Source organism: Fluviirhizobium alvei, assembly GCF_030551875.1.
Classification (GTDB): domain Bacteria; phylum Pseudomonadota; class Alphaproteobacteria; order Rhizobiales; family Rhizobiaceae; genus Rhizobium_E; species Rhizobium_E alvei.
The window spans coordinates 398021-617925 of sequence record NZ_JAUOZU010000006.1 but is presented as its reverse complement, the minus strand read 5'-3'; the positions used below and the strand labels follow the sequence as shown (position 1 = coordinate 617925).

The window sequence follows — 219905 nt, the reverse complement described above, 5'->3', positions numbered from 1 at the left end:
AGAAAAGCTCCGCTTCGCTATCCGCGAAGGTGGCCGTACCGTCGGTGCAGGCATCGTCGCCTCCATCATCGAGTAATCTCGGCTAGAATTTGCGAAAGGCCTCGCCGGAAACGGCGGGGCCTTTTGCGTTTCGACCGATGCCGCATGCTTCGCCCTGTGAATAGTATGATATTTTGGGTCCCAGCCCTTGCCAGTTTGTCTGTTCGCACGTTGGATAGATCAGGAGGACCAAATATGAAAAAGCGAATTCTATTCACCGGTGGTTCGGGCAAGGCGGGTCGCCATGTGGTGCCCTGGCTGGTGAATGCCGGTTATGAGGTGACCAATATCGATCTCGTGCCGCTCGACAGCCCTGGCGTCGCCAATATCAAGGCCGACATCACCGATCTCGGTCAGGTGTTCGGTGCCTTGTCGATGCATCGCGATTTCCCGGATCTCGAAACCGGCAAAAGCGTTCTGCCCTATGATGCGGTTGTTCATTTTGCCGCCATCCCGCGCATCCTGATTACGCCCGACAATGAGACCTTCCGGGTCAATGTGATGGGCACCTACAATGTCATCGAAGCGGCCGTCAAACTCGGTATCCGCAAGGTCATCATTGCCTCGTCGGAGACCACATACGGCATCTGCTTTGCCGATGGGCATCGGGATTTTCATTCTTTCCCGCTGGAAGAGGATTATGACGTCGATCCGATGGATTCCTATGGTCTGTCGAAGGTGGTGAACGAGAAGACGGCGCGTGCCTTTGCCGAGCGAACCGGCGCAGACATCTATGCGCTTCGTATCGGCAATGTCATCGAACCGCATGAATATGACCGGTTTCCGCATTATTTCGCGCATCCGGAAATCCGCAAGCGCAATGCCTGGTGTTATATCGATGCGCGCGATCTCGGCCAGATCGTCCATCTCTGCATCGAGAAGGATGGGCTCGGTTACCAGGTCTTCAATGCCGGCAATGATACCAATTCGGCGAGCCAGCCGACGCGCGAACTAGCCGAGCACTTCTTTCCGAATGTGCCGTTCACACGCGAGGTCGGCGAATATGAAGCGCTGTTCTCCAACCGCAAGATCCGGGAAATGCTCGGCTTTCGCGAAGAGCACGACTGGCGCAAATATGTGAAGATCTGAGCGGATCGCCCGGCGATCAGGCGGGCTGGTCCTCGAAGTCCAGCCTAGCCTGCCGGATCCGGTCATGATTGGTTTCTGCCCAATCGACGAGCATGGCGAGCGGCTTCATGAAGGACTGACCGAGCGGTGTCAGCTGATATTCCACACTTGGTGGTTTGGTGGGAAACACGGTGCGGCTGATATAGCCGCCGCGTTGCAGCTCGCGCAATGTCTGGGTCAGCATGCGTTGCGAGATATCGGGCACGCTGCGCCTCAGGACGCCGAATCGCTTGGGACCGGAAGCCAGTTCCAGCAGCATCAGCATCGACCATTTGCCGCTTATCTGATCCATGACATCGCGCACCGGACAGTCAGCCGGATTGAAGCCAAGCCGTTTGTAGTCGTTCAGGCGATTGCGAACGAGTTCGGCAGGCGAGGGTATGTCATTCATGCCGGTTCCCTTTTTGTAACCTACTGAGAAAATAATGCCTCCTTTACAAGAGGCTGGCAAGCTATAAATAAGAGCAAGTCTCAAAAAGAGACCTTCATCCATTCGCGGGCAAGGATGCCCGCCGACAGGCCACACAAAGGAAACACCATGGCTCAGAAACTCCTGCTCACCGGCGCGGCCGGTCATCTCGGCAAGCTCACGCTCGACAGCCTTCTGGCCCGTGGTGTTGCCGCAGGCGATATCATCGCGACCACCCGTGACCCTTCCAAGCTGGCCGACTATGCCGCCAAGGGTGTTGAGGTCCGCCAGGCCGATTTCAACGATCTCGAAGGGCTGACCAAGGCTTTTGCCGGCGCCGATCGTCTGGCAATCGTATCGACCGATGCAATCGATGGCATCGGCACGCGCCTCAAGCAGCAGACGAATGCAGTTCAGGCCGCCAAGGCTGCCGGCGTCAAGCACATCATCTATACATCGATGCCGAACCCGGGACCGGAATCGAAGATCACCTTTGCCGGCGACCATCGCGGCACCGAAGAAGCGGTCAAGGCTTCCGGCCTTTCCTTCACGATCCTGCGCAATGCCTGGTACCAGGAAAACCTGTTCATGAGCCTGCCGCAGGCCTTTGCCTCGGGTCAATGGTACACGTCGGCTGGCGAAGGCAAGGTCACCCATGTCTCGCGTGCCGATTGCGCCGATGCTCTGGCTGCGGCCCTTTCGGCGACCACTACCGAGAGCAAGACCTACACGCTGACAGGCCCGGAAAAGTTCACCACCGCTGAAATCGCAGCCCTTGCCAGCCAGATCGTCGGCAAGCCGCTCAACGTGGTTCATCTGACCGACGAACAGCTTGCCGGTGGCATGAAGGCGGCCGGCGTGCCGGAATTCATGATCCCGTTCCTGGTCGGTTTCGATGCCAACACGCGCGAAGGCGGCATCGATCTCGTCACGGATGACGTCGAGACCCTGACCGGTCACAAGGCAAGCCCGCTCAAGGCCTTCTTCGAAGCCAACAAGGCCGCCTTCGGCTAATTGGTCGAAGCGTAGAAACAAGCCCCCGGAACAGCCGTTTCGGGGGCTTTGGTGTTTCTGGGGCTTTGTCTTTTGACGATCAGCTCACGGTCTTGACGATCTTGAAGCCGCGCTTTTCCAGTTCCGGGAAGTAGGTTTCGGCATCGAAATAGCCTTCCGGTGCATAGACGCCGGCTTTCTTCGGATATTTGAGGATCAGCTGGGCGGCGATCGATGCATTCATGGAAGTGCAGGCATCGACATAGCCGTCATACATCGCGTTCGGCGTCACGATGACATCCACCCGCGCAGTGGCCGGTTTGCCATTCTTGCGACCCTGACCGATCGCGAAATGGATCTCGTGGCTCGACTGATCCGGGATACGGTCGCGATTGCGCTCGATATTGCGGGCGATGACTTTCGACAGAACATCGATCGGCTTGACCTTGGTGCCGTTGACCTCGACTTCATCGGCAAAATCACCGAATCCGGCCTTCACCAGCCCGACCCAAGCCTCGTGCTCGCGATGCGGCAGATGGAGTTTCCAGGTGAATTCCTTGATACCCTTTTCGCGGATGCCATCGGCGAGCGGGACTGTCAGCTGCTCGGAATGGGGCGAATACATGAATTCGCATTTGCCCCAGGGTTCCGGCAGTTCCACCACTTCCACACCGGTCATCGGTGCGCAGGTGACATGTTTGCCTTCAAGGAACTGCGTCGAGGGATGGGCATATTCGGCGAGCACGGTGGAAATCGAGTAGGGCGGCACCAGAACGGGATTTTCGTCGCCGACAAATTCGGCTGCCCAGTAGAGATTGATGCGATCGATTTCGTCGAGTTCGTCGGCAACCGCGCGGCAAATGACGTTCGACATACCGGGATCGGCACCGACGCCGGTCACCGCGGTAACGCCAGCGGCCTTGAAGCGCTCATGCTCGGCGATCTGCTTGACCGTATAGGTGCCGAGGCCGCCGAGATCGACATAGGGAATGCGGGCTTCAAACGCGGCTTCGAAGATCGTCATCTGGAAGCCGAGCAGGGTCGGCACGCAGTTGATGATGATATCGGAACCGGCAATAGCGCCTTTCAGGCTCGCTGCATCCGACACCTGCAGATCGACAGCCACCAGACGCTTGTCGCCAAGCTCGGCGATCAACGCTTCGATCCGCTCGCGCGAAACATCGGCAATACGGATGGTCCTGATATCGATGATGGCGCGATCGGAAATCAGGTCGCGCACGACGCCGGCGCCCATGAAACCTGCGCCGCCGAGGAGGGTCATAATCATTTTCTCTGCTTTCGTTCGTTGTCGAAACTGCGCTCAGACATGCTTGCGTCCGCCAGCGTCATAGAACCAGTCATCGGGATAGGGGTACCACCAGCCCTGGCGCACCGGCTTGTGATCGACAATCACCATCTTGGAACGCCGGAACGTATCGAGGCCGAGGCGGGAAAGTTCGCGGCCGATGCCGGACATTTTCCAGCCGCCGAAGGGAAGGGCGTCATTGTCGATCAGCGGATTGTTGACCCAGACCATGCCGGCTTCGAGTCTTTCGGCCGCTTCCATCGCCTCTTCCAGCGAGGTGGTGAAGACCGAGGCGCCGAGGCCGAATTCGCTGCGGTTCGCGAGCTCGATCGCTTCGTCGAAATCCCTGACGCGAACGACGGAGGCGACGGGGCCAAAACATTCCTCATGCATCACGGCCATATCCATGGTGCAATCGGTAAGGATGGTCGGTTCGAAGAACCAGCCGACCGGCTGATCGGCCGGAATGTTGCCGCCGGTGACGACCTTGGCGCCCTTGGATTTCGCGTCCTCGACGAGGCGGATCACCTTGTTGCGGGCCGCTTCGGAGACGAGCGGACCGATTTCGGCGCGGCTGAGCCCGGGGCCGACGCGGAGCCTACGGGTTTCTTCGACAAAGGCCTCGATAAAATCGTCATGGACCGCATCCACCACGAAGAACCGTTCCGCCGAGGTGCAGACCTGGCCGGACATATGGAAGGCGGCGGTGACGGCACCGGCGGCCGCAATGCCGAGCGGCGCATGTTTCGTGATGATCAGCGGATCGGAACCACCGGCTTCGATGACCGCCGGCTTCATCTGGGCAGCTGCAGCCATCGCCACGGCCTTGCCGGCCGCAACCGACCCGGTAAAGGCTACGGCATGGGTCATGGGTGACGCGATGAGGGCCTGGGCAACATCGGCACCGCCCGGCAGGCAGGAGACGAGCCCATCGGGCAAGGCTTCGAACACCCCCATGAATTGGAGCGTCGAAAGCGTTGTGGCCAATGCGGGCTTGATGATGCAGGCATTGCCAGCCGCAAGTGATGCGGCCACCGTCCAGCACATGAGCAGGATCGGGAAATTGAACGGCATGATATGGACCGAGACGCCGACCGGCTCATAGCGGGCATATTGGAACGAGCCGGTCTGGGTGGTGCCGGCAACCTTGCCGCCGTCATCGCGCGCCATTTCCGCAAAATAGCGGAAGGCTCCGGCGCAATTGGCGACTTCGCCGATCGCTTCGGGGTAAGGCTTTCCCATCTCGCGCACCATCAGTTCGGCGCAACGGCGCATATCCGTGGCCTCGATCTTGTTGGCGACGCGATGTAGCAATGTCGCGCGGGTCTTGGCATCCAGCTGTTTCCAGCCCTTCTGCGCCACGGTCGCCGCCTTAAGAACAAGCGCGATTTCATCCGGCGTCGTATTGGCAATTTCGCCTTCGATCGTCAGAGAGGCCGGATTGATGATTTCCATCCGTGAACCGGTCGAGGGCAGGTAATGCGGATGAAGGTAATGAACGGGCTTTTCCGGATCGAACATGTGTTTTACTCGCATGAAAGGGGTGGGCCCGCATGGTGCTCCATGCGGGTCGCGGTCGAGCGATCCTCAGCGGATCATGTAGACTTTCTTGATCGTCTCATGGACGGTGCAGACGCCCTTCCAATCCTTCGGGAAGAAGGCGGCTGTGTCCGGGGTGATCTCGATCACCTCGCCGCTTTCATGCACATAGGTCGAACGACCTTCGAGGAAGTGGCAGAATTCGTCGCGGGTCACGTGGCATTCCCACTTGCCGGGCGTGCAGACCCAAAGACCGCATTCGCTTTCGCCGTTCGGTCCCTTGTGGATCAGTTTGCCGGATACATGGCTGACACCTTCGATCATGGTCGGGATGGTGCCCCAATCCACGAGGTTTTCCTGCTCCAGCGGCTTGTACATCAGGGGTGCGGAGGTCATGTTTATTCCTTTGAATTCAACGGCTCATGAAAGCCTTGGACAGTGTTTCAGTAATGATGGACGTGCCGGTCCAGCCTCCGGGAAAGAAGACAATCGAACCGGCTTCAACGGCGATTTCCTCGCCGCTTTCGTGAATGTAGAGGCCCTTGCCGCCGAGAAAGACGCAGAATTCGTCGCTGGCGATCGTAATCGTGCGGGTGCCCGGCGTGCAGGACCAGATGCCGCATTCGCTCGACCCATCCGGGTTGGCGCTGAGGATCTTGCCAGCCATGACGGGATTGCCCGCAGTGGCGGTCTTGGAGGGACCCCAGTCTTCGAGTTCGACTTTTGCAGCATTTACCCAGAAGGGTGTGGTCACTAACGGTGTCGTCATGGCGATCAAACCAGCATGTAGATGTTTCGCATCGTCTCATGGACGGTGCATTCACCGGTCCATCCGGCCTTGAACATCACCGCCGTACCGGGCGAAACTTCGACCACTTCACCATCATCCGAACGATAGGTCGCGGAGCCTGAAACGAAATGGCAGAACTCGTCGCGCGGGATCGACAGGCGCCAACGCCCGGGAGTGCAGACCCAGATGCCTGTCTCCGGCTGGTTGTTCGGCCCCTTGAAGAGAAGGCGGCCGGTGGATTTCGACACGCCTTCGATCGCATCCGACTGCACCCCCCAATCGACGAGGTCATCGAAAGTGGTGGCATTGTGGATGTGGGGTGCGGTGGTTTTCAGTGTATCGGTCATGAGTATCTCCCAATATGAAGTATCCCCCTCATCCGGCGCTCTGCGCCACCTTCTCCCCGTCGGAGAGAAGAGGGAGTTTGCAGCGCCGTTGCGGGTCTCCACTCCCCAGCGGGGAGAGGTCCGCCGATCGAAGCGGAGCCGGGGTGAGGGTGGTCAGGCCCGGTAAGCCCCCGTCTTGACCAACTCGTCCAGGATCTTCGCCGCCTTCTCCGGGCCGTTCTGCGCCTGCATGTGCGCCGAAGTGGCGGCAAGTTTCGCCTTCATCTTCGGGTCGTTGATCATATGGTCGAGCTTGGCGGCCAGTTCTTCATCGGTCCAATCGTAGCGCGGCATCTTGAAGCCATGACCGGTCTCGTCGACGCGGGTCGCATTGTCGTGACCGTCCCAGACATAGGGCATGATGATGGCGGGCTTGCCGAAATAGAGGCATTCTGTGAACGAGTTGTTGCCGCCGTGATGGATGACGGCATCGACCTGCGGAATGACCGACGGCTGCGGGAACCAGCTTTCGATTACCACATTGCCCGGAACATTTTCGTACTGGTCCTTATAGTCGCCGACATTGACGAGCGCGCGATAGGGCAGTTTGCCGATCGTTTCGATCAGGCGCTTCAGAAGATCGGTATCGCCGGCACCGAGCGAGCCGAACGAGATATAGATCAGCGGCTTGTCGTTGTTGGCGGCAAAGGTCGGCACCTCGTAGGGCTTTTCCTTGCGGACGCAGCCTTCGAGATACTGGAACTGGTTGGGATCGAGCGGATGTTCGCGATCGAACTTCGCCGGCTCCGGATAAAGCAGCAGGTTCATGAATGGCGAGGCTTCGAAGAACTGGCCGATCGGATAGGCCGCTTCGCCGGTCGAGGCAAGGAAGGCGTTGTAATCGTCATGGATCGGCTTGATCACCTCGTTGAAGTGATCGCGATAGGCCTTGTGGCCTTCGTAATCGTCCTGGCGGCAACCGGAGAGATGCGGCGGGATCTTGGGATCCTCGATTTCGTTTTCCGAGCAGGAAATGATGCGCACCCAGGGCTTGCCGAAATGCTTGATCGCCGGAAACAGGATGACATTGTCGACGCAGATCATGTCGGGATTGATTTTGGCCAGCACGCCCGGCAGGTCCTTTTCGGCCCATTTGGCGCTGTCGACGATCGCCGTCCAGCAATCCTTCACATAATTGTCGATCTGGTCGTAAGGGCTCTTGCGGAAGTTCGGGATATGGCCGTTGATGAAATCTTCCCAGAACTTTGCCATCTGTTCGGGCGGCATCGGCTCGGACAGATTGACCGGATGGGCTTCAAATCCATAGCCCTGATAGACCGACACGAAACCGGGATCGGACAGGAAGACTGCCTTGTGGCCGAGCGCTTCGACAGCCTGGGCGATGCCGACAGAGTTGAGGGCCGGCCCGAAGGCGGCCTCCGGGAAAAATGCGATGGTTGCCATGGTCTAGTCCTCCGTCAGAAGAGTCTGCATTTGTCTGGATTGAAAATCAGCGAGACGGTTTGTCCGGCCTGGAACTTGTGCCCGTCACCGGCAGGAACGCGCACGAGGATCGGCTGGGCCGATGCCGGGCTGCGCACATGCAGAACGCGATCAAGCCCGTGATAGGCGATATCCGCAATCGTGCCCTTGAGGCCGTCACCATCCGGCGACAGGCTGATATTCTCGGGGCGGATGGCGAGCACTGCTGCGCCGGGCGCTCTCGTGGCACCGATTGCCAGACGATAGCCATCGGCGACAAAGTGGCCGCCAGCTTCGATCGTTCCCTCGATGAAGTTCATGATGCCGATGAAATTGGCGACGAAACGGTCATTCGGCCGTTCGTAGATTTCTTCGGGACTGCCGACCTGCAGCAGCTTGCCATCACGCAGGATCGCCATGCGATCGGCCATCACGAGAGCTTCCTCCTGGTCGTGTGTGACGATCACGAAAGTGATGCCGGCCTCATGCTGCAGGCGCTTGAGCTCGAGCTGCATCTTCTCGCGCAGCTTCTTGTCAAGCGCGCCGAGCGGTTCATCTAGCAGCAGTAGCTTTGGCCGTTTCACGAGAGCACGGGCCAGAGCCACGCGCTGTTTCTGGCCACCGGAAAGCTGGTCCGGCTTGCGCTCGGCAAATGTCGTCAGATCGGTTGCGGCGAGCGTCTCATCGACACGACGACGGATTTCCGATTTGTCGAGCCCTTCCATTTCCAGACCGTAATTGAGGTTCTGGCGCACCGTCATGTGCGGGAAAAGCGCATAGGACTGGAACATCAGGTTCAGCGGCCGCTTTTCCGGCGGCAGCCGGGTGATATCGCTGCCTGAAAGCAGGATCGCACCGGAGGTCGGCACTTCAAAGCCCGCCAGCATGCGCAGAAGCGTGGTCTTGCCGCAGCCGGACGGCCCGAGAAGGGCGAAGAACTCGTTTTCCATAATGTCGATCGACACGTCATCGACCGCCCGCACGGGGCCGAACGTCTTGACGATCTTCTCGATCCTGAGAAGCGGTTTCTTGGTGTTTTCCGTCATGGGGCAAGCTGTTCCCGGTTGACCCACTGCGAGATCAGGAGAGCGGTAGCGCTCACCCCCATCACCAGCGTGGCAAGCGCATTGATTTCCGGAGTGATGCCGAAGCGGATCATCGAATAGATCTGCATCGGCAGCGTGATCGAGGAACGGCCGGCACCGGCCGTGAAGAAGGCGATGATGAATTCGTCGACCGAGAGCGTGAAGGCGAGCAGCGCGCCGGCAACGATCGCGGGCAGGATCACGGGAAAGGTGACCCGCCAGAAGGTTGTCCAGCCGGACGCGCCGAGATCACGCGAGGCTTCGACGATCGAATAATCGAAATTCTTAAGACGCGCCCGCACCACCGAGGAGACGAAGGCGAGGTCGAAAATCACGTGGCTGACGATGATCGTATGCAGGCCCATCGTGACGTTGAGGCGCGACAGGAAGGAGAGAAGCGCTACGGCCAGTACGATATCGGGAATGACCATCGGAGCAAAAGCCAGCGCCTCGAGCGCATTGGACTTGCGCCGGCGGCTTTCCATCCCGAGCGCCAGCATGGTGCCGAGAGCGGTGGAAATCAGTGTCGCGAAGACTGCCACGACGAGCGTGTTGCCGGCGGCTTGCAGGATGTCCTTGTTGGCGAAAAGCGCGCTATACCATTTTGTCGAAAAGCCTGACCAGCTGGTCGGCAGGCCGCTATCGTTGAAAGAGAGCCCGACCAGCACCGCGATCGGCAGATAGAGAAAGCCGAACACCAGAACAAGCGTCAGACGGCCATAGAGTTTTTCGCGGGTCTTATGCATCGGCCTGCACTCCCGCGCGTTCGCCCGACGCATGCGATGTGGCGCGTGCCTGCAGAAGCAGAAGGATGACCATGACCGCGATCAGCACCATGCCGAGCGCGGCACCGAACGGCCAGTCGTTGGCGGTGAGGAACTGGTCGTAAACGAGGTTGCCGATCATCTGGAAACGACCGCCACCCAGAAGCGCCGGAGTGACGAAATTGCCGATCGACAGCACGAAGACGAAGACTCCCCCGGCGGCAACGCCCGGCATGGTCAAGGGCAGGGTCACGCGGAAGAAGGTGCGGATCGGTCCGGCACCAAGGTCACGCGAGGCTTCCATGAGTTCGGGATTGAGGCGGCTGAGCGTCGAATAGATCGCGAGGATCACAAACGGCAGATAGTTGTAGACGAGGCCGGTGATGACTGCCCCCTCTGTATAGAGCATGCTGAGCGGTTCGCCGGTGTAGCCGAGCGTGGACAGAACATTGTTCACCAGGCCTTCGCGGTTCAGGAGAACGATCCAGGCATAGGTGCGGATCAGGTAGTTGCTCCAGAAGGGCAGAACGGCAAAGAAAAGCAGGATCGGCTGCGAACGGCGCGGGGCTCGCGAGATGGCATAAGCGGCCGGATAGGCGATCAGAATGGCAATCAGCGTCGCCGTCAGCGCAATCCGGGCAGAGGTCAGGAAGATCTTGGCGTAAAGCGGATCTGCGACCCGTTTGAAATTCTCGAGCGTGAAGACAAATTCGATCCCGCCCCACATGCCGCGTTCGAAAAAGGCATAAACCAGCACCAGTGCACATGGAATGACCATGAACAGGACCAGCCATAGGATCGCCGGTGCGGCGATGAGATTGGGACGGGCGGCGTTAAAGGACATCGGGGTTCCGCTGGGTCAGGCAGTCATCGAACCGCTGGAATGAATGCGGTTTCTTGGCGAAAGCGATGCGGAAAACCGTTTCCGCATCGCCATTGTCAGTTGGTGATCCGGAACCGACTTGACGGCTCCGGAAGAGGCAGATCAGTTGGCAGCCTTGATTTCGCTGACAGCGCGCGAATAGTCTTTCATCGAAGAACCGAGGTCACGCAGCAGTTCGTATTTCACCAGATCCGCCGGTGCCATGGCCATGTTGGGATACTGGTCGGCGAGTGCGGGATCGAGGCTTTCCATCGCCGGCTTGTTCGGAACCTTGTAGAGAATGTTGGTGGCCGCCCAGGCATGGTTCTTGGCATCGAGTATGTAGTTGATGAACTTCATCGCCGCTTCCTTCTTTTCGGAAGCCTTCATCACCACGATCGTATCGACCCAGAGGTCGGAACCTTCCTTCGGAACGGTGAACTTGATGTCCTTGTTTTCGGTGATGCCGTAATTGCACCAGCCGTCCCAGGCGTGGACGAGGGAGGCTTCGCCGGAGACGAGCTTCGAATAGAAGGTCGTGTCATCGTAGGCGAGCAAGGATTTCTTCGCTTCGATCAGTAGGTTCTTGGCTTCATCGATCTTCGCCGGATCCTTTTCGTTGACCGAATAGCCCTTGGCGAGCAGGCCTGCTGCCATCAGCCAGCGGTCGGTGGCGAGCATCGTTACCTTGCCCTTGAGTGCCGCATCGGGCGCAAGCAGGTTCATCCAGCTGTCGACCGGGGTCTTGACGAGATCGGAACGATAGCAAAGGCCGGTCGTGCCCCAGGTATAGGGAACCGAATAGACATTGCCCGGATCGTAAGCCAGTTCGGCTGCTTCCGGATAGAGATTGGCAAGGTTGGGGATCGCAGCATGATCAAGCGGCTCGACCATACCCTGGCCATTGAGGATTTCGGCGAACGGCGACGAGACGAAGACGACGTCATAGCCCTTGCCGCCGCCGGCCATGATCTTGCCCATCACCTCTTCGTTGGTCGCATGGTTGACGACCTCGATTTCAATGCCCGTTTCGGCCTTGAAAGTCTCGGCGATATCCTTGGCCATATAGCCGTCCCAATTCGAAATGACGAGATCGGCGGAGAAGGCGGCACCGGCCGAAAGGGCAAGGCCGGAGATCGTGGCGGCAACGATGCGGTTAAATCGTGCGAATGCGGACATCGCGATAAGTCTCCCATGGTTGGCGCCACCATCCTGGCCGGCGCAAAACGGACAAGGGCAAACGGCGATCACCCCGGAGGTGGTCGGACCGCTTGCCAGCAATTGCGGTTCCCAAGCGCCTGGTCGTTTTCGATCTCGTCGTTCTCGATCCAATCGGCTCGATCTTCTCGGTCGCTTTCCCTGTTAGTATTATTTGAAAAAAAAATACGTCAACCATGAATCGATCGGATTCAGAATTTTATCGACGGCACTTGCGGAACGCGCCTGGAAAAGGCAGCATGAGCATCGGTCTTGGACGAGTGGAAAGCCACGCTTCATGGAAGAAAACAGCGGCAAAGTCCGCCATCGGCATGTCGAACTGGCGCAAAAAATACTCGATTACATAATCGAACGCGGTCTGCCGCAAGGGGGGCGGCTGACCGAGCAAGCCCTGGCATCTCATTGTAATGTTTCAAGAACGCCGATCCGGAAGGCGCTTTCCATTCTCGCGGACAAGGGAATCGTGCGGCCGGAACCGGAAGGCGGATACCAGCTGGCGATCGATCCGGCATCCTTTTCGGGCCTCGCTGAAGAAACGATCCCGGCCGAGGAAAACGAGATCTACAGCGCCATTCTGCGTGATGTCGGTGCCGGGCGGATCGGCGATTCCCAGACGGTGGCCTCGCTGCAACGGCGCTACAATGCCTCCAGAAATGCTGTACAAAACGCGCTGATGAGACTGGCTGAGGAGAATCTGGCCGAACGGGCGCCGGGCCAGCAATGGCTGATCAAGCAATTTGCGATCTCGGGCGATGCGGTGGCCAAGAGCTATGAATTCCGCCTGGCCTGCGAACCGCTTGCGCTGACGATGCCGGGCTTTCGTCGCGATGCGGCTGCCATGATGTCGCTCCGCCAGTCGATGGAATTTCTCAGGGCCCAGAGCGAAAGCCAGTTCGATCACAAGCTGTTCGAGCGAACGGATTTCGATTTTCACATGCTGATTGCCAAGGGATCGGGCAATCCCTTCATGTCGGAGGCGCTGATCACGCATCACAGGCGGCGCAAGACCTCGCAGCCGCAGATGCATGTCAATCTTTTCCGGTTGATGCAGTCCAATCTCGAACATCTGCAGATTCTTGAGCAGATCGAACGGGAGCAGTTCGATCTTGCCGCTGATCTCCTGAGAGTGCATATCCAGCTTTCGCATTTCGAGCGGCCGCGCCTTGCCGGGCGTGGTGTGCCGATCGCCTTCCGCATTGCAGGTTAATCCGTCCCCATGAGCCAGCCCAAAATCATTGCCCTTTTTCCCGAAGCCAGTTTTGGTGCGGCGCTCAACTGTATCGGGATTGCCCAGGAACTGCGGCGGATGGGCGCGCGTCCCGTTTTCATCTGTCATGAGAATTTCCGGGGCGTCTTTTCCGAATATGGCTTCAGCGAATATAGCCTCACGACCTCGGACAATCAGGGCGAGGTGGCCTGGACCGATTTCATCAACCGCCACAAGGATGCCTTTCGGCAGACACCCGAAGAGCAGATCTCCAGCTATATCGTGCCGACCTGGGATGCGATCGTCGATACCGCTATCCGGGCCGAAGAACCGCTGAGGCGACTTCTGGCGCAGATCCGGCCTGCTGCGATCGTCATCGACAATGTGGTGATGTTTCCGGCGGTGGCGCGCTCCGGCGTGCCATGGGTTAGGGTGGTCTCCTGCGCCGAGACCGAACTTCCGGATGACACTGTTCCGCCCTATCTTTCAGGCTGCAGCGGCACAAGGGATGAAAGCTGGGACCGTTTCTCCAATCGCTACAGTCGCGAAATCCAGGCCGTTCACAAGCGCATGAACGCCTTCCTCGGCGAAAGCGGTCTCAAGCCCTATGCGGCCAACGAATTTCTGGAAGCATCACCCTACCTCAATCTGCTTCTGTCGCCGGAGATCGTGCGGTTCAATCGAAGCAAGCCCTTGGATCCCAAGCGGTTCGTTTATCTCGATGGCTGCGTGCGGCGTGAAGCGCCCTATGCGATGCCGGTCTTCGCCGCCCATAACGACAAGCCACTGGTCCTGACCAGTTTCGGCAGTCTCGGCGCCATGGATGTGCCGATGATCAAGCGCATGATCGCCGTCTTCGCGCAGTTGCCGTTCCGTTTCATCGTCAATGCCGGCCCCTGGCGCGACGATTATGATTCGGTGCCGGATAATGTGCTGCTCGAAAGCTGGTTTCCGCAGCCGTCGCTTGTCGAACAGTCGAGCGTCTTCATTCACCATGGCGGCAACAACTCCTTCTGCGAGGCGCTTTATTACGGCGTGCCTTCCTTGGTGATGCCCTATTGCTGGGACGGGCATGACAATGCCACCCGCGCCGAGGAAACCGGCGTCGGACGCAAGATCAACCGCTATCTGTGGCAGGAGGACGAACTGGCCCGATCGATCCTGTCTCTAGCCGGTGACGCCAAGATGCGGGCGCGGCTCGAAGACAATAGCGCAAGAATGAAAAAGGCAGCCGGTGTCACCGTCGCTGCCAAGGCCATCCTAGATCTGCTCTGAGGGAACCATGCAGGACAAGCTCTTTATCGATGGAAAATGGTGTGCGCCGGCAAAGGGCGGCATGCTCGATGTGATCGATCCGGCCACCGAGGCGGTCTTCCACAAGATCCCGGCCGCAACGGCAGACGATGTCGATCTGGCTGTGAAAGCCGCCCGCAAGGCTTTCGACGCCGGTCCCTGGCCGAGAATGACGGGAGCCGAGCGTGCGTCCTATCTGCGCCGCATGGCTGAGAAGATCCGCGAGAAGAAGGATTTTCTCGCCCGCATGGAAGTGCGCGACAATGGCAAGCCCTTGCCGGAAGCAGCCTGGGACATGGATGACGTTGCCGGCTGTTTTGATTTCTACGCCGGTCTCGCCGAAGAGCAGGATCAGAAGCCGCAAGAAGTGATCCCGCTCGGTGATGCGCGTTTCTCCTGCAAGGTGGTCAAGGAACCGCTGGGGGTCGTCGGTGCGATCACGCCCTGGAACTATCCGCTTCTGATGGTGGCCTGGAAGGTTGCGCCCGCGCTTGCCGCAGGCTGCACCATGGTGTTGAAGCCCTCGGAACTCGCTTCGCTCACCACGCTGGAACTCGGCGTGATCGCCGAGGAAGTCGGGCTGCCAGCCGGGGTTCTCAACATCCTGACGGGCCTCGGCGTCGATGCCGGACAGCCGCTCACCGAGCATCCGCTGGTCGACAAGCTCGCCTTTACGGGATCGGTCGCCACAGGCCGCAAGGTCATGATCGCCGGTGCCCAGGACATCAAGAATGTCAGTCTCGAACTCGGCGGTAAATCGCCCTTCGTCGTCTTCGCCGATTCCGATATCGAACAGGCGGTCGAATGGATCATGTTCGGCATCTTCTGGAATCAGGGGCAGGTCTGTTCTGCGACATCGCGCGTGCTCATCGAGGAAAGCGCCTATCCGAAAATCCTCGCGCGCCTCTGCGAAGAAGCCGCCAAGATCAAGATCGGCAACGGACTGGACGACGGCACCCTGCTGGGACCGATCGTTTCGAAGGGCCAATATGACAAGATCCTCGCGGCCATCGAACGCGGCAAGGCCGAAGGGGCGACCGTTGCTTCGGGTGGCAAGCGACCGGCAGGGCTCAATACGGGCTATTTCCTCGAACCCACCGTTCTGACGGATATGAGTGAGGAAAGCTGGGTCTGGAAGGAGGAGATCTTCGGGCCGGTCGTCTGCGTCAAGCCGTTCAAGGACGAGGCGGATGCGATCCGCATGGCCAATGACAGCCGGTTCGGCCTTGCCGCCGCCGTGATGTCGAAGGACAAGGCGAGGGCGGAGCGGGTCGCACGTGCGTTCCGGGCCGGCATCGTCTGGGTCAACTGCTCGCAGCCGACCTTCACCGATGCGCCCTGGGGCGGCTACAAACAATCCGGGATTGGCCGCGAACTTGGTCGCTGGGGGTTCGAGAACTATCTCGAGACCAAGCAAATCACCGGTTTCGACAGTGACGAGCCCTGGGGCTGGTACATCAAGTAACGATTGGTATTATCATCATTTGCCGGCCGAGAGTGTTTCTGCTTCGGTCGGCATTTCCTTGAAGGCCGCTGCGATCGCCGCATGGATCACCCGGTAGCCTGGACGCCGGAAATGACCGAGATCATCGGCATAGTTCTCGCAGAGCGAGCGCGTCTTGCCATCACGAATTTCCGCTGCCTTTCGCCCCTGACCATATAGACCGCAGGTCAAAAGGTCCGGATCGATCTCTATAAACCTAAGGCCCGGCTTTCCGTCTGCCCATCGGCTCACGGTCCGGTTCAGCGACAACCGTTCGCGATCGAGAAAATGAAAATCCGAACCTTTCGGCGGGACACCGACGATCATGATCGCCAACCGTGGCCAGATCGCTTGCAGTCGATGGACCGATGCCTCGATGCCGGCGGCGATGGCGCAGGTGGGTGGTGCCGGTTGATTGAGATTGTTGGTGCCGATCAGCAGGATGGCGCGTTTCGGCTGCGGTTTCCGTGCCGGCAACTGATCGAGGAGCCAGAGGAGGTTCTGGGTCTTGCTACCGCCAACCGCGAAATTCCACACCCGTTGTCCGGCGAACTGGTTGGCAACCATATCCTCGGGCCAGTAGGCGAGCAGCGAATCGCCGATCAACAACAGGTCGGTTGCGTCCGGAATGGAGGCCATCCTGTCCTGGAGTCGGGTTTTCCCCGCATCCCAATCGATCGGCGCCGGCGTGGTTGCTGTGGCAACCGCGGTTGCTTCGCAAGCATGCGCCCCCGCTGCTGCAAGAAGCGAGCCCAGCAGCGACAGCAGCAAACAGCCTTTTCGAAAACCGATCGTCACAGGGCCTCGGATAGGGCGCGGAAAAGAGACAGTATCTCTTGGTCGAGCGCTGCATCGACCGGCAACGGCTGGCAGGATTGCTTGACCGCGACGACGGATTTTTCCCGATCGATGTAGATCCACTGACCATGGATCCCGATGGCAAATAGCGTTCCGGGCCAGGCGGCCGGCCGATACCATTTGGACCGGTAGGTCGCCTTTGGGAAAAGGGTGATCATGTCGCCGCGGCTCCAGGCCTCCGAATCGCCGCCGCTCGTAATGTCTTCGATCCAGGATGCCGGAATGACCTGACGACCATCGACCTGGCCAAGGTTGCACAGCATGTTGCCGAAGCGGGCGAGGTCAGCAATCGTGGTGCAGATGCCGCCGGCGGTGCGCGCCGCTCCATGGCGGTCGACGGTTACCAGCGCATCGGATTCGGAGCCAAGTGGCTGCCACAGACCCCGGCTCATCAATTGAGCCAGCGTTTCGCCCGATGCCCGCTCGAGGATCCAGCCGAGGAGATCGGAATTGGGCGAAACATAGTGAAAGCGATGGCCGTGCGGTTCGGTACCACGCTTGAGCGTCGGCAGGAAATCATGCAGACCGCCCTGATAGGCAAAATTGGTGGGCGGGTTCCAGTCCATGGCGACACGGTAGCGGGCGACATCGCCGAGCGGATCGAGATAGTCCTCGATAAAGCGGATCGACACCGTCATGTCGAGTACATGACGCACCGTCGCATCTTCATAGGCCGAGCCCGCGATTTCAGGCACGTAGTGGCTTACGGGTGCGTCCGGAACAAGCTTGCCTTCCGCCACCAGTACGCCGGCGAGCGTTGCCGTGATCGATTTCGAGACCGAGAAGACGATATGGCGGTCGGAAGGTTCGACACCGGGTCGATAATAGTCGGCGACAACGGAACCATTTTTCAAGACCATGAACGCATCGGTATAGCTGCCGTTGAGTAGATTGGTGGCGGTCGTCTCTCCAACGGTCAGCGTGTCGAGATCGAGCCTTTCGCCCTTTGGCTGCGGCGAGGCCGTTCCATTTCCGGCAGCAATGTTATGGCATGTCACCAGACGGTCGACATGGCGGAAGGACCAGCTGTTCTGGGGATGAAGGCGCCAGTTGGAGAGGTCGGCGGGCATTTCGGTTTCACTGGTCATGATTGCCTCGGTCTCGTGGGGAACTTGCCGTTCAGCTCTTGGTTTCGATACCGGCTTCAAGCGCGGCCGCCACGAAGGCGCGCCTTGCATCTTCGGGCGATTTCTTGCCTTCGGCAACGGCTGCACAGATGAGGAGCGCGCGGTCCAGCGCCGGCCCATCCTCCAGCGGCCAATCCTCGATCATGGCCCAGGAGGCTTCGGTTGCGTTATGGATGGTCGTGAATTTTCCCGGGGCTTCGAGCGCCAGAATGACGGGTTTGGTCCAGGTGTCGCGCATGATTTTCTTTCGCTGTTCGTGACCAGCGATAGCATTGGCATCAGGCGTGATCCAGAGCCCTCCTTGTACGATTTTGACCGAAATGACGGCTCTTTGCCTGAGGCTTGCGGATTGCCTATCGGAGCGTCAGTTGACCCAAATCAATTCCAGTGCAGGAGTTTCGAATAGCAATGAGCCATTCGCTCGATCTGATTTGATTGAACCCTATTGTCTCAAATGCCTGTTCGTCACAGCCCAGAGGATAGTCGATGACCACTGAAGATCGATCTTCGCCTTTGCCCGCGGCTCCCTGGGCCATGGAATGCGATCGGCTTTCGGAAGCGATGCAATCCGATCCGCATAGTGGCTTGAAAAATGACTGTGTATCCGAACGGTTGAGGCAATTCGGACCCAATCGGCTCGCAGATGCGGCTACCGTTCCGGCCTGGCGAAAATTTGTCGCCCAGTTTGCCGATACGCTCGTGTTTCTTTTGATCGCCGCAGCGATCATCTCGGCCATCATCTGGTTCCTCGAAGGGGAAGGCGGATTGCCATTCGAGGCCTTGGCGATCCTTTCGATCGTCTTCCTCAATGCGATCATGGGTTTCGTGCAGCAGGCACGCGCGGAGGAAGCCTTGTCAGCCTTGCGCGAAATGTCGGCGCCGCAAGCCAATTGCGTTCGCGATGGCGAACGCCAGCGCATCGCTGCCGCCGATCTGGTTCCCGGTGATATCATCCTTCTCGAAGAGGGCGACACGGTGGCCGCTGATGCGCGGCTGCTTGACGCTATTGCGCTCAAGGCTGCGGAGGCATCCCTGACCGGGGAAAGCCTTGCCGTGCAGAAGGATATCACGACCCTCAATGCCGACACCGTTCTCGGCGACCGGTTGAACATGGTGTTTTCAGGAACCGCGATCGTCGGCGGTCATGGACGTGCGATCGTCACGGCCACAGGGATGCGGACAGAAACAGGTCGCATCGCCGCAATGCTCGAAACCGCAAAGGACCAGCAAACGCCGCTGCAACGGGAACTCGATCGCGTCGGGCGCATGTTGGGTCTGGTGGTCCTTGTCATCGCGGTCGCCATGATCGGGGCTCTGTTGCTCATCAATCCCGCCCAATCGCTCTCCGAACTGTTCGGTATTCTGATCTTCGGCGTTGCGCTTGCCGTTGCGGCCGTCCCGGAAGGATTGCCGGCGATCGTCACCGCCGTTCTTTCCATCGGGGTGCAGCGCATGGCAGCCCGCAATGCAATCGTCCGCAAACTCGCCTCCGTCGAAACGCTCGGCTCCGCCAATGTGATCGCCTCCGACAAGACCGGAACCCTGACCAAAAACGAAATGACGGTACGGCAGATTCTGACTGCCAGTGGCCGGATCGAGTTCGACGGGTCAGGCTATATCCCGGATGGGGCCTACCGCATGGAGGCAGACGATGAGGCGGACCTTGAAGCGGAAATGCTGGAAGCGCTTGATGCCGCCAGATGCGCCAACAATGGCGTGCTCGAACAGCAGGCCGATCGATGGGTTATCGAGGGCGATCCGACCGAACTTGCCCTGCTGACGGCAGCCCGCAAGGTGGAACCCGAATTTGCGCCACGTTTCGAGCGCGTGGGTGAAATTCCGTTCTCCTCGGAACGCAAGATGATGACCACGTTGAACCGCGAGCACGAAAGCGGCCATCTCGTTGCCTTCTCCAAAGGCGCACCCGATGTGCTGCTCAAGCATTGCCAGCAGGAAATCATCGGCGGCGAGGCGCGTCCGCTCACCGAGGCGAGACGGCTCGAAATCCTTGCAGCCAACGACCGGATGGCGGCCGATGCCTTGCGGACGCTTGCGGTTGCGAGCCGCCGGTTTCCGGCAGGCAGCATCGGCACAGACGATGATCCGGAACGCGGGATGGCCTTCCTCGGCCTGTTCGGCATGATCGATCCGCCACGCCAGGAAGCCATGTCCGCCGTGGCGCGCGCCCGTGAGGCCGGCATCCGGGTGGTGATGATTACCGGCGATCACCCCAAGACGGCGGCCGTGATTGCCGCCAAGCTCGGCATCGACGATCACCATGTGGTGACAGGTGCCGATCTGGCGAAGATGGAGGAGATAGAACTCGACCGGACTGTCGCGATAGCCTCCGTCTATGCCCGCGTCGATCCCGCCCACAAGCTCGCCATCGTCGGTGCCCTGCAGCGCCAAGGTTCTACTGTCGCCATGACCGGTGACGGCGTCAATGACGCGCCGGCCTTGAAGGCCGCAGATATCGGCATTGCCATGGGCATTACCGGAACCGACGTTTCCAAGGGAGCCGCAGACATCATTCTCGCCGATGACAATTTTGCAACCATCGTCGCGGCGGTGGAGGAGGGGCGGGCGATCTTTTCCAACATCCGGAAATTTCTTCGCTATCTCCTGTCATCGAATGTCGGCGAGGTCATGACCATGTTCTTCGGCGTGGCGCTTTCCGGCTTCCTCGGCCTGACCGAAGCTGGTGGGGGCGTCGCGCTGCCCTTGCTGGCCGCCCAGATTCTGTGGATCAATCTGGTCACGGATGGTGCGCCCGCGCTTGCGCTCGGCGTCGATCCGGCCTCGCGCATGACGATGCACCGGCCACCGCGGCCGATGGGCGAGGGGGTCATCACGGCGGCGATGTGGCGGGGGATTATCCTGGTCGGCTTTGTGATGGCGACTGGCACGCTCGGCATGCTCGATGCCTGCCTTCCCGGTGGATTGATCGCTGGAACCGGCACGATGGACTATGCGAGAACGATGGCGTTCACCACCTTGACGCTCTTTCAGCTGTTCAACGTTCTGAATGCCCGTTCGGATGATCGCAGCGCCTTCGACGGGCTGTTTTCGAACCGCATTCTCTGGGGCGCCATTGCCTTTTCCGTCAGCCTGCATGCCATTGTCATCTATGTGCCGATGCTGCAGCAGGCTTTCTCGACCGTGCCTCTGCGTGCCGACGACTGGCTTCTCTGTGCCGCGGTCGCCAGTTCGGTTCTGTGGCTGCGCGAGTTGTCGAAATGGATCGAGCGGATTTGGCACCGAAACATGGGACGGAGCTAGAACCAAGAACTGCCACCATCAATGAGCGGCAGGAGGGCTGACATCAGCCTATTCGACCGGTTTCCAAACAATCTTTCGGGTCTGCCCATTCCACAGAATGACAACGGCCTTGCCCAGGATAGCCTGCCGGTCGACGAAGCCGAACTCTTCATACCGGCTGTCGAGGGACAGGTTTCTGTTGTCGCCCATCAGAAAATAGCTGTTGTCCGGCACTAAATAGTCGCCCTTACCATCCGAATTGACGCTCTCATCCATCAGGATTTGATAGGAGCGGCCATTGGGTAACGTCTCGGTGAAGGGTGAAATGGTTCGGGCGCCAACGGCCCCCGCATTCGAACCGCCTTTGACAGCCTGAAGGCTCACCTGCACGCCATTGATCGACATCAGACCATTTTCGAGACGGATCCGGTCACCAGGCAAGCCCAGGATCCGCATGTTGTAGGAGTATTCGCCCTTTTCGAACACGATGACATCGCCGCGTTCGGGCTCATCAAAGACATAGGCAAACTTTTCGACAACCAGATGATCGCCAACATTCACATTCGGGCTCATGGAGCCCGAAGGGATCGAGAACGGTTGGTAGCACAGGCCGCGGAAGGCGACGACGAAAATCTGGGAGGCAGCCAGGATCGCAATCAGCGAATACCAACACGAGTAGAATTTGAATGGCACCGGATAGGCGTTTGTATTCGCGAGCCAGTATGCATGGAATGCTCCAACGACGTTGAGGCTCAGGATGATGATCAGCATGGAATCATCCGCCAACGAGAGCGGCAGGCTCATGACATGCGCGACCAACACCTTCCCGCCGACCAGAAGAAATGGCGCAAAGATGTATGCAACGGCGAGCCACCCCCGATTAAGATAGCACATGCCGATAACCGGCCCGAAGACAAGTGTCACGAATGCCGTAGCCCAGGGTTTCCTTGTCTTGAATGCCTGCATTATCAATGCCACCCACTGGCTCGCGCGGAAAATCAATCCGATATATGATTGAAACTCATGTTTTGTCGCCCCGCCGAACAAAAAGCCAGCACGATTTTTGATATGCCCAACACAACTGAGCATTGTCTGGTTCGAAACAACATTTCTGATGAAAAACGAGAGTGATTGTGAGCGTGCAAAGCACCTGGCGGATGGGGTGGGATTCGAACCCACGGTACGGTTTCCCGCACGCCGGTTTTCAAGACCGGTTCCTTAAACCACTCGGACACCCATCCAAGAAATTGAATTGATTACGGAAAGACTGTTTTCAGTCAATATTGAAAGCGTCGTTTTATGCCGCTTTGCTACCAACTCAATTCTGCGAGGTCTTCTTAGCAGCTTTGATTGCAGCGTCAACCTGTCCGACGGCGTCATTCTTCTCTCCTGGCATCGCCAGATCCCTTCTATTGGCACGATGCCAGCGGAGGCGTCTTGACCGATCGGCTTAGCAAGAACGATATCGTCATCCAGTAAAGCCCGCCATTGCTGCAGCGCCACGACGATCCAATGTCGGAAGCCCGGCGGCCAAATAGACCTGCGACATTCTGTCCACCTGTGTACGGATCTGGGTTGCACTAGTATTGCGCCGATAATGAAAAGTTTAGGTGCTTTGATGAAGCGAGATTTTCTTGAGACGTCCATAAATGAGCAGTTCAAGAATCTTCTTTTGGACTCGATCTGGCAAAATGGAGAGATGACGCGGGAGGAGATTCTCAATGCCGTGTTCTGCTCGCTAGAAGAAGCAATAGGTCAGCTTGAAACCGGCGGCTATATCGAGATCGAGCAGGCTCCCAACCGGGAAAGCCATCTGGATGTCTTCAGACCGGCCATGGGCCGTGCACTTTCAGCCTGATCTTGTAAAATCATCCTGCCTGCAGAAAACGGATCGCTTCATCACGGCGGAAGAAGTAGAGAAGCGTCCGCAGCGCCTGGCCGCGCTCAGACATAAGCCCAGCATCGGTTTCCAGAATATAGTGGGCGTCATTGCGGGCGGTCTCGAGAAGGTCGGCATGCGCTTCAAGGCTTGCAATCGCAAAGCCGGGCGTGCCGGATTGGCGCGTGCCGAGCAATTCGCCTTCGCCACGCAGTTTCAGGTCCTGTTCGGCGATGATGAAACCATCTTCGGTCTCGCGCATGATCTTGAGCCGCGCCTGGGCATTTTCGCTCAGCTTGCCCTTGTAGAGCAGGATGCAGCTCGATGCCTCGGCGCCGCGTCCGACCCGGCCGCGCAACTGGTGCAGCTGAGCGAGCCCGAACCGTTCGGCATGTTCGATCACCATGATCGTCGCATCCGGCACATCAACGCCGACCTCAATGACCGTGGTGGCAACAAGCAGGCGCGTTTCGCCATTTTTGAAACCGAGCATAACGGCATCCTTCTCGGCTCCGGTCATGCGGCCATGGATGAGCGCAACATCCTTGCCGAAGAATTGCGTGAGGACCGCGTGCCTTTCCTCGACACTCATGAGTTCGCTTTCCTCGGTTTCCTCCACCAGCGGGCAGATCCAGTAGATCTTGCGGCCCTCCGATAGCGCTACCTTCATCCGGTCGATGAGATCGCCGATCCGTTCGGCGGGCATGATCACGGTCTGGATCGGTTTGCGGCCAGCGGGCTTTTCTGTGAGACGCGAGACATCCATGTCGCCGAAGGCGGCGAGCACCAGCGTGCGGGGAATGGGGGTGGCCGTCATCACCAGCATGTGGGGCGAAATGCCCTTGGCGGTGAGCCTGAGACGCTGATGGACGCCGAACCGGTGCTGTTCGTCGACGACTGCAAGGCGAAGATCCTTGTAGGTCACATTGTCCTGGAAGAGCGCATGGGTACCGATGACGATGTTGGTCTCTCCCGAGGCTATGCGCCCGAGAATATCGTCGCGTTCGCGGCCCTTGGCGCGGCCGGTCAGGATATCAATTTTCAACCCGGTTCCTTCGGTCATCGTGCCAAGGGTGGCCAGATGCTGGCGGGCAAGAATTTCCGTCGGCGCCATCAGCACCGCCTGACCACCACTTTCAACTGCGGCCAGGATCGCGGCCAGCGCGACGACCGTCTTGCCGGCACCGACATCGCCTTGCAACAGCCGCAGCATTCGCATGTCACCGGCCATATCCTTCAGAATATCGGCGATTGCGGCTTGCTGGCTGCGCGTCAGCGAGAATGGGAGTTTCGCGAGAACCGGTCGAGTGAGCTTGCCTGTGGCGATCACCGGCTTGCCTTCCACCTTTCGTAAAGTCGAACGCACCAGCGCCAGCGATAGCTGGCCGGCGAGGAATTCGTCATAGGCAAGCCTGCGGTAAGCCGGTGCCTGCGGATCGAGATCGGCGGCATCGCGCGGATTGTGGAGTGCCCGGACGGCCTCGGCAACCGCGGGAAATCCCTGTTTGGTGACAAAGGGGCGATCCTGCCATTCGGGAAGGTCGGGCAGGCGTGCCACCGCAGCCTCGATGGCTTTGCGCAAAAGCTTGGGCGAGAGGCCCGCGGTCAAGGGATAGACCGGTTCGACCAGAGGCAGGCTTTCGCCTTCAGAGAGACGGGCGACATGGTCCGGATGCACCATCGTCGGCCGGCCATTGAACCAGTCGGCCTTGCCCGACACCATAACCATCTCATCAATCGGCAGTGCCTTTTCGAGCCAGTTGCCCTTGGCGCGGAAAAAGACGAGCGAAAGTTCGCCGGTATCGTCCTGCAGGAAGACGCGGTAGGGAACATTGGCCTGGCCGCGCGGCGGCGGCTGGTGACGATCGACGCGAGCGGTGACGGTGACTATGCCGCCCTGTGGCAGATAGGCAATGCCGGGCTGCTGGCGTCGGTCGATCAGTGAATGTGGCAGGTGCAGGACGAGATCGATGACGCGGCAGTCCTCGATCGATTCGCGACCGAGCAGGCGCGCATAGAGTTCGCCGCTCTTGGGGCCGATGCCCGGGAGCGAGGTCAGGGAAGCAAACAGGGGATCGAGCAGGGCAGGGCGCATGGTGCCATTTCAAACTGCAAAAGCGCCCTTGGCAAGGCTGACAATCCGGAATTCAGAAGATATAGAGAGCGCCAAAGCAAAGGTGATCGATATGACTGGCCCGACCCGCTCCACCGCAGACCTTGATCCCCGCCGTCGGCGCATGCTGTTTCGCGCCTGGCATCGCGGCATTCGCGAGATGGATCTGATTTTCGGTCAGTTCGCCGATCTGGAACTTGCCGGTCTCGAAGGCGAGGATCTTGAAGAGTTCGAACGCATTCTTGCCGAGGACGATACCGATCTCTTCAAATGGATCTCGGGCGAAAAGCCGATGCCGGATCATCTCAAGACGCCGCTCTTTGCCCGCATCGTTGCCTTCCGGCCGGAAGAAGCCTTCAAGCCGGTGACGGACCTCTGACATGATCGCCGGCTTCAATGCAAAGGCCGTGCTCGCCGACCGGCAGGGCACCATCATCGGCAATGTGCCAGCGGGCGTGGAAGCGCTCGTGCTGGCAGACCTTGCCCGGACCGGCCAGCCGATTGCCTATATCGTGTCCGACGGCCAGCAGATCGTCGATCTCGAACAGATGTTGTCCTTCCACGCGCCGGAAATACCGGTGCTGGTGCTGCCGGGCTGGGATTGCCTGCCTTATGACCGAGTGTCGCCCGGGACCGATGTCTCCGCCCGGAGACTGGCGGCGCTGTCTGGATTGATCCAGCATGCGAAGAAGCCGCATCCCGCCATTCTCCTGACGACCGCCAATGCGCTTCTGCAACGGCTGCCGCCGCGCTCGGCGATCGCCTCCATGGCCTTTTCGGCCCGTCCCGGACAGACGATCCGGATGGAAGAAATCGCGCTGAAACTGGAGAAGAACGGTTTCGAGCGGGTAGCAACCGTTCGCGAAGTCGGTGAATTTGCCGTTCGCGGCGGCATCCTCGATGTCTTCATGCCCGGCTCCGAGCAACCGATGCGGCTGGATTTCTTCGGCGATTCACTCGAGACGATCCGCTATTTCGATCCCGCGACCCAGCGCAGCACAGGCCAGGCCAAATCGCTCGATATCAATCCGATGAGCGAAGTGGCGCTCGATCCGGATTCGATCAGCCGTTTCCGCAAGAACTATCTCGGTCTGTTCGGCGCCGCCACGCGTGACGATGCGCTCTACCAGGCGATCTCCGAGGGCCGCCGCTTCGCCGGCATGGAACATTGGCTGCCGCTCTATTTCGAACAGCTCGAAACCCTGTTCGACTATCTCGACGGCTTCCGGATCGTGACCGACCACAACCTGCTGCAGGCCGCTGGCGAACGGTTCACGCTGATCCGCGATTACTACGAGGCGCGTCTCGAAACCGGTAATGCCAAGAAAGGGCTGAGCCAGGGCACGCCCTACAAGCCCGTACCGCCCGACCAGCTCTATCTTTCCGATGAACAGGCTGCCCTTGAGCTGAGACGGCACGCCGCAATCCGCATCACGCCTTTCAACGAGCATGAAGGCGAGAGCCGCAAGGTCATCACACTTGAAGCACGGCCCGGCATGCGCTGGGCGCGCGCTGGCGAAGTCGAAGCCGATACGCGCGTCAATGTCTTCGAAGCGGCGGTCCGCCACATTGCCGATCACCGCGCCCGTGGCGACAAGGTTCTGGTTACGGCCTGGACGGAAGGTTCTCTCGACCGGCTCCTGCAGGTGCTTGGCGAGCATGGTCTTGAGAAGGTCGTGCCCATCAGCCGGCTTGACGATATCGCCAGGCTCAAGACGGGTGAGGCGGGGTCGGCTGTCCTCAATCTCGAGAGCGGGTTCGAGACCGGATCCCTGATCGTCATCGGCGAACAGGATATTCTCGGCGATCGTCTTGTGCGCCGGTCCAAGCGGCGGAAGAAGAATTCCGACTTCATTTCCGAAGTGACCTCGATCGAGGAAGGTTCGCTCGTCGTCCATGCCGAACACGGGATCGGCAAGTTCATCGGGCTCCGGACCATCGAGGCAGCCGGTGCGCCGCATGCCTGTCTCGAACTGCAATATGCCGGTGGCGACAAGCTGTTCCTGCCGGTCGAGAATATCGAACTGCTGTCCCGCTACGGATCGGATCAGGAAGGTCAGCTCGACAAGCTTGGCGGCGTGGCATGGCAGGCGCGCAAGGCCAAGCTCAAGAAGCGTTTGCTCGATATGGCCGCCGGCCTCATCAAGGTCGCAGCCGCCCGCACCATGCGGCATGCGCCGGTTCTCGGGGCGCCGGAAGGGCTTTACGACGAGTTTGCCGCCCGCTTCCCCTATGATGAAACCGAAGACCAGGCCAATGCGATCGATGCGGTTCGCGACGATCTCGGCGCCGGCCGGCCGATGGATCGGCTCATCTGCGGCGATGTCGGCTTCGGCAAGACTGAAGTCGCGCTACGCGGCGCCTTCATTGCGGCCATGAACGGGGCGCAGGTGGCGGTGGTGGTGCCGACGACACTTCTCGCCCGCCAGCATTTCAAGACCTTTTCCGAACGGCTGCGTGGCTTTCCGATCAAGATCCGTCAGGCGTCGCGTCTGGTCGGCCCCAAGGAACTCGCCGAAACGAAGAAGCTTCTCGCCGAGGGCAAGATCGATATCGTCGTTGGCACCCATGCGCTCTTGGGCTCCGGCATCAAGTTTGCCAATCTCGGCATGCTGATCATCGATGAGGAGCAGCATTTCGGCGTCAAACACAAGGAGCGGCTGAAGGAGCTGAAAAGCGACGTGCATGTGCTGACGCTATCGGCAACGCCGATCCCGCGCACCCTGCAGCTGGCCTTGACCGGCGTGCGCGAACTGTCGCTGATCACCACGCCACCGGTCGACCGTATGGCGGTGCGGACTTTCGTGTCGCCCTTCGATCCGCTCGTCATCCGCGAAACGCTGATGCGCGAACACTATCGTGGCGGCCAGAGTTTCTATGTCGTGCCGAGGATTGCCGATCTCTCCGAAATCGCCGATTTCCTGCGCGAAGCCGTGCCTGAACTCAAGGTGGCGACAGCGCATGGCCAGATGCCGGCCGGCGAGCTCGACGACATCATGAATGCCTTCTATGACGGCCAGTATGATGTGCTGCTATCGACCACGATCGTCGAATCCGGTCTCGATGTGCCGACAGCCAACACGCTGATCGTGCACCGGGCCGACATGTTCGGCCTCGCCCAGCTCTACCAGATCCGCGGCCGTGTCGGCCGTTCGAAGGTCAGGGCCTTTGCGCTTCTCACGCTGCCGGCCAACAAGACCTTGACCGGTATGGCCGAGAAGCGGCTGAAGATCCTGCAGTCGCTCGACACACTCGGCGCAGGCTTCCAGCTCGCCAGCCACGATCTCGACCTGCGCGGCGCCGGCAATCTTCTGGGCGAAGAACAGTCCGGCCATATCAAGGAAGTGGGTTTCGAACTCTACCAGCAGATGCTGGAAGAGGCAGTCATGGAGATCAAGGGCGAGGAAGAGATCGAGGATAGCGGTTGGTCGCCGCTGATTTCGGTTGGCGCCTCGGTGATGATTCCCGAGACCTACGTTCCGGACCTGCATCTGCGGATGGGGCTTTACCGCCGGCTCGGCGAATTGCGCGATCTCAAGGAGATCGATGGTTTCGGCGCCGAACTCATCGATCGCTTCGGCTCCTTGCCGGAGGAAGTCGAGCATCTGCTCAAGATCGTCTATATCAAGTCGCTCTGCCGCACGGCCAATGTCGAGAAAATCGAGGCCGGGCCGAAGGGCGTCGTCATCCAGTTCCGCAACAAGCTGTTCCCGAACCCGGCGGGTCTAGTCGGCTATATTTCACGGCAGGGAACGCTGGCGAAGATCCGGCCCGATCATTCGATCTTCCTGGCACGCGACCTGCCCAAGCCGGAAAAGCGACTGGCAGCGGCAGCTCAGGTGATGATGCAACTGGCGGAAATTGCGGGGCAGGGCTGAGCCCTGCCTCAGTTCATTTCATGTCGGCGATCTGGTTGAGCGCGTTGGCGAAGACCTCGACATTCTGCGCGCCGGAAATGGCATATTTGCCATCGACGACAAAGAAGGGCACGCCGGTGATGCCGAGCGAATGGGCGCGGTCCATGTCGGCTTTCAATTCGGCAACATCCTCGTCACTGTCGAGATAGGCAGAGACGCGGTCTCCGGGCAGGCCGGCATCCGCAGCTATTGCGAGCAGCACGTCGCGATCGGCAACGTTCTTGCCTTCGACGAAGTTGGCACGGAACAGCGCCTGGGCAACCTTGTCCTGCACCGCAGCGCCTTCCTGGCCGGCTAAGTGCAGGAGACGATGGGCGGCAAAAGTGTTCGGAAAAACCTTTGCCTTTTCAAGTTCGAAGGGCAGGCCGATTTCCTCGCCGAGCGATTTCAGCATTGCATGCGAGCGGGAAACCTGGTCGCGACCGCCGATCTTGCGGGCGAGATAATCGAACGTATCGTAACCTTCGTCCGGCACATTCGGGTCGAGCTGGAAGGGGCGCCATTCGATCTCTGCAGCGATCTTGTCGGAAAGTCCCTCCAGCGCAAGCTGCAAGCGCTTCTGCCCCAGATAGCACCAGGGGCAAACCACGTCGGAATAGATGTCGATCTTCAGGCTTTTCATGAACTTTCCTTACTGCGCGCGGCGATCCCACCACGTCTGATACTGGACGCCATAGAGTGGCAGAACTTCCGGATGTTCGATATGCTTCCAGCGGGCAACCCACTGTTCGCCAATATGATACAATGGCAGCACGTAATGGCCTGACACCAGCAGCCGGTCATGGGCCCTGACGGCGGCTTCGAATTCTTCCATAGATCCGGCGGTCAGAATCTTCTGGATCATGGCATCGATGTCGGGGTCGGCGACACCAGCGAAATTATCCGACCCCTCGATGTCGCGGGAGGATGAACCCCATCGCGTGATCTGTTCCAGACCCGGCGAAAGCGACGCCGCATAGGTCTTGATCACGAGATCATAATCGAAACGTTGGGTCCGCTCCTGATATTGCGCGTCCTCGACCGTGCGGATCGTCATCTTGATTCCCAGCGCTGCGAGGCTGCGCTGATAAGCAATCGCAAGCTTTTCCTGGTCCTGGTTCTGCGAGAGGAGTTCGAAAGCCAGCGGCGATCCGTTTGGCAGCAGCATCGTGCCACCTTCGATATGGCAGCCCGCCGATTTCAACAGGTCGAAGGCGCGCTTGAGCACCTTGCGATCCCGCCCGGATGCATCAGTCACGGGCAGACGATAGGTACCGGCGAGAACCTCGGGATCGACCTTGGCGATGGCACTGCCCAGGAGGCGCTTTTCGAGATCATCGGCGGGGCGATCAAGATAGGACAGTTCCGAATTCTGCCAGTAGCTCTGGGTGCGCGTGTAGGTACCTTCGAACAGGTTGCGATTGACCCACTCGAAATCGAAGGCCAGCGTCAAGGCTTCGCGAATGCGCTTGTCGGCAAAGATCGGTCGCCTGGTGTTGAAGACCATGGCCAGCATGTTGGCCGGCAGGCGGGGCTCGAACGTCTCCTTGATCACATCGCCCTTGCTGACCGCCGGGAAATCATAAGCGCGGTTCCAGTGCGCCGGAGACCCCTCGGGATAGATATCGACCTCACCCTTCTTGAACGCCTCGAAAAGCGTGTTGGCTTGCAGGAAATATTCGATCGATATCTCGTCGTAATTGTCGAAGCCGATCTTGGAGGGCAGATCCTTGGCCCAGTAGTTTTCGTTGCGGCGATAGACGATTCGCTCGCCCGGCTTGATCTCCTTGACAAGATAGGGACCCGAACCAAGCGGTGGCACGAGCGTGGTCTGTTCGAACGTTTCGGCATTGGTGGCGTGTTTCGGCAGCACCGGCGACAAGGCCAGCAGAAGCGGAAACTCGCGATCGGTGCCAGGCTTGAAGGTGAAGCGGACAGCGTTGTCGCCAACTTTTTCCATGCGTTCGACCTTGTCGAGACGGGTCGAAAAGGGCGGACGCCCGTGTGCGCGCATCAGTTCAAAGGTGAAGATCACGTCTTCGGTCGTGACCGGTTTGCCATCCGACCAGCGCGCCTTCGGATTGAGATTGAACTGGATGAAGGTTCGGTTGGCATCCCATTCCACCGTTTCTGCGAGCAGCCCATACATGGTGAAGGGTTCATCGCGGGAACGCGTCATCAGCGATTCGACCACGAGGTTGCCGAAATCCGGATCCCACATGCCGCGTGCGGTGGTGCGCTTGGCCTTGAGAATGAAAGGATTGAAGTTGTTGAAGGTTCCCACCACGCCATAGGCAATGCGTCCGCCCTTTTTGACCGCCGGGTTCACATAGGAAAAGTGCTTGTAGTCTGCCGGCAGGGCAGGATCGCCATACATGGCGATGCCGTGCAGCGGCTCTGCATTGGCCATGGCAGTCAGAAAAACGAAGCCTATCATGGCCGAAATGGCTTTGATCACGTCGGCGATCCTTTCGGTGGGGGCTGAATCACAAGGCGAGAGTAGCAATAGTGCGACCTATATCCAACGCTGGCAGAAAATATTGGGCGGATGGCGGCAAAGCCCAAAGAAGTACTGGATAATTGCCCATCGGCAATGTAACAGGATCGCAACGCTGGGTCATGCTATTGCCTCAATTCGACGGCAGGACGACGCCAATTGCATGGGATCGACGGTGTCGGTCATCGTTATCAGGAGACGGGATCAGTTATGAGCTTCGAATTTAAATCCGCCGCACGTACCACTCTCGGCGCACTGGCCGTTGCAGCCATGGCCGTCGCCGGTGCCGCAGCTCCGGCCTTTGCCCAGAACGCCCCGCAGGGCTGGTTCAAGGTTTGCGACAAGGACGGCGAAAACGAAGTCTGTTCGGTTCGCAACATTCGCACTGCCGAAACCGGCGGCCCGCAGCCGCAGCTGATCACGGCGGTTGCCCTGATCACCGTGACCGGCAAGGTCAATCGCAAGTTCATGCAGGTGTCGGTGCCGACCGCGCGTCTGATCCCTCCGGGCGTCCTGATGCAGATCGATGGTAGCAAGGGCCAGAAGATCGATTACGGCGTCTGCATGCCGGAACTCTGCATTGCCGAGCTTCCGCTGACCGACGGCATTATTGCCAACCTCAAGAAGGGCAATGAAGTGGTGTTCACCTCCGTCAATTTCCAGCGTATGCCGAACCCGATCAAGTTCTCGCTCGAAGGCTTCACCGGCACTTTCGATGGCAAGCCGATCGAAAAGTCGGCCATCGAAGAGCAGCAGCGCGAGCTGCAGGCCAAGGAACAGAAGATCCGCGAAATGGGTCTGAAGAAGCTGCAGGACGCACAGGACAACGCCAAGAACGCTCAGTAAGCGTTTCAGGCCTTTACTGGAACTTCAAAGCCCGGATCAGGCGACTGATCCGGGCTTTCGTATTTTGGTGATGGCAGCGCTTCGATGTGCCGGTCGAAGCCGGATGTGTGGTCAGGCAATCTGACGCGAGCGCAGGGTGCGGCGATCGGCTTCGTTCTCGCGCATGAAATTGACGAAGGACGAAATGGCGGTGGCGACGAACATCGCCGAGATCAAAACGGCCATACCGATGAGAAGCAGATAAATCATGTCAACCTCCATTCATGCGACGAACCGGACAGGGTTTTGATGCGTCCAGCCCTGTCCGGCCGTCGTTGGGGCGGTGCTGCCCAAACCGGCGCGACCGCTAACTTGTGTCCAAGATGGTCGATCACCGCTGAAATGGCGCTGAATAGCCCGTTCATCGGCCATTCATCTTTCGCCGAAACCGGTTGCGCCCGACCGGTTTCCGTGAGAAAAGCGGCGCAATCCATCCAGGCGAGGACCATGACGACCGCATTTTATCCCGGATCTTTCGATCCCATGACCAACGGCCATCTGGATGTTCTCGTTCAGACACTGAACCTTGCCGACAAACTGGTCGTCGGTATTGGTGTCCATCCGGGAAAGGCTCCCATGTTCAGTTTCGAGGAACGGGCGGATCTCATCCGGGCAGCGCTTTCGCAAACCTTGCCAGCGCGCGCCGGTGATATTTCCGTCGTTTCCTTCGCAGGACTCGCTGTCGATGCGGTCCGGGCCAATGGGGCAACCATCCTCATCCGCGGATTGCGCGATGGCACCGACCTTGATTATGAAATGCAGCTTGCAGGCATGAACCACCAGCTGGCGCCTGACATCCAGACGGTGTTTCTGCCGGCGGGAACCGCATCGCGGCCCATTACGGCCACATTGGTGCGCCAGATCGCCCAGATGGGCGGGGATGTCAGCGCTTTCGTGCCGGCCGCCGTTCTGGCCGCACTCAAGGCGAGATTCTCATCCTGACCACCCGAAAAAGGGACAACGGAGACATTATGAACTTCTTCAAGTCTATCGCACTTGGCGCCATTGTCGCGCTCGGCCTTGCTTCCGGCGCATCGGCCAATCCGAACCAGCTGACCATCGAGCTCAAGGATGGCCCGGTCGTCATCGAACTGATGCCGGATGTCGCACCCAAGCATGTCGCGCAGATCAAGTCGCTCGCCGAGAAGGGCGCCTATGACAATGTTGCCTTCCATCGCGTGATCGAAGGTTTCATGGCCCAGACCGGCGATGTGCAGTATGGCAATATGGAAAAGAACTTCCAGCCCGAGATGGCCGGCATGGGCGGTTCTGATCTTCCCGATATTCAGGCGGAATTCTCCAGCGTTCCCTTCGAGCGGGGCGTTGTCGGCATGGCGCGGTCGCAGGACCCCAATTCCGCCAACTCGCAGTTCTTCATCATGTTTGCACCGGGACGCTTCCTCGATGGTCAATACACCGTCGTCGGCAAGGTCGTTTCGGGCATGGAGTTCGTCGACAAGATCAAGCGTGGCGATGATGCCAACAATGGCAGCGTCACGGATCCGGACCGGATGATCAAGGTCACCGTCGGTAAATAATCGTTCAAACCAAAGGAGATAGCCGGATGGCTGAAATCAAGGACCCGGAAAACACTCTCGTGATGGAAACCACCCAGGGCAAGGTGGTGATCCAGATGCTGCCGCAGGTGGCACCCGGCCATGTCGAACGCATCAAGGAACTGGCACGCGAAGGTGCCTATGACGGCGTCGTTTTCCACCGCGTGATTGCCGATTTCATGGCCCAGACCGGTGACGTCAAGTTCGGCAAGAAGGGTTCTGCATCCTTCAACCCGTCGCGCGCCGGCATGGGCGGTTCCGACAAGCCGGACCTCAAGGCCGAATTCTCGGCAACGCCGCATGTGCGCGGCACCTGCTCGATGGCCCGTTCGCAGATGCCGAACTCGGCCAACTCGCAGTTCTTCATCTGCTTCACCGACGCACCGTGGCTGAACAAGCAGTATTCCGTCTGGGGTCAGGTCATTGAAGGCATGGACAATGTCGACAAGATCAAGAAGGGCGAGCCGGTCCAGGATCCGGACTCGATCATCTCCGTGAAAGTTGCAGCCGACATCGCCTGAGGCTTTTCGTTGGACTTTTACCGCCTCGGCCTATATGGCCGGGGCGGTTTTTATTTGAGCGAAGCCTCACCCAACCGGTGCGGCAACCGGAACGACAATGCGCGTAGACCAGTTCGATTTTGACCTTCCCGAGGAACGGATTGCCCTGAGACCGGCAAATCCGCGCGATACGGCACGTCTGCTCGTGCCGCAAGCCGACGGTCGCTTCATCGACGCTGAAGTGAAGGATCTGACCGATTTCGTTTCTCCCGGCGATATTCTCGTCTTCAACGACACCAAGGTCATTCCCGCCCAGCTTGAAGGAATGCGGGTGAGGGGAGACAATGAGGCTTCGGTCTCGGTGACCCTCCACATGCGCACCGCACTCGATTGCTGGAAGGCGTTCGCCCGTCCGGGCAAACGCATCAAGGTTGGCGATCGGCTGGTGTTCGGTCCTGCGGCCGAAACCTGCTTGCTTGGCTCGCTTTCGGCCCTGGTCGAGGAAAAGGGCGACGGCGGCGAAGTCACGCTGCGGTTTGAACTGTCGGGTGCGGCGCTGGATGAGGCAATTGCCGCGGTCGGCCATATTCCGCTGCCGCCCTATATCGCCTCCAAGCGCCCGGAAGACAGTCGGGATCGTTCCGATTACCAGACGATTTATGCGCGCGAGGAGGGGGCGGTGGCCGCTCCCACGGCGGGCCTTCATTTCACGCCTGACCTGTTCGACCGGCTCGATGCAATGGGTGTCGAGCGTGCCTTCGTGACGCTTCATGTGGGGGCGGGGACCTTCCTGCCGGTCAAGGCCGACGATACCGACGATCATGTGATGCATTTTGAGATCGGAACCATCAATGCTGCCGCAGCCGAACGGATCAATGCCGTACGCGCCCGCGGCGGCAAGGTCATTTCGGTCGGAACGACATCGCTCCGGCTTCTCGAAAGTGCGGCGGCACCGGATGGGACGCTGAAAGCCTGGTCGGGGGCGACCGATATCTTCATCACGCCCGGTTACAAATTCCGGATCGTCGACCGGCTGTTCACCAATTTCCATCTGCCGCGATCGACGCTGTTCATGCTGGTGTCTGCCCTGGCCGGTCTCGACGAGATGCGGGCCACGTACGAGCATGCGATCAACACCGGCTACCGTTTCTATTCCTATGGCGATGCCAGCCTGCTGACGAGGAAAGACTGATGCATTCGGAATTCAAGTTCCAGGTTCTGACCACGGATGGCGAGGCCCGGCGTGGCGAAGTGTCGATGCCGCGCGGCGTGATCCGCACACCGGCCTTCATGCCGGTAGGGACCGTCGGCACCGTCAAGGCGATGTATCTCGATCAGGTGCGCGAGACCGGCGCCGATATCATTCTCGGCAATACCTATCACCTGATGCTGCGTCCGGGTCCGGAACGGGTGGCGCGCCTCGGTGGTCTGCATGAACTCATTCGCTGGCCGCATCCGATCCTGACGGATTCGGGCGGCTTCCAGGTCATGTCGCTGTCGGGCCTTCGCAAGCTCGACGAGAAGGGCGTGACCTTCAAGAGCCATCTCGACGGACAACTGCATTTCATGTCGCCGGAACGGTCGATCGAGATCCAGGGTCTCCTCGATTCCGATATCCAGATGCAGCTCGACGAATGCCTGGCTCTGCCGGCCGAGCGCAAGGAAATCGAACGTGCCATGGAAATGTCGGTTCGTTGGGCGGAGCGCTGCAAGGTGGCGTTCGGCAACCAGCCGGGCAAGGCGATGTTCGGCATCGTCCAGGGCGGCGACCAGCCGGATCTGCGCGTGCGTAGCGCCGAAATGCTGCGGGCACTCGATCTCAAGGGCTATGCGATCGGCGGCCTGGCGGTCGGTGAGCCGCAGCATGTGATGCTGGAGATGATCGAAACCGTCAATCCGCATCTGCCGACAGAGAAGCCGCGTTACCTTATGGGCGTCGGGACGCCGGATGACATTCTGAAATCGGTCGCCCGCGGAATCGACATGTTCGACTGCGTGATGCCGACCCGTTCGGGCCGTCACGGTCTGGCCTTCACGCGCCGCGGCAAGGTCAATATCCGCAATGCCCGTCATGCCGAGGATATGCGCCCGCTCGACGAGGAATCGACCTGCCCGGCGGCCCGCGATTATTCCCGCGCCTATCTGCATCATCTCGTCCGGTCCAACGAAGCGCTGGGCGGAATGCTGCTGACCTGGAACAATCTCCATTATTACCAGGAACTGATGAGCGGCATCCGCAAGGCGATCGAAGAGGGCCGCTATGCCGATTTCATGGCGGAGACGCAGGAAAACTGGCAGCGCGGCGATCTTCCTGCGCTCTGACTGGACCAATATCGGCGGTCTGGCATGCGTCAGGCGCATTTGCCATGCCGACAGCGCTATGCGATAGGGGACCCTCAACCAGAGACGGTGAGGGCGATGCTGCGCGCGAATGTTGATGAGGCCTTGCTGGCCATGCGGGAACTGTTTCCCGAAACGCCACTGCAACTGAACGAACATCTGAGCCGGCGCTATGGCGCCGAGATCTGGCTCAAGCGCGAGGACCTGTCGCCGGTCCGTTCCTACAAGATCCGTGGTGCCTTCAACTTCATGCGCAAGGTCATTGGCAGCGGCAAGGGTGATACGACATTCGTCTGCGCCTCAGCGGGCAACCATGCCCAGGGCTTTGCCTTCGTTTGCCGGCATTTCGGTGTTCAGGGTGTCGTGTTCATGCCGGTGACAACACCGCAGCAGAAGATTGACAAGACTCGAATGTTCGGCGGCTCCTTCATCACCATCAAGCTGATCGGCGATATTTTCGACCAGTGCTACGCCGCGGCAAGGACCCATGCAGAAACCACAAACGGCTATATGGTACCGCCGTTCGACCATGCGGATATCATCGAAGGGCAGGCGACCGTTGCCGCCGAATTCGTCACCCAGTTGCCGGAGGGCATGATGCCCGATCTCGTGGTGATGCCGGTCGGTGGCGGTGGGCTTTCCGCGGGGATCACCGGTTATCTCGGTGATCAACTGCCAAAGGAAGCCTTCGTCTTTGCCGAACCGACAGGAGCGCCCAGCCTCAAGAAAAGCCTCGAGGCACATGCGGTTGTGACATTGCCGAAAGTCGACAATTTCGTCGATGGTGCCGCCGTAGCCCGGATCGGCGATCTGAATTACGCGGCACTTAAGGATTTCTCCCCCGATCAGGTGCTGCTGATCTTGGAAAATGCCATCTGCGTTCCGATCATCGAGATGCTGAATGTCGAAGGCGTCGTGCTTGAGCCTGCCGGCGCGCTATCGATCGCCGCGCTTGAGGCGATCGGACGCGATAAGCTTAAGGGAAAGACCGTCATCTGCGTGGTCTCCGGCGGCAATTTCGATTTCGAGCGGCTTCCGGATGTCAAAGAGCGCGCCATGCGCTATTCGGGGCTGAAGAAGTACTTCATCATGCGGTTGCCGCAACGTCCGGGAGCTCTGCGCGATCTTTTGAACCTGTTCGGACCCGACGATGATATTGCGCGATTCGAGTATCTCAAGAAATCCGCCCGCAACTTCGGCTCGATCCTGATCGGGATCGAGACGAAGGACCGCGACAATTTCGTCGGTCTGATGGAGCGTTTCGAACAGGCCGGTCTCGGCTATGAAGACATTACCAACAATGAAATCGTCGCCAACCTGATCATCTGAGGCCGGTTGGCCGATAGAACAGGCCATTTCGGCCTGTAAATATAATTTGAATTCAAATCATTTATATTCTAACCAATGTGAATGACGAAGAATTCCATAGTATCACGCGCCCGTTTCGGCTTTGCCCTTGTCGGCCTTGCTCGTCGCTGGCGGCAAGCCCTTGACGAACGGCTCTCCGATATCGGTCTCAGCGATGCTGTATGGCCGCCACTCGTGCATCTTGACCGGTCGGGCGATGCTGTTTCCCAGACCGAGCTCGCCCAGCGGTGTGGCGTGGACAATTCGACGCTGGTGCGCTTGCTCGATATTCTGGCCAGACAGGATCTGGTCGAGCGTCGGGTTTCGGAGCGGGACCGGCGTTCGCGGCTTATCATCCTGACGGACAAGGGGCGCCAAACGCTTGTCTCTGTCTATGCGATCCTCGAAGAGATCGAGACGGCCATGCTGGCCGACGTGTCCGATGAGGAGATCGATCAGAGCCTCACCATGTTTGACCGGATCGAACGGGGGATTGTTCGGACGAGGCGCGGGACGACCGAATGAACGTTCTTTCCTCCTGCGGTTTTGAAACGTCACGGCTGCCATTCGCTTTCCGCACCGCTTTCGCAGCCTGCCTCGCGCTTCTCTTTGCCTTTCTGCTTGGTCTTGAGCATCCGCAATGGTCTGCGATGACGGTATGGGCCGTATCACAGCCATTGCGCGGCCACTTGTTGGAAAAGAGTCTCGCCCGTCTTCTCGGAACGCTGATTGGCGCCGCTTTCGGACTTTGCCTGATGCTGGTTGCCGGAAACGCGATTCCCTTGATCGTTCTCGGCATGGCGATCTGGATGGCGCTTTGTGCCTTCATTGGCAACATGCTGCGCGGCTATGCATCCTATGCCGCGATGCTGTCTGGTTACACGGCCGGCATGGTAACGCTGCTGGATGCCGCGCATCCGACCCATGTTGCGGCAATCGGCATCGACAGGCTGCTGACGGTCGCGCTCGGTGTGCTGGCGGCCCTGGTGATCGGCTGGATCTTTGCCGATGATGGTGGCGATATGAGCCCGGTCGAACGGGCGCGCGCATTGACACGGCGCATCCTCCTCGATGTCCAGAACGTCCTGGCAGGCTCCCCCGATGGATCCACAGCGTCGCGGGTTTCGATTGGAGAATTGGCTGCGCTGGAAGGCATCCTCGATGCCAATGCCTCGCGATCCCGCAAAGCGCGACAGGAAACAAGGAAGGTGAGGGCGCTTCTTGCCACACTGACGGCAGTGGTTCTCAAGTTGCAGCATGTGTCCGCCGACGGAACCTCCGCCACAACATTTCCTCTGAATGACGACACTGCCGACACGCTTCTTGCGATGGCGCAACTCGAACGCAGAGCGAGCGACCGCGCTCTGCAACGCACGTTGCATGACCTTACGGAAGCCTACCGCGCCCTGGACCAGATTGACGTTACGGGAGCCGCTACGCCGATTCATCGGGACGGGCGCATGGCGGCCCGATCCGGCATCCGCATATTCATCGCCATGGCCGCCGTTGGTGGCCTCTGGTTCGTCAGCGGTTCTGAAATTGGCGGATTCATGCTTCTCGGCACGGCGATCATGCTGTCGGTGTTTTCGACCTTCGAAAATCCGGTGCTGACGCTACGATGGATCTTTGCCGGCCAGTTGCTGGGTGCGGTTGCGGCGCTCGTCTGCCGCTGGATCTTCTGGCCGTGGGCGGACAGTTCCGCAGGAATGATCGGATGGATGGTTCCGGTCATCCTGATCGGAGCCTTGTTGGTTGCTCACAGGAAGACAGCCCGTCTGGCGTTCGATTTCAATATGGTCGCGCTTCTGCTTCTGCAGCCGGTCTGGCCGCAGACGATGACTGTGCCTTATTCGATTGTCTCGGCGATTGCCGTGCTGACCGGGCCTCTGATTGCGATGGTCGCTTTCAAGCTTGTCTTTCCGGTCGATGTCGGCCGGCGCTACTGGTCCGTTCGTATCGCCATGCTCGATGATCTGGCCCATTTCGCACAAGCCGGTTTGCAGCCGTCTCGGGTCGCCGTCTGGCGCAGTCTCTTTCTGCATCGCGTGCTGATGGTTTTCTATTGGGGCGAACGTGCCGGACTGTCCGAAGCGAAGCTTCTGCGCGATGCCGCGGACATGGTCGCGATCGTGGACGCCATCGACCACCTGCGGTCAACTGACGACGATGCGTCGGGAGCCCACGCGTCGCGTTGGCGGAAAACGGCTCTGGCGCGGCTGCAAAACTTCAGGACAGCGCCGGAAAAGGTGAGCGAGCGCCTGGAAAAGCTCACCGGAATGTCCATAGATCCACTCGATCAGCAGATTCTGCACCGTGCGGCGCTGGCGATCGTCAATCAGGCCGGACGTGATATGGACCAACGGATCATCGGATAGCTCAACAGTTTAGTTCCATAATCTATCTTATGCGATAATGATCTGTAAGCGGGTACGTCCCATTTCCCAGTGCGCCATGCCCCACTGGCAAGGACTTCCATGACATTCTCCGGGCCCTTGTGATACGACCCTAAAACCTCTCGGAACCGGATGGAGCTGGCTCGATGAAATGTCTCCGCATCTTCTCAACGTCGGATGGAGAATCGCATTTCGACGAGGTCGATCTGCCGACATCGCCTGTTGCGGTTCACCCTGACGCGACACCGTTTGAAGTGACAGCCAGCTATCCTGCTTCACGGGTTCGCATGACATTCATTCCGGCGGGCATGCGCGAAGTGTCCTGGCATACGGTTCCAGAACCGGTCTTGACCGTTCGTCTCAACGGTTCGGTCGAGTATGAAACAAGCGATGGCGACAAGCGCTTCGTTTCCGCCGGCAGTTACGTTCTGGTGGAAGATACGCATGGCAAAGGCCATCTGTCGCGCCATTCTCCGGAAGCGCAGACGGTTCTCTGGATCTCCTTGCCAAACGGACTCACGTTGCCAGAAGCCTGATCGTTCATCTATCCCGCAGCCAAACGGCAGCGCTTGCGCGCCAACTTATCGCCATGTGCAGAAAAAATTTCGCCATGCGGGAACTATTCCATGGCCTGTGCCGTTTATGCATCAGGTGAATGGCAAATGAACGGGCCATTCAGGGCTCGATCAGATGGTCTGTGGTTATATCGGGTCAAGTTAGACGGACAGGTCGAAACCGCACCTGTTCCCCGAGTGACAGACGCAAAGCGACGGATGTGAGAGAAGCACATCCAGACCGATGCAACGAAACGAAAGGCAACCGAAATGATGTACATGACCCTGACCTTCATGGCTGGCCTCATCGCCGTTATGTTCGTCGCCACCGCCGTTTCCTCCATCCTCAATTCGATTCGCGAAAGCGAAGCCGATAGGCTTGCGAACGATCGCCGTCTCGCATTCTGACCTCCTCCCCGACGCGAGGATCTGATCCTCCCCGTGGATCCTCGCATTTCTTGAACCGGACGGACCTCCAGCCGTCCGGTTTTTTCGTCAGCGTCGCTCAAAGTTGGTTTGCCACTCTCCGACGATGACCGACGATGAAAAAGACAGACTGCAGGCTGCCCTGGCGGCTTACCGCGAAGGCGCATGGGACCTGGCACTCACCAGATTACTGCAAGGCCGCGACCGCGACGATATCCAAAATCCGCTGCACCTGGCGCTGCTCGCCAATCTTCATGCCAAGCTGAAACAACCGCGCCTTGCCGCGACCGCGTTTCTTGCACTTGGGCACCATACGCTCGATCCGAAGGAACGCGCTGGCAGCCTGAAGACCGCCGCCCTGCTCTATCTCCAACTCGCAGACCAGAATGCGCTGGCCGATATGGCTGTTGCCTGCATTGCGGCAAATCCGCAGGATCTCACCCTTGCATTCCGCATCCTGCGCATGGTTCATCAGGCAGGTCGCAAAGAGATCGTTACAGCCGGATTTGCCGAGATCGACCCCGCGAGCGCCGACTATCATCGCAGGTCCGGCAACTTCTTCGATCGCATCGGCGAACCGGAAAGCGCCTATAGAATTCTCCAGGACGGCGTGAACGCTCATCCGCAGGATGCCAGATTGCGGGCCCGATTGATCGCGCAGGCACGAAAGGTGGCGGATTTTCCGGTGCTGCGACAATTCGATCTCGCCATGCAGGACCTGCAGGTTCCGGCCAATCACGCCGTTTTCGCCGCAGAACAGGCGCTTCAACGTCTCTACTGGTGCGAGAACGAAGCACAGCTTGCCGCGCCCGCCCTCGATACGCCGCAAGGGACAGACAACGCTCAACGGCCAACGCGTCGCGCGCCTCGTCCCGCCGGCGAAAAACAGAGAATCGGCTACGTGTCGGCCGATTTCGGCAACCATGTCATGCTGTCGGTGATGGCGGAAATCTTCCGCAACCATGACCGGCAGCGCTTCGATTTCCGGCTCTATTGTCACACGCCACCCGAATTGCGCAAGGTGCAGCAAGGATGGCCACCCGCCCTCAAGGACAGGCTCTGCCATATCGACCGGATGAGCGATGCCGAAGCCGTGGCCAGAATTTCTGCCGATGGAATCGATCTTCTGGTCGACCTCAAGGGCCATACGGCCGAAGCCCGGCTCGGAGTTTTTGCGCTAACCGATGCACCGGTCACGGCAACCTATCTCGGCTATCCGGGAACAGTGACCGGCGTCGATATCGACTATCTGATCTCCGATCCGATCGTCACGCCGACCACTTCATTCCCGCACTACCACCAGAAAATCTGCCGCCTGCCGGATGTGCAGATGCCGAATCCGGCGCTCTCTTTCTATCCTGATGCGACCACGAGCCGTGCCGACTGGTCGCTGCCGGATGACCGGATTGTTCTCTCCGCCTTCAACGCGCTCTACAAGATTACACCGCGAACGATCGATCTCTGGAGCCGCATCCTCAAGCAAGCACCAGAGAGCAACCTCTGGCTTCGCTGCGCCGAGCCTGAAGCACAGCGGCGCTGCCTCGACGAGTTCCGCCGCCAGGACATTGCCGAGGACCGGATCATCTTCTTCACTGCCAAGCTCGGCATGTCAGATTATCTCGCGACACTGGGCCTTGCGGATCTGGCACTCGATACCCTGCCCTATAACGGCCATTCGACGACGGCGGATCTGCTGCGCGCCGGCGTCCCGGTTGTCACCGCTCAGGGACAGGCCTATCAGGCCCGCGTGAGCCAGAGCCTCCTGCATTCGGTCCGGCTCGACGAACTCGTAGCTCCGGATGATGAAGCCTATGTGGCTCTCGCGATCAGGTTGGCAAGCGATCATGGCTATCGCGAGGACATCCGCAGTCACCTAGCGACTGCGCGCGAAACATCGCCTTTATTTGATCCGGTCCGCATGACGCGAAACCTCGAGCGCGCCTATCTCCTCATGCTCGACCGCGCCCGCTCCGGCCTGCCGCCGGACCATTTCGATCTCACCTGAACTTTAGAAAATGAAAAGGCCGGCATCCACGAATGGAGCCGGCCTTGATTTTCGATCTCCGGTTCAGGGATCAGGTCTGGTCAGACTCTCCACCCATTCCCTCGCCTTCGGCTTCATCATCGCCTTCGGGTTCGCTGATCCGTTCCACCGACACGACCTTTTCATCGGCGGCGGTCGAGAAGATGGTGACGCCCTTGGTGGCACGGCTGGCGATGCGGATACCGTTGACCGGTACGCGGATCAGCTGGCCGCCATCGGATACCAGCATAATCTGGTCGGCATCCTCGATCGGGAAAGCCGCCACCAACTGACCGATCTCGTTGGTCTTGGAGGTATCGGTGGCACGAATACCCTTGCCACCACGGCCCGAGGTGCGGAAATCGTAAGACGAAGACCGCTTGCCATAACCACGCTCGGAAACGGTAAGCACGAACTGCTCGCGCGCCTTGAGTTCCTGATACCGCTCCTCTGTGAGATCGCCGACTTCGCCGACATCCTCACCGACAAGCGCGATATCTTCTTCATCGACGCCCAGAGCCCGGCGCTCAGCCGCAGCGCGCTTGAGATAGGCCGCCCGCTCGGAAGCCTCCGCATCGACGTGATGCAGGATCGTCATCGAAATCAGCCGGTCGCTTTCGGCCAGCGTCAGGCCGCGGACACCGATCGAGTTACGGCCGGCAAAGACGCGCACTTCATCGACCGGGAAGCGGATTGCCTGGCCGAGTGCCGTGGTCAGCAAGACGTCGTCGAATTCCGTGCAGGTTTCCACCGAGAGGATTTCATCGCCCTCTTCCTCAAGTTTCATCGCGATCTTGCCGTTGCGGTTGACCTGGATGAAATCGCTGAGCTTGTTGCGCCGGACGGTGCCGCGGGTGGTCGCGAACATCACATCGAGGTTGGCCCAGCTATCCTCGTCTTCCGGCAGCGGCATGATGGTGGTGATGCGTTCGCCGGGTTCCAGCGGCAGCATGTTGATAAGCGCCTTGCCGCGGGATTGGGGTGTGCCGATGGGCAGGCGCCAGACCTTTTCCTTGTAAACGATACCGCGCGAAGAGAAGAACAGAACCGGCGTATGCGTGTTGGCGACGAACAGGCGCGTGACGAAATCCTCGTCGCGCGTTGCCATGCCGGACCGGCCCTTGCCGCCACGGCGCTGGGCGCGATAGGTGGCGAGCGGAACGCGCTTGACATAGCCCGCATGCGAGACGGTGACCACCATATCCTCGCGGGCAATCAGATCCTCGTCATCCATGTCCGGACCGCCATCGGCGATCTCGGTCCGGCGCGGGGTGCCGAATTCATCGCGAACGGCTGCCAGTTCATCCTTGACGATGGTCATGATGCGCAGGCGCGAGCCGAGGATTTCGAGGTAGTCCTTGATCTCCTCGCCGATCTTGTTGAGTTCGTCGCCGATTTCGTCGCGACCGAGCGCCGTCAGGCGCTGCAGGCGCAGGTCGAGAATGGCGCGGGCCTGTTCCTCGGAGAGATTGTAGGTACCGTCCTCATTGATCCGGTGGCGCGGATCGTCGATCAGCCGAACCAGCGGCTCGACATCGCCGGCCGGCCAGCGGCGGGTCATCAACTGTTCGCGAGCGGTGCTCGGATCCGGCGCGCGCCGGATTAGGTTGATCACCTCATCGATATTGGCAACGGCAATAGCGAGACCAACCAACACATGGGCACGATCACGCGCCTTGCGCAGAAGGTATTTCGTGCGCCGGCTCACCACTTCCTCGCGGAAGGTGATGAAGGCCTTGAGCATGTCGATCAGGGTCAGCTGTTCCGGCTTGCCGCCGTTCAGCGCCACCATGTTGCAGCCGAACGAGGTCTGCAGCGGCGTGTAGCGATAAAGCTGGTTGAGGATCACCTCGGCATTGGCATCCTTCTTGAGCTCGATGACGACGCGATAGCCATCGCGGTCGCTCTCGTCGCGCAGGTCGGAAATGCCCTCGATGCGCTTGTCGCGCACCAGCTCGGCCATCTTTTCGATCATCGTCGACTTGTTCACCTGATAGGGAATCTCGGTGATGATGATCTGTTCGCGGTCGTTTCGCATCGGCTCGATGCGGGCCCGACCGCGCATGATGACCGAACCGCGACCGGTCTCGTAAGCCTGACGAATGCCCGCGCGACCGAGAATCATGGCGCCGGTCGGGAAATCCGGACCCGGGACGATTTCCATGATCTTCAGAAGGTCGAGCGCCGGATCATCGATCAGCGCAATGCAGGCATTGATGACTTCGGTCAGATTGTGCGGCGGAATGTTGGTGGCCATGCCGACGGCGATGCCACCGGCGCCATTGACCAGCAGGTTCGGAAACTTCGCCGGGATGACGACCGGTTCCTGCATGGTGCCGTCGTAGTTATCCCGGAAATCGACCGTTTCCTTGTCGAGATCGTCGAGCAGCGAATGGGCCACCTTCTGAAGGCGGCATTCGGTGTAACGCTGGGCGGCTGGCGGATCGCCGTCAACCGAACCGAAATTGCCCTGACCATCGATCAGCGGCATGCGCAGCGACCAATCCTGCGCCATGCGGGCCAGTGCGTCATAGATCGCAGCATCGCCGTGCGGGTGATATTTACCCATCACGTCGCCGGTCACGCGCGCCGACTTCACATATTTCTTGTTCCAGTCGAGCCCCAGCTCGTTCATTCCGAAAAGGATGCGGCGATGAACCGGCTTGAGGCCGTCACGGACATCGGGAAGCGCACGCGACACGATCACGCTCATGGCGTAATCGAGATAGGAGCGCTGCATTTCCTCGACGATGGAGATTGGCTCGATGCCGCTCGGGCCCTTGCCGCCTGGTGTTGTCAGTTCAGTCAAGTCGTTCACATTCTTCGATTGCAGGAATCATCTTGTCCTTATAGCCGATAGGCTTCAAAAGGGCCAATTTTCGGGCACCTTATGAACAGTTCTTTTACCCGCAAAAGCTTGAAACCAACGGATTTCGGCACGCTTGTCGAATGCTGGCCCAGCCTCTATAGATTGTTGAACGGCAGGGGGACGCCATGGCAGGACTGGATCAGCTCATCAACGCCTTCACCACGCTTCTGGTGACCACCGATCCTCCCGGGCTGGCGCCGATCTTTCTCGGTCTGACGGCCGGCATGAACCGGGCCGAACGGCGGCAGACCGCCCTGCGCGGCACCATCATCGGCTTCTTCATCCTGGCCGTTTTCGCTGTCACCGGTGCGGGACTTCTGAGCCTGCTCGGCATCTCGCTGCCAGCCTTCCGCATCGCCGGCGGCTTGCTGCTCTTCTTCATCGGCTTCGAGATGATCTTCGAAAAGCGGCAGGACCGGAAGGAAAAGGCGTCGGAAACGGCGATTACCCGCGACCATATTCACAATCTCGCGGTCTTCCCGCTCGCCATCCCGCTGATATCCGGACCCGGGGCGATTTCCGCCACCATCCTGCTGGCCGGCAATTTTCCGGCGCCTCTGGAACGCATCCAGCTGCTCGGCGTCATCGCCGTGGTGTTTGCGATCATTTTTGCAGCGCTGGTGATTGCCGACCGGCTCGACCGCATCCTCGGCCAGACCGGGCGCGCGATCATGACGCGCTTGCTCGGCGTGCTTCTGTCCGCCCTCGCCGTCCAATTCGTGATCGATGGATTGCGGGCGACATTGACCGTCTATTCGGGACCTTAGGGACTGGGCGCCGGTCTCAGCCGACCATCATCGCCAGCACGGCATAACGGGCGAACTTGCCGACAGAAACCAGGGCCAGAAACGGCCAGAACGGTTCGCGCAGGATGCCGGCCACCACTGTCAACGGATCACCGACAATCGGAAGCCAGGCAAAAAGCAGCGACCACTTGCCGTAGCGACGATACCAGCGACCGGCGCGCGCCAGCTTTTCGGCATCGGCTGGAAACCAGGGTCGATCGCGATAATGTTCGATGCCGCGACCGAGCAACCAGTTGATCACGGAGCCGAGAATGTTCCCTGAGGACGCCACAAGCACCAGAAGCCAGACCGGATAGTCTCCGGTCAGGATCAGCCCCGCAAGAGCAGCTTCCGACTGCATCGGCAGAATGGTCGCCGCGACAAGTGACGCCAGAAACAAACCGCCATAGACGCCGATTTCAGCGATCATGGCGCGCGCTCAAGGCCGTCGGGTTCTCAGAACGGGATATCGTCATCCATGTCGCGCGAGAAAGACGGGGCCGGTGACGACGAACGACCGGACGGCTGTGCGCTGCGCGCCGGCGGCGTTCCATAATCGTCGTAACCACCCTGGTCATAACCGCCCTGCCCGCGACCGCCCGAGGCGCCGCCGCCTTCGCCGCGACCATCGAGCATGGTCAGGGTCGAGTTGAAGCCTTGCAGCACCACTTCGGTCGAATAACGATCGTTGCCGTTCTGGTCCTGCCATTTGCGGGTCTGCAGCGCGCCTTCGATATAGAGCTTGGCGCCCTTCTTCACATATTGTTCGACGACCTTGCAAAGGCCTTCGTTGAAGACAACGACCGTATGCCATTCGGTCTTTTCACGGCGTTCGCCACTGTTGCGGTCGCGCCATGTTTCGGACGTCGCAATGCGCAGATTGGCGATCGGTCGACCATCCTGCGTGCGGCGAATTTCAGGATCGGCTCCGACATTACCGATCAGAATGACCTTGTTCACGCTACCCGCCATCGTCCCATCCTCAAAAAGCGGCCACTGGCCGCGCGTCACATTCGAACCAGCCATAACGGTTCAGTCCGGTCTCTGCGCCCCCGTCCTGCCGTCATCCACAGCTTTAGTCCAACCATCGAGATTGTTCTTTATTTGTTCTATGGCTTGCGCTAGGACTTGTCAACAGAGTCGAGCCGGCAGGCCTTTGGCATTGGCGTCAGCCCTTGCCAATCCAAGGCCACAGGCACTACGTAGAAGGTATCGCACCGCACCATATCACCGGTCGGTGAACCCTGTCATCGGACGAGCTTCCATCTCATGAGCGAATTGAAGACCATTTCCATCCGCGGCGCGCGCGAACATAATCTGAAGGGCGTCGATATCGACCTGCCCCGGAACAGCCTGATCGTGATGACTGGGCTTTCGGGATCCGGCAAATCCTCGCTTGCCTTCGACACGATCTATGCCGAAGGCCAGCGTCGCTATGTTGAGAGCCTGTCTGCCTATGCGCGGCAGTTCCTCGAGATGATGCAGAAGCCGGATGTCGACCAGATCGAGGGTCTGTCGCCTGCCATTTCGATCGAGCAGAAAACGACGTCGCGCAACCCGCGCTCGACCGTCGGCACGGTCACCGAAATCCATGACTATATGCGTCTTCTCTTTGCGCGCGTCGGCATTCCCTATTCGCCGGCCACCGGGCTTCCGATCGAAAGCCAGACAGTGAGCCAGATGGTCGACCGTATCCTCGCATTCGAGGAAGGAACCCGTCTCTATATCCTGGCGCCGATGGTGCGCGGTCGCAAGGGCGAGTACAAGAAGGAACTCGCCGAACTGATGAAGAAGGGCTTCCAGCGCGTCAAGATCGACGGCAAGTTCCATGAGATCGCCGATGCGCCCGCGCTCGACAAGAAATACAAGCACGACATCGATGTCGTGGTCGATCGTATCGTCGTGCGACCCGACATGGCGGCCCGTCTCGCCGACAGTCTCGAAACCTGCCTGACACTCGCCGAAGGCCTCGCGGTCGCGGAATTCGCCGACAAGCCGTTGCCGCCGGAAGAAACGGCGGAAGGCGGCTCGGCCAACAAGAGCCTCAACGAAACGCACGAACGCATTCTCTTCTCGGAGAAGTTTGCCTGCCCGGTCTCCGGCTTCACGATCCCGGAAATCGAGCCGCGGCTCTTTTCGTTCAACAATCCGTTCGGCGCCTGCCCGACCTGCGACGGTCTCGGCAGCCAGATGAAGATCGATCCGGATCTGATCGTGCCGGAACCGGAGCGGACGTTGCGCGACGGCGCGGTGGCGCCATGGGCGAAATCGGTGTCGCCCTATTACAACCAGACGCTAGAGGCGCTCGGCAAGGCCTATGGTTTCAAGCTTTCCAACCGCTGGAGCGAGTTGAAGCCCGAAGCGCAGGAGGCCATTCTCAATGGCACCGGCGCGCGTGAAATCACCTTCAACTATGCTGATGGCGCCCGGTCCTACCAGACCACCAAGACCTTCGAAGGCGTGGTGCCCAACCTTGAGCGCCGCTGGAAAGAAACAGATAGCGCCTGGTCGCGTGAGGAAATCGAACGTTACATGAGTCAGGCCCCCTGCCCGGCCTGCTCCGGCTTCCGCCTGAAGCCGGAGGCGCTCGCGGTGAAAATTCACGGGCTGCATATCGGCGAAGTGTCGAACATGTCGATCCGGATCGCCAACGAATGGTTCAAGACGCTTCCCGACCATCTCAGCCAGAAGCAGAACGAGATTGCGGTGCGCATTCTCAAGGAAATCCGCGACCGCCTGCGCTTCCTCAACGATGTCGGCCTCGAATATCTGTCGCTATCGCGCAATTCTGGCACTTTGTCGGGCGGCGAAAGCCAGCGGATCCGACTGGCCTCGCAGATCGGATCGGGCCTGACGGGCGTGCTTTACGTTCTTGACGAACCGTCGATCGGCCTGCACCAGCGCGACAATGCGCGGCTCCTCGAAACGCTCAAGCATCTGCGCGATATCGGCAACACTGTTATCGTGGTCGAACATGACGAGGATGCGATTCTGACGTCCGACCATGTGGTCGATATCGGACCGGCGGCCGGCATCCATGGTGGCAAGGTGGTAGCAGAAGGTACCCCCGCCGATATCATGGCCAACCCGAACTCTCTGACCGGCAAATATCTCTCCGGCGAGATGGGCGTTCCGGTTCCCGCCGAGCGCCGCAAGGCCAAGAAGGGTCGCGAGATCAAGGTGATCGGCGCCCGTGCCAACAATCTCAAGAATGTCACGGCCTCGGTGCCGCTCGGCATTTTCACTGCGGTGACCGGCGTTTCGGGCGGTGGCAAATCAACCTTCCTGATCGAAACGCTTTACAAGGCCGCTGCCCGCCGCGTCATGGGCGCGCGTGAAAACCCGGCCGAACATGACCGGATCGACGGTTTCGAACATATCGACAAGGTCATCGACATCGACCAGTCGCCGATCGGACGCACGCCGCGTTCCAACCCCGCGACCTATACGGGCGCCTTTACGCCGATCCGTGACTGGTTTGCCGGCCTGCCGGAGGCCAAGGCGCGCGGCTATCAGGCCGGGCGTTTCTCATTCAACGTCAAGGGTGGCCGCTGCGAGGCCTGCCAGGGCGATGGCGTCATCAAGATCGAGATGCACTTCCTGCCGGATGTCTATGTCACCTGCGATGTCTGCCACGGAAAACGCTACAATCGCGAAACGCTCGACGTGCATTTCAAGGGCAAGTCGATTTCCGACGTGCTCGACATGACGGTCGAAGAAGGCTGCGAGTTCTTCTCGGCGGTTCCCGCAGTGCGCGACAAGCTGATTTCGCTTCGCGATGTCGGCCTCGGCTATATCAAGATCGGCCAGCAGGCCAACACGCTTTCGGGCGGCGAAGCCCAGCGCGTCAAGCTTGCCAAGGAACTGTCAAAACGCTCGACCGGCCGCACCCTCTACATTCTCGACGAGCCGACGACAGGCCTTCATTTCCACGACGTCGCGAAGCTGCTCGAAGTGCTGCACGAACTGGTCAACCAGGGCAACTCGGTCGTCGTCATCGAGCACAATCTCGAAGTGATCAAGACTGCGGACTGGATCCTCGATTTCGGACCCGAAGGTGGCGATGGTGGCGGCGAAGTGATCGCCCAGGGCACACCGGAAGAGATCGTCAAGGTCGAGCGTTCCTATACTGGCCAGTTTCTCAAGGAACTGCTGGAACGGCGGCCGGCGCGGAAGGCGGCAGCGGAATAGCGCCGCTTAAATTGTCATAAAACTGTCACATATGCCGCGATGGGAACAGTCGCGACGCAATTGTGATTGAACGCCGACTGGAAAGGTCCGATACAGTTCAAGGTGATAATTCTCAAGTTCGCGTAGCGATCTTTTCTATCCCCAGGAGGGGCAGGCCTTGAGCGGTTCGATCATTTTCATCAATCTCGCCGGCGCGGTTGCCCTGTTGCTGTGGGCAACCCGCATGGTTCGTACCGGTATCGAGCGCGCCTATGGCGAGGTGTTGCGGGAGCGGATGCGCTCGGCGCTGAGCAATCCGTTCAAGGCGGCCGTTGCCGGTTTCTTCCTGGCCATTGCATTGCAGAGCGCGACGGCAGTCGCCCTCATCGTCTCCGGCTTCACGGCCTCGGGCTACGTGGCTGCAACCATCGGCATTTCCGCCCTGCTCGGTGCCGATCTCGGTTCGGCTTTCGTCACCCGAATTCTCCGGCGCGATCTGTCGCTTCTGGTGCCGATCTTCCTGATTGCCGGAACCATCGCCTATCGCACCACCGCGCGCCGCTGGCAGGAAATGGGGCGCATCTTCTTCGGCCTCGGCCTGCTGCTTCTGTCACTGCGGCTGATCGGCGAAGCCTCGCAGCCGCTCAAGGACAGCCATGTCCTGCCGATCATCATGGGATATCTCGAGCAGGACTGGGTCACCGCCTTTGCGCTGGCGGCGCTTCTGGCCTGGCTCTTTCATTCGAGCGTGGCGACCATCCTGCTGTTGGCGTCGCTTGCCAGCCACGGTCTGGTTCCCCCGGTCCTGATCATCCCCTTCGTGCTCGGCGTCAATTTCGGCGGCGCAGTGATAGGCGCCATGCTGACGCGGGGCGATGAAAAGGCGGCTCGGATCGTGCCGCTCGGCAATGTGCTTATCCGCGGCTTCGGCATGGTCTTTGCGCTTGCGCTACAGCTCGTGTGGAAGTTCGATCTGACCGTTCATTTCGCTACGCCGGCCGATGCGATCGTCTGGCTGCATGTGGCTGCCAATGCCATCGTCATGGTTCTCGGCCTGCCCTTTGCTGGAACGGTGGCCGGATTGCTCGACAAATGGATTGCCGATCCGAAAAAGGACGATGGCGAGGAGATGACGCAACTCAGCGCGCTCAATCCATCCGATCTCACCAATCCGCCACGTGCGCTCGACAACGCTACCCGCGAAATCATCGGCATGTGCGACCGGATCGAGGTGATGCTGACACGCATCTTCGATGCCTTCCTGCATCCCGACGAGCCGCAGATGAAGCAGATCGAGCGGCTGGACGATTCGGTCGACCGCTTCAATCGCGAGATTAAACTCTATCTGGCGAAAATCGCTGCCGGCGATCTCAATGCCGATGCAGCGCGACGCCAGCAGGAACTGATCGAGGCCACCATCAATCTCGAGCAGGTCGGCGATATCATTTCGCAGAGCATGCTGATCAAGGCCCGCAAGAAGCAGGCGCGCGGCGCCAGTTTCTCCGAACAGGGCCTCAAGGAACTGACAACCATGCACCAGCGCGTGGTGCGCAATGCAAGGCTTGCCTTCAATCTCATCGTCAATCGCGATCTCGACCATGCCCGACAGTTGGTGGCCGAAAAGGAAATCGTGCGCGAAATGGTGCGCAACAGCGAGGAAAACCATATCCGGCGGCTGGGCGGCAACGTCACAAGCATCGATTCCTCGTCGATCCACATCGATACGATGCGGGATCTCAAGGAAATCAACTCGTTGCTCGTTTCGATCGCCTACCCGGTGCTGGCGCAAGCCGGCCAGTTGCGCACCAGCCGGCTCCTCTGACGTCCGTCTGTGGCGCCATCAATTTGCCGGGCTCGTCGTGCGCGAGAACCAGGCCGGATTGACGACATTGAGGATGAGGCCGATCACGATCAGGAGCGCGGCAAGGACCCGGAGTGGGCCGAACGCTTCGCCGAACACGATCGCCGAGGATGACATGCCGAAAATCGGAACCAGCAGCGAAAACGGTGCGACCGTCGCGGTTCCATAGCGCCGGATCATCGCCCCCCAGACGGCAAAGCCGAAAATGGTGGCGAAATAGGCGATATAGGCAACGGCCCCGATTCCCTGCCAGGAAAGATGCGACAGCGCCGCCATATCACGATCCCAGCCTTCGAAGGTCGCCGAAATCAGGAAGAGCGGCAGTGGCGGCACCAGACTGACCCAGACCATCAACTGTAGCATATCCACCTTGCCAGCCTTGCGCATCAGCATGTTGGAAAAGGCCCAGGCAATGGCGGCGCCAATAGCCAGGGTGAGACCCGTCAACGTGAAGCTCGCATCCACCGTCGAAGCGATGACGGCGATACCGGCAAAGGCAACCAGCATGCCGACGATCTGCAACGGGCGCGGCCGATCGCCATAGACCATCATGCCGAGAATGACAGTGAAGAAGGCCTGCGATTGCAGGAGCAGCGAGGCGAGCCCGGGGGACACGCCGATATCCATGCCGATGAAGAGCAGCGAGAACTTCACCACGCCCAGGACGAGGCCGATGCCGATGATGATCCTCAGCGGAACATCCGGTTTCCCGATGAAGAAAACGAGCGGCAAAGCGGCAAACAGGAAGCGCAATCCGGAAAAGAGCAGTGGTGGAAAACTACCGATCCCGAGCTTGATGACGACAAAATTGAAGCCCCAGACGGCCGCAACGCAAATCAAGAGAAGAATATCCAACGGCCGCATGCGCTTCTCCATTCCCTGCCCCAGGAGTCGGTTCTTTCTGGTCTATCAGGTCTGGCGAAAGGCCGTACGCGAGTTTTTCAAATTCACGTTTCAATAAAATTGATCAATCTCTCGGCTGTCAGGCCGGCGCCTGCCCTTTGTGCCGCATCGCCGTGATGCCAGACGGCGGCGCAGGCAGCCGCGAAGGCGGGATAATTCTGTGCAAGGAATGCGCCACACAAACCGGCCAGCACATCGCCCGAACCGGCGGTGGCAAGGCTCGGCGGCGCATTGATATTGATGGTCGCCCGACCTGCCGGATCGGCGATCACTGTGTCGGCTCCCTTGAGAATGACGACCGCATGGGCTCGTCGGGCAGCGTGTTGGGCGCGCTCGACTTTCGAAAGGGCTTGATTGGCAGCCAGATCCGGAAAGAGGCGCGAAAATTCTCCGTCGTGCGGGGTCAGGATCAGCCGCGTCTCGCCCAAGGCGAAGGCATCGAACAGATCCTCAGGTCGATCCCGGAAGGAGGTGATCGCATCGGCATCGAGAACCAGCCTGCGCGTCGCAAGCGCCAGCGCAAAGTCGCGAGCCTTGTCGCCAACACCGAAGCCCGGCCCGAGAATGAAGGTCTGCAGGCGCTTGTCTTCGAGAAGCTGCGCAAGATCGTTTTGATCATCCACCTCCCTTAGCATGATCGCCGTCATATGGTTGGCATTGACTGCCATGGCCTCGGTCGGGGCCGCGATGGTGACGAGCCCGGCGCCAGCCCGTAATGCCGCAGCGGCAGCGAGCCTCGCTGCCCCCGACTGGCTCGCGCCGCCGGAAAAAACTGTCAGCGCGCCGTGACTGTACTTGTGGGTATCGGCCGCGCGCGGCCCCGAATAGATTTGCCAAACCGCCGGATGGTTGATGCCGGTCGACGACGCAAATCTCTCCAGCAGGCGCAGCGGCGTTCCGATATCGATCACCTCCAGACGACCGCTATGGATCCGGCCCGGAAGCAGCATCTGACCGATCTTCGGCGCCATGAAAGTCACCGTCAGATCGGCATGAAGGGCGCCCGCCAGAATACGACCGGTGCGGCCACAGACGCCACTGGCAATATCGACCGCGATGACGGGCAGGCCAGCGGATTGGACCTTGTCGATACAGGCGATCAGGGACGCCGGCAGGCCACGGGTCAATCCGGCCCCAAAGACCGCATCGATCACCACATCGCCTTTCATGGGGACATATTCTTCAAGCTTTTGAACCGGACACGCGCATTCGGCCGCCGCCCTTTTCGCATCGTCAGTGGTCGGCTGACCGTCAAACAGCCGGAAAAGCGCCACCGTCGCACCGGCCTCGATAAGGGCTTTGGCGGCAACATAACCATCGCCGCCATTGTTGCCGGGACCGACCAGCACGACATAACGCAGAGCACCGGGATAATCCCGCAGGGCGGCCGCCGACACCGCCCTGCCCGCTACATTCATCAGGGCAAAGCCCGGAATGCCGGAGGTGATACAGGCGGAATCAATCTTGGCGACAGCGTCCGGTTCGATGAGAAGCATTTTTCAGCCTTTGCCCTTATTTTAATCAAATCAGCAAGATGCCCAAACATATACCAGCTGCAAGGATGCCTCACCAAGGGCATTCGTCGCCCAGTAATGGTGATATTTTGTGCATATGCAATTATTTTGACCTCGCCATTTCCTTCGCCCGACCGGCGTTTTACGTCCCCTCAACCAAACGCGCGACTGCGGCAAAAAAGTTCGGCTTTCTCTCACGAACATACTGGTTTTTTGTCGGAATTTGCGCATGATCGCAAATGTCGCGCGGTTTCTGTTGGCAAAAAACAGAGTTTGCAGCCGGAGTCTGGCACATATTGTGCATGAATCACGCGGGGCGGGCTAGACCCGCTTAACGGGAGAGAAGCAGAGAGATATTTTCTCATGAAAAAGATCGAGGCGATCATCAAGCCGTTCAAACTTGATGAAGTGAAGGAAGCCCTTCAGGAAGTCGGATTGCAGGGTATCACCGTCACCGAAGCTAAGGGTTTCGGTCGTCAGAAAGGCCATACGGAACTCTACAGGGGTGCCGAATATGTGGTCGATTTTCTGCCGAAGGTGAAGGTGGAAGTCGTGCTCGCGGACGAAAATGTCGAGCGCGTCATCGATGCGATCCGCACCGCAGCACAAACTGGCCGTATTGGTGATGGAAAGATCTTCGTGTCGAATGTCGAGGAAGTCGTTCGCATTCGCACGGGTGAAACCGGCGTCGACGCCATCTAAACGCCCCGCCGCAAGTGCGGGGTGAAATCGTCATAACATTAGGGAAGAAACACATGGCGACCGTTAAAGAAATCATGAAGCAGATCAAGGATAACGACGTGAAATTCGTCGACCTTCGCTTCACCGATCCCAAGGGCAAGCTCCAGCACGTGACGATGGACGTCGTAGCTGTGGACGAGGACATGTTTGCCGATGGCGTCATGTTCGACGGCTCTTCGATCGCTGGCTGGAAGGCCATCAACGAATCCGACATGGTGCTGATGCCCGATCCGGCAACCGTCCATATGGATCCGTTCTTCGCTCAGTCGACCATGGTGATCATGTGCGACATTCTCGATCCGGTCTCCGGCGAGGCCTATAACCGCGACCCGCGCGGCACTGCCAAGAAGGCCGAAGCCTACCTGAAGGCCTCGGGCATCGGTGATACGATCTTCGTCGGCCCGGAAGCTGAATTCTTCGTCTTCGATGACGTCAAGTATAAGGCCGACCCCTACAACACCGGTTTCAAGCTCGATTCGTCGGAACTGCCCTCGAACGACGACACCGATTACGATTCCGGCAACCTGGGTCACCGTCCGCGCGTCAAGGGCGGCTATTTCCCGGTTCCGCCGATCGACAGCCTGCAGGACATGCGTTCGGAAATGTTGACCGTGCTTTCCGAAATGGGCGTGGTCGTTGAAAAGCACCACCACGAAGTGGCTGCTGCCCAGCACGAACTCGGCATCAAGTTCGACGCACTCGTGCGCAACGCCGACAAGATGCAGATCTACAAGTATGTCGTCCATCAGGTCGCCAACGCCTATGGCAAGACGGCAACCTTCATGCCGAAGCCGATCTTCGGCGACAACGGCTCGGGCATGCACGTGCACATGTCGATCTGGAAAGATGGCAAGCCGACCTTCGCCGGCGACGAATATGCCGGCCTGTCGGAAAACTGCCTCTTTTTCATCGGCGGCATCATCAAGCACGCCAAGGCACTGAACGCTTTCACCAACCCGTCGACCAACTCCTACAAGCGTCTGGTCCCGGGTTATGAAGCACCGGTTCTGCTCGCCTACTCGGCCCGCAACCGTTCGGCATCCTGCCGCATTCCGTTCGGCTCGAACCCGAAGGCCAAGCGCGTCGAAGTCCGCTTCCCGGATCCGACCGCCAACCCGTACCTCGCCTTTGCCGCCATGCTGATGGCCGGCCTCGACGGTATCAAGAACAAGATCCATCCGGGCAAGGCCATGGACAAGGATCTCTACGACCTGCCGCCGAAGGAACTCAAGAAGATCCCGACCGTCTCCGGCTCGCTGCGCGAAGCGCTCGACAGCCTCGACAAGGATCGCAAGTTCCTGACCGCTGGCGGCGTGTTCGACGACGACCAGATCGACAGCTTCATCGAATTGAAGATGGCGGAAGTGATGCGTTTCGAAATGACGCCGCATCCGGTCGAGTACGACATGTACTATTCGGTCTGATCGCCAGGCCTTAAATGAAAGAGCCCGCCGGACTGGTTTCCGGCGGGCTTTTTGCTGGGCGACGGTTGCCCGAAATCATGTCACTTGTGGCGGTAGACGAAACAGGGATCCTGGTTGGGCGTCAGGGCTTCCGGATCCCGCCGCGCGCCCAATCGTTTGGCCAGCGCGATCGATCGCCGATTGGGCTGATCGATATACGAGACCAGCCTTTCGACCCGGGCAGCTTCCAGTGCAAAACGGCGGGCAACCACGGCCGCCTCATAGGCGAATCCGCGCCCCTCGAAGCCGTCAAACACCAACCAGCCAAGTTCGATCTCGGGATAATGGGGCGGCTGGTGGATTGCGACTTCTCCCGCCAGGAGACCGGTTGCCCTCTCCTCGACAGCCCAGCCGCCAAAGCCGCGCAGCGGCCAGTGACCGATGCAGCTCATGAAACCATCCCAGACTTTCGCCGGCGGCAGACGGCCGCCGATAAAGGCGGCGCGATCCGTGTCATAGAGCGCCACCAGAGCCAGAAAGTCCTCCATACGGTAGGGCCGCAGACGCAGGCGATCTGTGACAATCTCAGGGGCAACCTGATGAAGCACCTTCGTCATCCGTCCATCAGTTCTTCTTCAGCCGCTCCTTGAGCAGCTTCAGATAGTCATCATTCTCGCCGCCCTCGTCAGACACAGGCGCCTCGGCCTTCGCCGTGCAGGCTGGCTTGTAATCGGCCGCCATGCCCTCCTTGACGCAGACGCCGACCTTCCAGCCGGGCGGCAGCGCCGTCAGATCCACCGTCTTCCATTTCGGATGGCCGGTTGACTGCAGCTTGTCGAGATTGTTGAGGATGAGGCTGGAGAAATCCGCCACCGCACGGCAGCTGTCGCGATGATAGGCATTGCGCTTCTTGTCGTAATCATAGGTCATGAGCACGGCCTTGACCGATACGACATCGACAGGCTCTTTCTGGAAAGAATAGGTGCCGGCATCGATCTTGCCGGGAATGTAGGTCGCCATGAGCGGCGCCTCCTTCATCGGCAGGAGATGCAGTTTGGTGCCATCGATGCTTGTGCTTTCGAACAGGGAAGCCGGGGCGCCGGCGACATAGAAGAGCGCATCGATTTCACCGGACTGCAATTTCGGAAGTGCTGCGTCCGGCGCGATCGTTTCGCGGACCACATCCTTGATCTGGAGAATGTCGAGAATCAGCGTCGCAGTGAGGTAGGTACCGCTGTCCTTAACGCCGATCGCAACCTTCTTGCCGGCAAGATCCTCGAGCTTCGAAATCTCGGTCTTGGCGAGAACATGAACTTCCTCGTTATAGAGCGGGAACATGATCCGCACGCCCTTCACGGCCTGCTGCACATCGGCATCATTGGCTTCGAAGGTCTTGAGATATTCGAGAACGTCGTTCTGGACGATGCCGAACTGGGTGTTCTTGCGGTTGCGGACACCGAGGAAATTCTCAAGCGAACCGGCACTTTCGACTACATTGAGGGTCTGACCGCATTCAACGCCGAGCGCGGCAATGTCGCGCCCGATCTTGATATAGGTGCCCTTGGCACCACCGGTCATGATGTTCTTTTCGAGTTCCGCTGCCGGTGCGGTTGCAGCAACCGAAAGGATGAAGGCTGCGGCCAGGGCCAGTGTCTTGAACATGTTTTCCTCCAGTCGGTTCAGCAATCGCTGTCGAGATCGCGCATCAGGCTGATCAGCGCCAAGGGCGGAACCTGTTTGTAAACCAGTTTAAGCGAGTCGGTCACGCAGCCGCCCCGTTCGAGCCCGTCGCGCAACTTGGCCTGCTTTGCGTCCGAAAGGCGTGAAAAACCGGGCATGCGGTTGAGTGCACCATCGACTGCATCAGGCTCGCGCGGGCCGGCTACGACCGGGTTGTCCTTCGGCTCGTCATTCTTCGGCTCGTCAGTCTTCGTATCATCGTTGGGCGACACGAGGGGGCGATCCAGCCGGTCGATCTGCGCCTGCAGGTCGGCATTGGTCGCCTTGAGCTTCTTGATCTGCGCATTGAGCGCGGCAATCTCGTCGTTTTGCGCCTTCAGATCCTGGCGGCTCTTCGCGAGCTGGCCTTCGAGCGCGTTTGCCTCGCGGTCTCGGTCCTTGAAGCGATCACTGAGCGAGATCACCTGCCGCTTGAGATCGGCGATTTCCTGTGTCAGGCGCCCCGCCTCGTCCGATCCGCTTTCGGCCCGGCGTAGTTTCGCCTCGAGTTCGGCGACTGTCTTTTCCAATGAGGCGATGCGGCGCTGCGCCTCACGATCCGCATCCTCGGTGCGGGTTGAGAGCTGCTCCTTCAGCGTTGCGATCTGGTCCTCAAGGACAGGAATCGTCTTTAGCCGTACGCGCGCATCGGCAAGGGCCTTTTCGAGCTCGGCATTGCGGGCAGCCAGCGCATCGCCGCTTGCCCTGCCCTCTCTGAGATCATCAATGCTGCGCTGCTGGGCCGCGATCTCCTTTTCGAGATCGATGATCTGCAGTTCCGACACTTTCAGCGATTTCCGCAACCGGGTCAGTTCGCTGCTCGTATCTCCAGCTTCGTCGAGCGTTTTCTGCAGCGCTTCGATCTCGGCCTGAAGCGAGGCCTTGCTGTCGTTTGCTGCGATAAGATCGGCTTCAAGGCCGGAGATCTTGTCTTCCAGCGCTTTCTGATTGCCGTCACTGTTCTGGCTGTCGAACTTGAGTTCGGAAAGCGTCTGCTGCAATTCGGCGATCCTCGCATCCCGAGCGGCAAGCTCGGAACTCGAGCCACTGCCGAGGAAGCGGGTCGCGCCATAGCCGGCACCGAGACCGACCGCCAGCATCACGACCGAAAGGATGATTGGCCCGGCCGACGATCCTTTTGACGACGTCGCCAGATTGCCGTCCCTACCCCACTGATTGACCACAGAAACTCCTCGTGTCGCTTGTTCGCTGCTATAAATAGGATTTAGCAGCGAAATTGCACCGCATGGCTTCGATGTTCAATCGTATTTGCGCGCAATTGGCAAAAAAGCCGCACTTGGGGGAGACAAACAACGCATCAGTCCGCCCGATTGCTTGATTATGATCAAGGTCGCACCAATATGTTAACAGAAGCGAGGTGTAGACATGCGTGAACGACAGGCGAAATTTCAGATCGGACAGGTGGTACGTCATCGGATCTTCCCGTTCAGAGGTGTGATCTTCGATGTCGATCCCGAATTTGCAAATTCGGAAGAATGGTGGAATTCGATCCCCGCCGAGGTGCGGCCATCCAAGGACCAGCCCTTCTACCATCTCTATGCAGAGAATGATGAAAGCGCCTATGTCGCCTATGTATCGGAGCAAAATCTCGAACCGGACGAGAGCGGCGATCCGATGAAGCACCCCGCCGTTGCCGAGAAATTCAGCCCCGAAGGCAAAGGGCGCTATCGCCCGAAGGCTTTGCCGGTTCACTGAGGCGGCACGATTGCCGGGGATTGCGCCCGGCAGGCAAAGCTTTCCCTTGACCTTTCGGATATTGGCTGGTTTACCCGCCTCAACCGATCATAGGGGTGTGCGCGATGCCGAGCCTGCCAGTTCTCTCCGATGCCTACATTGCCGAATTGCCGAACTATTACAAAGGCAAGGTGCGTGACAACTACGACCTTCCGGATGGCAGCCGCATCATCATCGCCAGCGACAGGCTCTCGGCCTTCGATCGCGTACTCACCGCCATTCCCTTCAAGGGGCAGGTCCTGACGCAGACGGCACGCTTCTGGTTCGAAAACACCCGCGACATCTGCCCCAATCATGTGATTTCCTATCCCCATCCCAATGTCGTGATCGGCAAGCGGCTGGAAATCCTTCCCGTCGAAATCGTCGTCCGCGGCTATCTCGCCGGCACCACCTCGACCTCGATCCTGACCAAATACAAGACCGGCGAACGGACCATGTATGGCATCACCCTGCCAGACGGGATGGTCGACAACCAGGCCCTGCCGGAACCGATCATCACGCCGACGACGAAGGCCTTCGACGGCGGCCATGATGAACCACTGTCGGGTGCCGAAATCCTCGAAAAGGAGCTTCTGACGGAAAGCCAGTGGCAGACCGTTTCCACCTACGCCCTCGCTCTCTTCAAGCGCGGCCAGGAGATTGCGTCGGCCAACGGTCTGATCCTTGCCGATACCAAATACGAATTCGGCACAGATGAGAACGGCACCATCATTCTAGCTGACGAGATCCATACGCCGGATTCGAGCCGCTTCTGGTTTGCCGAGAGCTATGAGCAGGCGATGGCGACCGGATCGCGTCCGAAAAGCTTCGACAAGGATTTCATCCGCGCCTGGGTGGCCGAGCGTTGCGATCCCTACAAAGATGAGATTCCGGTAATCCCGGATGAACTGGTTCGCCAGGCATCGGACATCTATATCCAGGCCTATGAGATGATCACCGGCAAGAGTTTTACGCCGGACCGCTCGCCTGAGCCGCTCAAGGCCATTCGCGAAGCACTGATGCCCTATTTCACCTAAATGGCATCCAGGAAGGATAATCGCCATCAGAGCGTAAATTCTAGCGCCATGCCGTCATAGGCCGGTTCGATATGATCCGGCGTCTCGTTGAGAACGGCTTCGTAATCGAGCGGGATGTGCATGTGGGTGAGGATGGCGCGCTTTGGTGCAATTCTCTCGATCCAGCCCAGAGCCTGTTCCAGCGACAGATGGCTCGGATGACGGCGATATTGCAGGCAATCAATTACCAGCACATCCAGCCCGCTCAGCTGCGCCACGCTTTCTGCAGGAAAATCGCTGACATCGGTACAATAGGCAAAGTCGCCGATCCGATAGCCGATCGAATGGCTGTCTCCATGCTGCTGCATCAGCGGCAGGAAGGGAATGGCGCCGCCCGGTCCCTCGACCTCGAATAGCTGTCCGATCTCGGGAATGGTGTAGGCGCGGGCGATCGGCGGATAATTGCTGCCGACCGGCGTTTCGAAACAATAACGGAACCCTTCGAGAACCCGCTCCATCGTCACCGCGTCGGCCCAGACCGGCATCCTATGCTGGTTCTTGTAGACATAGGCGCGAATATCGTCGATGCCATGCAGATGGTCGGCATGGGCATGGGTCAACACGACCCCATGCAAATCCGATACGCCCACCGCCACCATCTGGCTGCGGAAATCGGGGCCGGTATCGACGACGACGACGGTTTTCTGACCATCATCGGCCGTCTGCTCTACCAGCATCGCTGCCCGCGTGCGGCGGTTTTTCGGGTTGGCCGGATCGCAGGCGCCCCAGTCTCCCGTAATCCGGGGCACGCCCGGCGAAGAGGCGCAGCCGAGAATGGTAAAGCGCCGCGTCACCATCAGGCCACCAGTCGGGGCATTCTCGAAAAGCACCGGAAGGCGTTTTCGGTTGTGATCTCGGCAATTTCGGCGAGGCTGACGCCCATCGTGTCGGCGAGAAACTCCGCCGTATTGGTGACGTAGGACGGCTCGTTCCTTTTGCCGCGCCATTTCTTCGGTGCAAGATAGGGTGCATCGGTTTCGACCAGAAGTCGATCACGCGGAACATCCCGCGCGATTGCCCGGATATCTTCCGATTTCGGGAAGGTCAGGATGCCCGAGAACGAGACGTAGCCGCCAAGTTCGACCCCGGTGCGCGCCAGATCTGCGCCCGAGGAGAAGCAGTGCAAAAGGAACGGAAAGGCTCCCTTTTCATGCTCGTCGCGCAGGATTGCAGCCATATCGTCATCGGCCGCGCGCGAATGGATGACGAGCGGCAGGCCGGTGATGCGGGCGGCCGCAACATGCCGGCGCAGCCCCCTCGCCTGTTCTTCCGGCGTGGCATAGTCGTAGAAATAGTCGAGACCGGCTTCGCCGATCGCGACGCATTTCTCATATTCAGCGAGTTTCACGAGTTCTTCGGTCTCGATGTCCGGCTCTTCGTGGGCGCTGTTCGGGTGCGTGCCAACCGAGCAGAAAACTTCCGGGTAGGCTTCCGCAACGGCCCGAATCCGGTCGAATTTGCGAACCCTGGTGCAGATGGTGATCATCTGGCGGACACCGGCATCGATGGCCCGCTTGACGATCTCATCGCGCTCCGGCTCGAAATCGGGAAAATCGAGATGGCAATGGGTATCGATCAACATGCCGCTTACTGTTCCTTGGGCGGGAAATATTTCGGGAACACCGGCACCGGCTTGTCGAGCGGCGTGCCTGATACCAGCCGGCCTGCTTCGCCGAGCGAAGCAAAACTGCGGGCATCCGCTGCAATCGCCAGAAGGTCGAGCATCTTGTCCGCCGAAGCCGGCACGTAAGGCTGCAACAGGATGGCGATCTGGCGGACCACTTCTGCCGTAACGTAAAGCACCGTCGCCATGCGATCGAGATCCGATTTTGCCAAGACCCAGGGAGCCTGGGCGGCGAAATAGCCGTTCGCCTCGGAACTCAGGGCAAAGACGGCGCTGACAGACTTGTGGATCTGCTGACGGGCCATTTCCTCGCGGCAGGTTTCCACGGTCCGGTCGGCAAGAGCGAGCAACGCCTTGTCGTCATCGGTCAACGGACCCGGGGCCGGGATCTTGCCGTCGCAGTTCTTGACGATCATCGACAGCGAGCGCTGGGCGAGATTGCCGATATTGTCGGCGAGATCGGCATTGATGCGGTTGGCAATCGCCTCCTCGCTATAGGAACCGTCCTGGCCGAACGAGACTTCACGCAGGAAGAAATGGCGCACCTGGTCACAACCAAAATGATCGACGAGGGCGAAAGGATCGACGACATTGCCGACCGACTTCGACATTTTCTCGCCCTTGTTGAGCAGGAAGCCATGCGCATAGACGCGCTTCGGCAAGGCCAGCCCCGCCGACATCAGGAACGCCGGCCAATAGACGGCGTGGAAGCGAATGATGTCCTTGCCGATGATATGCGTCGCCGGCCAGAACTTCCAGCGCGCGCTCGTCTCGTCGGGATAGCCCGCGGCAGTGATATAGTTGGTCAGTGCATCGACCCAGACATACATGACGTGCTTCGGGTCGCCCGGCACCGGAATGCCCCAATCGAAGGTGGTGCGCGAAACCGAAAGATCCTTCAGGCCTGATTTGACGAAGGAGACGACTTCGTTGCGCCGCTCGTCGGGACCAATGAAATCGGGATGCGCCTCGTAATAATCGAGAAGCTTCTGCTCATAGGCGGACAGGCGGAAGAAGTAGCTTTCTTCCTCGACCCATTCGACCGGCGTGCCCTGCGGTCCGTAACGGGTGCCGTCGCGCACTTCCGTCTCGCCTTCCTGATAGTAGGCTTCGTCGCGCACGGAGTACCAGCCGGAATAGCTGTCCTTGTAAATATCGCCCGCGTCGACCATCCGCGTCCAGATATGCTGGACCGAGGCATAATGGCGCGGTTCCGTCGTGCGGATGAAATCGTCGTTCGAGCTGTTGAGCGCCTCTGCCATGCGCTGGAATTCGCCCGAGTTGCGGTCGGCCAGTTCCCGCGGCGTGATTCCCTCGTTGCGCGCCGTCTGCATCATTTTCTGTCCGTGCTCGTCGGTACCGGTGACAAAGAGCACTTCGCGGCCGTCAAGCCGCTGGAATCGCGCCATGGCATCGGTTGCCAGAAGCTCGTAGGCGTGGCCGATATGCGGCTTGCCATTCGGATAGGAAATCGCAGTGGTGATGTAGAAGGACGAATTGTCTTTCATGGAGGGAAAGCCTCTCATAGATACGGTCTTGTGCGGGCTTCTAACCCATGTTGTCTCCGGGGGAAACAGCAAGTTTCCGATCCGGCTGCGAAAGTGTCATGCAATCGCGTTACATAAGGTTCGACAACTTGGAAATCCACCGCTCTGAGGCGCAGGCTACTTGACCGCTTGTGGCTGCAGGTGCTTATAAGCACGTCTTCTGCATGAGGAATTGTCTTGGATTTCAGCTCTTTTAATCCGCTCTTCTCCGTTTCCGGGCTTCTGGTTGGCATTCTGGTCGGCATTACCGGGGTCGGTGGCGGATCATTGATGACGCCGCTTCTGGTCGTCCTTTTCGGAATTCACCCGGCCACTGCTGTCGGCACGGATTTGCTCTATGCAGCGATCACGAAATCCGCAGGCACCGCCGTTCACGGCATGAACAAGACCATCAACTGGAAAGTGGTGGGATTGCTTGGCCTTGGTAGCATTCCGGCGGCGCTCATTACCCTCTGGATGATGGCCGGCGTCGACCGCAAGAGCCTCGGCGCAGTGTCGTTTCTCACCTATTCGCTCGGCTGGATGCTGTTTCTGACAGCCTTCCTTCTGCTGTTTCGCAAGCCGATCGTCGACAGGGTGGCGGAAATGCGCCGCCACAGGCCGCCAGTGCGGGCGTCCACGGTATCTGCGTTGACCGTTGTTCTCGGTCTGGTGCTCGGAACGCTCGTGACCCTGACTTCGGTCGGAGCCGGTGCCCTCGGCGTGACAATTCTTCTGATGCTCTATCCGCGGCTCGAGATCCGCGACGTCGTCGGTTCCGACATCGTCCATGCCGTGCCGCTGACGCTGGTGGGCGGACTTGGCTACTGGATGATCGGCGAGATCGACTGGATGATGCTGATTTCGCTGCTTGCAGGTTCCATCCCGGGCATCATCATCGGCAGCCATATCGCGCCCCGCATGCCCGACCGTGTCATTCGTCCGATTCTGGCTGTGACCCTATCGCTGGTTGCCCTGAAACTCGTACTCAGCTGATCACCCGGACGATCTCTTCGAGCAACGACAGAATTGTCTGCTTGCGATCGAGATTATAGGCTTCGGACTGGGCGACCCATTCGGCAATCCGGCCATGCTGGTCTGCGATCGAGGCCGCTTTTGAGGTCGAACCGCTCAAGGCGGCTTTTCGGGCTTCGCTGACCAGCAATTCACCGACATGGTCGATGAAGAAATCGAACAAGGTGTCGTTGTCCTTCTGGGACACGGCATCGGCGACCCGATGCATCGCACGCCGTTGCGCTCCGCCCTTTGACGTCAGGATTGCATCGAGCGCTTCGATGATCTCGAGCCCGCCGTAATTGACGAGTTTGAGGAACTGTCCGACGCTGCCACCGGATTCCGACACACCGCGCTGACCGGCCTCGGCAGAGATCCCCAGGTGACCGATTGCCTGCAGGAGATCCTCATCTCCGAGCGGGCGCAGCATCAGGGGAAGGCAGCGCGAGCGTATGGTTGGTAGCAGTTTGCCCGGCGCATGCGACAGGACGAGGAACAGCGATCGGCGCGGCGGCTCTTCCAGGATCTTCAGAATCGCATTGGCGGCATTGCGGTTGAGATCATCGGCCGTATCGACAATCACAATCCGCCAGCCGTCAGATCCCGTCGTCTGGGCGAAGAAGCGGCCGGCGCGGCGCACTTCGTCGACGGTGATGGCCGTCTTCATCCGCCCTGTCTTGCTGTCGACCGGACGCGTGAGATGCAGGAGATTGTGCGAAGCGCCGGCGGCAATCTGGCGAAATTCGAGCGCCTTGGGGTCCGGATCGGCGATCCGTTCGGGCGCCTTTGCGGGATCCGGGTGCGAGAGCACATGGTGGGCAAAGCGGAAGGCGAGCGTCGCCTTGCCAATTCCCTCCGGTCCTTCGATAAGAATCGCATGGTGCCCTTTGCCCGAACGATAGGACTGGGCGAGAAAATCCTCTGCCGCATCGTGACCGAACAGGCGCGTGTTTTCGGCAGGCGCAATCGCTCCATCCAGAAGGCCGGGGGTCTGCTCGGACATCAGGCGCGACCCGTTTCGCGCAGCCGCGAGGGCTGGATCGGCAGCAACGGTTCGACGACCTCGAAAACCCGTTCGGCGATCGTCTCGGGTGTTCCCGAAGCATCAATGACCCGGCAGCGCAGAGGATCTTCAGCGGCGATATCCAGATAGGCTTCGCGCCGCTTTTCGTGGGTGTCGATCTTTTCCTTCTCGAACCGGTCCGGCTCGGACGGCGATGCGGATCCGGCCATCCGGCTCCTGGCACGCGCCAAGCCCTCTGCCGCCGGAATATCGAGAATGATCGTGCAGTCGGGCACCACGCCATTGATGGCGATGCGCTCGAGATTGCGGACGAATTCGGGTTCGAGATTGCCCGTAATGCCCTGATAGACACGCGACGAATCCATGAAACGATCACAGAGCACCACGGCACCGCTTTTGAGCGCCGGACGGATCACTTCCTCGACATGGTCGTTGCGAGCGGCGGCAAACAGCAGCGCCTCCATGCGGGTGCCATATTCCTCGGCGGCACCGGAGAGGATGACATGGCGAACAGCTTCGGCGCCCGACGAGCCGCCCGGCTCACGCGTGACGAGCACATCGACGCCAGTCTTGCGCAGACGCTCGGCCAGCATGCGGATCTGGGTGGACTTTCCGGTCCCCTCGCCGCCTTCGAATGTCACGAACAGGCCTTGTCTTGTCGGCACTGGCTATCCTTGTCTTCAGTTCCATTGCTCCGTCTTCAAAGCCAGAAGAACAGCAATTCCTTCAGCCCATCAAGGGCTTTGCTCGTCAGCGTCCCGACACCCACATCTGCAGCCGCATGGACCGGCACTTCCCTCACCCGTCGCTCGCCAACGGAGACGCTGAGGATGCCGATCTCCTGGCCGGCGGTCACGGGCGCCTTCAGGGGCCACTTATAGGCGATTCTGGCACGAATTCTGTCCGGATTGTCGACCGGGATGAAAATATCGACAGAGCTGCCCGCCTTCAACGGTACATGGCTGCGATCGCCACCGAACACGGGGGCTTCCGCGATAACCTCATCGGCCTTGAAGACCGTCCGACTCGCAAAACTCGTAAGACCCCATTCGAGAACCCGTCTGGCCTCTTCCGTCCGTTCCTTGTCGGTCTTCAGGCCAGCCAGAGCAAGAAATAGCCGGCGTCCGTCACGCTCGACCGTGGTGACGATCGCATAGCCGGAGTTTTCGGCAAACCCGAGCGCCATACCATCGACGCCGATATTCAAGGCGAGAAGCGGATTTCGGTTGCGCTGGAAGATCTTGTTCCACTCGAAATCCTTCTGCGCGAACAGCGGGAAATATTTTGGATATTTCGCCTCGATCTGCTGGGCCAGCAGGACCATTTCGCGCACAGTCGTCTTGTTTTCCGGATTGGGGAGGCCGTTGGAATTGGCAAAGACCGATTTCTGAAGACCAAGGAGTCGTGCTCGTTCGGTCAGTTTGGCGGCGAAGGCAGCCTCGCTTCCTTCCAAACCCTCGGCAAGAATGATGCAGGCATCATTGGCCGATTGAACGGCCAGGCCCTGCAGGAGATCGATGACCCGGATTTGCGAGTTTAGCGCCGCGAACATGGTCGAGGTCCGCGAGAGCGCACCGCCCGTTCGCCAGGCATATTCGGAAACCTTGTAGAGCGTCTCGTCGGCGATGCGACCGGATGCGAGCTCGTTGAACACATATTCGGCCGTCATCAACTTGGCGAGAGAAGCCGGAGGAATAATCTCGTCTTCGGCCTTGGCAAACAGCACCGTACCCGTGGTCGCTTCGATCATATAGGCCTGCTTGGCCTTGGTATCGAACGCGGCCACCGTCTGAGCCAAAGCCGAACCGTCGGAGAGCAAAACGGCAAGGGCCATAAACGCCGTTGCCCGGAATATGTTCAGTTTGATCAAGTCGGCTGTCCCGTTCGATCCGCACGCCGCCCCATCATGGCGTCATTGACGCCAGGCATCAACCCACAGGACGCATTTGCCTATGGCTTCTTTGCCGCCAGGCGCTGCGCTGCCGCATTGCGGATGGTTTCGATCCTCTGGCGATCATTCTCGACCATGATCGCATCAAAGGGAGAGGATGCACTTTCGATACGGATTTCGGCATAGGCCGAGAGCGCGCCATTGACGCTCTGCAGACGGCTCGGCCGCTCGCGCGGGATCGGTCCGATCAATGGCAACTCGGCAAACTGCTGAAGCGCCCCGAAGGCGTCATTCGACGGGCTCTTGTCTGCCACAAGCGCTGTCGAGGTCGAGACCGGCTCAAAATCCGGCTGCTGACGCGGAACCGGGATCCGATCATCGGCGGAGGCAACCAGAACGCCGGTCGCGATCTCGCCCTGCGGATTGAAGCGCTGCAGGCGGTCGCCCTTCTTGGTGTAGGAGGCCATCAGGTATGGCATATCCTTGCCGTCCATCCGGGCCTTGCCGACATACTGCACCCGAACATTCGCGGTGCCGTTGCGGCGAATGTCGAGCATTTCCGCTGCCTTTTCCGAGACATCGATGATGCGGCCCGGATGATAGGGGCCGCGATCATTTACGCGCACGATCACGGAATCGCCGGTATCGAGGTTGGTGACGCGCGCATAGCTCGGCAGCGGGAATGTCGGATGGGCGGCGGAAAGATGATACTGGTCGTAGACCTCTCCGTTGGCTGTCAGCCGACCATGGAAAGCCGATCCATACCAGGAGGCCAGCCCCTTCTTGTCGTAATTCTTGTCTTCGCGCGGTTTGTAGACCTTGCCCTTGACCACGTAGGGCTTGCCCAAAATGAAGCGTCCGCCACCTTTGGGCACGTTGTTCTTGCCGAAATGAACGCGAGGACTGGCTTTGACGCCATATTCCTTCTCGGAGAAATACTCCTTGGAACGCTTGTTGTGCACGCCATCGTTCTTCTTCGATGTCGTCGAACAGGATGCCGCCGTTACGCACAGCAACGCCAGAACTGTCCAGCGCATGCCAGCCCAGCGGTCGGCTCGTCGAATTCCGATCATGTGTCCCCGTGTCCCGCAATCATATGGTCATGATGGCAAGCAAACCATCGCGTGGCTTCTTCATTAACCACACGCATGAAAATCATGCCAACATTGGGGCGGAAATACGAGCGTTAAGGCTTCCGTGCCAGAGGAATTAAACGTTATGGTTTACAAAGGGTTAAGCGCAGTCTCGTCTCGTTGCCCTTCCGGCTTGGGTTTCCATTCCGGAGCAACAAGACCGGCGGAAATCATCAGCTTTGCGGCATCCTCGACGCTCATGTCGAGCTCCATGATCTTGCGCTTTTCGACAAAAACGAGAAAGCCTGCCGTCGGAACCGGTGTCGGTGGCAGAAACACCGTCACCATCTCCAGGCCCTTGTCGTTGAAGCGCGAGGCGATCTCGCCCTGGGCGTCGGTGGCGATGAAGACGATCGACCACAAGCCCGGCGACGGATATTCGATCATGCCGACTTTCTTGAACGAGTTGCTGCGTTCACGCAGCACCGATTCAAAGATCTGTTTCAGCGCCTTGTAGATCGAACGCACAAGCGGCATCCGGTCGAGGATGTTTTCGCCGAAATCAACCACCGTGCGACCGATGAGGTTCTTGGCGAAGGTACCCACCATGGTGATGAGGATCACCGCAATCAGCAGGCCGAAGCCCGGGATAGCGAACTGCAGATAGCTTTCCGGATCGATCCGGGCGGGAATATAGGGCTTCACCCAGGAATCGGCCCAGTGGATGAAGCTCCAGGTCAGCCAGATCGTGATCGCGATCGGCGCACAGATGATGATGCCCGTCAGAAAGTTATTCCTGAGCCTGACGCCGATTGTCGGCTTGTGCGGTGTTTCATCCATCGGCGGAACCCCGTTCATCCTCTGGGTTCCACCTTTATCGCGTCATTTCCGCACTGCACAAGCGCCAAATCACTCGACGGTCACGGATTTTGCCAGGTTGCGCGGCTGATCCACATCGGTGCCCATGAACACGGCCGTATGATAGGCGAGAAGCTGGATCGGCAGGGAGAAGATCATTGGCTGGATCGCTTCGTCGACTTCGGGAAGCACGATCGTTGCCATGGTCGGCAGTTCGGAGGCTTTTGCGCCCTTGGCATCGGTGACGAAAATGATTCTGCCGCCGCGGGCTGCCACTTCCTGCATGTTCGAGACGGTCTTTTCAAAGAACCGGTCGTGCGGCGCAATCACGATGACCGGCATGTTCTCGTCAATGAGCGCAATCGGTCCATGCTTGAGCTCGCCGGCGGCATAGCCTTCGGCATGGATATAGGAAATTTCCTTGAGCTTCAGCGCGCCTTCCATGGCGATCGGGTAGCTCGTGCCGCGCCCGAGATAGAGAACATCCTTGAACTTCGACAATTCGCGCGCCAGGCCTTCGATCTGCGGCTGAATGCTGTTCAGGACACGGCTCATCACGCGCGGCATTTCGGCGAGATGGGCGACCAGTTCCTTTTCCTCAGCCGCCGTCAGGGTGCCACGCTGGCGCCCTGCCCTGATCGCAAGCGATGCGAGAACCGTCAGCTGGCAGGTAAAGGCCTTGGTCGATGCGACGCCGATCTCCGGACCCGCCAGGATCGGGAAAATCGCGTCGGACTCGCGCGCGATCGTCGATTCGCGAACATTGACGACGGCACCGATTTTCAGACCTTCCGCCTTGCAGTAGCGCAGCGAGGCGAGCGTGTCGGCGGTTTCGCCGGACTGTGAGATGAACAGAGCCGCAGCCGTTTTGGGCAGCGGAACCTCCCGATAACGGAATTCGGACGCGACATCGATCTCGACGGGAAGGCGCGCATAGCGCTCGAACCAGTATTTCCCTGTCACACCAGCGAGATAGGCCGTTCCGCAGGCGGAGATCGCGAGATTCGTCAGCTTTGAGAAATCGATCGTATCGTCGAAAGCGCCGATCGTGCCATCGGTAAAATCGATATAGTGACTGAGCGTGTGGGAAATCGCCTCCGGCTGCTCATGGATCTCCTTTTCCATGAAATGGCGATGATTGCCCTTGTCGATCAGGAAGGCCGAAGCCGTAACCGTCTGCGGCGGACGCTCGACCGGGTTGCCCTCATGGTCGAAGACATAAATGCTGGTACGGCCGATGACCGCCCAGTCGCCATCCTGCAGATAGGCGATGCGGTTGGTGAAGCTGCCGAGCGCGATCGCATCGGAGCCGAGATACATTTCACCATCACCATAGCCGACGGCAAGCGGCGGACCGGAGCGCGCTGCCATGATGGTCGAGGGATCATCCGCGAAGATCACGGCCAGCGCGTAGGCGCCGGTAACGCGCTTGAGCATCGCATGCATGGCTTCCCGGCGGCCCAATCCGGCCTTGCGGTAATGCGCGAGAAGCTGAGCAACCACTTCGGTGTCGGTCTGCGTGGTGAAAACTGCACCCTCTGCGGCAAGCGCCTGCTTGATTTCGGCGAAATTCTCGATGATTCCGTTATGGACGACCGCGACCCCATCGACGATATGCGGGTGCGCATTGGCTTCGGTCGGCGCACCGTGGGTCGCCCAGCGCGTATGCGCAATGCCGATCGTCCCGGCGAGCGGGGCTTCGGAAAGAACCGTTTCGAGATTGACGAGCTTGCCTTCGGCACGGCGACGATCGAGCTTGCCATCGTGGATGGTCGCAACACCGGCGGAATCATAGCCACGGTATTCGAGCCGCTTGAGCGCTTCCACCAGGCGTCCGGAAACGGCCTTGTTACCCACGATGCCGACGATACCGCACATGCAGACGATCCCCTGTTACTGTCGTGCCGTTAGTTACCGAAAAATCGAGGCTTCGCAACGGCAGCGCCATCACTTTCGGTTTCTTGCGTTAACAGCGCTATTTCTTGCGGGATTCCTTGAGGGCCTTGTTCCTTGCCATGATCTCGGCGCCATATCCGTCCTTGACGGATTGTCTTGCGCGACCGAAGGCAGCGGCCTGCGCGGGAACATCGGCGGTAATCACGCTGCCCGACGCGACCAGCGCGCCATCGCCGATCGAAACCGGCGCCACAAGCGAGGAGTTCGATCCGATGAAGGCATCGGCGCCGATATGGGTCTCGAACTTGTTGAAACCGTCATAGTTGCAGGTGATGGTACCCGCGCCGATATTGCTGCGAGCGCCGATCACGGCATCGCCGATATAGGTCAGGTGATTGACCTTGGCGCCCTCGCCGATGTCGGCCTTCTTCACTTCGCAGAAATTGCCGACCTTTGAATTGCGGCCAAGGTTGGCGCCGGGCCGAAGTCGCGCGAACGGACCGACCGTGGCACCGCTGGCGACATGGGCCCCTTCGAGATGCGAAAAGGCATGGATCACGGCACCAGTCTCGACCACAACGCCCTCGCCGAAAACCACGTTCGGCTCGATCGTCACATCGGGTGCGATTTTGGTATCATGCGACAGGAACACGGTTTCGGGCGCGATCATCGTCACGCCGGAAATCATCAACTGAAGACGCTTCTTGCGCTGCCAGATCGCTTCGAGTTCCGCAAGTTCAGCGCGGTTGTTGCAGCCCGCGACCATATCGGCGGGCGCTTCCACCGTTGCGGCCTTGCCGCCGGCGGACCGCAAGACCTCGACGATATCGGTAAGATAAAATTCCTTCTTGGCATTGTTGTTGGAAATCGCCGACAGCAATGCGAGCGCCTTTTGGCCGTCGATCGCCATCAGCCCGCTGTTGCAGAAGGTAACGGCGCGCTCGGCTTCGGTGGCATCCTTCTCTTCCCGGATGGCGACGAGATCGGCACCGTCCTGGAGCAGACGACCGTAGCCAAAGGGCTTTTCGGTGTGAAAGCCGATCACCGCCGCATCATAGCCCGACCGAACCTTGTCGAGCGCTTCGACAAGCGGTGCCGCCTCGATCAGCGGGCCATCACCATAGGCAATCAGGATCTGGTCATAGCCACGTTCAAGTGCCGGCCGCGCCGCAAGAACGGCATGGGCCGTACCCAGCCGCTCTTTCTGCTCATAGGATTCGATGGACAGGCCTTCCGACGAGGCTGCGGCGATGACCGATTCAGCATCGCGACCGACCACGACGGCGACGTCGCTGACGCCGGTTTCAGCCAAAGCACGAATCACATGCGAAATCATCGGCAGATTGCCGATCGAATGCAGAACCTTCGATTTCGAAGACTTCATTCGCGTGCTTTCGCCAGCCGCCAGCACGATCGCCAATACACGTTCCGTCATGATCCCACTCCGTTTGCCTGGCCATCTCCATAACAAGTCCGCCATCGCCGTCAACGGTCCGCGGCGGTTCGCCAACAACCGGACATCAGATTCCTGATCTCCAGCGCATCACCGCGATCTCTCAATGCACATGATCGATGGTATTGTTACCGAGGAGAATTCAGAGTCCGGGATCGCTATCGTTGTTCATCGACAGCGACATCAGAATCTTGTCGATCCGTCGTCCATCCATGTCGATAACCTCGAATCGATAGCCGTAGGCTTCGAACCAGTCACCTTCGGTTGGGTTCTTGCGCAGGCGCTGGACAATGAAGCCGGCGATGGTTTCGTAACCGTCCTCGGTATCGAGCCTGTCGAGGCCGAAGCTCAACTGCATCTCGTGGATCGGCGTGCGACCGTCGATCAGCCAGGATGTTTCGTCCCGGCGACGGATGAGGATATCCTCGACGTCATCATAGTTGGACGGCAGGATGCCAACGATCGCCTCCAAAAGGTCGGCCGATGTCACGATCCCTTCGGTGGATCCATATTCATCGACGACGATCGCCATGTGAATATTCGATTCCTTGAAGATCTCGAAGGCGCGCAGGCAGTTCGTCATCTCGGGCAGAGTCGGCAGATCCTGGAGGATCGCCTTGAGGCTGAAGGTCTTGGGATTTTGCGATGCGATCAGGATATCGCGGGCCGAGACGGCGCCGATAACCGTATCGGTATCACCCTCGACGACCGGATAGCGGGAATGGCCAGCTTTCGCCACCACCGCCGTTACATCCTGCAGCGTATCCTTGATATCGAGCGAGACGATTTCGGTGCGGTGGGTGATGATCGATTTCACCGACCGGTCGGCGAGGCTCATGATCCGCCGGAGCATTTCATGTTCGGATTTCTCGAACACGCCGCTTTCCGCGCCCTCGGCAAGAACGGCATGAACTTCCGCTTCCGTGACCTCGTCGCTGTCGGCGCCCGACAGTCCGAAAAGGCGCGACAGGATTTTCGCCGACATTTCGAAGAGATAGACGATCGGCGCCGCCACCTTCGACAACAGGCTCATCGGGCCGGCAACGAACATGGCGATCGTCTCGGCATGACGCAGAGCGAGCTGCTTGGGAATAAGTTCGCCGACAATCACCGAGAAATAGGTGATCATCGCCACAACAATGGCACCGGCGAGTGCATGGCCATAGGGGGCGATGATTTCGAAACTGTCGAGTTCGGGGCCAAGCTTTTCGGCAATCGAGGCACCGCCATAAGTACCGGCGAGGATACCCACCAGCGTGATGCCAACCTGAACGGTGGAGAGAAAGTTACCCGAATCCTCGGCAAGCCGAAGCGCCGTCACAGCCTGACGGTTTCCCTGTTTGGCTTTCTGGCGCAGAAGGGGGCGACTTGCGGATACGATTGCCAGTTCCGACATTGCAAAGAATGCATTCAGAAGCAGCAGAAAGAAAATGATGATGATTTCAGTCACAACTTGTGGCCAATGGATTTCAATGACGCCAAGTTAAGCCCTCACGCTGTAATCTTCAAGCGCAAGACGGAAATTGGCTTTGAAACTGCGTTATTTTGCCAGATTGGCACGGATTCTGTCGCGCCCTGTAACGATAACCTGCCGCATGGCTTCGGCGGCGGCAGCAGGATCATGCTCGGCGATGGCATCGACGATCCGTCTGTGGGTGGCTGCGACTTCGACCATCCGCTTTTCACTGGCGGCCGGTGAACTCAGCTTGAAGATCCCGACCAGTGCAGCTTCGATCAGACTGCCGACATTGCGCATGAAGGGATTGCGCGAGGCTTCGGCGATGGCAAGATGGAATTTCAGATCGGCAAAAGCCATGGTTTCAGGCGTATGGTTGCTATCGGCCATGGCATCGGCCAGCGCATAGAGTTCGGCAATATCGGCTTCAGACGCCTGTCCGGCGGCAAGCGAGGCCGCATAGGGCTCGAACGCCATCCGGATCTGGCTCAGATGCTCGAGAAACTCGGGATCGACGCCGATATGGAAATGCCAAGTCAGGACATCGCTGTCGAACAGGTTCCAGTTGCTCTTGGGCGTGACGCGGGTTCCGATGCGCGCGCGCGGCACGATCATGCCCTTGGCTGCGAGCGTCTTCATCGCTTCGCGCAGCACCGTCCGCGAAACCTTGAAACGCTGTGCCAGATCCTGGTCGCCGGGAAGCGTCGTGCCGACCGGAAACTCTCCTGTAATGATGGCTCTGCCCAATTCATCGACGACCTGCGCATGGCTCGTCCTCGATTTCCTTCCGGAAATGACAGTGTCCAGAAGCCCTCTTCCCAAAATGGTTCTCCTCGAATCCCTCTGCGAACCCACCCAATCGATAGCTCGAAACATATGTATAAGATAGGAAGCAATTGGCGAAAGCAGAAGATGAGAATACGACGGAAAGAGCGTTCCGAACCGCTTTTTCACAGTATGGCGGCGAACAGAGCCGGGATCGATGAAGAGCCGGGAAAAATCTGCTTGCCACGCTTGCGGGCCGAAGTCTAAAAGCGGCATTCCCCGGCTGCTACGGCGCCAGGGGCGGACAGCCATGCCTGTCGTCAAACGGGAACTGGGAGTGATTGGGAAAACATGCTCGAACTGTTGCGAAAAGCCGGACAAACATGGATCGCCAAGGCCCTCCTCGTCCTTCTCGTCGGTTCGTTTGGCATATGGGGCGTGCAGAGCTCCATGTTTGCCGGCGCCTCCGATGCCGTGGTCACGGTTGGCGACCAGAAGGTCTCCAATGTCGAATTCCAGATCAATTTCAACAACGCGATGGGAAACATGTCCCAGCGTTTCGGCACGAGGCTGACGCTCGAACAGGCCAAGATGTTCGGTGTCGAAAATCTGGTGCTCAGCCAGCTCGTTTCGGGTGCGACGCTCGATCAACTGGCTGAAAACATGAAGCTCGGTCTCTCCGAGGAGCGGCTTCTGCAGCTCATCCAGGACGAGCCGGCCTTCAAGGATTCGACTGGCGCCTTTTCGCGCACCCTGATGGAACAGCGCCTCCAAAACGCTCGCATTCGTCCGCAGGATTTTGTCATAGCAAAGTCGAAGGAAGCCGTGCGCAGCCAGGTGGCCGATGCGCTCGTCGGTGGCTTCAAGCCGTCGGCGACGCTGCTCGACGCGCTCAAATCCTACGCGACCGAAACCCGTTCGATCGACTATATTCTCCTCGGCAAGGCAAATATCGATCCGGTTGCCGCTCCGGACGACAAGACGCTCACCGATTGGTTTGCCGGTCAAAAGCAGAATTACAAGGCGCCGGAATATCGCAAGATCACCTATGTGAAGCTTGAACCGGCAGATATTGCCGATGTTTCGGCCGTTTCCGACGCGGCCGTCGCCGAAGATTACGAGAAGCACAAGAACAACTATCGGACGCCGGAAACCCGGACTGTCGAACAGCTGGCCTTTACCAACCAGGCGGATGCGGATGCTGCTGTTGCCAAGCTGGCGGCGGGAACGACATTCGACCAGCTCGTCACTGAGCAGGGCAAGACGGCAACCGACGTTCTGCTGGGTGACTTCACCAAGGACAAGCTGCCGAACCCGGCCATGGGCGAAGCCGTGTTTGCCGTCAAGGCCGATGGCGGCGTGACGCCTGTTGTGACCGGCCTTCTTGGTCCGGTTATCCTGCGCGTGACCAACATCCGTCCGGAAGTGACCAAACCGCTCGACGAGGTCAAGGACAGTATCCGCAAGGAACTGGCACTCGTGCTTGCCAATGATGAGATCCAGAATGTCTATGACCGGTTCGAAGATAGCCGGGCATCCGGCGCAAGTCTTGTCGATGTCGCCAAGCAATTGCAGCTGAAGGCTGTGATCCTCGATGCGGTCGATGCCCAGGGCAAGGATATGAAGGAAGCCGAAATCAAGGATATTCCTTCCGCCGACAAGTTGCTGGCCGAAGCCTTCCAGACCGAACCCGGCGTCGAACCGCTGCCGCTGACGATCGAAAATGGCGGCTACCTCTGGTTCGAAGTCGATGGCGTAACGCCGGCCCGCGAGCGGACGCTGGACGAGGTCAAGGCCAAGGCCGTCGCCGACTGGACCGCCGAGCAGGAACGCAACGCGCTGGCCAAGAAAGCGGAAGAAATCGTCAAGCAGGTTCGCGATGGCACCACAATGGCCGATGTTGCGGCAAAACTCTCCTTGGCGGTGGAAAACAAGAGCGGCATTCGCCGCGGCATGACGGATGCTGTTCTGAGCCCGTCGGCCATTTCCGCCACGTTCGGCGGTGCCAATGGTCATGTTGCGAGTGCGGCGGGTGCTGATGGTGACGGCCAGATCGTCCTCAAGGTGACCGATGTCCAGGAAGGCACGCTCGACGATCCGAACAGCGACCAGCAGATGACAGCGCTGGCCAATGCAGCTGGCGACGATGTACTTGACCAGATGGTCAACCAGTTGCAGACGGAATATGGCGTGCGCCTCAATCGGACGCTTGCCAATCAGTTGATGGTTCAGCAGTAAGGGAACGCTGGCAATGGCCGATCTCAAGCCTCTTCTCGCCAAGGTCGCCAATGCGGAAGCACTGACCAGCGAGGAAGCCCGCCAGGCTTTCGATATCATGATGTCCGGTGAAGCCACGCCGACACAGATCGGCGGCTTCCTGATGGCGCTCAGGGTCAGGGGCGAGACGACCGACGAGATCCTGGGCGCGGTTGCGACCATGCGCTCTAAGATGTTGAAGGTCTCCGCTCCGGCTGACGCGATCGATATCGTCGGAACCGGCGGAGACGGTGCCCACACCTACAATATCTCGACGCTCGCATCGATCATCGTTGCTGGTGCGGGCGTTCCGGTCGCCAAGCATGGCAACCGTGCGCAGAGTTCGAAATCGGGAACGGCGGATGCGCTTTCGGCTTTGGGCGTGAAGCTCGATCTCGCCCCGGAAACGATCGAACGCTGCATCCTCGAAGCCAATATCGGCTTCATGTTCGCCCAGGCGCACCACAGCGCCATGCGCTTTGTCGGCCCCAGCCGGGTCGAACTCGGCACCCGTACCATCTATAACCTGCTCGGTCCGCTTTCGAACCCGGCCGGCGTCAAGAAGCAGATGATCGGTGTTTTCGCATCGAAATGGCTGCGTCCGGTCGCCGAAACTCTCAAGGCATTAGGGTCGACCGATGTCTGGGTGGTTCACGGCAGCGGGCTGGACGAAATCACAACAGCGGGCACCACCGACGTCGTCGCGCTCAAGAATGGCGACATCACAGAATTTACACTGACGCCGGCCGATTTCGATATGCGTCCGGTAACGCTCGAAGAACTTCGCGGCGGCGATGGCGAGCATAATGCGCGCGCCCTGCGCGACGTGCTTGCCGGGGCTCGCAATCCCTATCGCGATATCGCTGTTGCCAATGCGGCTGCGGCACTCGTCGTGGCTGGCAAAGCCAATACGCTCACCGATGGCGTCGCCCTGGCAAATCAATCACTCGAGAGCGGGTCTGCCGCTGCTGCCCTCGACCGGCTCATCGCCGTCTCCAACGCTTGAGGTTCTGTGATGACCGACATCCTTCGCAAGATCGAAACCTATAAGCGTCAGGAAATCGCGGCCGCCGAGGCCGCCCTGCCGCTGGCCGAACTGCGTAGCCTCGCCGCCGATGCGCCCGCGCCGCGTGGATTTCTCAACGCCCTGAAGCGGAAACAGGCTATCGGCCAAATCGGCCTGATTGCGGAGATCAAGAAGGCGAGCCCATCGAAGGGCCTGATCAGGCCAGATTTCGACCCGCCGATGCTTGCGAAAGCCTATGAGGCAGGTGGCGCCGCCTGCCTCTCGGTGCTCACGGATACGCCGAGTTTCCAGGGCAAGCCGGAATTCCTCACAGCGGCCCGCTCGGCCTGCAGCCTGCCTGCCCTGCGCAAGGATTTCATGTTCGTGCCTTACCAGGTCTATGAGGCGCGCGCCTGGGGTGGCGATTGCATTCTCCTCATCATGGCCTCCCTTACCGACGATGAAGCCCGGCTGCTTGAAGAGACCGCCTTCTCGCTCGGCATGGATGTGCTCATCGAAGTGCATGACGAAGCGGAAATGGAACGCGCGCTTGCGCTGTCCTCGCCGATGATCGGGGTCAACAATCGCAATCTCCGGACATTCGAAGTCGATCTGGCGACGTCGGAACGGCTCGCGGCGATGGTGCCATCAGACCGGCTTCTGGTCGGCGAAAGCGGTATCTTCACCCATGACGATTGCCTGCGACTGGAAAAATGCGGCATTTCGACCTTCCTCGTCGGCGAAAGCCTGATGCGGAAGGACGATGTGACCGCCGCAACGCTCGCACTCCTCGGCCTCGACAAAGCGGCAGCCGAGTGATGACGACCTCAAGCCTCACCCATATCGGCGAGGATGGCGAAGCCAGAATGGTCGATGTCAGCGCCAAATCGGAAACGGTCCGCGTTGCCGTTGCGGTCGGTCATATCCGCATGCGACCGGAAACGCTGGATCTCATCCTGTCCGGCAATGCACTGAAGGGAGACGTGATCGGTGCCGCTCGGATTGCCGGCATCATGGCTGCCAAGAAGACATCGGATCTTATCCCGCTTTGTCATCCGCTGCTGATTTCGAAAGTGACCGTCGATATCAGCCCCGACAGCACGCTTCCGGGCTTCAGGGTCGAGGCAACAGTGAAACTCACCGGCAAGACCGGTGTGGAGATGGAAGCACTGACCTCCGTCTCCGTTGCCTGCCTCACGATCTATGACATGGCAAAGGCCGCAGACAAGGCCATGGAAATCGGCGGCATTCATCTTCAGTCGAAATCCGGCGGCAAGTCCGGCGATTTTCACTATCCCGAAACGGTGGAATGATGGCGCTGCTTCCCGTCGCCGAAGCACAACAACTGCTCTTTGCGGCGACCAAGCCGATCGATCACATCGAAACGGTGGCGATCGCCGAAGCGGGTGGCCGCGTGCTCGCCGCTCCCCTGATGGCCCGGCTGACACAGCCTCCCTTTGATGCCTCCGCCATGGATGGTTATGCGGTACGTGCCGAGGATGTCGCGGAACTCGGTACCCGCCTGCGGGTCATCGGCCAATCCTCGGCAGGCCATGGCTATTCCGGCACCGTCGGTCCCGGTGAAGCCGTGCGCATCTTCACCGGTGCTCCGGTGCCCGAGGGCGCAACCGTCGTCCTGTTGCAGGAAGATGCCGAGAAGACCGACGATGGCCACATCGTCAATCGATTCGCCCCCGCTGCCGGTCGCCATATTCGCCCGCGCGGTCAGGATTTCCGGGACGGTGAAACCGTTCTCGAACCTGGAACGATCCTGGATGCCGGGGCCCTGATGGTGGCTGCGGCGATGAACCATGCCGAACTGCCCGTCTATCGCAGGCCGCTCGTCGCCGTCATTGCGACCGGAGATGAACTGGTGCGCCCCGGTGATATGCCCGGCCCTGACCAGATCATTGCCTCGAGCACCTATGCCGTCGGCCATCTGGTACGGGCCGCCGGTGGCGACGTTCTCGATCTCGGGCTGGTCGCAGACAAGGCCGACCATATTCAGGCTGCAGTGAACCGGGCGTTGGACGCAGGCGCCGATATCATCGTTACCCTGGGTGGTGCGTCGGTGGGCGATCACGACCTTGTGCAATCGAGCCTCAAGCATATGGGCATGGTGCTGGATTTCTGGCGCATTGCCATGCGGCCGGGCAAACCGCTGATGGTCGGCGCTCTTGGTCCTGTCCGCGTTCTCGGACTGCCGGGCAATCCGGTTTCCACAATGGTTTGCAGCTATCTTTTTCTGGAGCCGCTGCTCGCCATTCTCGGCCACCGTCCGCTGCCGAATCGCATGGCGATGGCGCGTACGGACGTTGCGCTTGCGGCCAACGATCATCGTCAGGATTATCTGCGGGCGGTGCTTTCCACCGGGAGTGATCTGACGCGTTCGGTGCGTCCGCATAGCCAGCAGGACTCATCCCAGATGAAGATCTTTGCGCGGTCGGATTGCCTGATCGTTCGGCCACCGCATGCGCCGGCCGCTGCCGCGGGCGACGAGGTTCCGGTGCTCCTCCTGCGGCAACCGGCATTCTGACATCGAACCGACAGCCTATTGCGGATCGGCCTGATTGAATCATTCTGCGACAAGGAATTTTTGTTAGGATCAAGGGCTTTGTCGAGAGCGTACCTATAGGTACGGTCGATGGCAAAGACCGTAGAGATTGGCAAAAATTCATGTCGCCCAAAGGGTTGGCTGAAACTGGCTCTCCGCAACGTCGAGCGGCTTGGCTGTATGCTGCGGCTACAGCTCGCGCCGCTCTCCTCGCGGGAAACCAGTTTGAGCCAACAGAATTGTTTCAATCAGGCCGATCTACGCTCTAAGGATCGGCAAAACTGTCGGTGCGCCAATCGTAGAAACGGTGTTCCGACCAGGGGCGCCAGTCGCCGTTGAAGCTTGCCTCAAGGATCGGCGGACGGCCGGCAGAAGGCCAGCGCAGTTCGATCGCCCCGCTTCTGCGCAATGTCTGGCGCGAAAAAAGCAGCGCGCCCGACCGGCAAGACGAAAACCGAACCGGAACCGGTGTCACGACGATATCGGCATGGTCGCAGGCAAGACCGACATAGGCGCCGACCGGTATCCAGGCAACCACGAGCCCATTGTTCAAACGGCCCAGGCACCAGGCTTTCCTGCGACAGGCAAGCGCCTCGCCTCCAAGGCCAGCAATATCAGCCGCCAACGCTATTCGAGCCTGACCAAGCTCTTCTGCCGTCGCATCCCGTTTCGGCTCGGGCAGCCCCTCGCCCGCGATCGCTACTGGTAACCGGTAATCGGTCATCGCCAGAGCATAGAACCATTGCCGTGTTGCAAAACCGTCCTTGCGGCTGCTGCTGAGGGCAAGGTCATCGCCCTTCACAAGTGCAATCGCTGCCCCGTCCTCCCGCACCAGCAGGTCGGGACGTTTCCTTTCCGGCGCGACCGTAGCGCCGATGAGCAGAAGAACGATGAGGATGCTTCCAATATGGCGCAACGCGGTGCGCATCAATGTCAGGATCAGAAAGCCGATGGTAACGCCGATGAAGAGCCAGGGTGGTAATTCGCCCGTTACGACCTCGCCTTTGAAACTGGCAATCCATTTGGCGATGGCGATCACCCATTCGAGACCCCATCCCATGATGTGAAGCGCCGGTGCATCAAGACCGAAAGGCATCAGCACGAGCGCAACGATCCCCGACGGCATGACGATGAACGAGATGATCGGCATGGCGAGCAGGTTTGCCGGCAGGCCCCAGGTCGCCAACCGGTGAAAATGTTCAGCCGAGTAGAGCGCGGTCGAAAGGCCACCAATCAACGAGGTGATAAAGATCCCGCCCACGAAACGGAGAACTTGCTCGCCCCACGCCGGAACAGGAAAGGGCAGATGGAACGGCGTGCCTTCTTTCCAGAGCGTATAGCCGGCGACGAGACCCAGAGTCGCAGCATAGGACATCTGGAAGCCAGGCCCCATGACGGCAGACGGGGTAAGAACCAGGATCAGGATGGCGGATAGGGCCACATTGCGAAAACTGATCGACGGCCGGCCCAACAATGCCGCAACCAGTACCACCGCCATCATGATATAGGCGCGTTCGGCCGAAACCGCGAAACCGGAAATGAGATAGTAGAAGGTGACGCTCAGCAGTGCGCCGGCGGCGGCAATCTTCTTCACTGGCAGCCGATGCGCCGAAGCTTGCGACAGACTGAGCACAACCCGGATCGAGACAAAGAAAACGCCAGCGGCGAGTGCCATGTTGAGGCCGGAAATGGCCACGATATGGGCAAGGCCGGCCAGGCGCAGCGCTTCGGTCGTCTCGAGGCTGATCGCACGCCGGTCATCCGTCACCATCGAGGAAGCGAATGCACCGGCATCTCCCGCGACCACGCTCCGGATCCGCTCGGAAATGGCGGTTCGGACAGTCTCCATCGTTTCCGAAATGATCATGGGCAAAGTTCGAGATCGATCCGGCTCGATCTCATTGGCTACGGCTCCGAGAAAATAGCCCATGGCGCCGACGCCTTCGAAATAGGCGGCAAAGGCAAAATCATTGAGGCCCGGCAATGTAGGACCCGACGGCGGCGATAGCCTGGCCCTGCCCTCGAGCACCGAACCGAGACCGAAGCCTTCCGCCTTCCCGGATAGCGTCAGCCGCACCACCTGTGGCGGGCGTCGCAATTGCGGCTCCTTTGTCGTCAGGACAGCCAGGAGATAACGCCAGCGGCCATTCGCGTCGGCTTCGCGCGCAAGAATCCGGCCACGAATCGTTGTGGTGACGGGACTATCGAGAATGATGGTTGCTATTCTGCGTGTTTGCAGATCCGCCAGGGCCATACCGACCATCATGAGCAGACAGCAACCGATCACCGCTCGAAGAACAAAGCGTTCGCGGCTTGTGAACAGCAAGGCCAGGAACGACAGGCTGGCGGCGAACAGAATGGCGAAAATGCTCGGCGTGGTGGCAAGCGAGAACCAGAACGCAGCCCCCGCCCCAAGGAAGACCGGTGTCCAGCAGAACAGTTGGCCCAGGTCGCGCTCGAATGCGAGCTTTTCGGCAACGAATGCAACGATCTCCAATGCCATCAACCGCCGAAAACCCGGCCAATGCGACATAGCAGGTACAGGCTTCTCAAGTGCATTCACAGCGGGAAGCAACACCGGTCGAGAGGGTGCTTGCAGATTGTCATAGTCGACGGGTCGCGTTTCGTCGTCCTTGAGTGCCATGGCCGTTTCCACAGGAGCAATTCATACTGCAACTATTGATTGGAGACGGCAATCGTTTCGCGATGATTTGATGGCCACTTTCTCACCGCATTTATTCAATCGATTAAATTATCAGCGCTGCATTTTCCCTTTGCTTTTGGGCTTTTGCGGTGCCAGAAATTCCTGCGGCGATGCAGCAATACCGCTTTGGTACAGCTTGGCATCGTAGGCTAAATCAGATAGCAAAAGCCCGTGAACAAATGTGGCGGCTTTGTGACCGCCAATAACAAGGACCGGAGGCACTCATGGCTGACAAGAAGGCGGTTTTGAAAATCGATGGCAAGGATATCGAACTCGACGTTCGATCTGGCTCCATCGGTCCGGACGTGATCGATATCAACCCGCTCTACAAACATTCCGGCGCCTTCACCTACGACCCGGGCTTTACCTCCACTGCGTCCTGCGAATCCAAGATCACCTATATCGATGGCGATGAAGGCGTTCTGCTTCACCGCGGTTATCCGATCGAGCAGCTGGCCGAAAAGGGCGACTTCCTCGAAGTCTGCTACCTGCTGCTCTACGGCGAACTGCCGACCGCTGCCCAGAAGGCCGATTTCGACAACCGCGTCACCCGCCATACGATGGTGCACGAGCAGATGTCGAAGTTCTTCAGCGGCTATCGTCGCGACGCCCACCCGATGGCCGTGATGGTTGGCACTGTCGGCGCTCTCTCGGCGTTCTATCACGACTCGACCGACATCACCGATCCGCATCAGCGCATGGTTGCGAGCCTTCGCATGATTGCCAAGATGCCGACGATCGCCGCCATGGCTTACAAGTATCATATCGGCCAGCCCTTCGTTTACCCGAAGAACGATCTAGGCTATGCAGCAAACTTCCTGCATATGTGCTTTGCCGTGCCTTGCGAGGAATACAAGGTCAACCCGGTGCTCGCACGCGCCATGGACCGCATCTTCATCCTGCATGCCGACCATGAGCAGAATGCATCGACCTCGACCGTTCGTCTGGCCGGTTCGTCGGGCGCCAACCCGTTCGCCTGTATCGCTGCCGGTATCGCCTGCCTCTGGGGTCCGGCTCATGGCGGCGCCAATGAAGCTGCACTCAACATGCTGATGGAAATCGGAACGGTCGACCGTATTCCGGAATATATCGCCAAGGCCAAGGACAAGAACGATCCGTTCCGTCTGATGGGCTTCGGTCACCGCGTGTACAAGAACTACGACCCGCGCGCGCGCATCATGCAGAAGACCATGTATGAGGTTCTGGAAGCCACCGGCCGCCACAATGACCCGCTGATGCAGGTTGCGCTCGAACTTGAAAAGATCGCGCTCAGCGACCCCTATTTCAAGGACAAGAAGCTCTACCCGAACGTCGATTTCTATTCGGGCATCACGCTGCGTGCACTGGGCTTCCCCACGACGATGTTCACCGTGCTCTTCGCGCTTGCCCGTACGGTGGGCTGGATTGCACAATGGGCCGAAATGATCGAAGATCCGCAGCAGCGTATCGGTCGTCCCCGTCAGCTCTATACCGGCGCGCCGAAGCGCGATTATGTGAAGCTGGATGATCGCGGCTGAGAAGAACCGCAGACGTATTGAAAAACCCGGTCATGAACTGGCCGGGTTTTTCTTTGCCATGGTAGCGAATACCGCACGCGCCGCGGTTAAACCCGACGGCTCGCCCGTCGCCATCCGCTCGAAGATCGTATCGAAGCCAGCAATCATGGCAGCGCGTTCCGGCGTATCGATTGCCAGCCTTTCGAGCAGGCGCGCCACCAGCCCCGGCCGGATGAACTCGTCGAAACATTCCTGCACCACCTGTCGATCAGCGATCAGGTTCGGCAAGGAGGCCGACCAGACTGTGATGCGACTGAGGAAGAAACGAATGAAGACATCGGTCTTGTAGCAGGAAACTGTCGGGATCCCGGTTAGCGCCAGTTCAAGCGTCACGGTTCCAGAGGCCGCAACAGCGGCATCCGCTTGAGCAAAGGCCGACCATTTCGCTTCTTCGCCGACAAAGATCTCCGGCTTGATCGACCACCCCGCGACGATCTCGCGGATTTGGGCTTCTCGATGTTTGACCGTCGGCATCATAAAGCGGTAGGTGCCGCGCTCGGACAGGATCACAGCGACCTTTTCGAATTCCGGCATCAGTTTCGCGATCTCGCTGGATCGTGAGCCGGGAAGAAGAAGGATGGTGCGCGGTCCCAAGGGTTCGCTCAGACGCCGCTCAATAAGCTGGTTCCTCGCCTCCAGCAGTGTCGGCAGACTGCGAAGCCGATGGCCGACATAGGTCGAGGGCGGTCCATCGAGAGTTTTCAGAGCTTCCGGCTCGAAGGGAAGCACCGCAAGCACGTGATCGACATAGGCGCGCATGGCCGGCGCGCGCTTCGGTTTCCAGGCCCAGACGCTCGGGCAGACATAATTGATCACCGCGAGATCCGGCAGGACCTTGCGGACCTTGCGGGCCACCCGGTGGGTGAAATCCGGACTGTCGATGATGATCAGGACATCGGGCTTGGCGGCAATGATGGCGTCCGCGGTCTGTCCGATCCGTCGCAGCAGCCGCGGCAGCTGTTTCAGAACCGCTGTTACGCCCATGATAGACAATTCGCTGAAGTCGAAAAGGCTCACAAGCCCCTCGGCCATCAGACCCGGACCGCCGACGCCAATCAGTTCGAGAGGCTTTTGAGAAAGCTGCCGCATCTGGCGGATCAGGTCGGCACCGAGAAGGTCGCCCGAGCTTTCACCCGCAATGACGGCAATCTTGAGGGGAGCATTCACGGAGCGCGTCCTTCGGTCTGTTGCGGGTCGATGCCATAGACGAACATGCCATGACGATCGGCGAAATCACAGACAGCCTGTCGATCAAGGACCAGCGAACGTCCGGCCTCGATCGCAACACCGGCCAAGCCTGCCTTGTGGGCATTTTCGAGCGTCGACACTCCAATCGATGGCAGGTCCATCCGCTCGTCCTGACCTGGCTTGCAGAGTTTGACCAGAACGCCGCGACGGCGCGAAGACACGCGTCCGGCCGATTTGAGATCGGCGACGCGCAGGAGAACTTCATCGGTTCCTTCTGGCCCCTCCAGGGCAACGACACGCCCACCAACGGTGACGGCTGCCTGGCCGATATCCAGGCGTCCGATGGTCAGGGCCGCGTCGATGGCGACGCCTATATCGGCAATGGCCTCCTTGTCGGGACGATGCTGGCCGATCGGCCCCGTTTCCGCAAGCAGGTCCGGCGCAATCTCATGAGCGCCGATGACCCTGCGGCCACGTCTTTCGATCAGATTCGCCACCATGGTAAGAAGCGCATTGTCGCCACCGGAAACCAGTTTGCGAATGCCTTCCGGCACCTTCAGCAATGTCGCCAGATTGAGCCTGAGTTCAGAGAGCGCCGGACGGCGTTTGATGGCGCCGCACATGACGACGCGATCGATATTGTTGGAATGCGCAATCTGGTCGAAACCGGCAACATTTCCGAGACCGAGCCAGACATGGTCCCAGCCGCTCCAGTCAAGCGCCGTTTCGCCCTCCATGGCGATGATCAGCGGATCTTCCCCTGCCCGCCTTGCCGCTTCCGCCACATAGAGCGGCAGTTTTCCGCCGCCGGCAATGATTGCCAATCGCCCCGGCTGCTGTTCGCGAGCCGAGTTCAAGGCTCAACCCTTCCGGGTTCGGTTGGGCGAGCAGAGCGCACGTTCGGCATCTGCAGCAATGAAATCGAGAATTTCAACCACTTCCGGACAATCGAGATACTCGTCACGGATACGTGCCGCATTGGCGCGAACCGACCCTTCGCCCTCGAAAATTTCCTTGTAGGCCTTGCGGACGCGATGAATGGTGGCGCGCTCGATGCCCGCACGCGTCATGCCCACCACATTCAAACCATCAAGGAAGCCCGGATTGCCATGGACCATCCCGTAGGGAATGACATCGTTCGGCACACCCGTCATGCCACCCACGAAGGCGTGGCGGCCAATGCGGCTGAACTGGTGCACGGCAGAACCGCCGCCGATGATCGCGCGGTCGTGAACGATGACATGGCCAGCGAGAAGAACATTGTTCGACAGGATGATGCCATTGCCGAGCTGGCAATCATGCGCCACGTGCGAATAGGCCAGAAACAGGTTGTTGTCGCCGACCACCGTCTTGCCACCGCCACCGGCAGTACCGGTGTTCATGGTGACGCCTTCACGAATTGTGTTGTTCTTTCCAACCGTTAGCGTCGTTTCCTCACCTGCGTGATGCACGCTCTGAGGGTCGGCGCCAATGACGGTCGACGGAAAGATCTTTGTCTTGCCGCCGATGGATGTGCGTCCGGTGACCACAACATGGCTGATCAGTTCGACATCGTCTCCAAGGACGACCTTCGCCCCGACTGTGCAGAATGGACCGATACGGACATTCTCCCCGATCACAGCGCCATCTTCGACGATGGACATGGGATGGATGATGGCGCTGGCGGCTATTGTGCTCATTACTTGTCCTTGGCAGTCATCATGGCGCCGACATCAGCTTCCGCGACGAGCTGACCATCGACGAGGGCATCGCAGTGGAACTTCCAGATCGAGCCGCGCTGCTTCTGCTTGGTCACATGGAATTCGACCCGATCTCCCGGTACCACCGGCTTACGGAAGCGGGCGTTGTCGATCGTCATGAAATAGACGAGCTTTTCCTCGCCGCCCATGAAACGTGCGCAAATCGCGCCAGCCGTCTGCGCCATCGCCTCGATGAGCAAGACGCCCGGCATGATCGGCTTTTCCGGGAAATGACCGGTAAAATGCGGCTCATTAATGGTGACATTCTTGATTCCAATAGCCGAATTGTCGCCATCGATTTCGATGATCTTGTCCACGAGAAGGAATGGATAGCGATGCGGCAGAAGCCGCATGATCTCGAGAATATCAACGGAGTCCAGACTGGTCTTTTCACCCTCAGCCATCGGCCTTCTTCCCCTTCTTCTTGCGCCCTTCCGATTTCATCATCAATTCGGCCATGTCCCTCAGGAAATCCTTGATGGGTCTGGCCGGAATGCCACCATATTTCTCGCCGCGCGGGACGCTGGCAATCACACCGCTCATGGCGGCAATCTGCACACCGTCACCGACGGTAATGTGGCCATTGACCCCGGTTCCGCCACCGATCTGAACACCATCACCGATCTTCGTGCTTCCGGCGATGCCGACCTGCGACACAATCGCCGTATGGCGGCCGACGCGAACATTGTGGGCGATCTGAACCTGATTGTCGATCTTGGTGCCCTCACCGATCACCGTGTCATCCATGGTACCGCGATCAATCGTCGTGTTGGCGCCGATCTCGACATTGTCCTGAATGATCACACGACCGATCTGCACGATCTTGTCCATACCGCGCGGACCGGGCGCATAGCCAAAGCCATCCTGGCCGATCCGCGCACCATTGTGAATGATGACGCCGTTGCCCAGATAGGCGCAGATGATCGTCACCCCCGCCGCAATGGAACAGTCACGCCCGATCTTGACATTCTGGCCGATCACACTGCCGGCGCCGATCGTCGTCCCGGCGCCGATCGACGCGCCATCGCCAATCACCGCAAGCGGTTCGATCGTGACATTTTCTTCAAGATGGGCGGATGGCGCCACATAGGCAGACGGATGAACGCCGCTGGTCGTTGTGTTCCGAAAGGCAACCATGGCCTCGGGATGAAAGATCGCGCCCGCCTTGGCAAAGGCAATATGCGGCGTCTTGCTGACCAGGACTTGGATTCCAGCGGGCACCAGATCGGCAAGCGCGGCATCACAGATTATGGCTGTCGCCTTGCAGGTCTCGAGTTCCGAAGCCGTCTTGCGGGAAAGCATGTAGCACACATCGCCTTCCTTGGCCCGATAGACCGGAGCGACATCGCAAACCAAGAGATCCACTGCTTCAGGATTCAGTAATTGCAAGCCGAGCTTGGCAGCAAAATCTTCCAGCCGCACCCCTTCATGGGGTGGGAAAAATTCGGAATGTGTCATCATGCACCTTCGCGGAGCGACGCCCAAGGCATCGCTCCGGTCGTTAGATCAGAAGGCGGTCGAGATGCCGAACTTCAGGCGCTGGACCACATCGAAGTCCTGCTTGACGAGCGGGATGGCATAGTCGACGCGGAGCGGACCGAACGGCGAAGCCCAGATAAGGCTTGCACCTGCAGAAACGCGCCACTGCATGTCTTCGCCCTGCACCACACCGCGGGTCACCTTAACATCGTTGCCATAAAGCGTACCGGCATCGAGGAAGAAACCACCGCGGAAACCGGAATCCTGCGGGATACCCGGCAGCGGGAACGAGACATCGGCTGTTGCGGTGAAGTAGGTCGTACCACCCAGCGGATCGCCGTTCTTCGTCATGCGGGGACCGATACCCTTATTGGCAAAACCGCGGATATCGTCAGAGTCGAGCGAGAACTGGTCGAATACATTCAGATTCCCGCCATTGGTCGAGAACATATGACCAGCCGAACCGCCCAACGATGCGACAAGATCCATCTCGTCCGACAGCGTCTGGTAATAGCGCGCCTTGCCCGACAGCTTGTAGAAATCGGAGTCACCGCCCAAACCGGCGAATTCATGCGTGACCGACGCGTTGATGCCCTCATGCGGAAGCACCATTGTATCGAGTGAGTTATAATTGATCGACTGCGATACAGACGAAATCAGCCACGGGCTGCCCTTCACGATGTCCTGATACGGTTGCGACAGGCGCCATGCCGAATCCGAAGTATAATCGACTTCCTTATAGTTATAACGGAAGGTCGTGGTCAGGTTGTTCGTGATCGGCGCCGTAACGCGGAGCGAGAAGCCCTGATCCGCATAGGTATAGTTGTCGTAAACGCTGTTTTCAGACTTGAACAGGTCGAAACCGGCCGCCAGACGATAGCCCAGGAAATAGGGCTCGGTGAAGGCGATCGAGTAATTGCGGGTCACGGCACCGCCGCTCGCGGAAACCTTGATATACTGACCGCGACCGAGGAAGTTCTTTTCCTCAACCGAAGCCTCGACGATGAAGCCCTCGCCACCGGTCGCATAACCACCACCGATACCGAAGTTACCGGTCGACTGGTCAACAACATCAACAATGATCACGACTCGGTCAGCGGCGCTGCCCGGCTGCGTGGAAATGTTGACAGAAGCAAAATAGCCGAGACGCTCAAGACGACGCTTGGCCTGGGCAATCTTTTCCTGGTTGAAGGCATCGCCTTCCGCAAGGTCAAACTCGCGACGGATCACGTAATCGCGCGTCGACATGTTGCCACGCACCTCAATGCGCTCGACATAGGCGCGCTCACCCTGATCCACCAAGTAATCAACGCTGATGGTCTTGCCGCTCATGTCGCGGTTGCCGCGCGGCGTTACGCGAGCAAACGGATAGCCGGCAGCAGCGACACGTTCCGAAATCGCAGAGATCGAATCCTGCACGTCACGGGCACGATAGGTCTTGCCCTGACGGCTATCGACCAGACGCTTCAACTCTTCGGCGTCAACGCCATCAACCGTGCTCTCGACATTCACCGGACCGAATTCATAACGCTCACCTTCATCGACTTCAAAGGTGATGTGATACTCGTTCGTGTTCGGGTCGAGCGTCGCATTCGACGACAGGACGCGGAAATCGGCATAGCCGTGATTGTAGTAGAACTGGCGCAGCGCCTCTTCATCGGCCCGCAGCTTGTCTTCGCTGTAGATGTCCTTACGGGTCAGGAACGACAGGAAGTTCGAACGCTTCGTGATGATCACGGCGCGCAGACGACCGTCGCTATAGGCATTGTTGCCGGAGAATTCGATATTGTCGATCTTCGTGCGGTCGCCTTCGTTGATCACGAAGGCAAGGTTGACGCGACCATCACCCACCGGAACGGTCTGCGTCGTGATCTGCACATCGGAACGACCGATCGCATTGTAGGCTTCGCGAATCGCCTGGATGTCGGATTCGATCATCGTTTCGCTGTAGGCACCCAACGGACGGGTACGCACGAGCGTCGCGAGCTTGTCATCCTTGAGCTTGCGATTGCCGTTGAATACCACCTGGTTGATCAGCTGGTTTTCATTGACCGTGACGACCAGAGTCCCACCGGACACGCCGATACGAACATCCGAGAAGAAGCCGGTCGCATAAAGACGCTTGATCGACGCATCGATATCGGCATTGGAGAAGTCTTTGCCCGGAGCGATCGTAAGCGCTGCCCGTACGGTGTCAGCACCAACCCGCTCGGCACCGCGGACATCGATCCGGCGGACGACAGCGGCCTCAGCGGAGACCGGCGAAACGAGCACCATCGTACCGGCAGCCGTCAAAACACTGGCGGAAATCGCGAATGCAGAAACCGCGCTCAGAAATCTCGAACTACCATTCATTTTAACGTCTTACCTTTTCCGTTACACGGCTATTGGCACTTTGACTCCGCAGGGAGCCGTCATTGCCGTTTTACCCGCTTTTTCCCTACAAGCAAGGGAGACGGTTAAATTCTGTTTACTTCGTTTCCGAGCGTGGCTCATTCGCCACTGCCACATGAAAACATAGTAAACACTTTGTTTCCCGCCGACCCTACCTGTCGAATATCATCCGATCAGGGACGTAATGTCGTTCCACGTCGCAAAGATCATCAGCGACAGGACTAACGCCATTCCAATACGATAGGCAATGCCTTGGGCTGCCTCTCCCACTGGTTTTCCCCTCAATGCCTCGACCGCATAAAACATTAGATGGCCGCCATCAAGTACCGGAATCGGCATCAGATTAAGAAGTCCGATGGAAACCGACAGGACTGCGGCAAGATGCAGCAAGGCAACGAAACCAAGCGTGGCAATCTGACCCGAGGTTTGTGCCACTTTGATCGGTCCGCCGAGCTGATCGGCCTTCATGCGACCGGAAATCAGGTTGGCGATATAATCGAATGTTCCGGTCACAATATTGCCGGTTTCACGCACCGCCTCGCCCACTGCTGCCATTGGCGACAGGTGCACGATCCGCATGTTTCCCGCCGATTTGTCGGTCAGGATTCCGATGATTCCCATTTCCATCTTGTTGCCGAAACGGTCGGTGATCTCCGTCAGAAGCGGCGTGATGGGCAGGGTCAGTTCCTCGCCGCCACGGCGCACTCCGATCTGCATGGCGATCCCCGGCCGTACACTGACATAGCGGCGCACATCATCGAATGTCTCGACCTTGCTGCCATCGATCGTCAGAAGCACATCACCCGGCTTGATTCCCGCCGTTTCGGCGGCACTGCCAGCCCGAACTTCCGAGACGACCGGATCGGTTACGCTCTTTCCGTAGGCCATGAAGATGCCGGACAGGATGACGATCGCCAGAATGAAATTGGCAATCGGACCGGCTGCAACCGTTGCCGCGCGCTTCCACAGCTTGGCGCCGAGGAAGGTTTTTTGGCGCTCGCTTTCCGGCAGAGCTGCAAGCGCATCGAAATCGGGCGTGCTGGCCGCATCGGCATCGCCGTAAAAGCGGACATAACCGCCCAGGGGAATCGCCGAAAGCTTCCAGCGCGTGCCATGCTTGTCGATGAAGCCCGCAAGTTCGGGACCAAACCCGAACGAAAATGTCATGATCCGGATACCGCTCCAGCGCCCCACCAGATAGTGGCCCATTTCGTGAACGAATACGATGAGCAGGATAACGAAAAGGAAGGCTGGGATCAGGAGCGCCATCGGGCTTGCCGTTATCGACTGCATATCCATCTCGAAAACCTTTCAAACCTGTAGGCGGCACCAGACGGTTTACAGGCCGCCGGTCGTCGCAAAGAGCTGCCCGGACAGGGCTGCAATGATCAGACCACCCAAAAACGCCAGAAAACAGGCGAAAACAAGGGCGTCCACTCGGTCCATGACACCGCCGTGACCGGGAATGAGATGGCTGGAATCCTTGACGCCGAACCGCCGCTTGATCCAGGATTCAAAGAGATCACCAATCTGGCCGGCAATCGACAGGATAGCGGCAATGAGCGGCAACCATGGCGACACCGGCTGGCCTGAAACCCATATCAGAAGGCAACCGGCAAGCACGCCGGCAATCGTTCCGCCAATGGCACCGGACCAGGTCTTGCCGGGCGAGATTTTCGGCGCAAGCTTGGGTCCACCCACTGCACGGCCGACGAAATAGGCCAGAATGTCCGATCCCCAGACAACAGCAAACAGGAACAGGATGGTGATTAGACCATTGTCTCCGGTTCTGAGCGCCGCAAGAGAAACAGCCGAAAGACCCGAATAGAAAATGCCGCCCGGCAGCCAGAAGCCCGTCTTGCGAAAGGCGGACAGGACCGCTGCCGCAAGCGTAAATCCGAGGAGAAGAAGAAGAGCCCGTTCGCTCGTATGAAAGACAGTCTCGTAGGCGACAAGCGCCATGCTGATCCAGCCGAAAACGAGACCGAATCGATCCGATCGGGCAATGCCGGTTATTGTCGACCATTCATAATAGACGAGCAGACCGATGGCGGCAGACAGGAGACTGAAGGTCAGGCCGCCGATCCAGGTGGCACCCAGAACGATGATCGCCAGGACGATTGCGGAGATGATCCGCAGTCTCAGTTCGGTGCTCATCGCGACACCGCCGCAGCGACAGGATCGACGCCACCGAAACGCCGTTCGCGCCGGGCGAAGCTCTCAAGCGCTGCCATGAAGGTTTCGCGGCTGAAGTCTGGCCAGAAATCGGGAATGAACAGCAGTTCGGCATAGGCTGCCTGCCAGAGCAGGAAGTTGGACAGGCGCTCCTCACCCGATGTCCGGATAATGAGATCCGGATCCGGAATGCCGAACGTATCGAGTTCGCGGGCAAATGCGACCGGCGTGATCGCCTCGACCGAAAGTTCGCCGGCGGCAACCCGTGCTGCCAGCTTGCGTGCAGCGCGGGCGATTTCGTCACGGGAACCATAATTGAAGGCGATCACCAGCGTTAGGCCGGAATTGTCCTTGGTCGTTTCTTCCGCCTCGAGAAGAAGCGGCAGCACATCGCCCGGCATGTTGTCGCGGGCTCCGATGATGCGGATGCGTACATTTTCGCGATGCAGTTCCGCCAGATCGCGGCGGATGAACGCCTTGAGAAGGCCCATCAGGTCGTTGACCTCGGTTTCCGGACGCGTCCAGTTTTCCGAGGAGAAGGCGAAAAGCGTCAGATAGGAAATACCGAGATCCCCGGCAACGCGCACGGCCTCGCGGACGGCCTCGACACCCTTGCGATGTCCCATCGTCCGCGGATAGCCACGCATCTTGGCCCAGCGGCCGTTGCCATCCATAATGATGGCAACATGCTCCGGCACCCGTCTCGTCACGTCCATTTCACCAAGTCCGCCCAAGGAGCCGATTCCCACTCCGCACTAAACCTGCATGATTTCTTTTTCTTTGTCCTGAAGCAAGCGATCGATTTCGACAATCGTATCGTCGGTCATCTTCTGCACCTTTTCGGATGTGCTGCGGCTTTCATCCTGCCCCATATCGCCATCCTTCTCCGCCTTTTTCAGGGCGTCCATGCCGTCACGACGAACATTTCGCGCCGCGATCTTCGCCTTTTCGGCATATTCATGCGCGACCTTGACCAGCGACTTGCGGCGTTCTTCGTTGAGCTCCGGCAGCGGAATACGAAGGTTCTGGCCTTCGACAATCGGATTGAGACCGAGATTCGATTCGCGAATGGCGCGATCGACCGCCTGGACCATGGAACGATCCCAGATATTGACGCCCAGCATGCGCGGTTCGGGAACGGTGATGTTGGCCACCTGGTTCAGAGGAACGCGCGAACCATAGGCTTCGACATGCACCGGATCGAGAATGTTGGCCGAAGCGCGGCCGGTCCTGAGCGAGGCGATATCGTGCTTGAAAGCGTTGATGGCGCCATCCATGCGCCGCTTCAGTTCATTGAGATCGATAGAACTCATAGCCAACTCCTGTTTGCCCGTGGTCTATTCCCGAATGGGAACCGTCCAGACCTTTCAATTGTCCTTGACGATGGTCCGGCGACCACCGCCCGTCAGAATCTTCGTGAATTCGCCTTCTTCATGGATCGAAAAGACGATGATCGGAATATGGTTTTCACGCGCCAGCGCAACGGCCGCAACATCCATCACGGCCAGGCCTTTTTCAAGCACTTCGGAATGGGTGAGGCTATCGAAACGCGTCGCATCGGGCACCTTTTTCGGGTCTGCGGAATAGATACCGTCGACCTGGGTGCCCTTGAAGATCGCTTCCGCGCCCATTTCGGCGGCGCGCAGGGCTGCTGCCGAGTCGGTGGTGAAGAAGGGATTGCCGGTGCCGCCGGCGAAAATGACCACGCGGCCGAGCGACAGATGATAGAGCGTGGCGCGCTGCGAGAAGCTTTCGCAGATTTCCGGCATCGCGATGGCCGACAGAACCACCGTGTCGATGTTCAGCTTGCGCAGTGAAGTGGCGAGCGCCAGCGCGTTGATGACGGTTGCGAGCATGCCCATATGGTCGCCGGTCACGCGATCGCCGCCCTTGGATGCCACGGCAACACCGCGGAAGATGTTGCCGCCACCGACGACCACCCCAACTTCGACACCAAGCGCCCTGGCTTCGGCAATGTCATTGGCTATACGATCGGCCACGGCAACGTCGATGCCGAAACCTTGGCTGCCCATCAGCGCCTCGCCCGACGCTTTCAGAAGAACGCGCTTATAAATGGCTTTCGAGGTCATGGTATCTCCGTTGGCTGTCGGGAAGCATCGGCTTCCGGCTCATTGCATCCCGAATGGACGCCCGGGACGGGCGTTTCGCATTCCGGCGAGCGGAAGCATCGCATGGCTGCGACATCGGCTTTATCGTCTCGGAATCGAATATGTTCACAGGCGGATACACGAAGGGCACCGCGATGTCACGCGGTGCCCTCGATTATCCCGGCTTAGGTTAACCGGTTTTACTTCTTGGCGACGGCAGCCACTTCAGCGGCAAAGTCGGTCTCTTCCTTCTCGACACCTTCGCCGAGCAGGAGGCGGGCCATGCCGACAACTTCAATCGCTGCACCGGCTTCCTTTTCCGCTTCCTTGATGGCAGCGGCAACGGTCAGGTCCGGATTGATGACGAAGGACTGCGACAGGAGCGCGACTTCTTCGAAGAACTTGCGCATGCGACCATCCACCATCTTTTCGATGATGTTGTCCGGCTTGCCGGAAGCGCGCGACTGTTCGATGAAGACGGCGCGTTCGCGCTCGGCCACTGCCGGATCGACTTCCTCGGCGCGGACGGCGAGCGGGTTCGTTGCAGCAATATGCATGGCAACCTGGCGGCCGATCGAGGTCAGGACGGCCTTGTCGCCGACCGACTTGAGGGCAACCAGAACGCCGAGCTTGCCGATTCCATCGCCAGCAGCGTTGTGAACATAGGTGGCCACGACGCCGTGCTCGACTTCAAGCATGGCTGCGCGACGCAGCGTCATGTTTTCGCCGATCGTTGCGATCGCGTCCTTGATCGAGTCAGAAACGGACTTGCCGGTTGCGGGATAGGCAGCGGCGCTGATGGCATCAACCGAACCGTCGGTCGAAAGAGCGACCTGAGCAACGCCACGGACGAGGTCCTGGAAGGCATCGTTGCGGGCAACGAAGTCGGTTTCGGAATTGATTTCGACGACCACGGCCTTGTGGCCCATGGATGCGATGCCGATCAGGCCTTCGGCAGCCGTGCGGCCCGACTTCTTGTCAGCCTTGGCGATGCCCTTGGCGCGCAGCCAGTCGATTGCAGCTTCGATGTCGCCGTTGGTTTCCGACAGAGCCTTCTTGCAATCCATCATGCCTGCGCCGCTTTTTTCGCGCAGGGTCTTCACCATTTCAGCCGTAATTGTGGTCATTTGGGAACCTCTTCATGTCCGCTGGACAGATCTTGCGAAAGATTGTCCGATGGAGTTCGAACGGAGTTTATTCAAACGCGTGACAGCGGTGTGACGATCCTGTTGAAGACCGGCAGGCCCGCCGATGTAAAAAAACCGCATCGCCCATGCAACGCGGCTTTCGAAACCAATGGGGGGCCGGGCAGCGCCCTGCCCCCGAAAGCACGATCAGGCTTCTTCCGAAAGAGCCGGCTCGGCAATCGGCTCAGCCGAAGCGCCGAGGTCAACGCCCGAAGCACCCTGCTGACGCGAGATACCATCGATGGCAGCGCGTGCGAACAGGTCGCAATAAAGAGCGATGGCGCGCGAAGCGTCGTCGTTGCCCGGGATCGGATAGTCGATCAGGTCCGGATCGCAGTTCGAGTCGATGATGGCGACGACCGGGATGCCCAGACGCTTGGCTTCATCGATGGCGATCTTTTCCTTGTTGGTGTCGATGACAACCATCAGATCCGGCGTGCCGCCCATGTTACGGATACCGCCGAGAGCCTTTTCGAGCTTTTCGCGCTCGCGCTCAAGGTTCAGGCGTTCCTTTTTGGAGTAGCCCGAAGCGTTCGAGCCGAGGATCTCGTCGACCTTACGCAGGCGCTGGATCGAGTTCGAGATGGTCTTCCAGTTGGTCATCATGCCGCCGAGCCAGCGGGAATTGACATAATACTGGGCCGAACGCTTGGCGGAATCAGCGATCAGGTCAGAGGCCTGGCGCTTGGTGCCAACGAACAGCACGCGACCGCCACCGGCAACGGTGTCGGAGATCACTTTGAGTGCCTGATGCAGCATCGGCACGGACTGGGCGAGATCGATGATGTGGATGCCACCACGGTCACCGAAGATGTAATTCTTCATCTTCGGGTTCCAGCGATGAGTCTGGTGGCCAAAATGAACGCCTGCTTCAAGCAGCTGGCGCATGGAAAAATCGGGCAATGCCATGCCTTGTTACTCCTTTTCCGGTTGAACCTCCGTGAAGCTTGAAGCAAGGTTTCCCTCACCACCGGGCGGAACCAGCCGGATTTCTCCCCGACAGGCACCAGACTTCACGTGTGGAATGGGAGGCCGCATATACTGATTGGCACTGCAATGCAAGCGCCAGGCAGAGAATTTGGCGTTTATGGCAAGAGAAAGCGGCAAAGAAGGCGCGTCGGTGCCCTATTGTTTCGCGCACGCCTCCGCGGGAAGCATGTCGAGCTTCACGAGATTGCCCTTGAGAACGAAATCTCCGTAATCCATCGTCAAATCGCGCGAGACGCCGTTGGGATAGAGCTTGAACGACATCCGATAGGTCGGAAGTGCGTCTGACGTCTTGTTTTCATCAAAATAGGCGATCGTCACCGGCCAGGTCTTTTCGCTCTTCAGCGTTCCTGCATTTTCCGCATCGGGATCACCGGGAAGGACACCGATGGGTGAGCCGACGAAGGTGGACGTAAACAGTGCCTTGTCGCCATTTTCGGAGCCGTCGAAAATGCGGGTTTCGAAGAAATGTTCGCCCTTGCGCGCCCGCTCGATCACTTCCAGCATATGTTGGGTCGGGAAACGGCCAGCCTCGAGATCGAGAGCCCTGTCATCCGGCTCCATCAGTTCGACCTTGGTCTTTCCGCCGATATTCTCGGCAAAGCCGCTGACCGATTTGTCCAGCCGCTCGTCGGTGTAGGACTTGCTGGAAAATTCGAAGCGACTGTTGCGCAGATCTTCGAAGGTGGTGCTCTGCTGGTCTGTCGTTCGTTTCTCGCCCCCCGTATCTACCTGCGTGACGAATCGGAAATTGACCCGATAGCCCTCGCATTCGGAACCGGTGAACTCGTAGACCATGCGGCCGAACATCGCCGTAATCCCGGCTCGCTCGTTGGCATCCTTGAGTTCGAGATTGTAGACAGCCCGGTGCGGCACGAGGCCGGAGACACCCTGAGCCGTTGCCGGCAGCGCCCCTGCAGCCACTCCGAGAGCCGTCGAGGCCACCAGAATTTTCACACGAAGATTCATCGAATTCTCCTGTTGCGCCGGGCGCGAAAGCGATTAAGTAATTCGCATTGTCGCGAATTTCCGCGACCCGTGCAAGTCTGCAGACCATACCAGAAAGGCTATTCCATGACCGCGGAAATCCAGGCCCGGCTCGCGGCCAAGGGCATCACGCTTCCGAACGCCGCCGCACCCGCCGCCAACTATGTTCCCTTTATGCAGACAGGCAACCTGCTGTTTATCTCGGGGCAGTTGCCGCTGGAAAACGGTGCGCTCGCCGTCAAGGGATTGCTTGGCAAGGATGTGACCCTCACCGAGGGTCAGCGCGCTACCGAACTCTGCGCCGTCAATATCCTCGCTCAGGCCAATGCTGCGCTCGGCGGCGATCTCGGTCGCATAAGCCGTGTCGTGCGGATCACCTGCATGGTCGCCTCGACGCCCGATTTTGTGGAACAGCATCTGGTCGCCAACGGCGCTTCGAACCTGCTGGTCGAAATCCTCGGCGAAAAGGGCAAGCATGCCCGCGTTGCGGTCGGCGTGGCCAGCCTGCCGCTCAATGCAGCCGTCGAGATCGACGTGATTATGGAAGTCGCCTGATGCGTGATGCCGCTTTCGTCAAACGTCTTCCGGTCGCCCATCGCGGCCTGCATGACGGGAACAATGCTGTCTGGGAAAACACGCTCAGCGCCTTCAAGCGCGCGGTCGATGCCGGTTACGCCATCGAATGCGATCTGCAATATGTTGCCGATGCCGTTCCAGTCGTCTTCCATGACGATGACATGGAACGGCTCCTGAAGATCAAGGGCGATGTCCGGGAAAAGTCGTCCGGCGAACTGTCGCTGATGTCGATCGGCGGCACCGCTGACAAGGTGCCGACGCTGAAGGCGCTTCTCGATCTCGTCAAGGGCAAGGTTCCTCTGGTGATCGAACTCAAAGGCCGCGAAGGCGACGATGAGGGATTTGCCGCGTCGGTTCTCGAGATTCTCGAAGGCTATGACGGTGAAGTCGCCCTGATGAGCTTCGATCACCATCTCCTCAAGGACCTCGCCGAACTCGAAAGCCCCTACCCGATCGGTCTGACGGCAGAAGGCGTTCGTCCGGTGGATTTCGACGCGCATCGTGCAGCGATGGCCTATGGTCTGGATTTCATCTCCTATTGCGTCATGCACCTGCCGAATGGTTTCATCGAGGAACAGCGCAAAGCGTCCGTTCCGGTGATCACCTGGACCGTGCGCAACAAGGCGCAGGCGGACCATTCCTACGCGCATGCCGACCAGATCACCTTCGAAGGCTTTGATCCCCGTGCGGAAGGAACCGCGGTTTGAAGATCCGCTTCGCCTCTTCCTTCGGCGAGATCGATGAAAAGGCCTGGCGCCGGCTGACCGGCGCGAGCCGGGATTGCGGTGCCTATAATCCCTTCCTGTCGCATGCGTTCCTGTCGAGCCTTGAAGAGAGCGGTTCTGCCGTAGCGCGCACCGGCTGGCAGGGTCACCATCTTCTGCTCGAAACCGACGAGGGTGAGCTTCAGGGGGCCGTGGCAGGCTATCTCAAGAGCCACAGCCAGGGCGAATATGTCTTCGACCACGGTTGGGCGCAGGCTTTCGAACGCGCCGGTGGGCGCTATTATCCGAAGCTGCAATGTTCGGTGCCCTTCACCCCGGCGACCGGCCCTCGCTTGTTGACCGTCGATGACACGGCAGACCGGAACCGACTACGGTTGATCCAAGCGTTGAAAAAGGAAACCGACCGTCTCGGTCTGTCCTCCTGCCACATAACCTTCCTACAGGATGACGAATGGTCCCTGCTTGAGCAGGAGGGGTTCCTGCACCGAACCGACCAGCAATTCCATTTCGTCAATCAGGGCTATTCCAGCCACGACGATTTTCTAGAGACGCTGGCTTCCCGCAAGCGCAAGGCACTGCGCAAGGAACGGCGTGAGGCGCTTGCCAACGGCATCGAGATCGACTGGCTGACCGGCAAGGATCTGACCGAGGAAATCTGGGACCAGTTCTTCGCCTTCTACATGGATACGGGAAGCCGCAAATGGGGCCGGCCCTACCTGACGCGCCGCTTCTATTCCTTGATCGGGGAGCGGATGGCCGACGACATCCTGCTCGTCATGGCCCGGCGCGAGGGACGCTACATTGCTGGCGCCATCAATTTCATCGGATCCGATACGCTCTATGGCCGCCATTGGGGAGCGCTCGAGGATCATCCCTACCTGCATTTCGAGGTCTGCTATCACCAGGCGATCGATTTTGCGATCGCGCGTGGCCTGAAGACGGTCGAGGCCGGCGCACAGGGCGAGCACAAGCTGGCGCGCGGCTATCTACCGGTCACCACCCATTCGGCGCACTACATTGCCCATCCCGGCTTGCGCCGCGCCGTCGATGACTATCTCGAACATGAGCGTCGGGAAGTGGCCGCGATCGGCGAGTATCTCCACGAGCATAGTCCGTTCCGCAAGGGCGGACCGATGCCGGACGAAAGCTGAGCTAAGGGTAGCCACTGGGGCAATTCCGCGCCCTTGCACTTGATACGCCATGGTTTTAGACGCAATCTCGAACCAGAAACGCATCAAGGGAGACTCACACCATGCCCGGCATCCCGCCCTACGATACCAACAACATCTTCTCGCGCATCCTGCGTGGCGAACTGCCTTGCCACATGGTCTATGAGGACGAGCATTCGATGGCCTTCATGGATCTGATGCCGCAATCGGAAGGCCATACGCTGGTCATTCCCAAGGCGCCGTCACGCAACCTGCTCGATGCAGACCCGACGACCTTCATGTGGCTGATGCCGGCGGTGCAGAAGATCGCCAAGGCAGTCAAGCGCGCCTTCCATGCCGATGGCATTCGCGTCGTGCAGTTCAACGAGCCCGGTGCCGGCCAGACCGTGTTCCATCTGCATTTCCATGTGATTCCGGTCTATGAAGGTGTCGAGTTGAAGCCGCATGCCGGCAAGCCTATGGATGGTGGCCACCTGTCGCAGAATGCGGAGAAAATCCGCGAGGCCCTGAAATTCATTTCATGAAATGACCATGATTTACGGCGAAGCCTGAAACCAGGTTCCGATGACAGGAACTGACACGCGGTCCGAGCCATCCAGAAAGGATGATCGCCATGAAGGCTATAGTCATCGTCATGAATATACTGGGTTGCGACGATGGCGGCGCCAATTGCCTGCCTGTCGCAACCGTTGCCCATGAATGGCAGACGATCTCGCAATGCGACAAGGCGTCCGAGCGTGAACTGAAGGCCTATCAGAACATTTCCTACCCGATGGTCGTCGCCGTCTGCCAGAGTGCCGACGATCCGGGATATGAGGATGCCGAACAGGATGCCGAAAACATCACCGCAGCCGAACAGAAGGCTGGCAAGGTTCCCGAGCCCCCGGAGGAGGCGAAAGATCCGGGTCTTACAGGCAAGGCCGTAGCACTGGTCAAGACCGTGGTTCCTTCGAAAAAGGAACTGTCGACGATCATCCATGCGCCCGTACGGGTCGTCACCGGCACCTACAACTGGGTGTCCCGCAAGGTTTCGTTCTGAAACCGTCAGGCTGCGCTTACAGCCATGAAAGAGGCGAAGGCGCGCGCTGTCATCCGCTTCTGTGCAATCTCGAATCGTTCGACAATTTCCAGCAACTCGCCGTGCGCGGCCTCGCCTACATTCGATTTGCGGAACCGATCCATGATCCTTTGAGCCAGGCTACGGGTGTCGCTGGCACCGGCCTTGCGGAGACTGCGCCAGGACAGGACAGCTTCGACAAACACTTCGGAAATCTGGCGCTGCAGGCCTGCGGCCTCTATGAGTGCGCGAATCGCATGGAAGCGACCATCGGACAGGATCGACAGCACGCGTCTCTCACTGACGCCGGAGAGGCTGACGATCGCCGCAACGAAGAAATCCATGTTGCCGCCGCACAGAGCCTGCATCAGAAATGCCGGTGTCAATCGGCCCTGCCCGCGCAGATGTTCGACGAAGGATGGCAGGTCGCCCGTGCTGATTTCCTCAGCGACGGCAATCGTTGCAATCTCGCCGGCCTCCTGGCGCACCCGCTCAATTCGCCGGCTGTCCATCACACCGCGAACCAGCGGGCTTGCGGTGAGAGCTTCGGATAGGCCGAGGGCGATCATGTGCCGCGAGTCGGCAGGCAGTTCGCACCGTTCGTCGAGACGCACACGAATGTCCGCCACATCGGAGAAACGGGCGGCGATGCGACGCAGCGTCGAGCGACTGATGCTTGCGCTGTCATTGTCGAGCAGAACGGCCACTTCAACCGGCTCGCCAATTTCCGCGATCGCAGCGGCAACAGCCACAGAGAGGTTCGGGCGGGATGCGACCAGCATCCGGATGACCTGATCGCTACCGGCGACGAGATCGACGAGATCGGCATCGGTCAGCACCGGCGAACGGATGATGATCTGGGCTGCGATTTCATGCTGATCGGAAGCCAGCGGCAGCACGAGATTGCGCGGCATTTCCGGCGAATCGGCAATCGCCTCGGCAAGAGCCAGGCGCACTTTTGGAGACGGATCATCCAGAAGCCATGTCATGGCCATCAGGGCGGCATCGCGCTCGTGGGGTTCCATTTCCGACTGCAACCAGGCCCGCCCCAGAGCATTCGCCGCTTTTGCCCGGTCGCCTGCCTTTGCGGTTTCAGCCCAGCGAATAAAAGCCTGAATGATCACGTGACGCCTACCCTGCTACCGGAACCCTCTGATGATCTCAGGAGTAGCGGCAAAAGGTTTAAGATTGGTTCACCATGTTCGTTGGCGGCTTGTTAACCGTGTCAAATGGCCGTTTATGGCGCCTTCGGACGGAACAGTTCGTAGGTCTCCGTGGTCGTCGCGTAGTCCATATAGCCCAGCCTCGTTACCGGGGCTGCGACCGCGATGTCGATCCGGCCATCACGGATGATCTGCTCATCGATATGGATGCCGACGACCTGGCCGAACACCATCCAGGCACCGGATGGCTGGCCATTCACATCAAGAGGCTGCCGAATCTCGGTGACCCGGCATTCGAGGGCAGCAAATGCCTCGCCGACGTAAGGCGCATCCACCATTCTGCCGATGACCGGGGTCAGACCGGCAATCGCGAATTCGTCGGTTCCGTAAGGCACTGCGACCGATGAAGCATTCATCTGCTTGATCAGCGGCGCACTGACCAGGCTTGCGGTGAAGACGCCGGTCTCCTCGGCATTCTGGAGGCTGTCCTTGCGACCGGACGACGAGAACATGATGATTTTCGGCCGGTCGCTGACGACGGTGAAGAAGGAATAGGGCGAGAGATTGAAACTCCCGTCGCGCCCCTTGCTGCCGATCCAGCCGATCGGGCGCGGTGCCACGATGGCCTTGAACGGATCGTGCGGCAGGCCGTGATCGCGCGTTTCGGCAGCGTAGAACATCCCGCCCGCTCCCGTCTCAGTCTTTCCAGGTCACAACATCGGCAAGTTCTGGCCGCGGACGCTCGACATTGGGGAAATCGGTCGAGCCGATATGGATGAAGCCGGCGACCTTTTCGCCCTCGCGAACACCCAGAATAGGGAAGGCGCGGCTATCGAAGGCCATCCATTCCGTCAACCAGTTGGAGACATAGCCGTGGGCGTTGGCCGCCATCAGAAGGTTGAGGCAGACGGCGCCTGCCGACATGACCTGCTCCCATTCGGGAATCTTCGCATGCGGTGCTGCCGTCGACACAACGGCAATCACGAGCGGCGCGCGGGTGAAGCGCGTTTCCTCGACCTTGATCATTTCCTCGGAGAGTTCGGGCTTGTTCGCCTTGGCGATCGCGGACAGCTGCATGGAGATGCGCTCGCGCACGTCGCCGGAATAGACGATGAAGCGCCAGGGTGCGATCTTGCCGTGATCGGGAACGCGAACGGCCAACCTCAGGATCGATTCGATTTCGTCGCGCGACGGACCCGGCTCACGCATCTGGAAGGCTGGCGTCGACCGCCGGGTCTTGAGATAGTCGATCAGAGTAATGTTCTCAGTCATGTCGATTTCCATCCTGCCATCATTTCGGTCTTGAATTTGCCCAAAGCATGCGGGACAAGTGGCGTCCATGCGGCGAGGTGTCAAGCCTCCCGCCGAATGCGATCGGGATTTGTTGGTGTTTTCGAGAAGCCTCTCTGCCTTCGTGATTTTCGGCCTGATGCTGGCGGCACCGACTGCCGCGAGCGCTATTGACGCGAATGGCCAGAACAAGGGCCGCCTTCCGGCGGAAGACCCTCGCATACTTGGTTTTTCGCCCTCCGTGGCTGATCCTATGGCACCAGCCCTCAATCAGAAAAAAGTGCATTTCGAGGCCCGACTGACCGAGAAAAGTCAGCCGATGCTCTACGGGCTGAGCTGGCGGATTTTCAAGCCGATTGCCGGATCGGACGGCAAGCTGCCGCTGCTTGCCTCCTCGGAAGGCGGGTCATCGGACTTTGAATTGGCGCCTGGCGAATATTTCGTGCATGTGGCCTTCGGACGCGCGGGCGTAACCAAGAAGATCAACATACCCGCCGATGGCGAAGCCAGAAACGAGAGCTTTGTACTCGATGCCGGCGGCGTCGTTCTCAATGCCGTCTCCGGCAACGACATGCGCATCCCGCCGGATGAGCTGACATTCAACATCTATTCGTCGGATGTGCAGGAGGACGGCGAACGCGGTCTCATCATGTCCGATGTCAAACCGGGTCAGGTGGTGCGGCTGAATGCCGGTACCTATCATGTCGTTTCGAACTACGGAGACGTCAATGCGACCATCCGCTCGGATATCCAGGTTGCTGCCGGCAAACTCCTGAAGGCAACCATTCAGCACAAGGCGGCCCAGATCACCCTCAAGCTCGTGTCCCAGGAAGGCGGCGAAGCGATTGCGGATACCGCTTGGTCGATCCTCTCGGGATCCGGCGACGCCGTGAGCGAAAGCGTAAGCGCCTTCCCCGTCGTCGTGCTTGCGGAAGGCAAATATGTTGCAGTGGCCCGCCACAAGGACCGTATCTACCAGCGGGAGTTCGCGGTGACCTCGGGCCACAACCAGGATGTCGAACTGCTGCTGTCAGACGAATCTGCCCAGGCGCGGAGCAGCCGCATGGCCGCCGAATAGGCGACCTTTTCGTTAGCCTGCCTGCGGTTTGACAGGCTGACCCAATGCAAACACGGCTTCATAGAGATGCTGCAGGATCGCCTTGCGATCGGAAATCTTGGCGATTTCATCCCAAGGAACAATCGAACCGATATTCGAGAAGATTGTCTTGCCCGACAGGCGGCAGAATTCGCGGATCAGCAGCGACAGGCGCAGCGTCAGCGAAAAGCGGCTGACAAGATGGAAGAGCCGACCGTTCTGGCCCTCGAAATAGATCGGCAGAACATTGGCCTTGGCCGACTGGATGAGCTTGGCCGGAAACATCTTCCACGGAAGATCTTCTGCCGGACCGAACCCTTTCGGCGCAGTGGCCACGCCACCGGCCGGAAAGACGACGATCGTCACGCCTTCCTTCAGCAGTCTGAGCGCCTCGTTGCGCGTCGCCATGTTGATGGCCAGCGCTTCCTTCGTTTCCTCGAAGGAAATAGGCAGCGAATAGGGCCGCATCTCCGGCACCTTCAGGAGCTGGTCGTTGATCAGGACCTTGAACGGACGGCCGAGTTGTTCGGCCATCGCAAGAACTGCGATACCATCGGCGATGCCGTAAGGGTGGTTGGCGACCATCACGATCGGTCCTTCGGGAAGCTCCTTCGGCGGCCAGTTGCCCTTGATCGACAGATCGATATCGATGAGTTCAAGCATGCGCGAGAAAATACGGTCCGTCTTGCCGACCACATCGCTGCGCCATGTCTGATAAACGGCGACATATTTGTCGCGACCGGAGAGATTTTCGACCGTACGGATCACCATCCGCTTCAGGAGCGGATCATTTTCATTCGCGTAGGACAGTTCCTTGAACTTCACCTGCGGCACCCTCTTCGAGCCAGATTACGAAGCCGATATGAAAACTCTGTTACAATTTGAAGACAGCCGCGTCACAATCAACGCGGCTGCCAACAGTTTTCTGAGCATTTTGGGCTTCAACGCGACTTTTGCCGTTTGAGATCCGGCGGTGTCGCCTCCGCGCCGAGCCAGGCAACGGCCTCATCGAGTGTCATCGGCACCTGGTCGGTCGAACCGAGTCGGCGGATATTGACCGTCTTCTCTTCGGCTTCGCGCTTGCCGCAAACGATGATCACCGGGACCTTGCTGAGCGAATGCTCGCGGATCTTGTAGTTGATCTTCTCGTTGCGGAAGTCGGTCTCAACCATGAGGCCCGCATGGCGCAGACGTTCTGCCACTTCCTCGCCATAGCTGTCGGCTTCCGAGGTGATGGTGGCGACGACCACCTGCAACGGTGCGAACCAGAGCGGCATATGGCCGGCAAAGTTCTCGATCAGAATGCCAAGGAACCGTTCCATCGAACCGCAGATGGCGCGATGGATCATCACCGGCTGGGTCTTTTCGGAGTTCTGGTCGATATAGAAGGCGCCGAACCGCTCCGGCAGGTTGAAATCCACCTGCGTGGTGCCGCACTGCCATTCGCGGCCGATCGCATCCTTGAGCGTATATTCGAACTTCGGACCGTAGAAGGCACCCTCGCCCGGCAGAATCCCGGTCTTGATGCGACCGCCCGATTGCGCCTCGATGGTCTTGAGAACCTCCATCATGATGCTTTCAGCACGGTCCCACAGTTCATCGGAACCGACACGCTTTTCCGGACGAGTCGAAAGCTTGACGACGATCTCGTCAAAGCCGAAATCCTCATAGACCGACAGGATGAGATCATTGATCTTCAGGCATTCGGCCGCCATCTGCTCTTCGGTGCAGAAGATGTGCGCATCATCCTGCGTGAAGCCGCGAACGCGCATCAATCCATGCAGCGCGCCTGAGGGTTCGTAGCGATGGACAAGACCAAATTCCGCATATCTTATCGGTAGATCGCGGTAAGACTTCAAGCCGTGCTTGAAGATCTGAATATGGCCCGGGCAGTTCATCGGCTTGAGCGCGAAGACGCGGTTATCAGCTTCCTTGTCCTCGGGATGGGTCAGGGCATAGGCGCTTTTGACGGCGAACATGTTTTCCTGGTACCAGCCCCAGTGACCGGACGTCTCCCACAGCGCGGTGTCGAGCACCTGCGGTGCGTTCACTTCGCTATAGTCGACAGCCAGGCGGCGGCGCATATAGGCCGTGAGGTTCTGGAACATCTTCCAGCCCTTGCCATGCCAGAACACGACGCCCGGCCCCTCTTCCTGGAAATGGAACAGGTCCATCTCACGCCCCAGCTTGCGGTGGTCGCGCTTTTCCGCTTCCGCCAGCTTGTTGAGGTAAGCATCGAGCTCGGATTGTTCCGCCCAGGCCGTGCCATAGATGCGGGTCAGCATCGGGCGCGTGGAATCGCCGCGCCAATAGGCGCCGGCAACCTTCATCAGCTTGAAGGCTGTGCCGATCTGGCCGGTCGTGGCCATGTGCGGACCGCGGCAAAGATCGAACCAGTCACCCTGGAAATAGATCTTCACGTCCTGATCGGCCGGAATGGCATCGACCAGCTCGACCTTGTAGGCCTCACCCTTGTCGGCAAAGACATCCTTGGCCTTGTCGCGCGACCAGACTTCCTTGGTGAAAGGCTTGTTGCGGGTGACGATTTCCTTCATCTTCTTTTCGATGACGGGCAGATCTTCCGGCGTAAAGGGCCAGTCTTCACGCGTATCGGGATGGATGCGCTTGAAATCGTAGTAGAAGCCGTTCTCGATCACCGGGCCGATAGTCACCTGGGTGCCGGGCCACAGTTCCTGGACGGCTTCGGCCATCACGTGGGCTGCGTCATGGCGAATGAGTTCGAGCGCCCGTGGATCGGTGCGCGTGACGATCTCGATCGCACCATCGCGGATCGGATCAGCGAGATCCATGACCGTTCCGTCGATGGCAATCGCGATGGCCTTCTTGGCCAGCGACTTGGAAATGGATTCAGCAACATCCTTGCCGGTCGTGCCAGCGGCAAACGCGCGCACGGAACCATCGGGAAATGTAAGGGAAATATCGGACATGATCTGCTCCTTGTCGTCCAGTCCCGCCAACCAATGCGGGTGGTTCCGGTCGAAACCGCATCAGCGGACGCTTTCGACCGAGGCCTCCATATCCCTTTTGCCGCGCAATGGAAAGCCCGGCTTTCCGCGCGTCAGCGATCGAATTCGTGGAAGTATTTCAAACTCGCCTCGGTCAATAGCGGGCGGGCATCCTTGAGTGGAATTTCAAGCAGGTCGTTGGTGCAGGCAAGACGATAGCCCTCGAGATCCCGGAGCGTGAAAACCAGCTTGCCGGCACTCAGATAAATGCCGAGATTCGATCGGACGAGTGCATCCAGATCGCAATCCTTTTCGGTCGCGGCATCGAATTTCGTCCGGTGGGAAATCACATAGTCGGCGAGCCTGTCATCCGGGCCCCATTCGATTTCATCGGCTGTCTTGATCGTCTCAGACGTCAGCACCTTTCCTTCGAAATCGCGTGCGACCCATCCCTTGAGGATGGATTCCGGCACCAGAGGCTGGCCTGTCTTCACATCGACCAGCCGGTTGGTGATGAAATTGTAGGAACTTCCCATGCCACAGAGATAGCTTCCGCCTTCGGTGAGGCTCATCAGCCGGTCCGTGAGATAGGTGATAGTGGTCGATCCGCCGCCATCAAGCCCGTTTTGATTGTCGATCTTCTCATCGACCCAGCCGAAACCGAGATAGACCTTTGCCCTGCAGGTGAAGGCGTAGAGGTTCCACTGGATCCGCTGTTGCAGAAGATACCGGCGGATCGGCTCAAGATCCGTAACACCATCGATCCGGACGATCTCCGGGTAAAAAAGATCGATCCGGGGATCGGTCGCCAGACGATAGACCCCGCTGCCGATGGGGATTTCAGGCCCGGGAACCAGCGCAGTCTCCTGCTTGAGAAATTCATAGGGCGAATCGGAGAATTTCAATACCCTCGGATCCGATGTCAGCAGATTGAGCACCATCCAGGGGTCAAGATAAAAAGGATAGGCGCCGTCCTCAGCATAGACCTCACGATTCCCACGCCTGGCAGCCCGCAATTCGGACCTCTTGCCGGTCGCACGATCGAGCCTCTTTCCCGTGACTGTCTTGCCGTCTCCGCTCACACTCACCGTCCAGTCGGCGGCAACCGGCGGATCGATGACCAGAATATCCGGCGATTTCAGGCAGGTCGCAGGTTTGCAGGGCTGTTCTTCAATCAGCGTGACCTTGCCTTCGGAACTGGCCCCACGCAGTGGCACATCGATGCCGGACTTGAGAAAGGCGAACCGCCCGACAACCGCGTTCCTGGAGCCAAAAGGAAGCGAAAGCTCAAGAACGACATCCTCGTCCCCCAAGGTGCCGGAATAGACAATGATTTCCGCAGCCTGAGAGGCAGACGTCAGAAATAGTAGAGACAATATCGCACCAATGAACCGCATCGTACCCGCTCCGTTTCGCGTTCAATCCGTTCCCCATTCGTCATTGCACGAAACCGGGCGCAAGAAACAAGGATGGACGCATTTCACGATAGAACGTTTGAGATGCGAAATCTCATCGAGTTAAATCGGCCGATCCTTCCATACGGTACCGTTTTTCATTTCCGCGTAGCCGATGGCATAGACGGTCCGCATGTAATCCGTATTGAACGGGTCGGAAACCGAATAGGGAATCTGCTTGTTGATCGAGGCAAGATGAAATTCCGCACCAGTTCTTTTCGCGTAGCCATAAAGCGCAAGAAGCGAAGCGCGGGTCTGGGACTTGATCAGGATAGAATAGGCTCTTGCCATGACCGGCAGTGTCTGGTCAGGGGTGGTGGAAAATTCGGGCATAAGCGCATTGTTCACGATCACATAGAAGTTGATTTTCTGGTTCTTGCGTTGCGCAAGCTTTCCGCCCTCGGCGATCAGTTGTTCGGGCAGGGTCAGAACCTGCGACGCCGATCCTCCATCGGAATGCATCTCCTCGATCTGACGCCCGGCCACCTGCGCCTTGATCCGCACCGCCGGGAAGATGCCTGGGATGCTGGCGGATGCAATCAACACATCGCGGAACAGTGACAGCGAATCCATCCGGCCGCTGGCGGCAATTTCCCCCATGTTCCAGACCACCGCACGCTGCGTATCGAGGTCGGTGGTGAGAATGAGCAACCGCCGCCCCTTGCGATGTTCGGCAGCGATCCGGGCCAGGAACGGCCATGTCACATATTTGTTGACGAGATGCCGAAGAGGCTCGGGTTTCAAGAGGCTGCTCTGAAACAGGCCTGTGCCCATCCAGCGGGCTTCCACGAGATTACGGGCCGTCCCGCTCGTATAGAGTTTGACAAGTTGCTGGTCATAGGCTTCGCCGAGAAAAGCATAGGGCGCGATCAAGGCACCGGTGCTGACACCCGTGACAACATCGAATTTCGGACGGGTTCCGGTCGCACTCCAGGCCGACAGGATCCCGACCGTGAAGGCCCCACCCGCTCCGCCGCCCGAGATCATCAGAAAATCGACCTTCGGCTTGCGATTGTCGGGCGCCCATTTTGCCGCATCGCCATCGCCTCCCTTCAACGGGGCATCGAGATAGGTGCGAACATTTTCAAAGCCGACGAGCGTTGCCGCTTCGGCTTCAGGTGCCGTATAGCTCGCCCTTGCTTCCGGACTGCATCCGCTCAGCAGAAGAGCGATGACAAGGAGCATGGATACCATTGCCATCCGGACGGACCGGGCATCGTCGTGAGCGTTCGTGACCATGTACTCGCAGCTCCCTTTTCGGGATGATGTCTAGCAAGAACAGGGCCGCCGTGGGTTTCGTACGGGTAAAATTGCGTAAAGTTATGTTTCGACGCCCGCATGGGGCAACTATTCTGTCGCCGGCAGCGGTATGAGGTGCCTAGTTGCGATCGTGCTTGCCCAGCCGCCAGAATCGCCAGGGGCGGTACCAGGTCACATCGTCGGGAAGCATCTCGGGCACCGGATCGATGCCATGGGTGCCGAAGGGACCACATCGCGACACCCTGAAGAAGGTCAGGAAACCACCGGCCCACAAACCATGCCGCGCAATGGCTTCATAGCCATATTCGGAACAGGTTGGCATATGGCGGCAGGAATTGCCGATCAGGCTCGACAATGTCAATTGGTAGAGCCGTATGAAAGCCATGCCGAAAAGACGGCCCGGCGTCTTCGGAAACGGGCCGGACCAGTTGCGTCCGCGCTTCTGCGCGGGCGGATCGCGATGCTGGCAATCAGGCGCATCGCACATCAGTTCGCCGGGGCCAGTGCGCGCGCATCGATCTGGTCGAGACAGTCGCACACGGCATCGAATGTCAGCATCGTGGAGGCGTGGCGCGCCTTGTAGTCCTTTACCGGCTTCAGAAACCGCATATCCTCGAACCGGCCGGAGGGACCATCGCCATTCTCTTTCAACATCGCGAGCATATCTGCCTTGGCGGCGCGAAGTTCGGCGGCTGAAGCGCCGATCACGTGGCGCGCCATGATCGAGGACGAGGCCTGGCCGAGCGCACAGGCCTTCACATCATGGGCAAAATCGCTGACGACATCCCCATCGAGCTTCAGCCAGACCTTGACCTTGGAACCGCAAAGCTTCGAGTGGGCCTGCGCACTTGCATCCGCATCGGTGAGCTGGCCGATGCGCGGAATGTTGCCCGCAAATTCCAGGATTTTCGTGTTGTAAATGTCGTCCATGCGCAGTTCCGCCCGAAAAATTCCTGCCATGCGCGAAATCCGGAAAGGAATTTCCTCCGTATCAGGGAAAAATACAACAGGACCCTTTGCGCGGCATGGCGCATTTCTATATATCATGTCGCAATGGGGCGACAGAATTGCAAGAGCATCTGTCGCCTGTTGACTGGGAAACCGTGCCGAAAGCCCCTCACTGAGAAGAGGAGCCTGAGGCTCCGGAGCCCGCCAACGGAACCCATGCCTGCAGGGACAGGTGAATGGCCAGAGGCGAGTTGTCCGAATCCAAGCGCTCGGATATGCGAGAAAGTTAGAGGCCGTTCATGGACGCGATCGTGAAGACATTGACCCGCAAGACTGATGAGGACCGCCGACCGACCGTGTCGGAAGCCGAGGAAGCTGTACGCACTTTGCTGCGCTTCATTGGCGATGACCCCGAGCGCGAAGGGCTTCTCGATACCCCTGCCCGCGTCGTCAAAGCCTATGGCGAACTGTTTTCGGGCTACGAAGCCTCCGTCGAGGATGTGCTTGGCCGCACGTTCGAGGAAGTGGCCGGTTATGACGATATCGTGCTTGTTCGCGATATTCCGTTCTTCTCCCATTGCGAGCACCATATGGTGCCGATCATCGGCAAGGCCCATGTCGGCTATCTGCCGGATGGCCGCGTTCTTGGCCTGTCTAAGATCGCCCGCACCGTGGAAGTGTTCGCGCGGCGACTGCAGACGCAGGAATCGATCACGGCCCAGATCGCCCACGCGATCGATGCGCATCTGAAGCCGAAGGGCGTTGCCGTGCTGATCGAAGCCGATCACATGTGCATGGCGATGCGCGGCGTGCAGAAGCTCGGCGCTTCGACCCTGACATCCACATTCACCGGCGCCTTCAAGACCGAGCCGCGCGAACAGGCGCGGTTCATGTCCATGGTGCGCGGCTTCAACTATCCGGCCTGACCCATGTCCCTGGAATTCCCGGCTCCATCCGCCAGCAAGGCGGATCTTGAAGAAGGTGCGGTTTTTTCGCCGAAATTCGATGACAATGGCCTGATCACGGCCATCGTCACGGATGCGGATGACCATGCGTTGCTGATGGTGGCGCATATGAACCGGGAAGCCCTGTCGCTGACGATCGAGACCGGGATTGCGCATTATTATTCGCGGTCGCGACGCCAGATCTGGAAGAAGGGCGAGACCTCCGGCAACCTTCAGACGGTGATCGAACTGCTCACCGATTGCGATCAGGACGCGCTTCTTGTTCGCGTCAAGGTCGCAGGGCACCAGGCGACCTGCCACACGGGTCGGCGTTCCTGCTTTTATCGCGCGGTCGAACTTCAGGATGGTCGGGCAATGCTGCGCGAGGTCGATTCGCATCGTCATTTCGACCCGGATCACATTTATAAAAGTTAGGCATCTGCCCCAATATTAGACAAAGGGCAGGAATTGACTCGATTTTTTAACAAGTTTCAGTCGTAATGACCTCAGGCGAGTTGTTCAGCCTTATGGGGTATTGCGATGCTGAACTGGAATTTTCATCGTCATGAAGAGCCGGCCGTCTCTCTCGAAAACGGCGTCAGCACCATTGCAGGCGTGCCTGGCAAGGTGGCTCAACCCGAACAGCCAAAACCAAAGATCGCGCTCGCCCTCGGCGGCGGTGCTGCCCGAGGCTGGGCTCATATCGGGGTTCTGCGTGCGCTCGATGAAGAGGGTGTCGAGATCGGCATGATCGCCGGAACCTCGATCGGTGCACTCGTCGGCGGCTGCTACATGGCCGGCAAGCTCGATGAACTCGAGAATTTCGCCCGCTCGCTCACCATGCGGCGCATCGCAGCGCTGCTGGATTTCACCATTGGCGGCGGTGGCCTGTTTGGTGGCATGCGCTTGACGAAACGGATGCAGGAGCATCTCGACGGGATCGCCATCGGCGATCTCAACCGGCCCTTTGTGGCCGTTGCCGCCGAGATCCGCACGGGTCACGAAGTGTGGATCGACTCCGGATCGCTGATCACGGCGCTTCGGGCATCCTACGCCCTGCCCGGCATTTTCGAGCCGATCCGCTGCAACAACCGCATTCTGGTCGATGGCGCGCTGGTCAATCCGGTACCGGTGTCGGTTTGCCGGGCCTATGAGCAGCCGCTGGTCGTGGCCGTCAACCTGCACTACGACCTTTACGGTCGTTCAGCTGTCGTCAAGCATCATGCGGCCGTACAGCCGCTGGAAAAGCAGTTCGAACGGGACGGCGACCGCGAGAAGCCGAGCCATATCGGCATGACCGGTGTGATGGTGGAAGCCTTCAACATCATTCAGGACCGTATCTCGCGCGCCCGTCTTGCCGGCGATCCGCCTGATCTTGCGCTGCAGCCGCGGCTTGCCGATATCGGCCTGTCCGAATTCCACCGTGCCTCCGAAGCCATCGATCGCGGCTATCAGGAAGCCAAGCTGAAGATCGCCGAAATCAAGCGCATGCAGGAAGTGATCCGCCGCGTGTGACCGGACGCAATGTCTAGGGGCGTCGCCTTTGGCGACACCCGGTTATGGCATGGTTCAGCCTGCAATATAGGCTTTGATCTCGTCGGCTTCCTGCTGGATGATCTGGATCTTCGTCTTGACGACGTCGCCGATGGAAATCAGCCCGACGAGCCGGCCCGCCTTGTCGACCGGCAGATGGCGAATGCGTCTTTCGCTCATCATCGACATGACCTCATCGATCGAAGTCTCTTCGGTGCATTGATGCACCTTGGCCGTCATGATCGAAGAGACCGGCTTGCCGAGACAATCGGCACCATGCAGGGCCACGGCCGAGACGATGTCACGTTCCGAGAGGATGCCGACCAGTTCGTCGCCTCCTCCGAGCACGACGACCGCGCCGATCTTGTTTTCCTTGAGCGTCCTTGCGGCATCACGGATGGTGACCTGCGGCCCCACCGTCAGCACGTTGCGACCTTTCTGGTCCAAAATAGCCTTAACACGCATGCGATCCTCCTCATTGCATGAGCATGGCCGGACAGATCGTTCGCAGCGACTGCTGCGCCTACCCGCCCAGTCATCAGCATGGTGAAGGCGATTGGCTATAAAATCAAGCCAATCGCAAAGGAATCGTTAATGGCTCATTTTGCGATCAAATGGCGCGAAGAAAAGATAGCCGAACAGGAAGCCCCCGAGATGGGCCTGCCAGGCGATGTTGCTGCTGCCGGCGGGTGCGCCTATCCCCCAGAGGACGAGCACATTCGACAGGGCCCAGAGCGCAATGAACATCTGGACCGGCCGCCGTTTCAGGGCTTCGATGATGCCCAATCGCGGCGCAAGATGCGCGTAGCGCATGAGGCCGGTGCCGGATAGCGGCATGGAAAAGCGGCAGGCGGCCCCCACCGTCGCCGAGACGACACCCGAGGCGCCGATGAGCAGGATCGGCTCGAACCCGGTCATGAAAGCGTGGAAGAAGGCCGAGAATACAGCTGAAAAGACCCACAACAGCAGGAAGCGGACCGTTCCGATTCGGCGCGCCAAGGGCGTTGCGAAGACCGCAAGCCAGAGGCAGTTGAAGATCAGGTGCAGCGCGCCGCCATGCAGGAGCGAATAGCCGACAGGCCCGACAAACCAGCCCGGATCCTGCTCCAGCAGCGGATGCACGTAGCGGGCGGGAAGAAACGCCATCAGAATGACCAGATCGCGCTCCTGTTCCGGGGACAGGAGATAGACGCGGACCAGATGGATCGCCGCCATCAGACCGATCATGAGGACCAGAATGGCCGGGGTGTTGAAAATCGGTTCCCGGCGCACGGGCTCGGGCGGAACTGGGCTGTTGTGCTCGGTCAAGTGAGGCTCTCGCGCTGCGTTTGCCTCGTCATAGCAGCAAAAAAAATGCCGTCCAGCCCCGTGGGGGTGAACGGCAGGATCGATTCTGGAGATCCGATCTGGAAAGATGTGCTGAGGACGATGTCCTTCGATGTGTGGAGGATCGCACCATCGCCCCGTCATTTCAATCGAAAGAAAGAATTAACCTTAACTCTGGCCACCCCGTGGGCAGTTGGCACGCATTTCGCTTTAACCAAATGGTAATGCATCGCTCGTGCCGTTTCGATACAGCGATGCGCCTCATACCGGTAGTCAGCAATGCGACAGAAAACGATCTCGGCGGTCTATTCCTACTACGAACAGCTCAGGGCTGGGCGCGCGGCCCCCTTGCGCTCGGAGATCAATCCGGCCGAACTCAAGGCGGCGTTGCCGGATGTTTTCATGCTGGAACAGCTCAAGGATGCGAGCTTCAGCTTCCGTCTCGCGGGAACACGCACCTGTCTCGTTTTCGGTCGCGAGGCCAGAAACACTGATTTTGCCGCGATCTGGGAACCCAACTCTGCACGGCGGATGGTGCTTGCTGCGCAGTCGGTTCTCGCCACCGGGCAAATTCTCAAGGTGGATCTCATTGCGCGTGGTGTCGAGGAGCCGGAATTCGGCCTCGAAATGCTGCTGATGCCACTGAGTTCGAAGCCCGGCGTGGTCGACCGCATTTTCGGCTGCCTGGCTGCGGACGATCCGACACGTCCGCTGACTGCCCTCCATCGCTGGCTGTTACCGACCCGGCTGCAATTCCTCACGGATGAGCATATGCCTCGCTCTATCCTGCCATCGGTCGAGCAGGCGGCTCCTGCGCAACCGGCCAACCGTCCCCTCTTCCGCGTTATCGATGGCGGCCGCCGCGACTGAGACTGCGCCAATTCACCCCATGGATTTCCGGTGCGTGACGGGCTAGATCTATCCTCCAAAAGAGGATGTTCGTGATGCAGAAATTCGAGGTCGTTGTTGCCGGTGCGGGGCTTGCAGGCTCTATTGCGGGTCTGGCGTTCGCCCGAGCGGGTTTCAGCACGGCAATCGTTGCCCCTGAGGACACACGACTCGACCGCCGGACGACTGCGCTCATGGACCAGTCGCTAGGCTTTCTCGATCGGCTCGGTCTCTGGCAGGATGTCAAGCCGCATGCGGCGGCGCTCGCGACGATGCAGATCATCGACGGCACCAACCGGCTTCTGCGCGCGCCCACCGTGGCCTTCCGGGCGAGCGAGATCGGTCTTGACGCCTTCGGCTACAATATTCCCAACGCGCCCTTCCTTGCCGTTCTGGCCGCAGCGATGGAGTCTGAGCCCAATCTTTCTGTCATTCACGACAGTGTCGAGACGGTGGCGCTTGAAAATGACCTGGCCCACTTGACGCTGGCATCCGGAATGGCGCTGGAAGCAGGCCTTGTGGTGGGCGCCGATGGCCGCAATTCTCTCGTTCGACGCTCGGCTGGCATCGAGATGCGCCGCCACGATTATCCGCAAACCGCGGTGGTTCTGAATTTCACCCACGAACGGCCGCATGGCGATGTCTCAACCGAATTCCATACGCCCACTGGCCCCTTCACGCAGGTGCCGCTCGCGCCCACACGCTCCAGCCTGGTCTGGGTGGTGAAGCCGGAAGAAGCGCGGGCCCTGATGGATATGACGGTTGAGGCACTCGGTCGCCGCATCGAGGAACGGATGCAATCGATGCTCGGCAAGGTGACGGTCGAGGAAGGCTGGCAATCCTGGCCGCTTTCGGCAATGACGGCCACCCGCTTCGGACGCGGACCGTCGGTGCTGATCGGCGAAGCGGCGCATGTCTTCCCGCCCATCGGCGCCCAGGGGCTCAACCTCTCCCTGCGCGATATCGAAAAGGCCGTCGACCTTGCCACCAAGGCGCGGCTTGCCGGCCGCATGCTGACGATCGGTGACGACTATGACCGGGCGCGGCGCACCGATGTGGTGAGCCGCACCGTCAGCATCGATCTTCTCAACCGGTCGCTGCTGTCGGATTTCCTGCCGGTGCAGATGATGCGCGCAGCCGGCCTCCAGCTTCTCGCGACCATCCCGCCGCTGCGTCATGCCGTGATGCAGGAAGGGGTGGCGCCCGGTCGTGCCCTGCGCGGCTTTCCGGATTTTCTACGGAAAAAGGTCAGCCGGCAGAGTGCCTGATTTCAGAAGGTAGAGAACGGTCGAGACCGTCAGCACCGAAATCACCGTGGTGATCATCACGGTTGCGGAAGCGCGCTCCTGCCAGAGACCATATTGCTGGGCGATGACGAACACATTCGTCGCCGTCGGCAGCGCCGACAGAAGGAGCGCGGTACCGACCCAGATCGGCGGGAAGTTTCCAAACAGGCTGAGATAGAGATACATCAGCAGCGGCAACAGCACGAGTTTCGCCGGCACGATGTAGCCGATTTCGGCTGGCACCCTTTTCAAGGGGCGCAGGGCCAGCGTCACGCCCATGGCAAAGAGGGCGCAAGGCGCGGCGGCGGGCGCGAGATTGTCGATCATCGTCTGCAGGAAGCCCGGTAGGGCAAGGCCGGTGAAAGCGGCGATGAAACCGGCGACGGTGGCGAGAATGAAGGGATGCAACGCGATCTTCAGGAAAACATCGCGCGCCAGCTGGGCCGGTTTGCGTTTGTCGTTACCGTCGAATGCCATGAAAGCCGGCGCCACCGTGAAATGCACCATGTTCTCGAAGGCGAAGATCAGCGCCAGCGGCAGCGCGGCAGCCTCGCCGAAGGCGGCAAGCGCAATGCCGGGCCCGAGATAGCCGATATTGCCATAAGCGGCTGCCAGTCCCTGAATGGTCGATTCGCCCACGGGATTGCGACGGACATAACGGCCGACCAGAAAGACGATGGCAAACAAGGTATAGGTCGCTGCAAGGCTGGTCAGAATGAAATCGAACCGCGTCAGTTCCTCGACCGGGGTGCGGCCGATGATCTTGAAGAACAAGGCCGGCAGCGAGACATAGATGATGAAGAAATTCAGCCAGCCGAGCGCGACTTCCGGCAGCTTGCGCCATTTGCCGGCGATATAGCCGAGCAGAATCAGGCCGAAGAACGGCAGCACGAGCGCGGCAATTTCGGCCATCGTCGACACCTCCAAGAGGCAGACGCTCAGCCGATCGTCATCAGAATCGGAAAGGTCTGCTGGAACCAGATGGCGATATCACTGATGTAACCGAACATGAATGCAAGCCCGGTGAGCACCAGAAGCGTTCCCAGGATCTTTTCCATGATGCCGAGATGGCGGCGGAAGCGGATGAGGAAGGCCATGAAGAGGCCAGAAAAGGCCGCAGCGAACCAGAACGGCACCGCAAGGCCGAGCGAATAGAGCGCCAGCAGCCGGGCGCCCTCGCCCACCGTCTCCTGCGAGGCGGCAACGCCGAGGATGGCGCCGAGGATCGGCCCGATGCAGGGCGTCCAGCCAAAGGCGAAGGCAAGGCCCATGATATAGGCGCCTGTGAGCGTGGCCGGCTTGCCACCCGACTGGAAGCGCGCCTCCCGCGACAGGAACGGAATGCGGATCACGCCGAGAAAATTCAGCCCCATGATGATGATGACGAGGCCGCCGATCTGCGACAGCAGCACCATATGCTGGCGCAGAACCATGCCGATGGTGGTGGCGCTGGCGCCGAGCGCGATGAAGACTGTGGAAAAGCCGAGCGTGAAGAACAGCGAGGCGAACAGAACCGAAAGCCTGACACCCTTGCGCGGCTCGCGGGTTTCCGGATCGACGAAATCATCCATCGAAACGCCGGCCATATAGCAGAGATAGGGCGGCACCAGTGGCAGCACGCAGGGTGACAGGAAGGAGAAGGTTCCCGCAAGAATCGCGCTGATCGATGACACTTCCGAAACCGCCAAGGGTCTCTCCTCTGCAATATCAGGCGTTGAGGCCTTCGTACCGTCCCAATGCGGCGGGTCTTAACGTATTGCGGACCAGAAAGGCCAGTCACCTTTTCTTGAAAGGCCAATTTGCCGCAAAAGGGCGAAAATTCTTCGTGCGGAGGGTTGACCGGCAAAAGCGCCTTCGCATATGTATCGCGCCATTCCGGAGGCGCCGAAGATTTGCGCCAACTGCGTTGTGAGAGCGTAGCTCAGCCGGTAGAGCAACTGACTTTTAATCAGTAGGTCATGGGTTCGAATCCCATCGCTCTCACCACTTTCCCCGCAGAAATGACGTATTTGCGCTTGAAAAATTGACTGCGGAAGGGGGAGAATGACTGTGACCGCCTCCCGATTTTCAAGGCTTCAACAAGCGGATCACTCGCATGACCACAGACGCAGCGAAAGCCAAGGATGTTTCCATTTCGCTGACCCGCGCCGAGGCTCTAGTCCTTTTCGAGATGCTGTCGCGTTACAGCGATAGCACTCAGGATCGAGTGCTCGTGATTGAGGATGCTGCGGAACGCCAGGCGCTTTGGAACTTCTGCAGTACCTTCGAGAAAGTGCTTGCGGAGCCCTTCCTTGCAAACTGGCCGGATGTTCTGGCCGACGCCAAACAGGCGTTGACGTACGAGGACGGACAGCCGTTTGATGCTTAGCCACGAACGATCCAACATGAGTATTGGCAACTTAACGCCCTACCTGAAGCGAAAATTTCCGCGCGAATTGTGCCGCGAAATCACGCTAGATCGAGGGAGATTGTCGCCAAGACCGGTGCAAGAAAGTATGACAATTATTAGGTTGGGATTCTCATTGCTGTTAGCCTTGATATGTGCCGCTTGCACGATAATGGTTGACGCAAAAATAGAGCCTGTGGGTTTGGTTGCTAGCAGGCCGAGATCAGATATCTATCCGTCTGATGTAGCAGATTCTGAATGGATAAAATACAACGTCGTTGTAGATAAGAACATGATCTATTCTGCTCGAAGGGTATCGGCGACTATTTTTATGGAACTAACAGATTGCAAAGGACTTCATATCGACAATCTCGATTTGTACGTGAAAGATATTTCAATCTTCCAAACTGGATCAGTTGATGAGCATAACTTTAAATCTATCGTCAATTCACCAGGAAGATCCATAGTAGCCAGTTTCTATATAAAAAATGATATAATCGGCCAGCAAAAAAATCTATGTGCAAAGTTTCGAGGCGGCGGTTTTGTGGGGCCAAAAATTTCGAGTAAAACATATAGTCTGAAGTGACGGCTCAACGGAAATTTTAATGAAAACAGAGCTTACACCAAATACATTCGTACGCATGTTTATTGGCGCAGCACTGTCATCTTCCATGGTTCTGGCCACAGGCCTCCAAAATAGAAACGGGACATTATTCTTTTGAATTTCAATTTTATTTTTCTTCGCTATTTTTTCACGCCCTAAAATAATTCGAGAAAGTAACTATTTTTCTTTGGCGCTTGCGATCTTTATATCTGCGCATGCAAGCTACATATTCATCTCTGATGGAATTGATGATTTTAGAAAGATAGCAATCGATGGCTATACAAATTTCAAAGGATTTTCGAGTTCGAAACTTATTGCCTCTTTGCTTTTCACGTTGGGAGGGCTTTCAATTACAGTTCTGGCGAGGTTTATCGCGCTCATGCTGATGAGCCTAGTTACTTTTTTGGCGTCAGATTTTAAAAATTAGGCGTAGAGAGATGATACATGCCTGACTGTGCTACCGTTTGTACAGAAACGTATTCACTTGACAGTGCCGCGTATTGAAGCGGATTCAGGCGGCTCGGATTTCGGGTTAAATTGACTCCTGTTTCTGCGCTTTAATCTGCGTGCCTCCTTGCGGTTCTTATGGCAGCGGCGGGCCTGTTTTTGCCGTCCCGTGTGTTTAATCCCGATAAGCAATCCTGACGACCACCCGCTTCGCCGATCCTGTCGGGCTCCGGTGTTTCGGTAAAAATCCGTTCAATGCCGGCGCGCTTACTGAGTTCGGTGCCAGATGTGAGGACAGCGTCCATGGCGGAGGCGCTGGTGTTCCTGAGTGCGGAAACGGCAAGAGCGATAGCGCGGCAAAGGCCCATTCCAGGATCGGCGCATCCCGCCCCCTCGACCGGTTACCAAAACACCGAATGGTGGCGTTACATAAGGATGGTCCTTCGTTAAGAATTGGATCGGTACGGATTTGAAAGGAAAGTATTGATGGAAACGCAGCAACTGCATCGTGGCCGGCTGATCGACCATATCCAACTTGTGGTCCAGGACCTTGGCGCCAGTCGAGATTTCTATGCAGCCATTCTGTCCGTGCTCGAGATTCCGCTTGTGGATACGGCAGATGGCTATTTCTGGGCGGACGAACTGGTCGTCTCTTCCGCCGAAAGCCCCGCTGCTCTCGGCGCCCTGACGGGCCGGCATCATCTCGCCTTCCAGGCGAAGGACCGGCCGATGGTGGATGCGTTCTATCACGCCGCACTCGCTCATGGCGGACGTGACAACGGCGCGCCCGGCGAGCGGGCCTATCATCCCGGTTACTATGCGGCGTTCGTGCTCGACCCCGATGGCAACAATATCGAGGCGGTGTTTCACGGTGAGGCCAAACGCAGCGCCCCGTCGGTGGTGCTGGAGTTTTAGGCAGGCTCTGGCGATCCATCGCGGACCAAGCGACGGAACGTCGGAATTTTCAGCCTTCGATCCGGTCGGGCTCCGGCGTCTCGGCATAAATCCGCTCGATGTCGGCGCGCTGGCAGAGTTCGGTGCCGGGGGTCAGAACGGCTGCGGTGCCGGCGGCGGTGGCCATCCGGAAGGCATCGCGCTCGCCATAGCCTTTGGCCAGCGCCCAGACGAAGGCGCCGACGAAACTGTCGCCCGCACCCACCGCTGAGCGGACCTCGAGCTTGCGGGCCGGCAGATGGAAGATGCCGTCCCGGCTTGCGAGGATCGCGCCATCGCCACCCATCGTCACGCAGACGACCTCTGCGCGCCCTTCTTCCACCAGCCGGTGCGCGGCGGGGCCGATTTCAGCCTCGTCCAGCGTGTGGCCGAGGAACTTTTCGAGTTCGCCCCGGCTCGGCTTGACCATATAGACCGACGCGCGCGCGAGCGTTTCAATCAGTGCCTGGCCGGACGTATCGAGCACGAAACGCATGCTGTTCTGGCGGGCGATATCGGCCATCCGGCAATAGGTATCGACCGGCGCACCATGCGGCAGGCTGCCGCTCGCCACAATGAATTCGCCCCGAAAGGCCTTGACCACCTCGATGACCTTTTCGAGGTCAGCGGCTTCGACATCGGGCCCTTCCGGAACGAAGCGATATTCGAGGCCGGTATTCTCTTCATGCACCATGAAGGCGATGCGGGTGAAACCCGCAATCGGGATTGCCTCGAAGGCCAGGCCGAGATGGAGGAGCGTGTCTTCCAGCAGCGCGCCGGTGGCGCCACCGGAGAGAAAGACCGCCTTCGGATCACCGCCAAGTTCGGCAATCACGCGCGCCGCATTGATGCCGCCACCACCGGCATGGCGGCGCTGGTTGTAGGTTCTGATCTTGTGGGTCGGACGCACTTCGGCGACATCACTGGAGATATCGATCGTCGGATTGAGCGTCACTGTCAGAATGGTCATGTCCTGTCTCCGGCCTGTGCTGCAATGACGGCAATGGATGCGGTTTTGTCAAGCCGCGCACGCGCGCTGAGCCTGTCTCCGAATCTCGCCGGCCCCATCAGCAATTCTCTTCAATGAAGCGCATGAACTTGCACGGAATATTAACCTCTTGCGGAACATACATGGAACATATAGTGTCTGTTCCAGATTTGTTTCGCGATTCTGCGAGGGGTCATATGCTCACCAGAAAACAACAGGAATTGTTGCTGTTCATTCATGAACGCATGAAGGAGTCCGGCGTGCCGCCCTCTTTCGACGAAATGAAGGACGCGCTCGACCTCGCCTCGAAGTCGGGAATTCACCGGCTGATCACGGCGCTCGAAGAACGCGGCTTCATCCGCCGGCTGCCGAACCGGGCGCGCGCGCTTGAGGTCATCAAGCTGCCGGAAGCCTATTCGCCGAGCATCAAGCCGCAGGTGCGGGGCTTCTCGCCGAGCGTCATCGAGGGCAGTCTCGGCAAGGCTCCTCCCCCTCCGCCGCCGAAACCGGTGCAGGAGGATATGGGCAACAGCGTCTCCATCCCGGTCATGGGCCGCATCGCTGCAGGTGTGCCGATCTCCGCCATCCAGAACAATACGCATGATATCGGTGTTCCGGCCGGCATGATCGGCAGCGGCGAACATTATGCGCTCGAAGTGAAGGGCGATTCGATGATCGAGGCCGGCATCCTCGATGGCGATACGGTGATCATCCGCAACGGCTCGACCGCCAATCCGGGTGATATTGTCGTGGCACTCGTCGATGATGAGGAAGCAACCCTCAAGCGGTTCCGGCGCAAGGGCGCCTCGATCGCGCTTGAAGCTGCCAACCCTGCCTATGAGACGCGCATCTTCGGACCTGACCGGGTCAAGATCCAGGGCAAGCTGGTGGGGCTGATCCGCCGCTATCACTGAGCGTTGCGCTTATGATCGCTGGCAAGATATCCCATGCCGGGCCCGCCTGCCCGGCATTTTCTTTGGATGATGATTTCGCTTGCCTGAGCCCTGCAAAGCAATTGCAGTCTCCCTTGTGCTCGGCTAAGGGTTTTTCGAGACCGGTCTCCCCGAACATCGTCCGTTACAGCCAGAGAATGGCTGGCCACGTCCCTGCTTTGAAATCCCGAGCTTGGACATGTTGCCGCCCAAATCGGCCTGTAGCGCGATCGACACGGACGCGATGACCAGTCCGAACGCCCGCGACAGGAGATGTATGTGAGTAACGACAAGAGGAAAGTAGCACTGGTAACCGGTATCACCGGACAGGATGGCGCCTATCTCGCCGAGCTGCTGCTGAGCAAGGGATATATCGTTCACGGCCTCAAACGCCGGTCGTCCTCCTTCAATACCGGTCGTATCGAGCATATCTACCAGGATCCGCACGAGAAGGATCAGCGTTTCATTCTCCATTATGGCGACATGACGGATTCGACCAATCTGATCCGCATCGTGCAGGAAGCGCAGCCGGACGAGATCTACAACCTCGCCGCTCAGAGCCATGTGCGCGTCTCCTTCGAAACGCCGGAATATACAGCCAATGCCGACGGTATCGGCACGCTTCGCCTGCTCGAAGCCATCCGCATTCTCGGCCTTGAGAAGAAGACCCGCTTCTATCAGGCCTCGACCTCCGAGCTTTACGGTCTCGTGCAGGAAGTGCCGCAGCGCGAAACGACACCGTTTTATCCGCGCTCGCCCTATGCCGCCGCCAAGCTTTATTCCTACTGGATCGTGGTCAACTACCGCGAAGCCTACGGCATGCATGCCTCCAACGGCATTCTCTTCAACCACGAAAGCCCGCTGCGCGGCGAAACCTTCGTGACCCGCAAGATCACCCGCGCCGCCGCTGCCATCCGGCTCGGCAAGCAGGACAAGCTCTATGTCGGCAATATCGATGCCAAGCGCGACTGGGGCCATGCGCGGGAATATGTCCGCGGCATGTGGCTGATGCTGCAGCAGGACAAGGCGGACGATTATGTTCTCGCGACCGGCGAGACGACCGAAGTGCGCCAGTTCATCACCTGGGCCTTCGAGGATGTCGGCATCCATCTCGAATGGAAGGGCACCGGCGTCGATGAAAAGGGTTACGACCAGCTGACCGGCAAGGTCGTGGTCGAAATCGACCCCCGCTATTTCCGTCCGACGGAAGTGGATCTCCTGCTCGGCGATCCGACCAAGGCACAGGAAAAGCTCGGCTGGAAGCATGAGACATCCGTGCGCGATCTCTGCCGCGAGATGGTCAACGAAGACCTCAAGGTGATGCAGACCGCCACCGTGATGAAAGAGGCCTGAGCCCGATGTACGATCTGTCCGGAAAGCGTGTCTGGGTCGCCGGCCATCGCGGCATGGTCGGCTCTGCCATCGTCCGTCGCCTGCAGGCGGAAAATTGCGAGGTCCTGACGGCAAGCCGCCAGGATGCCGATCTGCGCGATCAGGCTGCCACCACCGCCTGGATCGAGAAGAACAGGCCAGACGCGGTGTTTCTCGCCGCGGCCAAGGTGGGCGGCATTCTGGCAAATGACACCTTTCCGGCCGATTTTCTTTATGACAACCTGATGATCGAGGCCAACATCATCAACGGCGCCCACAAGGTGGGCGTCGAAAAGCTGATGTTCCTCGGTTCGTCCTGCATCTATCCGAAATTTGCGCCGCAGCCGATCACCGAGGATGCGCTGCTGACCGGTACGCTCGAACCGACCAACGAATGGTACGCGATAGCCAAGATCGCCGGCATCAAGCTCAGCGACGCCTACCGCAAGCAGCATGGCTCCGATTTCATTTCGGGCATGCCGACCAACCTTTATGGTCCGGGCGATAATTTCGATCTCAATTCGAGCCATGTGATGCCGGCGCTGATCCGCAAGGCCCACGAGGCCAAGCTGAGCGGCGCTCCGTCGATCACAGTCTGGGGCACCGGCACGCCGCGCCGCGAATTCCTGCATGTCGATGATTGTGCCGATGCCTGCGTGCATCTGATGAAGACCTATTCGGCTGCCGGCCATGTCAATATCGGCTCCGGTGAAGATGTGACGATCCTCGAACTGACGAAGCTCGTTTGCGATGTCGTCGGCTTTACGGGCGAGATCGTGCATGATCTTTCCAAGCCGGATGGGACACCGCGCAAGCTCATGAGTGCCGACAAGCTGCGCTCTATGGGCTGGGCACCGAAAATCGGCCTCGAAGAGGGTGTGGCCGCCGTTTACCAGTGGTTCCTGGCCAACAAGGCCTGACCTTCGGGAGCATTCATGTCTGATCAGCGCCACCAGCTCGCATTCCTGGATGGATTGCGCGGCTATGCCTCGCTCTGGGTGCTGATCGGGCATGCCATGTTCCTGACCGGCTACAAGATCGGCATTTTCGCGCAACCCGATCTGGCCGTTGAGGTGTTCATCATCATTTCCGGCTTCCTGATGACCTATCACTACCAGTTGCGGCAGGAGCGCGAGCCCTGGGATGCGCCGTCGACCTGGACGATTTTCTGGATCCGGCGCTTCTTTCGCATCGCGCCGCTCTATTATGTCGCCCTCGCCTTCGCGCTCTTTTTCGGCCCCGAGCTCTGGCAGGCGCGGCTGGATGCGGCCGCACTCTTCCCGAACGGCGTCGAGGAAACCCAGCGCTATGCCGAACGCTATCTCGACAGTTCGCTCACCAATATCCTGATGCATGTGAGCTTCCTGTTCGGCATGACCTGGACGCACAATTTCCGCACCGCCCTGCCCGACTGGTCGATCGGGCTTGAGATGCAGTATTATGCCGTGTTGCCATTCATGATGCTGGCGGTGCTGAAATTCGGTCGCGTCTTGACCATGGCCGCGCTGATCCTCGGCCTTTGGGCCTTCGGCCGCTGGCTCGACAAGAGCGGCTTCGTCATCGGCGCCTATTCGATGCTGCCGATGAAGTTCCACCTGTTCGGCGCCGGCATGCTGGTTGCCATGTCGCTCAGGGTCGAGGGGCACTGGAAATGGCTTTATCTGGCAGGCGCTATCGCCGCGATCTTCGTGCCGCTGGGCGGCGGGCGTGACAGCCTGCACCGCGCAATCAAGATCGCAATCGTCTGTGGCTTCTTCCTGTTTCTCTATCGCGATCGGCTACCGCTTTTTGCCGCGCGCATGCTCGATTGGCTGGACTGGCTGTTGTCGAACCGGCTGGCGCGCTTTGTCGGCGACGTTTCCTACGGCGTCTATCTGATCCATCTTCTGGTCATGCTGCCGGTGGTGGGCTGGCTCGCCAACACATTCCCTGCCATGGAACCTCTGCCACGTTTCGGCGCGGCTCTCACCCTGAGCGTCGCCATCACTTATGCGCTGGCCTGGCTCTCCTACCGGTTCATCGAACAGCCCGGGATAGGCTGGGGCCGCACTTTGGCCGGGCGGATTGGCAATCCCCCAAAGCCTGATCTCAACCGATCGACTTGAGCCAGAAGGACATCGGCTTTTCGGTTTCCTCGGACTGGTCGATGTCTCGCCAGGAATAGTGGGTGCGAAGCTCCGGGTGATGCCTGTAGCCGCGTTTTTTCCAGAATGAATCGAGCGGCTCATAGCCGGCCGGGCGCAATGGATGCGCATGAGATCGCTCGACTGCGCAGAAGGCACAGTGATCAAACCGCCTAAGGCCGCGCGCATAGGCTTCCCGCTCTTCAAAAAAGCGGACGCCGAGACCTTGGCCGCGATAGGTTTTTTCAAGCACGGATTCGCCAAAATAGAAGATCCTGTCCGGATCCCAGCCGGCATCGACGAAGGGCTTTCTAAAGGCCTCGCTCTCATCCGTCATCGGTATGCCGGTCGAGCAGCCGACGACGCGGTTCCCGTCGATCGCAAGAACGAACAGGCTATCCGGCGAGCGGGCATAGGTGGCGATGTAGGACCGCTCATACTCGGCCGTTCCCTCGTAGAGATAGGGAAACTCGCGGAAGACCGTGATGCGCAAACGTGCGAGATCTTCGAGATAGGGTTCGATGGCGGAGCCGTTGCGGAGAAGGATCTGCATGAATTCTCGCTGTTCCAAACTGAATGCGTGCTGCTATAGAGCAGCATCCAATGTTTTTACCAGCACAAGATGGAGACAAAATGCGCGCGAAAGATACGATCCAGGCCTATTATGACGCCTTCAACCGGCAGGACATGGCAGCCTTTCTCGACCTCCTCGACGACAATGTCATCCATGACATCAATCAGGGCGGGCGTCAGGTCGGCAAGGCCGCCTTCGCTACCTTCATGGATCACATGAACAATTGCTATCGCGAGCGGTTGACCGATATCGTGATCATGGAAAATGCAGATGGCAGCCGCGGCGCAGCGGAATTCGTGGTCAATGGTGAATATCTCAAGACCGATGAAGGCCTTCCGGAGGCCAATGGCCAGACCTATGTGCTGCCGGCTGGCGCCTTCTTCGAAATCCGCAATGGCAAGGTGGCGCGGATTTCCAACACCTACAATCTCAACGACTGGATTGCTCAGGTCGGCGCCTGATCCACTGTCCTCGAAATACAGAACCCTGCCGGACATGGTCCGGCGGGGTTCGTTATGGGCTCGACAGGCCTTACTTCGGCAGGTCGCCTTCGACGCCTTCGACGTAGAAGTTCAGGCCGCCGAGAACGTCATCGCCAGCGCTTTCGCCAGCCTTCAGCCATTCGGTGCCATCCTGCTTCTTCAGCGGACCGGTGAAGGGCTTGAGTTCGCCAGACTTGATCTTGGCTTCGGTTTCCTCAGCCATCTTCTTCACGTCATCCGGCATGTTGGTGTAGGGCGCCATGTAGAGAATGTTCTGCGCCAGACCATCCCAGCTCATCTGGCTCTTCCAGGTGCCATCGAGCACCGCCTTGGTACGAGCAATGTAATAGGCGCCCCAATTGTCGACGATTGCGGTCAGCTGCGCATTCGGGCCGGCCTTGATCATGTCGGACGCCTGACCGAAGGCGTGGATCTTGCGCTCTTCGGCAACCTGCATCGGCGCGGTGGAGTCCGTATGCTGGGTGATGATGTCCACACCCTGGTCGATGGCAGCCTTAGCCGCATCGGCTTCCTTGCCGGCGTCAAACCAGCTGTTCACCCAGATGACCTTGAGCTTGAAATCCGGATTGATCGAACGGGCGCCGATGACGAAGGAATCGATACCCTGCACGACTTCCGGGATCGGGAACGATGCGAGATAGGCAGCCGTTCCGGTCTTCGACATCTTTGCGGCGATCTGGCCCTGGATATAGCGACCTTCATAGAAACGCGAATTGTAGGCCGTCAGGTTCGGCGCGGTCTTGTAGCCGGTCGCATGTTCGAACTTCACATCCGGGAACTTGGCAGCAACCTTGACGGTCTGGTCCATGAAGCCGAACGAGGTGGTGAAGACGAGGCCGCAGCCCGAGCGGGCGAAACGCTCGATGGCGCGTTCGGCATCCGGTCCTTCCGGAATGTTTTCCAGATAGGACGTTTCGATCTTGTCGCCCAGTTCGGCTTCCAGCTTCTGGCGGCCGATATCGTGCGCCTGCGTCCAGCCACCGTCGGTCTTGGAGCCGACATAGAGGAAGCAGACCTTGAGCTTGTCTGCTGCCTGTGCCGAAACGCTGAAGCCGAGCACGGCGGCGCTCGCTGCGAGCGTGAGAATGAGTTTCTTCATGTTTGCCTCCATTGGTTATGGTTGTTGTCTGTCACCGGTCCGGGACAAAGGATTTGCCGAGCGAAGCCGGTGTATTGATGAGCGTCATGCGTCTGTTCTGCGAGATGATGATCAGCACCAGCACTGTCGCGACATAGGGCATTGCGGAGAGAAACTGTGCCGGAATGGCAATGCCGAACGCCTGGGCATGCAGCTGGCCGATCGAGACGGCACCGAAGAGATAGCCGCCGATGATGAGCCGCAAGGGCCGCCAGGAGGCGAACACGACCAGCGCCAGCGCAATCCAGCCACGGCCGGCGGTCATGTTTTCCACCCATTGCGGGGTATAGACGAGCGAAAGATAGGCGCCGGCAAGACCGGCGCAGGCGCCGCCGAACATGACGGCGAGATAGCGGATGCCCACGACATTGACACCGAGCGCATGGGCCGAGGCATGGTTGTCGCCCACCGATCTGAGCACCAGACCGGCGCGGGTGCGAAACAGGAACCAGTGCAGGAAAATGACGAGCGCGATCGAGAAATAGAAGATCACATCCTGATTGAACAGAACCGGCCCGAGGAACGGTATCGACGACAATCCCGGAATGGCAATCGGGGTGAGCTTGATGCCCTGCATACCGACATAGGATTCGCCGATCATGCCGGAAAGACCGAGGCCGAGGATGGTGAGCGCCAGACCGGTTGCCACCTGGTTGGCGACCAGCGTCAGCGTGAGGAAACCGAAGAGCAGCGAAACCACGGCTCCGGCCACGAAACCGGCCGCAGCGCCCGCCATGGGCGAACCGGTCATCTGCGCCACGGCAAACGCCGTCACCGCGCCCATGACCATCATGCCTTCGACGCCGAGATTGAGGACGCCGGACCGTTCGGTCACCAGTTCACCGGCGGAGGCCAGCACCAGCGGTGTCGATGCGGTGATGATGGTAATCGCGATGGATTCAGCTGGCGTCATGTCACGCTCCTCCGGTCTTGGCGATTGCCCGGCTCACGACGAGCTTGATCCGGTAGGCAATCAGCGTGTCGCAGGACAGGACGAAGAACAGCAGCAGCCCCTGAAAGAGGCGCGTCACCTTGTCGGAGAGGCCGAGCGTCATCTGCGCTGCCTCCCCACCCAGATAGGTCAGCGCGAGCACAAGGCCAGCCACGATGATGCCGAGCGGATTGAGGCGGCCGAGAAAGGCAACGATGATGGCCGTGAAACCGTAGCCGGGCGAAATCGATGGACGCAACTGACCAATCGCGCCTGAGACTTCCGCGATCCCCGCGAGCCCGGCAAGCGCTCCGGAGAGAAGCATGGTGAACCAGACCATGCCGGATGCGGAGAAACCGGCAAACCGCCCTGCCCTTGCCGACTGGCCGAGCACCTTGACCTGGTAGCCGCGCAGCGTGAATTCCATCATGAACCAGAGCGCGATCGCGATCACAATCGCGAAGACGAAGCCCCAATGGGCACGACCCGATGCGTCCCAGATGGGCGGCAAAACGCCGGAAGCGTCGAAAAGCCGGGTTTCGGGAAAGTTCTGACCTTCGGGATTGCGCCAGGGACCACGCACCAGCCAATCGAGAAAGAGCTGCGCGATATAGACGAGCATGAGGCTCGTCAGGATCTCGTTGGTATTGAACCTTGTTTTCAAAAGCGCCGGGATGGCGGCATAGAGAGCGCCACCCACCATGCCGAAAATCAGCATCAATGGCAGAAGCAGCGGCGACGACCAGCCGTGGAAGACGACCGGTAGAAACGAGCCGAAAATGCCGCCGAAGATGAACTGGCCTTCGGCACCGATATTCCAGTTGCCGGCGCGGTAGCAGATCGACAGGCCAGCGCCGATCAGGATCAACGGTCCGGCCTTGATCGCCAGTTCGTGCAGTGACCAGACTTCCCGCAGAGGATCGATGAAGAAGAGATAGAGCGCCTCGATCGGATCCTTGCCGAGCGCGGCAAACAGGATCGCACCGCAGGTCAGCGTCAAAAGCAGCGCAATGAACGGCGACAGCGCCGCATAGAGTTTCGACGGATTGGGGCGTTTCTCAAGCTCAATGCGCAGCATGCGCCGCCTCCTTCTCGCCCGCATGCATGCCACCCATTAGGAGGCCGATCTTTTCGCGGTTCATTTCGCCAGCCGGATAGGCTTCGGACAAACGACCGTCGGAAATGACAGCCACATGGGTTGCGACTTCGAAAATCTCATCCAGATCCTGGCTGATCACCAGAACGGCGGAACCGGATTTCGCCAGGTCGACCAGCGCCTGACGGATACGGCTCGCCGCACCCGCATCCACACCCCAGGTCGGCTGATTGACGATCATGACCGTCGGCTGGCGATCGAGCTCACGTCCGACGATGAATTTCTGCAAGTTGCCGCCGGACAGGGAACCGGCGCTTGGATCTTCACCACTCTTGCGCACATCCATATCCGAACAGATGCGTTTGGTCGCCGCCTTGATCGTGCCGCCGCGGATGACCTTGAAGAAACCGCCGCCGAGAAAGGCTTTCCGGTCTGACTGATTGCGCGACAGGAGCATGTTTTCAGACAGGCTCATGCCTGTCACGGCACCATGACCGTGCCGCTCTTCCGGAACGAAGGCCGCTCCCATGAGGCGACGCGCATTGATGCCGAGCCGACCGACGGGCTTGCCGAGAATGCTCACCGCCTCATTGTCACCAACCGGATACTCACCCGACAGAACATCGAACAGTTCGCCCTGCCCGTTGCCCGCAACACCGGCAATCGCCAGAACCTCGCCCTTGCGAACGGAAAGCGACACATCCTTCAGCGCCACGGCAAACGGGGTGCGCGCCGCTGCACTCAGTTTGCGGGTGGCAAAACCGGTTTCGCCCGCGCCGGCATTGGCTGTGCGGGAGACAGAGGCGACATCCGACCCCACCATCATGCGGGCGAGCGATGCCGGCGTCTCCTGTCGCGGATCACAGGCGCCCGTCACCTTGCCATGACGCAGAACGGTCGCGCGGTCGCAAATGCGCTGCACCTCTTCGAGCCGGTGGCTGATATAGAGAACCGAACGGCCTTCCGCCTTCAGCTTCTCGAGCGTTTCGAACAGCTTGTCGGCCTCCTGCGGGGTCAGGACCGACGTCGGCTCGTCGAGAATGATGAGCTTCGGATTCTGCAACAGGGCACGAACGATCTCGATCCGCTGGCGCTCGCCGACGGAAAGATCGGCAACGTGGGCCGATGGATCGAGCGGCAAACCATAGGCGATGGAAAGCGCACGCGCTTCTTCGGCGATGCGGGCAAGCGAAATGGATTTGTCGAGCGACAGCGCGATATTTTCGGCCACTGTCAGCGCTTCAAACAACGAGAAATGCTGGAACACCATGCCGATGCCGGTGCGACGCGCTTCGCCGGGGCTACCGATCTGCACAGGTTTTCCCTGCCAGAGGATCTGACCCGATGTCGGCGCCAGAACACCGAACAGCATCTTGACCAGCGTCGATTTGCCGGCGCCGTTTTCGCCAAGCAGTGCATGGATCTCGCCGGGCCGGATCTTGAGGTCGATCTCATTGCAGGCCGCGAAGACCCCGAACAGTTTCGTTATATGACGCACCTCGAGAAGAGGTACGGTCTCCCCATTTTCCGTGTTCGCCACGAACCACCCCAGTTTGCCTGCTTCCCGGTCAGGGAATCAGGATCGTTGTCCCGCTCGTTTTTCTGTTCTCGAGATCGGCGTGCGCCTGTGCCGCATCCGCCAACCGATAGCGCTGATTGACATTGATAACCACTTCGCCGCTCTGCACAACCTTAAAAAGAGAGTTTGCACTTTCGTCGAGTTCGGCCCGGGTCGCGATATAGGAAAACAGGGTCGGCCGGGTCGCAAACAGCGAGCCCTTCTGCATCAGAAGCGCAAGATTGAATGGCGGTAACGGGCCTGAGGACTGACCGAAACTGACCCACATTCCTCTCGGCTTCAGGCAGTCGAGCGAATGCGGGAACGTGTCCTTGCCGACCGAATCATAGACGACATCGACGCCCTTGCCGCCCGTGATCTCCTTCACTCGCGCCACGAAATCATCGCTGCGATAGTTGATGACATGATCATAGCCATGCGCCTTGGCGAGCGCGATCTTCTCTTCGCTGCCAGCGGTGCCGATCACCGTCGCGCCGAGTGCTTTGGCCCACTGGCCGGCGATGAGGCCAACGCCACCCGCAGCCGCATGGAAGAGCAGAACCGTCTCGGGTCCGACCTTGAAGGTGCGGCGCAGCAGATATTCCGCCGTCATGCCCTTGAGCATCATCGAACCGGCTACATCGAGCGCAATCGTATCTGGCACCTTCACGAGCGCGCGGGCCGGGATGTTGCGCACTTCGCAATAGCCGCCATCGCCGGACGGATAGGCGACGCGGTCGCCCTCGCGGAACTCGCTGACACCCCGTCCGACTGCAATGACGGTGCCCGCTCCCTCCTTGCCGGCAATATAGGGAAAGCCACCGGGGACAGGATAGAGGCCGGAGCGGATATAGGTGTCGATATAGTTGACGCCCATCGCCACATGGCGGATCTGCACTTCGCCCTCGCCCGGTGCGGCTACCTCGATTTCCTCGAGCTTCAGAACCTCCGGACCGCCATTCTGGCGCATGACGATGGCAAGCGATTTCATCTCAATCCCTCCGACCCAGATTGGGGAACAGCTGCAAAACAAATCCGATGCAATAAAGGTAGAGACCTGTGATCACGACGCCCCAGACGACCCAGTCGGGCGAAGCGAAATGCTTGAGCAGAGCGATGCCGGACAGCACCGTCCAGAGAATGAAAATCGCGAGATTGAGCGGGCGGAGCCGCTTCACCCGCACCGGATGCAGGAACCAGATCGGGAAGAAGGACAGGATCGCAGAGACGACGACGATGGCGAAGGCGACCGTATCATCCGGCTTGATGACGAACAGCGTGAAAACCACCATGTTCCAGACGACGGGAAAACCGGAGAAGAAATACTCGTCCGTCTTCATGCCCATGTCGGCATAGTAGATGGCGGACGATACGACGATGATGCCGGCAGCGACGAAGGACAGATTTTCCCCGATCATGCCGCTCTGATAGAGCGCGAAAGCGGGCAGCAACACATAGGTGACATAGTCGATGATATTGTCGAGCGTATCGCCAGACCAGTTCGGCAGCACCTCCTTGACGCGCACCTTGCGTGCGATCGGCCCGTCGATGCCATCGACGATCAGCGCAAGGCCAAGCCACCAGAACATATCGACGAACCGATGTTCGGCGGCGGCAACAACGCCAAGAAAAGCGAGAAAGGAACCGGATGCCGTCAGCAGATGAACGCAGAAAGCCCGGATTTCGGCATAGGGAACGGCGCGGTAGTTGAAGATGTAACTGAATATTCGCATGACTGACCACCTCCGTCCGGCCGCGGGATCACGACGCGCTTCCGTTTTGATAACCGGTAACGTTTGCCGAAGCTACAGGCGAGTATCGATCTCCGCCATTCTCCAACAAGAAAGGCCGGAACGGGTCCGGCCTCTCTGATGGTATTCTGAATTGCGGAAAAACTATTCGCCCTTCTTCGGAGCCCGCTTGGAAGGTTTGGTTGCACCCTCCTCGGTGGCGGTTTCGACAGCCGTCTGCGGTGCAGATTTTGCGGTCGCGGCGACTTCGGCCTCTTCCTTCGGCTGTACCGGCACATTCTCCGGCAGGCTTTCGAGAACGAGACCGCTCTTGCCGTCGAGCTTGGTTCCGACGGTGACCCGCACGATGCCGCCCTTCTTGAGCTTGCCGAACAGGATCTCTTCGGCGAGCGGCTTCTTGATGTTTTCCTGGATGACGCGACCGAGCGGACGCGCACCCATTTTCTCATCATAGCCTTTTTCGGCCAGCCATGTGATGGCTTCTTCGGTCAGTTCGAACGTGACATGACGTTCGGCCAACTGGGTTTCCAGCTGCATGACAAACTTCTGAACCACCTTGTGGACCACCGACATCGGCAGCGGCGAGAAGGGAATGATCGCATCCAGACGGTTGCGGAATTCCGGCGTGAACAGCTTGTTGATCGCCTCGATATCGTCGCCTTCGCGTCTGGTCGAGCCGAAGCCGATTGCCGCCCGCTGCATGTCGGAGGCGCCCGCATTGGTCGTCATGATCAGAATGACGTTGCGGAAGTCGATCTTCTTGCCGTTGTTGTCGGTCAGCGTACCGTTATCCATCACCTGCAACAGGATGTTGTAGATATCCGGATGCGCCTTCTCGATTTCATCGAGAAGAAGGACGCAATAGGGATGCTGGTCGACCTGATCGGACAGAAGCCCGCCCTGGTCGAAGCCGACATAGCCGGGAGGCGCGCCGATGAGCCGCGAGACGGTATGGCGCTCCATATATTCCGACATATCGAAGCGCAGCAGTTCGACGCCGAGCGAGGACGCGAGCTGACGGGCGACTTCGGTCTTGCCGACGCCGGTCGGACCCGAGAACAGGTAGGAGCCGATCGGCTTGTTGGGTTCGCGCAAGCCGGCACGCGCCAGCTTGATCGCGGAGGACAGCGCCTCGATCGCCAGTTCCTGCCCATAGACGACGGCACGCAATTCCTGTTCGAGGTTGGAGAGCACCTCTTCGTCATCCCGCGACACCGTTTTCGGCGGAATGCGGGCCATGGTCGAAATCGTCGCTTCGATCTCCTTTTCGGTGATCAGCTTGCGGCGACGCGACACCGGCAGCAGCATCTGGGCAGCACCGGTCTCGTCGATCACATCGATCGCCTTGTCCGGCAGCTTGCGGTCGGTAATGTAGCGGGCCGATAGTTCCACCGCTGCCTTGATGGCGTCATTGGAATAGCGAAGATGGTGGAATTCCTCGAAATAGGGCTTCAGACCCTTCATGATCTCAATCGCATCCTCGATCGACGGTTCGTTGACGTCGATCTTCTGGAAACGCCGAACGAGCGCCCGGTCCTTTTCGAAGAACTGCCGGTACTCCTTGTAGGTGGTCGAACCGATGCAACGGATCGCGCCTGACGACAGCGCCGGCTTGAGGAGGTTGGATGCGTCCATGGCGCCGCCGGATGTTGCGCCGGCTCCGATGACCGTATGGATCTCGTCGATGAACAGAACCGCACCGGGGAAATCCTCAAGTTCCTTCACCACCTGCTTCAGCCGTTCCTCGAAATCACCGCGATAGCGGGTGCCGGCGAGCAGCGTGCCCATGTCGAGCGAGAAGATGGTGGCGTCGAGCAGTGCTTCCGGCACCTGCTTTTCGACGATGCGCTTGGCAAGTCCTTCGGCAATCGCCGTCTTGCCGACGCCGGGATCGCCGACATAGAGCGGGTTGTTCTTGGAGCGCCGGCACAGGATCTGGATCGTGCGGTTGACTTCCGCCTGCCGGCCGATCAAGGGATCGATGCGGCCACCGCGCGCCTTCTCATTGAGATTGACGCAATAGGCCTTGAGCGCCTCGAGCGGCTTCTTCTGATTGTCGTCCTGTTCCTTGCTCGTGGGCTTGGCTTCGTTCTCGTTTTCCTCGACGCCCTTCGGAGCGCGATTTTCCGAAGCGCCCGGCCGCTTGGCGATGCCATGCGAGATGAAGTTCACCGCATCGTAGCGGGTCATATCCTGCTCCTGCAGGAAATAGGCGGCATGGCTTTCGCGCTCGGCGAAGATCGCGACCAGCACATTGGCGCCGGTCACCTCTTCGCGGCCGGACGACTGGACATGGATGACCGCGCGCTGGATGACGCGCTGGAAGCCGGAGGTCGGCTTGGAATCCTCGTCATATCCGGTGGCGAGATTGGCAAGATCATTATCGACATAGTCGGTGACCGTGCGCCGCAGCTTGTCGATATCGACACTGCAGGCTTTCATCACGGCGGCGGCATCATTGTCATCGATCAGTGACAGAAGCAGATGTTCGAGCGTCGCATATTCATGACGGCGTTCGTTTGCGATCGTGAGTGCCCGGTGAAGGGCCTTTTCCAGGCTTGAGGAGAATGTGGGCACGTTCAGAACCTCATTTCTTTTCCATGACGCATTGAAGCGGATGCTGGTTTTCCCGGGCGAAATCCATCACCTGGACCACCTTCGTCTCCGCCACTTCGTAGGTATAGACCCCGCACTCCCCCACACCATGATTGTGGACTTGCAGCATAATGCGGGTGGCAGCTTCGCGGTCCTTCTGGAAAAAGCGCTCCAGAATAAGGATCACGAACTCCATCGGGGTGTAGTCGTCGTTCAGGAGCAGTACCCGGTAAAGGGAGGGTTTCTTCACCTTCGGCTGGATGCGGGTGATGACCGATGTTCCGCGATTGCCCGACGGACCTCCGCGCTCATCGTCACCCTGCATCCGGTAAGAATAGTCATTCATCTGTGGCATACCTGTCGCAACGCTTCCGCCCCTGGCGGATTTCTCCATATGTGGTGCGCGAGCGTCCATTTTAAGACCCTTTTATCGTCCCGCAACATTAAAACGTTAAACTTTCCTCAAGGTGACGTGGCGATGCGACAAGAGGCAGAGCCATCCGCAAGCCCCGAGCCGGGAGAATACGGGATCGGACACTGAAGATGAGCGTGGAAAAACGAACAAACCCGCCGAGATGCTCGACGGGTTCGTCTGAAATGTGGCCAGCGACAAGACCGGCCTATCTGGCAAAGGCTGGAGCCTTTATCAGGCAGCCTTGGTTTCGATGGCTTCTGCAACCTTGGAAGCTGCGGCTTCGACCGGCTTGAAGGCGCCCTTGGCGAGATCGACATACATTTCGCCGATCTTGCTCATCTCGGCGATGAAGGATTCCATCGAGGACTTCGCGAAAGACGACTGCAGTTCGAAAGCGGCTTCGACGCTCTTGGTCGCCATCAGCTTTTCGTAGTGCGAGACAGTCGCTTCAAAGCTCTTCTTGGAATAGTCAGCCGTCTCGGCAGCGATAGCCTGGAAGCCCTTGGCTGCCGTGGAATAGCTCGTCAGCACGGAATCCATTGCTTCCTTGCCGTATGCACTCGTGTCATCAAACTTGAACATGGTATTTCCGTCCTTCCAATTGTTATTATGTATTCATAATATATGCATTGCACAAAATTGTCAAGAGCAGATATTGCGCCGCACAATTTTGACGATAAACAAAACCCCCGAACGCGGCGGACCGGCATTCGAGGGTTCGGAAAGTTTCGATCGCCGGATCGGCGGATCGATGTCAGAGATCGACGTCGAGGATCGCCATCGAGAAGTTGTAGGACAGGTCACCGTCCTCATCGTCGCGGTAGATCACACCGAGAAACTCGTCGCCGTTATAGACTTCGGCCGAGTCGTTCTTGCGCGGCCGGGCCTTGACGCTGATGTTCGGATTGAGCACCCGCTTCAGATAGGCATCGAGTTTCTTGAGTTCGTCTGGCTTCACGTCAAAGCTCCTTGCGGTTCGATTGCGCGGCTTTTGCCATGGCCATCCCGGTGTGTAAACACGAAAGTGACCCCGGTCGGCGATCGTCCAGCCTTATTCCATCGCCGGCAGGATCTGGTTCATGGCGCGTGAGGGTTCGGAGCAGCCCGCTTCGCCAACCACCTTTGCCGGAACGCCTGCGACGGTCGTGTTCGGCGGAACCGGCTTCAGAACCACCGAACCCGAGGCGATGCGCGAGCAGCAGCCGATTTCGATATTGCCGAGAACCTTGGCGCCGGCGCCGATCAGAACGCCGTTGCCGACCTTGGGATGACGATCGCCGCTCTCCTTGCCCGTACCGCCAAGCGTCACACCCTGCAGGATTGAGACATTGTCGCCGATCGTTGCGGTCTCACCGACCACAAGCCCCGTCGCGTGATCGAGGAAGAAGCCCTTGCCGACCTTCGCGGCAGGATTGATGTCGGTCTGGAACACGCTCGACGAGCGGCTCTGCAGATAGAGGGCGAAGTCCTTGCGCCCCTTCTTCATGAGCCAATGGGCGAGCCTGTGGGTCTGGATCGCATGGAAGCCCTTGAAATAGAGAACCGGCTCGAGATAGCGCGTGCACACCGGATCGCGATCATAATAGGCCTGGATATCGACGCGAATGATGTCGCTCCATTCCGGCCAGTCATCGCGCATTTCCTCAAAGGTCTGGCGCAGCAGGATCGCCTGCATATCGGGATGGTCCAGCCGTTCGCAGATCCGGTAGATGACGCAATCTTCCAGGCTCCGGTGATTGATCACGGTCGAATAGAGAAAGGCAGCCAGAACAGGATCGGCATCGGCGGCCGACTGTGCTTCCTGGCGCAACGCGCTCCAGATCGGATCGACTGCAGAGATATGATCTGCGCTCCGGACTTCCGTCTTTACGGCCATTGCCGCTCTCCTTGTTGCTATTCTCGCCACTTATTATAAGCCATCTGCATTCAGATAGAAATGGGGTGATGTCGACGTGTTTGAAAGGACCTATGCGGAAAACCGGTTGCGGACGCGGCTCGAGGGCCTGACCGGCCATATCGTGATGGCCAATCCGGGTCGCAAGAATGCGGTCGATCAGGCCATGTGGGCTTCTTTTCCCGAGGCAATCGACGCGCTGACACAAGCGGGTGCACGCGCCATCGTTCTTGCGGGCGAAGGGACCGATTTTTCAGCCGGAGCCGACATTTCAGAATTCGACCGCGTCCGGCGCGACACCGAAACCGCCCTCGCCTATGAAGCGCTTAACAGCGCAGCCTTCCGCGCCGTGCGGCAATCGCCAGTGCCGGTGATCGCGGCGATTGCCGGTATCTGTTTTGGCGGCGGCTTCGGGCTTGCTGCTGCGGCCGATATTCGCATTGCCGAAGCCGGGGCTTCCTTTGCAGTCCCCGCAGCCCGGCTGGGCCTTGCCTATCCGGCCGATGCGATCGGCGATATTGTCGATGCGCTCGGCACCCAATGGACCAAGATAGCCCTTTATACCGCGCGGCGCTTTTCGGCGTCGGAGCTTTACGATCACGGCTTCCTTGCCGAGGTCACAGCCGTCGGCGGCGCGACATCGCGGGCGATGGATCTTGCCCAAACGATCGCCGCCAATGCACCGCTGTCGATCAGGGCTTCCAGCCTTGCCATCCAGGCAGCGATCAATGGTGACCCGACCTCGTTTGACGCGGCAGTCGCGGCCGGTGCCGTCACTTTCGACAGCGCCGACTATGCCGAGGGCCGCAAGGCTTTCGCCGAGAAACGGTCGCCACAATTCACCGGCCGGTGACGAAGGATTACCTCAATCCTCACCCAGCTCTTCGTAGAAATCGAGAACCGCTTTCTTGAAGACGCGATCACCCACCGCCAGCATATGATCGCGGCCCGGAATGTCGATCGCACGCGCATCAGGCATCAGGTCTGCGAGTTCATGCGGTGAGCCGGCGATATCGTCTGTGGTGCCGACGCAGATAAGCGTCGGCATCATGAGACGCGCCAGTTCGGCTTCCGTCACGAGCACGCGATTGGAGGAGATGCAGGCGGCAAGCGCAATTCGGTCGCTGCCCGTCTTGTCCGCGAACGCCCGAAACATGCGTCCGCGCTCATGGGTGACGACATCGAGACTCGGTGCCAAAAGCGCCTCGGCGATCGGATCCCAGTCGCCGACGCCGCGAACCAGCCCGATACCCAGGCCGCCCCAGACGAGAGAGCGGATCCGATTCGGATGGGCGAGCGCGAGAAACGCGGAAATCCGCGCGCCCATCGAATAGCCGATCACATCTGCCGTCTCGATATCGAGATGATCCAGCAGCGCGCGCACATCCTCGGCCATGATGTTGGGATTATAAGCCTTTGCCTCATGTGGTTTACCGCTGCGGCCATGGCCGCGATTATCGATGGCGATAACGCGGCGGCCAGCCTTTTCGAGCGTCTGCAGCCAGCCGGGATGCACCCAGTTGACCATCGCCGAGGAGGCAAATCCGTGAATGAGAAGGACTGGCTTTCCGGCGGCGTGGCCGGCATCGAAATAGGATAAAGACAGCCCGTCATGCTGGAACTGTTGAAATGCCGGTGGATTGAGGTGCATCGCGGGTCAGCTTCCGATCGTCACAATTTTGGCGGATGGATGTGGTTTGCGGCATTTAGACCCCTACACTTTTGCTCCGAACATCTCTATGTTGCGCCACAAAATGACATGACTTCGGAGACTGGCATGGCCGGACACAGCGTTCCTCACTTCCAGAATGATGGCGGATACAAGACTATCGAGATCGGGGTCAAGGAGTTCATGTGCACCGGCGCTTCCTCTCCGTTCGACCATCCGCATATCTATATCGATATGGGGGATGAAAACGAGAAGATCTGTTCCTATTGCTCCACGCTCTATCGCTATAACCCGGCATTGAAGGCAGATCAGTCCAATCCTGCCGGCTGTGTTTTCGTCGAGCACGCAGCCTGAAAGGCCTGGCCCGAAGTGGCCAGGATGGTAAAATGAAATCTGTAGCCGTGATCGGCGCCGGCATAGCCGGTCTTGTGACTGCGCTCTCCTATGCGCGCAAGGGCGTTCCCTCGACCATTTTCGAGCGGACCAGCAAGCTCCAGGAGGTTGGCGCAGGGCTGCAATTGTCTCCCAATGCCACCCATGTGCTCAACCAGCTTGGCCTGACGGAGCGTCTGAAGGATCTCTGGCGGGAGCCGGACAATATCTGTCTGGTCTCCGGAGCGACGCTCGCTCCGGTCACTGCAATTGCGGCCAAGACGCTTGCCGCCCAACGCTGGGGCTCTCCCTACGCCGCCATTCACAGGGCGACGCTGCAGAAGGTATTGCTGGAGGCCGCGGAAGAAAACCCACTGATCACGCTTCGGCTCGATAGCGCCATCGATTCGCAAGCTGATGTCATTCGCGCTACGGGAACCGTTCCCGATCTTCTGGTCGGTGCGGATGGCGTCTGGTCGAAATTTCGCAAGAAGATTCCCGAAGCCGGCCATCCGGTCTTTTCAGGCATGGTTGCCTGGCGCTTCATCATTCCGCAGAAGGATGCGCCCTCCTTCCTCAATCCGCGCAATGTAACCGCCTTCGTCGGACCGCGGGCCCATATTGTCGCCTATCCGCTCAAGGATTCGGGTGCCTTCAACGTGGTGGCGCTGGCAAGCGGAACCAATCCTGGTGAGACCTGGGCGGCGGATTGCAATCCCAGCCATCGTTCCGACATGGTGAAGCAGTTCAGCGGCTGGCATCGCGATATCCGCACGCTTCTGTCCTATGCACCGAAGCCGACCTGGTGGCCGCTGTTTGGCGTCAGCGAAGGCCGCTGGACCGATGGCAATCACAGCATTCTGGTTGGCGATGCCGCCCATGCGATGACGCCGTTTGCCGCCCAGGGGGCGGCCATGGCGATCGAAGATGCATATGAACTGGCAGGAATCACGACGGCCGATGTGTCGCTTGCCGATGCGCTGCTGTTTTTCGAGCGCACCCGCCGTCAGCGCGTCGCCCAGGTGCGTTCGCGCGGCGCCTTCAACAAGTTCGCCTATCATGCGCGTGGGCCAGTCCGGCTCGCACGCGATCTCGTGCTTCGGCTTCGCAGCCCGGAAAATGTCGCCGCCGATCTCGACTGGCTTTATGGCTACAAGGCGCCGGGCTGATCCACCAGCCAAGCGCCTTGTGCCTTCACTTAACTATTTGGCTTCGGCCGCCGCGGCAAAGCCGGCTTCGAGGTCGCGCTTCAGATCCACAGCATCTTCGAGACCAATCTGCAGGCGGATCACCGGCCCCTCGACCGTGGGCTTGGAAAGCTTGCGATCGCCGAGATTGACGGGCACGGCCAGGCTTTCGTAGCCGCCCCAGGAATATCCGAGCCCGAAGAGTTTCAGAGCATCGAGAAAGGCGTGCGAACGCAGCTTGTAGCTCGACGCATCCGGGCTCTTGAGGATGAAGGAGAAGACGCCGCTCGCGCCTTTGAAGTCGCGCTTCCAGATCTCATGGCCTTCGAAGGACGGCAGGGCCGGATGCAGGACCTTTGCGACATCGTCACGGCTTTCGAGCCACTGGGCAATCTCCAGCGCACTCTGCTGATGACGTTCCAGCCGAAGGCCCATCGTGCGCAGACCGCGGAGGATCTGGTAGGAATCATCCGGTGCGCCGCAGATGCCGAGCGTAACGGTCGCTTCCTTGAGCTCTGCCCAGCAACGGTCGTTCGCCGACACTGTGCCCATCAGAATGTCCGAATGGCCTGACGGGTACTTTGTGGCGGCATGGATGGAAATGTCGACGCCAAAATCGAGCGGCTTGAAATAGAGCGGTGTCGCCCAGGTATTGTCCATCGTCACGATGGCGCCATGCGCCTTGGCAGCTTCTGCGGTTGCGCGTACGTCCTGCATTTCGAACGTGTTGGAACCCGGCGCCTCCAGATGCACGAGCCGCGTGTTGGGACGGCACAGCGAGGCAATGTCTGCCCCGATCGAGGGATGATAATATTCCGTCTCGATCCCCAGTTTCTTCAGCATCGTGTCGCAGAAATGGCGAGTCGGATAATAGACCGAATCAACAACCAGAACATGGTCTCCCGCCCGCAGGAATGCGAGGAACGGAACCGTGACGGCAGCGAGACCCGACGGGACAAGGATCGTGCCCGCCGAGCCTTCCAGCTCGTCGATGGCGGCGCACAGGGCATCCGTCGTCGGGGTTCCCCTCGTGCCATAAGTATACTTCTGCGCTCGGGTTTCCAGCGTGTTGGCATCGGGATAGAGGACCGTCGACGCATGGACGACCGGCGGATTGACGAACCCGAAATAGTCGCGCGGGTTGTAGCCGCTATGGACGAGGCTCGTGTTGTCACCCCATTCTTCCGCATTCTCAAACTTGCTGCTCATTTGACCTTCCTGTCTCTCTCCCACCGACTTTTCATAGGACAAAGCCGCGGTCAAGGCTGGCGCATTTGCGAAGTGGAATGCCGGGATACCTACAGAAAACGCAATTTTATTCGCCAACAAGCCTATTTGCAGAGCCGTTTGCTGCACTTTTTTTCACATTTCAGCAAAAAGTCGCAATTTTTTTTGCATTATCAATCGTTGATCTTGACGAACGGTGTTTTTGCGACTGTTGTAATAGAACGTCTATTCCGGAAGGGAAACCGGAGCGGCGGCTGGGCCCGATCAGGGCCCGGCGGGGAAACAGACAACAAATCAAAAGGTTGGAAAAAATGACCAAGCAGCTTTTGACAGGCGCCATCGGCGCAGCGATCATCGCACTGGGCGCATCTGCCGCGCATGCAGGGACGCTTGAAGACGTCAAGGCAAAGGGGTTCGTACAGTGCGGCGTCAACGGGTCGAACCTGGCTGGCTTCGGCGCCCAGGATTCTTCCGGCAACTGGTCGGGTCTCGATGTCGACCTGTGCCGTGCCGTCGCAGCCGCCGTGTTCGGCGATGCAACCAAGGTGAAGTACACCCCCCTCTCCGCCAAGGACCGCTTCCCGGCACTGCAGTCGGGCGAAATCGACATGCTGGCCCGCAACACGACCTGGACCGTCAGCCGTGACTCGCAGCTTGGCTTCGATTTCCGCGCCGTCAATTACTATGACGGCCAGGGCTTCATGGTTCCGAAGAAGCTGGAAGTGAAGTCGGCTCTCGAACTGTCGGGCGCTGCCGTCTGCGTTCAGTCGGGTACCACGACCGAACTCAATCTCGCCGACTACTTCAAGGCCAACAACCTCGAATACAAGCCGGTCGTGTTCGAAAAGCAGGAAGAAGTCGACGCCGCCTACCAGGCCGGCCGTTGCGACGTCTACACGACCGACCAGTCCGGCCTTTATTCGATCCGCCTGTCGCTGTCGAACCCGGCCGACCATGTCATCCTTCCGGAAATCATTTCCAAGGAGCCGCTCGGACCGGCCGTTCGCCAGAACGATTCCAAGTGGTTCGACATCGTGACCTGGGCACATTACGCGATGGTGACGGCTGAAGAATTCGGCATCACCACGGCCAATGTCGATGAGATGACCAAGTCCGAAAATCCGGACATCAAGCGCTTCCTCGGCGAAGAAAAGGACCAGACGATCGGCAAGGATCTCGGTCTTGACGAGAAGTGGGCCTACAACATCGTCAAGCAGGTCGGCAATTACGGCGAAAGCTTCGAACGCAATGTCGGCCAGGGCTCGAACCTCAAGATCGAACGCGGCCTGAACGCCCTGTGGACCAAGGGTGGTCTGCAGTACTCGCCGCCGATCCGCTAAGTCTTCGCGGACACCTGACTGCCGGGAAGGCGAAAACGCCTTCCCGTTCATTCCGATAAAAACGCCCGGATACAGGGCAACGGAAGAGGGGAAAAATGCATGGCAGCTCCAGTTGCCGGTTCGGCGCCGTCCAAACGACCTGCGCAAAACCTGCTCTACAATCCTGAACTACGCCAGTTTGCCTATCAGGCTCTCACGGTACTCTTTATCGTCTGGCTGATCTGGTATGCCGGGACCAATGCGTCGCAGAACCTGGCCAAGGCGAACATGACCGCCGGCTTCGGATTCCTAAATGGCCGGGCCGGGTTCGATATCGCCCAGACACCGATCGAATATTCGAGTGACTCGACCTATCTGCGCGCGCTCTTTCTCGGATTGACCAATACGCTGATCGTTGCCGCTTGCGGCATCGTGACGGCCTCGATCATCGGCCTGCTGGTCGGCATCGGACGACTTTCGAACAACTGGCTGATTGCGCGCCTTTCGACGGTCTATGTCGAAGTGTTCCGCAACATCCCGCCGCTGCTCGTGATCTTCTTCTGGTACAAGGGCGTTCTGTCGCTGCTGCCGGACGTGAAGGCGGCCCTCGCCTTGCCGCTCTCGGTCTTTGTCAGCAATCGCGGCATCTACATGCCGGCTCCCGTCTTTGGCGACGGGTTCTGGATCGTGCCCGTCGCGCTGGTCGTCGGCATTGTTATCACCGTGCTTTATGCGCGCTGGGCCCGCAATCGCCAGATGGCCACAGGCCAACGTTCGCCGGTTCTGCTGGCGGGCTTGGGCCTGATCATCGGTCTGCCCCTGGTGGCGCTGATCGTCGCGGGCTTTCCGGTCACGTTCGATATTCCGGTGCTTGGCAAGTTCAACATGCGCGGCGGTACGGTGATCGGACCGGAATTCCTGTCCCTCTACCTCGCATTGTCGTTCTATACGGCCTCCTTCATTGCCGAAATCGTGCGCGCCGGCATTCGTGGCGTCTCGAAAGGGCAAAGCGAAGCGGCGTTTGCACTGGGCGTGCGACCGAACCTGGCAACGCGGCTCATCATTCTGCCGCAGGCCCTGCGGATCATCATTCCACCGTTGACGTCGCAATATCTGAATCTCACCAAGAACTCGTCTCTGGCCGTGGCGATCGGTTATGCCGATCTTGTGGCCGTCGGCGGCACCATCCTCAACCAGTCTGGCCATTCCATCGAGATCATCGCGATCTGGATGCTGGTCTATGTCTCGATCAGCCTGGCGACATCGCTGTTCATGAACTGGTTCAACGCCAAGATGGCTTTGGTGGAGCGATAAGATGGCAGATGACATTTCTTATGTCCGCAAGGACTTCCTTCCGGCTCTTGCCGCGCCGACGAACGACAAGTCTGCGATCGGTTGGGTCAGGCGCAACCTCTTTGCTTCGGTCAAGGATTCGATTCTGACCGTCGCAGCAGCGGTTGCCATCGTCTGGTTCATCGTCAACGCGCTCGATTTCCTGCTGTTCTCGGCCGTCTGGTCGGGAAGCGATCGCGCTGCCTGTGCAACGATTGCACAGGGCGGCACCCTGCCCGATGGCTGGCATGGTGCCTGCTGGGCCTATGTCGGCGACTGGTTCACCCAATTCATGGTGGGGTCCTATCCACGCGATCAACTGTGGCGGCCCATCCTGGTTGCCGTGCTGTTCGTGGCCCTTCTGATCCCTTTCCTGATGCCTTCGGCTCCGAGAAAGGGGCTTAACGCCCTTCTCCTGCTCGTGGTGCTGCCGCTCATCGCCTACATTCTGCTGCTGGGTGGCTCCTTCGGCCTCAGCCATGTCGAAACCAGCATGTGGGGCGGGCTCATGGTCACCCTCATCCTGTCATTCGTCGGTATCGTTGTTTCACTGCCCTTCGGGATTGTGCTGGCCCTCGGCCGCCGATCGAAGATGCCGATCGTCAGGGCAGCTTCCGTGGCCTTCATCGAACTTGTCCGTGGCGTGCCGTTGATCACGGTTCTCTTCATGGCGAGTGTGGTGCTGCCGCTCTTCCTGGCACCGGGACAGGGTATCGACAAATTCCTTCGTGCATTGGTGGGTGTATCGATTTTCGCCTCCGCCTATATGGCGGAAGTGATCCGCGGCGGCCTGCAGGCAATCCCGAAGGGCCAGTATGAAGGGGCCGATTCCCTCGGGCTCAACTACGCCCAGAAGATGACCTTCATCATCATGCCGCAGGCGATCAAGCTCGTGATCCCCGGCATCGTCAACACTTTCATCGGCATGTTCAAGGACACGTCGCTGGTTTCGATCATCAACATGTACGACCTGCTTGGCATCGTCAAAGCAAGCTTCGGCGATTCTCACTGGCTGACGCCGGTCACCCCATTGACGGGGCTTATTTTCGCTGGCTTCGTGTTCTGGCTTTTCTGCTTCGGCATGTCGCGCTATTCCGCTTTCATCGAGCGCCGTCTCGACACTGGACATAAGAGATAGGGGAAAATCATGGCCAATGAAGCCACACAAAAAATGACCGTCTCCAAGACCGATTCAGCGGTCGAGATTATCGGCATGAACAAATGGTATGGCGAATTCCACGTGCTTCGCGATATCAATCTCAAGGTCATGAAGGGCGAGCGTATCGTCATCGCCGGGCCGTCGGGCTCGGGAAAATCGACGATGATCCGCTGTATCAACCGGCTGGAAGAACACCAGAAGGGCCGGATCGTCGTCGATGGGATCGAACTGACCAACGATCTGAAGCGGATCGATGAAGTGCGCCGCGAAGTCGGCATGGTGTTCCAGCACTTCAACCTCTTCCCGCATCTGACCATTCTGGAAAACTGCACGCTGGCGCCAATCTGGGTGCGCAAGATGCCGAAGAAGCAGGCCGAGGAAGTGGCGATGCATTTCCTCAAGCGCGTCAAGATTCCGGAACAGGCCAACAAATATCCGGGCCAGCTTTCGGGCGGCCAGCAGCAGCGCGTTGCAATTGCGCGCGCCCTGTGCATGAAGCCGAAGATCATGCTGTTCGATGAGCCGACATCGGCGCTCGATCCGGAAATGGTCAAGGAAGTGCTCGATACGATGGTCGGTCTTGCCGAAGAAGGCATGACGATGCTGTGCGTGACCCACGAAATGGGCTTTGCCCGTCAGGTCGCAAACCGGGTCATCTTCATGGACCAGGGCCAGATCGTCGAGCAGAACGATCCGGTGAATTTCTTCGACAATCCGCAGCATGAACGGACGAAGCTGTTCTTAAGCCAGATACTGCATTGAACCGGCAAATCCGTTTCAAATGAGGATGTTAGGCTTCGGTTTACCACGCTCATTCGATCGGTTTTAATGCATTAGTCATATCTTTCCCGAATTGACATTCGGGGAAGATTTCATGGCAAGTACAATCAGTGTTTCGCGTTCCGCCGTCTCCATGGCCAACGGCATTCTAAGCGGAACGGGCTGGTCGGGCACGATCACCTACGCCTTCCCCACCGATGCTGCCGATTATGGCTATACGACGGAAGCGTCGAACGGATTTGCCGCCATCAATTCGGCCATGCAATCGACTGTCCTTTTCGCGCTCGAAAGCGGCGACGGCAATGATGCCAATGACGCATTCTCGGTGGAAGGTTTCACCAATGCGAACTTCGAATCCGGTTCGACCACCGATGCAACTTTACGCTTTGGCCAGTCTAATGTTCCCAAAACCGCATATGCCTATCTGCCCAACACGGCGGAGGAAGGCGGTGATGTGTGGTTCGGAACCACTTACAATTATACAGCACCACAGGCTGGTAATTATGCCTGGCATACAATCCTGCATGAAATCGGTCATGCCCTTGGCCTCAAGCATGCGCATGAAAAATTCGGCAGCTGGGGCGTCATGGCGCTCGCCAACGACTCCGTCGAATACACGCTCATGTCCTACCGATCTTATTATAATGCCACGCCGTCAGGCTATACCTATTCGTCCTGGAGCGCGCCGCAGACCTATATGATGGCGGATATCGCCGCGCTGCAGCATATGTATGGAGCCGACTATACGGCCAACAGCGGCGACACGGTTTATAAATGGACGCCGTCCAGTGGCGATACCTATATCGACGGTGAACTGGCGATCGATGCCGGCGGTTCGGTCATTTTCGCGACCATCTGGGATGGCGCGGGCAACGATACCTACGATTTCAGCGCCTATTCGGCGGCACTTACGGTGGACCTCGCTCCGGGCGGGTTTACTGCCCTTGGGCGCGACCAGACCGCTTTCCTCGGCGGCGGAAAATATGCGAGCGGCAGCGTCTATAACGCCCTGCTCTACAACAAGAACACGGCCTCGATGATCGAGAATGCCACGACCGGCAGCGGTAATGATCAGGTTTCCGGCAACAAGATCAACAACGCACTCGATGCCGGCGGAGGTAACGACAAGCTGTTTGGGCTTGAAGGAAACGATACGCTGACCGGTGGAAGTGGCAACGATACGATCGACGGCGGAACCGGCGACGACCAGCTGACCGGCGGCGATGGCGACGACATGCTGCTGGGGGCTGCCGGCAACGACATCTATTATGGCGGTGCCGGGCTCAACAAGATGACGGATGCCACCGGAAACGATACGTTTTACGGCGGTGCAGGTTCGGATGTCATCAGCGCGGGCGCAGGCAACGACGTCATCTACAGCGCGGGCACACAGTTCGACGAAGCGGCGACATCCGGCGATACAATCGTCGCTGGATCTGGCAACGATTCCATCTGGGGCAGCCATGCGGCCGATGTCGTGACGCTTACTTCCGGCAACAATTACCTGTGGGCCGGTGCGGGTGCCGACAAGATTACCGGTGGCACGGGTAGTGACACGATCTGGGGCAACTGGGATTCGGACTCGATCATCGGTGGTGCCGGCAACGATTCCATTCGCGGCAACGAGGGCGCTGACTATATCAATGGCAGCACCGGCAACGATATCCTCATCGGCGACGAACTAACCGATACGATTATCGGCGGCGCCGGCAATGACACGATGACCGGCGATTACAACATCGACGAAGCCGATATTTTCGTGCTCGAAAGCAACCGCAGTATCGGTCGCGATGTCATTACCGATTTCGACTACTTACACGATATGCTCAAACTCGGCATCACCAGCATGCAGGCACAGGTGGTTTCGGCGGCCAAACAGGTCGGCTCCGATACGGTCATAACCTTCTCAAGCTCGACGATCCTGACGCTCAAGGATTTCGATGTCGGGGATGTCGACCAGATCATGTTTGCCTGATCGAATCAAAAGGCCGGCGAGAACCTCTCGCCGGCCTTTCAAAATTCAGAAACCGATCGCTTACTCGAACGCGCCGAGATCGCGGACCGCACCCTTGTCGGCCGAAGTTGCAAAGGCGGCATAGGCCTTGAGGGCCGTCGACACATTGCGCTTGCGCTTTTCGGCCGGCTTCCAGCCCTTCGCGTCCTGCTCCTTGCGGCGGGCCGCAAGCTCTTCATCGCTGACGCGCAGGTTGATCGTGCGGTTCGGAATATCGATATCGATCATATCGCCTTCGCGTACCAGACCGATCGTACCACCGGTTGCCGCTTCCGGAGACACGTGACCGATCGAAAGACCGGACGTGCCGCCGGAGAAACGGCCATCGGTGAGAAGCGCGCAGGCCTTGCCGAGGCCCTTCGATTTCAGATAGCTCGTCGGATAGAGCATTTCCTGCATGCCTGGGCCGCCCTTAGGGCCTTCATAGCGGATCACGACGACGTCACCAGCCTTGACTTCGTTGCTGAGGATGGCCTTCACCGCCGAATCCTGGCTCTCATAGACCTTGGCCGGGCCGGAGAATTTCAGGATGCTTTCATCGACGCCGGCGGTCTTGACGATGCAGCCATCGATCGCGACATTGCCCTTGAGAACAGCAAGGCCGCCATCCTTCGAGAAGGGATTCTCGACCGAACGGATGACACCATTGTCGCTGTCAGTATCGAGATCGTCCCAACGGGCTTCCTGGCTGAAGGCCACCTGGGTCGGCACGCCACCAGGAGCCGCGCGGAAGAAGGTGCGCACGCTTTCGAGGTTGGTGCGGGTGATATCCCAGCGATCGATTGCATCGCCGAGCGTGGCGGAATGCACAGTCACGCAATCGCGGTTGATGAGATCGCCGCGTTCGAGTTCGCCGAGGATGCGCATGATGCCACCGGCACGGTGGACATCTTCCATGTGAACATCGCTCTTGGCCGGCGCCACCTTCGACAGGCAAGGAACCTTGCGCGACAGACGATCGATATCGTCCATCGTGAAATCGACTTCCGCTTCCTTGGCGGCAGCGAGAATATGCAGCACCGTATTGGTCGAGCCGCCCATGGCAATATCGAGCGCCATGGCATTCTCGAAGGCAGCCTTGTTGGCGATCGACCGCGGCAGCACGTTTGCGTCGTCCTGCTCGTAATAACGGCGGGCCAGATCGACGATCAGATGGCCGGCTTCAACGAACAGGCGCTTACGATCGGCGTGCGTCGCAAGGGTCGAGCCATTGCCGGGCAAGGACAGGCCGAGCGCTTCGGTCAGGCAGTTCATCGAATTGGCGGTGAACATGCCCGAGCAGGAACCGCAGGTCGGACAGGCCGAACGCTCGATCACGTTCACATCTTCATCGGACACATTGTCGTCGGCTGCGGCCACCATGGCATCGACCAGATCGAGCGCATGTTTCTTTCCGTGCAGGATGACCTTGCCGGCTTCCATCGGACCACCGGAGACGAAAACGACCGGAATGTTGATCCGGAGTGCGGCCATCAGCATGCCGGGCGTGATCTTGTCGCAGTTCGAAATGCAGACCATGGCATCGGCACAATGGGCATTCACCATATATTCGACAGAATCCGCGATCAGTTCACGCGACGGCAGCGAATAGAGCATGCCATCATGGCCCATGGCGATCCCGTCATCGACGGCAATCGTGTTGAATTCCTTGGCGACGCCGCCGGCGGCCTCGATTTCGCGGGCAACGAGCTGGCCAAGATCCTTGAGATGGACATGGCCCGGCACGAACTGCGTGAAAGAGTTGACGACGGCGATGATCGGCTTGCCGAAATCGCTGTCCTTCATCCCGGTGGCGCGCCAAAGCCCGCGGGCTCCGGCCATATTGCGTCCATGGGTGGTTGTTCTCGAACGATAGGCTGGCATGGTGTTTTCCTCGGCTCCCGGCCTTGCCCCATCAAGCGAATGACGGTTGGCCGGCTATACGGTATTCCGAGTTAGGTACCGTAATTGACAAAAGCTGTCACTATCGGATCCGGCCGATCCGGTACGGTCGAGGCGTTAAAACACTCAGTCCTGGCCCTTGAGGCGGATATTGGCGGAAAGCTCGATCGCTTCCCGGCGATCTTTTTCGCTGGCGAGCGAAAAGGCCTGTTCCTGCATGTCCTGCAGCCACTTGCGGTCGCGTGGCGAACAGATGTCGAGCGCAGCCGTCATATAGGCGAGGCCACGAACGGTCTGGCCTTCCTGGAAGATGACATTGCCGAACATGCCCATGGCGCCAACATGCCCTTCCTTGCGAGCATGATTGAGCCACTTCTTGGCCTGGCGAATGTTGGCTTCACCGCCCTCGCCCTGCAGCAGCATGCGCGCGAGACGGAACTGAGCTTCGGCATTACCGAAGGCAGATGCGGCCTGGAAATAGAGTTGGCGGGCCTGGGACGGGTCGGCCGTGACCGGGCTTTCGGGAATGCCCTGGTAATAGTAATCGGCAAGCGCAATCAGGGCGTTGACGAAAAAGCCGGTGTCATCCGAGCCCGGTTCGACGCCTTCGCGCGCGATTTCCGAATAGATCTTGAAGGCTTCGAAATCGTTCTTGATGACGCCATCGCCATCGGCATACATCGTCGCCAGTGCCCAGCGCGAGCCGGTATGGCCTTTCTCGGCCGCATAGCGATAGGCTTCCACCGCTTCCTGCTTGTTGCCCTTCTGATAGGCCTTGAAACCCAGGCGGAACACATCGAAGGGACCGCGCTCCTTGCCGGCATCCGCATTCGGATCCAGCGCGAGCGCCTGAACCGAACCCACCGCGAGGAACGCCACGGTCAGGCCAATCTTCGTCATTCTGGCATATGCACGCTTCGGCATGATTACGCGAAATCTTTCATTGTCCGGAAGCCGTCTTGCAAACAGGCGTAAGTTAAGCGTTCACCGGTCTGGCCGTTCTGCATCGCGAAAGAGACACGGAATCCTTTGGCCGGCCTTGCGACCTCCAGTGAATGCATCCCTAATCCGCGTTTACGCAAATCTTTCGTTCCAGCTTTGGCAAGGCACTCGGCCTCGCTCTCTTGACCCTATCGCTGCGCTCGGTTTGTGGCAGGAAATGGACGTCTTTTCCATACCGACCGGAGCCCGAAGACAATAACCGAAAATGTGTTGCCAAATCGTCACAAAGATGAACGCAGCCGACCGAACCAATCCAGGTCGGTTCTTTCGCCGGATGAAATCATCCCATGGCAAGCACGCATTCATGGAAAAACCGCGGCAGGGCCTGCCGCGGTTCATCGGTTGTCAGTAACGTTCGGTCGCCTGAGGCGGCAAGAGCGCCGCCTTGGGATCAGGCTTCGGAAATCCGCTTCAGGGCTGTCTCGAGGCTCGCCTTCTGCTGTTCGAGTTCGGCAAGCTTCTCGCGCTCGGCTTCCACCACTTCCGGCTTGGCATTGGCGACGAACTTTTCGTTGCCCAGCTTGGACAGGATCCGGTCGATATCGGCCTGCGTCTTGCCAAGCGCCTTGTCGAGCCGGGCCTTTTCGGCCGACACGTCAATGAGCTGACCGAGCGGCAGGCAGGCCGTCGCCTCGCCCACCACGATCTGGGCCGAGCCCTTCGGCGCGGCTTCGGCAAAGGAGACGCCTTCGATGCGGGCAAGTCGCTCGATGGCGGCACCATGGCGTTCGCCGCGCTCGCGCGTCACGCTGTTGGCACCAACGATGACAAGCGGCGCCTTGGAGGCAGGTGGGACATTCATTTCGGCGCGGGCCGAGCGAATGCCGGTCACGAGATCAATCAGCCAGTTGATGTCGTCAGCCGCCTCATTGTCGGCGAAATCGGATGACGGCCATGCGGCATGGCAGAGAAGGCGATCGCGTTCGGCGGTATGTTCCCAAAGCTCCTCGGTCATGAACGGCATGAACGGGTGCAGAAGCTTGTAGGTCTCTTCGAGGACATAGGCGACACAGGCCTGCGCTTCGGACTTGGCAGCCTCATCTTCGCCACCGAACACCGGCTTCAGCAATTCGAGATACCAATCACAGAACTGGTTCCAGATGAAGCGGTAAAGAGCCCCCGCCGCTTCGTTGAAACGGTACTGCTCGATCCCTTCCGTGACCTCGCGAACGGTCTTGGAAAGCTCGGTCAGGATCCAGCGGCTCAGGGTCGTCTTCGCCTTGGTCGGCGAGAAATCCGGGTCGCGCTTGACGCCGTTCATTTCGGCAAAGCGGGTCGCGTTCCAGAGCTTGGTGCCGAAATTCCGGTAGCCGGCAATGCGGGCGGGGTCGAGCTTCACATCGCGGCCCTGCGCCGCCATGATGGCGAGCGTGAAGCGCAGGGCGTCGGCGCCATATTCGTCGATCAGCGACAGCGGGTCGATGACGTTGCCCTTCGACTTCGACATCTTCTGGCCGTTCTTGTCGCGAACCAGCGCATGGACATAGACCGTGTCGAACGGCTCGACCGGGTTGCCATGCTCGTCCTTCATGAAATGCAGACCCATCATCATCATGCGGGCGACCCAGAAGAAGATGATGTCGAAACCGGTCACCAGAACGCTGGTCGGGTAGTAGCGCGCCAGTTCCGGCGTCTTGTCCGGCCAGCCGAGCGTCGAGAAAGGCCAGAGCGCAGACGAGAACCAGGTGTCGAGAACATCCTCGTCTCGGGTCAGGATCTCGCCCGGCTTCATCTCTTCGAGCTTTTCCTCGACCCAGGCCTTCCAAGGACCTTCGTGGGAGATGTAATGCTGGATTGCGGCGTGCAGCGCCTCTTCCTCGGTCTTTTCGACGAAGACCGTGCCATCCGGCCCATACCAGGCCGGAATCTGGTGTCCCCACCAGAGCTGGCGAGAGACACACCAGGGCTGGATATTCTCCATCCACTCATAATAGGTCTTTTCCCAGTTCTTGGGAACGAACTTGGTCCGGCCTTCGCGAACAGAGGCGATTGCCGGCTGCGCCAGCGTCTTGGCGTCGACATACCATTGCTCGGTCAGGCGCGGCTCGATCGGAACGCCGCCGCGATCGCCATGGGGAACCATATGCGTATGGGCATCGATCTTTTCGAGCAGGCCCCACTGTTCGAACATTTCGACGATCAGCTTGCGCGCGGCAAAGCGTTCGACACCGTCGAGCGCCTTGATGAGCTTGTTAAGTTCGTCGGTGCGCTCGAGACCTTCGAGGAAATCGCTATTCTCGTCGATCGAAATATGGCCGTCGATCGACATGATGTTGATCATCCGCAAGCCGGCACGCTTGCCCACCTCGAAGTCGTTGAAATCATGCGCGGGTGTCATCTTGACGGCACCGGTTCCCGCTTCGGGATCCGGATATTCATCGCCGACGATCGGGATCAGGCGCCCAACGCCCGGAAGCACCACATGCTTGCCGATCAGCGACTGATAGCGTGTGTCATCGGGGTGGACGGCAACACCTGTATCACCGAGATAGGTCTCGGGCCGCGTCGTTGCGACGACGAGATAATCACGCGTTTCGGTGATGACCTGATCATGTTCCTCGTCATAGCCGACGGGATGTTCGTAAGTGACGCCTTCCTCAAGCGGATAGCGCAGATGCCAGAGATTGCCCTTGATCTCGACCTGTTCGACTTCAAGATCGGAAATCGCCGTCAGCAACTTCGGATCCCAGTTGACGAGGCGCTTGTCCTTGTAGATCAGGCCTTCCTTGAAGAGACGGACGAAGACTTCGAGAACCGCTTCGGACAGGCCTTCATCCATGGTGAAGCGTTCGCGCGACCAGTCGCAGGAAGCGCCCAGACGCTTCAACTGGTTGAAGATCATGCCGCCGGATTCGCCCTTCCACTGCCAGACCCGTTCGACGAAGGCTTCGCGGCCCATATCGCGACGCGAGGGTTCCTGCCGTTCCATCAGTTGGCGCTCGACAACCATCTGGGTCGCAATGCCGGCATGGTCCATACCCGGTTGCCAGAGAACGTCCTTGCCACGCATGCGCTCAAACCGGATCATCACATCCTGGAGCGTGTTGTTGAGGGCGTGGCCCATATGCAGGGAGCCGGTGACATTCGGCGGCGGGATCACAATGCAGAAGCTGTCGGCACCGGGAGCTGCGTTGGCCCCGGCTTCAAATGCATCCGCGTCTTCCCACTTCTTTGCGATCTTCGGTTCAACCGCTGCGGAATCATAGGTTTTTTCAAGCATGGTACAATCCGCCAATGATGAATTTGGCTCTTCCGTAAAGGGTTGCGTATATTGAAGTCAATTCGCCAAAAACAATAAAGCCGCCAAACTGGCGGCTCGATTGTCGAACAATGGCAACCAGGATCAACGACGCGGACCGCGCGCCACGCGTTCGATCTCTTCCCGTACCAGCCGTTCGACCAGCGTCGGCAGATTGTCGTCGAGCCATTCCTGCAGCATCGGACGCAGGAGATCCGCCGCGATGTCGTCGAACGAGCGGCGGTTGGCGTCATCGACCGCGAGCGCCAGGCTCTGGAAAGAACGCGAGACCTGCTCGCTTGCCGCATTCGAAATCAACGGACGTGCCTCAGTGGCCTCGAACTTCTCGACGTATTCTGCTGCAACCTCGGCCACCGGTTCGGACGACGCCCTGTCGGTCATCGGCGTGTGGACCGGCTGGTGCGACTGTTCTTCCCGAACGGCCACAGCCTCGAACGATGGTTCGGCGCGCTGCGGCTGGGTTTCGCGCAACATGGCCGAGTTGCGCTCGGAGGCCGCACGTACCCGTGCAGCCACATCGGCAAGCGAGAGTGACTTCGGAGCCGAAGGAGCATTGCGCTCGACGGTCGATTCAACCTGCGCCGGCATGATTGTCCCTGCCACGTGCCGTTCGAAGGCTGCTTCGCCTGCCATTTCGGCTGCGTCCTCGTCAAACGCGCCATCGATGGTGAGCGGCACTTCTTCCGTATCGTCATTGGCTGGCTGGCCGACAAAGCCCTGCGGCTCAGCCATGGCCGTCGCAAGACCGGTCGGAGCCACGTCGTTGCTTTCGATGATCCGGCGGATGGACGCCAGAATTTCGTCCATGGAAGGTTCACGCACTACATTCGCCTGGGCCATTGTTATCCTCAGTCTGACTGACGCATTGGCAAAAGCTTACGCGATCACTCGATGCGAAAAAACTGTCACGAATCAATTAATTCCGATGATGCACAGCTTTGTACCGAATTGTAGTCGAACAAAAAACCCGGCCGCAAGGCCGGGTTCGAATGTAAGTCGCGTTCCGATCAGCGACCGTCGACGGTCCGCAGGCCGATCCAGGCATCCTTGACGGCCTTGTAATGAACGTCAGGCTCGTACTTCGCCACCTTCAGGCTGAGATTATCGATCGTCAGCTGGCCCATCGAAGCAACAATCGCAAAGCTCGAGACCACGGAATCACGCTGGGACTGTGCCAGGCTCTCCTTGGCGGTCAAAACATTGGCCTGCGCATCAAGCACATCCAGTGTGGTGGCCTGCCCCACATTGCGCTCTTCGATCACACCGTTGAGGGCTTCCTGCGCGGCGCGAATCTGCGAATTGTTGGCGGCAATGACGGCCTTGGCCGCTTCGTGTTGAGCCATGGCCGAAACAATCGTCTGCTGGACTTCGGCGCGCGCCGAATCAAGGAGAATGCGCTGCTGACCCAGGCGCTCCTTGGCCTGACGGATCTGGCCATATTCGGCACCGCCCTGATAGATCGGCACATTGAGCCGAGCCGTAAGAGAGGCCGAATTGTAGTTGCTGAGCGACGACAGCGTCGGATCGCCGTTGGTGTTCTGAAGCTGGCCCTGGATCACGACACCCGGCAACATCGCACCCTCGGCCGATTTCACCTGATAACCGGCTGCGTCGATGGCATAGCTCGCAGCTATCACCGACGGATGTTCGCGCATGCCGGTCGCAACCGCATTGTCGATGCCCTTCGGCAACTGACGCGTCAGCGGGCTCGGCTGGCGGATGCCGCGCGGTGCGTCACCAACGATCTGTACGTAAACAGCCTCGCTCTGCTTGAGCTGGAAAACGGCGGTTGCCAGAAGCGCCTGGGCCTGTGCCAGCTGCGCCTGTGCCAGGCTGACATCCGTCTTGGTGCCTTCGCCGACATCCAGACGGGCATTGGCGGCATTCACCTGCTCCCGGAGGAAGGCAAGGTTCTGCTTGCGAATGGCAACGATCTGCTGATCACGGGCGATGTTGGCATAGGACTGGGCGGCAGAAAGCAGGATCTGGATTTCCGAAGCCCGAACCTGCGCACGTTGCGCATAGACGTTGGACTCGGCGGCACGCACATTATTCAGGGTCTGGAAGCCATCGAAGATCTGCTGCGTGATGGTCAGGCCGATCTGATTGCTCGTGTAGGTATATTTGTCGGTCGGATTGCTGGCCGAGAAAACACCGACATTGTCGATCTTCGTGCGTGTCTTCTGGGCAAAAGCCGAGATCTGCGGCCGCCATCCGGCCTTGGCGATCGAAACACCTTCATCGGTGGCCCGCAATCCGGCCCGAGCAGCATTCAGATCCGGATTGTGCTCGTAGGCTTTTGCCATCGCCTCGTATATGCTCTCAGCGGAGGCTGGAAGCGACGTCATCGCCAACAACGGCACCGCACAGGCGGCGAGGAAAACCCGCTTTAATCTCAACACTGCAATCACCCTGCTTTCGGCATCATGCCTTAAATCGCGGACTTCGGTCCGTCTCATGTCTTAAAAACGCCCCTACCCGCTACTTGCGAGGCGTCGCAAATTCGCTGTCACAGCCGACCCTATTCGACCCGACTGCCACAACCATCACCATTATAGCGGCGTAGGCAATTATCAACGCAATTGTTTCAACAGATATGAGTTTCACAATGAGTCCTGTCGTTGCCATTCGGCAACAAGTTTAATCAGACAGGATCAGGGCGAACGAAAAAGGGCGGTTGTTACGCCGCCCTTCGACAAATGGTATCGACCGCAAGGATCAGAAAACGAATTCCGGCTTTGCCTCGAAACCGGGCAGCGGCCGCACCGAAGCATTGAATGCGAACCGTTCGGACTGGCTGCCATTCTCGCGAATATAGAGCCGCGCTCCGGAAGAGAGACCAGTTCCCATGACTGCGACCAGACGACCGCCATCCTTCAATTGGGAAAACAGGGAATCGGGAAGCGTTTCAACGCTGCCGTTGACGAAGATGACGTCGTAGGGAGCGGCGGCCGCATAGCCGGCGGGCAGACTGCCCGTCACGACCTTGACGTTGCTGCGTGTCGCCAGATTGGCGCGCGCTGCGTCGGCAAGCGCCGCATCGCTTTCAAGCGCCACAACCGATGCCGACAGTTCTGAAAGAAGTGCCGAAACGTAACCATTGCCCGCACCGATCTCGAGCACGGAACAGTCCTTGTCGATTTCTGCGAGTTGCAGGAGCTTGGCGAGCGGCGACGGCGACATGATATAGCGGCCGGGCGCAATCTCGAGATCGGTGTCGATATAAGCCAGCGGTTTCAGACGATCACCGACAAAGCTATCGCGCTCAACATCGAGAAACGCGTTCAGCACGGAATGAGAGGTTACGTCTGTGGTCCGGATCTGATTGTCGACCATCTTGCTGCGCAGAGCGGAGAAATCCATCTTGTTGCCCATCCTTGGCGGCGCGTGAAATTCCATTAGTGCGGTCATAATTTGCCTGAGCACCGCTTTCAAGGCGAAACGACGGCGACTTCTTCAAATTCCACGCACAATGCCGATCTCTGCCGAATTTACCGCAGAACCCGCCCGCTGCACCAGATCTGCAAGGCCAAGATCGCCAGAGCAGACCGCACCCTGAAAGGCATCGCAGCCGCATTCGGTCAGGAAGAGGAGCGAGTCGATCCGATCGACACCTTCAGCGAGGACCGTCATCCGATTCTCCCGCGCGATCTCGATCATCGCCCGCACAAGTGTTTCGGCTCCCTTGTCGGCCAGGGCTGTTTGCACCAGACCTGCATCGATCCGCAGGAAATCCATTCCGATTGCCCTTAACTGCTCGACACCCTGATATTTTGCGGGCAAGCCTGCCGTCATCAGGTGGAGCCCCAGCTGCCCGAGCAATCCCATCGTCTTCTGGCATTCAGGCTCCTCGCATAAGCGCGTACTTTCGCCAAGATCGAGCACAAAGCGGGAGGATGGTAACTTCACCTTTTCGAGCAGGCTTGTGAGCACCAGCGGGAACGAGGGCTGGCGAAGCTGCTGCTTGCTGATGGGGACAAGAATCCGAGCGTAGGGTATCTGCAACGCCAGTTGTATGGCTTCCGCAAAGACATGGCGGCCGAGCGCATCGGTCAGGCCATGGTCGTTCGCAATCCTGTCGAAAAGGTTCCGGATCGCAAAGGAACCATGCTCCGGATGATCCCATCGAACATCCATATCTACCGCGATGACATCATCCGTATCGCGGCTGGTGACAGGACGCAGGGTGACCATAAGCTCTGAGGATTGGGCAAGCGATCGCCTGAGATCATCGCGAATGGGCTGTTCGGATGCTATCTCCATATCCATCTTCGGCACAAACAGCACTGCGCGTCCTCGCCCCATGCCCTTCGCCGAATAGAGGGCACGATCCGCCTTGCGCGCAAGTGTGGTTCGGTCGGCTCCATGTTCCGGCCAGCAGGCAATGCCGATAGAAACGCCCACCTGAATGACATTGTCGCTATAATACATCGGTTGCTCGACCGAGTTCACGATGCGCTCGGCGATCAACAGCATGCTGCTGGTGGGAATGAGGGCGATGATCATGAATTCATCACCACCGATTCTATAAAGGGATCCACCCGCCCCGAGCTGCCCCTTGATACGCCGCCCCGCCTCGGCAATCACATAGTCGCCTGCCTCATGGCCAAGTGTATCATTGACCAGCTTGAAGCGATCCAGATCCAGGAACCCCACCGAGATCGTGCTGGTATTGGCCGCCTTCAAGAGGGAATCAAGATCGCGATCGAACGAATGGCGATTGGGAAGCCCGGTCAGATTGTCGTGCAGGGCTAGGAATTCGAAGCGCTTGCGATTGCGCTCATCGGCCTTCATGCGGAAATACTGGATGCCGAGCGTTGCCAGAACCAGCACGAAAATGGCGCTGTTGATCGCGTAGATCACCGGCCGGATCTGCTGCATGAAATCGCTGCCGGGCCGGATCGGCTCCCAGATGAAATAGCCGAGAAATCCTCCAGAGCCGGTCCTCAGATCCGCATATGCCGCTTGATTCGACTCGGGCAATCTTTTCGAAAACCGCAAGGAGCTAATCCTGTAGTCGCCGCCTATTTCTTTCAGAACATCGCCATCGAGATAGCGGAGCGCAACATGGAGATATTCCTGACCCGGGACTGGCATCAGCTCCGGCGCTCCGGAATCCGGAAGAATGGGTTTCAGGCTGAGGATGGCCGGCCGCTGATTGACGAACACAAATTCAGCGAGGCCTCTTGTCTTCCCTGCCCCATTTTCGGCAGCCGATGCGGCCTGACGCAATTTTTCGCGAAACCGTTCTGCCATCGGTACCGTGATTGGCGCGACAGCCGAAAAGCGCTCAGGGGCGACAACCCCCTCCTGTCGAAAGGCATAGACCGGCTTGTCCTTGCCATCGATCACATAGAGTTCGTCATGCCCGAAATAGCTGTGCATCCAGCTGCCGAGGTTGCTGTCGATCCATTCCGGATCAGGCTTCTGGGCAGTATTGACGACGGCATCGTCCCAGATCGTCACGCTTTCCTGATCGTGGGCAATGCGGGCCTTGAGCTTGTTCACCACCATGTTGATGAGCGCGGCCTGCCGCTTTTCAGCGGCCTGGTCGATGCTCTCGCTTGCCCATTGTAGCGAATAGTTTGCCATCGCGATCGCCGACATGGTGACAAGCAACACCGGCAAGGCAACACGGAGAAAAAAGGACCGGTTGGATCGAAAGCGTAGCGATGGCATGAACGACGATATTCCAGCGACAAGACAGACCAACGCTATCTCTAATATCTCTATTTTAGCTTAAGCGTATAGCAGGAACCGCTTCGACATCAGAGGGAGAAATTTTGGAGGCCTCGCCCGGAATCGAACCGGGGTGCAAGGATTTGCAGGCTTCGCCCTATGATTGGAAATATTACATATTTTTTATGTTTGTCACTGTCATGTTGCAGAGAATTCCTGCCTTTTCAATCGAAACTTGCCGAGCAGATTATCGGACCCATACTGGGACAGTATGCGAAAGGCATGATTTCCGGAATAGCCAAGGCAACCTGCCACTGAATTTTCATCCTACAGCGATTAGAGCGACTTCCGACCTGATTGATTCGACTAGGCTATTCAGATCAGCTGGAGACCTCGAATTACGGCTGAATTTGTGATCAGCGGCGCGGCTTGACGGCTTTTGGCGGCATTTGGCTCTGATCTCGGGCCGGATTCGTGATGTCATTGCCCCTTTCGGGGCGGTCAGCGTCAAGCGGCGGGCCCGGCGGCCTTCTGGAAGTTCCAAGGCAGCAACTCATCAACCCGGCTCCGCTTGTGGCCTTTGACGATGGCGGTGAGCGTGGCGGTCAGATACGCCTGCGGATCGACGGCATTGAGCTTGCACGTTTCGACAAGCGAAGCGAGGGTCGCCCAGTTCTCGGCCCCTGCATCGTGTCCAGCAAAGAGGGCGTTCTTGCGATTGAAGGCAATCGGCCGGATGGTCCGCTCGATGCTGTTGTTGTCGATCTCGATGCAGCCGTCGGCTAGGAAGAGCTGGAGACCGTCCCAGTATTTGGCGATGTAGGCCAGAGCCTCGCCGAGCGAGGACTTCGTCGCAACAAGAGCGCGGTGATGGCTGAGCCAGATCTGCATGTCGGCGACGAGCGGCGTAGATCGTTCGCGCCTTACAGCCAGCCGGGCCTGGGGATCGAGGCCGTGCAATTCGGCCTCGATCCGATAAAGTTCGCCAATCCGCTCAAGGTCGGTCATCACGCGCCAACGGCCAAAAGTATCCAGTCTTCGTCTTGCGTGAGCCGGGATTGAGAACCGGAGCGCGCGTCTCGTCCATGAATAGCTTGGTTGACCGTTTAAGGTCGACCATCAGAGCATCGAAGACAGGACGCAGTTCATAGGCGGCCCGGCCGACGCAGTCGGCAAGCGTGGAGCGATCGAGATCGAGGCCCTGGCGGCTCATGATCTGTGCCTGTCGATATAGCGGCAGATGATCGGCATATTTGGAAACTAGCACGTGGGCGACGGTCGCTTCCGTCGGCAGTCCTGCCTGGATCAACCGAGCGGGAGCCGGAGCCTGAACGACACCGTCAGCGCAGGCGCGGCACGCATATTTAGGACGGCGGGTGATGATGACGCGGAACTGCGCGGGGACGATATCCAGCCGTTCGGAGACATCCTCGCCAATGCAATGCAGGTCGCCACCGCAGGCACAGACCAGGCTTTCCGGCTCGATCATCTCTTCGATAAGGGGAAGATGTTTTGGAAGGGAGCCGCGATTGGCCGCGCGGGACTTGGCAATTCTGTTTCCGCCAACCGCATCAGCGTCCGCCTCATCCTCGGCATGGATCGCGGCCACAGCCGTATCCAGGTCTTCCAATGCCAGATCGAATTGATCAGGATCGGTCTTCTCGGATTTGCGCCCGAAGGCGGCTTGCTTAAAGGCGGCGACCAGCTTCTCAAGCCGTTCGATCCGTTCATCCTTACGGGCGATCTGCGCAACCGTCTCCGCTTCGCGTCCTGTTGCCGCAATCAGCATCGCCTTCAGGGCGGCAATATCATCGGCATTCAGCGTGACTGGAAACTACCAAATTCCGGTCCACGTTGCCTTCGGATTCTGGTGTCGTGAGTCATCGTGCCGCAGTTATTCGAGTTATTCGACGGTCTCCGGCGTTCTCGTCTCCACGGCACAGACGCGCCGCCTGAACCCGCTTCAAACCGCGGCAGTGTCAGGCGAATACCGTCTCTATAGAAGCTGTTCGATCCTCACAAAAGCGCCAATTACTTCAAATCGCGCGGATATGAACCCGAATAAATTTGACGTGCTATATATTAGACGTGATCTTTCCATGACTTTGTAGGCATTTTCACAACAGCTTCCGGGAAATATTCGCGAGAAAAAACCTCAAATTTTTTAATTACACTTTTGGCAGTCTCATATGCAACATGGGTTTCATCACGCAAATCCTTCAGGGTTAAGTTCGCCCTTATTACATCGTATTCAATTATTCCTTTAGATGGCCTTATGAATACCTTCAAATCATCATTTACACTATTTATTTCACTTCTATTCATAAGAGAAATTCTCAATTCATCATAGTTCTTGCGTGTCTGAATATATCGGTGATGCATCTTTTCCAAACTCATAACATCGCGAAGAAATTCTGCGTCATTTACCGCCATCAGCATAACGCGTTCAGATGCATCAAAGGTTACCGGCGCAGGCACCCAACTTCTCTCAGATATGAGTGTCCATGTATTATTACGAGGTTTTTCTGCCGATTTGGCGTAGAGCGGTTCCGTATATTGTAGCTCATTGGAGAAATCACTAAACATTGAAGTTATTTTCCACATAGCCACGCCCACTATACGCTTGGCACTCGAGTATCGTTCTCGTTCTTTTTCTTTAATTTGCCTCCTGATTTCGAAGCCTTGAATGAAGACCGTCGCAATGAGCCCAATAAACGCAAGCGAAGAAAAGAATCCTGACGCTGCATCCCCTATCTCGTTGAGATTGAGCGCGTACAAAGCGTTCAGCCCCCCCTTACTTTGGAGAGCTATGATCACCAACGTGATCCAAATGCAACAAATCAAGATTGTGATGCTGACAATGATGAATGGCGTCTTTTTCATAACTGCTGGCTTCTCTAGCTCACATCGCTCCCGATATGGTTGCATACAGTCCAAGTAGGGATCAAGGACTGTTTTTGCCAGCTGGGAGATCACAATTCGTCGCTCAGCTGTTTAGGGCACAATACCATGATCAGAGAAGTTTCTGTTCATCTCGCGGGCCACGGACTGGTGAGCCGCCGCGATTGATCCACCGATCACGGCAAGGCCGGCCTTGATGGCGTTCACTAGACGAAGCGTTTCCTGAAGCTGGGCGTTGTTGACCTGCGGGGTGGCGGAAACGGTTAGCCCTCTCGTGATGTCCTCGCCGATCTTGCCGGCTTGCGCGGCCGCTGCGATTGCATCTCCGAGATCAACCGTCGGCTTGAAAAACTGATCCAAGCCAGGGGTGTTCGGATTGTATGGCGTTGTCACCGTCTCCATCATCTTCCGCTGCTCCATCAAGGAGACCGCATGATCGTAAATCGCGATCGCGGCGGCTCTTCCTTCCGTGTCAGCTTTCTGGCCTTTGCGGGGATCGTATGAAGGGAACCCGTATCGGTTCTGAAACCCTGCCTCGTCACGCGCTGAATTGCGCTGCGCCTTCTGCTTGTCATCTGGCGCATCGGTGTAGGGGTTATTCCGGCTATCCCCGCTCAAGAGCAAAGCTGCTGCGACTGGCGACAACCGGCCAAGAATGCCAAGCAGGCCCGCCTTGTTGCCTGGCCCCGGCTTCTTCCCGGCTGCATCACCCGCAACGCCTGCCCCACCCAAGCTGACAGCGGCCGCCTCGAGCGCTACAGCTGCCGCGTTCAAATTGGTGCCGGCAGTGATCAGGCCCCAAACAGCACCCATCACCTTCCAACCGGCGAACAGTGCCCCAACCCCGGCGCCTGCAAGCGCTGCCTGGGCCGCGCCGCTATCGTTACGAAGAGCCGTCGCGAACCGTTGAATGCCGCCGGTGAGCATGTTCAAGCCGCCGATTACTTCCGGCATGCCTTTCACCGCACTCGCGAGTTCGCGCCAGCTTTCGGTAAAGCCCTTCCATGCGACAAAGGGATCTTGGGCGGCGGCCGTATCTGCTGACTCCAAACCCTTCGCTGCGTCATACTGTTGAAGCAGGCGATCGATTTGGGCTTTTTGGGTGACCATACGAGTGAGCACGGTCGTTGAGTTGGAATTTGCAGCAAGTTCGGCGATGGCTTTGTTGACAGCCGTCGCGTTTTCGGTGTCGATCCCCTTCTTCTGAAGCGCGGGAATGAGAACGCTGTTGACCCAGGCGTAAGGATCAGACGCGAACAGCTGATCCTCGACGAGCTCACCCTTTCCTTCACCAACGCGGATCCCAAGATTGCGCTGGGCCGCAAGGTTCTTCTTGCCGGCAACGCTGTTGCTGCCGATCACGAACGATTTGTAGGCCATGTTCAAAGCATTGCCGAACTGGCTTGGGCCATAGTCCTGCACGATCGCCGGCAGGACACCCGCAAGAAAACGGTCGGACAGGCTCGGCACTGCCATCTTGCCATACCGAGAAAATTCGAGGAACTTGCCGACATCAAGATCTCGCCCCTCGACCTGCGCAGCGCGCACCCAACCGCCGATCACCTGGCGAACGGATTCGATGCCCTTGGCGCCCGGGGCGTTGAGACCAGCAACGTCCGCCCCCTTGAGAAAGCCTTCCAATTCCTGAACCGCAGCGTCGGTCCCCTTTGCCGACTGCAAGGCAACAAACGCCTTGGCAAGATCCGGAAGAATGGCAAGACCTCGTTCATTGTCTCCCATCATGGCGCGCGCCTTGCGCGCCAGTTCCACCATGTTCAGGAGCCCTGCCGAAGGGTATTGGGTGGTGAGCTTGTCCGCCTCGGCGATTGCGGCATCGCGCTCGCTGTCGGGGATATTGGCATCTTTCCATCTGCTTTTTTCGCGGATGAACTCAGCGTTGGCAAAAACTCCACCTCGGAGCGCGTTTGCGCCGCCATACATCAGCGTGCCAATGGTGCCGTAAACAGCCATATCCTTGGCGGCTTCCTTCCATCGGCTGTGGAATCTGCTGACGCTCTTGTCGGCCTTGTCCGCACCGGCTGCGATTTCAGCGAAGTATGCCAGGCTTGCCGTCTTGAAGTTGCTCTTTTCCATCGCCTGCAGCGACTTCGAGAGGTTCCGGCCCTCGAACGACGTATTCAGACCATCCCAGGCTTTCCGCAGCTTGTCGATATCGCCAGCCGATGCCCCGAGCTTGCGAAGGCGCTCCTCGAACTGCCCTCCCCAACTGGTCTGATTCATCCGCTGGGCGGCGCGCTGGATCTTCTCGACAGATCCTTCGAGATTCGACGCAGCGGCTTTTGCCTTGCCGCTCATCTCGTCCTTCAGACGGAGGATAAGCTCGCCGATGAAAGTTCTGGCCATGGTCTTGCCCTCTTACGATTTGATTTTGTCAGGGCTGGCGCCAACGCCGCCCGCATCCTCGATCTCGTCGGCGAGATCGTTCAGAACATCCTTGACCAATGATTTCAGGGTTTCGGCATCATGGGCCGTCAGATGCGGGATCTGTGCACGTGCCTTGGACGGCAGCGCCAACACGGCCGTTTTCATGAAGGAGGCAATTTTTGCCCATGCCTCTGAAACTTCGTCGAGCGTCAACGTCTCACCGCGCAACTCGGCAAGTTTCATCTCGGATATCTGCCGGGTAACCCGCTCCGTTGCGAGGCGTTCATCGGTAAGCTTGCTCTTGGTCTCTTCTGTCCGACCCGCTGCCGTCTTCCGAAGGCTTCCGATATAGGCTTCGATCGAAGGCTTTGTGAGATACAGCCCCCGCTTCTCAGCCCGACTGATCAAGCCTCGCTGATCAAGATCAGAGATGGTGCGGATTGAAACTCCGAACAGCACGGCCAAATCAGCCTTGCTGCAATAATCCGGGATCCAATCACCTGCTGGTTTCGACTGTCTCGCCATTCTTTTCCCCTGAACCGATCACAGAGCGAAGTTTATCAGGCGCGAGAAACCAACAAAACTGGACGCATATGGAAGTCGTTGCGCGCTCAATGAACACCAGCTTCGGCCTTCGAAGTCGAAAAAAGCGGAACTCCCTCGATTTGGAACCCCCGTTTGGCCTGGCCCCAGGTCTTTGAGCGCCGAAAGCCAAATGAATTCAGGGGCCGGCATGGCGGGGAAGACCTCCCCCTAGAAAACATAAGGTGCGCGACTATCCGGGGTGCTGCGCCCCGCGGGGGCTCGGGGGCTGGTACGGTCCCTAAACGGCCCTGGCCCGCCCAGAATGGGCCACCAGCGCGCGTTACGCGAGTTTGATGATGTTCGACCCACCTCGCAATGAAGGCACGCCACGCGGGCTTCTCTTGGCACACACCCTCTCCGCGCTCTGGCCTGCGCTGTCGTGTGGGTCGAGGCGCGCGGGCGTGATCGGCATGGGCGAAACTCGACGGTGAGGGCTGATTGGTTGACGGTGAGCGCGGCGGGGCGCGTGGGCCCGGAACAGTGCTGGGCGCCATAGGGCGCCATCGGGTGCACCATGCCGGCAATAGGGCAATGGCCGCCGACGAATTGAATGGTGAATGTCGTTTGGTCGTTGATCAGGACGGAATGCCAAAACCGATTTCGATGGGGCGCAGCCGATCGAGGGCAGCAATATGGAACCATCCCCGGCCGGATCGATTTTGACTTCCGCAAACCGCTTCAGTTTGGACCGGGAACTATGCCGGCCCGGCGGCCCGCAATACATCCTTGACCGCTGCCATAACCTTTCCCGCGGCAGCGATCTGGGAATGGGTATCCGGTGACCAGGGCGAAGCTTGCGAGACGACCGCGGTGATTGCCAACCGCTCGGTCTTGGTCAATCGGCGCTCGCCGCTGTAACACATGAGGGCCGTGGGGCGGCCCATGCCAATCAATTCGCCGGCCTTGGCCACCTGCTTGCCGTTCAAGCCCATCAGCAGCATGAATTCCCGGAACTCATTCAAAGCAAAACTCCCCGCGAAGCATCGGTGAAGAGAATAGCAGATCAGCAGAAACCCAGAAATAAACTTGTATTCCGCCGGTCTCCTTCAGCTTTCTCCCATTGCCGTCCGTCGAGAACGGCGACCAAAGCTTGTTTCATCAGGGTTTCCGACAAGACGCGCAAGCCAAAAGGTAATCAAAACCACCAGGCCACGTCTGCGGAGTGTACCGGCGCGTTGAGTACCTCGGACGAATGCCGCCTCATCTCGGCAGCCGCGCACGCTGTAGGGCGTCTCTGCAGGTTTGCCTATTACAGCCGCTGGCCTCGTTCGAGGTGCGCTCGCTTAGTCGATCAAAGGCCGGATTACTTTAGATCGGCCCACAAAATGCTTAGATCTCAGATAGTGCCCCGGTGGCTAACGATCATGGGTTTGTTTTTCACGCACGCGGATAACCCCAACTAGCAAAAGGTCCGATAGGCTTCGTTCGCTGATTCCCACTTGATTGCTTATGTTTCCAGAGATGAAAGACACTTTATCGCCATCAACCTTTAGCACGATGCCTGAGGTACTCGTCCATCGCCTATCGCTCGGCCCTTTACGAATGTCGTCAGCGTTGATCCCATTGTTGAAACTACCGCTACTGAGAAATATGATTATGTCGCCTGGCAAGGTCTGTGTTGGCTCTATCACCAACCCTTGTCGTAACGCCGATTCCCAAATCCCTTGATTTAAAGCAGATAACTGAAGATTTGCTGGGTTGCCTGCGGACTTTACAACCCACGAAACAAATGCGGCTGACCAAGGTGTCTCCTGTGGCACACCTTCAATGTTGGTTACACCGAAATATTTTGCTACTTCCTCTGGCTCACAAACCTCGTCTACGCCTTTATTGAATTCATCAATAGCGAACTTCAGCATTTGCTTTGCGATCGCCGGTAACTCCGGGGTCTGCGGATAATCGAGGGGCGGAGGGGCTACATTAGCCTTCGCATCGCAAACAGGCCTCCGGAGCGGGTTGGGCCTGGAAACTATCACAGGAAATGAAGATGACACGAAATTCTTATCGCATTCATACTTTTCATTCAAGAATTTTGACAGTTCATCAGCATAACTTCCGGTATTTTGCGCCTGAATGCCGAGAACATAATCAGGAATTTTCACTATTCCAAAGATAGCAGCCATGCATATACGCGCTTTTCTTTCATTTTTCAGGTCATCCTGACTTGCGCGCTCGTCGCCGTCAACCAGAAGGGTGGCCGGATCGACTACCATCAACTGAGAAAAAACAGAAGACTGCCGAGAAATGTCTGCCATGCGCTCGTCGTGATTTTGCTTGCTGAGGTCCTTCATGATCTCAAGCGTCCCCGTAATGCCAGCGGTGGCCAATCCGCCAACAACGGTGAAAAGGGCCGCCCAAGGCACTAGATGCAGAACAGGATATCGCCGTACTGTCGAGGCTCTAAGGCGCTCTAACGCTATCTCCGGGCTTACTGTATCGGCTGCCAACAGTAGTTCTGCAAGCTTTGCCCGATGATCAGGGGTACCGTCGCGGAAAATTGATTCGAATAGGCGTTCTTTGAAATTTCCGCCCGGCGTTTCATTTTCTGGCAAGACTTCCTCCTCGCGGCAGAACGACACCCATAAAACAAGCAGAGATTGAGATACCTGGCAAGCAATCAATCTATTCTGACCGCTTCGAGTTTGTTCTCGCCTTGGGTCTCACTTTAACATATAGGTCGATCCGTTTTTGGTAATGAGGTGTCTCGAATAGGTCGCCCAAGCATGCTGATGCAAAGGAGATCCGGATCTTTAGCTTATGGTCGAGCAACTATTCTTCCGCCCGCTCGGTGCGGGATTTGTAAAGCTCGGCTTCCCGCGCGGCTATCAGATCCCGGATGTCGGGCCTCTGTTCCATTTCTTCAACGCGAGTCCGGTGAAAGAACTCGTCGACCTTGTTCGTTGATGCTCACGGGTATTGCCTGATTTCATCTGGCTCGCCCAGGTGCGCGGCAATGAGCTCCTTGGTCCAGCCTCGCCGGTAGAGCAGATGATTGCGCGTGAAATGGTTCGCTCGCTTGGCCATCAGACCAACACCCACAACAGGAAAACGGAAGAGGCCAGAGCAGCGGACCAACCGAACAGACCGCGCCAGGTGGCGCGTCGAGGTGCAGGCGGATATGAACTGCTGAAGTCCGGCATGAATTGGCGGAAGTCTCCTTCCTTCCAATCGCTGGCTGTCTTGACGATCGGAAGGCCGCGCTGTTGCCGCATCCGGTTCATGAATTGGTGGACGGCCACCTGCTCGGCCAGCTTGGCACCGTAGCGCTGGCGCATTTCCTTAGCATGGATGCTAACTTCGCTGCCATCGGTTGAACCATCCATGATAGCGCGCCGCTCCATATCCGAGATCGGGCCGACCTGGGCCGACGGCGGAATGATCAAGACCTTTTCCACCTTCGTCGGGATGCCGGCCTCATCGAGGACAGATATCAGGGCCTCACCAACCGCAAGCTTGGTGATTTCTGCCTTGACGTCAACACCACGGTTTTCCCGGAAGGCTTGGGCGGCGGCCCTGACCATCCGCTGATCTTTCTGGGTATAGGCGCGCAAGGCATGCTGGATCCGGCTGCCAAGCTGGGCAAGCACGGTATCCGGTATATCTGCCGGCGACTGGGTGACGAAGAAGACGCCGACACCCTTCGAGCGCACCAAGCGGACCAGACGCTCGATCTGCTGGATCAATTGCTTCGGCGCATCGGTGAACAGCAGATGCGCCTCATCGAAGAAGAAGACCAGCTTGGGGCGGTTGAGATCCCCGACCTCGGGCAAAACCCTGAACAATTCGGTGAGAAGCCACAACAGGAAGGTGGCATAGAGCTTCGGGTTCTCGATCAGGCGATCGGCATGCAGCAGATTGATCGTGCCACGACCGGCGGCATCGTTCCGGATGAAGTCAAGGATATCGAACCGGGGTTCGCCGAACAGGAAGGCACCGCCCTGTGATTCCAGCGCCAGAAGGTTTCGTTGTATGGTCGTGATCGAAGCTGCTGTGATGTTGCCATATTGGCGGCAAACTTCCTCGCGGCTTTCGAGCATGTCGTGAAGCGTCCAGCGCAGATCGTCGAGCGTAAGCATCCACGACTTTTCGTCCTCGCACTTCTTGAAGGCGATCGCCAATGCGCCTTCCTGAGCATCGTTGAGCTTGAGCATGCGGGCCAGAAGCTCGGCACCCATCTCCTGCACGCTGGTATGGATCGGAAGACCGTGATCGCCAAAAAGATCCCAGTAGGCGACCGGGAACCGATCGGCGGCGAATTGCCGGCCCATGGCCGCCATCCGGGCAGCCAGTGGGCTTGCATCGTCACCGCGTGCCGCGATACCGGACAGATCGCCCTTGATATCGGCGCAGAAAACCGAGACGCCGGCCCGCGAAAAGTTCTCGGCAAGTGCCTGCATGGTGGTCGTTTTTCCGGTGCCGGTTGAGCCTGTCACCAGGCCGTGACGATTGGCCATCTTGAGCGGCAAGGCGACCAGATTTCCGGCATTGGTCGTGCCGATTTCTATTGAATTCATGGCGATCTCCAATTCAGAAAACGTTACTAGAGAACAGGCCTCAAAGCACTGTGTTTCTCGGAAGTTGCGCCCACCCGGCGGGGCTTTCCGGGTGGGCGCCGATTGCCTTTCCAATCGGGGCACCATTACCCCAGCAACGCCGGTTTCAACGGCGTCTGCAAATCCTGTCAGAGCCTGTCGTGAAATGGTTCCGGCAATCGGTTCGGTCGATGGGCAAACATCACGCAATAGCCCCCACGTTTGGCCGGAACGACATAGGCATGGAATTCGCCATCGCCATAATCATTGAGCGCTGCGGCAAGCTCCCACCCGAGCCTGTTGACGCGATCAACGGGTATCTCGGGCGCAGCTTCTTTGTCGTCCATCGCCACTGCAGCAAGGGCGTTCTCGGTTCCGGCGGCGCGAACGACGCAGTACCAGGCGTTTTCCACCTCAGCGAGGACATCTGACAATTCCTTGCAAAGACGTCTTGCCTTTGCCCACGGGTGCTCTTGCGGTTCGTTCATGGGATTGCTCTCCAAAATGTCGCCAGAGCATGAGAGTGCCGCGGCAAAGGTTGAATTGAGATCGGGTTGGTTGGGCATGATCAAATCCTCTCCGGAAGGGCGTGCAGTGCCGTGAGCGCAGCACCATCGATGTCAGAAAGCGCCCTGCCACACGCGGCAATCAGGCCGTCTCGCGTTCGGAAGTACCGCCGACCTCGCCAACCCGCCCTTGTAAGGGTTTCTGTGGCGGAGAGCCGCTGTTGAAGGATCCACTGCAAACCGTCTCTGCAGACGATCACGCGCCACCGGGGCGCAAGCTGAACGACAACCGGCTGATAGCCCTCGTCGGACTCGTTCCGGGAATGGTTCGGCCGGGCGGGTTTGGTGCAAGGTTCAGGGGCGCTGCGCATGATCAGCCCTCCCCGCGATCGGCGACGATCACCTGTTGGTCACCGTGGACCGCCGCGGAAAGGTCGGGCAACACCACGGCAACGCCGACGACAAAGGCAACGATCACAACGAACGATGCGAGATCACGGATAAGGTCGGGCATCAGACAGCCTCCCATGCTTTCTGTAGGCGTTCCGCTGTGTCGCTGGCCTGGCGGGCAATGAACTGCACGTCGGCAGCATCCTTGCGGGCGATCGTTAGCGGTCCCTTCCCGGTGTCCCGGATCCTGTCCTCAAGCAGCGACTTCAGCACTGACGACAGGCGGATCATGTCTGCTGCGAGATCGGTAACGACATCCTCGCGAGCTTCGGCATCAGCACCGGCGGGGAACGGGATGATTTTCGGCAAGCCTTCGGCGGCTGCCTGAAGTGACTTCGGCATTGCGGCTCTCCAAATTTTCGAGGTTGATCAGATTGCGCGGATGAACCGAACGAACTTGCCGGTCAGCGCGATATCGAATTTCAGGCTTCGTTCCTTTGGCCGGAACTGAGGAGTGACCCAGAATGCCCGGCCGTAGCCCGCCGGATCGTCATGTTCGGGCGCCCGCTCCATTCGCCAGATAGGCCGCCCACCCTCGTGCTGGACCTCATAGAGGCCGGCACCGGTGAAATTGAACAGTTCGGGACGATCGGGCGCCATGACACAGATCCCGCTGTTGCCGTTGCGGATGATCCGGACGCCCTCGCCGTGAATGCGGGTCATGGCGGCAAACAGGGCGCCCACGGCGCGATCAAGCTCTTCTTGGGGTGTTTCCGGCGGCGAAGTGACGGCAAGTGCCGGAATGGGCAGCAAGGCGCCGGCAGCGGCCGGCGCAGCGGCAAGAAATCGGCGGCGGTTCAAGTTGATGGGCAAGCCTTCGGCGGTGGCCGGAATCGGTGCGATCGGCATGGTGGTTTCCTTCGATGTTCTGGCATTTCGAACAGGGCGACGACCGCCCTCGCCGAAAGGTCAGGCGGCGAGCGCTGTTTCCACAGCCTGCACGTTGCTGAACAGTGCATGGCGCTTTGCGCATGCAATGGCCTGATCGGTACTCACAAACGGGGATGCCCAGCCACCGGCAGCGAAGCCACGAACTTCTTCCTGCCAACGATAACGGGTGACCGTCTGGCCTTTCCGCTTCGTCTTGAACGGTACCAAGATGGCGGCGACTACGCCGGCATAGGTGTCGCGGAAGGTGGCGGTTGCTGCTATTGTGCCGGTACTCGATTTGGGCATTTGCTTCGCTCCACATTTAACGCTTTTCGTTAACTGTTCCCATATTCCGTGAATTTCTGAGTTTGTCAACGGTTTTCGTTTGTGGTAAGCACAAAATAATGAAATAGAGGAAATCCATGTCCCTTAGCCCAGAACAATCGCGCGCCGCGCGCGGCCTTCTCGACTGGTCTCAAACGCAGTTGGCAAAAGCGTCCAACTTGAGCGAAAGCACGGTTCGAGACTTCGAAAAAGGTCGGCGTATACCTTCAATAAACAATCTCGCGGCCGTCGAGCGTGCCCTAGAGGCGGCCGGCGTCGTCTTTCTTGCCGACGGTGAAACGACGGTGGGCGGGCCGGGTGTTCGGTTGAAATCCCTATGAGGAATTCCGGAATAATTGGCGCGTAAGATATAGGGCTCGTTTTGGAACCTTAGCGCGCTTGTGATGAAAGTGGCGATGCAATAATTAGGTTGGTCGGCGTGAATGCCGGCAAACACCGATAGGGGCGGTCCTGCGAAATGAAATATGACAACTTCAAACCCGAGCAGCTGAGTCTTGATCGAAAGAACCCTCGTTTCGGCCTTGAAGTTGCACAGAGCGAGGCCGAAGCGCTCGCCATTTTGCTTGAGAAGGCGAACTTAAAAGAACTCTGGGATTCAATAGCCGAAAGGGGCTACGAACCGTATGAGCCTCTAGTTGCAACGGAAGAAGACGGCGAACTGGTCGTGCTTGAAGGCAACCGACGTTTGGCTGCGGTGAAATTCTTGCTCGATCCCGATCTCGCACCAAATGAGATCGCACGTCGGAAGATACCGCAGTTAGCCGCAGACAAGCTCGCGACTTGCGAATCTGTCCCTGTAATTGTGGTTGAAAACAGAGAGAAGGCGTCAGGATACATCGGTTTCAAACACGTCAATGGTCCAACGCGCTGGTCATCCCTCGCGAAAGCGAAGTTTGGTGTAGACTTTTACGAATCCCTTGGGGACGCTCTATCGCCTCAACGAAAGATGCAGTCGCTAACGAAGCAACTTGGTGATAGCCGCGGACTAATAATAAGGCTTTTGGTTGCCTACAAAATAGTATTACAGGCTATCGAACTCGGCATGTTCGACAAGCTTATGGTGCAGAGTGATGAGATCGAGTTTTCACATCTTTATACATTGATTAATAATCCTGATAGTCGCGCATTCATTGGTTTTTCGAAAGCACCCCTAAGCGAAAGCTTGATAATCAATAATCCGGTCCCAGAGTCTCATTTTGGACAACTACAGGAACTGCTAAGTTATCTGTACGGTTCTAAATCTGTGATAAAGGCACAGGGGACAGATCGTCCTCGTCTTCAACGAGTCCTCGCAAGCCAGGAAGGGCTTAGAGAATTGCGCACAACGGGCAATCTCGAGGCCGCAGAGACTGTAGCCGGAATAGTATCCGAAGATTGGCTCAATAATTTAGCCAAAATCGCCGCGATGGTACAAAAATCCGCATCGGACATTACAGTGATAGTCGATGATTTGCCTCCTGACGACAAGCTTCAGGCTGACACACTCCTTAAGCGTATCGATCGGCAATTGAAGCAGATCCGATCAACTTTCTCGGAAGAATGAGATGTTCACATTCCGATGGAAAACACTCGAGAGCTGCGAGGCGAATAACGATGCGTTGGCGCTTTGGGAAGTGGCAGCCATTTTTCGCGGCCACGCCCTGTTTGACGACATCAGCATCGATCGTGATGCGGCCGTAGAAATGTATATTTCGACATTCGTTGCAGAGGATTCTCGCGAGGACTATCGTTCGGAGCCTCAACTCGCAGAGGATGAGATGCTCGAAGTATTCTCTTCGGGACTGAAGAATTTAGTAGAGGGCCGAATCGCTGAATTGGGTGCCCATTACCCGCTGGTCCTCGACGCTTCGGGAAATGCACTTACTTCGAAACCTTGGAATGAGATCACTTCTGTCGGTGGTGGTTACCTCGGCCTGCAATTTTACAGAGCCCTGCACGCTGGACTTATTGAGGTCGAAGACTCGGACGTCGGGCGGGGGGCGTTGATTTCTCAATTTAACCGTTGGTTCCCCAAGCTTCTTGAGGTGCTGGCCGGATATGCGGTATCCGGTGAGAAGGCGGGTGTCCCGCATTTAACGTCAGAAGTAAGAAGCTCACAGAAGCTTCATAGTGTTCTGGGCGCTCTATGTCGCCGCATAGAAGCAGGGGTTGTGACCAACTATCAGCAATGGTCAGCTGAACAGAAGGCAGCTAATGACGGCGGAGTTGACTGTATAGTCCATGTAGGTGGCCCTGGCATGCCCGGAACCGCTTTTCTAGTCCTTGTGGGCGCCACAGTCCAAGCGACACAAATAAATCATAAGATCGTAGACACTGACGCCATTAGACGGTTCGGCGACTTTTTCGCTATCAGGCCGGGCGCTCTATTTGGTGCGCTAGTTCGGCCGTGTGACGCCGATCCGCTGACGAAGGAAAAATGCGCGACAAGGAGCTGCTTGCTTTACACCTATGATGATATTTGGAGAAACATTGGCAAGCGCAACGAACAAAACTGGACCAAAAGGTATTTTGGCCGATTGGATGCTCAGGCGCGCAGACTTTTGAAGGATCTCGAAGGAGCTATATTGATTGATGACTATTCATCATACACGTTGAAATTTTCTTAGCTCATAAAGAGGAGCTCACGCTCGGTTCTTCGACGGCCTAAGCTGTAGCGGACATCAAGTCTATATTCCTTTTTGTTCTTATAGTTTTCACGCACAAGCGGATGATCATCATAGGTAAGGAGCCAGTGCGGAGCGACGTCTGCCGCAAGCCATTGGGCGAGCGCGTCATGTTTAGCAACGGTCATACCATCAAAATAGAGTCGACTGCCGGCTTTTACGTAAGGTGGATCAACAAAAAGGAAAGTTTCGCTAAGAAGTTCACGTTCTTCAAGCGCCCTACAGAATGTCAGACCATCTAGATTTGACGTCTCAATACAATGCCTCAGCGCGCCAATTTTTGCCACTCTATCAGAAAGCGAATCTTTGTAATATCGGGCGTCTATTTTCCATTTTCCACTTTGATCGTAACCGCCAATTGGTCCCGATCCCAAGAGCACACCCGATCTGCTAGTTCTGTTTACAAAGAAGGCTGCGAAACCCAGTTCAAAATCGTAGCTGGTCGCATTGGTATCATGTAACTTGCGAAGGCTAGTCTCCCAATTTTCGATTGTTGGTTCCGTGTTATTTATAGCAGAAATAAATCGGTCTGTTTCATCTGTGATTGCTCGCCACGCAGAGTAGACACGAACGTCGGCGTCGTTGAGAAACAGCCGTTTAACGTCACCATCAAGTAAGAGATTCAGCGCAGCTCCGGCACCACCACAGAACGGTTCGGCAAACCCTGCTTGTCCTTTGGGAAAGCGTCGAAGTAGCTCATCTTTCAGAAAAGGCGTCAGAAAACCTTTACCGCCAGGATAGCGGAAAGGCGATGCTGCCGCCCCTCCATGGCGGGTTGGATGCGCCTTGAGGTCAATTACGTTTGCCAAAATAGGTACCCTGTTTGCTACTGCGCGAAAAACGCTAATCACATTTCAAATCTGTTTTTTGCAGATTCCCACTGTGCAGGCCAGTGGTCTTAAATCGAGTTCAATGCTTGTGTGTTCGGATTGGCCGGCGCCCGCTCCTTGGCGCCGGCCCTTCCCGCCACGAGATTTGTAAGGGCTGTGGCGGGCAATTCACTCTGTCGCCAGGACGCCGAGCGGATCACCGAGATTGACGCAGTGGGCCATGGTTATGTGATCGGTGGAACCGTTGAACGTTGCTGCCTCCTTCGCCAATTTTGTTCCCTGAAGGGCCGCTACGCCTTTCTCAAGCGCCTTGTCAGCAGCGGACCTCGGTAGAGCCTCGGCAGTCCCGGCAGTGACGATCCGCCGATCGATCTCGCCGGCAGGCGTGCGGTTGAAGAAACAGAAATGTCGGATGGCGACAATTGCGACAAGGTCCGTCATCCGATTGCCCTCGTCACTTCCTCGGCAATCTCGTCGTCGTTCGCCGGATCCATGGCGCCCATGGGATCGCCCAGATCGACAACATCAGCAGGCGGTTGCTCTTGGCCCAGCTCTTTCCGCTTCTCGAGCTTTTTCAGAAAAAGCTGACCCGCCGGCGTATTGACTTCGATGGCGGCTCGCTTGGCAATCGCCAGCCGGGCAATCGGCTCGATAATCGCCGCCTGCTCGCCTTCCTCAATTTCGCAGATACGGAAGCCGTCTCGCTCAGGTGTGACAAACTTCAGGGGCTTGGTTGCCACGATCTGCAGCCTGGCGCGATCTTGCGGCCTTGCCTGATCGATCCGAATGATCTGCCCAGCAATTGCCTCAACCTCGCCGGCGAGGATCTGGCGCGCGCGCTCCTTGGCCGGCTTGATCAGTAGCACCTTCAATGCCTCGGCGGGGGCTAAACCTGGCGCCACGGGGCCGACATAGCAAGGCATGACGCTATTCAGATCCATCAGCTTGGCCAGCGCGTAACGTCGACCAAAACCGCCACTCTCTTCGTCGAACATCTCGGGGGCGAAGTGGTAAAGACCTTCGGCAATGACCGCATCAACCAGTTCGCGACCCGACAGAGGCGCTCTGGAGTCGCCCTTTCGATTATCTGGCCGGTGCGAATGGTAACCAGGGAGAAGGCCGGCGTCTGCCGGGATCGCGGCGAGGAGAGATTTCCGGACAGCCATCAGGCCGGCGATAGCGTCTGCAATCGCAGTGGCGTGGGCTTCCGCGACCTCGGCGATTGAATGGAATGTCGCCGCCGTTGTCGTCCGCTTCTCGATGCCTGCAGCTTCGGCAAGGCGGAGTTCTGCAGCCTCGAGCTCGTCGCGGTAGTCTTGTGCGAGGCTGCCGGCGTCTTCTGCATCAAGCTGCAGCGCTCGAACCTTGGCGGTTGCCGCCTCGATCGCGCTCGGGTTTTTGGTCAGGACCGCGCGGCGGGCCTGCCGGCCGCTCTCGAGCGCCTCGAGTGCAGCAGCATGCCGGCGCTCTTGATCAACCAGGCGGTCACGCAAAATGGAGACTTCTTCTTCGATGTCACCGGCAAGAGATTTTTTGGATGGAGCTTTCACGTGCGCCTCCTGGCGTGGATCAGATTTTGATTTTCGAGGTTTCGAAACGGGCGTTTGCCCGCTCCATGGCGGTTTTCCAGGTCTCGGCAACGGACAAACTCGAGGGCTGTGGCATGCCACCTCCAATGGCAATGGCACCCGCCTTGGCCTTTCTGTTGAAATAGTCGGCGGTTACCGTCTCCGGTGATGGCGCGCTTTCGATCAGGGCTCGATCATAGGAAATGCGCGCGGCTGCAAGGATGCTGACACAAGTCTCCAGGCTCTCGCTCGACTTGAAAGCCAGGTGATTAGCGAGTGTTGGCATGAGCTTGCCGTTCTCGCTTTCGAGAATAGCTTGAATTCGGCCGGCGGCGTCCAGGTCGGCTTCCACCTTGGGATAGACCGTTGACGCTGCGGCAACGGCAACCGAGCGCGAAGGTTGTTCTGCGCGCCTTCGGCCTGCCGGCCCCTGCATGGCGGCAATCGTCGCTTCAAGCTGGCCGACTTCGTCGGCCATGCCTGCCCTCACCGCCGCTTTGCCGATCAGGATGCCACCGGCGCCGAACTTCTTGACCACGGTCTCAGAGGTCACGCCGCGGTGACGTGCGACCGCATCGATGAACACAGAAGCAAGATCATCGACCATCTGTTGCATTCTGCCCTGACCCTCCGGGGTATCAGGGTCCGGTCGCTTACCAGGCGACTGCGAAGAAACGAACTCATGCGTCTTCACTCCCCGCCATTCTTCGGCCTTCCGGGCGTCTTTCATGCCGACAACGACACCGATCGAGCCCAGCATAGCCGCTTCAGAAATTATGATCCGGCTGGCGGCGGATGCAATCCAGTATCCGCCGGACGCAGCCATACCGGACACATAGGCGGTTACCGGCTTCACGGCACGGGCCGCATAGATCGCCGATGCCAGTTCGTCGCAACCATTGGCCTCGCCGCCTGGGCTATCAATGATCAGGAGGATTGAGCCCACCCGCTGATCGTCGAGCGCCGCTTGAAGATCTCTGCGAAGGATCTGGTAGGACGTGGCGCCGCTGAACTCGACGAATAGATTGGCCTTCTTGAAGAGCGGGCCTTCCACGTTGATCAGTGCGACATCGCCACGGATCCGCGCCCGCTCGGCGCGCTCAAGACCCTGGGCCCGATAAGCTTCGAGAATTTCTGGGCTCGTCTGGTGGGCTCGGTCGGCAATGGAAACGAGCTCGTCGGCCCTCTCTGGCAGAAGAGCCCATGCCGCGCTGCTGGCGTAATCGAGAAGGCGCATTGGGTTGACCTCAATGAATGCGGGCGTTGATGTCGGCCATAACCTTGTCCCAGCCGGCCTTTGCCGTTCGTTCGCTTTCGCGGTTGGCAAGCTCCGGGTGCTGGGAAATGTACTGGTCGCGCGACTCCTTGGCCGCAGCGAAGATGCCTTTGCAGGTTTCGACATCGTGCGAGGTTTCGAACGCCAACAGCTTGGCGAGCGTTGGAAACAGATCCGCATGTTCGGCGGCAAAAATGGCCTGGGTACGATGAAGTTGGGTGGACATTTCAAATTCCCTTCTGCCTGAGTTCGGCGATGGTGATCCCGGCCGTTGCCAGGTCGGCTGCAATTGCGCGGTGCATCGTGGTCAGGATCTGCTTGAGCATCGCTTTCGGCACACCGACCGCTTCTGCGGCAACGTCTTCAAGCATCTGCTCGGCTATCGCCTCAATACCGGCCTCGTCGATCTCTCCTGCCCGATACAGGCGAATAAGAGCCGCAGCGCGCTCCCGGCCGGCGGCGCGGGCGTTCGCTTCGGCAGCCTCGAAAGCAGCGTCAACATGGGCGACTGTGGCGCGCGGACGGCGGCGGAACATCAGATACCCTCGCCCGAAAGATCATCGATTTCGAAAAGCCCTGAGAGTTTTCGTCCGGCACGCTGCATCTTTTCACTGGCGGCCAATAAGGCGTATTCGACGGAGCTCATTCCCAGCCTGCTGGCTTCCTGGTGCAACGCTTCACTGAAGTCAGACAAGATCCGGGTGTCTGTCCCGGCGAACGGTACGCGGTCAGCTCGTGTTGCCTGCGAACGATGATAGGCGCCAAATCTCGGCATCAGATGCGCACCTCGTCGATATCTCCTACCTCGAATATTCCGGGGAGCGATTGTCCGCGCGAAGTCAGTTTTTCGGCCGCCGCGCGCAAGACGAATTCGTTCGGGCTGACGCCCGCTTTGTTGGCGGCATCGAAAAGGGCGTCGCGGAAATCGACCGTTACCCGGGCACCTGGCAGGCTCACCGGTACTCTTTCGGAGTTCTTTGGGTTGGCACTGGACATTTCTGCCTCCAATTTCTGAAGGCAGAATCTCACACTCGCCGCGGCTTGTGGATTGACACGGGATGGAACGCGTTACCGATCAAACGGGAACGCCAGCTTCTCGAAAATAGCGCTCAAGATACGGATCATCGCGCCGTCCTTCCCGCAACATTTCGAGGGCGTCGTGGTCACCATGTTGGAGCATCAGCCAGGCAGGCCAAGATATCTCGAGCGGCGAATTCGGGCGGATCTGGCGAGCGATCCCAAATTTTCGGCATACATCGCGGAGCATCTTGTCCGAATACCCGGTGCGGTACATGAGCTCTTTCAAGACAATCACGTCAGTTTGCCTCATAAGGACGGTTCTCGGGCGCCGCCGCTGCCTTGCTGGCAAATCATCGGCTTGAAAAAGTTTGTCACTCATTGGCGACCACCCTCACCCTTGCGGACCTTACGGCCCTCGAGCGCGATGACCTTCCAATCGAATTTATCAAGCCGGCCGCCATCCAACGGCGCGCCGTCTTCGCATCGGATCGCTTGGAGGTCGTTCAGCAGTTTTTGCCTATCCTCGTCGGACGCGGTGGCGCGATCGATAAGGTTCTGCTTCTGAGCCAGGTTCAAAGCTCTCTTCGACGACATGCCGAGCATGCGGCCGATCGTGCCTGCGGAGTAGCCGGCCGTCCACATCACAGCGACGATGTATTTCACATCATCGGAATGCCGCCGGCGCGTTGCTGGCAAATCGAGCTTGTAGCTTGCGACCGCCTGGGCTGGTGTATCGTGGCGGTTCATGCCGCGTCATCTCCGTCGCGCACGCGCGCAGCGTCATACTCAGATGGTTCAGGATGGGGGCTGCGCCCCCAAACCCCTCCAAGGGGGTGACCCCCTTGACCCCGCTCAGCGTCGGCTTCGCCGCCGCAACCACCCCGCTCAAGGTTTTCGAGCCGCTGACCTTTCATCGACAAAATCACCGCAGCGGTTTTTCTCTGCTTACGAAGGGGGGGATAATTGAAATGGGCGCGGATCATACGAAGGTATTCGTCTGCGGCCTCGTCGGCACGATCGGTTCCAACCAGCGGAGTGAGCCGCTTCCGGATCTGCGAGCGCAGGGTATTGAGGCGACCAGTTCGTTTCGGAACGTCGAGAGAGACGATAGACCTTGCGACCCCTGCCGTGGCGCCATGAGAACGGTGCAAGGGGAAAGGCAGGATCTCAGCCGGCGGTCTCCAGTCCAACAGTGAGAGTTGCTCAGACATTGCGGCATTCTCCCTTAGTCAAGAGGATCAACGTATGTGGGATACGTTGAGACGACCTCCCCGCCTTTTTCAGGGGGGATACGTTGAGACGACCTCAGTTCGTCCGGAATGGCCAAATGGAGGAGCCGAATTCGCTCTTGGCGCCCATCGCCTGCTTCGTAACTGACGATGAGGAACCCCAGCCGCCTGAGCCGCTGGATGTCTCGTTTCGTTGATGCGAGTGACCGCGCTGAGCGAACAGAAAGAGCTTTGTCTGTAAGTCGAAGAGCTCCGTCACGACGAGAAACATGGGAGCCGATCGCCTTCATGGTCGCTTTCGAAAGCCGCATGTCGGCTAACGCATTACCCGCCAGTCTAATCCAAAGGTTGACGTAGCCGTTAGCGATGTCAGCCTTGGAAGGCCAACGCAAGGGTCGAGAAGCGGTCAATTCAAGTCGCCTCGGGCGCGTCGAGAATACGAAGTCCTGCGCCTCTGCCGAAGCTGCCAAACCTGATCGCGTGCTCATCCGTGGGCACTCCGGTAGGTCCGCATTCTCGCGGCCATCGCGCAAGCTTCCGTTGCCTGAAGAGCCGAGAGTCCAAACCGCTCTTGGAGCGCAGGAATTGGCCGAACGATGCCGCCGGCCTGGTCGGCGAGCCACTGGGCGGCCAGTTCGACGGCCGCGCTGCGCTCGTGATCGGTGGTGAATGGACGGGTCATGCTGCGTCACCACTGCGCTCTGGAACCAGAGCTGCACGTACTTGACGAGGGCTCCAAGTCCACCTGCCGCCGACTAGATTTGCCGGGACCTGGCCCGTGGTGACCAAATGATACGTCTGGCGCTGCGTGCGCCGGATGTATTTGGCCAAACTGGCGATACCCCATTGTACATCAAGTGGCTCGATAGCCGAGCAATCGCCGTCTTCCAATTTATTCGACATTTTTACCTTCTGTCACCATTTAGACACCACAATGGTGCAATTGGAATTTTTTGTCAAGACATGGTGTCGGTTTGGTGATATTTGACGTCAAATGACATTTCGGAGGTTTTCGGTTGGTAGACGAAAATGAAATCAGACTTACGCTCAGGCTACCCGCGTCTTTGCGTGATAAACTTTCCGAGAAAGCCGGATCGAACGGCCGGTCGCTGAATGCAGAGATCTTGACGAGGATCGAACGCACACTCGCTGAAGAAGATCAGTACGATTCATCGGTGTACGATATGATTGGCGATCTCAACGAGCAGGTGGAGAAGTTGGCATCCAAACTTGATGTGCTGTGGGCTGTTTATCAGGGCCGCGACCCATACAATCACGATTGAGGCGTTGAATGTCTGTTCGTAAACGCACCTGGACCACGCCGGCGGGCGACCAAAAGAGCGCTTGGGTGGTCGACTATACGGACATGGCGGGCAAGCGCAGGCTGAAAACCTTCGCGAAGAAGAAAGAGGCCGACCAGTTCGCGGCGACGGCCGCGGTAGAGGTTCGGGAAGGCGTCCACGTTGCCGACAGCGCGTCGGTTACAGTTGCGAAAGCCGGCGCCCTCTGGATAGCTTCCGGCGAGACTGCCGGCCTCGAGCGATCGACGATCAATCAACGCAAGAGCCACCTGGCAAACCATATCGTACCGCTGATCGGCCCGACCCTGCTTTCAAAGCTTACAGTGCCGGTGATTCGCGACTTTGAAGACAAGCTTCGTGCCGGTGGCCGATCTGCGGCGATGACGAAAAAGGTGCTGACCTCCCTTGGTTCGATCCTTGCGGATGCCAATGAGCGCGGCCTTGCGATGCGCAATCCGGTCCGAGACATCAAGGGATCCCGCAACGGCCGCGAGAAACGGCAGGAAAACCGCCTCAGGAAGCGACTGGAGGTCGGAGTGGACATTCCAACGCGAGAAGAGGTCAAAGCGCTCCTGGGCGCCCTGTCGCCTCATTGGCGGCCGCTTGTGATCACTGCGGTCTTCACCGGCATGAGATCGTCCGAATTGCGCGGGCTGCGATGGCAGGACGTGAATTTCAAACACGAAGAGATCCGAGTTGCGCAGCGCGCCGATCAGTTCGGTGAGATCGGTCCGCCGAAATCGAGCGCTGGTGTCCGGACAATCCCTGTGCCGACCGTGGTGATCAACGCCCTGAAGGAACTGAAACTGAAATCGAGCGATTCGGCGCTTGTCTTTGCCAATCCTGACGGCGAGCCTAGATCCCATACCAATATCATCGACAAGGGCCTTATCCCTGCCATGATCGCAGCCGGCGTCACGATCAAAACCAGCGAAATTGATTCCGATGGCAATCCAGTCCTGAAAGCAAAATATACCGGACTGCATAGCCTTCGGCACTTTTACGCCTCCTGGTGCATCAATCGAAAAGAAGATGGCGGCCTTGGTCTCCCCCCGAAAATGGTCCAGGAGCGCTTAGGTCATGCCTCAATCACGATGACCTTCGATACCTATGGGCACCTATTCCCGCGAGGCGATGACGGCGGCGAACTAGCCGATGCGGCCCTGTCATTGCTGAAGTGAAGCAAGCCGGCCCGGATACCCGCTCAGAATCAACACGATTTGGATCATTTTCCGCGCCAAACAGTGATTCCATGTTGCAATTCATGTCGCGTGGAGTTGCCGAGCATGCCGGATACTCGTTGAAATTAAACGGAAATTGATTGCAACACGAACGCGACAAATAGAACGGCTTTCGACCGTATCCAAAATCGCCAAACACTTGATTTCATTCATGGAAATGTTTGGAGGCCTCGCCCGGAATCGAACCGGGGTGCAAGGATTTGCAGTCCTCTGCGTAACCACTCCGCCACGAGGCCTCTCGTGCCAACGGATAAGCCAAAGAGCTTAGTTGTCCGTTTGCTTGCAGGGAAATTCAGTGCGAACCAACGTTCCCGGCGGAATGGCGGGCTTCTAACAGGAAGGATTGGCGTCTGCAAGACGTTTTGCGACGAAATTCCGTCCCTATCGACCGCAGATTTTTTTCATTGGCCAGAATGTCCGGATTTCTCGGCATTTGCGCGAAAATGCGAAACAAGAATTGCAGGAATACACATTTTTTTCAAAAAACCGCTTGGCAAATCGTCCGGTCATTTGTATTAGGCCACCAACGCCGCGGCGACGCGGTATTCCCTGGTAGCTCAGCGGTAGAGCATTCGACTGTTAATCGACAGGTCGCCGGTTCGAATCCGGCCCGGGGAGCCAGTTTTAAAGCCTAGCTTTCGAAAAGCCGGATCCAAGTGATCCGGCTTTTTTGTTTTGGCGTAAGAGGTGCGCGGTGGCAGGGTTCTGCGACCGAAACGCCTTCAGCCAAGTGTAAAGCATGCCCAAGCCTGACATAACCTCCCCCGCTTCGATCGTCTGGTTTCGCCGCGACCTTCGTCTGGCCGACAATCTGGCCCTGGACGCCGCTTGTCGGCGTGGCGGCCCCGTGATCTGTATCTTCATCCGCGAACCCGGCGATGCCCTTTCGGGCGCCAATGGCGCGGCACAGGCCTGGTGGCTTCACCACTCGCTGGAACGGCTCGATCAGGCGCTTCGCGCCTGTGGGAATCGATTGATCCTTAGAACAGGCTCCCCTGAAGAGGTCCTCTCCCGGATCGCGGACGAAACCGGTGCCGATTGCCTGTTCTGGAACCGGCGCTATGACCCGGACGGTATCCGGGCCGACACGGACCTGAAATCGAAGCTGCGTGAACACTTCGCCAGGGTCGAGAGCTTTGCCGGCTTCCTTCTTCATGAGCCGCAGCGGCTGCTGACAAAGGACGGTCGTCCTTACCAGGTCTATACGCCTTTCTGGCGTGCCCTCGAGGGCAGCCTCATTCCGCTCGACCCGATCCCTGCACCAACCGCGATACAGGCGGTGAACACGCCCATGCACAGCGATTCACTTGACGATTGGGCGCTGTTGCCTACGAAACCGGACTGGGCATCGCGATTCTCCGAGGTCTGGACGCCGGGCGAAGCCGCAGCGCAATCGACTTTGGCGGAATTTCTGGACGGGGCCATCAATGGATATAAGGCCAGACGCGATGTTCCCGCAGGGCGGACGACCTCGCTTCTTTCCCCCCATCTGGCGTTCGGCGAGATCTCCCCTCACCGCATCTGGCACATGGTCCGCGCCTTACCGGACACAATTCCGATCGACGACACGACGCATTTCCTGAAGGAACTGGTCTGGCGCGATTTCTCCTGGCACCTGCTTTTTCATCGACCGGATCTGGCGACGACGAATCTCAATGCCAAATTCGATGCTTTTCCCTGGCAGGACAACGAGATGCTGCTTGCACAATGGCATCGTGGCCTGACCGGCTATCCGATCGTTGATGCCGGCATGCGCCAGCTTTGGCGCCACGGCTGGATGCACAATCGCGTGCGGATGGTGGTCGCCTCGTTCCTGATTAAGGATCTGCTGATCGACTGGCGGCATGGCGAGCGCTGGTTTCGCGATACGCTCGTCGATGCTGACCAAGCCAGCAACGCGGCATCCTGGCAATGGGTCGCCGGGTGCGGCGCTGACGCGGCTCCCTATTTCCGCATCTTCAATCCGGCCAAACAGGGCGAAACCTTCGATCCCGACGGTGCTTACATCCGTGCTTTCTGCCCGGAACTCGCGAAATTGCCCGACCACTATATCCATCGTCCGCATGAGGCACCTTCAGAGATCCTCCGCTCGGCCGGCATCACCCTTGGCAAAACCTACCCACATCCGATGATTGCGCATGACTTTGCGCGCAAGCGTGCGCTGGAAATATTTCAGTCACTCGGCAATTCCTGAACTCCAGCAGCCAAAATTTGCAGGGGCAACCAGCTTGCCCCTCGACAAACGGTCGAAAATTTGCGGAAATGGCTTAAAAAACAAGAAATAGAGGATGCTAAAATGCATCCATCGGAAACGGAGGGGCAATGTCTGGGACCATGATGATGCCAGATACCGATGGCAATGTATTGACGACGGCAAATGCAGCTGTGTTGTTGCGAGGGCTACCGGCAACCGCCCGGTTTGTTCTGGAGCGCTTGAGCCAGCTCGAGCGCGGCGCGCTCACCATGACGCTTCCCGATGGCCGGCAGCTGACGATCCGGGGGCAAGCGGCGGGTCCGAAGGCAGCGGTCACCATGAAGAACTGGAACCTCATCAGCCGGGCGCTTTCGACCGGGGCCATCGGCGTGGCGGAAAGCTACATGGATGGCGATTGGGACAGTCCGGATGCAGGGCAGTTTCTCGAACTCTTTCTCGTGAACGAGCATGTCGGTGGACGCTTTGCCAACGGCGCCCGTGGCGTGCTCAAATGGATCGATCGTTTCCGCCACTGGATGAACGCAAATACGAAAAGCGGCTCGAAGCGCAACATTTCGGCCCACTATGATCTCGGCAACGATTTCTACCGCGAATGGCTCGATCCGACGATGACCTATTCGTCGGCGCTCTACCAGACCGGCGCCGAGGATCTGGCCAGTGCCCAGCGCGCGAAATATCGGGCGCTCGCCGAAGCAACCGGCATCGGCCCGAACGATCATGTGCTCGAGATCGGCTGCGGATGGGGCGGCTTTGCCGAATATGCGGCCACCGAAATCGGCTGCAAGGTCACGGGTCTGACGATCAGCCGCGAACAACTTCGCTTCGCCCAGGAACGGATGCAGAAAGCGGGCCTTTCGGACCGAGTCGAGCTGAAATTCCAGGATTATCGCGACGAAACCGCGAAATATGATCGCATCGTCTCGATCGAAATGTTCGAAGCGGTGGGGGAAAAATACTGGCCGGTCTATTTCTCCAAGCTCGGTCAATGTCTGAAGCCGGGTGGGCGCGCTGGCCTGCAGGTGATCACGATCGACAAGGAATCCTATCTCAAGTACCGGAACAATCCCGATTTCATCCAGAAATACATCTTTCCGGGCGGCATGCTTCCGACTCTCGAGCATCTTGAAAGCCATGGCCGTAAAATCGGCCTCGATATGGTGGCGAAACTCGGCTTCGGGCCAGACTATGCCCGCACACTGGCCGAATGGCGTCAGGCATTCTGGAGCGTCTGGGACCGCCTGCAGCCGCTGGGCTTCGATCATCGCTTCAAGCGCCTGTGGGAGTTCTACTTCTATTATTGCGAAGCCGGCTTCCGGGCCCGCAATATCGATGTGCACCAGGTCGTCTATCAGCGATAGAGCCTGCCGATTTCGCATCCATTCGTGCCGGCGCCGGCAATTGGGAAAGCTATTCCTCCTGCAAGTAAATTGCAGGCAAGATAATTCCTTGCGCCTCCATGCCAGAACGTGAAAAACAGCTGCCTTCGTCATTGGCCGCATCAAAGGGTGGAATCCAGAATGTCAGTCCGCGCAAATGTCCTCGAAGCCATCGGCAACACGCCGCTGATCAAGCTTAAGAAGGCGTCCGAATTGACCGGATGCACCATTCTCGGAAAAGCCGAATTCCTCAATCCCGGCCAATCCGTGAAGGATCGTGCCGCGCTCTGGATCATTCGCGATGCAGAACGACGTGGCGTGCTGCGCCCGGGCGGTGTGATCGTCGAAGGCACCGCCGGCAATACGGGGATCGGGCTCGCCATGGTCGCCGGTGCTCTCGGATACCGCACGGTCATCGTCATTCCCGAAACCCAGAGCCAGGAGAAGAAGGACGCGCTTCGGCTTCTTGGCGCCGAGCTGGTGGAAGTGCCCGCGGTTCCCTACAAGAACCCGAACAATTACGTGAAGCTTTCCGGCCGCCTGGCCGCAGAGCTCGCCAAGACCGAGCCGAACGGTGCCATCTGGGCCAACCAGTTCGACAATGTTGCCAACCGTCAGGCCCATATCGATATGACGGCTCCGGAAATCTGGAAAGATACCGATGGCAAGGTGGATGGCTTCATCTGCGCGGTCGGTTCCGGCGGCACGCTGGCAGGGGTCGGCATGGGGCTGCGTGGCTTCAATCCGGACGTCAAGATCGGCCTTGCCGATCCCGAAGGGGCGGCACTTTACGAATATTACGCCAACGGCGAACTCAAATCGTCCGGCGGCTCGATCACCGAAGGGATCGGCCAGGGGCGGATTACGGCCAACCTCGAAGGTTTCCGGCCAGACTTCCAGTACCTGATCCCCGATGCGGAAGCCCTGCCCCTGATTTTCGATCTCGTCCAGGAGGAAGGTCTCTGCCTCGGCGGTTCGTCCGGCATCAATATCGCGGGCGCTATCCGGCTCGCGAAGGATCTCGGACCGGGGCACACGATCGTCACGATCCTTTGCGACTATGGTAACCGTTATCAGTCGAAACTGTTCAATCCCGCCTTTCTGGAAAGCAAGGGCTTGCCAAGTCCGGCCTGGATGGCGAAAACAAGTGCGATTGCACCGCCCTTCGAACCGATCGAGTGATTCATGCCCGTCCTCCCGCTTTACCGCGACGATTTCTACCTTTCCACAGTGGAAGCCAGGGTCGAAGCGGTCAGGGAAGATGGCGCCATCGAATTCGACCAGACCTGCTTCTATGCCACATCCGGCGGCCAGCCGGGCGATACCGGTTTCATCGAGCGTGCCGACGGCAGCCGGATCGAGATCGCCCGCACCATCCATGGCGACAGCAAGGATATCATCCTGCATATCCCGGCAGACGGCCAGCCGACGCTTTCGGCTGGCGAAGCCGTTGTGCTGCATATCGATTGGGCGCGACGTTACCGCCTGATGCGGATGCATACGGCCTGCCATATCCTTTCCGTCGTCTGCTCCTACCCGATCACCGGGGCCGCTGTCGGCGAAGACGAAAGCCGCGTCGATTTCGACATGTCCGAGACGATCGACAAGGATGAAGTGACGGCGAAGATGATGGAGATCGTCGCCGCCAATCATCCGGTCTTCCTCAAATGGATCACCGATGAAGAGCTGATCGCCAATCCCGGCATCGTCAAATCCAAAAATGTCCGGCCACCGGTTGGCCTGGGGCGCGTCAGCCTTGTCTGCATCGGCGAAGACGCTTTGATCGACAGCCAGCCCTGCGGCGGCACCCATGTGTCCGAAACGCAGGAAGTCGGCGATATCCACATCGCTAAAATCGAGAAAAAGGGAAAGGAAAACAGGCGCTTCCGAATTCGTTTCGGCAAGCCTGACGCCCTTTCCGAACAATGATACGGGAGGTTTGACCATGGATGACGATCAGAGCCGCTATGTCGTGTCGACCGATTGGGTCGAAAAGAACCTTGGCGCACCGCAGTTCCGGTTGGTTGATGCATCCTGGTATCTTCCGGCCCAGAAACGCGATGCCGCGGCCGAATATGCCGAAGCGCATATTCCGGGAGCCGTCTTCTTCGATCAGGACGCGATCGCGGACCATTCGACCAACCTGCCGCATACGATCCCGGATCCCGCCTTCTTTGCCATCGAGGTCTCCAAGATGGGGATTTCCGATCAGGACACGATTGTTGTCTATGATGGACCGGGCCTGTTTTCGGCGCCACGCGTCTGGTTCCTCTTCCGCCTGATGGGCGCGCGTAACGTTTATGTCATGGCTGGCGGCATGGATGCCTGGAAGGCCGAAGGCCGGCCGGTGACGAGCGATCTGCCGGAGCCGCAGCCGGCGACCTTCGCTGCACGTATGGATCTCGGCAAGGTCACGACGCTTGACGCCATGCGCGCAATCGTGGGGTCCGGCAGCACCCAGATCGCCGATGCGCGGGGTGCGGGCCGTTTCACCGGTGACGAAAGCGAACCGCGCCCGGGCGTCCGTTCAGGCCATATGCCGGGCGCTCGCAATCTTCCGTTCGGCAACCTTCTCCGCAACGGCACCTTGAAGCCGGTCTCCGAACTCAAGACCGTGTTTGAAGAAGCGGGTATCGATCTTTCGCGTCCGGTCGTTACCTCCTGCGGCTCTGGCGTAACTGCTGCGGTCATCACGCTCGCGCTCGAATCCGTCGGCCATTCCGCCAATACGCTCTATGACGGTTCCTGGACCGAATGGGGCGGGCGCGATGACACGCCCGTCGTCACAGGCAAGGAATGAGGCATGGCCGTTCCCAGCAAGAAGCCAAAAGCCGTCAAAGCGCATATCACGCGGCTCGAAATGACTGCTCCGCCGCATCAGAGCCTGTCGCTGCCGTCAAACCTGAATGTGGCGCTGATGCGGGTCGAGAAGATTCCGGCCGCCTATTACCGATATCTCTATCTGCAGGTCGGACAGCGCTGGCACTGGGTCGATCGGCTGCGGATGAGCGGCGAGGCACTGGAAAAGCTCCTGCATGATCCTCGCTCGCATATCACCGTTCTTTATGTCGACGGCGCACCGGCTGGCTTCGCCGAGTATTTCCAGACCGACAGCGACACGATCGAGCTCTGCCATTTCGGCCTGATGGAACATGCGCTCGGCCTTGGTGTTGGCAAATGGTTCCTGCTGCAGGTTCTTTACGGGATCTGGGGGCTGGAGCCGAAGACTGTGACGGTGACCACCAACACGCTCGATCATCCGCGCGCTTTGCAGCTTTACCAGATGTTCGGCTTCAACCCCGTCGCGACATCGGACGCACTCGTGCGTCCGCTCAGCGATGAGGAACTCCTATCTCTAATGCGGCCCGCAAAGGCCTGATCAACGATTGCCAGCGCTTTAGCGGTAAAGGGACAGCAAATTGTCACCATTGCTGTTGGCGATCGACAGAGCCTGGATGCTGAGCTGCTGCTGCGTCTGCATCGCCTTCAGACGGGTGGATTCCAGATTGAGTTCGGCATCCCTCAGCTTGCCGACACCGCGGTTGGACGCATCGCGGATGTCCTGGACGAATTCCGTCTGAAGCTCGAGCCGGCTCGATATGGCACCGAGATCGGCAGCGGCATCTGTCATCAACTGCATCATATATTCCGTGCCGCTGATCATGATGTCGATATCCTCGTTTGAGGTCGAATTATCGACTTCCATCAGGCGAGCTGACGGCCAGGCATCCTTTCCGGTCATGAACACGTAACCGGACATGTGGGTATCCCAGCCACTCGCAAGACCCGGCTGCGTGAGGATCCCGAACGTTCCCGGCCCTGTTTCGTCGATCAGGCGGTTCGGAGTGCCTGCGCTACCCTTGGAATAGGTGATCTCGCCGACGCGGACCTGTCCATCCTCACCCCGGATGAAGGAACCGACGAGCTTGCGATCGGTTTCGGTATTGCCATTCTGCGTCACCAACCAGTTCTCACCATTGAAACTGGCACCCTCGGCAATCGTACGCATCTGTTCGCGCAACTCGGTCAGTTCCGCATTGATCTTGTCGCGGTCTAGGCCCGGCTCGCGTGCCGCAATCAGCTTCGCCTTGTATTCCGACATGACATCGATTGCCTGGTTCATGCCGATATAGGCGGTATCCGCAGAGGCCGCTCCAAGTGCAATCGCATCCTTGACGGCCGCCAGCGCCTTGTCGTCCGAACGCATCGTGGTCGTGATCGACCAGTAGGCCGCATTGTCGGATGCCGAACCGACTCGCAACCCGCTGGAAATCCTGTTTTCGGTGGTATTGAGAGAGCGATCGAGACCGCGCAGCCGGTCGATCGATGCGATTGCGGACGTATTCGTCAAGATACTCGCCATAAAACCATACTCCAAAAGCAACATAGGCCCGGTTTACATTCGGGTAACCATGACGAGAATTATTGTATGATTAATGTTAACGACCGGTTGCGCATGCGAAGTGACAATTCGCAATAAACGCAAATAGAGCAACCGGAAGAGTATGAAATTGACCGAAGACGCGTGATAACCGACTTCGCATCGATACCGACCCCGAATGCAAACGCCGCCCGGAGGCGGCGTTTTCAGGTTCGCACAATTGCCCTCACCAGGCGTGCAAATCCGGGCGCACTTTCGGAAGCGCGGCAATGGCAGTCTCGACGTCCTCCACGGAACGGTAGACATTGTTGTCGAGATCCATGACGTGGAACTTGACCGCGATGAATTTGAGCTTTCCGTTTTCCGGAACAGCAATTCCCACCGGCTCACCGGCGAACTCGATCACCTGTTTATCCATGGCAATACTCCATGATGCCCATTCGCAGGAATGGGATATGCAAAAGTCGATTTTCAACGATACGAACGACGAAGCGTTTACATTCGTACTGAGGGACAGCGCCAATTGTTGGCTGAGCCCTGAACACACGCGTCAAACGGATGGCAAGAAACGAAATCGAACATGGATCGACCCATACATTTCCTCCTTTGATCCAGGTTGTTGCGAGTCTGTCCGACGCGGACAGCGAGCCTCATATGGTGTCAGATTTGGTCATTTCAATGACCTGTTTCCTTTCGTAACACCAACAGCCCCAAACCCGCATCACAATAAGCCTGTGAACGAACACGCCCCTCCCCCGGACCCTCGGCAAAGCTGCCTAAATGTTGCGCAAATGCAAGCCTTGCAAAAAATTCCGGGAAAAAGCGCCGCCGCGGCCAACTGCGACATAATCACCCGAATTCAACCGCTTGCGAAACCTATATGAGTATGGTTCATGATTTTTCGACGTCGATATCTTCTCGAAAAATTTCGCCTTTCAGAGGCTGTCCGAACCGCACCGCAAGCGAGGGAAAACCCGATTGCGGTCTAAATTTGGGCATTATTCTGAGCGAGAAGAGCGGCGTGACGGGGGTCACAGTGGCTATTGTGCGGGGAAAGACTGTTTGAATGCGATCTCGGGATCGCGGCGCTGGTTGGAAAACGGGAACCCGAACGCCATCCGGACGTTTAAGTAGCAGGCCTTTTGCGATCGACACGATCGCGGAGCGCTTGGGAAGAACCGAGACCATTGGAACTGAAGTCTAGCACAGAGCATAAATCGGATCAGACGAAAATGAAGACGACTGCCAAGAGCAACCTGGCGGACAGGAATGAAACGGATGCCGATCGCAATATCGCCGGCAAGCGTATCGTGCTGTACGGCATGAACTTTTCGCCCGAAATCACCGGCGTCGGGAAATATACCGGTGAGATTGCGGATTATCTGGCCGGCCAGAAGGCCGATGTGACGGTTGTCACCACGCCGCCGCACTATCCGGGCTGGGCTGTCAAGGACGGTTATAGCAACCGTTATTCGACCGAGCACAAGAACGGCATGAAGATCCTGCGGGTTCCGCTGTTCCTCAAGGAGAACATGAGTGGCATCTGGCGCCTGATCGCGCCGATGAGCTTTGCGGCGACTTCTGCGCCCGTCGTTCTCTGGCAGATCCTGCGTAATCGTCCGCATTTCGTCATCTGCGTCGAACCGACACTCTTTGCCGCTCCGCTTGCCATTCTCGCTTCCAAGATCATTGGCGCGAGAACCGTGCTGCATGTGCAGGATCTCGAAGTGGACGCAGCCTTTGCCGTCGGTCATCTGAAATCGCTCGGCTTCCTGAAGAAGCTGGGCTATCTGTTCGAAAAGGTGACGCTGAAGGGGTTTGACCGCATCATCACCATTTCCTCGCGCATGGCCGAGCGACTGGTCGCCAAGACCGGCAAGCCGTCGCAGGTCGCCATCGTTCGCAACTGGGTCGATCTCGGGCATATCTATCCGCTCGGGCGGATTTCGGCCTACCGACATGAGCTCGGCTATGCCGATGACGATTTCATCGTGCTCTATTCGGGCAATATCGGTGCCAAGCAGGGCCTTGATACGCTTCTCGACGCAGCAGAACGGCTGGTGTCGAACAAGAAGATCCGGTTTATCATCGCAGGCGAAGGTCCCGCCAAGCGTGGCCTAGTCGAGAAGTATGGCAAGCTTGAGAATGTCAGTTTCCTGCCGTTCCAGCCTTACGAGAAATTCAATGAATTCATGAACCTCGCAAGCCTGCACGCACTACCGCAGGAACGCGGCGCTGCTGATTTAGTATTGCCCTCGAAACTTGGCGGCATGCTGGCCTCCGGCATTCCGGTGGTCGTCACGGCAGAACCCGGAACCGAACTCGCCGAGTTTCTGGGCGACAGTGCCATCATCACACCGCCCGGCGATGCGCACGCGCTGGCGCGCGCCATCGAAAAAGCCTCGCACGGCGACCGCGAAGACTGGCGCGAACGGCAGGCCGATCTCTCCCGCATGCTGTCCAAAGAGGATGGCTGCATCTCCTTCATCAACGCCGTCACCGGCTGAGCAGGATGGCTGCGGCATCAGTTCCAAAGGGAGGCGCCTTCGGGCGCCTTCTCAATCTCGGCATGCTGGTTGGCGGTTTCGGCCTCGGCCAGGGCTCGATCTTCCTCGCCCAGACCTATCTTGTCGCCAAGAATGACAGCGCACTGCTGGCTCTCTTCGGCACCCATTTCTCCTTTGCCATGCTGGCCATCATCATGGTGGAGGCCGGTTCGCTTACGGTCATGGCGCGACAGGTTGCCAAGACAGCCTTTCTCCACGAGGGGCGCAGCGACGTTTGGCGGGCTTATTGGGAAATCACCCTCTTCCGTCTGACCATGGCGGCACTGGTGCTATCGGCTGCGCTTGCCAGCCTGTTTCTGTTTGATCTGGCGCCCTTCAGCCGCAACTACCTGCTCTATGCCCTGCCCGGCATCCTGATCTGGGCCTTCAATGCTGCAGGTTTTCTCGACGGATTGCAGAAGAGCGGCATCGGCGGATTGACCGGATCGATCGCCTATCTCGCCTCGGCGATCGCACTCGTACTCGCAAGTGGACAAACGCCGGAGATGGCCGGCATGATGACGGGACTGGCCCTTACGATCGGCTATCTCGCGACCGTTGCCATCCAGCTTGCAGCGCTGGCAGTCGCCGGATGGAGACCCTGTCTGGTGCGCCCGTCCGCGAGCGGCATCAGGCAAGCCTTCATTGAGGAAGGTTCGATGCTGGCCGGATTGATGCCGGGTCAACTCTATTTCCGTGTCCAGCTTGCCATCGCCAATGCCTTTCTCGGAACAGAAGCAACCGCGCTGCTGGTCTATGCAAAACAGATTGTCGGTGCCGCCAGTCAGGTTGCCGGTTTTGCCCGGCGGGTCGAATTTCCGCGTCTGGTTGCTGCCGTCATGGAAACGCCGCACCTTTCGGTGCGCGCCATGCTGCTGATCCAGAAAGCAAGCTTCGCCATAGCCATCGTACTTTTCGCCGGAATTGCCTTGGGCGGTGTTCTGGCCGGCAATGTCCTCGACGGATTTGCCCGCAATGCCTGGGTGTTTCTTGGCTTCTTCGCCATCACCATCGTCAGTGAGGCGATCGGCCAGGCCCTCGTGCAGGGCCTTTTCGCGCGCGGCCTCTATCACTTCGCGGCGATTGCCCGCATCACCGCGGTCAGTGTCGCCGTCCTCCTTGCCTATGGGATGGTCATGCTGCTCGGCATCAACAGCTTTATCTTGGCGGATCTCGTTTCACATGCCATCGTGATATCCCTGTCTTTGATCTGGCTGAGGAGACATGTCCATGTCGGCAGCGCCAACTAGGCCAAGGCCGCCGCAAACGCTGCTCGGGCGCCTGGCCGGGATGGATCTCTTCAGCGTCTATCTCTCCGGCTTCATCATTCTCTATGGGCTGGTTTCGATCGGGCTCGAACATGGGGTCGGAATCGTCGGGTTCGCCAAGACACCCTATCTGAATGCCGGCGCCTATGCCTATTCGCTCGGCTTCTTCATGCTGGCCCTTCTGTTCGACAAGGTGCGCCTTACGGTGCTGGTGCCACATCCGCTGGCAATCGCCATGCTGGTCGCCGGGTTTGTCTCCGCTGTTGTCGGCTTCTCCAATGGCAATGCCACGCCCTATATCGGCGCCTGGTCGCTCTATATCGTCACCGGCGTTCTGATGTTCCAGCTGTTTCGCCATGCAAGACATGGCAATGGCGAGGTCGCCCGCACCATCGACAGCCTCTATTCGCTGCCGTTTCTGGCACTGATGCTGGTCTTCGCTTTCCTCTCGGTCTTCAACAAGGACAATCACTATCAATATGTCCTGTTCGAGGTGATTGCGCTCTATGGCGTTCTGATGCGCCGCAGCCTGATCGAAAAAGCCATTTCGGCCATCATCTACCTCTGCATTCACCTGGGCTCGAACGAAGGTTTTGTGCAGATCGAAATCAACCGCGCGTCCATTCTTGCCATCGGTGCGACCGGATTGATCTTCATGCTCTACCGGCGTTACCTGGTGACGCTGTTCTTCGTCATTTTCGCGGCCATCGGCGGTCTTCTCTACGCCTTGTCGCTCGATGATGCGACGGTCGAACTTCTGCCGCGTAACGTCAAGGAAGCCATTCTCCTGATGAAGGGCGACGATATCTACAATCACGTCTCGTCCTACCAGCGTGTCTATGAGGGCCAGAAGGTGATGGAGGATTACGAACAGGCATCCGACGCGGAATGGCTGTTTGGCAAGGGGCTGGGACGTACCGTCGATATGGCGGGCTCGGTTGATCGCACCGTAGGACAGCATGCGTTGCTCGGCGTCAACGAAGTCCACAATATCCACTTCCTGCACTATGCGGTGTTCCACAAGTTCGGCCTTGCGGGTCTCACGCTCCTCGCCTTGATCGTTGCGTGCGTGGTCTTGTGGTTCGTCGTCGATCTTGCCAATGGCAGGCTAGATCGCGGCCGGATGTTTCTCTATTTCTACCTTGTCTACAATCTGGTCTTTGCCATGCCAGCCTCGAATTTCCTGCTCGCCAATCCGCTTTGGCCAGCCTTCCTCGGCCTCCTGGCAACAAGCCGACTGCGAGACGGGAAAGTCGCCCCCGAGACGGCTCTCCAACCTGCTTTGACATGGAACCCCCAGTCTGGCAGGACGTTTTCCTAAGAGCTTCATAATTCGCGCACATTTGGCCGATTTATCCAGCCCCACACAGTCACCAATTCAGGGTCAACCGATGAAATTCATGATCGTCAACGCTTTCGGTCGCTCCAATCGCGGCGATTCCGTCTTGCTGGACGAATGCGTTCACGAAATCCGCGCCGTCCATCCCGATGCGGAAATCGCCGGTGCCGTTTTCGAAGGCATGGATACGGCAAGTGCCGTACATCCGGACATTGCCTGGTCGGAGCGGATCGGCAATGCCGGCGGCGGCGTCAAGGGTCGGGTGAAATCGCTCGCCTATCTCGGTCTGGCCTGGATCTCGGCCTATATTCCTTGGCTTGGCCTCTACAAGCTGCTGCCAGCGAAGCAGCGCGAAACCTTTCTGGCGATCCGCAATGCCGATGTCGTTATCTCGGCGCCGGGCGGCTATATCCATGATACCAATTTCGCCTATTTCATCGCGCTCCTGCATGTCCATCTCGGCACCATCCTTGGCAAAACCGTGATTCTCGCGCCGCAGAGCGTCGGGCCGATCGAACGTCCCGTGTCGCGCTGGGTGGCGAAATCCGTGCTCGGCAAGGTGCCGTTCCTCTGCGCCCGCGAAAGCTATTCCTACGATTTTCTCGCCCATGATCTCAAACTGCCGGAACGCCAGGTGTTCCGCACCGGAGACAGTGCCTTCTGGAACGACCGGGTCGAAAGCGATCGCGCTCGAATCGACGCGGTGTTCGCCGAGCTCGGCCTTGACGCAGATCGGCCGATTTTCGGCATGACGGTGGTCGGCTGGTCTTTCCCGAAATCGAAGGATCCGCAGAGCGACTACGATCGCTATACCGACTGCGTGGCGCGGGCTGCCGACCATATGCAGGAGAAGTTCGGCCTGACGCCAGTGATCTTCAATCAGGTTTCGGAAGACCTGCCGACTGCCCATATCGTGCGTGCCAAGGCGAAGCTGCCGATCGTGATCGACGAGACCGGACGCGAGCCGGATATCCTCAGGGCCATGATCCAGCGATCGAAAATCTTCCTCGGTACGCGGTTCCATTCCTGCATCTTCGCCATGATGGCCGGCAAACCGACCTTCGCGATCGCATATCTGCCGAAGACCGAATATATCATGAACGATCTCAAGCTCAGCCATCGCCATACGCCGATCGATGCGATCGATTTCGACGAGATGATCGGCTGCGTCACCAACGATTACGAGCATCTCGCCGAGAGCGAAGCCGAAATCAACGGCGCCGTTCGCACCTATCAGCAGAATTTCACCCGCCTGCAGGACATTCTGGTGCGGATCGGGGGGCGCGGATGATCCGGCGTATCGCTCTCGTCCTGCCCACATTCTCGCCGCTTGGCGGCGGCGTATCCGAAGCGGCGCGCCTGCATGTGAAGGCGCTCTCAAAAGCCGGTTTCGACGAGATTACCGTCCATGCGCTCGATCAGTCTGAAGAACGGGTCGACTGGTCGCAATGGCAGCCGGCGCGAACCTTCCGCCATCGCAGTTTCGGACCGAAGAGCTACAGTTTCGCACCGGGCATGCTGGCCTCGCTTCTGCGCGCCAAGCCCGATCTCGTGCATGTGCATGGTGTCTGGCAGTTTCAGGCGGCCGCGACCCATGCCTGGTCGCTGATGACCGGCAAACCCTATGTCGTGTCGCCACATGGCATGCTGGAACCCTGGATCCGGGCCCGGTCGCCGAGGCTGAAATCCGCCGTCTCCGGCCTCTATCAGAACAGTTTTCTGCGTCGCGCGGCAGGCTTCCACCTTCTCACCGACAAGGAAGGTTCGGATGTGGCGGAGTTTCTTTCCGGCCAACCTGCACGCATCATCCCGAACTTTGCCGAACCCTTCCAAGACGATGGCCACAAGCCCAACTGGTTCCGCCCCGAATTCGAAGGGCGCGACATCTATCTCTTCCTCGGCCGCATTCACGAGAAGAAGGGCTGCATGGAACTGATGGAGGCCTGGGAAAACCTGTCGGTTGCCGATCCGGCATTCCGTGATCGGTCCGCCCTCATCTTCTGTGGCTGGAACGATGGGATCGAGGGGTTCGAGGAGCGTGCCCTGGAGCTTGATGCCCGCTTCGGCAATGTGCTGTTTGCCGGCCCGCAATATGGCACGGAGAAGCATCGTTCGATGGGGGCTGCGACATTTTTCCTGCTCCCGTCCAAGAGCGAGGGATTGCCAATGGCGGTGCTGGAAGCCTGGGCGGCCGGCAAGCCGGCGATCCTGTCGCCCGAATGCAATCTGGCCATCGGCTTTGAACGCAATGCAGCGATCCGCAGCGGGTTTACGCCGGAGACGATCCGGCCGGCACTTGAGGCTGCGCACACCCTCTCTGCGGACGCGCGTGGCCAGATGGCCGGAGCCGCCCGCCAACTGGTCGAAGACCATTATTCGGAACAAAGCGTGCGGGATGGGCTTATGGCCCTTTATGACGATGCACGCTGCTGGAAGGAAAGAGCATGAGCGTTCTTGACGCCAAGGAGAGCAATCCGCGTGAAGGTGGCCCGAGCTTTCCGCTCAAACACCGCCTGTTCCGCGCGGCATGGAACCTGACCTGGGCAACGCTTGGCCGCTGGACGCCGGTGCCGCTTTACGGATGGCGCCGGTTTCTGCTCAACAGTTTCGGCGCCAGGATTTCCAGCAAGGCCCGCGTCTATCCCGGAACCACAATCTGGTATCCGCCCAACCTGACGATGGGCGATCACTCGGTGATCGGGCCCGGCGTCATCGTCTATGATATGGACCGGATCGAGATCGGCGACTATGCGATCATTTCCCAGCGCGCCCATCTCTGCGGCGGCACGCATGATCCGGATGATGCCAATTTTCAGCTCATTCCGAAGCCGATCACCATCGGCGCCAAGGCCTGGGTGGCCGCCGAGGCTTTTGTCGGCCCCGGCGTGACGATCGGCGAAGGTGCGGTGCTGGGCGCACGCGGCGTTGCGGTCAAGTCGATTGCGCCATGGGAAATCCATGGCGGCAATCCGGCCAAGCTGATCCGCGAGCGCAAGCGCTTCTGATAGGCCTTATACCAAGCGTCGATGATAGGAACCGATTGTGCCGGAGCGATTTTGGTTTCCGGCGAGGAGAAAACCACAGTCGGACCAAAAGGTCCGGCGCGGATTTTCGACGAAGCCCGGAGGGCAAAAGCGCCCGATCCTTCGGATGGGCCGGACATCCTTCCCCGACATTGTCGCAATCCTCGATCGATGCCTTTGCATCGCTCTCCGGTCTGCTCCGCGTCGGATGAAGGCGTCCGGTTCCACGCAAACGGTTTCTATCATTGACGCTTGGTATTAGCCGATCCGGCTCTGGTAAGCGCCGCGCGATGCTTTCGACATGTAGAGCGGCAGTTTACGGAGCCGGGTCTTGGTCACAAGAAGGCCGGCGATCTTTTCGCGCAGCTGCGGCTCGCCCGTGAGCATGGTCTCGATCAATGCCGGCGATGGGCCGCCCCATTCGCACACGAGCAGCACCGCATCCGCGAGCGGCGCCAGCGCCACGGCATCGGCAGCACTCGTCATCGAGGCCGTTTCGAGCACGATCACATCGTAATTCTTCCGTTGCCCCTCCAGGAAGGCACCAAACTGACCGCCGGCAATCAGGGCCGCCGGATCGATTGCGCCCGATTTTCCGCCAGCCGGCAGGAAGGAAAGGTTGAGTGCGGCATCCTGATAGGATTGCTCGGCGAAGGACGCCTGCCCCGCAATCACGTCAATTGCGCCAGCTTCGCGCGGTCCGCTCAACCAGCCAGTCAGATCGGGATCGCGGAACTGGCCGTCAATCAGCAGCACGCGCTTGCCCTGATGGCCGATCAGCGAGGCGAGGTTGGCGGCCACAAGCGTTTTGCCCTCGCCCGGCAATGTCGATGTGACGGCAAGGACAACGCCCCTGCCCGGCTCTCCCAGCGCAAGCACCGATAACGCGACCGAGCGCAGGCTTTCGCTGAAACGCGAATAGCGGGCACCTACCGAATGCCTCGCATCCTCGGGCATTGCAAAGCCATTTTGACCGACGGCGGTCGATTTCTTCGCGTAGGCGGAGACGGCAGGCAGATAGCCGAAGAAACGCAGGCCGAGCCGGCGCGCCAGTTGGTCGCCGTCACGAATGCCGCGGTCCGTCATTTCGCGCCAGCCGGCCAATGCGGCACCGATGGCAGCACCGATGATCGCGGCGACAATGACGATGAAGGACTTGCGCGGCAGAATCGGCGCTCCGGGCAACCGCGCATCGGAAATCACCGCCGCTTCGACGCCGGGAATGGCGCGCGCGATCAGCTGATCGCGATACTTCTCCTCAAGCGCCGCACGGCTTGCCGGCTCGACCTTGGCGAGTTCGGCTTCGACGACGGCACGGATGCGCTCCGCGGCGGCGACATTCACGCTGTCGAGTTCATCCCGGAAGGATTCAGCAAAAGCCTGAGCGGCCGCTCGCGTAATCTCAGGATTGCCATGTGTGTAGGAGATGGCGGCGATATAGGTGCGTCCCTGACGGGAGACCTTCACGCCCTGCTGGAGCATGGCGATCAGCTGTTCCTTGTCCACGAAGGGTTTTGTAAAGGAAGCGGCATTGCCACCCTTGGAGAAACCGGATGTTGGCTTCTGCAGAAAGGCTGCCAGTCGCTCGCCCTCAACGAGACCGAGCTTGTCATAGACGCGCGCAGCAACATTCGCTGATTTTGCAAGTTCCAGCTGGCTGAGGAATTGACCTTCCTCTTCCGGCGTCGAGGTCTGTACACCCTGCCGCACCGGATCAGCGGTGGGACCGGAGCGAACGATGACGGTTGCCGAGGAAGAATAAAGGATCGGCTGGCTCTCGCCATAGGCAAAGCCCAGTGCAAGCGCCACCACAATGGCACCGGCCACGATCTTCCACCGTCGCCGCGCGATGGCGACCATCTGTTCGATCACCACCGCATCAGCACTTGCATTCATTTCGCCAGTCACGAGCCACCTATTCTTCACGTCAGAGAAGTGTCTTATTACTGGCGATAATGGCGATCAAGCGGCCATGTTGGCCGTTAGGTTACGTTCTCGACGCCGCTCGAAGGTGACGTTGAACATCGAGGCCGCCAGGATCATGATTGCACCGAGCCAGAGATAGCCGGAAGGCACATAGCCGAACACCAGCCAGCCCATGACGACGTTGAGCGGCAGCTTGAGATCGTCGAAAGGTTGCACATAGGCCGCATCGGCAACTTCATAGGCTTTCGCCAGCCAGAACTGCGAGGCAACCATCAAGGCCCCGGACAGGAGCAGCCAGGCGAAAGTTGTCATATCGGGCCACTGGAAGCCGTTGGCAACGGCAAAGCCGGCATTGATCGGCGACAGCAGAAGAAGCAGCCAAACGGTCACGGTGGCCGAGCTTTCCTTGACCAGCAGCTTTTTCATCATCAGCGACGAGGCGCCCCAGAGAATGGCGGCGAGGACCGGCATCAGCGAATACCAGCTGAACGTATCCGACCAGGGCGACAGAATGATCATCGCGCCGGTAAATCCGACCAGGGTCGAGATCCAGCGGTGCGGCGAGATCTGCTCGCCGAGGAACAGGGCGGCGCCCAGCGTGACGAAGAAAGGCGAAGTCATGACGAGCGCAATCGCCTGCCAGATCTGCACGCCGTTTGCGAGGCCGGCGACCCAGGCCTGCACGCCGAGAACCGAGACGATGATCCGTAGGAAATGAATGCCGGGCCGGTCAGTGCGCATGGAACCGATGCCCAGCCGGAACAGCAGCGGCAGAGAGAGGATCAAGGCAATGAAATACTGCCAGAAGGCATCGGATGTCGACGACAGTCCGAGTACCATGGTGACATGCTGGGTGATGGCGTTGAGGCCGGCAAAACCGATGCCGGCAAGCACCATATAGAAGGCGCCCCGAAAGGCGGAGGATTGATTGAGCGATTTCAGGCTCTGATTCATGGTCTTGCTCCAAAGCAAAGATCAACACAAATCAGGGCGCACGAGTCCCGAATAGGCACGCTTTCGCAAGCTGCCTTCAACGTTTCCCGTCCTCTTCCATCCGGACTATACCGTCGGCTCCGGAGTCACACCGGATCTGCTGACACTCCAGCAATTGCCGGAGCCGCTCGCGGGCTTGAGGCCGAGGCCCTTTACCGCCGGTGGGGAATTGCACCCCGCCCTGAGAACGAATGCCGCATGACGTTGTGCCATCCGACATAAAACACATAAAAAATGTAGAGCTTGTTGGCAAGGCCAGACAGTGCTTTTCACATCCGCGAAATGGGTGACGAAGCGTCAACCGGAATGTGAAAACAAAAAAAGCCCGGGGCAAGATGCCACCGGGCCTTTCGAAACATGCGTCAACAATCAGCTGTTGACTGCGTCCTTCAGGCCCTTGCCTGCGGTGAACTTCGGCACGTTACGGGCCGGAATGTTGACCTTCTCGCCGGTCGAAACGTTGCGACCAACAGAAGCTTCACGGCGGGTCACGGAGAAATTGCCGAAACCGACGAGGCGGATTTCGCCGCCCTTCTTGAGCTCTTCCTGAACAACGTCGAAGACAGCATCAACAGCGGTCGCCGCATCGGTCTTTGTCAGTCCGGACTTCTCGGCAACAGCGGCCACGAGTTCACTCTTGTTCATGTTTCCACCCCTTTCTTCAATGGTATGAAACGACTCGGATTTTCAAGCTGCGCGGCAGGATATTCCGCCGCCGCGCGACCGCAACCCTGTTATACGAAAACACCGACAATTCCAGTGCTTTTCGGCGAATTTCCATAAAGAAATGGCCGGTCTTTCGACCGGCCATCGTGGTTTTCGGACCAATTTGGCACGAATGTGGCAATCAGTGGGCGATCGAGTGTCCACTCTCTTCCGAACCGGACGATTTGCTGCTGGTTTCGAAGGAATCGTCCCAGGCAATCGGAACCGGCTGGCGAACCAGAGCATGCTCCAGAACCTCGCCCATGCGCGAGACAGGAATGATCTCCATATTGTTCTTCACATTGTCCGGAATATCCGCCAGATCCTTGGCGTTGTCTTCCGGGATCAGAACCTTCTTGATGCCACCGCGGAGGGCTGCAAGCAGCTTTTCCTTGAGGCCACCGATCGGCGATACGCGCCCACGCAGGGTGATTTCACCCGTCATGGCCACATCATGGCGAACCGGAATGCCCGTCATCACCGATACGATGGCCGTGACCATGCCGATACCTGCAGAAGGACCGTCCTTCGGCGTCGCACCATCCGGAACGTGCACGTGAATGTCACGCTTCTCGAACAGCGGCGGTTCGATGCCGAAATCGAGTGCGCGCGAGCGGACATAGGATGCCGCAGCCGAAATCGATTCCTTCATCACGTCCTTGAGGTTACCGGTCACGGTCATGCGACCCTTGCCCGGCATCATCAGGCCTTCGATCATCAGCAGCTCACCGCCGACTTCGGTCCAGGCGAGACCGTTGACGACACCGACCTGGTCTTCCTGATCGGCCTCATCGTGACGGAACCGCGGCACGCCGAGGAAGTCCGAGAGGTTTTCCTTCGTCACTTCGACCGACAGGACGCGATCGCGCAGGATGCGGGTCACGGCCTTGCGGGCGAGCTTGGAGAGTTCGCGCTCGAAGTTACGCACACCGGCTTCGCGGGTGTAGGTCCGGATGATCTCGAGGATCGCATCGTCGGTGACCGAGAATTCCTTCGGCTGCAGCGCATGATCGCGCATGGCCTTGGAAAGAAGATGCCGCTTGGCAATCTCCAGCTTTTCCTCTTCGGTGTAACCGGCAATGCGGATGATTTCCATGCGGTCCATCAACGGCGCCGGAATGTTCAGCGTGTTGGCGGTGGTGATGAACATCACGTTCGACAGGTCATATTCCACTTCGAGATAGTGGTCCATGAATGTCGAGTTCTGTTCCGGATCCAGCACCTCGAGCAGTGCCGACGACGGATCGCCACGGAAATCCATGCCCATCTTGTCGATTTCATCGAGCAGGAAGAGTGGATTGGTCTTCTTCGCCTTCTTCATCGACTGGATAACCTTGCCGGGCATCGAACCGATATAGGTACGGCGGTGACCGCGGATCTCGGCCTCGTCGCGCACGCCGCCGAGCGCCATACGGACATATTCACGACCGGTGGCCTTGGCGATCGAACGGGCAAGCGAGGTCTTGCCGACGCCCGGAGGACCGACGAGGCAAAGGATCGGACCTTTCACCTTGGTCGAGCGGGCCTGCACGGCGAGATATTCGACGATACGTTCCTTGACCTTGTCGAGACCGAAATGATCCTGATCGAGGATCTTTTCCGCATTGACGAGATCGGCCTTGACCTTGGAATAGCGGCCCCAGGGCAGACCGAGCAGCCAGTCGAGATAATTGCGCACGACTGTGGCTTCAGCCGACATCGGGCTCATCTGCTTGAGCTTGCGGAATTCGGCCTCGGCCTTCTCGCGCGCTTCCTTCGAGAGCTTGGTCTTGTGGATCCGGCCTTCGAGTTCGGCCATTTCGTCACGGCCATCCTCGTCGCCCAGCTCCTTCTGGATCGCCTTCATCTGCTCGTTGAGGTAATATTCGCGCTGGGTCTTTTCCATCTGGCGCTTGACGCGCGAGCGGATGCGCTTTTCCACCTGCAGGACGGAGATTTCGCCTTCCATGAAGCCGAGCGCCTTTTCAAGCCGGCCCTTGACGGAGACGGTTTCCAGCATCTCCTGCTTGTCGGTCAGCTTGATCGACAGGTGCGAGGCGACGGTATCGGCAAGTTTCGAATAATCCTCGATCTGGCCGGTGGCATTGACCACTTCTGGCGAGATCTTCTTGTTGAGCTTGACGTAATTTTCGAACTCGGAGACGACCGAACGCGACAGCGCTTCGATCTCGACGGCGTCTTCCTCCGGCTCGTTCAGCGCTTCGGCGGTTGCCTCGTAAAACTCCTCGCGGCTTGTATAGCCGGTAATGCGCGCGCGACCGCGACCTTCCACCAGCACCTTGACGGTGCCATCGGGAAGCTTCAGCAGTTGCAGAACATTGGCGGCAGTGCCGACTTCGAAGATCGCGTCCGGAGCCGGATCGTCATCGGTCGCGTTCTTCTGCGTCACGAGCAGGATCTGGCGATCTGTGCCGATCACTTCCTCAAGCGCACGGATAGACTTCTCGCGGCCAACGAACAGCGGCACGATCATGTGGGGAAACACAACGATGTCGCGAAGTGGCAGGACGGGGAAATTTTCCTGGCCTGCTTCAACTGGGAGTGTCTTTTTGGTCATTTCTTTCCCTTTCTCTACGGGTTCCGAAGAACCCGCCGGCCCTATCCACAATCGGTCATCCGGCCTACTTGGGTTACAAGTGGAGATCGGGCACTCCAGATTCAAGCCCGGACCATCTCCCCCGCAACGGCGCTGGCCAGAACATGCCACTCCCGGAAACTACGCGGCCCAGATGTTGCGAGGCTTGCGCTGGAATCCTGATTCTGCCCTGTCAGCGATTGGTATATTTGCGCTTTTAAGACAACGCTTGCAACGAATTATACCGTAAGGATCCGGTCATCGGCGCCTCTCATTCGCGCGAGGTGGCGCAGGCTGGAGGCAAGGCCGCCCCACAAACGCAAAGACCCGGCTTGCGCCGGGTCTTCAAAGACAAATATCAAATGCCCGAATCAGGCCGAAGCGGGTGCCTTTTCCTCATGCCGATCAGCATAGATGTAGAGCGGACGAGCCGAACCCTTGGCGACCTCCTCGGAGATGACGACTTCCTGAACTCCATCGAGAGCCGGGAGTTCGAACATCGTGTCGAGCAGGATCTTTTCCATAATCGAGCGAAGACCGCGGGCACCGGTCTTGCGGACGATTGCCTTGCGGGCGATTTCGCGCAGCGCATCCTCATGGAAGGTCAGTTCGACATCTTCCATCTCGAACAGGCGCTGATACTGCTTGACCAGAGCATTCTTCGGCTCGGACAGGATCTGGATCAGGGCGTCCTCATCGAGATCCTCAAGCGTGGCAATGACCGGCAGACGACCGATGAATTCCGGAATGAGACCGAACTTCACCAGATCCTCGGGCTCGAGATCGCGCAGGATATGACCGACGCGGCGGTCGTCCGGCGAGGCCACCTTGGCGCCGAAGCCGATCGATGTGCGCTCGGAACGAGCCGAGATGACCTTGTCAAGACCGGCAAAAGCCCCACCGCAGATGAACAGGATGTTGGTCGTGTCGACCTGGAGGAATTCCTGCTGCGGATGCTTGCGGCCACCCTGCGGCGGTACGGATGCCACAGTGCCTTCCATGATCTTGAGAAGCGCCTGCTGCACGCCCTCGCCCGACACGTCGCGGGTGATCGAGGGGTTGTCCGACTTGCGGCTGATCTTGTCGACTTCGTCGATATAGACGATGCCGCGCTGGGCGCGCTCGACATTGTAGTCAGCTGCCTGCAGAAGCTTGAGAATAATGTTCTCGACATCCTCACCGACATAGCCGGCCTCGGTCAGCGTCGTTGCATCGGCCATGGTGAAGGGCACATCGATGATGCGCGCCAGCGTCTGGGCGAGATAGGTCTTGCCGCAACCGGTCGGGCCGACGAGCAGGATGTTGGACTTTGCCAGTTCAACGTCCTGGTTCTTCGTCGCATGGGCGAGACGCTTGTAATGGTTGTGAACCGCGACCGAGAGAATGCGCTTGGCCTGCTTCTGACCGATCACATATTCGTCGAGGACCTTCATGATATCCTGCGGAGACGGAACCCCTTCGCGGGATTTCACCATCGAGGATTTGTTTTCCTCGCGAATGATATCCATGCAGAGCTCGACGCATTCGTCGCAGATGAAGACCGTCGGTCCGGCGATCAGCTTGCGTACTTCATGCTGGCTCTTGCCGCAGAAAGAACAATAAAGGGTGTTCTTCGAGTCCCCGCCGTTGTTTCCGCTGACTTTACTCATTTCTTTTTCCTTCCAGCACGCCGCGACCGCCAATGGAAACGCGGGGGTAGTTCCTGCACCCGGCATGAAGCGGCGCTTTGCCGCTGTTACACGAGGCCTTGGGACAAATCGCCCGCTCCGCTTGGAGCCTCTTCTGAGACGATATTGCCCGTCCAGCTAAGCCTATGCGCAAGTCTTCAACATAGACTTAATAGCAATCTTTAGCGACCGTAAATCCGGAGGCAAAGCCCTCATCCTTCACAAAAATGTCAAAGACAGGGCGCCGACTCCGGATTCACCTCAATTCAAGCGTCTTCGCCGCCTTCGTTTTCGGCACGCGACGAAATCACGCGATCGATCAGACCCCACTCGCGCGCCTCTTCCGAGGTCATGAAGTTGTCGCGGTCGAGCGCGCGTTCAACTTCTTCATATGTGCGACCGGTATGCTTTTCATAGATTTCGTTCAGTCGGCGCTTCATCTTGATGATGTCACGCGCATGACGTTCGATATCGGACGCCTGCCCCTGGAAGCCACCCGAGGGCTGATGCACCATGATGCGCGCATTCGGGGTCGCAAAACGCATATCCTTGTGGCCAGCGGTCAGAAGCAGGGAGCCCATCGATGCGGCCTGACCAATGCAGAGCGTCGAAACCGGCGGCTTGATGAACTGCATCGTATCGTAGATCGCCATCCCGGCTGTCACATAACCACCAGGAGAATTGATGTAGAGGGCGATTTCCTTCTTCGGGTTTTCCGATTCGAGGAACAGCAGCTGGGCGCATGCGAGCGCTGCCATCGTATCGTCCACCGGACCGATCAGGAAGATGATCCGTTCCCGGAGCAGTCTCGAGAAGATGTCCCAACCACGTTCGCCGCGGTTGGTCTGCTCGATCACCTGGGGAATGATCGCCATCGAAGTTTCAAACGGATCTCTCATAATCATCCTTCGCTTCACCCTTCCCCAACGGCCTGAAAGCCCGGGAATCAACATATTTCATCTTCCATACATAGAGTGTGAGGTCTACTGACTTCAAGCCGTGCAAGGAAATTGGGCTATCCCTGACAGATTCGGCTTTAACAGGGCGTTACATGGACAAGTGCCCCCCGGCAAATTCGCCGACAAGGTGAAGGAACCTTGAATCGGCGCCCGGCTTTCTTCTTGACGCTGATCGAGGCTCTTCCTAGGCTGGTAAAGCCATTTACAAATCACGAAGGGAATTTCCATGTCCAGAACAGCTTCAGGCGCATTCTCAGGCGGCCTTGCCGCATTCCTTCTGCTTGCCACGCCCGCATTCGCGGCGGAGACGGTTATCAGCTTCGACGTCGACGGCCAGAAGGTCATCGGAACCCTCGAAACTCCGGATGGCGTCTCCAAGCCCCCGGTCGTCCTGATGTTTCACGGTTTCTCCGGCTCGCGTGACGAACTGCCGGTGAACAATACCAAGGAAGGCGTCTTCTCCCGTTCGGCACGCCTCCTGAGCGAAGCCGGCTATGCGAGCCTGCGGATCGATTTCCGCGGCTCGGGCGAAAGCGGCGGCAAATGGGCCGATACGACCTTCTCCGGACAGATCAAGGACGGGATCGCAGCCGTCGACTGGCTGAAAAGCAACGAAAGCGTCGATGCCGGGCGGATTTCCATTCTCGGCTGGAGCCAGGGTGGGCTGGTTGCTTCCCATGTTGCTGCGGCACGACCGGAGGTCAAATCGGTGACGCTCTGGGCGCCGGTTGCAGCCCCGCTCTATACCTACAGCGCCATTCTCGGCGCCGATTCGGTAAACAAGGGGCTCACGAGCGCGCCAGACGTCGAGATCACCTCCAAGCTTCCCTGGGGCGTCGACACCACGCTGAAAGCGTCCTTCTTCAAGGAAATGGCAACGACGAGCCCGATCGGCGCCATTGCGGCCTATCCGGGACCGCTCCAGGTGATCGTCGGCACGCAGGATACGACGGTTTCGCCGCAGCCGGCATCGGGCCAGGTGTTCCTCAACTACCACAATGGCGAAGAGCGGCTCGACATTTTCGAAACCGACCACGTTTTCAGTGCCTTTACCGGACCCGAGGTGATAGACCAGAAAATGGTCCCTTCGACAGTGGAATGGCTCAAGGCGCACAATCCGTGATCCAACGCTGCGGGAGGGCTCAGCCCTCCCGTTTCCGACAGTGTGACTTCTCATGAATGCCTTTCTTCGTTTCGATCCGTCCAATCGTCGCCTCTCGCTCAACGCCCGCGATCCGAACTTCTATCGCGAACCCAACAAAACCTATGCCGCCATTCATGCGGCCATGCCGACCTTCTTCTGGGAAGAGCAGAAGCGCTGGTATTTCACCGGTTATGACCAGGTGAACGCACTTCTGCGCGATCGTCGCTTCGGCCGCCAGATCACCCATATCGCGAGCCGCGAAGAGCTGGGATTGCCGGAGCCCAAGCCGCATCTCGCCGATTTCGACCGCGCCGAATCCAAATCGCTGCTGGAGCTTGAGCCGCCGGAACATACCCGTCTTCGGACGCTGGTGAACCGCGCTTTCGTCTCGCGCCAGATCGAACGCCTCAAGCCCGAAATCGCCGCCCTCGCCCATCAGCTGATCGACGGTTTCGAAAAGTATGGCGAGGTCGAGCTGCTCGACCGGTTCGCCGAGATCATTCCAGTGACCGTGATCGCAAAGATGATCGGCGTGCCGCTCGACATGTGCCGTCAGCTGCTCGACTGGAGCCACGATTATGTGCGCATGTACCAGTTCGGTAAGACCCGGGAAGACGAGGACCGCGCCAACAGGGCCGCGGCAGAGTTTGCCGACTACGTGATCCGCCTCGCTGCCGAACGGCGCAACGATCCTCGCGATGATCTCCTGACCCTCATGTTGTCTCCGGCGCGTGACGGCCAATATCTGACCGAAGAGGAACTCGTCTCCACCACAATCGTGCTTCTGAATGCGGGCCATGAAGCCACGGTGCACCAGATCGGCAATGCCGTGAACCTCATCCTGCGGTCGGGCCTCGACCATCAAACGATGTTTGCCGATCCGCGTGCGACCGAACTGACGGTGGAAGAGAGTTTCCGCATTTCCGCGCCCGTTCATATTTTCCATCGTTGGGTTCTGGAAGATCTCGAATTCGATGGCATTCCGCTGCGCAAGGGGGATGAGGTCGGGCTGATCCTGGCGGCCGCCAATCTCGATCCGAAGAAATTCACCGATCCGTTGACATTCAAGCCGGATCGCGACGAAGGCATCAGCCTGTCCTTTGGCGCCGGCATCCATTTCTGTATCGGAGCACCACTGGCGCGGCTGGAAATGCAAACGGCCTTGCCGATCCTGTTCGACCGGTTGCCGAACATGCGCCTTCTTCGGGAGCCGGTCGTCAAGGATGTCTATCATTTCCATGGCCTCGATCGGCTCGATCTTGCCTGGTAATGAATTGTCGAGGGATTAAGGAATGCCCCGGAACGAAGTGCTGATCGCCTGGAGCCTGGCCCTTCTTCCGGGCCTCCTGCTCTTCCTGGCTTACGTCTTCGTGCCGCGGCGGTGGCTGCCCCTCGTGTTCACCGTGACGTTTCTTCTGGCCGCCTTTGCGGCCTTCCTCTATTTCGGCGAGGATCCCAACGCACCCTTCAAGTTCGACTCGGCGATCGGACGCCTGATCGCCATCGAACTTGCCGTGGCAACCGGACTGGGATTGCCGTTGCGCATTCTTTTGCGTTCGAGAAAGCGCTAGTTTTCGGCTTCATAGGAGCGAGCTGATGCCGGGGGCCAGCTCGCGCGAAACGTATGATTCGATTTCACCGCCGATGCATGACCCCGTTCATAGGGAAAAGTCGCCCGCGACGAGGGTGATTTTCCCAGTCAGGGCTATCACGAACTCCGCAGCAGCGTCGGTATCAGTGTTGCCTTCGACATAGGTGCGGTCGCCGACGATCTCATAGCGTAGCTCCCCGGACTTGCCGCTGAAATCGGCATCGCCGATGAACTTGAAGGCGTCATTTTTGACGGATGCGGCCTTTGCATCGATGCTGCCGAGGCCGATGATGTCGCCGGCAGCATGCGAGAAATCGGTGATCAGATCGGCACTCGCTTGACTGGCGCTTTCCGCGACGAAGAAATAGAGGAACTGATCAGCATCCGCGCCGCCGGTCAGGCGATCGGTACCGTTGCCACCGCCGAGGAAGTCATTGCCGGCGCCGCCCGAGAGCGTGTCATTACCTTCGTCTCCGAACAGAATTTCCTCGGAGTCACCGCCGAGCAGGCGATCGTTGCCGTCAAAACCCTGGATGTTGCTGTTGGCTTCGCCATCGGTGCCGTTATAGATGTCGTTGCCACTACCGAGCGCCACGAGACCGTCGAGCAACCCGTGATTGACCACGCGGATCGGACCCGAGCCCGTGATCGAAATGGAATAGGATCCACCCGAAATCACGCCCGAATTGCGGATGACGACGGTTTCGTTCGTATCCATGTAGATACCGGCATTGTCGCCTTCGATGTGACCGGAATTGAGGATGTAGCTTTTCTGGCTTGCGCCTTCCGCCGGAGCAGACCACCAGGCGATACCGTTCGATCCGCCGTAGATCGATCCGTCATTGTCGATCACCGAGCCATAGCCAAGCATGGCAATCCCGGCATTTGATTGGCTTGCCACGTAACCTGTCTCTCCGACATGAACAGAGTTGTCGTGATTGGCGACGGTGCTCGAACCAAGATTGATCGCCATGCCATAGGCGGTCACCAGCCCGTACACGTCCACGTCGTGACTGTCGCCAAGTCCCTGGATGGCGACATCATACTGATCGACGGCATTTGTGTTGGTGACTTCGATACCGGCGCCGATATAGGCGTCATCGGTCGTCGACAGATTAACTGCAAGACCGGCACCACTGATGTCTGTTTTGATGAACTGTCGAGCCACGGGCATCTCCTCTGCGCCACCCTGTTCCGGATCGCACGAAACGGGCATTGCCGTTTATTCGGATAATCGACTATGGCGCCGCTCGTGTGACGCTTGCTTTTAAATTGAGTCGGAAACAGTTCGACAAGTGCGCAGATGTTAAATTACTAAAATCTACTCAACAGTATCGCGAAATTTCGTGAGCATGTACCGGAATGCGACGGTTTCGCTCAAAGCCCACCCGGACCGCTCGATATACTCTCCGCTCAGACAGGCTGATCCCGCGCATCGGTCGATCGGAATGCTCAATCCAGCCCGCGGATCAAAGCCGGATCACATAGTCTTTGCGCGTAGTTTCAATGACTTCCCATGTTCCCTTGAAGCCCGGGCGAAGGATATGCCGATCCCCTGCCCTTAGGTGAACCTCCTCGCCGCCATCCTCTGTGACGATCGAATAGCCTCCAAGGATGTTGAAATATTCCCATTCGTCATACTGAATGCGCCATTTGCCGGGGGTGGATTGCCACACCCCGGCATAGATACCGCCCTCGGCTTCTTCGAGGTTCCAGGTCGTGAAGACCGGTTCGCCTTCAATCAGCCGGTCCGGGGCTGGCGCCCCGGTTTCCGGTTCGACGGCAGAAAGATCGAAGCCGAGGGAGAGTTTGCTCATACCAGTTCCAGTGCCTGCTCGAGGTCGGCCACGATATCGGAGAGATCCTCGATACCGACGGAAAGGCGCACCACATCCGGGCCGGCACCGGCAGCGATCTGCTGTTCCGGGGTCAGCTGGCGATGCGTCGTCGAGGCCGGATGGATGACGAGCGAGCGCGTGTCGCCGATGTTGGCCAGATGCGAGAAGAGTTTCAGGCTCTCGACCAGCGTCTTGCCGGCCTCGTAGCCACCCTTCAGGCCGAAGGTGAACACGGCACCGGCACCCTTCGGTGCGTACTTCTGCTGCAGGGCGTGGTTCGGATCGTCCTCGAGACCCGGATAGCTGACCCAGGCCACCTTCGGATGCGCCTTCAGCCAACGGGCAACGCCGAGCGCATTCTCGCAATGGCGCTGCATGCGCAGCGGCAGCGTCTCAATGCCGGTGATGAGCAGGAAGGCGTTCATCGGTGCAATCGTCGGACCGAAATCGCGCAGGCCGAGCACGCGGGCGGCGATTGCAAAGGCGATGTTGCCAAAGGTCTTGTGCAGGACGACGCCGGCATATTCCGGACGCGGCTCCGACAGCATCGGGTATTTGCCCGACTTGGACCAGTCGAAGGTGCCACCGTCGACAATGATGCCGGCC

At 58.7% G+C, this 219905-nt stretch carries 207 protein-coding genes, 4 tRNA genes, 1 pseudogene and 1 riboswitch (1 of these 213 cut by a window edge); of the genes and pseudogenes, 87 read left to right on the top strand and 125 right to left on the bottom strand.

Annotation, left to right across the window (positions count from 1 at the left end; translation table 11 throughout):
- Positions 1 to 76 (top strand): EF-Tu C-terminal domain-related protein (locus tag Q4481_RS09335; RefSeq protein ID WP_144623229.1); only part of this gene is annotated, 76 nt, incomplete at its 5' end.
- A gap of 158 nt (positions 77 to 234) precedes the next feature.
- Positions 235 to 1128 (top strand): NAD-dependent epimerase/dehydratase family protein, encoded by an 894-nt coding sequence (locus Q4481_RS09330; protein ID WP_304376066.1) that lies wholly within the window; start codon positions 235 to 237, stop codon positions 1126 to 1128.
- Between the two features lie 16 nt (positions 1129 to 1144).
- Here the strand turns inward: Q4481_RS09330 and Q4481_RS09325 are convergent, their stop codons facing one another.
- Positions 1145 to 1558: a winged helix-turn-helix transcriptional regulator gene (locus tag Q4481_RS09325; RefSeq protein WP_304376065.1), complete on the bottom strand. Its 414-nt coding sequence runs from the start codon at positions 1556 to 1558 to the stop codon at positions 1145 to 1147.
- A gap of 147 nt (positions 1559 to 1705) precedes the next feature.
- Between Q4481_RS09325 and Q4481_RS09320 the strand changes: the two genes are divergently transcribed.
- Positions 1706 to 2590 (top strand): SDR family oxidoreductase, encoded by an 885-nt coding sequence (locus Q4481_RS09320; protein ID WP_304376064.1) that lies wholly within the window; start codon positions 1706 to 1708, stop codon positions 2588 to 2590.
- A gap of 79 nt (positions 2591 to 2669) precedes the next feature.
- Here Q4481_RS09320 and Q4481_RS09315 read toward each other — a convergent pair whose 3' ends face one another.
- The 10 genes from Q4481_RS09315 to Q4481_RS09270 form a co-directional block, all read right to left on the bottom strand.
- Positions 2670 to 3857: a saccharopine dehydrogenase family protein gene (locus Q4481_RS09315; protein ID WP_304376063.1), complete on the bottom strand. Its 1188-nt coding sequence runs from the start codon at positions 3855 to 3857 to the stop codon at positions 2670 to 2672.
- 33 nt (positions 3858 to 3890) lie between these two features.
- Positions 3891 to 5396, bottom strand: coding sequence for an aldehyde dehydrogenase family protein (locus Q4481_RS09310; protein ID WP_304376062.1), 1506 nt, complete (start codon positions 5394 to 5396; stop codon positions 3891 to 3893).
- Positions 5397 to 5462: 66 nt separating this feature from the next.
- Positions 5463 to 5810 carry a cupin domain-containing protein gene (locus Q4481_RS09305; RefSeq protein WP_304376061.1) on the bottom strand — a complete coding sequence of 116 codons (348 nt, stop codon included), beginning with the start codon at positions 5808 to 5810 and terminating at the stop codon, positions 5463 to 5465.
- 16 nt (positions 5811 to 5826) lie between these two features.
- Positions 5827 to 6183 carry a cupin domain-containing protein gene (locus tag Q4481_RS09300; RefSeq protein WP_304376060.1) on the bottom strand — a complete coding sequence of 119 codons (357 nt, stop codon included), beginning with the start codon at positions 6181 to 6183 and terminating at the stop codon, positions 5827 to 5829.
- A 5-nt stretch (positions 6184 to 6188) separates the two neighbouring features.
- Positions 6189 to 6551 (bottom strand): cupin domain-containing protein, encoded by a 363-nt coding sequence (locus tag Q4481_RS09295; RefSeq protein WP_304376059.1) that lies wholly within the window; start codon positions 6549 to 6551, stop codon positions 6189 to 6191.
- Between the two features lie 153 nt (positions 6552 to 6704).
- A complete protein-coding gene (locus tag Q4481_RS09290; RefSeq protein ID WP_304376058.1) occupies positions 6705 to 7994 on the bottom strand; it encodes a nucleotide disphospho-sugar-binding domain-containing protein in 1290 nt (429 codons plus the stop codon).
- A 14-nt stretch (positions 7995 to 8008) separates the two neighbouring features.
- Complete coding sequence (locus Q4481_RS09285; protein WP_304376057.1) at positions 8009 to 9058, bottom strand: ABC transporter ATP-binding protein; 1050 nt, start codon at positions 9056 to 9058, stop codon at positions 8009 to 8011.
- Positions 9055 to 9843, bottom strand: coding sequence for an ABC transporter permease (locus Q4481_RS09280; protein WP_304376056.1), 789 nt, complete (start codon positions 9841 to 9843; stop codon positions 9055 to 9057). Before Q4481_RS09280 ends, Q4481_RS09285 begins: the two co-directional genes overlap by 4 nt.
- A complete protein-coding gene (locus tag Q4481_RS09275) occupies positions 9836 to 10705 on the bottom strand; it encodes an ABC transporter permease (protein ID WP_304376055.1) in 870 nt (289 codons plus the stop codon). Before Q4481_RS09275 ends, Q4481_RS09280 begins: the two co-directional genes overlap by 8 nt.
- A gap of 141 nt (positions 10706 to 10846) precedes the next feature.
- Complete coding sequence (locus Q4481_RS09270; RefSeq protein ID WP_304376054.1) at positions 10847 to 11902, bottom strand: polyamine ABC transporter substrate-binding protein; 1056 nt, start codon at positions 11900 to 11902, stop codon at positions 10847 to 10849.
- 316 nt (positions 11903 to 12218) lie between these two features.
- Between Q4481_RS09270 and Q4481_RS09265 the strand changes: the two genes are divergently transcribed.
- The 3 genes from Q4481_RS09265 to Q4481_RS09255 are packed head-to-tail and all read left to right on the top strand — an operon-like array spanning position 12219 to position 15906.
- Positions 12219 to 13148 carry a GntR family transcriptional regulator gene (locus Q4481_RS09265; protein ID WP_304376053.1) on the top strand — a complete coding sequence of 310 codons (930 nt, stop codon included), beginning with the start codon at positions 12219 to 12221 and terminating at the stop codon, positions 13146 to 13148.
- Between the two features lie 9 nt (positions 13149 to 13157).
- A complete protein-coding gene (locus Q4481_RS09260; protein ID WP_304376052.1) occupies positions 13158 to 14423 on the top strand; it encodes a glycosyltransferase in 1266 nt (421 codons plus the stop codon).
- 7 nt (positions 14424 to 14430) lie between these two features.
- Positions 14431 to 15906, top strand: coding sequence for an aldehyde dehydrogenase family protein (locus Q4481_RS09255; protein ID WP_304376051.1), 1476 nt, complete (start codon positions 14431 to 14433; stop codon positions 15904 to 15906).
- Positions 15907 to 15921: 15 nt separating this feature from the next.
- Here the strand turns inward: Q4481_RS09255 and Q4481_RS09250 are convergent, their stop codons facing one another.
- From Q4481_RS09250 to Q4481_RS09240, 3 genes are all read right to left on the bottom strand, one after another.
- Positions 15922 to 16563: a GDSL-type esterase/lipase family protein gene (locus Q4481_RS09250; RefSeq protein WP_304376050.1), complete on the bottom strand. Its 642-nt coding sequence runs from the start codon at positions 16561 to 16563 to the stop codon at positions 15922 to 15924.
- A 155-nt stretch (positions 16564 to 16718) separates the two neighbouring features.
- On the bottom strand, positions 16719 to 17870 hold the full coding sequence (locus Q4481_RS09245; protein WP_304376049.1) for a serine hydrolase domain-containing protein: 1152 nt from the start codon (positions 17868 to 17870) through the stop codon (positions 16719 to 16721).
- A gap of 31 nt (positions 17871 to 17901) precedes the next feature.
- On the bottom strand, positions 17902 to 18147 hold the full coding sequence (locus Q4481_RS09240) for a DUF982 domain-containing protein (RefSeq protein WP_304376048.1): 246 nt from the start codon (positions 18145 to 18147) through the stop codon (positions 17902 to 17904).
- 248 nt (positions 18148 to 18395) lie between these two features.
- Between Q4481_RS09240 and Q4481_RS09235 the strand changes: the two genes are divergently transcribed.
- Positions 18396 to 21188, top strand: coding sequence for a cation-translocating P-type ATPase (locus tag Q4481_RS09235; RefSeq protein ID WP_304376047.1), 2793 nt, complete (start codon positions 18396 to 18398; stop codon positions 21186 to 21188).
- 48 nt (positions 21189 to 21236) lie between these two features.
- Here Q4481_RS09235 and lepB read toward each other — a convergent pair whose 3' ends face one another.
- Together lepB and Q4481_RS09225 are read right to left on the bottom strand one after the other, a co-directional pair.
- The gene (gene lepB, locus Q4481_RS09230; protein ID WP_304376046.1) at positions 21237 to 22256 is read right to left on the bottom strand and encodes a signal peptidase I; all 1020 of its coding nucleotides are present in this window, start codon (positions 22254 to 22256) and stop codon (positions 21237 to 21239) included.
- Positions 22257 to 22318: 62 nt separating this feature from the next.
- Positions 22319 to 22408: transfer RNA gene (locus Q4481_RS09225), tRNA-Ser, on the bottom strand.
- Positions 22409 to 22785: 377 nt separating this feature from the next.
- Between Q4481_RS09225 and Q4481_RS09220 the strand changes: the two genes are divergently transcribed.
- The gene (locus Q4481_RS09220; protein ID WP_304376045.1) at positions 22786 to 23025 is read left to right on the top strand and encodes a hypothetical protein; all 240 of its coding nucleotides are present in this window, start codon (positions 22786 to 22788) and stop codon (positions 23023 to 23025) included.
- Positions 23026 to 23035: 10 nt separating this feature from the next.
- Here Q4481_RS09220 and recG read toward each other — a convergent pair whose 3' ends face one another.
- The gene (recG, locus tag Q4481_RS09215) at positions 23036 to 25141 is read right to left on the bottom strand and encodes an ATP-dependent DNA helicase RecG (protein WP_304376044.1); all 2106 of its coding nucleotides are present in this window, start codon (positions 25139 to 25141) and stop codon (positions 23036 to 23038) included.
- A 91-nt stretch (positions 25142 to 25232) separates the two neighbouring features.
- On the opposite strand from recG, the gene Q4481_RS09210 reads away from it, so the two are divergent.
- On the top strand, positions 25233 to 25538 hold the full coding sequence (locus tag Q4481_RS09210; RefSeq protein ID WP_304376043.1) for an FAD assembly factor SdhE: 306 nt from the start codon (positions 25233 to 25235) through the stop codon (positions 25536 to 25538).
- A gap of 1 nt (position 25539) precedes the next feature.
- On the top strand, positions 25540 to 29037 hold the full coding sequence (gene mfd / locus Q4481_RS09205) for a transcription-repair coupling factor (protein WP_304376042.1): 3498 nt from the start codon (positions 25540 to 25542) through the stop codon (positions 29035 to 29037).
- A gap of 13 nt (positions 29038 to 29050) precedes the next feature.
- On the opposite strand, the gene Q4481_RS09200 is transcribed toward mfd, so the two are convergent.
- Positions 29051 to 29698 (bottom strand): DsbA family oxidoreductase, encoded by a 648-nt coding sequence (locus Q4481_RS09200; RefSeq protein WP_304376041.1) that lies wholly within the window; start codon positions 29696 to 29698, stop codon positions 29051 to 29053.
- 9 nt (positions 29699 to 29707) lie between these two features.
- Positions 29708 to 31492, bottom strand: coding sequence for an extracellular solute-binding protein (locus tag Q4481_RS09195; protein ID WP_304376090.1), 1785 nt, complete (start codon positions 31490 to 31492; stop codon positions 29708 to 29710).
- A 270-nt stretch (positions 31493 to 31762) separates the two neighbouring features.
- Between Q4481_RS09195 and Q4481_RS09190 the strand changes: the two genes are divergently transcribed.
- Positions 31763 to 32398, top strand: coding sequence for an invasion associated locus B family protein (locus tag Q4481_RS09190; protein WP_304376040.1), 636 nt, complete (start codon positions 31763 to 31765; stop codon positions 32396 to 32398).
- Between the two features lie 111 nt (positions 32399 to 32509).
- Here the strand turns inward: Q4481_RS09190 and Q4481_RS09185 are convergent, their stop codons facing one another.
- On the bottom strand, positions 32510 to 32647 hold the full coding sequence (locus tag Q4481_RS09185; protein ID WP_304376039.1) for a hypothetical protein: 138 nt from the start codon (positions 32645 to 32647) through the stop codon (positions 32510 to 32512).
- A 237-nt stretch (positions 32648 to 32884) separates the two neighbouring features.
- On the opposite strand from Q4481_RS09185, the gene coaD reads away from it, so the two are divergent.
- The 11 genes from coaD (at position 32885) to Q4481_RS09130 (ending at position 43558) form a co-directional block, all read left to right on the top strand.
- Positions 32885 to 33379, top strand: a complete 495-nt coding sequence (coaD, locus tag Q4481_RS09180) for a pantetheine-phosphate adenylyltransferase (RefSeq protein WP_304376038.1) — start codon at positions 32885 to 32887, stop codon at positions 33377 to 33379.
- Between the two features lie 29 nt (positions 33380 to 33408).
- A complete protein-coding gene (locus tag Q4481_RS09175) occupies positions 33409 to 33975 on the top strand; it encodes a peptidylprolyl isomerase (protein WP_304376037.1) in 567 nt (188 codons plus the stop codon).
- A 26-nt stretch (positions 33976 to 34001) separates the two neighbouring features.
- Complete coding sequence (locus Q4481_RS09170) at positions 34002 to 34514, top strand: peptidylprolyl isomerase (RefSeq protein WP_304376036.1); 513 nt, start codon at positions 34002 to 34004, stop codon at positions 34512 to 34514.
- Positions 34515 to 34611: 97 nt separating this feature from the next.
- On the top strand, positions 34612 to 35685 hold the full coding sequence (gene queA, locus Q4481_RS09165; RefSeq protein ID WP_304376035.1) for a tRNA preQ1(34) S-adenosylmethionine ribosyltransferase-isomerase QueA: 1074 nt from the start codon (positions 34612 to 34614) through the stop codon (positions 35683 to 35685).
- Positions 35685 to 36815 (top strand): tRNA guanosine(34) transglycosylase Tgt, encoded by a 1131-nt coding sequence (gene tgt, locus Q4481_RS09160; RefSeq protein ID WP_304376034.1) that lies wholly within the window; start codon positions 35685 to 35687, stop codon positions 36813 to 36815. Before queA ends, tgt begins: the two co-directional genes overlap by 1 nt.
- 96 nt (positions 36816 to 36911) lie before the next feature.
- Positions 36912 to 38162, top strand: coding sequence for a threonine ammonia-lyase (gene ilvA / locus Q4481_RS09155; RefSeq protein WP_304376033.1), 1251 nt, complete (start codon positions 36912 to 36914; stop codon positions 38160 to 38162).
- 81 nt (positions 38163 to 38243) lie between these two features.
- Positions 38244 to 38705 carry a MarR family winged helix-turn-helix transcriptional regulator gene (locus tag Q4481_RS09150; RefSeq protein WP_304376032.1) on the top strand — a complete coding sequence of 154 codons (462 nt, stop codon included), beginning with the start codon at positions 38244 to 38246 and terminating at the stop codon, positions 38703 to 38705.
- Positions 38702 to 40555, top strand: coding sequence for an FUSC family protein (locus Q4481_RS09145; RefSeq protein WP_304376031.1), 1854 nt, complete (start codon positions 38702 to 38704; stop codon positions 40553 to 40555). Before Q4481_RS09150 ends, Q4481_RS09145 begins: the two co-directional genes overlap by 4 nt.
- Before the next feature lie 164 nt (positions 40556 to 40719).
- Positions 40720 to 41109: a cupin domain-containing protein gene (locus tag Q4481_RS09140; RefSeq protein ID WP_304376030.1), complete on the top strand. Its 390-nt coding sequence runs from the start codon at positions 40720 to 40722 to the stop codon at positions 41107 to 41109.
- A gap of 288 nt (positions 41110 to 41397) precedes the next feature.
- Positions 41398 to 41535: a hypothetical protein gene (locus tag Q4481_RS09135; RefSeq protein ID WP_304376029.1), complete on the top strand. Its 138-nt coding sequence runs from the start codon at positions 41398 to 41400 to the stop codon at positions 41533 to 41535.
- A 124-nt stretch (positions 41536 to 41659) separates the two neighbouring features.
- Positions 41660 to 43558, top strand: coding sequence for an O-linked N-acetylglucosamine transferase, SPINDLY family protein (locus Q4481_RS09130; protein ID WP_304376028.1), 1899 nt, complete (start codon positions 41660 to 41662; stop codon positions 43556 to 43558).
- 70 nt (positions 43559 to 43628) lie between these two features.
- Here the strand turns inward: Q4481_RS09130 and gyrA are convergent, their stop codons facing one another.
- Positions 43629 to 46385 (bottom strand): DNA gyrase subunit A, encoded by a 2757-nt coding sequence (gene gyrA / locus Q4481_RS09125; RefSeq protein ID WP_304376027.1) that lies wholly within the window; start codon positions 46383 to 46385, stop codon positions 43629 to 43631.
- 185 nt (positions 46386 to 46570) lie between these two features.
- Here gyrA and Q4481_RS09120 point away from each other — a divergent pair, with 185 nt between their 5' ends.
- Positions 46571 to 47212, top strand: coding sequence for a MarC family protein (locus tag Q4481_RS09120; protein ID WP_304376026.1), 642 nt, complete (start codon positions 46571 to 46573; stop codon positions 47210 to 47212).
- 16 nt (positions 47213 to 47228) lie between these two features.
- On the opposite strand, the gene Q4481_RS09115 is transcribed toward Q4481_RS09120, so the two are convergent.
- On the bottom strand, positions 47229 to 47657 hold the full coding sequence (locus Q4481_RS09115; RefSeq protein WP_304376089.1) for a YqaA family protein: 429 nt from the start codon (positions 47655 to 47657) through the stop codon (positions 47229 to 47231).
- Between the two features lie 29 nt (positions 47658 to 47686).
- The gene (locus Q4481_RS09110) at positions 47687 to 48202 is read right to left on the bottom strand and encodes a single-stranded DNA-binding protein (RefSeq protein WP_304376025.1); all 516 of its coding nucleotides are present in this window, start codon (positions 48200 to 48202) and stop codon (positions 47687 to 47689) included.
- A gap of 297 nt (positions 48203 to 48499) precedes the next feature.
- Between Q4481_RS09110 and uvrA the strand changes: the two genes are divergently transcribed.
- Both uvrA and Q4481_RS09100 read left to right on the top strand, forming a co-directional pair.
- On the top strand, positions 48500 to 51421 hold the full coding sequence (uvrA, locus tag Q4481_RS09105; protein WP_304376024.1) for an excinuclease ABC subunit UvrA: 2922 nt from the start codon (positions 48500 to 48502) through the stop codon (positions 51419 to 51421).
- A 157-nt stretch (positions 51422 to 51578) separates the two neighbouring features.
- Positions 51579 to 53222, top strand: coding sequence for a Na/Pi cotransporter family protein (locus Q4481_RS09100; protein WP_304376023.1), 1644 nt, complete (start codon positions 51579 to 51581; stop codon positions 53220 to 53222).
- An 18-nt stretch (positions 53223 to 53240) separates the two neighbouring features.
- Here the strand turns inward: Q4481_RS09100 and Q4481_RS09095 are convergent, their stop codons facing one another.
- Positions 53241 to 54125 carry an EamA family transporter gene (locus tag Q4481_RS09095; protein ID WP_304376022.1) on the bottom strand — a complete coding sequence of 295 codons (885 nt, stop codon included), beginning with the start codon at positions 54123 to 54125 and terminating at the stop codon, positions 53241 to 53243.
- Positions 54126 to 54208: 83 nt separating this feature from the next.
- Complete coding sequence (locus Q4481_RS09090) at positions 54209 to 55660, bottom strand: NAD(P)H-hydrate dehydratase (RefSeq protein WP_304376021.1); 1452 nt, start codon at positions 55658 to 55660, stop codon at positions 54209 to 54211.
- 381 nt (positions 55661 to 56041) lie between these two features.
- Between Q4481_RS09090 and Q4481_RS09085 the strand changes: the two genes are divergently transcribed.
- Positions 56042 to 56380, top strand: coding sequence for a P-II family nitrogen regulator (locus Q4481_RS09085; protein ID WP_304376020.1), 339 nt, complete (start codon positions 56042 to 56044; stop codon positions 56378 to 56380).
- A 53-nt stretch (positions 56381 to 56433) separates the two neighbouring features.
- Complete coding sequence (gene glnA, locus Q4481_RS09080) at positions 56434 to 57843, top strand: type I glutamate--ammonia ligase (protein WP_304376019.1); 1410 nt, start codon at positions 56434 to 56436, stop codon at positions 57841 to 57843.
- Positions 57844 to 57923: 80 nt separating this feature from the next.
- Here the strand turns inward: glnA and Q4481_RS09075 are convergent, their stop codons facing one another.
- Genes Q4481_RS09075 through Q4481_RS09065 form a run of 3 tightly spaced genes read right to left on the bottom strand, consistent with a single transcriptional unit; the run spans position 57924 to position 60725 of the window.
- Positions 57924 to 58439 (bottom strand): GNAT family N-acetyltransferase, encoded by a 516-nt coding sequence (locus tag Q4481_RS09075; protein WP_304376018.1) that lies wholly within the window; start codon positions 58437 to 58439, stop codon positions 57924 to 57926.
- Positions 58440 to 58446: 7 nt separating this feature from the next.
- The gene (locus Q4481_RS09070) at positions 58447 to 59484 is read right to left on the bottom strand and encodes a TAXI family TRAP transporter solute-binding subunit (RefSeq protein ID WP_304376017.1); all 1038 of its coding nucleotides are present in this window, start codon (positions 59482 to 59484) and stop codon (positions 58447 to 58449) included.
- A 17-nt stretch (positions 59485 to 59501) separates the two neighbouring features.
- Positions 59502 to 60725 (bottom strand): coiled-coil domain-containing protein, encoded by a 1224-nt coding sequence (locus Q4481_RS09065; protein WP_304376016.1) that lies wholly within the window; start codon positions 60723 to 60725, stop codon positions 59502 to 59504.
- 202 nt (positions 60726 to 60927) lie between these two features.
- On the opposite strand from Q4481_RS09065, the gene hspQ reads away from it, so the two are divergent.
- Together hspQ and Q4481_RS09055 are read left to right on the top strand one after the other, a co-directional pair.
- A complete protein-coding gene (gene hspQ / locus Q4481_RS09060) occupies positions 60928 to 61257 on the top strand; it encodes a heat shock protein HspQ (protein ID WP_304376015.1) in 330 nt (109 codons plus the stop codon).
- Between the two features lie 113 nt (positions 61258 to 61370).
- Positions 61371 to 62312 carry a phosphoribosylaminoimidazolesuccinocarboxamide synthase gene (locus tag Q4481_RS09055; RefSeq protein WP_304376088.1) on the top strand — a complete coding sequence of 314 codons (942 nt, stop codon included), beginning with the start codon at positions 61371 to 61373 and terminating at the stop codon, positions 62310 to 62312.
- A 26-nt stretch (positions 62313 to 62338) separates the two neighbouring features.
- Here the strand turns inward: Q4481_RS09055 and Q4481_RS09050 are convergent, their stop codons facing one another.
- Genes Q4481_RS09050 through metG form a run of 3 tightly spaced genes read right to left on the bottom strand, consistent with a single transcriptional unit; the run spans position 62339 to position 65483 of the window.
- Positions 62339 to 63151, bottom strand: a complete 813-nt coding sequence (locus Q4481_RS09050; protein ID WP_304376087.1) for an MBL fold metallo-hydrolase — start codon at positions 63149 to 63151, stop codon at positions 62339 to 62341.
- Complete coding sequence (locus Q4481_RS09045; protein WP_304376014.1) at positions 63148 to 63933, bottom strand: TatD family hydrolase; 786 nt, start codon at positions 63931 to 63933, stop codon at positions 63148 to 63150. Before Q4481_RS09045 ends, Q4481_RS09050 begins: the two co-directional genes overlap by 4 nt.
- A 5-nt stretch (positions 63934 to 63938) precedes the next feature.
- Complete coding sequence (metG, locus tag Q4481_RS09040) at positions 63939 to 65483, bottom strand: methionine--tRNA ligase (RefSeq protein WP_304376013.1); 1545 nt, start codon at positions 65481 to 65483, stop codon at positions 63939 to 63941.
- Between the two features lie 216 nt (positions 65484 to 65699).
- On the opposite strand from metG, the gene Q4481_RS09035 reads away from it, so the two are divergent.
- Entirely contained in the window at positions 65700 to 66497 is a 798-nt protein-coding gene (locus Q4481_RS09035; RefSeq protein ID WP_304376012.1) for a sulfite exporter TauE/SafE family protein, read from the top strand.
- Here Q4481_RS09035 and Q4481_RS09030 read toward each other — a convergent pair.
- The 9 genes from Q4481_RS09030 to Q4481_RS08990 form a co-directional block, all read right to left on the bottom strand.
- Positions 66490 to 67518 carry a DNA polymerase III subunit delta' gene (locus Q4481_RS09030; RefSeq protein WP_304376011.1) on the bottom strand — a complete coding sequence of 343 codons (1029 nt, stop codon included), beginning with the start codon at positions 67516 to 67518 and terminating at the stop codon, positions 66490 to 66492. The genes Q4481_RS09035 and Q4481_RS09030 overlap by 8 nt on opposite strands.
- Positions 67518 to 68204, bottom strand: a complete 687-nt coding sequence (gene tmk, locus Q4481_RS09025; RefSeq protein ID WP_304376010.1) for a dTMP kinase — start codon at positions 68202 to 68204, stop codon at positions 67518 to 67520. The genes Q4481_RS09030 and tmk overlap by 1 nt, the downstream gene beginning before the upstream one ends.
- A 35-nt stretch (positions 68205 to 68239) precedes the next feature.
- Entirely contained in the window at positions 68240 to 69373 is a 1134-nt protein-coding gene (locus Q4481_RS09020; protein ID WP_304376086.1) for a D-alanyl-D-alanine carboxypeptidase family protein, read from the bottom strand.
- Positions 69374 to 69489: 116 nt separating this feature from the next.
- Positions 69490 to 70503: a septal ring lytic transglycosylase RlpA family protein gene (locus Q4481_RS09015; RefSeq protein ID WP_304376009.1), complete on the bottom strand. Its 1014-nt coding sequence runs from the start codon at positions 70501 to 70503 to the stop codon at positions 69490 to 69492.
- Between the two features lie 150 nt (positions 70504 to 70653).
- Positions 70654 to 71343: a DUF502 domain-containing protein gene (locus Q4481_RS09010; protein WP_304376008.1), complete on the bottom strand. Its 690-nt coding sequence runs from the start codon at positions 71341 to 71343 to the stop codon at positions 70654 to 70656.
- A 69-nt stretch (positions 71344 to 71412) separates the two neighbouring features.
- The gene (glmS, locus tag Q4481_RS09005; RefSeq protein ID WP_304376007.1) at positions 71413 to 73239 is read right to left on the bottom strand and encodes a glutamine--fructose-6-phosphate transaminase (isomerizing); all 1827 of its coding nucleotides are present in this window, start codon (positions 73237 to 73239) and stop codon (positions 71413 to 71415) included.
- 97 nt (positions 73240 to 73336) lie between these two features.
- A complete protein-coding gene (glmU, locus tag Q4481_RS09000; RefSeq protein WP_304376006.1) occupies positions 73337 to 74692 on the bottom strand; it encodes a bifunctional UDP-N-acetylglucosamine diphosphorylase/glucosamine-1-phosphate N-acetyltransferase GlmU in 1356 nt (451 codons plus the stop codon).
- A 160-nt stretch (positions 74693 to 74852) separates the two neighbouring features.
- Positions 74853 to 76160, bottom strand: a complete 1308-nt coding sequence (locus Q4481_RS08995) for a hemolysin family protein (RefSeq protein WP_304376005.1) — start codon at positions 76158 to 76160, stop codon at positions 74853 to 74855.
- 90 nt (positions 76161 to 76250) lie between these two features.
- Positions 76251 to 76988 (bottom strand): FadR/GntR family transcriptional regulator, encoded by a 738-nt coding sequence (locus Q4481_RS08990; RefSeq protein WP_304376004.1) that lies wholly within the window; start codon positions 76986 to 76988, stop codon positions 76251 to 76253.
- Between the two features lie 294 nt (positions 76989 to 77282).
- On the opposite strand from Q4481_RS08990, the gene Q4481_RS08985 reads away from it, so the two are divergent.
- The 5 genes from Q4481_RS08985 to Q4481_RS08965 are packed head-to-tail and all read left to right on the top strand — an operon-like array spanning position 77283 to position 82729.
- The gene (locus Q4481_RS08985) at positions 77283 to 79169 is read left to right on the top strand and encodes a peptidylprolyl isomerase (RefSeq protein WP_304376003.1); all 1887 of its coding nucleotides are present in this window, start codon (positions 77283 to 77285) and stop codon (positions 79167 to 79169) included.
- A gap of 13 nt (positions 79170 to 79182) precedes the next feature.
- Positions 79183 to 80193: an anthranilate phosphoribosyltransferase gene (gene trpD, locus Q4481_RS08980; protein WP_304376002.1), complete on the top strand. Its 1011-nt coding sequence runs from the start codon at positions 79183 to 79185 to the stop codon at positions 80191 to 80193.
- Positions 80194 to 80202: 9 nt separating this feature from the next.
- On the top strand, positions 80203 to 81012 hold the full coding sequence (gene trpC, locus Q4481_RS08975) for an indole-3-glycerol phosphate synthase TrpC (protein WP_377353574.1): 810 nt from the start codon (positions 80203 to 80205) through the stop codon (positions 81010 to 81012).
- On the top strand, positions 81012 to 81506 hold the full coding sequence (moaC, locus tag Q4481_RS08970) for a cyclic pyranopterin monophosphate synthase MoaC (RefSeq protein WP_304376000.1): 495 nt from the start codon (positions 81012 to 81014) through the stop codon (positions 81504 to 81506). Before trpC ends, moaC begins: the two co-directional genes overlap by 1 nt.
- Complete coding sequence (locus Q4481_RS08965) at positions 81506 to 82729, top strand: molybdopterin molybdotransferase MoeA (protein ID WP_304375999.1); 1224 nt, start codon at positions 81506 to 81508, stop codon at positions 82727 to 82729. The genes moaC and Q4481_RS08965 overlap by 1 nt, the downstream gene beginning before the upstream one ends.
- 283 nt (positions 82730 to 83012) lie before the next feature.
- Here Q4481_RS08965 and Q4481_RS08960 read toward each other — a convergent pair whose 3' ends face one another.
- Complete coding sequence (locus tag Q4481_RS08960; RefSeq protein WP_304375998.1) at positions 83013 to 85391, bottom strand: ComEC/Rec2 family competence protein; 2379 nt, start codon at positions 85389 to 85391, stop codon at positions 83013 to 83015.
- A gap of 284 nt (positions 85392 to 85675) precedes the next feature.
- Here Q4481_RS08960 and gltA point away from each other — a divergent pair, with 284 nt between their 5' ends.
- A complete protein-coding gene (gene gltA, locus Q4481_RS08955; RefSeq protein WP_304375997.1) occupies positions 85676 to 86968 on the top strand; it encodes a citrate synthase in 1293 nt (430 codons plus the stop codon).
- Between the two features lie 30 nt (positions 86969 to 86998).
- On the opposite strand, the gene lpxB is transcribed toward gltA, so the two are convergent.
- The 14 genes from lpxB to Q4481_RS08885 all read right to left on the bottom strand — a co-directional run bounded on the left by lpxB (position 86999) and on the right by Q4481_RS08885 (position 101233).
- Positions 86999 to 88174: a lipid-A-disaccharide synthase gene (gene lpxB, locus Q4481_RS08950; RefSeq protein WP_304375996.1), complete on the bottom strand. Its 1176-nt coding sequence runs from the start codon at positions 88172 to 88174 to the stop codon at positions 86999 to 87001.
- A complete protein-coding gene (locus tag Q4481_RS08945) occupies positions 88171 to 89052 on the bottom strand; it encodes an LpxI family protein (protein ID WP_304375995.1) in 882 nt (293 codons plus the stop codon). The genes lpxB and Q4481_RS08945 overlap by 4 nt, the downstream gene beginning before the upstream one ends.
- 3 nt (positions 89053 to 89055) lie before the next feature.
- Positions 89056 to 89874, bottom strand: coding sequence for an acyl-ACP--UDP-N-acetylglucosamine O-acyltransferase (gene lpxA, locus Q4481_RS08940; RefSeq protein WP_304375994.1), 819 nt, complete (start codon positions 89872 to 89874; stop codon positions 89056 to 89058).
- A complete protein-coding gene (gene fabZ, locus Q4481_RS08935; RefSeq protein ID WP_304375993.1) occupies positions 89874 to 90338 on the bottom strand; it encodes a 3-hydroxyacyl-ACP dehydratase FabZ in 465 nt (154 codons plus the stop codon). Before fabZ ends, lpxA begins: the two co-directional genes overlap by 1 nt.
- The gene (gene lpxD, locus Q4481_RS08930; protein ID WP_304376085.1) at positions 90331 to 91392 is read right to left on the bottom strand and encodes a UDP-3-O-(3-hydroxymyristoyl)glucosamine N-acyltransferase; all 1062 of its coding nucleotides are present in this window, start codon (positions 91390 to 91392) and stop codon (positions 90331 to 90333) included. Before lpxD ends, fabZ begins: the two co-directional genes overlap by 8 nt.
- Positions 91393 to 91440: 48 nt before the next feature.
- Positions 91441 to 93768 carry an outer membrane protein assembly factor BamA gene (gene bamA / locus Q4481_RS08925; RefSeq protein ID WP_304375992.1) on the bottom strand — a complete coding sequence of 776 codons (2328 nt, stop codon included), beginning with the start codon at positions 93766 to 93768 and terminating at the stop codon, positions 91441 to 91443.
- Positions 93769 to 93972: 204 nt separating this feature from the next.
- Positions 93973 to 95100 (bottom strand): RIP metalloprotease RseP, encoded by a 1128-nt coding sequence (gene rseP / locus Q4481_RS08920; protein ID WP_304375991.1) that lies wholly within the window; start codon positions 95098 to 95100, stop codon positions 93973 to 93975.
- A 45-nt stretch (positions 95101 to 95145) separates the two neighbouring features.
- On the bottom strand, positions 95146 to 95964 hold the full coding sequence (locus Q4481_RS08915; protein WP_304375990.1) for a phosphatidate cytidylyltransferase: 819 nt from the start codon (positions 95962 to 95964) through the stop codon (positions 95146 to 95148).
- Positions 95961 to 96698 (bottom strand): isoprenyl transferase, encoded by a 738-nt coding sequence (locus Q4481_RS08910; protein WP_304375989.1) that lies wholly within the window; start codon positions 96696 to 96698, stop codon positions 95961 to 95963. Before Q4481_RS08910 ends, Q4481_RS08915 begins: the two co-directional genes overlap by 4 nt.
- 39 nt (positions 96699 to 96737) lie before the next feature.
- Positions 96738 to 97295, bottom strand: a complete 558-nt coding sequence (gene frr / locus Q4481_RS08905; RefSeq protein WP_304375988.1) for a ribosome recycling factor — start codon at positions 97293 to 97295, stop codon at positions 96738 to 96740.
- A gap of 54 nt (positions 97296 to 97349) precedes the next feature.
- Positions 97350 to 98072: a UMP kinase gene (gene pyrH / locus Q4481_RS08900; protein WP_304375987.1), complete on the bottom strand. Its 723-nt coding sequence runs from the start codon at positions 98070 to 98072 to the stop codon at positions 97350 to 97352.
- A gap of 218 nt (positions 98073 to 98290) precedes the next feature.
- On the bottom strand, positions 98291 to 99217 hold the full coding sequence (gene tsf, locus Q4481_RS08895) for a translation elongation factor Ts (RefSeq protein ID WP_304375986.1): 927 nt from the start codon (positions 99215 to 99217) through the stop codon (positions 98291 to 98293).
- Between the two features lie 207 nt (positions 99218 to 99424).
- A complete protein-coding gene (gene rpsB, locus Q4481_RS08890) occupies positions 99425 to 100186 on the bottom strand; it encodes a 30S ribosomal protein S2 (protein ID WP_304375985.1) in 762 nt (253 codons plus the stop codon).
- A 216-nt stretch (positions 100187 to 100402) separates the two neighbouring features.
- Positions 100403 to 101233 (bottom strand): cell envelope integrity EipB family protein, encoded by an 831-nt coding sequence (locus Q4481_RS08885; protein WP_304375984.1) that lies wholly within the window; start codon positions 101231 to 101233, stop codon positions 100403 to 100405.
- A 105-nt stretch (positions 101234 to 101338) separates the two neighbouring features.
- Between Q4481_RS08885 and Q4481_RS08880 the strand changes: the two genes are divergently transcribed.
- From Q4481_RS08880 to Q4481_RS08860, 5 genes are all read left to right on the top strand, one after another.
- A complete protein-coding gene (locus Q4481_RS08880) occupies positions 101339 to 101806 on the top strand; it encodes a RidA family protein (RefSeq protein WP_304375983.1) in 468 nt (155 codons plus the stop codon).
- The gene (locus tag Q4481_RS08875; protein WP_304375982.1) at positions 101806 to 102534 is read left to right on the top strand and encodes a glycerophosphodiester phosphodiesterase family protein; all 729 of its coding nucleotides are present in this window, start codon (positions 101806 to 101808) and stop codon (positions 102532 to 102534) included. Before Q4481_RS08880 ends, Q4481_RS08875 begins: the two co-directional genes overlap by 1 nt.
- Complete coding sequence (locus Q4481_RS08870; protein WP_304375981.1) at positions 102531 to 103703, top strand: GNAT family N-acetyltransferase; 1173 nt, start codon at positions 102531 to 102533, stop codon at positions 103701 to 103703. The genes Q4481_RS08875 and Q4481_RS08870 overlap by 4 nt, the downstream gene beginning before the upstream one ends.
- A gap of 101 nt (positions 103704 to 103804) precedes the next feature.
- Entirely contained in the window at positions 103805 to 104245 is a 441-nt protein-coding gene (locus tag Q4481_RS08865; RefSeq protein WP_304375980.1) for an HIT family protein, read from the top strand.
- A gap of 89 nt (positions 104246 to 104334) precedes the next feature.
- Positions 104335 to 104760 carry a hypothetical protein gene (locus Q4481_RS08860; protein WP_304375979.1) on the top strand — a complete coding sequence of 142 codons (426 nt, stop codon included), beginning with the start codon at positions 104335 to 104337 and terminating at the stop codon, positions 104758 to 104760.
- Positions 104761 to 104765: 5 nt separating this feature from the next.
- On the opposite strand, the gene Q4481_RS08855 is transcribed toward Q4481_RS08860, so the two are convergent.
- The 3 genes from Q4481_RS08855 to Q4481_RS08845 form a co-directional block, all read right to left on the bottom strand.
- Positions 104766 to 105902 carry a DUF2336 domain-containing protein gene (locus tag Q4481_RS08855; RefSeq protein ID WP_304375978.1) on the bottom strand — a complete coding sequence of 379 codons (1137 nt, stop codon included), beginning with the start codon at positions 105900 to 105902 and terminating at the stop codon, positions 104766 to 104768.
- A gap of 113 nt (positions 105903 to 106015) precedes the next feature.
- A complete protein-coding gene (locus tag Q4481_RS08850; RefSeq protein WP_304375977.1) occupies positions 106016 to 106621 on the bottom strand; it encodes a flavin reductase family protein in 606 nt (201 codons plus the stop codon).
- Positions 106622 to 106637: 16 nt separating this feature from the next.
- On the bottom strand, positions 106638 to 107213 hold the full coding sequence (locus tag Q4481_RS08845) for a nitroreductase family protein (RefSeq protein WP_304375976.1): 576 nt from the start codon (positions 107211 to 107213) through the stop codon (positions 106638 to 106640).
- Positions 107214 to 107370: 157 nt separating this feature from the next.
- Here Q4481_RS08845 and Q4481_RS08840 point away from each other — a divergent pair, with 157 nt between their 5' ends.
- Positions 107371 to 108309, top strand: coding sequence for an RgsD C-terminal domain-containing protein (locus Q4481_RS08840; protein ID WP_377353600.1), 939 nt, complete (start codon positions 107371 to 107373; stop codon positions 108307 to 108309).
- A gap of 12 nt (positions 108310 to 108321) precedes the next feature.
- Here Q4481_RS08840 and Q4481_RS08835 read toward each other — a convergent pair whose 3' ends face one another.
- Complete coding sequence (locus tag Q4481_RS08835; protein ID WP_304375974.1) at positions 108322 to 109152, bottom strand: lysophospholipid acyltransferase family protein; 831 nt, start codon at positions 109150 to 109152, stop codon at positions 108322 to 108324.
- Between Q4481_RS08835 and Q4481_RS08830 the strand changes: the two genes are divergently transcribed.
- The gene (locus Q4481_RS08830) at positions 109142 to 109291 is read left to right on the top strand and encodes a hypothetical protein (protein ID WP_304375973.1); all 150 of its coding nucleotides are present in this window, start codon (positions 109142 to 109144) and stop codon (positions 109289 to 109291) included. The two genes, Q4481_RS08835 and Q4481_RS08830, sit on opposite strands and share 11 nt — an antisense overlap.
- On the opposite strand, the gene thrS is transcribed toward Q4481_RS08830, so the two are convergent.
- The 5 genes from thrS to Q4481_RS08805 all read right to left on the bottom strand — a co-directional run bounded on the left by thrS (position 109269) and on the right by Q4481_RS08805 (position 114937).
- Complete coding sequence (gene thrS, locus Q4481_RS08825) at positions 109269 to 111275, bottom strand: threonine--tRNA ligase (protein ID WP_304375972.1); 2007 nt, start codon at positions 111273 to 111275, stop codon at positions 109269 to 109271. The two genes, Q4481_RS08830 and thrS, sit on opposite strands and share 23 nt — an antisense overlap.
- Before the next feature lie 131 nt (positions 111276 to 111406).
- Entirely contained in the window at positions 111407 to 112690 is a 1284-nt protein-coding gene (locus tag Q4481_RS08820; RefSeq protein ID WP_304375971.1) for a hypothetical protein, read from the bottom strand.
- A gap of 120 nt (positions 112691 to 112810) precedes the next feature.
- Positions 112811 to 113986: a patatin-like phospholipase family protein gene (locus Q4481_RS08815; protein ID WP_304375970.1), complete on the bottom strand. Its 1176-nt coding sequence runs from the start codon at positions 113984 to 113986 to the stop codon at positions 112811 to 112813.
- 139 nt (positions 113987 to 114125) lie between these two features.
- Positions 114126 to 114494, bottom strand: a complete 369-nt coding sequence (gene yidD / locus Q4481_RS08810) for a membrane protein insertion efficiency factor YidD (protein ID WP_304375969.1) — start codon at positions 114492 to 114494, stop codon at positions 114126 to 114128.
- Complete coding sequence (locus Q4481_RS08805; protein WP_304376084.1) at positions 114494 to 114937, bottom strand: iron-sulfur cluster assembly scaffold protein; 444 nt, start codon at positions 114935 to 114937, stop codon at positions 114494 to 114496. Before Q4481_RS08805 ends, yidD begins: the two co-directional genes overlap by 1 nt.
- Positions 114938 to 115254: 317 nt before the next feature.
- On the opposite strand from Q4481_RS08805, the gene folE reads away from it, so the two are divergent.
- The 3 genes from folE (at position 115255) to Q4481_RS08790 (ending at position 117414) form a co-directional block, all read left to right on the top strand.
- Complete coding sequence (folE, locus tag Q4481_RS08800) at positions 115255 to 115881, top strand: GTP cyclohydrolase I FolE (protein ID WP_304375968.1); 627 nt, start codon at positions 115255 to 115257, stop codon at positions 115879 to 115881.
- A gap of 3 nt (positions 115882 to 115884) precedes the next feature.
- Entirely contained in the window at positions 115885 to 116334 is a 450-nt protein-coding gene (gene hisI / locus Q4481_RS08795) for a phosphoribosyl-AMP cyclohydrolase (protein ID WP_304375967.1), read from the top strand.
- A gap of 105 nt (positions 116335 to 116439) precedes the next feature.
- Positions 116440 to 117414 carry a patatin-like phospholipase family protein gene (locus Q4481_RS08790; protein ID WP_304375966.1) on the top strand — a complete coding sequence of 325 codons (975 nt, stop codon included), beginning with the start codon at positions 116440 to 116442 and terminating at the stop codon, positions 117412 to 117414.
- 54 nt (positions 117415 to 117468) lie between these two features.
- Here the strand turns inward: Q4481_RS08790 and Q4481_RS08785 are convergent, their stop codons facing one another.
- Together Q4481_RS08785 and Q4481_RS08780 are read right to left on the bottom strand one after the other, a co-directional pair.
- A complete protein-coding gene (locus Q4481_RS08785; protein ID WP_304375965.1) occupies positions 117469 to 117897 on the bottom strand; it encodes a CBS domain-containing protein in 429 nt (142 codons plus the stop codon).
- Between the two features lie 126 nt (positions 117898 to 118023).
- Positions 118024 to 118740 (bottom strand): rhomboid family intramembrane serine protease, encoded by a 717-nt coding sequence (locus tag Q4481_RS08780; RefSeq protein WP_304375964.1) that lies wholly within the window; start codon positions 118738 to 118740, stop codon positions 118024 to 118026.
- 297 nt (positions 118741 to 119037) lie between these two features.
- Between Q4481_RS08780 and Q4481_RS08775 the strand changes: the two genes are divergently transcribed.
- Both Q4481_RS08775 and Q4481_RS08770 read left to right on the top strand, forming a co-directional pair.
- Positions 119038 to 119628 (top strand): PAS domain-containing protein, encoded by a 591-nt coding sequence (locus Q4481_RS08775; protein ID WP_304375963.1) that lies wholly within the window; start codon positions 119038 to 119040, stop codon positions 119626 to 119628.
- A gap of 74 nt (positions 119629 to 119702) precedes the next feature.
- Positions 119703 to 120914, top strand: a complete 1212-nt coding sequence (locus Q4481_RS08770) for a UbiH/UbiF family hydroxylase (protein WP_304375962.1) — start codon at positions 119703 to 119705, stop codon at positions 120912 to 120914.
- Here Q4481_RS08770 and Q4481_RS08765 read toward each other — a convergent pair.
- Positions 120882 to 121844 (bottom strand): AEC family transporter, encoded by a 963-nt coding sequence (locus tag Q4481_RS08765; protein WP_304375961.1) that lies wholly within the window; start codon positions 121842 to 121844, stop codon positions 120882 to 120884. The genes Q4481_RS08770 and Q4481_RS08765 overlap by 33 nt on opposite strands.
- Before the next feature lie 26 nt (positions 121845 to 121870).
- Positions 121871 to 122620, bottom strand: coding sequence for a cytochrome c biogenesis CcdA family protein (locus Q4481_RS08760; RefSeq protein ID WP_304375960.1), 750 nt, complete (start codon positions 122618 to 122620; stop codon positions 121871 to 121873).
- A gap of 222 nt (positions 122621 to 122842) precedes the next feature.
- Between Q4481_RS08760 and Q4481_RS08755 the strand changes: the two genes are divergently transcribed.
- The 4 genes from Q4481_RS08755 to Q4481_RS08740 all read left to right on the top strand — a co-directional run bounded on the left by Q4481_RS08755 (position 122843) and on the right by Q4481_RS08740 (position 125284).
- A tRNA-Lys gene (locus Q4481_RS08755) sits at positions 122843 to 122918 on the top strand.
- 109 nt (positions 122919 to 123027) lie between these two features.
- Positions 123028 to 123300, top strand: coding sequence for a hypothetical protein (locus Q4481_RS08750; RefSeq protein WP_304375959.1), 273 nt, complete (start codon positions 123028 to 123030; stop codon positions 123298 to 123300).
- Positions 123301 to 123316: 16 nt separating this feature from the next.
- Positions 123317 to 123904, top strand: coding sequence for a hypothetical protein (locus Q4481_RS08745; protein ID WP_304375958.1), 588 nt, complete (start codon positions 123317 to 123319; stop codon positions 123902 to 123904).
- Positions 123905 to 124855: 951 nt separating this feature from the next.
- The gene (locus Q4481_RS08740; RefSeq protein ID WP_304375957.1) at positions 124856 to 125284 is read left to right on the top strand and encodes a VOC family protein; all 429 of its coding nucleotides are present in this window, start codon (positions 124856 to 124858) and stop codon (positions 125282 to 125284) included.
- A 49-nt stretch (positions 125285 to 125333) separates the two neighbouring features.
- Here the strand turns inward: Q4481_RS08740 and Q4481_RS08735 are convergent, their stop codons facing one another.
- Positions 125334 to 126272, bottom strand: coding sequence for a 1-phosphofructokinase family hexose kinase (locus Q4481_RS08735; protein WP_304375956.1), 939 nt, complete (start codon positions 126270 to 126272; stop codon positions 125334 to 125336).
- Positions 126273 to 126487: 215 nt separating this feature from the next.
- On the opposite strand from Q4481_RS08735, the gene lexA reads away from it, so the two are divergent.
- From lexA to Q4481_RS08715, 4 genes are all read left to right on the top strand, one after another.
- On the top strand, positions 126488 to 127204 hold the full coding sequence (gene lexA, locus Q4481_RS08730; RefSeq protein WP_304375955.1) for a transcriptional repressor LexA: 717 nt from the start codon (positions 126488 to 126490) through the stop codon (positions 127202 to 127204).
- Positions 127205 to 127501: 297 nt separating this feature from the next.
- Entirely contained in the window at positions 127502 to 128575 is a 1074-nt protein-coding gene (gmd, locus tag Q4481_RS08725; protein WP_304375954.1) for a GDP-mannose 4,6-dehydratase, read from the top strand.
- Between the two features lie 5 nt (positions 128576 to 128580).
- Complete coding sequence (fcl, locus tag Q4481_RS08720) at positions 128581 to 129513, top strand: GDP-L-fucose synthase (protein WP_304375953.1); 933 nt, start codon at positions 128581 to 128583, stop codon at positions 129511 to 129513.
- Between the two features lie 15 nt (positions 129514 to 129528).
- Entirely contained in the window at positions 129529 to 130698 is a 1170-nt protein-coding gene (locus tag Q4481_RS08715; protein ID WP_304375952.1) for an acyltransferase family protein, read from the top strand.
- On the opposite strand, the gene Q4481_RS08710 is transcribed toward Q4481_RS08715, so the two are convergent.
- The gene (locus Q4481_RS08710; RefSeq protein ID WP_304375951.1) at positions 130682 to 131269 is read right to left on the bottom strand and encodes a GNAT family N-acetyltransferase; all 588 of its coding nucleotides are present in this window, start codon (positions 131267 to 131269) and stop codon (positions 130682 to 130684) included. The genes Q4481_RS08715 and Q4481_RS08710 overlap by 17 nt on opposite strands.
- A gap of 80 nt (positions 131270 to 131349) precedes the next feature.
- On the opposite strand from Q4481_RS08710, the gene Q4481_RS08705 reads away from it, so the two are divergent.
- Entirely contained in the window at positions 131350 to 131751 is a 402-nt protein-coding gene (locus tag Q4481_RS08705; protein ID WP_304375950.1) for a ketosteroid isomerase-related protein, read from the top strand.
- 70 nt (positions 131752 to 131821) lie between these two features.
- Here the strand turns inward: Q4481_RS08705 and Q4481_RS08700 are convergent, their stop codons facing one another.
- From Q4481_RS08700 to cysE, 11 genes are all read right to left on the bottom strand, one after another.
- The gene (locus tag Q4481_RS08700; protein ID WP_304375949.1) at positions 131822 to 132892 is read right to left on the bottom strand and encodes a BMP family ABC transporter substrate-binding protein; all 1071 of its coding nucleotides are present in this window, start codon (positions 132890 to 132892) and stop codon (positions 131822 to 131824) included.
- A gap of 31 nt (positions 132893 to 132923) precedes the next feature.
- Positions 132924 to 133844, bottom strand: coding sequence for an ABC transporter permease (locus Q4481_RS08695; protein WP_304375948.1), 921 nt, complete (start codon positions 133842 to 133844; stop codon positions 132924 to 132926).
- Position 133845: 1 nt separating this feature from the next.
- Positions 133846 to 134937, bottom strand: coding sequence for an ABC transporter permease (locus Q4481_RS08690; protein WP_304376083.1), 1092 nt, complete (start codon positions 134935 to 134937; stop codon positions 133846 to 133848).
- Positions 134927 to 136498 carry an ABC transporter ATP-binding protein gene (locus tag Q4481_RS08685; protein ID WP_304375947.1) on the bottom strand — a complete coding sequence of 524 codons (1572 nt, stop codon included), beginning with the start codon at positions 136496 to 136498 and terminating at the stop codon, positions 134927 to 134929. Before Q4481_RS08685 ends, Q4481_RS08690 begins: the two co-directional genes overlap by 11 nt.
- 28 nt (positions 136499 to 136526) lie before the next feature.
- Positions 136527 to 137507 carry a quinone oxidoreductase family protein gene (locus tag Q4481_RS08680; RefSeq protein ID WP_304375946.1) on the bottom strand — a complete coding sequence of 327 codons (981 nt, stop codon included), beginning with the start codon at positions 137505 to 137507 and terminating at the stop codon, positions 136527 to 136529.
- 1 nt (position 137508) lies between these two features.
- Positions 137509 to 138249 (bottom strand): phosphatidylcholine synthase, encoded by a 741-nt coding sequence (pcsA, locus tag Q4481_RS08675; RefSeq protein WP_304375945.1) that lies wholly within the window; start codon positions 138247 to 138249, stop codon positions 137509 to 137511.
- 162 nt (positions 138250 to 138411) lie between these two features.
- Positions 138412 to 140844: an ATP-dependent Clp protease ATP-binding subunit ClpA gene (gene clpA / locus Q4481_RS08670; RefSeq protein ID WP_304375944.1), complete on the bottom strand. Its 2433-nt coding sequence runs from the start codon at positions 140842 to 140844 to the stop codon at positions 138412 to 138414.
- A gap of 10 nt (positions 140845 to 140854) precedes the next feature.
- Positions 140855 to 141208, bottom strand: a complete 354-nt coding sequence (gene clpS, locus Q4481_RS08665) for an ATP-dependent Clp protease adapter ClpS (RefSeq protein WP_304375943.1) — start codon at positions 141206 to 141208, stop codon at positions 140855 to 140857.
- Between the two features lie 300 nt (positions 141209 to 141508).
- A complete protein-coding gene (locus tag Q4481_RS08660) occupies positions 141509 to 141859 on the bottom strand; it encodes a phasin family protein (protein ID WP_304375942.1) in 351 nt (116 codons plus the stop codon).
- Positions 141860 to 142031: 172 nt separating this feature from the next.
- Positions 142032 to 142235, bottom strand: coding sequence for a DUF3126 family protein (locus Q4481_RS08655; protein ID WP_304375941.1), 204 nt, complete (start codon positions 142233 to 142235; stop codon positions 142032 to 142034).
- A 93-nt stretch (positions 142236 to 142328) separates the two neighbouring features.
- A complete protein-coding gene (gene cysE, locus Q4481_RS08650) occupies positions 142329 to 143153 on the bottom strand; it encodes a serine O-acetyltransferase (protein ID WP_304375940.1) in 825 nt (274 codons plus the stop codon).
- 76 nt (positions 143154 to 143229) lie between these two features.
- Between cysE and Q4481_RS08645 the strand changes: the two genes are divergently transcribed.
- Complete coding sequence (locus Q4481_RS08645) at positions 143230 to 144024, top strand: enoyl-CoA hydratase-related protein (RefSeq protein ID WP_304375939.1); 795 nt, start codon at positions 143230 to 143232, stop codon at positions 144022 to 144024.
- Between the two features lie 12 nt (positions 144025 to 144036).
- Here the strand turns inward: Q4481_RS08645 and Q4481_RS08640 are convergent, their stop codons facing one another.
- Positions 144037 to 144822, bottom strand: a complete 786-nt coding sequence (locus tag Q4481_RS08640) for an alpha/beta fold hydrolase (protein WP_304375938.1) — start codon at positions 144820 to 144822, stop codon at positions 144037 to 144039.
- A gap of 126 nt (positions 144823 to 144948) precedes the next feature.
- Between Q4481_RS08640 and Q4481_RS08635 the strand changes: the two genes are divergently transcribed.
- Both Q4481_RS08635 and Q4481_RS08630 read left to right on the top strand, forming a co-directional pair.
- Positions 144949 to 145194: a zinc-finger domain-containing protein gene (locus Q4481_RS08635; protein ID WP_304375937.1), complete on the top strand. Its 246-nt coding sequence runs from the start codon at positions 144949 to 144951 to the stop codon at positions 145192 to 145194.
- Positions 145195 to 145226: 32 nt separating this feature from the next.
- The gene (locus Q4481_RS08630) at positions 145227 to 146381 is read left to right on the top strand and encodes an FAD-dependent monooxygenase (RefSeq protein WP_304375936.1); all 1155 of its coding nucleotides are present in this window, start codon (positions 145227 to 145229) and stop codon (positions 146379 to 146381) included.
- Positions 146382 to 146414: 33 nt separating this feature from the next.
- Here Q4481_RS08630 and Q4481_RS08625 read toward each other — a convergent pair whose 3' ends face one another.
- Positions 146415 to 147608: a cystathionine beta-lyase gene (locus tag Q4481_RS08625; protein WP_304375935.1), complete on the bottom strand. Its 1194-nt coding sequence runs from the start codon at positions 147606 to 147608 to the stop codon at positions 146415 to 146417.
- Between the two features lie 329 nt (positions 147609 to 147937).
- Here Q4481_RS08625 and Q4481_RS08620 point away from each other — a divergent pair, with 329 nt between their 5' ends.
- From Q4481_RS08620 to Q4481_RS08600, 5 genes are all read left to right on the top strand, one after another.
- Positions 147938 to 148966 (top strand): amino acid ABC transporter substrate-binding protein, encoded by a 1029-nt coding sequence (locus Q4481_RS08620; protein WP_304375934.1) that lies wholly within the window; start codon positions 147938 to 147940, stop codon positions 148964 to 148966.
- Positions 148967 to 149065: 99 nt separating this feature from the next.
- Positions 149066 to 150259, top strand: coding sequence for an amino acid ABC transporter permease (locus Q4481_RS08615; protein ID WP_304375933.1), 1194 nt, complete (start codon positions 149066 to 149068; stop codon positions 150257 to 150259).
- A 1-nt stretch (position 150260) separates the two neighbouring features.
- Entirely contained in the window at positions 150261 to 151415 is a 1155-nt protein-coding gene (locus Q4481_RS08610) for an amino acid ABC transporter permease (protein WP_304375932.1), read from the top strand.
- A 9-nt stretch (positions 151416 to 151424) separates the two neighbouring features.
- A complete protein-coding gene (locus tag Q4481_RS08605; RefSeq protein WP_304375931.1) occupies positions 151425 to 152198 on the top strand; it encodes an amino acid ABC transporter ATP-binding protein in 774 nt (257 codons plus the stop codon).
- A 112-nt stretch (positions 152199 to 152310) separates the two neighbouring features.
- Positions 152311 to 154191 (top strand): M10 family metallopeptidase, encoded by a 1881-nt coding sequence (locus Q4481_RS08600; RefSeq protein ID WP_304375930.1) that lies wholly within the window; start codon positions 152311 to 152313, stop codon positions 154189 to 154191.
- Between the two features lie 60 nt (positions 154192 to 154251).
- Here Q4481_RS08600 and ilvD read toward each other — a convergent pair whose 3' ends face one another.
- From ilvD to Q4481_RS08535, 13 genes and pseudogenes are all read right to left on the bottom strand, one after another.
- Positions 154252 to 156093: a dihydroxy-acid dehydratase gene (gene ilvD / locus Q4481_RS08595; RefSeq protein ID WP_304375929.1), complete on the bottom strand. Its 1842-nt coding sequence runs from the start codon at positions 156091 to 156093 to the stop codon at positions 154252 to 154254.
- 144 nt (positions 156094 to 156237) lie between these two features.
- Positions 156238 to 157011, bottom strand: coding sequence for a tetratricopeptide repeat protein (locus Q4481_RS08590; protein ID WP_304375928.1), 774 nt, complete (start codon positions 157009 to 157011; stop codon positions 156238 to 156240).
- 493 nt (positions 157012 to 157504) lie between these two features.
- Entirely contained in the window at positions 157505 to 160333 is a 2829-nt protein-coding gene (locus Q4481_RS08585; protein WP_304375927.1) for a valine--tRNA ligase, read from the bottom strand.
- Positions 160334 to 160456: 123 nt separating this feature from the next.
- Complete coding sequence (locus Q4481_RS08580) at positions 160457 to 161212, bottom strand: PopZ family protein (RefSeq protein ID WP_304375926.1); 756 nt, start codon at positions 161210 to 161212, stop codon at positions 160457 to 160459.
- A 167-nt stretch (positions 161213 to 161379) separates the two neighbouring features.
- Positions 161380 to 162783: a TolC family outer membrane protein gene (locus Q4481_RS08575; RefSeq protein WP_304376082.1), complete on the bottom strand. Its 1404-nt coding sequence runs from the start codon at positions 162781 to 162783 to the stop codon at positions 161380 to 161382.
- 307 nt (positions 162784 to 163090) lie between these two features.
- Complete coding sequence (locus tag Q4481_RS08570; protein WP_304375925.1) at positions 163091 to 163735, bottom strand: protein-L-isoaspartate O-methyltransferase family protein; 645 nt, start codon at positions 163733 to 163735, stop codon at positions 163091 to 163093.
- A 93-nt stretch (positions 163736 to 163828) separates the two neighbouring features.
- A complete protein-coding gene (locus tag Q4481_RS08565) occupies positions 163829 to 165964 on the bottom strand; it encodes a sensor domain-containing diguanylate cyclase (RefSeq protein ID WP_304375924.1) in 2136 nt (711 codons plus the stop codon).
- 594 nt (positions 165965 to 166558) lie between these two features.
- Positions 166559 to 167840, bottom strand: a pseudogene (gene tnpC, locus Q4481_RS08560) (IS66 family transposase).
- Between the two features lie 293 nt (positions 167841 to 168133).
- On the bottom strand, positions 168134 to 168934 hold the full coding sequence (locus tag Q4481_RS08555) for a hypothetical protein (protein WP_304375923.1): 801 nt from the start codon (positions 168932 to 168934) through the stop codon (positions 168134 to 168136).
- A gap of 111 nt (positions 168935 to 169045) precedes the next feature.
- A complete protein-coding gene (locus Q4481_RS08550) occupies positions 169046 to 171316 on the bottom strand; it encodes a hypothetical protein (RefSeq protein ID WP_304375922.1) in 2271 nt (756 codons plus the stop codon).
- A 12-nt stretch (positions 171317 to 171328) separates the two neighbouring features.
- Positions 171329 to 171862, bottom strand: coding sequence for a hypothetical protein (locus tag Q4481_RS08545; protein ID WP_304375921.1), 534 nt, complete (start codon positions 171860 to 171862; stop codon positions 171329 to 171331).
- 755 nt (positions 171863 to 172617) lie between these two features.
- Positions 172618 to 172884 (bottom strand): hypothetical protein, encoded by a 267-nt coding sequence (locus tag Q4481_RS08540; protein WP_304375920.1) that lies wholly within the window; start codon positions 172882 to 172884, stop codon positions 172618 to 172620.
- A gap of 393 nt (positions 172885 to 173277) precedes the next feature.
- On the bottom strand, positions 173278 to 174474 hold the full coding sequence (locus Q4481_RS08535; protein WP_304375919.1) for a C40 family peptidase: 1197 nt from the start codon (positions 174472 to 174474) through the stop codon (positions 173278 to 173280).
- 205 nt (positions 174475 to 174679) lie between these two features.
- On the opposite strand from Q4481_RS08535, the gene Q4481_RS08530 reads away from it, so the two are divergent.
- Complete coding sequence (locus tag Q4481_RS08530; RefSeq protein ID WP_304375918.1) at positions 174680 to 174826, top strand: hypothetical protein; 147 nt, start codon at positions 174680 to 174682, stop codon at positions 174824 to 174826.
- Positions 174827 to 174945: 119 nt separating this feature from the next.
- On the opposite strand, the gene Q4481_RS08525 is transcribed toward Q4481_RS08530, so the two are convergent.
- The 6 genes from Q4481_RS08525 to Q4481_RS08500 all read right to left on the bottom strand — a co-directional run bounded on the left by Q4481_RS08525 (position 174946) and on the right by Q4481_RS08500 (position 178586).
- Positions 174946 to 176436, bottom strand: coding sequence for a helicase HerA-like domain-containing protein (locus tag Q4481_RS08525; RefSeq protein WP_304375917.1), 1491 nt, complete (start codon positions 176434 to 176436; stop codon positions 174946 to 174948).
- Between the two features lie 167 nt (positions 176437 to 176603).
- A complete protein-coding gene (locus Q4481_RS08520; protein WP_304375916.1) occupies positions 176604 to 176942 on the bottom strand; it encodes a hypothetical protein in 339 nt (112 codons plus the stop codon).
- Positions 176943 to 177333: 391 nt separating this feature from the next.
- On the bottom strand, positions 177334 to 177474 hold the full coding sequence (locus Q4481_RS08515) for a hypothetical protein (RefSeq protein ID WP_304375914.1): 141 nt from the start codon (positions 177472 to 177474) through the stop codon (positions 177334 to 177336).
- A complete protein-coding gene (locus Q4481_RS08510; protein ID WP_304375913.1) occupies positions 177474 to 177752 on the bottom strand; it encodes a hypothetical protein in 279 nt (92 codons plus the stop codon). Before Q4481_RS08510 ends, Q4481_RS08515 begins: the two co-directional genes overlap by 1 nt.
- Before the next feature lie 27 nt (positions 177753 to 177779).
- On the bottom strand, positions 177780 to 178259 hold the full coding sequence (locus tag Q4481_RS08505) for a twin-arginine translocation signal domain-containing protein (protein ID WP_304375912.1): 480 nt from the start codon (positions 178257 to 178259) through the stop codon (positions 177780 to 177782).
- 60 nt (positions 178260 to 178319) lie between these two features.
- Positions 178320 to 178586, bottom strand: coding sequence for a hypothetical protein (locus Q4481_RS08500; RefSeq protein WP_304375911.1), 267 nt, complete (start codon positions 178584 to 178586; stop codon positions 178320 to 178322).
- 116 nt (positions 178587 to 178702) lie between these two features.
- On the opposite strand from Q4481_RS08500, the gene Q4481_RS08495 reads away from it, so the two are divergent.
- The 3 genes from Q4481_RS08495 to Q4481_RS08485 all read left to right on the top strand — a co-directional run bounded on the left by Q4481_RS08495 (position 178703) and on the right by Q4481_RS08485 (position 181231).
- Positions 178703 to 178945, top strand: a complete 243-nt coding sequence (locus Q4481_RS08495; RefSeq protein ID WP_304375910.1) for a helix-turn-helix domain-containing protein — start codon at positions 178703 to 178705, stop codon at positions 178943 to 178945.
- A 137-nt stretch (positions 178946 to 179082) separates the two neighbouring features.
- Positions 179083 to 180168 (top strand): ParB N-terminal domain-containing protein, encoded by a 1086-nt coding sequence (locus tag Q4481_RS08490; RefSeq protein WP_304375909.1) that lies wholly within the window; start codon positions 179083 to 179085, stop codon positions 180166 to 180168.
- A gap of 1 nt (position 180169) precedes the next feature.
- Complete coding sequence (locus tag Q4481_RS08485; RefSeq protein ID WP_304375907.1) at positions 180170 to 181231, top strand: hypothetical protein; 1062 nt, start codon at positions 180170 to 180172, stop codon at positions 181229 to 181231.
- Here Q4481_RS08485 and Q4481_RS08480 read toward each other — a convergent pair.
- The 11 genes from Q4481_RS08480 to Q4481_RS08430 form a co-directional block, all read right to left on the bottom strand.
- Positions 181228 to 182097 (bottom strand): DNA adenine methylase, encoded by an 870-nt coding sequence (locus Q4481_RS08480; RefSeq protein ID WP_304375906.1) that lies wholly within the window; start codon positions 182095 to 182097, stop codon positions 181228 to 181230. The two genes, Q4481_RS08485 and Q4481_RS08480, sit on opposite strands and share 4 nt — an antisense overlap.
- A gap of 189 nt (positions 182098 to 182286) precedes the next feature.
- Positions 182287 to 182559, bottom strand: a complete 273-nt coding sequence (locus tag Q4481_RS08475) for a hypothetical protein (protein ID WP_304375905.1) — start codon at positions 182557 to 182559, stop codon at positions 182287 to 182289.
- Complete coding sequence (locus Q4481_RS08470) at positions 182556 to 183668, bottom strand: hypothetical protein (RefSeq protein WP_304375904.1); 1113 nt, start codon at positions 183666 to 183668, stop codon at positions 182556 to 182558. The genes Q4481_RS08475 and Q4481_RS08470 overlap by 4 nt, the downstream gene beginning before the upstream one ends.
- A gap of 19 nt (positions 183669 to 183687) precedes the next feature.
- A complete protein-coding gene (locus tag Q4481_RS08465; protein WP_304375902.1) occupies positions 183688 to 184923 on the bottom strand; it encodes a S49 family peptidase in 1236 nt (411 codons plus the stop codon).
- Between the two features lie 10 nt (positions 184924 to 184933).
- On the bottom strand, positions 184934 to 185188 hold the full coding sequence (locus tag Q4481_RS08460; protein WP_304375901.1) for a hypothetical protein: 255 nt from the start codon (positions 185186 to 185188) through the stop codon (positions 184934 to 184936).
- 1 nt (position 185189) lies between these two features.
- Positions 185190 to 185498 carry a hypothetical protein gene (locus Q4481_RS08455; RefSeq protein ID WP_304375900.1) on the bottom strand — a complete coding sequence of 103 codons (309 nt, stop codon included), beginning with the start codon at positions 185496 to 185498 and terminating at the stop codon, positions 185190 to 185192.
- Positions 185498 to 185737, bottom strand: coding sequence for a hypothetical protein (locus Q4481_RS08450; RefSeq protein ID WP_304375899.1), 240 nt, complete (start codon positions 185735 to 185737; stop codon positions 185498 to 185500). Before Q4481_RS08450 ends, Q4481_RS08455 begins: the two co-directional genes overlap by 1 nt.
- Positions 185737 to 185958, bottom strand: a complete 222-nt coding sequence (locus Q4481_RS08445; protein WP_304375898.1) for a hypothetical protein — start codon at positions 185956 to 185958, stop codon at positions 185737 to 185739. Before Q4481_RS08445 ends, Q4481_RS08450 begins: the two co-directional genes overlap by 1 nt.
- Positions 185959 to 186037: 79 nt before the next feature.
- A complete protein-coding gene (locus Q4481_RS08440) occupies positions 186038 to 186361 on the bottom strand; it encodes a hypothetical protein (RefSeq protein ID WP_304375897.1) in 324 nt (107 codons plus the stop codon).
- The gene (locus Q4481_RS08435; RefSeq protein WP_304375896.1) at positions 186358 to 186729 is read right to left on the bottom strand and encodes a hypothetical protein; all 372 of its coding nucleotides are present in this window, start codon (positions 186727 to 186729) and stop codon (positions 186358 to 186360) included. Before Q4481_RS08435 ends, Q4481_RS08440 begins: the two co-directional genes overlap by 4 nt.
- Before the next feature lie 966 nt (positions 186730 to 187695).
- Entirely contained in the window at positions 187696 to 187893 is a 198-nt protein-coding gene (locus tag Q4481_RS08430; protein ID WP_304375895.1) for a hypothetical protein, read from the bottom strand.
- Between the two features lie 334 nt (positions 187894 to 188227).
- Between Q4481_RS08430 and Q4481_RS08425 the strand changes: the two genes are divergently transcribed.
- Together Q4481_RS08425 and Q4481_RS08420 are read left to right on the top strand one after the other, a co-directional pair.
- Positions 188228 to 188494: an Arc family DNA-binding protein gene (locus tag Q4481_RS08425; protein WP_304375894.1), complete on the top strand. Its 267-nt coding sequence runs from the start codon at positions 188228 to 188230 to the stop codon at positions 188492 to 188494.
- Between the two features lie 8 nt (positions 188495 to 188502).
- The gene (locus tag Q4481_RS08420; protein WP_304375893.1) at positions 188503 to 189693 is read left to right on the top strand and encodes a tyrosine-type recombinase/integrase; all 1191 of its coding nucleotides are present in this window, start codon (positions 188503 to 188505) and stop codon (positions 189691 to 189693) included.
- Between the two features lie 222 nt (positions 189694 to 189915).
- Here Q4481_RS08420 and Q4481_RS08415 read toward each other — a convergent pair.
- Positions 189916 to 189989: transfer RNA gene (locus Q4481_RS08415), tRNA-Cys, on the bottom strand.
- A gap of 310 nt (positions 189990 to 190299) precedes the next feature.
- Here Q4481_RS08415 and Q4481_RS08410 point away from each other — a divergent pair.
- The 7 genes from Q4481_RS08410 (at position 190300) to Q4481_RS08380 (ending at position 196723) form a co-directional block, all read left to right on the top strand.
- Positions 190300 to 190374, top strand: a tRNA-Asn gene (locus Q4481_RS08410).
- Positions 190375 to 190492: 118 nt separating this feature from the next.
- Entirely contained in the window at positions 190493 to 191947 is a 1455-nt protein-coding gene (locus Q4481_RS08405) for a cryptochrome/photolyase family protein (protein WP_304375892.1), read from the top strand.
- A 128-nt stretch (positions 191948 to 192075) separates the two neighbouring features.
- Complete coding sequence (locus tag Q4481_RS08400) at positions 192076 to 193326, top strand: SAM-dependent methyltransferase (RefSeq protein WP_304375891.1); 1251 nt, start codon at positions 192076 to 192078, stop codon at positions 193324 to 193326.
- A 159-nt stretch (positions 193327 to 193485) separates the two neighbouring features.
- Positions 193486 to 194526, top strand: a complete 1041-nt coding sequence (locus Q4481_RS08395) for a cysteine synthase A (protein WP_304375889.1) — start codon at positions 193486 to 193488, stop codon at positions 194524 to 194526.
- 3 nt (positions 194527 to 194529) lie between these two features.
- Entirely contained in the window at positions 194530 to 195273 is a 744-nt protein-coding gene (locus Q4481_RS08390) for an alanyl-tRNA editing protein (protein WP_304375888.1), read from the top strand.
- Between the two features lie 16 nt (positions 195274 to 195289).
- Complete coding sequence (gene sseA / locus Q4481_RS08385) at positions 195290 to 196144, top strand: 3-mercaptopyruvate sulfurtransferase (RefSeq protein WP_304375887.1); 855 nt, start codon at positions 195290 to 195292, stop codon at positions 196142 to 196144.
- Positions 196145 to 196147: 3 nt separating this feature from the next.
- Positions 196148 to 196723, top strand: a complete 576-nt coding sequence (locus Q4481_RS08380; RefSeq protein WP_304375886.1) for a GNAT family N-acetyltransferase — start codon at positions 196148 to 196150, stop codon at positions 196721 to 196723.
- Between the two features lie 18 nt (positions 196724 to 196741).
- Here the strand turns inward: Q4481_RS08380 and Q4481_RS08375 are convergent, their stop codons facing one another.
- On the bottom strand, positions 196742 to 197695 hold the full coding sequence (locus tag Q4481_RS08375) for a flagellin N-terminal helical domain-containing protein (protein WP_354542183.1): 954 nt from the start codon (positions 197693 to 197695) through the stop codon (positions 196742 to 196744).
- Positions 197696 to 197951: 256 nt separating this feature from the next.
- Positions 197952 to 198143 (bottom strand): hypothetical protein, encoded by a 192-nt coding sequence (locus Q4481_RS08370; protein WP_304375884.1) that lies wholly within the window; start codon positions 198141 to 198143, stop codon positions 197952 to 197954.
- 814 nt (positions 198144 to 198957) lie between these two features.
- On the opposite strand from Q4481_RS08370, the gene Q4481_RS08365 reads away from it, so the two are divergent.
- The 6 genes from Q4481_RS08365 (at position 198958) to Q4481_RS08340 (ending at position 205883) form a co-directional block, all read left to right on the top strand.
- Entirely contained in the window at positions 198958 to 200232 is a 1275-nt protein-coding gene (locus tag Q4481_RS08365; RefSeq protein WP_304375883.1) for a WcaI family glycosyltransferase, read from the top strand.
- Positions 200233 to 200237: 5 nt separating this feature from the next.
- Complete coding sequence (locus Q4481_RS08360; RefSeq protein ID WP_304375882.1) at positions 200238 to 201521, top strand: hypothetical protein; 1284 nt, start codon at positions 200238 to 200240, stop codon at positions 201519 to 201521.
- Positions 201502 to 202860, top strand: coding sequence for a hypothetical protein (locus tag Q4481_RS08355; RefSeq protein ID WP_304375881.1), 1359 nt, complete (start codon positions 201502 to 201504; stop codon positions 202858 to 202860). The genes Q4481_RS08360 and Q4481_RS08355 overlap by 20 nt, the downstream gene beginning before the upstream one ends.
- A 70-nt stretch (positions 202861 to 202930) precedes the next feature.
- On the top strand, positions 202931 to 204169 hold the full coding sequence (locus Q4481_RS08350) for a polysaccharide pyruvyl transferase family protein (RefSeq protein ID WP_304375880.1): 1239 nt from the start codon (positions 202931 to 202933) through the stop codon (positions 204167 to 204169).
- On the top strand, positions 204166 to 205326 hold the full coding sequence (locus Q4481_RS08345) for a glycosyltransferase (protein ID WP_304375879.1): 1161 nt from the start codon (positions 204166 to 204168) through the stop codon (positions 205324 to 205326). Before Q4481_RS08350 ends, Q4481_RS08345 begins: the two co-directional genes overlap by 4 nt.
- On the top strand, positions 205323 to 205883 hold the full coding sequence (locus Q4481_RS08340; RefSeq protein ID WP_304375878.1) for an LbetaH domain-containing protein: 561 nt from the start codon (positions 205323 to 205325) through the stop codon (positions 205881 to 205883). Before Q4481_RS08345 ends, Q4481_RS08340 begins: the two co-directional genes overlap by 4 nt.
- Before the next feature lie 276 nt (positions 205884 to 206159).
- Here the strand turns inward: Q4481_RS08340 and Q4481_RS08335 are convergent, their stop codons facing one another.
- From Q4481_RS08335 to Q4481_RS08310, 6 genes are all read right to left on the bottom strand, one after another.
- Positions 206160 to 207809, bottom strand: coding sequence for a nucleotide-binding protein (locus Q4481_RS08335; protein ID WP_304375877.1), 1650 nt, complete (start codon positions 207807 to 207809; stop codon positions 206160 to 206162).
- A 54-nt stretch (positions 207810 to 207863) separates the two neighbouring features.
- Positions 207864 to 208781: a DMT family transporter gene (locus Q4481_RS08330; protein WP_304375876.1), complete on the bottom strand. Its 918-nt coding sequence runs from the start codon at positions 208779 to 208781 to the stop codon at positions 207864 to 207866.
- An 84-nt stretch (positions 208782 to 208865) separates the two neighbouring features.
- Positions 208866 to 209013, bottom strand: a riboswitch (FMN riboswitch).
- Between the two features lie 176 nt (positions 209014 to 209189).
- A complete protein-coding gene (locus Q4481_RS08325; RefSeq protein WP_304376081.1) occupies positions 209190 to 209486 on the bottom strand; it encodes an HU family DNA-binding protein in 297 nt (98 codons plus the stop codon).
- 181 nt (positions 209487 to 209667) lie between these two features.
- Positions 209668 to 212082: an endopeptidase La gene (gene lon, locus Q4481_RS08320; RefSeq protein WP_304375875.1), complete on the bottom strand. Its 2415-nt coding sequence runs from the start codon at positions 212080 to 212082 to the stop codon at positions 209668 to 209670.
- Positions 212083 to 212471: 389 nt separating this feature from the next.
- Positions 212472 to 213749 (bottom strand): ATP-dependent Clp protease ATP-binding subunit ClpX, encoded by a 1278-nt coding sequence (clpX, locus tag Q4481_RS08315; protein WP_304375874.1) that lies wholly within the window; start codon positions 213747 to 213749, stop codon positions 212472 to 212474.
- 284 nt (positions 213750 to 214033) lie between these two features.
- The gene (locus Q4481_RS08310) at positions 214034 to 214666 is read right to left on the bottom strand and encodes an ATP-dependent Clp protease proteolytic subunit (RefSeq protein ID WP_304375872.1); all 633 of its coding nucleotides are present in this window, start codon (positions 214664 to 214666) and stop codon (positions 214034 to 214036) included.
- A 286-nt stretch (positions 214667 to 214952) separates the two neighbouring features.
- On the opposite strand from Q4481_RS08310, the gene Q4481_RS08305 reads away from it, so the two are divergent.
- Genes Q4481_RS08305 through Q4481_RS08295 form a run of 3 tightly spaced genes read left to right on the top strand, consistent with a single transcriptional unit; the run spans position 214953 to position 217441 of the window.
- The gene (locus tag Q4481_RS08305) at positions 214953 to 215849 is read left to right on the top strand and encodes an alpha/beta hydrolase family protein (protein WP_304375871.1); all 897 of its coding nucleotides are present in this window, start codon (positions 214953 to 214955) and stop codon (positions 215847 to 215849) included.
- Positions 215850 to 215901: 52 nt separating this feature from the next.
- A complete protein-coding gene (locus tag Q4481_RS08300; RefSeq protein WP_304375870.1) occupies positions 215902 to 217140 on the top strand; it encodes a cytochrome P450 in 1239 nt (412 codons plus the stop codon).
- A gap of 22 nt (positions 217141 to 217162) precedes the next feature.
- Positions 217163 to 217441 (top strand): hypothetical protein, encoded by a 279-nt coding sequence (locus Q4481_RS08295; RefSeq protein ID WP_304375869.1) that lies wholly within the window; start codon positions 217163 to 217165, stop codon positions 217439 to 217441.
- A gap of 87 nt (positions 217442 to 217528) precedes the next feature.
- Here the strand turns inward: Q4481_RS08295 and Q4481_RS08290 are convergent, their stop codons facing one another.
- The 3 genes from Q4481_RS08290 to Q4481_RS08280 all read right to left on the bottom strand — a co-directional run.
- On the bottom strand, positions 217529 to 218629 hold the full coding sequence (locus Q4481_RS08290; protein ID WP_304375868.1) for a calcium-binding protein: 1101 nt from the start codon (positions 218627 to 218629) through the stop codon (positions 217529 to 217531).
- Between the two features lie 301 nt (positions 218630 to 218930).
- Positions 218931 to 219278, bottom strand: a complete 348-nt coding sequence (locus Q4481_RS08285) for a cupin domain-containing protein (protein ID WP_304375867.1) — start codon at positions 219276 to 219278, stop codon at positions 218931 to 218933.
- On the bottom strand, positions 219275 to 219905 hold the 3' portion of the coding sequence (locus tag Q4481_RS08280) for an O-acetylhomoserine aminocarboxypropyltransferase (RefSeq protein WP_304375866.1). 653 nt of this gene lie beyond the right edge of the window; 631 of the gene's 1284 nt are visible here — the last part of the coding sequence; the start codon falls outside the window, past its right edge — the gene reads right to left on this strand; the stop codon is at positions 219275 to 219277. The genes Q4481_RS08285 and Q4481_RS08280 overlap by 4 nt, the downstream gene beginning before the upstream one ends.

Bases quoted from the DNA above. Each gene is read 5' to 3' on its own strand.
- Q4481_RS08790 (WP_304375966.1), top strand. From the start codon at position 116,440: ATGCTGAACTGGAATTTTCATCGTCATGAAGAGCCGGCCGTCTCTCTC.
- gltA (WP_304375997.1), top strand. From the start codon at position 85,676: ATGGCTGACAAGAAGGCGGTTTTGAAAATCGATGGCAAGGATATCGAA.
- Q4481_RS08605 (WP_304375931.1), top strand. From the start codon at position 151,425: ATGGCCAATGAAGCCACACAAAAAATGACCGTCTCCAAGACCGATTCA.
- sseA (WP_304375887.1), top strand. From the start codon at position 195,290: ATGGATGACGATCAGAGCCGCTATGTCGTGTCGACCGATTGGGTCGAA.
- Q4481_RS08615 (WP_304375933.1), top strand. From the start codon at position 149,066: ATGGCAGCTCCAGTTGCCGGTTCGGCGCCGTCCAAACGACCTGCGCAA.
- Q4481_RS08785 (WP_304375965.1), bottom strand. From the start codon at position 117,897: ATGCGTGTTAAGGCTATTTTGGACCAGAAAGGTCGCAACGTGCTGACG.
- Q4481_RS09325 (WP_304376065.1), bottom strand. From the start codon at position 1,558: ATGAATGACATACCCTCGCCTGCCGAACTCGTTCGCAATCGCCTGAAC.
- Q4481_RS08865 (WP_304375980.1), top strand. From the start codon at position 103,805: ATGCCCGGCATCCCGCCCTACGATACCAACAACATCTTCTCGCGCATC.
- Q4481_RS08360 (WP_304375882.1), top strand. From the start codon at position 200,238: ATGGCTGCGGCATCAGTTCCAAAGGGAGGCGCCTTCGGGCGCCTTCTC.
- yidD (WP_304375969.1), bottom strand. From the start codon at position 114,494: ATGTGCGATGCGCCTGATTGCCAGCATCGCGATCCGCCCGCGCAGAAG.
- lexA (WP_304375955.1), top strand. From the start codon at position 126,488: ATGCTCACCAGAAAACAACAGGAATTGTTGCTGTTCATTCATGAACGC.
- Q4481_RS08585 (WP_304375927.1), bottom strand. From the start codon at position 160,333: ATGCTTGAAAAAACCTATGATTCCGCAGCGGTTGAACCGAAGATCGCA.
- trpD (WP_304376002.1), top strand. From the start codon at position 79,183: ATGGCCGATCTCAAGCCTCTTCTCGCCAAGGTCGCCAATGCGGAAGCA.
- Q4481_RS08550 (WP_304375922.1), bottom strand. From the start codon at position 171,316: ATGGCCAGAACTTTCATCGGCGAGCTTATCCTCCGTCTGAAGGACGAG.
- Q4481_RS08405 (WP_304375892.1), top strand. From the start codon at position 190,493: ATGCCCAAGCCTGACATAACCTCCCCCGCTTCGATCGTCTGGTTTCGC.
- Q4481_RS08495 (WP_304375910.1), top strand. From the start codon at position 178,703: ATGTCCCTTAGCCCAGAACAATCGCGCGCCGCGCGCGGCCTTCTCGAC.
- Q4481_RS08490 (WP_304375909.1), top strand. From the start codon at position 179,083: ATGAAATATGACAACTTCAAACCCGAGCAGCTGAGTCTTGATCGAAAG.
- Q4481_RS08620 (WP_304375934.1), top strand. From the start codon at position 147,938: ATGACCAAGCAGCTTTTGACAGGCGCCATCGGCGCAGCGATCATCGCA.
- Q4481_RS08640 (WP_304375938.1), bottom strand. From the start codon at position 144,822: ATGCACCTCAATCCACCGGCATTTCAACAGTTCCAGCATGACGGGCTG.
- Q4481_RS09250 (WP_304376050.1), bottom strand. From the start codon at position 16,563: ATGGCCTCCATTCCGGACGCAACCGACCTGTTGTTGATCGGCGATTCG.
- Q4481_RS09130 (WP_304376028.1), top strand. From the start codon at position 41,660: ATGACCGACGATGAAAAAGACAGACTGCAGGCTGCCCTGGCGGCTTAC.
- Q4481_RS08850 (WP_304375977.1), bottom strand. From the start codon at position 106,621: ATGTTCTACGCTGCCGAAACGCGCGATCACGGCCTGCCGCACGATCCG.
- Q4481_RS09030 (WP_304376011.1), bottom strand. From the start codon at position 67,518: ATGTCCGAGCAGACCCCCGGCCTTCTGGATGGAGCGATTGCGCCTGCC.
- Q4481_RS08765 (WP_304375961.1), bottom strand. From the start codon at position 121,844: ATGGCCGAAATTGCCGCGCTCGTGCTGCCGTTCTTCGGCCTGATTCTG.
- Q4481_RS08555 (WP_304375923.1), bottom strand. From the start codon at position 168,934: ATGAAAAAGACGCCATTCATCATTGTCAGCATCACAATCTTGATTTGT.
- Q4481_RS09310 (WP_304376062.1), bottom strand. From the start codon at position 5,396: ATGTTCGATCCGGAAAAGCCCGTTCATTACCTTCATCCGCATTACCTG.
- Q4481_RS08860 (WP_304375979.1), top strand. From the start codon at position 104,335: ATGAAGGCTATAGTCATCGTCATGAATATACTGGGTTGCGACGATGGC.
- Q4481_RS09045 (WP_304376014.1), bottom strand. From the start codon at position 63,933: ATGTTGATCGATACCCATTGCCATCTCGATTTTCCCGATTTCGAGCCG.
- Q4481_RS09095 (WP_304376022.1), bottom strand. From the start codon at position 54,125: ATGCGGCCGTTGGATATTCTTCTCTTGATTTGCGTTGCGGCCGTCTGG.
- lepB (WP_304376046.1), bottom strand. From the start codon at position 22,256: ATGCTCAGTTGTGTTGGGCATATCAAAAATCGTGCTGGCTTTTTGTTC.
- Q4481_RS09140 (WP_304376030.1), top strand. From the start codon at position 40,720: ATGAAATGTCTCCGCATCTTCTCAACGTCGGATGGAGAATCGCATTTC.
- lpxA (WP_304375994.1), bottom strand. From the start codon at position 89,874: ATGAGCACAATAGCCGCCAGCGCCATCATCCATCCCATGTCCATCGTC.
- Q4481_RS09285 (WP_304376057.1), bottom strand. From the start codon at position 9,058: ATGACGGAAAACACCAAGAAACCGCTTCTCAGGATCGAGAAGATCGTC.
- Q4481_RS08515 (WP_304375914.1), bottom strand. From the start codon at position 177,474: ATGCCCGACCTTATCCGTGATCTCGCATCGTTCGTTGTGATCGTTGCC.
- Q4481_RS09220 (WP_304376045.1), top strand. From the start codon at position 22,786: ATGAAGCGAGATTTTCTTGAGACGTCCATAAATGAGCAGTTCAAGAAT.
- Q4481_RS08600 (WP_304375930.1), top strand. From the start codon at position 152,311: ATGGCAAGTACAATCAGTGTTTCGCGTTCCGCCGTCTCCATGGCCAAC.
- Q4481_RS08590 (WP_304375928.1), bottom strand. From the start codon at position 157,011: ATGACGAAGATTGGCCTGACCGTGGCGTTCCTCGCGGTGGGTTCGGTT.
- thrS (WP_304375972.1), bottom strand. From the start codon at position 111,275: ATGTCCGATATTTCCCTTACATTTCCCGATGGTTCCGTGCGCGCGTTT.
- Q4481_RS08570 (WP_304375925.1), bottom strand. From the start codon at position 163,735: ATGGATTTCTCCGCTCTGCGCAGCAAGATGGTCGACAATCAGATCCGG.
- Q4481_RS08580 (WP_304375926.1), bottom strand. From the start codon at position 161,212: ATGGCCCAGGCGAATGTAGTGCGTGAACCTTCCATGGACGAAATTCTG.
- rpsB (WP_304375985.1), bottom strand. From the start codon at position 100,186: ATGGCATTGCCCGATTTTTCCATGCGCCAGCTGCTTGAAGCAGGCGTT.
- tsf (WP_304375986.1), bottom strand. From the start codon at position 99,217: ATGACCACAATTACGGCTGAAATGGTGAAGACCCTGCGCGAAAAAAGC.
- mfd (WP_304376042.1), top strand. From the start codon at position 25,540: ATGATCGCCGGCTTCAATGCAAAGGCCGTGCTCGCCGACCGGCAGGGC.
- uvrA (WP_304376024.1), top strand. From the start codon at position 48,500: ATGAGCGAATTGAAGACCATTTCCATCCGCGGCGCGCGCGAACATAAT.
- bamA (WP_304375992.1), bottom strand. From the start codon at position 93,768: ATGAATGGTAGTTCGAGATTTCTGAGCGCGGTTTCTGCATTCGCGATT.
- Q4481_RS08960 (WP_304375998.1), bottom strand. From the start codon at position 85,391: ATGGCACTCAAGGACGACGAAACGCGACCCGTCGACTATGACAATCTG.
- Q4481_RS09275 (WP_304376055.1), bottom strand. From the start codon at position 10,705: ATGTCCTTTAACGCCGCCCGTCCCAATCTCATCGCCGCACCGGCGATC.
- Q4481_RS08985 (WP_304376003.1), top strand. From the start codon at position 77,283: ATGCTCGAACTGTTGCGAAAAGCCGGACAAACATGGATCGCCAAGGCC.
- Q4481_RS08295 (WP_304375869.1), top strand. From the start codon at position 217,163: ATGCCCCGGAACGAAGTGCTGATCGCCTGGAGCCTGGCCCTTCTTCCG.
- Q4481_RS09145 (WP_304376031.1), top strand. From the start codon at position 38,702: ATGAACGTTCTTTCCTCCTGCGGTTTTGAAACGTCACGGCTGCCATTC.
- Q4481_RS08635 (WP_304375937.1), top strand. From the start codon at position 144,949: ATGGCCGGACACAGCGTTCCTCACTTCCAGAATGATGGCGGATACAAG.
- Q4481_RS09255 (WP_304376051.1), top strand. From the start codon at position 14,431: ATGCAGGACAAGCTCTTTATCGATGGAAAATGGTGTGCGCCGGCAAAG.
- Q4481_RS08355 (WP_304375881.1), top strand. From the start codon at position 201,502: ATGTCGGCAGCGCCAACTAGGCCAAGGCCGCCGCAAACGCTGCTCGGG.
- Q4481_RS08430 (WP_304375895.1), bottom strand. From the start codon at position 187,893: ATGACCCGTCCATTCACCACCGATCACGAGCGCAGCGCGGCCGTCGAA.
- Q4481_RS09200 (WP_304376041.1), bottom strand. From the start codon at position 29,698: ATGAAAAGCCTGAAGATCGACATCTATTCCGACGTGGTTTGCCCCTGG.
- Q4481_RS08390 (WP_304375888.1), top strand. From the start codon at position 194,530: ATGCCCGTCCTCCCGCTTTACCGCGACGATTTCTACCTTTCCACAGTG.
- Q4481_RS08660 (WP_304375942.1), bottom strand. From the start codon at position 141,859: ATGTTCAAGTTTGATGACACGAGTGCATACGGCAAGGAAGCAATGGAT.
- Q4481_RS08450 (WP_304375899.1), bottom strand. From the start codon at position 185,737: ATGCCGAGATTTGGCGCCTATCATCGTTCGCAGGCAACACGAGCTGAC.
- Q4481_RS08485 (WP_304375907.1), top strand. From the start codon at position 180,170: ATGTTCACATTCCGATGGAAAACACTCGAGAGCTGCGAGGCGAATAAC.
- Q4481_RS08500 (WP_304375911.1), bottom strand. From the start codon at position 178,586: ATGCCCAAATCGAGTACCGGCACAATAGCAGCAACCGCCACCTTCCGC.
- Q4481_RS08455 (WP_304375900.1), bottom strand. From the start codon at position 185,498: ATGTTCCGCCGCCGTCCGCGCGCCACAGTCGCCCATGTTGACGCTGCT.
- clpS (WP_304375943.1), bottom strand. From the start codon at position 141,208: ATGAATGACTATTCTTACCGGATGCAGGGTGACGATGAGCGCGGAGGT.
- Q4481_RS08715 (WP_304375952.1), top strand. From the start codon at position 129,529: ATGTCTGATCAGCGCCACCAGCTCGCATTCCTGGATGGATTGCGCGGC.
- Q4481_RS09280 (WP_304376056.1), bottom strand. From the start codon at position 9,843: ATGCATAAGACCCGCGAAAAACTCTATGGCCGTCTGACGCTTGTTCTG.
- lon (WP_304375875.1), bottom strand. From the start codon at position 212,082: ATGACCAAAAAGACACTCCCAGTTGAAGCAGGCCAGGAAAATTTCCCC.
- Q4481_RS08885 (WP_304375984.1), bottom strand. From the start codon at position 101,233: ATGAATCTTCGTGTGAAAATTCTGGTGGCCTCGACGGCTCTCGGAGTG.
- Q4481_RS08365 (WP_304375883.1), top strand. From the start codon at position 198,958: ATGAAGACGACTGCCAAGAGCAACCTGGCGGACAGGAATGAAACGGAT.
- Q4481_RS08610 (WP_304375932.1), top strand. From the start codon at position 150,261: ATGGCAGATGACATTTCTTATGTCCGCAAGGACTTCCTTCCGGCTCTT.
- Q4481_RS09150 (WP_304376032.1), top strand. From the start codon at position 38,244: ATGACGAAGAATTCCATAGTATCACGCGCCCGTTTCGGCTTTGCCCTT.
- Q4481_RS09170 (WP_304376036.1), top strand. From the start codon at position 34,002: ATGGCTGAAATCAAGGACCCGGAAAACACTCTCGTGATGGAAACCACC.
- Q4481_RS08345 (WP_304375879.1), top strand. From the start codon at position 204,166: ATGATCCGGCGTATCGCTCTCGTCCTGCCCACATTCTCGCCGCTTGGC.
- hisI (WP_304375967.1), top strand. From the start codon at position 115,885: ATGTCCCTGGAATTCCCGGCTCCATCCGCCAGCAAGGCGGATCTTGAA.
- ilvA (WP_304376033.1), top strand. From the start codon at position 36,912: ATGCTGCGCGCGAATGTTGATGAGGCCTTGCTGGCCATGCGGGAACTG.
- trpC (WP_377353574.1), top strand. From the start codon at position 80,203: ATGACCGACATCCTTCGCAAGATCGAAACCTATAAGCGTCAGGAAATC.
- Q4481_RS08400 (WP_304375891.1), top strand. From the start codon at position 192,076: ATGTCTGGGACCATGATGATGCCAGATACCGATGGCAATGTATTGACG.
- Q4481_RS08695 (WP_304375948.1), bottom strand. From the start codon at position 133,844: ATGACGCCAGCTGAATCCATCGCGATTACCATCATCACCGCATCGACA.
- hspQ (WP_304376015.1), top strand. From the start codon at position 60,928: ATGCGTGAACGACAGGCGAAATTTCAGATCGGACAGGTGGTACGTCAT.
- Q4481_RS09190 (WP_304376040.1), top strand. From the start codon at position 31,763: ATGAGCTTCGAATTTAAATCCGCCGCACGTACCACTCTCGGCGCACTG.
- lpxD (WP_304376085.1), bottom strand. From the start codon at position 91,392: ATGACACATTCCGAATTTTTCCCACCCCATGAAGGGGTGCGGCTGGAA.
- Q4481_RS08350 (WP_304375880.1), top strand. From the start codon at position 202,931: ATGAAATTCATGATCGTCAACGCTTTCGGTCGCTCCAATCGCGGCGAT.
- Q4481_RS09075 (WP_304376018.1), bottom strand. From the start codon at position 58,439: ATGACGAAGGTGCTTCATCAGGTTGCCCCTGAGATTGTCACAGATCGC.
- Q4481_RS08475 (WP_304375905.1), bottom strand. From the start codon at position 182,559: ATGACGGACCTTGTCGCAATTGTCGCCATCCGACATTTCTGTTTCTTC.
- Q4481_RS08465 (WP_304375902.1), bottom strand. From the start codon at position 184,923: ATGCGCCTTCTCGATTACGCCAGCAGCGCGGCATGGGCTCTTCTGCCA.
- Q4481_RS09245 (WP_304376049.1), bottom strand. From the start codon at position 17,870: ATGACCAGTGAAACCGAAATGCCCGCCGACCTCTCCAACTGGCGCCTT.
- tgt (WP_304376034.1), top strand. From the start codon at position 35,685: ATGCATTCGGAATTCAAGTTCCAGGTTCTGACCACGGATGGCGAGGCC.
- queA (WP_304376035.1), top strand. From the start codon at position 34,612: ATGCGCGTAGACCAGTTCGATTTTGACCTTCCCGAGGAACGGATTGCC.
- Q4481_RS08545 (WP_304375921.1), bottom strand. From the start codon at position 171,862: ATGGCGAGACAGTCGAAACCAGCAGGTGATTGGATCCCGGATTATTGC.
- Q4481_RS08445 (WP_304375898.1), bottom strand. From the start codon at position 185,958: ATGTCCAGTGCCAACCCAAAGAACTCCGAAAGAGTACCGGTGAGCCTG.
- glmU (WP_304376006.1), bottom strand. From the start codon at position 74,692: ATGACGGAACGTGTATTGGCGATCGTGCTGGCGGCTGGCGAAAGCACG.
- Q4481_RS08745 (WP_304375958.1), top strand. From the start codon at position 123,317: ATGAGTATTGGCAACTTAACGCCCTACCTGAAGCGAAAATTTCCGCGC.
- Q4481_RS08735 (WP_304375956.1), bottom strand. From the start codon at position 126,272: ATGACCATTCTGACAGTGACGCTCAATCCGACGATCGATATCTCCAGT.
- Q4481_RS08435 (WP_304375896.1), bottom strand. From the start codon at position 186,729: ATGAACCGCCACGATACACCAGCCCAGGCGGTCGCAAGCTACAAGCTC.
- Q4481_RS08420 (WP_304375893.1), top strand. From the start codon at position 188,503: ATGTCTGTTCGTAAACGCACCTGGACCACGCCGGCGGGCGACCAAAAG.
- Q4481_RS09300 (WP_304376060.1), bottom strand. From the start codon at position 6,183: ATGACGACACCGTTAGTGACCACACCCTTCTGGGTAAATGCTGCAAAA.
- Q4481_RS08880 (WP_304375983.1), top strand. From the start codon at position 101,339: ATGACCGCGGAAATCCAGGCCCGGCTCGCGGCCAAGGGCATCACGCTT.
- Q4481_RS08440 (WP_304375897.1), bottom strand. From the start codon at position 186,361: ATGAGTGACAAACTTTTTCAAGCCGATGATTTGCCAGCAAGGCAGCGG.
- Q4481_RS09010 (WP_304376008.1), bottom strand. From the start codon at position 71,343: ATGGATGAAACACCGCACAAGCCGACAATCGGCGTCAGGCTCAGGAAT.
- Q4481_RS08815 (WP_304375970.1), bottom strand. From the start codon at position 113,986: ATGGTCACGAACGCTCACGACGATGCCCGGTCCGTCCGGATGGCAATG.
- Q4481_RS08395 (WP_304375889.1), top strand. From the start codon at position 193,486: ATGTCAGTCCGCGCAAATGTCCTCGAAGCCATCGGCAACACGCCGCTG.
- frr (WP_304375988.1), bottom strand. From the start codon at position 97,295: ATGAGTTCTATCGATCTCAATGAACTGAAGCGGCGCATGGATGGCGCC.
- Q4481_RS09320 (WP_304376064.1), top strand. From the start codon at position 1,706: ATGGCTCAGAAACTCCTGCTCACCGGCGCGGCCGGTCATCTCGGCAAG.
- Q4481_RS09070 (WP_304376017.1), bottom strand. From the start codon at position 59,484: ATGTTCAAGACACTGGCCCTGGCCGCAGCCTTCATCCTTTCGGTTGCT.
- folE (WP_304375968.1), top strand. From the start codon at position 115,255: ATGGACGCGATCGTGAAGACATTGACCCGCAAGACTGATGAGGACCGC.
- Q4481_RS08750 (WP_304375959.1), top strand. From the start codon at position 123,028: ATGACCACAGACGCAGCGAAAGCCAAGGATGTTTCCATTTCGCTGACC.
- Q4481_RS08700 (WP_304375949.1), bottom strand. From the start codon at position 132,892: ATGAAGAAACTCATTCTCACGCTCGCAGCGAGCGCCGCCGTGCTCGGC.
- Q4481_RS09270 (WP_304376054.1), bottom strand. From the start codon at position 11,902: ATGTCCGCATTCGCACGATTTAACCGCATCGTTGCCGCCACGATCTCC.
- Q4481_RS09015 (WP_304376009.1), bottom strand. From the start codon at position 70,503: ATGATCGGAATTCGACGAGCCGACCGCTGGGCTGGCATGCGCTGGACA.
- Q4481_RS08915 (WP_304375990.1), bottom strand. From the start codon at position 95,964: ATGAGCACCGAACTGAGACTGCGGATCATCTCCGCAATCGTCCTGGCG.
- fabZ (WP_304375993.1), bottom strand. From the start codon at position 90,338: ATGGCTGAGGGTGAAAAGACCAGTCTGGACTCCGTTGATATTCTCGAG.
- Q4481_RS08525 (WP_304375917.1), bottom strand. From the start codon at position 176,436: ATGAATTCAATAGAAATCGGCACGACCAATGCCGGAAATCTGGTCGCC.
- Q4481_RS08330 (WP_304375876.1), bottom strand. From the start codon at position 208,781: ATGAATCAGAGCCTGAAATCGCTCAATCAATCCTCCGCCTTTCGGGGC.
- Q4481_RS09290 (WP_304376058.1), bottom strand. From the start codon at position 7,994: ATGGCAACCATCGCATTTTTCCCGGAGGCCGCCTTCGGGCCGGCCCTC.
- Q4481_RS08740 (WP_304375957.1), top strand. From the start codon at position 124,856: ATGGAAACGCAGCAACTGCATCGTGGCCGGCTGATCGACCATATCCAA.
- Q4481_RS08705 (WP_304375950.1), top strand. From the start codon at position 131,350: ATGCGCGCGAAAGATACGATCCAGGCCTATTATGACGCCTTCAACCGG.
- Q4481_RS09240 (WP_304376048.1), bottom strand. From the start codon at position 18,147: ATGCGCGACACCTGGACCAAACCCGTCATTCTGGCGCTCGAAGCCCCG.
- Q4481_RS08845 (WP_304375976.1), bottom strand. From the start codon at position 107,213: ATGACTGAGAACATTACTCTGATCGACTATCTCAAGACCCGGCGGTCG.
- pcsA (WP_304375945.1), bottom strand. From the start codon at position 138,249: ATGCGAATATTCAGTTACATCTTCAACTACCGCGCCGTTCCCTATGCC.
- Q4481_RS09330 (WP_304376066.1), top strand. From the start codon at position 235: ATGAAAAAGCGAATTCTATTCACCGGTGGTTCGGGCAAGGCGGGTCGC.
- Q4481_RS08770 (WP_304375962.1), top strand. From the start codon at position 119,703: ATGCAGAAATTCGAGGTCGTTGTTGCCGGTGCGGGGCTTGCAGGCTCT.
- ilvD (WP_304375929.1), bottom strand. From the start codon at position 156,093: ATGCCAGCCTATCGTTCGAGAACAACCACCCATGGACGCAATATGGCC.
- Q4481_RS08510 (WP_304375913.1), bottom strand. From the start codon at position 177,752: ATGCCGAAGTCACTTCAGGCAGCCGCCGAAGGCTTGCCGAAAATCATC.
- Q4481_RS08340 (WP_304375878.1), top strand. From the start codon at position 205,323: ATGAGCGTTCTTGACGCCAAGGAGAGCAATCCGCGTGAAGGTGGCCCG.
- Q4481_RS08680 (WP_304375946.1), bottom strand. From the start codon at position 137,507: ATGAAATCGCTTGCCATCGTCATGCGCCAGAATGGCGGTCCGGAGGTT.
- Q4481_RS09020 (WP_304376086.1), bottom strand. From the start codon at position 69,373: ATGGCCCTTGCCGTTTTGCTCTCCGACGGTTCGGCTTTGGCTCAGACG.
- Q4481_RS09295 (WP_304376059.1), bottom strand. From the start codon at position 6,551: ATGACCGATACACTGAAAACCACCGCACCCCACATCCACAATGCCACC.
- Q4481_RS09120 (WP_304376026.1), top strand. From the start codon at position 46,571: ATGGCAGGACTGGATCAGCTCATCAACGCCTTCACCACGCTTCTGGTG.
- Q4481_RS09260 (WP_304376052.1), top strand. From the start codon at position 13,158: ATGAGCCAGCCCAAAATCATTGCCCTTTTTCCCGAAGCCAGTTTTGGT.
- cysE (WP_304375940.1), bottom strand. From the start codon at position 143,153: ATGGCCGTAAAGACGGAAGTCCGGAGCGCAGATCATATCTCTGCAGTC.
- recG (WP_304376044.1), bottom strand. From the start codon at position 25,141: ATGCGCCCTGCCCTGCTCGATCCCCTGTTTGCTTCCCTGACCTCGCTC.
- Q4481_RS08630 (WP_304375936.1), top strand. From the start codon at position 145,227: ATGAAATCTGTAGCCGTGATCGGCGCCGGCATAGCCGGTCTTGTGACT.
- Q4481_RS09185 (WP_304376039.1), bottom strand. From the start codon at position 32,647: ATGATTTATCTGCTTCTCATCGGTATGGCCGTTTTGATCTCGGCGATG.
- Q4481_RS09085 (WP_304376020.1), top strand. From the start codon at position 56,042: ATGAAAAAGATCGAGGCGATCATCAAGCCGTTCAAACTTGATGAAGTG.
- Q4481_RS08710 (WP_304375951.1), bottom strand. From the start codon at position 131,269: ATGCAGATCCTTCTCCGCAACGGCTCCGCCATCGAACCCTATCTCGAA.
- Q4481_RS09235 (WP_304376047.1), top strand. From the start codon at position 18,396: ATGACCACTGAAGATCGATCTTCGCCTTTGCCCGCGGCTCCCTGGGCC.
- Q4481_RS09305 (WP_304376061.1), bottom strand. From the start codon at position 5,810: ATGACCTCCGCACCCCTGATGTACAAGCCGCTGGAGCAGGAAAACCTC.
- Q4481_RS09110 (WP_304376025.1), bottom strand. From the start codon at position 48,202: ATGGCGGGTAGCGTGAACAAGGTCATTCTGATCGGTAATGTCGGAGCC.
- Q4481_RS09315 (WP_304376063.1), bottom strand. From the start codon at position 3,857: ATGATTATGACCCTCCTCGGCGGCGCAGGTTTCATGGGCGCCGGCGTC.
- Q4481_RS08530 (WP_304375918.1), top strand. From the start codon at position 174,680: ATGGTCGAGCAACTATTCTTCCGCCCGCTCGGTGCGGGATTTGTAAAG.
- Q4481_RS08625 (WP_304375935.1), bottom strand. From the start codon at position 147,608: ATGAGCAGCAAGTTTGAGAATGCGGAAGAATGGGGTGACAACACGAGC.
- Q4481_RS08380 (WP_304375886.1), top strand. From the start codon at position 196,148: ATGGCCGTTCCCAGCAAGAAGCCAAAAGCCGTCAAAGCGCATATCACG.
- moaC (WP_304376000.1), top strand. From the start codon at position 81,012: ATGACGACCTCAAGCCTCACCCATATCGGCGAGGATGGCGAAGCCAGA.
- Q4481_RS09135 (WP_304376029.1), top strand. From the start codon at position 41,398: ATGATGTACATGACCCTGACCTTCATGGCTGGCCTCATCGCCGTTATG.
- metG (WP_304376013.1), bottom strand. From the start codon at position 65,483: ATGAAAGACAATTCGTCCTTCTACATCACCACTGCGATTTCCTATCCG.
- pyrH (WP_304375987.1), bottom strand. From the start codon at position 98,072: ATGACCTCGAAAGCCATTTATAAGCGCGTTCTTCTGAAAGCGTCGGGC.
- Q4481_RS08285 (WP_304375867.1), bottom strand. From the start codon at position 219,278: ATGAGCAAACTCTCCCTCGGCTTCGATCTTTCTGCCGTCGAACCGGAA.
- Q4481_RS08820 (WP_304375971.1), bottom strand. From the start codon at position 112,690: ATGCGGTTCATTGGTGCGATATTGTCTCTACTATTTCTGACGTCTGCC.
- Q4481_RS08505 (WP_304375912.1), bottom strand. From the start codon at position 178,259: ATGCCGATCGCACCGATTCCGGCCACCGCCGAAGGCTTGCCCATCAAC.
- Q4481_RS09195 (WP_304376090.1), bottom strand. From the start codon at position 31,492: ATGATAGGCTTCGTTTTTCTGACTGCCATGGCCAATGCAGAGCCGCTG.
- Q4481_RS08775 (WP_304375963.1), top strand. From the start codon at position 119,038: ATGCGACAGAAAACGATCTCGGCGGTCTATTCCTACTACGAACAGCTC.
- glnA (WP_304376019.1), top strand. From the start codon at position 56,434: ATGGCGACCGTTAAAGAAATCATGAAGCAGATCAAGGATAACGACGTG.
- Q4481_RS08805 (WP_304376084.1), bottom strand. From the start codon at position 114,937: ATGGACGACATTTACAACACGAAAATCCTGGAATTTGCGGGCAACATT.
- Q4481_RS08520 (WP_304375916.1), bottom strand. From the start codon at position 176,942: ATGAACGAACCGCAAGAGCACCCGTGGGCAAAGGCAAGACGTCTTTGC.
- Q4481_RS08965 (WP_304375999.1), top strand. From the start codon at position 81,506: ATGGCGCTGCTTCCCGTCGCCGAAGCACAACAACTGCTCTTTGCGGCG.
- Q4481_RS08460 (WP_304375901.1), bottom strand. From the start codon at position 185,188: ATGTCCACCCAACTTCATCGTACCCAGGCCATTTTTGCCGCCGAACAT.
- Q4481_RS08910 (WP_304375989.1), bottom strand. From the start codon at position 96,698: ATGGACGTGACGAGACGGGTGCCGGAGCATGTTGCCATCATTATGGAT.
- Q4481_RS08875 (WP_304375982.1), top strand. From the start codon at position 101,806: ATGCGTGATGCCGCTTTCGTCAAACGTCTTCCGGTCGCCCATCGCGGC.
- coaD (WP_304376038.1), top strand. From the start codon at position 32,885: ATGACGACCGCATTTTATCCCGGATCTTTCGATCCCATGACCAACGGC.
- Q4481_RS08840 (WP_377353600.1), top strand. From the start codon at position 107,371: ATGCTGGCGGCACCGACTGCCGCGAGCGCTATTGACGCGAATGGCCAG.
- Q4481_RS09090 (WP_304376021.1), bottom strand. From the start codon at position 55,660: ATGCTTCTCATCGAACCGGACGCTGTCGCCAAGATTGATTCCGCCTGT.
- Q4481_RS09175 (WP_304376037.1), top strand. From the start codon at position 33,409: ATGAACTTCTTCAAGTCTATCGCACTTGGCGCCATTGTCGCGCTCGGC.
- Q4481_RS08310 (WP_304375872.1), bottom strand. From the start codon at position 214,666: ATGAGAGATCCGTTTGAAACTTCGATGGCGATCATTCCCCAGGTGATC.
- Q4481_RS08305 (WP_304375871.1), top strand. From the start codon at position 214,953: ATGTCCAGAACAGCTTCAGGCGCATTCTCAGGCGGCCTTGCCGCATTC.
- Q4481_RS08300 (WP_304375870.1), top strand. From the start codon at position 215,902: ATGAATGCCTTTCTTCGTTTCGATCCGTCCAATCGTCGCCTCTCGCTC.
- fcl (WP_304375953.1), top strand. From the start codon at position 128,581: ATGTACGATCTGTCCGGAAAGCGTGTCTGGGTCGCCGGCCATCGCGGC.
- rseP (WP_304375991.1), bottom strand. From the start codon at position 95,100: ATGCAGTCGATAACGGCAAGCCCGATGGCGCTCCTGATCCCAGCCTTC.
- Q4481_RS08370 (WP_304375884.1), bottom strand. From the start codon at position 198,143: ATGGATAAACAGGTGATCGAGTTCGCCGGTGAGCCGGTGGGAATTGCT.
- Q4481_RS09265 (WP_304376053.1), top strand. From the start codon at position 12,219: ATGGAAGAAAACAGCGGCAAAGTCCGCCATCGGCATGTCGAACTGGCG.
- Q4481_RS09210 (WP_304376043.1), top strand. From the start codon at position 25,233: ATGACTGGCCCGACCCGCTCCACCGCAGACCTTGATCCCCGCCGTCGG.
- clpX (WP_304375874.1), bottom strand. From the start codon at position 213,749: ATGAGTAAAGTCAGCGGAAACAACGGCGGGGACTCGAAGAACACCCTT.
- Q4481_RS08565 (WP_304375924.1), bottom strand. From the start codon at position 165,964: ATGGCAAACTATTCGCTACAATGGGCAAGCGAGAGCATCGACCAGGCC.
- glmS (WP_304376007.1), bottom strand. From the start codon at position 73,239: ATGTGCGGTATCGTCGGCATCGTGGGTAACAAGGCCGTTTCCGGACGC.